Annotated in this window: 262 protein-coding genes, 8 pseudogenes and 1 riboswitch (1 of these 271 running past the window's edge); of the genes and pseudogenes, 183 read left to right on the top strand and 87 right to left on the bottom strand. The window is 33.0% G+C overall.

Annotated features, from left to right (window positions below):
* The first annotated feature begins 376 nt into the window (after window positions 1-376).
* The 7 genes and pseudogenes from ACW0JX_RS14400 to ACW0JX_RS14370 all read left to right on the top strand — a co-directional run bounded on the left by ACW0JX_RS14400 (window position 377) and on the right by ACW0JX_RS14370 (window position 5,637).
* On the top strand, window positions 377-1,198 hold the full coding sequence (locus ACW0JX_RS14400; RefSeq protein ID WP_069355807.1) for an MBL fold metallo-hydrolase: 822 nt from the start codon (window positions 377-379) through the stop codon (window positions 1,196-1,198).
* Window positions 1,199-1,375: 177 nt separating this feature from the next.
* Window positions 1,376-1,765 carry a VOC family protein gene (locus ACW0JX_RS14395; RefSeq protein ID WP_098842038.1) on the top strand — a complete coding sequence of 130 codons (390 nt, stop codon included), beginning with the start codon at window positions 1,376-1,378 and terminating at the stop codon, window positions 1,763-1,765.
* 175 nt (window positions 1,766-1,940) lie between these two features.
* Window positions 1,941-2,894, top strand: coding sequence for a PLP-dependent cysteine synthase family protein (locus ACW0JX_RS14390; protein WP_078401530.1), 954 nt, complete (start codon window positions 1,941-1,943; stop codon window positions 2,892-2,894).
* A 241-nt stretch (window positions 2,895-3,135) separates the two neighbouring features.
* Window positions 3,136-3,819: a DNA alkylation repair protein gene (locus tag ACW0JX_RS14385; RefSeq protein WP_098976104.1), complete on the top strand. Its 684-nt coding sequence runs from the start codon at window positions 3,136-3,138 to the stop codon at window positions 3,817-3,819.
* Between the two features lie 16 nt (window positions 3,820-3,835).
* Window positions 3,836-4,457, top strand: a pseudogene (locus ACW0JX_RS14380) (nucleotidyltransferase domain-containing protein); the annotation flags it as partial.
* Between the two features lie 139 nt (window positions 4,458-4,596).
* Window positions 4,597-5,097, top strand: a complete 501-nt coding sequence (locus ACW0JX_RS14375; RefSeq protein WP_000620322.1) for a GNAT family N-acetyltransferase — start codon at window positions 4,597-4,599, stop codon at window positions 5,095-5,097.
* 15 nt (window positions 5,098-5,112) lie between these two features.
* Window positions 5,113-5,637 (top strand): DinB family protein, encoded by a 525-nt coding sequence (locus tag ACW0JX_RS14370; RefSeq protein ID WP_000653846.1) that lies wholly within the window; start codon window positions 5,113-5,115, stop codon window positions 5,635-5,637.
* Between the two features lie 32 nt (window positions 5,638-5,669).
* On the opposite strand, the gene ACW0JX_RS14365 is transcribed toward ACW0JX_RS14370, so the two are convergent.
* The gene (locus ACW0JX_RS14365; RefSeq protein WP_000390805.1) at window positions 5,670-6,056 is read right to left on the bottom strand and encodes a hypothetical protein; all 387 of its coding nucleotides are present in this window, start codon (window positions 6,054-6,056) and stop codon (window positions 5,670-5,672) included.
* 290 nt (window positions 6,057-6,346) lie between these two features.
* Between ACW0JX_RS14365 and ACW0JX_RS14360 the strand changes: the two genes are divergently transcribed.
* From ACW0JX_RS14360 to ACW0JX_RS14295, 14 genes and pseudogenes are all read left to right on the top strand, one after another.
* The gene (locus tag ACW0JX_RS14360) at window positions 6,347-7,285 is read left to right on the top strand and encodes a DMT family transporter (protein WP_053564173.1); all 939 of its coding nucleotides are present in this window, start codon (window positions 6,347-6,349) and stop codon (window positions 7,283-7,285) included.
* Window positions 7,286-7,341: 56 nt separating this feature from the next.
* Entirely contained in the window at window positions 7,342-7,743 is a 402-nt protein-coding gene (locus ACW0JX_RS14355; RefSeq protein WP_088024654.1) for a GNAT family N-acetyltransferase, read from the top strand.
* Window positions 7,744-7,973: 230 nt separating this feature from the next.
* Window positions 7,974-8,777 (top strand): AAC(3) family N-acetyltransferase, encoded by an 804-nt coding sequence (locus ACW0JX_RS14350; RefSeq protein ID WP_095690678.1) that lies wholly within the window; start codon window positions 7,974-7,976, stop codon window positions 8,775-8,777.
* 15 nt (window positions 8,778-8,792) lie between these two features.
* Window positions 8,793-9,482, top strand: a complete 690-nt coding sequence (locus ACW0JX_RS14345) for a phosphopantothenoylcysteine decarboxylase domain-containing protein (RefSeq protein ID WP_098127898.1) — start codon at window positions 8,793-8,795, stop codon at window positions 9,480-9,482.
* A gap of 141 nt (window positions 9,483-9,623) precedes the next feature.
* Complete coding sequence (locus ACW0JX_RS14340; protein WP_440605328.1) at window positions 9,624-10,097, top strand: tetratricopeptide repeat protein; 474 nt, start codon at window positions 9,624-9,626, stop codon at window positions 10,095-10,097.
* A gap of 12 nt (window positions 10,098-10,109) precedes the next feature.
* On the top strand, window positions 10,110-11,168 hold the full coding sequence (locus ACW0JX_RS14335) for a hypothetical protein (protein ID WP_440605327.1): 1,059 nt from the start codon (window positions 10,110-10,112) through the stop codon (window positions 11,166-11,168).
* A gap of 205 nt (window positions 11,169-11,373) precedes the next feature.
* Window positions 11,374-11,883 carry a DUF402 domain-containing protein gene (locus ACW0JX_RS14330; RefSeq protein WP_168410557.1) on the top strand — a complete coding sequence of 170 codons (510 nt, stop codon included), beginning with the start codon at window positions 11,374-11,376 and terminating at the stop codon, window positions 11,881-11,883.
* Window positions 11,884-12,122: 239 nt separating this feature from the next.
* Window positions 12,123-12,713: a TetR/AcrR family transcriptional regulator gene (locus ACW0JX_RS14325; RefSeq protein WP_144465286.1), complete on the top strand. Its 591-nt coding sequence runs from the start codon at window positions 12,123-12,125 to the stop codon at window positions 12,711-12,713.
* Window positions 12,710-13,445 (top strand): annotated as a pseudogene (locus ACW0JX_RS14320) (hypothetical protein). The gene ACW0JX_RS14325 and the pseudogene ACW0JX_RS14320 overlap by 4 nt, the downstream one beginning before the upstream one ends.
* A gap of 240 nt (window positions 13,446-13,685) precedes the next feature.
* Entirely contained in the window at window positions 13,686-14,441 is a 756-nt protein-coding gene (locus ACW0JX_RS14315) for an ABC transporter ATP-binding protein (RefSeq protein ID WP_000218578.1), read from the top strand.
* Between the two features lie 17 nt (window positions 14,442-14,458).
* Window positions 14,459-15,445 (top strand): aliphatic sulfonate ABC transporter substrate-binding protein, encoded by a 987-nt coding sequence (locus ACW0JX_RS14310; RefSeq protein WP_000276913.1) that lies wholly within the window; start codon window positions 14,459-14,461, stop codon window positions 15,443-15,445.
* Between the two features lie 16 nt (window positions 15,446-15,461).
* Window positions 15,462-16,310: an ABC transporter permease gene (locus ACW0JX_RS14305; RefSeq protein ID WP_000432135.1), complete on the top strand. Its 849-nt coding sequence runs from the start codon at window positions 15,462-15,464 to the stop codon at window positions 16,308-16,310.
* Window positions 16,311-16,386: 76 nt separating this feature from the next.
* Window positions 16,387-17,499 (top strand): FMNH2-dependent alkanesulfonate monooxygenase, encoded by a 1,113-nt coding sequence (ssuD, locus tag ACW0JX_RS14300; RefSeq protein WP_459244856.1) that lies wholly within the window; start codon window positions 16,387-16,389, stop codon window positions 17,497-17,499.
* A gap of 195 nt (window positions 17,500-17,694) precedes the next feature.
* Complete coding sequence (locus ACW0JX_RS14295) at window positions 17,695-17,787, top strand: putative holin-like toxin (protein ID WP_001289320.1); 93 nt, start codon at window positions 17,695-17,697, stop codon at window positions 17,785-17,787.
* Window positions 17,788-18,015: 228 nt separating this feature from the next.
* On the opposite strand, the gene ACW0JX_RS14290 is transcribed toward ACW0JX_RS14295, so the two are convergent.
* Entirely contained in the window at window positions 18,016-18,837 is an 822-nt protein-coding gene (locus ACW0JX_RS14290) for an HNH endonuclease (RefSeq protein WP_000189714.1), read from the bottom strand.
* A 149-nt stretch (window positions 18,838-18,986) separates the two neighbouring features.
* Between ACW0JX_RS14290 and ACW0JX_RS14285 the strand changes: the two genes are divergently transcribed.
* Complete coding sequence (locus ACW0JX_RS14285) at window positions 18,987-20,072, top strand: AI-2E family transporter (RefSeq protein WP_000837894.1); 1,086 nt, start codon at window positions 18,987-18,989, stop codon at window positions 20,070-20,072.
* A gap of 240 nt (window positions 20,073-20,312) precedes the next feature.
* Here ACW0JX_RS14285 and ACW0JX_RS14280 read toward each other — a convergent pair whose 3' ends face one another.
* The 7 genes from ACW0JX_RS14280 to ACW0JX_RS14250 are packed head-to-tail and all read right to left on the bottom strand — an operon-like array spanning window position 20,313 to window position 21,495.
* A complete protein-coding gene (locus ACW0JX_RS14280) occupies window positions 20,313-20,453 on the bottom strand; it encodes a YrzI family small protein (protein ID WP_000668497.1) in 141 nt (46 codons plus the stop codon).
* Window positions 20,454-20,480: 27 nt separating this feature from the next.
* The gene (locus tag ACW0JX_RS14275; RefSeq protein WP_000669802.1) at window positions 20,481-20,621 is read right to left on the bottom strand and encodes a YrzI family small protein; all 141 of its coding nucleotides are present in this window, start codon (window positions 20,619-20,621) and stop codon (window positions 20,481-20,483) included.
* Window positions 20,622-20,673: 52 nt separating this feature from the next.
* Complete coding sequence (locus tag ACW0JX_RS14270; protein ID WP_000669810.1) at window positions 20,674-20,814, bottom strand: YrzI family small protein; 141 nt, start codon at window positions 20,812-20,814, stop codon at window positions 20,674-20,676.
* A 26-nt stretch (window positions 20,815-20,840) separates the two neighbouring features.
* The gene (locus ACW0JX_RS14265; protein ID WP_000668963.1) at window positions 20,841-20,984 is read right to left on the bottom strand and encodes a YrzI family small protein; all 144 of its coding nucleotides are present in this window, start codon (window positions 20,982-20,984) and stop codon (window positions 20,841-20,843) included.
* A gap of 27 nt (window positions 20,985-21,011) precedes the next feature.
* Window positions 21,012-21,155 (bottom strand): YrzI family small protein, encoded by a 144-nt coding sequence (locus ACW0JX_RS14260; RefSeq protein WP_000668965.1) that lies wholly within the window; start codon window positions 21,153-21,155, stop codon window positions 21,012-21,014.
* A gap of 28 nt (window positions 21,156-21,183) precedes the next feature.
* Window positions 21,184-21,327 carry a YrzI family small protein gene (locus tag ACW0JX_RS14255; protein WP_095690687.1) on the bottom strand — a complete coding sequence of 48 codons (144 nt, stop codon included), beginning with the start codon at window positions 21,325-21,327 and terminating at the stop codon, window positions 21,184-21,186.
* A gap of 27 nt (window positions 21,328-21,354) precedes the next feature.
* Entirely contained in the window at window positions 21,355-21,495 is a 141-nt protein-coding gene (locus tag ACW0JX_RS14250) for a YrzI family small protein (protein WP_000156193.1), read from the bottom strand.
* Window positions 21,496-21,936: 441 nt separating this feature from the next.
* Here ACW0JX_RS14250 and ACW0JX_RS14245 point away from each other — a divergent pair, with 441 nt between their 5' ends.
* From ACW0JX_RS14245 to ACW0JX_RS14215, 7 genes are all read left to right on the top strand, one after another.
* Window positions 21,937-22,530, top strand: coding sequence for a DUF4825 domain-containing protein (locus ACW0JX_RS14245; RefSeq protein WP_089171278.1), 594 nt, complete (start codon window positions 21,937-21,939; stop codon window positions 22,528-22,530).
* Window positions 22,531-22,543: 13 nt separating this feature from the next.
* Entirely contained in the window at window positions 22,544-23,032 is a 489-nt protein-coding gene (locus ACW0JX_RS14240) for a DinB family protein (protein ID WP_459244855.1), read from the top strand.
* A gap of 125 nt (window positions 23,033-23,157) precedes the next feature.
* Window positions 23,158-23,538: a GntR family transcriptional regulator gene (locus ACW0JX_RS14235; RefSeq protein ID WP_053564185.1), complete on the top strand. Its 381-nt coding sequence runs from the start codon at window positions 23,158-23,160 to the stop codon at window positions 23,536-23,538.
* Window positions 23,535-24,407: an ABC transporter ATP-binding protein gene (locus ACW0JX_RS14230; RefSeq protein WP_089171276.1), complete on the top strand. Its 873-nt coding sequence runs from the start codon at window positions 23,535-23,537 to the stop codon at window positions 24,405-24,407. Before ACW0JX_RS14235 ends, ACW0JX_RS14230 begins: the two co-directional genes overlap by 4 nt.
* Window positions 24,404-25,075 (top strand): DUF4052 family protein, encoded by a 672-nt coding sequence (locus tag ACW0JX_RS14225; protein ID WP_098127914.1) that lies wholly within the window; start codon window positions 24,404-24,406, stop codon window positions 25,073-25,075. Before ACW0JX_RS14230 ends, ACW0JX_RS14225 begins: the two co-directional genes overlap by 4 nt.
* Window positions 25,076-25,107: 32 nt before the next feature.
* Complete coding sequence (locus tag ACW0JX_RS14220; protein WP_089171274.1) at window positions 25,108-25,587, top strand: CcdC family protein; 480 nt, start codon at window positions 25,108-25,110, stop codon at window positions 25,585-25,587.
* A gap of 117 nt (window positions 25,588-25,704) precedes the next feature.
* Window positions 25,705-26,214: a 2'-5' RNA ligase family protein gene (locus ACW0JX_RS14215; RefSeq protein ID WP_053564188.1), complete on the top strand. Its 510-nt coding sequence runs from the start codon at window positions 25,705-25,707 to the stop codon at window positions 26,212-26,214.
* A gap of 14 nt (window positions 26,215-26,228) precedes the next feature.
* On the opposite strand, the gene coaW is transcribed toward ACW0JX_RS14215, so the two are convergent.
* The 8 genes from coaW to ACW0JX_RS14175 all read right to left on the bottom strand — a co-directional run bounded on the left by coaW (window position 26,229) and on the right by ACW0JX_RS14175 (window position 32,308).
* On the bottom strand, window positions 26,229-27,050 hold the full coding sequence (gene coaW, locus ACW0JX_RS14210; protein ID WP_063547606.1) for a type II pantothenate kinase: 822 nt from the start codon (window positions 27,048-27,050) through the stop codon (window positions 26,229-26,231).
* Window positions 27,051-27,136: 86 nt separating this feature from the next.
* Window positions 27,137-27,535 (bottom strand): 3-hydroxyacyl-ACP dehydratase FabZ family protein, encoded by a 399-nt coding sequence (locus tag ACW0JX_RS14205; RefSeq protein ID WP_065484095.1) that lies wholly within the window; start codon window positions 27,533-27,535, stop codon window positions 27,137-27,139.
* Between the two features lie 56 nt (window positions 27,536-27,591).
* A complete protein-coding gene (locus tag ACW0JX_RS14200; RefSeq protein ID WP_000222704.1) occupies window positions 27,592-28,791 on the bottom strand; it encodes an LL-diaminopimelate aminotransferase in 1,200 nt (399 codons plus the stop codon).
* Window positions 28,792-29,085: 294 nt separating this feature from the next.
* On the bottom strand, window positions 29,086-29,448 hold the full coding sequence (locus ACW0JX_RS14195) for a hypothetical protein (RefSeq protein ID WP_095690690.1): 363 nt from the start codon (window positions 29,446-29,448) through the stop codon (window positions 29,086-29,088).
* 169 nt (window positions 29,449-29,617) lie between these two features.
* Entirely contained in the window at window positions 29,618-29,917 is a 300-nt protein-coding gene (locus ACW0JX_RS14190) for a hypothetical protein (RefSeq protein ID WP_098127918.1), read from the bottom strand.
* Window positions 29,918-30,070: 153 nt separating this feature from the next.
* On the bottom strand, window positions 30,071-31,273 hold the full coding sequence (locus ACW0JX_RS14185) for an MFS transporter (RefSeq protein ID WP_098127919.1): 1,203 nt from the start codon (window positions 31,271-31,273) through the stop codon (window positions 30,071-30,073).
* A 280-nt stretch (window positions 31,274-31,553) separates the two neighbouring features.
* Complete coding sequence (gene exsC / locus ACW0JX_RS14180) at window positions 31,554-31,988, bottom strand: exosporium protein ExsC (protein WP_095690692.1); 435 nt, start codon at window positions 31,986-31,988, stop codon at window positions 31,554-31,556.
* A 167-nt stretch (window positions 31,989-32,155) separates the two neighbouring features.
* Window positions 32,156-32,308: a YqbF domain-containing protein gene (locus ACW0JX_RS14175; protein ID WP_000291907.1), complete on the bottom strand. Its 153-nt coding sequence runs from the start codon at window positions 32,306-32,308 to the stop codon at window positions 32,156-32,158.
* Window positions 32,309-32,786: 478 nt separating this feature from the next.
* Here ACW0JX_RS14175 and ACW0JX_RS14170 point away from each other — a divergent pair, with 478 nt between their 5' ends.
* The 9 genes from ACW0JX_RS14170 to ACW0JX_RS14130 all read left to right on the top strand — a co-directional run bounded on the left by ACW0JX_RS14170 (window position 32,787) and on the right by ACW0JX_RS14130 (window position 38,487).
* Window positions 32,787-33,155 carry a hypothetical protein gene (locus tag ACW0JX_RS14170; RefSeq protein WP_089171270.1) on the top strand — a complete coding sequence of 123 codons (369 nt, stop codon included), beginning with the start codon at window positions 32,787-32,789 and terminating at the stop codon, window positions 33,153-33,155.
* A gap of 195 nt (window positions 33,156-33,350) precedes the next feature.
* The gene (locus ACW0JX_RS14165) at window positions 33,351-34,136 is read left to right on the top strand and encodes a class I SAM-dependent methyltransferase (RefSeq protein ID WP_000031312.1); all 786 of its coding nucleotides are present in this window, start codon (window positions 33,351-33,353) and stop codon (window positions 34,134-34,136) included.
* 69 nt (window positions 34,137-34,205) lie between these two features.
* On the top strand, window positions 34,206-34,394 hold the full coding sequence (locus tag ACW0JX_RS14160; RefSeq protein WP_000621885.1) for a DUF3970 family protein: 189 nt from the start codon (window positions 34,206-34,208) through the stop codon (window positions 34,392-34,394).
* A gap of 77 nt (window positions 34,395-34,471) precedes the next feature.
* On the top strand, window positions 34,472-35,437 hold the full coding sequence (locus ACW0JX_RS14155) for a nucleoside hydrolase (protein ID WP_001223685.1): 966 nt from the start codon (window positions 34,472-34,474) through the stop codon (window positions 35,435-35,437).
* A gap of 179 nt (window positions 35,438-35,616) precedes the next feature.
* The gene (locus tag ACW0JX_RS14150; RefSeq protein ID WP_000638310.1) at window positions 35,617-35,859 is read left to right on the top strand and encodes a GlsB/YeaQ/YmgE family stress response membrane protein; all 243 of its coding nucleotides are present in this window, start codon (window positions 35,617-35,619) and stop codon (window positions 35,857-35,859) included.
* A 79-nt stretch (window positions 35,860-35,938) separates the two neighbouring features.
* Window positions 35,939-36,334: a hypothetical protein gene (locus ACW0JX_RS14145; RefSeq protein WP_000834885.1), complete on the top strand. Its 396-nt coding sequence runs from the start codon at window positions 35,939-35,941 to the stop codon at window positions 36,332-36,334.
* A 322-nt stretch (window positions 36,335-36,656) separates the two neighbouring features.
* Window positions 36,657-36,803, top strand: a complete 147-nt coding sequence (locus tag ACW0JX_RS14140) for a hypothetical protein (protein ID WP_000959551.1) — start codon at window positions 36,657-36,659, stop codon at window positions 36,801-36,803.
* Window positions 36,804-36,938: 135 nt separating this feature from the next.
* A complete protein-coding gene (locus ACW0JX_RS14135; protein ID WP_459245787.1) occupies window positions 36,939-37,793 on the top strand; it encodes an aminopeptidase in 855 nt (284 codons plus the stop codon).
* Between the two features lie 22 nt (window positions 37,794-37,815).
* Entirely contained in the window at window positions 37,816-38,487 is a 672-nt protein-coding gene (locus ACW0JX_RS14130) for a YjgB family protein (protein ID WP_157676100.1), read from the top strand.
* Window positions 38,488-38,640: 153 nt separating this feature from the next.
* On the opposite strand, the gene ACW0JX_RS14125 is transcribed toward ACW0JX_RS14130, so the two are convergent.
* Window positions 38,641-39,855, bottom strand: coding sequence for an MDR family MFS transporter (locus tag ACW0JX_RS14125; protein ID WP_459244854.1), 1,215 nt, complete (start codon window positions 39,853-39,855; stop codon window positions 38,641-38,643).
* Window positions 39,856-39,956: 101 nt separating this feature from the next.
* On the opposite strand from ACW0JX_RS14125, the gene ACW0JX_RS14120 reads away from it, so the two are divergent.
* The 5 genes from ACW0JX_RS14120 to ACW0JX_RS14100 all read left to right on the top strand — a co-directional run bounded on the left by ACW0JX_RS14120 (window position 39,957) and on the right by ACW0JX_RS14100 (window position 45,485).
* Window positions 39,957-41,693, top strand: coding sequence for an ABC transporter substrate-binding protein (locus ACW0JX_RS14120; protein ID WP_226606956.1), 1,737 nt, complete (start codon window positions 39,957-39,959; stop codon window positions 41,691-41,693).
* A 159-nt stretch (window positions 41,694-41,852) separates the two neighbouring features.
* Complete coding sequence (locus ACW0JX_RS14115; protein ID WP_000102246.1) at window positions 41,853-42,476, top strand: YhbD family protein; 624 nt, start codon at window positions 41,853-41,855, stop codon at window positions 42,474-42,476.
* 13 nt (window positions 42,477-42,489) lie between these two features.
* Complete coding sequence (locus tag ACW0JX_RS14110) at window positions 42,490-43,200, top strand: bactofilin family protein (RefSeq protein WP_001258371.1); 711 nt, start codon at window positions 42,490-42,492, stop codon at window positions 43,198-43,200.
* Window positions 43,201-43,218: 18 nt separating this feature from the next.
* Window positions 43,219-43,926, top strand: a complete 708-nt coding sequence (locus tag ACW0JX_RS14105; RefSeq protein WP_000401031.1) for a polymer-forming cytoskeletal protein — start codon at window positions 43,219-43,221, stop codon at window positions 43,924-43,926.
* A gap of 23 nt (window positions 43,927-43,949) precedes the next feature.
* On the top strand, window positions 43,950-45,485 hold the full coding sequence (locus ACW0JX_RS14100) for an MDR family MFS transporter (protein ID WP_000229636.1): 1,536 nt from the start codon (window positions 43,950-43,952) through the stop codon (window positions 45,483-45,485).
* A 54-nt stretch (window positions 45,486-45,539) separates the two neighbouring features.
* Here the strand turns inward: ACW0JX_RS14100 and ACW0JX_RS14095 are convergent, their stop codons facing one another.
* Window positions 45,540-45,860 (bottom strand): hypothetical protein, encoded by a 321-nt coding sequence (locus ACW0JX_RS14095; protein ID WP_001062742.1) that lies wholly within the window; start codon window positions 45,858-45,860, stop codon window positions 45,540-45,542.
* A 252-nt stretch (window positions 45,861-46,112) separates the two neighbouring features.
* Here ACW0JX_RS14095 and ACW0JX_RS14090 point away from each other — a divergent pair, with 252 nt between their 5' ends.
* The gene (locus tag ACW0JX_RS14090; protein ID WP_459244853.1) at window positions 46,113-46,892 is read left to right on the top strand and encodes a BC_2878 family exosporium-associated protein; all 780 of its coding nucleotides are present in this window, start codon (window positions 46,113-46,115) and stop codon (window positions 46,890-46,892) included.
* 310 nt (window positions 46,893-47,202) lie between these two features.
* Window positions 47,203-47,973 carry a GNAT family N-acetyltransferase gene (locus ACW0JX_RS14085; RefSeq protein WP_095691551.1) on the top strand — a complete coding sequence of 257 codons (771 nt, stop codon included), beginning with the start codon at window positions 47,203-47,205 and terminating at the stop codon, window positions 47,971-47,973.
* A 353-nt stretch (window positions 47,974-48,326) separates the two neighbouring features.
* On the opposite strand, the gene ACW0JX_RS14080 is transcribed toward ACW0JX_RS14085, so the two are convergent.
* A complete protein-coding gene (locus ACW0JX_RS14080) occupies window positions 48,327-48,758 on the bottom strand; it encodes a GNAT family N-acetyltransferase (RefSeq protein ID WP_095690700.1) in 432 nt (143 codons plus the stop codon).
* A gap of 671 nt (window positions 48,759-49,429) precedes the next feature.
* Here ACW0JX_RS14080 and ACW0JX_RS14075 point away from each other — a divergent pair.
* From ACW0JX_RS14075 to ACW0JX_RS14030, 10 genes and pseudogenes are all read left to right on the top strand, one after another.
* Window positions 49,430-49,936, top strand: coding sequence for a spore coat protein (locus ACW0JX_RS14075; protein ID WP_089171260.1), 507 nt, complete (start codon window positions 49,430-49,432; stop codon window positions 49,934-49,936).
* 367 nt (window positions 49,937-50,303) lie between these two features.
* Window positions 50,304-50,504 carry a spore coat protein W gene (locus ACW0JX_RS14070; protein ID WP_000342253.1) on the top strand — a complete coding sequence of 67 codons (201 nt, stop codon included), beginning with the start codon at window positions 50,304-50,306 and terminating at the stop codon, window positions 50,502-50,504.
* A gap of 14 nt (window positions 50,505-50,518) precedes the next feature.
* A complete protein-coding gene (locus ACW0JX_RS14065) occupies window positions 50,519-50,971 on the top strand; it encodes a spore coat protein (protein WP_000750485.1) in 453 nt (150 codons plus the stop codon).
* 474 nt (window positions 50,972-51,445) lie between these two features.
* Window positions 51,446-52,306, top strand: coding sequence for a DegV family protein (locus ACW0JX_RS14060; protein WP_089171258.1), 861 nt, complete (start codon window positions 51,446-51,448; stop codon window positions 52,304-52,306).
* Between the two features lie 290 nt (window positions 52,307-52,596).
* Window positions 52,597-54,180, top strand: a pseudogene (locus tag ACW0JX_RS14055) (M3 family metallopeptidase).
* Between the two features lie 27 nt (window positions 54,181-54,207).
* Window positions 54,208-54,894 (top strand): annotated as a pseudogene (locus tag ACW0JX_RS14050) (WecB/TagA/CpsF family glycosyltransferase); the annotation flags it as partial.
* A 15-nt stretch (window positions 54,895-54,909) separates the two neighbouring features.
* Window positions 54,910-55,908, top strand: a complete 999-nt coding sequence (locus ACW0JX_RS14045) for a phosphotransferase (RefSeq protein WP_095690702.1) — start codon at window positions 54,910-54,912, stop codon at window positions 55,906-55,908.
* Between the two features lie 20 nt (window positions 55,909-55,928).
* Entirely contained in the window at window positions 55,929-56,630 is a 702-nt protein-coding gene (locus ACW0JX_RS14040) for a 5'-methylthioadenosine/adenosylhomocysteine nucleosidase (RefSeq protein ID WP_095690703.1), read from the top strand.
* Between the two features lie 19 nt (window positions 56,631-56,649).
* Window positions 56,650-57,324 carry an HAD hydrolase-like protein gene (locus ACW0JX_RS14035; protein WP_095690704.1) on the top strand — a complete coding sequence of 225 codons (675 nt, stop codon included), beginning with the start codon at window positions 56,650-56,652 and terminating at the stop codon, window positions 57,322-57,324.
* 74 nt (window positions 57,325-57,398) lie between these two features.
* Complete coding sequence (locus ACW0JX_RS14030) at window positions 57,399-57,851, top strand: GNAT family N-acetyltransferase (RefSeq protein WP_459244852.1); 453 nt, start codon at window positions 57,399-57,401, stop codon at window positions 57,849-57,851.
* A gap of 196 nt (window positions 57,852-58,047) precedes the next feature.
* Here the strand turns inward: ACW0JX_RS14030 and ACW0JX_RS14025 are convergent, their stop codons facing one another.
* Window positions 58,048-58,464 carry a hypothetical protein gene (locus ACW0JX_RS14025; RefSeq protein ID WP_000591761.1) on the bottom strand — a complete coding sequence of 139 codons (417 nt, stop codon included), beginning with the start codon at window positions 58,462-58,464 and terminating at the stop codon, window positions 58,048-58,050.
* Window positions 58,465-58,585: 121 nt separating this feature from the next.
* On the opposite strand from ACW0JX_RS14025, the gene ACW0JX_RS14020 reads away from it, so the two are divergent.
* The 9 genes from ACW0JX_RS14020 (at window position 58,586) to ACW0JX_RS13980 (ending at window position 67,250) form a co-directional block, all read left to right on the top strand.
* Window positions 58,586-59,233 (top strand): response regulator transcription factor, encoded by a 648-nt coding sequence (locus ACW0JX_RS14020; RefSeq protein ID WP_459244851.1) that lies wholly within the window; start codon window positions 58,586-58,588, stop codon window positions 59,231-59,233.
* Window positions 59,226-60,602 (top strand): HAMP domain-containing sensor histidine kinase, encoded by a 1,377-nt coding sequence (locus ACW0JX_RS14015; protein WP_098976116.1) that lies wholly within the window; start codon window positions 59,226-59,228, stop codon window positions 60,600-60,602. Before ACW0JX_RS14020 ends, ACW0JX_RS14015 begins: the two co-directional genes overlap by 8 nt.
* Before the next feature lie 189 nt (window positions 60,603-60,791).
* Entirely contained in the window at window positions 60,792-61,634 is an 843-nt protein-coding gene (locus tag ACW0JX_RS14010; RefSeq protein WP_001987511.1) for a peptidylprolyl isomerase PrsA, read from the top strand.
* A 330-nt stretch (window positions 61,635-61,964) separates the two neighbouring features.
* On the top strand, window positions 61,965-63,704 hold the full coding sequence (locus ACW0JX_RS14005; protein ID WP_459244850.1) for a Xaa-Pro dipeptidyl-peptidase: 1,740 nt from the start codon (window positions 61,965-61,967) through the stop codon (window positions 63,702-63,704).
* Between the two features lie 226 nt (window positions 63,705-63,930).
* Window positions 63,931-64,695, top strand: a complete 765-nt coding sequence (locus ACW0JX_RS14000) for a methyltransferase domain-containing protein (RefSeq protein ID WP_168410540.1) — start codon at window positions 63,931-63,933, stop codon at window positions 64,693-64,695.
* A 171-nt stretch (window positions 64,696-64,866) separates the two neighbouring features.
* Window positions 64,867-65,130, top strand: a complete 264-nt coding sequence (locus ACW0JX_RS13995; protein WP_069355771.1) for a hypothetical protein — start codon at window positions 64,867-64,869, stop codon at window positions 65,128-65,130.
* A gap of 269 nt (window positions 65,131-65,399) precedes the next feature.
* Complete coding sequence (locus tag ACW0JX_RS13990) at window positions 65,400-65,630, top strand: hypothetical protein (protein WP_000789031.1); 231 nt, start codon at window positions 65,400-65,402, stop codon at window positions 65,628-65,630.
* Window positions 65,631-66,165: 535 nt separating this feature from the next.
* On the top strand, window positions 66,166-66,657 hold the full coding sequence (locus ACW0JX_RS13985) for an ankyrin repeat domain-containing protein (protein ID WP_065484052.1): 492 nt from the start codon (window positions 66,166-66,168) through the stop codon (window positions 66,655-66,657).
* Window positions 66,654-67,250 carry a DJ-1/PfpI family protein gene (locus tag ACW0JX_RS13980; protein WP_095690710.1) on the top strand — a complete coding sequence of 199 codons (597 nt, stop codon included), beginning with the start codon at window positions 66,654-66,656 and terminating at the stop codon, window positions 67,248-67,250. Before ACW0JX_RS13985 ends, ACW0JX_RS13980 begins: the two co-directional genes overlap by 4 nt.
* Before the next feature lie 19 nt (window positions 67,251-67,269).
* Here ACW0JX_RS13980 and ACW0JX_RS13975 read toward each other — a convergent pair whose 3' ends face one another.
* The gene (locus ACW0JX_RS13975) at window positions 67,270-68,196 is read right to left on the bottom strand and encodes an aldo/keto reductase (RefSeq protein WP_459244849.1); all 927 of its coding nucleotides are present in this window, start codon (window positions 68,194-68,196) and stop codon (window positions 67,270-67,272) included.
* A 284-nt stretch (window positions 68,197-68,480) separates the two neighbouring features.
* On the opposite strand from ACW0JX_RS13975, the gene ACW0JX_RS13970 reads away from it, so the two are divergent.
* The 6 genes from ACW0JX_RS13970 (at window position 68,481) to dltD (ending at window position 74,910) form a co-directional block, all read left to right on the top strand.
* Entirely contained in the window at window positions 68,481-68,837 is a 357-nt protein-coding gene (locus ACW0JX_RS13970; protein WP_001228739.1) for an FtsB family cell division protein, read from the top strand.
* Between the two features lie 297 nt (window positions 68,838-69,134).
* Window positions 69,135-69,461 (top strand): DUF3870 domain-containing protein, encoded by a 327-nt coding sequence (locus ACW0JX_RS13965; protein WP_000271314.1) that lies wholly within the window; start codon window positions 69,135-69,137, stop codon window positions 69,459-69,461.
* Window positions 69,462-69,647: 186 nt separating this feature from the next.
* Window positions 69,648-70,709, top strand: coding sequence for a dipeptide epimerase (locus ACW0JX_RS13960; RefSeq protein WP_120460708.1), 1,062 nt, complete (start codon window positions 69,648-69,650; stop codon window positions 70,707-70,709).
* Between the two features lie 40 nt (window positions 70,710-70,749).
* Complete coding sequence (locus tag ACW0JX_RS13955) at window positions 70,750-71,751, top strand: C40 family peptidase (protein WP_078993775.1); 1,002 nt, start codon at window positions 70,750-70,752, stop codon at window positions 71,749-71,751.
* 19 nt (window positions 71,752-71,770) lie between these two features.
* Window positions 71,771-73,393, top strand: coding sequence for a peptide ABC transporter substrate-binding protein (locus tag ACW0JX_RS13950; RefSeq protein WP_095690712.1), 1,623 nt, complete (start codon window positions 71,771-71,773; stop codon window positions 73,391-73,393).
* A gap of 335 nt (window positions 73,394-73,728) precedes the next feature.
* Window positions 73,729-74,910, top strand: a complete 1,182-nt coding sequence (gene dltD / locus ACW0JX_RS13945) for a D-alanyl-lipoteichoic acid biosynthesis protein DltD (RefSeq protein ID WP_098127586.1) — start codon at window positions 73,729-73,731, stop codon at window positions 74,908-74,910.
* A gap of 40 nt (window positions 74,911-74,950) precedes the next feature.
* Here the strand turns inward: dltD and ACW0JX_RS13940 are convergent, their stop codons facing one another.
* The 3 genes from ACW0JX_RS13940 to ACW0JX_RS13930 form a co-directional block, all read right to left on the bottom strand.
* Complete coding sequence (locus tag ACW0JX_RS13940; protein ID WP_000558692.1) at window positions 74,951-75,175, bottom strand: hypothetical protein; 225 nt, start codon at window positions 75,173-75,175, stop codon at window positions 74,951-74,953.
* 168 nt (window positions 75,176-75,343) lie between these two features.
* A complete protein-coding gene (uptA, locus tag ACW0JX_RS13935) occupies window positions 75,344-75,949 on the bottom strand; it encodes an undecaprenyl phosphate transporter UptA (protein WP_000952913.1) in 606 nt (201 codons plus the stop codon).
* Window positions 75,950-76,183: 234 nt separating this feature from the next.
* Entirely contained in the window at window positions 76,184-76,948 is a 765-nt protein-coding gene (locus ACW0JX_RS13930; RefSeq protein ID WP_000447231.1) for a DUF1836 domain-containing protein, read from the bottom strand.
* Between the two features lie 258 nt (window positions 76,949-77,206).
* Between ACW0JX_RS13930 and ACW0JX_RS13925 the strand changes: the two genes are divergently transcribed.
* Window positions 77,207-77,656: a hypothetical protein gene (locus ACW0JX_RS13925; protein WP_000914478.1), complete on the top strand. Its 450-nt coding sequence runs from the start codon at window positions 77,207-77,209 to the stop codon at window positions 77,654-77,656.
* Window positions 77,644-77,952, top strand: coding sequence for a YxcD family protein (locus tag ACW0JX_RS13920; RefSeq protein WP_000447762.1), 309 nt, complete (start codon window positions 77,644-77,646; stop codon window positions 77,950-77,952). Before ACW0JX_RS13925 ends, ACW0JX_RS13920 begins: the two co-directional genes overlap by 13 nt.
* A 24-nt stretch (window positions 77,953-77,976) precedes the next feature.
* Here ACW0JX_RS13920 and ACW0JX_RS13915 read toward each other — a convergent pair whose 3' ends face one another.
* The 4 genes from ACW0JX_RS13915 to ACW0JX_RS13900 all read right to left on the bottom strand — a co-directional run bounded on the left by ACW0JX_RS13915 (window position 77,977) and on the right by ACW0JX_RS13900 (window position 81,584).
* Window positions 77,977-79,212, bottom strand: coding sequence for an NAD(P)/FAD-dependent oxidoreductase (locus tag ACW0JX_RS13915; RefSeq protein WP_459244848.1), 1,236 nt, complete (start codon window positions 79,210-79,212; stop codon window positions 77,977-77,979).
* Window positions 79,209-79,541, bottom strand: coding sequence for a (2Fe-2S)-binding protein (locus ACW0JX_RS13910; RefSeq protein WP_000087063.1), 333 nt, complete (start codon window positions 79,539-79,541; stop codon window positions 79,209-79,211). Before ACW0JX_RS13910 ends, ACW0JX_RS13915 begins: the two co-directional genes overlap by 4 nt.
* A complete protein-coding gene (locus tag ACW0JX_RS13905) occupies window positions 79,538-79,810 on the bottom strand; it encodes a (2Fe-2S)-binding protein (RefSeq protein ID WP_000182619.1) in 273 nt (90 codons plus the stop codon). The genes ACW0JX_RS13910 and ACW0JX_RS13905 overlap by 4 nt, the downstream gene beginning before the upstream one ends.
* A 112-nt stretch (window positions 79,811-79,922) precedes the next feature.
* Window positions 79,923-81,584, bottom strand: coding sequence for a sigma-54 interaction domain-containing protein (locus ACW0JX_RS13900; protein ID WP_459244847.1), 1,662 nt, complete (start codon window positions 81,582-81,584; stop codon window positions 79,923-79,925).
* A 180-nt stretch (window positions 81,585-81,764) separates the two neighbouring features.
* On the opposite strand from ACW0JX_RS13900, the gene ACW0JX_RS13895 reads away from it, so the two are divergent.
* From ACW0JX_RS13895 to ACW0JX_RS13865, 7 genes are all read left to right on the top strand, one after another.
* Window positions 81,765-82,940 (top strand): NAD(P)/FAD-dependent oxidoreductase, encoded by a 1,176-nt coding sequence (locus ACW0JX_RS13895; RefSeq protein WP_459244846.1) that lies wholly within the window; start codon window positions 81,765-81,767, stop codon window positions 82,938-82,940.
* The gene (locus ACW0JX_RS13890; protein ID WP_069355759.1) at window positions 82,937-83,974 is read left to right on the top strand and encodes a proline racemase family protein; all 1,038 of its coding nucleotides are present in this window, start codon (window positions 82,937-82,939) and stop codon (window positions 83,972-83,974) included. The genes ACW0JX_RS13895 and ACW0JX_RS13890 overlap by 4 nt, the downstream gene beginning before the upstream one ends.
* The gene (locus tag ACW0JX_RS13885) at window positions 83,971-84,912 is read left to right on the top strand and encodes a proline racemase family protein (RefSeq protein WP_053564220.1); all 942 of its coding nucleotides are present in this window, start codon (window positions 83,971-83,973) and stop codon (window positions 84,910-84,912) included. Before ACW0JX_RS13890 ends, ACW0JX_RS13885 begins: the two co-directional genes overlap by 4 nt.
* A 22-nt stretch (window positions 84,913-84,934) precedes the next feature.
* Window positions 84,935-85,831, top strand: coding sequence for a 4-hydroxy-tetrahydrodipicolinate synthase (gene dapA / locus ACW0JX_RS13880; protein ID WP_001169449.1), 897 nt, complete (start codon window positions 84,935-84,937; stop codon window positions 85,829-85,831).
* Between the two features lie 17 nt (window positions 85,832-85,848).
* Window positions 85,849-87,333, top strand: a complete 1,485-nt coding sequence (locus tag ACW0JX_RS13875) for an aldehyde dehydrogenase family protein (RefSeq protein WP_000920979.1) — start codon at window positions 85,849-85,851, stop codon at window positions 87,331-87,333.
* 130 nt (window positions 87,334-87,463) lie between these two features.
* Window positions 87,464-88,954: an alanine/glycine:cation symporter family protein gene (locus tag ACW0JX_RS13870; protein WP_088023681.1), complete on the top strand. Its 1,491-nt coding sequence runs from the start codon at window positions 87,464-87,466 to the stop codon at window positions 88,952-88,954.
* A gap of 72 nt (window positions 88,955-89,026) precedes the next feature.
* A complete protein-coding gene (locus ACW0JX_RS13865; RefSeq protein WP_001999958.1) occupies window positions 89,027-89,419 on the top strand; it encodes a carboxymuconolactone decarboxylase family protein in 393 nt (130 codons plus the stop codon).
* A gap of 156 nt (window positions 89,420-89,575) precedes the next feature.
* On the opposite strand, the gene ACW0JX_RS13860 is transcribed toward ACW0JX_RS13865, so the two are convergent.
* Together ACW0JX_RS13860 and ACW0JX_RS13855 are read right to left on the bottom strand one after the other, a co-directional pair.
* A complete protein-coding gene (locus ACW0JX_RS13860; protein WP_080120270.1) occupies window positions 89,576-89,872 on the bottom strand; it encodes a P-loop NTPase family protein in 297 nt (98 codons plus the stop codon).
* 61 nt (window positions 89,873-89,933) lie between these two features.
* Complete coding sequence (locus tag ACW0JX_RS13855) at window positions 89,934-90,575, bottom strand: HD domain-containing protein (protein WP_459244845.1); 642 nt, start codon at window positions 90,573-90,575, stop codon at window positions 89,934-89,936.
* A gap of 105 nt (window positions 90,576-90,680) precedes the next feature.
* Between ACW0JX_RS13855 and ACW0JX_RS13850 the strand changes: the two genes are divergently transcribed.
* The 4 genes from ACW0JX_RS13850 to ACW0JX_RS13835 all read left to right on the top strand — a co-directional run bounded on the left by ACW0JX_RS13850 (window position 90,681) and on the right by ACW0JX_RS13835 (window position 94,929).
* Window positions 90,681-91,184 carry a GNAT family N-acetyltransferase gene (locus tag ACW0JX_RS13850; protein WP_340783612.1) on the top strand — a complete coding sequence of 168 codons (504 nt, stop codon included), beginning with the start codon at window positions 90,681-90,683 and terminating at the stop codon, window positions 91,182-91,184.
* Between the two features lie 233 nt (window positions 91,185-91,417).
* Complete coding sequence (locus tag ACW0JX_RS13845; protein ID WP_016081274.1) at window positions 91,418-92,083, top strand: lytic polysaccharide monooxygenase; 666 nt, start codon at window positions 91,418-91,420, stop codon at window positions 92,081-92,083.
* A gap of 160 nt (window positions 92,084-92,243) precedes the next feature.
* Window positions 92,244-93,173: a manganese-dependent inorganic pyrophosphatase gene (gene ppaC / locus ACW0JX_RS13840; RefSeq protein WP_000416871.1), complete on the top strand. Its 930-nt coding sequence runs from the start codon at window positions 92,244-92,246 to the stop codon at window positions 93,171-93,173.
* Between the two features lie 109 nt (window positions 93,174-93,282).
* Entirely contained in the window at window positions 93,283-94,929 is a 1,647-nt protein-coding gene (locus ACW0JX_RS13835) for a M3 family oligoendopeptidase (RefSeq protein ID WP_440605309.1), read from the top strand.
* A 28-nt stretch (window positions 94,930-94,957) separates the two neighbouring features.
* Here the strand turns inward: ACW0JX_RS13835 and ACW0JX_RS13830 are convergent, their stop codons facing one another.
* Complete coding sequence (locus ACW0JX_RS13830) at window positions 94,958-95,146, bottom strand: DUF4017 family protein (protein WP_000789485.1); 189 nt, start codon at window positions 95,144-95,146, stop codon at window positions 94,958-94,960.
* Between the two features lie 240 nt (window positions 95,147-95,386).
* On the opposite strand from ACW0JX_RS13830, the gene ACW0JX_RS13825 reads away from it, so the two are divergent.
* From ACW0JX_RS13825 to ACW0JX_RS13815, 3 genes are all read left to right on the top strand, one after another.
* Window positions 95,387-95,836 carry a DUF6884 domain-containing protein gene (locus tag ACW0JX_RS13825; protein WP_144465264.1) on the top strand — a complete coding sequence of 150 codons (450 nt, stop codon included), beginning with the start codon at window positions 95,387-95,389 and terminating at the stop codon, window positions 95,834-95,836.
* A gap of 347 nt (window positions 95,837-96,183) precedes the next feature.
* Window positions 96,184-96,360: a hypothetical protein gene (locus ACW0JX_RS13820; protein WP_459244844.1), complete on the top strand. Its 177-nt coding sequence runs from the start codon at window positions 96,184-96,186 to the stop codon at window positions 96,358-96,360.
* 33 nt (window positions 96,361-96,393) lie between these two features.
* Window positions 96,394-97,748 (top strand): IS3 family transposase gene (locus ACW0JX_RS13815; RefSeq protein ID WP_098257060.1). Its coding sequence is split into 2 segments (ribosomal slippage): window positions 96,394-96,847 and window positions 96,847-97,748, totalling 1,356 coding nucleotides; the frame shifts between segments, so codons are not numbered across the junction.
* Window positions 97,749-97,810: 62 nt separating this feature from the next.
* Here the strand turns inward: ACW0JX_RS13815 and ACW0JX_RS13810 are convergent.
* The 4 genes from ACW0JX_RS13810 to ACW0JX_RS13795 all read right to left on the bottom strand — a co-directional run bounded on the left by ACW0JX_RS13810 (window position 97,811) and on the right by ACW0JX_RS13795 (window position 100,404).
* The gene (locus ACW0JX_RS13810; protein ID WP_000877567.1) at window positions 97,811-98,263 is read right to left on the bottom strand and encodes a hypothetical protein; all 453 of its coding nucleotides are present in this window, start codon (window positions 98,261-98,263) and stop codon (window positions 97,811-97,813) included.
* Between the two features lie 135 nt (window positions 98,264-98,398).
* Window positions 98,399-98,755, bottom strand: coding sequence for a hypothetical protein (locus ACW0JX_RS13805; RefSeq protein ID WP_000606231.1), 357 nt, complete (start codon window positions 98,753-98,755; stop codon window positions 98,399-98,401).
* A gap of 178 nt (window positions 98,756-98,933) precedes the next feature.
* The gene (locus ACW0JX_RS13800) at window positions 98,934-99,557 is read right to left on the bottom strand and encodes an acetylglutamate kinase (RefSeq protein WP_440605308.1); all 624 of its coding nucleotides are present in this window, start codon (window positions 99,555-99,557) and stop codon (window positions 98,934-98,936) included.
* A gap of 685 nt (window positions 99,558-100,242) precedes the next feature.
* Window positions 100,243-100,404, bottom strand: coding sequence for a hypothetical protein (locus ACW0JX_RS13795; RefSeq protein ID WP_016081284.1), 162 nt, complete (start codon window positions 100,402-100,404; stop codon window positions 100,243-100,245).
* A 263-nt stretch (window positions 100,405-100,667) separates the two neighbouring features.
* On the opposite strand from ACW0JX_RS13795, the gene recQ reads away from it, so the two are divergent.
* Window positions 100,668-102,785, top strand: a complete 2,118-nt coding sequence (gene recQ / locus ACW0JX_RS13790; protein WP_459244843.1) for a DNA helicase RecQ — start codon at window positions 100,668-100,670, stop codon at window positions 102,783-102,785.
* A 25-nt stretch (window positions 102,786-102,810) separates the two neighbouring features.
* The gene (locus tag ACW0JX_RS13785; protein WP_440605307.1) at window positions 102,811-103,191 is read left to right on the top strand and encodes a gamma-glutamylcyclotransferase family protein; all 381 of its coding nucleotides are present in this window, start codon (window positions 102,811-102,813) and stop codon (window positions 103,189-103,191) included.
* Between the two features lie 54 nt (window positions 103,192-103,245).
* Here the strand turns inward: ACW0JX_RS13785 and ACW0JX_RS13780 are convergent, their stop codons facing one another.
* Window positions 103,246-104,091, bottom strand: coding sequence for a CPBP family glutamic-type intramembrane protease (locus ACW0JX_RS13780; RefSeq protein WP_440605306.1), 846 nt, complete (start codon window positions 104,089-104,091; stop codon window positions 103,246-103,248).
* Window positions 104,092-104,411: 320 nt separating this feature from the next.
* Between ACW0JX_RS13780 and ACW0JX_RS13775 the strand changes: the two genes are divergently transcribed.
* Window positions 104,412-106,487 (top strand): HelD family protein, encoded by a 2,076-nt coding sequence (locus ACW0JX_RS13775; protein WP_440605305.1) that lies wholly within the window; start codon window positions 104,412-104,414, stop codon window positions 106,485-106,487.
* A 116-nt stretch (window positions 106,488-106,603) separates the two neighbouring features.
* Here ACW0JX_RS13775 and ACW0JX_RS13770 read toward each other — a convergent pair whose 3' ends face one another.
* On the bottom strand, window positions 106,604-107,332 hold the full coding sequence (locus tag ACW0JX_RS13770; protein ID WP_440605304.1) for a hypothetical protein: 729 nt from the start codon (window positions 107,330-107,332) through the stop codon (window positions 106,604-106,606).
* Window positions 107,333-107,413: 81 nt separating this feature from the next.
* Here ACW0JX_RS13770 and ACW0JX_RS13765 point away from each other — a divergent pair.
* The 15 genes and pseudogenes from ACW0JX_RS13765 to ACW0JX_RS13695 all read left to right on the top strand — a co-directional run bounded on the left by ACW0JX_RS13765 (window position 107,414) and on the right by ACW0JX_RS13695 (window position 118,882).
* A pseudogene (locus tag ACW0JX_RS13765) lies at window positions 107,414-107,749 on the top strand (DUF952 domain-containing protein).
* Window positions 107,746-107,807: riboswitch (Fluoride riboswitch) on the top strand. (Overlaps the previous pseudogene by 4 nt.)
* Before the next feature lie 975 nt (window positions 107,808-108,782).
* On the top strand, window positions 108,783-109,130 hold the full coding sequence (locus ACW0JX_RS13760) for a PadR family transcriptional regulator (protein ID WP_144465260.1): 348 nt from the start codon (window positions 108,783-108,785) through the stop codon (window positions 109,128-109,130).
* On the top strand, window positions 109,117-110,118 hold the full coding sequence (locus tag ACW0JX_RS13755) for an HAAS signaling domain-containing protein (protein WP_459244842.1): 1,002 nt from the start codon (window positions 109,117-109,119) through the stop codon (window positions 110,116-110,118). Before ACW0JX_RS13760 ends, ACW0JX_RS13755 begins: the two co-directional genes overlap by 14 nt.
* Window positions 110,119-110,198: 80 nt before the next feature.
* Complete coding sequence (locus ACW0JX_RS13750) at window positions 110,199-110,711, top strand: GNAT family N-acetyltransferase (RefSeq protein ID WP_440605302.1); 513 nt, start codon at window positions 110,199-110,201, stop codon at window positions 110,709-110,711.
* 127 nt (window positions 110,712-110,838) lie between these two features.
* Window positions 110,839-111,615 (top strand): serine hydrolase, encoded by a 777-nt coding sequence (locus ACW0JX_RS13745; RefSeq protein ID WP_459244841.1) that lies wholly within the window; start codon window positions 110,839-110,841, stop codon window positions 111,613-111,615.
* Window positions 111,612-111,983 carry a hypothetical protein gene (locus tag ACW0JX_RS13740; RefSeq protein WP_440605301.1) on the top strand — a complete coding sequence of 124 codons (372 nt, stop codon included), beginning with the start codon at window positions 111,612-111,614 and terminating at the stop codon, window positions 111,981-111,983. The genes ACW0JX_RS13745 and ACW0JX_RS13740 overlap by 4 nt, the downstream gene beginning before the upstream one ends.
* 28 nt (window positions 111,984-112,011) lie before the next feature.
* Complete coding sequence (locus tag ACW0JX_RS13735; RefSeq protein WP_459244840.1) at window positions 112,012-112,428, top strand: GNAT family N-acetyltransferase; 417 nt, start codon at window positions 112,012-112,014, stop codon at window positions 112,426-112,428.
* 35 nt (window positions 112,429-112,463) lie between these two features.
* Entirely contained in the window at window positions 112,464-112,868 is a 405-nt protein-coding gene (locus ACW0JX_RS13730; protein ID WP_265938178.1) for a GNAT family N-acetyltransferase, read from the top strand.
* 15 nt (window positions 112,869-112,883) lie between these two features.
* Entirely contained in the window at window positions 112,884-113,237 is a 354-nt protein-coding gene (locus tag ACW0JX_RS13725) for an MmcQ/YjbR family DNA-binding protein (RefSeq protein WP_459244839.1), read from the top strand.
* Between the two features lie 21 nt (window positions 113,238-113,258).
* Window positions 113,259-113,966 carry a class I SAM-dependent methyltransferase gene (locus ACW0JX_RS13720; protein ID WP_459244838.1) on the top strand — a complete coding sequence of 236 codons (708 nt, stop codon included), beginning with the start codon at window positions 113,259-113,261 and terminating at the stop codon, window positions 113,964-113,966.
* Window positions 113,967-114,031: 65 nt separating this feature from the next.
* Window positions 114,032-114,418 (top strand): ribosomal maturation YjgA family protein, encoded by a 387-nt coding sequence (locus tag ACW0JX_RS13715; protein WP_106824861.1) that lies wholly within the window; start codon window positions 114,032-114,034, stop codon window positions 114,416-114,418.
* Between the two features lie 23 nt (window positions 114,419-114,441).
* Window positions 114,442-114,945, top strand: a complete 504-nt coding sequence (locus ACW0JX_RS13710) for a DNA topology modulation protein (RefSeq protein ID WP_459244837.1) — start codon at window positions 114,442-114,444, stop codon at window positions 114,943-114,945.
* Between the two features lie 161 nt (window positions 114,946-115,106).
* The gene (locus ACW0JX_RS13705; protein WP_095690731.1) at window positions 115,107-115,787 is read left to right on the top strand and encodes a formylglycine-generating enzyme family protein; all 681 of its coding nucleotides are present in this window, start codon (window positions 115,107-115,109) and stop codon (window positions 115,785-115,787) included.
* A 91-nt stretch (window positions 115,788-115,878) separates the two neighbouring features.
* The gene (locus tag ACW0JX_RS13700) at window positions 115,879-117,072 is read left to right on the top strand and encodes a macrolide family glycosyltransferase (RefSeq protein ID WP_459244836.1); all 1,194 of its coding nucleotides are present in this window, start codon (window positions 115,879-115,881) and stop codon (window positions 117,070-117,072) included.
* 442 nt (window positions 117,073-117,514) lie between these two features.
* The gene (locus tag ACW0JX_RS13695; protein WP_001065156.1) at window positions 117,515-118,882 is read left to right on the top strand and encodes a lytic polysaccharide monooxygenase; all 1,368 of its coding nucleotides are present in this window, start codon (window positions 117,515-117,517) and stop codon (window positions 118,880-118,882) included.
* Window positions 118,883-119,008: 126 nt separating this feature from the next.
* Here ACW0JX_RS13695 and ACW0JX_RS13690 read toward each other — a convergent pair whose 3' ends face one another.
* From ACW0JX_RS13690 to ACW0JX_RS13680, 3 genes are all read right to left on the bottom strand, one after another.
* The gene (locus tag ACW0JX_RS13690) at window positions 119,009-119,443 is read right to left on the bottom strand and encodes a GNAT family N-acetyltransferase (protein WP_001190870.1); all 435 of its coding nucleotides are present in this window, start codon (window positions 119,441-119,443) and stop codon (window positions 119,009-119,011) included.
* A 111-nt stretch (window positions 119,444-119,554) separates the two neighbouring features.
* Window positions 119,555-120,217: a ribose 5-phosphate isomerase A gene (rpiA, locus tag ACW0JX_RS13685; protein WP_001049982.1), complete on the bottom strand. Its 663-nt coding sequence runs from the start codon at window positions 120,215-120,217 to the stop codon at window positions 119,555-119,557.
* 4 nt (window positions 120,218-120,221) lie between these two features.
* Entirely contained in the window at window positions 120,222-120,542 is a 321-nt protein-coding gene (locus tag ACW0JX_RS13680; RefSeq protein ID WP_001125388.1) for a 2Fe-2S iron-sulfur cluster-binding protein, read from the bottom strand.
* A 141-nt stretch (window positions 120,543-120,683) separates the two neighbouring features.
* Between ACW0JX_RS13680 and ACW0JX_RS13675 the strand changes: the two genes are divergently transcribed.
* Window positions 120,684-121,370: an RNA polymerase subunit sigma-70 gene (locus ACW0JX_RS13675; protein WP_000337521.1), complete on the top strand. Its 687-nt coding sequence runs from the start codon at window positions 120,684-120,686 to the stop codon at window positions 121,368-121,370.
* 21 nt (window positions 121,371-121,391) lie between these two features.
* Window positions 121,392-121,973, top strand: a complete 582-nt coding sequence (gene clpP, locus ACW0JX_RS13670) for an ATP-dependent Clp endopeptidase proteolytic subunit ClpP (protein WP_000991612.1) — start codon at window positions 121,392-121,394, stop codon at window positions 121,971-121,973.
* Window positions 121,974-122,016: 43 nt separating this feature from the next.
* Here the strand turns inward: clpP and ACW0JX_RS13665 are convergent, their stop codons facing one another.
* A complete protein-coding gene (locus ACW0JX_RS13665; protein WP_001227615.1) occupies window positions 122,017-122,874 on the bottom strand; it encodes a glycine betaine ABC transporter substrate-binding protein in 858 nt (285 codons plus the stop codon).
* A gap of 171 nt (window positions 122,875-123,045) precedes the next feature.
* Between ACW0JX_RS13665 and ACW0JX_RS13660 the strand changes: the two genes are divergently transcribed.
* Both ACW0JX_RS13660 and ACW0JX_RS13655 read left to right on the top strand, forming a co-directional pair.
* Window positions 123,046-124,251: a quaternary amine ABC transporter ATP-binding protein gene (locus ACW0JX_RS13660; RefSeq protein WP_089171219.1), complete on the top strand. Its 1,206-nt coding sequence runs from the start codon at window positions 123,046-123,048 to the stop codon at window positions 124,249-124,251.
* The gene (locus ACW0JX_RS13655) at window positions 124,244-125,080 is read left to right on the top strand and encodes an ABC transporter permease (RefSeq protein WP_016081306.1); all 837 of its coding nucleotides are present in this window, start codon (window positions 124,244-124,246) and stop codon (window positions 125,078-125,080) included. Before ACW0JX_RS13660 ends, ACW0JX_RS13655 begins: the two co-directional genes overlap by 8 nt.
* Before the next feature lie 101 nt (window positions 125,081-125,181).
* Here the strand turns inward: ACW0JX_RS13655 and ACW0JX_RS13650 are convergent, their stop codons facing one another.
* Window positions 125,182-125,370: a hypothetical protein gene (locus tag ACW0JX_RS13650; protein ID WP_144465250.1), complete on the bottom strand. Its 189-nt coding sequence runs from the start codon at window positions 125,368-125,370 to the stop codon at window positions 125,182-125,184.
* A 214-nt stretch (window positions 125,371-125,584) separates the two neighbouring features.
* Between ACW0JX_RS13650 and ACW0JX_RS13645 the strand changes: the two genes are divergently transcribed.
* The 6 genes from ACW0JX_RS13645 to ACW0JX_RS13620 all read left to right on the top strand — a co-directional run bounded on the left by ACW0JX_RS13645 (window position 125,585) and on the right by ACW0JX_RS13620 (window position 128,418).
* Window positions 125,585-125,755 (top strand): hypothetical protein, encoded by a 171-nt coding sequence (locus ACW0JX_RS13645; RefSeq protein ID WP_033689096.1) that lies wholly within the window; start codon window positions 125,585-125,587, stop codon window positions 125,753-125,755.
* An 89-nt stretch (window positions 125,756-125,844) separates the two neighbouring features.
* Window positions 125,845-126,345, top strand: coding sequence for an HIT family protein (locus ACW0JX_RS13640; RefSeq protein ID WP_178389855.1), 501 nt, complete (start codon window positions 125,845-125,847; stop codon window positions 126,343-126,345).
* A complete protein-coding gene (locus tag ACW0JX_RS13635) occupies window positions 126,323-127,153 on the top strand; it encodes a PP2C family serine/threonine-protein phosphatase (RefSeq protein ID WP_015055144.1) in 831 nt (276 codons plus the stop codon). Before ACW0JX_RS13640 ends, ACW0JX_RS13635 begins: the two co-directional genes overlap by 23 nt.
* Window positions 127,154-127,221: 68 nt before the next feature.
* Window positions 127,222-127,545 carry a DUF4181 domain-containing protein gene (locus ACW0JX_RS13630; RefSeq protein ID WP_003274417.1) on the top strand — a complete coding sequence of 108 codons (324 nt, stop codon included), beginning with the start codon at window positions 127,222-127,224 and terminating at the stop codon, window positions 127,543-127,545.
* 4 nt (window positions 127,546-127,549) lie between these two features.
* On the top strand, window positions 127,550-128,011 hold the full coding sequence (locus ACW0JX_RS13625; RefSeq protein WP_459244835.1) for an NUDIX domain-containing protein: 462 nt from the start codon (window positions 127,550-127,552) through the stop codon (window positions 128,009-128,011).
* A gap of 23 nt (window positions 128,012-128,034) precedes the next feature.
* Entirely contained in the window at window positions 128,035-128,418 is a 384-nt protein-coding gene (locus tag ACW0JX_RS13620) for a DUF4181 domain-containing protein (RefSeq protein ID WP_095690738.1), read from the top strand.
* A 76-nt stretch (window positions 128,419-128,494) separates the two neighbouring features.
* Here the strand turns inward: ACW0JX_RS13620 and ACW0JX_RS13615 are convergent, their stop codons facing one another.
* Complete coding sequence (locus tag ACW0JX_RS13615) at window positions 128,495-129,004, bottom strand: GrpB family protein (RefSeq protein WP_000901177.1); 510 nt, start codon at window positions 129,002-129,004, stop codon at window positions 128,495-128,497.
* 40 nt (window positions 129,005-129,044) lie between these two features.
* Window positions 129,045-129,890, bottom strand: a complete 846-nt coding sequence (locus ACW0JX_RS13610; RefSeq protein WP_001034792.1) for an oxidoreductase — start codon at window positions 129,888-129,890, stop codon at window positions 129,045-129,047.
* Between the two features lie 165 nt (window positions 129,891-130,055).
* Between ACW0JX_RS13610 and ACW0JX_RS13605 the strand changes: the two genes are divergently transcribed.
* The 6 genes from ACW0JX_RS13605 to lpdA are packed head-to-tail and all read left to right on the top strand — an operon-like array spanning window position 130,056 to window position 135,377.
* The gene (locus ACW0JX_RS13605; protein WP_000233778.1) at window positions 130,056-130,535 is read left to right on the top strand and encodes a DinB family protein; all 480 of its coding nucleotides are present in this window, start codon (window positions 130,056-130,058) and stop codon (window positions 130,533-130,535) included.
* A complete protein-coding gene (locus tag ACW0JX_RS13600) occupies window positions 130,528-130,674 on the top strand; it encodes a hypothetical protein (RefSeq protein ID WP_001045412.1) in 147 nt (48 codons plus the stop codon). Before ACW0JX_RS13605 ends, ACW0JX_RS13600 begins: the two co-directional genes overlap by 8 nt.
* 30 nt (window positions 130,675-130,704) lie before the next feature.
* Window positions 130,705-131,703, top strand: coding sequence for an acetoin:2,6-dichlorophenolindophenol oxidoreductase subunit alpha (gene acoA / locus ACW0JX_RS13595; RefSeq protein WP_000921275.1), 999 nt, complete (start codon window positions 130,705-130,707; stop codon window positions 131,701-131,703).
* Window positions 131,704-131,720: 17 nt separating this feature from the next.
* The gene (acoB, locus tag ACW0JX_RS13590) at window positions 131,721-132,755 is read left to right on the top strand and encodes an acetoin:2,6-dichlorophenolindophenol oxidoreductase subunit beta (protein ID WP_459244834.1); all 1,035 of its coding nucleotides are present in this window, start codon (window positions 131,721-131,723) and stop codon (window positions 132,753-132,755) included.
* A 27-nt stretch (window positions 132,756-132,782) separates the two neighbouring features.
* Window positions 132,783-133,982: a dihydrolipoamide acetyltransferase family protein gene (locus tag ACW0JX_RS13585; protein WP_459244833.1), complete on the top strand. Its 1,200-nt coding sequence runs from the start codon at window positions 132,783-132,785 to the stop codon at window positions 133,980-133,982.
* Between the two features lie 15 nt (window positions 133,983-133,997).
* Window positions 133,998-135,377 (top strand): dihydrolipoyl dehydrogenase, encoded by a 1,380-nt coding sequence (gene lpdA, locus ACW0JX_RS13580; protein WP_459244832.1) that lies wholly within the window; start codon window positions 133,998-134,000, stop codon window positions 135,375-135,377.
* Between the two features lie 77 nt (window positions 135,378-135,454).
* On the opposite strand, the gene ACW0JX_RS13575 is transcribed toward lpdA, so the two are convergent.
* Window positions 135,455-136,051, bottom strand: a complete 597-nt coding sequence (locus tag ACW0JX_RS13575) for a hypothetical protein (RefSeq protein ID WP_000914433.1) — start codon at window positions 136,049-136,051, stop codon at window positions 135,455-135,457.
* Between the two features lie 220 nt (window positions 136,052-136,271).
* Here ACW0JX_RS13575 and ACW0JX_RS13570 point away from each other — a divergent pair, with 220 nt between their 5' ends.
* The 3 genes from ACW0JX_RS13570 (at window position 136,272) to ACW0JX_RS13560 (ending at window position 138,077) form a co-directional block, all read left to right on the top strand.
* Complete coding sequence (locus ACW0JX_RS13570; protein WP_459244831.1) at window positions 136,272-136,895, top strand: DUF4085 domain-containing protein; 624 nt, start codon at window positions 136,272-136,274, stop codon at window positions 136,893-136,895.
* Window positions 136,896-136,980: 85 nt separating this feature from the next.
* Complete coding sequence (locus tag ACW0JX_RS13565; RefSeq protein WP_000877649.1) at window positions 136,981-137,382, top strand: Rrf2 family transcriptional regulator; 402 nt, start codon at window positions 136,981-136,983, stop codon at window positions 137,380-137,382.
* Between the two features lie 89 nt (window positions 137,383-137,471).
* Entirely contained in the window at window positions 137,472-138,077 is a 606-nt protein-coding gene (locus ACW0JX_RS13560; RefSeq protein ID WP_459244830.1) for a class I SAM-dependent methyltransferase, read from the top strand.
* A gap of 61 nt (window positions 138,078-138,138) precedes the next feature.
* Here ACW0JX_RS13560 and ACW0JX_RS13555 read toward each other — a convergent pair whose 3' ends face one another.
* Window positions 138,139-138,636, bottom strand: a complete 498-nt coding sequence (locus tag ACW0JX_RS13555; protein ID WP_089171212.1) for a hypothetical protein — start codon at window positions 138,634-138,636, stop codon at window positions 138,139-138,141.
* A 250-nt stretch (window positions 138,637-138,886) separates the two neighbouring features.
* Here ACW0JX_RS13555 and ACW0JX_RS13550 point away from each other — a divergent pair, with 250 nt between their 5' ends.
* The 7 genes from ACW0JX_RS13550 to ACW0JX_RS13520 all read left to right on the top strand — a co-directional run bounded on the left by ACW0JX_RS13550 (window position 138,887) and on the right by ACW0JX_RS13520 (window position 144,925).
* Window positions 138,887-139,672: a DeoR/GlpR family DNA-binding transcription regulator gene (locus ACW0JX_RS13550; RefSeq protein WP_459244829.1), complete on the top strand. Its 786-nt coding sequence runs from the start codon at window positions 138,887-138,889 to the stop codon at window positions 139,670-139,672.
* Window positions 139,669-140,265, top strand: coding sequence for a GNAT family N-acetyltransferase (locus ACW0JX_RS13545; RefSeq protein ID WP_063536561.1), 597 nt, complete (start codon window positions 139,669-139,671; stop codon window positions 140,263-140,265). The genes ACW0JX_RS13550 and ACW0JX_RS13545 overlap by 4 nt, the downstream gene beginning before the upstream one ends.
* Window positions 140,238-140,576 (top strand): NIPSNAP family protein, encoded by a 339-nt coding sequence (locus tag ACW0JX_RS13540; RefSeq protein WP_459244828.1) that lies wholly within the window; start codon window positions 140,238-140,240, stop codon window positions 140,574-140,576. The genes ACW0JX_RS13545 and ACW0JX_RS13540 overlap by 28 nt, the downstream gene beginning before the upstream one ends.
* Window positions 140,577-140,599: 23 nt before the next feature.
* A complete protein-coding gene (locus ACW0JX_RS13535) occupies window positions 140,600-140,767 on the top strand; it encodes a hypothetical protein (protein WP_459245800.1) in 168 nt (55 codons plus the stop codon).
* A 122-nt stretch (window positions 140,768-140,889) separates the two neighbouring features.
* Window positions 140,890-142,740: a sigma-54-dependent Fis family transcriptional regulator gene (locus ACW0JX_RS13530; protein ID WP_459244827.1), complete on the top strand. Its 1,851-nt coding sequence runs from the start codon at window positions 140,890-140,892 to the stop codon at window positions 142,738-142,740.
* A gap of 112 nt (window positions 142,741-142,852) precedes the next feature.
* Window positions 142,853-143,110 (top strand): DUF3977 family protein, encoded by a 258-nt coding sequence (locus ACW0JX_RS13525; RefSeq protein WP_459244826.1) that lies wholly within the window; start codon window positions 142,853-142,855, stop codon window positions 143,108-143,110.
* 717 nt (window positions 143,111-143,827) lie between these two features.
* The gene (locus tag ACW0JX_RS13520) at window positions 143,828-144,925 is read left to right on the top strand and encodes an L-dopachrome tautomerase-related protein (RefSeq protein ID WP_459244825.1); all 1,098 of its coding nucleotides are present in this window, start codon (window positions 143,828-143,830) and stop codon (window positions 144,923-144,925) included.
* A 302-nt stretch (window positions 144,926-145,227) separates the two neighbouring features.
* Here ACW0JX_RS13520 and ACW0JX_RS13515 read toward each other — a convergent pair whose 3' ends face one another.
* Window positions 145,228-146,016: an arylamine N-acetyltransferase gene (locus tag ACW0JX_RS13515; protein ID WP_000195530.1), complete on the bottom strand. Its 789-nt coding sequence runs from the start codon at window positions 146,014-146,016 to the stop codon at window positions 145,228-145,230.
* A gap of 96 nt (window positions 146,017-146,112) precedes the next feature.
* Between ACW0JX_RS13515 and ACW0JX_RS13510 the strand changes: the two genes are divergently transcribed.
* A complete protein-coding gene (locus tag ACW0JX_RS13510; protein ID WP_459244824.1) occupies window positions 146,113-146,550 on the top strand; it encodes an NUDIX hydrolase in 438 nt (145 codons plus the stop codon).
* A gap of 35 nt (window positions 146,551-146,585) precedes the next feature.
* Here ACW0JX_RS13510 and ACW0JX_RS13505 read toward each other — a convergent pair whose 3' ends face one another.
* Window positions 146,586-147,197 carry a TetR/AcrR family transcriptional regulator gene (locus tag ACW0JX_RS13505; RefSeq protein WP_000798537.1) on the bottom strand — a complete coding sequence of 204 codons (612 nt, stop codon included), beginning with the start codon at window positions 147,195-147,197 and terminating at the stop codon, window positions 146,586-146,588.
* A gap of 159 nt (window positions 147,198-147,356) precedes the next feature.
* Here ACW0JX_RS13505 and kynU point away from each other — a divergent pair, with 159 nt between their 5' ends.
* The 5 genes from kynU to ACW0JX_RS13480 all read left to right on the top strand — a co-directional run bounded on the left by kynU (window position 147,357) and on the right by ACW0JX_RS13480 (window position 151,824).
* A complete protein-coding gene (gene kynU, locus ACW0JX_RS13500) occupies window positions 147,357-148,643 on the top strand; it encodes a kynureninase (RefSeq protein WP_459244823.1) in 1,287 nt (428 codons plus the stop codon).
* A 2-nt stretch (window positions 148,644-148,645) separates the two neighbouring features.
* The gene (kynB, locus tag ACW0JX_RS13495) at window positions 148,646-149,275 is read left to right on the top strand and encodes an arylformamidase (RefSeq protein WP_016081330.1); all 630 of its coding nucleotides are present in this window, start codon (window positions 148,646-148,648) and stop codon (window positions 149,273-149,275) included.
* Window positions 149,276-149,307: 32 nt separating this feature from the next.
* On the top strand, window positions 149,308-150,147 hold the full coding sequence (gene kynA, locus ACW0JX_RS13490; protein ID WP_000661957.1) for a tryptophan 2,3-dioxygenase: 840 nt from the start codon (window positions 149,308-149,310) through the stop codon (window positions 150,145-150,147).
* A gap of 119 nt (window positions 150,148-150,266) precedes the next feature.
* On the top strand, window positions 150,267-151,184 hold the full coding sequence (locus ACW0JX_RS13485; RefSeq protein WP_459244822.1) for a serine hydrolase domain-containing protein: 918 nt from the start codon (window positions 150,267-150,269) through the stop codon (window positions 151,182-151,184).
* A gap of 16 nt (window positions 151,185-151,200) precedes the next feature.
* Window positions 151,201-151,824 carry a Pr6Pr family membrane protein gene (locus ACW0JX_RS13480; RefSeq protein WP_078187598.1) on the top strand — a complete coding sequence of 208 codons (624 nt, stop codon included), beginning with the start codon at window positions 151,201-151,203 and terminating at the stop codon, window positions 151,822-151,824.
* A gap of 101 nt (window positions 151,825-151,925) precedes the next feature.
* Here ACW0JX_RS13480 and ACW0JX_RS13475 read toward each other — a convergent pair whose 3' ends face one another.
* A complete protein-coding gene (locus tag ACW0JX_RS13475) occupies window positions 151,926-152,258 on the bottom strand; it encodes a DUF3889 domain-containing protein (RefSeq protein WP_000749154.1) in 333 nt (110 codons plus the stop codon).
* A 145-nt stretch (window positions 152,259-152,403) separates the two neighbouring features.
* Here ACW0JX_RS13475 and sleB point away from each other — a divergent pair, with 145 nt between their 5' ends.
* The 7 genes from sleB to ACW0JX_RS13440 all read left to right on the top strand — a co-directional run bounded on the left by sleB (window position 152,404) and on the right by ACW0JX_RS13440 (window position 157,875).
* A complete protein-coding gene (gene sleB / locus ACW0JX_RS13470) occupies window positions 152,404-153,183 on the top strand; it encodes a spore cortex-lytic enzyme (protein WP_001249053.1) in 780 nt (259 codons plus the stop codon).
* 15 nt (window positions 153,184-153,198) lie between these two features.
* Window positions 153,199-154,539: a germination protein YpeB gene (gene ypeB, locus ACW0JX_RS13465; RefSeq protein ID WP_459244821.1), complete on the top strand. Its 1,341-nt coding sequence runs from the start codon at window positions 153,199-153,201 to the stop codon at window positions 154,537-154,539.
* A gap of 26 nt (window positions 154,540-154,565) precedes the next feature.
* Window positions 154,566-155,162, top strand: coding sequence for a YhcN/YlaJ family sporulation lipoprotein (locus tag ACW0JX_RS13460; protein ID WP_000854060.1), 597 nt, complete (start codon window positions 154,566-154,568; stop codon window positions 155,160-155,162).
* A gap of 106 nt (window positions 155,163-155,268) precedes the next feature.
* Complete coding sequence (locus ACW0JX_RS13455; protein WP_459244820.1) at window positions 155,269-155,625, top strand: hypothetical protein; 357 nt, start codon at window positions 155,269-155,271, stop codon at window positions 155,623-155,625.
* An 11-nt stretch (window positions 155,626-155,636) separates the two neighbouring features.
* Entirely contained in the window at window positions 155,637-156,149 is a 513-nt protein-coding gene (locus ACW0JX_RS13450) for a GNAT family N-acetyltransferase (RefSeq protein WP_459244819.1), read from the top strand.
* A 104-nt stretch (window positions 156,150-156,253) separates the two neighbouring features.
* Complete coding sequence (locus ACW0JX_RS13445) at window positions 156,254-157,309, top strand: aromatic acid exporter family protein (RefSeq protein ID WP_459244818.1); 1,056 nt, start codon at window positions 156,254-156,256, stop codon at window positions 157,307-157,309.
* A 29-nt stretch (window positions 157,310-157,338) separates the two neighbouring features.
* On the top strand, window positions 157,339-157,875 hold the full coding sequence (locus tag ACW0JX_RS13440; RefSeq protein WP_089171201.1) for a DUF1697 domain-containing protein: 537 nt from the start codon (window positions 157,339-157,341) through the stop codon (window positions 157,873-157,875).
* 44 nt (window positions 157,876-157,919) lie between these two features.
* On the opposite strand, the gene ACW0JX_RS13435 is transcribed toward ACW0JX_RS13440, so the two are convergent.
* Window positions 157,920-158,324, bottom strand: a complete 405-nt coding sequence (locus tag ACW0JX_RS13435) for a hypothetical protein (RefSeq protein ID WP_001093141.1) — start codon at window positions 158,322-158,324, stop codon at window positions 157,920-157,922.
* A 208-nt stretch (window positions 158,325-158,532) separates the two neighbouring features.
* Here ACW0JX_RS13435 and ACW0JX_RS13430 point away from each other — a divergent pair, with 208 nt between their 5' ends.
* Window positions 158,533-159,702, top strand: a complete 1,170-nt coding sequence (locus tag ACW0JX_RS13430; RefSeq protein WP_000025622.1) for a ParM/StbA family protein — start codon at window positions 158,533-158,535, stop codon at window positions 159,700-159,702.
* An 11-nt stretch (window positions 159,703-159,713) separates the two neighbouring features.
* Window positions 159,714-160,049, top strand: coding sequence for a hypothetical protein (locus ACW0JX_RS13425; RefSeq protein ID WP_001257761.1), 336 nt, complete (start codon window positions 159,714-159,716; stop codon window positions 160,047-160,049).
* 118 nt (window positions 160,050-160,167) lie between these two features.
* Here ACW0JX_RS13425 and mle read toward each other — a convergent pair whose 3' ends face one another.
* Window positions 160,168-161,022 carry an alpha/beta fold macrolide esterase gene (gene mle / locus ACW0JX_RS13420; RefSeq protein WP_089171200.1) on the bottom strand — a complete coding sequence of 285 codons (855 nt, stop codon included), beginning with the start codon at window positions 161,020-161,022 and terminating at the stop codon, window positions 160,168-160,170.
* A gap of 256 nt (window positions 161,023-161,278) precedes the next feature.
* Between mle and ACW0JX_RS13415 the strand changes: the two genes are divergently transcribed.
* A complete protein-coding gene (locus tag ACW0JX_RS13415; RefSeq protein ID WP_089171199.1) occupies window positions 161,279-162,205 on the top strand; it encodes an NADP-dependent oxidoreductase in 927 nt (308 codons plus the stop codon).
* Between the two features lie 127 nt (window positions 162,206-162,332).
* On the opposite strand, the gene pdxR is transcribed toward ACW0JX_RS13415, so the two are convergent.
* Window positions 162,333-163,766, bottom strand: a complete 1,434-nt coding sequence (pdxR, locus tag ACW0JX_RS13410) for a MocR-like pyridoxine biosynthesis transcription factor PdxR (RefSeq protein ID WP_459244817.1) — start codon at window positions 163,764-163,766, stop codon at window positions 162,333-162,335.
* 148 nt (window positions 163,767-163,914) lie between these two features.
* Here pdxR and ACW0JX_RS13405 point away from each other — a divergent pair, with 148 nt between their 5' ends.
* From ACW0JX_RS13405 to ACW0JX_RS13395, 3 genes are all read left to right on the top strand, one after another.
* Window positions 163,915-164,832: a DMT family transporter gene (locus ACW0JX_RS13405; RefSeq protein ID WP_459244816.1), complete on the top strand. Its 918-nt coding sequence runs from the start codon at window positions 163,915-163,917 to the stop codon at window positions 164,830-164,832.
* A gap of 199 nt (window positions 164,833-165,031) precedes the next feature.
* Window positions 165,032-166,195 carry an FAD-dependent oxidoreductase gene (locus tag ACW0JX_RS13400; RefSeq protein ID WP_459244815.1) on the top strand — a complete coding sequence of 388 codons (1,164 nt, stop codon included), beginning with the start codon at window positions 165,032-165,034 and terminating at the stop codon, window positions 166,193-166,195.
* A gap of 24 nt (window positions 166,196-166,219) precedes the next feature.
* Window positions 166,220-166,885, top strand: a complete 666-nt coding sequence (locus tag ACW0JX_RS13395; RefSeq protein ID WP_459244814.1) for a TetR/AcrR family transcriptional regulator — start codon at window positions 166,220-166,222, stop codon at window positions 166,883-166,885.
* A gap of 88 nt (window positions 166,886-166,973) precedes the next feature.
* On the opposite strand, the gene secY is transcribed toward ACW0JX_RS13395, so the two are convergent.
* Both secY and ACW0JX_RS13385 read right to left on the bottom strand, forming a co-directional pair.
* Window positions 166,974-168,278 carry a preprotein translocase subunit SecY gene (gene secY / locus ACW0JX_RS13390; protein WP_000490135.1) on the bottom strand — a complete coding sequence of 435 codons (1,305 nt, stop codon included), beginning with the start codon at window positions 168,276-168,278 and terminating at the stop codon, window positions 166,974-166,976.
* A 353-nt stretch (window positions 168,279-168,631) separates the two neighbouring features.
* Window positions 168,632-169,099, bottom strand: a complete 468-nt coding sequence (locus ACW0JX_RS13385) for a VOC family protein (protein ID WP_459244813.1) — start codon at window positions 169,097-169,099, stop codon at window positions 168,632-168,634.
* 254 nt (window positions 169,100-169,353) lie between these two features.
* On the opposite strand from ACW0JX_RS13385, the gene ACW0JX_RS13380 reads away from it, so the two are divergent.
* From ACW0JX_RS13380 to ACW0JX_RS13355, 6 genes are all read left to right on the top strand, one after another.
* A complete protein-coding gene (locus ACW0JX_RS13380; RefSeq protein ID WP_098976491.1) occupies window positions 169,354-169,878 on the top strand; it encodes an AraC family transcriptional regulator in 525 nt (174 codons plus the stop codon).
* Between the two features lie 83 nt (window positions 169,879-169,961).
* The gene (locus tag ACW0JX_RS13375) at window positions 169,962-170,477 is read left to right on the top strand and encodes a DinB family protein (RefSeq protein WP_023522123.1); all 516 of its coding nucleotides are present in this window, start codon (window positions 169,962-169,964) and stop codon (window positions 170,475-170,477) included.
* A 522-nt stretch (window positions 170,478-170,999) separates the two neighbouring features.
* Window positions 171,000-172,952, top strand: coding sequence for a bifunctional metallophosphatase/5'-nucleotidase (locus ACW0JX_RS13370; protein ID WP_459245775.1), 1,953 nt, complete (start codon window positions 171,000-171,002; stop codon window positions 172,950-172,952).
* Between the two features lie 340 nt (window positions 172,953-173,292).
* On the top strand, window positions 173,293-174,996 hold the full coding sequence (locus ACW0JX_RS13365) for a M4 family metallopeptidase (RefSeq protein ID WP_069355711.1): 1,704 nt from the start codon (window positions 173,293-173,295) through the stop codon (window positions 174,994-174,996).
* A gap of 484 nt (window positions 174,997-175,480) precedes the next feature.
* Window positions 175,481-178,027 carry a type I pullulanase gene (gene pulA / locus ACW0JX_RS13360; protein ID WP_168411290.1) on the top strand — a complete coding sequence of 849 codons (2,547 nt, stop codon included), beginning with the start codon at window positions 175,481-175,483 and terminating at the stop codon, window positions 178,025-178,027.
* 371 nt (window positions 178,028-178,398) lie between these two features.
* Entirely contained in the window at window positions 178,399-178,998 is a 600-nt protein-coding gene (locus ACW0JX_RS13355; protein WP_168411291.1) for a phosphatase PAP2 family protein, read from the top strand.
* Between the two features lie 564 nt (window positions 178,999-179,562).
* On the opposite strand, the gene ACW0JX_RS13350 is transcribed toward ACW0JX_RS13355, so the two are convergent.
* Window positions 179,563-180,564, bottom strand: a complete 1,002-nt coding sequence (locus ACW0JX_RS13350) for an alpha/beta hydrolase (protein WP_088023963.1) — start codon at window positions 180,562-180,564, stop codon at window positions 179,563-179,565.
* A gap of 581 nt (window positions 180,565-181,145) precedes the next feature.
* Here ACW0JX_RS13350 and ACW0JX_RS13345 point away from each other — a divergent pair.
* Together ACW0JX_RS13345 and ACW0JX_RS13340 are read left to right on the top strand one after the other, a co-directional pair.
* Window positions 181,146-182,570: an ABC transporter permease gene (locus ACW0JX_RS13345; RefSeq protein WP_095690762.1), complete on the top strand. Its 1,425-nt coding sequence runs from the start codon at window positions 181,146-181,148 to the stop codon at window positions 182,568-182,570.
* A gap of 11 nt (window positions 182,571-182,581) precedes the next feature.
* Window positions 182,582-183,259 (top strand): ABC transporter ATP-binding protein, encoded by a 678-nt coding sequence (locus ACW0JX_RS13340; protein WP_000447853.1) that lies wholly within the window; start codon window positions 182,582-182,584, stop codon window positions 183,257-183,259.
* 295 nt (window positions 183,260-183,554) lie between these two features.
* On the opposite strand, the gene ACW0JX_RS13335 is transcribed toward ACW0JX_RS13340, so the two are convergent.
* The 4 genes from ACW0JX_RS13335 to ACW0JX_RS13320 all read right to left on the bottom strand — a co-directional run bounded on the left by ACW0JX_RS13335 (window position 183,555) and on the right by ACW0JX_RS13320 (window position 186,821).
* On the bottom strand, window positions 183,555-183,737 hold the full coding sequence (locus tag ACW0JX_RS13335; RefSeq protein WP_016512708.1) for a hypothetical protein: 183 nt from the start codon (window positions 183,735-183,737) through the stop codon (window positions 183,555-183,557).
* 201 nt (window positions 183,738-183,938) lie between these two features.
* Entirely contained in the window at window positions 183,939-184,475 is a 537-nt protein-coding gene (locus ACW0JX_RS13330) for a DinB family protein (RefSeq protein WP_095690764.1), read from the bottom strand.
* 215 nt (window positions 184,476-184,690) lie between these two features.
* A complete protein-coding gene (locus ACW0JX_RS13325; protein ID WP_095690765.1) occupies window positions 184,691-186,163 on the bottom strand; it encodes a sensor histidine kinase in 1,473 nt (490 codons plus the stop codon).
* Window positions 186,156-186,821, bottom strand: coding sequence for a response regulator transcription factor (locus ACW0JX_RS13320; protein WP_000800727.1), 666 nt, complete (start codon window positions 186,819-186,821; stop codon window positions 186,156-186,158). Before ACW0JX_RS13320 ends, ACW0JX_RS13325 begins: the two co-directional genes overlap by 8 nt.
* A 447-nt stretch (window positions 186,822-187,268) precedes the next feature.
* On the opposite strand from ACW0JX_RS13320, the gene ACW0JX_RS13315 reads away from it, so the two are divergent.
* The 4 genes from ACW0JX_RS13315 to ACW0JX_RS13300 all read left to right on the top strand — a co-directional run bounded on the left by ACW0JX_RS13315 (window position 187,269) and on the right by ACW0JX_RS13300 (window position 190,047).
* Window positions 187,269-187,961 carry an HAD family hydrolase gene (locus tag ACW0JX_RS13315; RefSeq protein WP_000540709.1) on the top strand — a complete coding sequence of 231 codons (693 nt, stop codon included), beginning with the start codon at window positions 187,269-187,271 and terminating at the stop codon, window positions 187,959-187,961.
* 199 nt (window positions 187,962-188,160) lie between these two features.
* The gene (locus ACW0JX_RS13310; RefSeq protein ID WP_000403464.1) at window positions 188,161-188,529 is read left to right on the top strand and encodes a DUF4180 domain-containing protein; all 369 of its coding nucleotides are present in this window, start codon (window positions 188,161-188,163) and stop codon (window positions 188,527-188,529) included.
* Between the two features lie 108 nt (window positions 188,530-188,637).
* Window positions 188,638-189,141, top strand: coding sequence for a MepB family protein (locus ACW0JX_RS13305; RefSeq protein WP_153592132.1), 504 nt, complete (start codon window positions 188,638-188,640; stop codon window positions 189,139-189,141).
* Window positions 189,142-189,279: 138 nt separating this feature from the next.
* On the top strand, window positions 189,280-190,047 hold the full coding sequence (locus tag ACW0JX_RS13300; protein WP_265938147.1) for an arylamine N-acetyltransferase family protein: 768 nt from the start codon (window positions 189,280-189,282) through the stop codon (window positions 190,045-190,047).
* Between the two features lie 20 nt (window positions 190,048-190,067).
* On the opposite strand, the gene ACW0JX_RS13295 is transcribed toward ACW0JX_RS13300, so the two are convergent.
* Window positions 190,068-190,250 carry a hypothetical protein gene (locus tag ACW0JX_RS13295; protein WP_078401663.1) on the bottom strand — a complete coding sequence of 61 codons (183 nt, stop codon included), beginning with the start codon at window positions 190,248-190,250 and terminating at the stop codon, window positions 190,068-190,070.
* A gap of 143 nt (window positions 190,251-190,393) precedes the next feature.
* On the opposite strand from ACW0JX_RS13295, the gene ACW0JX_RS13290 reads away from it, so the two are divergent.
* The 4 genes from ACW0JX_RS13290 (at window position 190,394) to ACW0JX_RS13275 (ending at window position 193,963) form a co-directional block, all read left to right on the top strand.
* Window positions 190,394-191,047 (top strand): YdeI/OmpD-associated family protein, encoded by a 654-nt coding sequence (locus ACW0JX_RS13290; RefSeq protein ID WP_459245774.1) that lies wholly within the window; start codon window positions 190,394-190,396, stop codon window positions 191,045-191,047.
* A gap of 126 nt (window positions 191,048-191,173) precedes the next feature.
* Window positions 191,174-192,289: an NAD(P)/FAD-dependent oxidoreductase gene (locus ACW0JX_RS13285; RefSeq protein WP_098347925.1), complete on the top strand. Its 1,116-nt coding sequence runs from the start codon at window positions 191,174-191,176 to the stop codon at window positions 192,287-192,289.
* A gap of 216 nt (window positions 192,290-192,505) precedes the next feature.
* Window positions 192,506-192,946: an NUDIX hydrolase gene (locus tag ACW0JX_RS13280; RefSeq protein WP_001202618.1), complete on the top strand. Its 441-nt coding sequence runs from the start codon at window positions 192,506-192,508 to the stop codon at window positions 192,944-192,946.
* A 357-nt stretch (window positions 192,947-193,303) separates the two neighbouring features.
* Entirely contained in the window at window positions 193,304-193,963 is a 660-nt protein-coding gene (locus tag ACW0JX_RS13275; protein ID WP_459245773.1) for a protein kinase family protein, read from the top strand.
* A gap of 189 nt (window positions 193,964-194,152) precedes the next feature.
* On the opposite strand, the gene ACW0JX_RS13270 is transcribed toward ACW0JX_RS13275, so the two are convergent.
* Window positions 194,153-194,332 carry a hypothetical protein gene (locus ACW0JX_RS13270; RefSeq protein ID WP_000026312.1) on the bottom strand — a complete coding sequence of 60 codons (180 nt, stop codon included), beginning with the start codon at window positions 194,330-194,332 and terminating at the stop codon, window positions 194,153-194,155.
* A 91-nt stretch (window positions 194,333-194,423) separates the two neighbouring features.
* Window positions 194,424-194,681, bottom strand: coding sequence for a hypothetical protein (locus ACW0JX_RS13265; RefSeq protein ID WP_000587696.1), 258 nt, complete (start codon window positions 194,679-194,681; stop codon window positions 194,424-194,426).
* Window positions 194,682-194,816: 135 nt separating this feature from the next.
* On the opposite strand from ACW0JX_RS13265, the pseudogene ACW0JX_RS13260 reads away from it, so the two are divergent.
* The 4 genes and pseudogenes from ACW0JX_RS13260 to ACW0JX_RS13245 form a co-directional block, all read left to right on the top strand.
* A pseudogene (locus tag ACW0JX_RS13260) lies at window positions 194,817-194,978 on the top strand (PQQ-dependent sugar dehydrogenase); the annotation flags it as partial.
* A gap of 176 nt (window positions 194,979-195,154) precedes the next feature.
* Entirely contained in the window at window positions 195,155-195,727 is a 573-nt protein-coding gene (locus ACW0JX_RS13255; RefSeq protein WP_053564289.1) for a hypothetical protein, read from the top strand.
* 32 nt (window positions 195,728-195,759) lie between these two features.
* Window positions 195,760-196,329 carry a GNAT family N-acetyltransferase gene (locus ACW0JX_RS13250; RefSeq protein WP_459245772.1) on the top strand — a complete coding sequence of 190 codons (570 nt, stop codon included), beginning with the start codon at window positions 195,760-195,762 and terminating at the stop codon, window positions 196,327-196,329.
* Between the two features lie 59 nt (window positions 196,330-196,388).
* Window positions 196,389-196,769 (top strand): nucleotide excision repair endonuclease, encoded by a 381-nt coding sequence (locus ACW0JX_RS13245; RefSeq protein WP_001048947.1) that lies wholly within the window; start codon window positions 196,389-196,391, stop codon window positions 196,767-196,769.
* A gap of 57 nt (window positions 196,770-196,826) precedes the next feature.
* Here ACW0JX_RS13245 and ACW0JX_RS13240 read toward each other — a convergent pair whose 3' ends face one another.
* Window positions 196,827-197,033, bottom strand: coding sequence for a hypothetical protein (locus tag ACW0JX_RS13240; RefSeq protein ID WP_423117561.1), 207 nt, complete (start codon window positions 197,031-197,033; stop codon window positions 196,827-196,829).
* Window positions 197,034-197,165: 132 nt separating this feature from the next.
* On the opposite strand from ACW0JX_RS13240, the gene ACW0JX_RS13235 reads away from it, so the two are divergent.
* The 5 genes from ACW0JX_RS13235 to ACW0JX_RS13215 all read left to right on the top strand — a co-directional run bounded on the left by ACW0JX_RS13235 (window position 197,166) and on the right by ACW0JX_RS13215 (window position 200,927).
* Window positions 197,166-197,945: an undecaprenyl-diphosphate phosphatase gene (locus ACW0JX_RS13235; protein ID WP_001104274.1), complete on the top strand. Its 780-nt coding sequence runs from the start codon at window positions 197,166-197,168 to the stop codon at window positions 197,943-197,945.
* 82 nt (window positions 197,946-198,027) lie between these two features.
* Window positions 198,028-199,347 (top strand): FAD-dependent monooxygenase, encoded by a 1,320-nt coding sequence (locus ACW0JX_RS13230; RefSeq protein WP_459245771.1) that lies wholly within the window; start codon window positions 198,028-198,030, stop codon window positions 199,345-199,347.
* Window positions 199,348-199,413: 66 nt separating this feature from the next.
* Window positions 199,414-199,941: a GNAT family N-acetyltransferase gene (locus tag ACW0JX_RS13225; RefSeq protein ID WP_459245770.1), complete on the top strand. Its 528-nt coding sequence runs from the start codon at window positions 199,414-199,416 to the stop codon at window positions 199,939-199,941.
* A 16-nt stretch (window positions 199,942-199,957) separates the two neighbouring features.
* Complete coding sequence (locus ACW0JX_RS13220) at window positions 199,958-200,479, top strand: YfiT family bacillithiol transferase (RefSeq protein WP_000999070.1); 522 nt, start codon at window positions 199,958-199,960, stop codon at window positions 200,477-200,479.
* Window position 200,480: 1 nt separating this feature from the next.
* Window positions 200,481-200,927 (top strand): GNAT family N-acetyltransferase, encoded by a 447-nt coding sequence (locus tag ACW0JX_RS13215; RefSeq protein WP_459245769.1) that lies wholly within the window; start codon window positions 200,481-200,483, stop codon window positions 200,925-200,927.
* Between the two features lie 120 nt (window positions 200,928-201,047).
* Here ACW0JX_RS13215 and ACW0JX_RS13210 read toward each other — a convergent pair whose 3' ends face one another.
* Window positions 201,048-201,425, bottom strand: coding sequence for a PH domain-containing protein (locus ACW0JX_RS13210; RefSeq protein WP_000522472.1), 378 nt, complete (start codon window positions 201,423-201,425; stop codon window positions 201,048-201,050).
* Between the two features lie 179 nt (window positions 201,426-201,604).
* On the opposite strand from ACW0JX_RS13210, the gene ACW0JX_RS13205 reads away from it, so the two are divergent.
* The 5 genes and pseudogenes from ACW0JX_RS13205 to ACW0JX_RS13185 all read left to right on the top strand — a co-directional run bounded on the left by ACW0JX_RS13205 (window position 201,605) and on the right by ACW0JX_RS13185 (window position 205,351).
* Window positions 201,605-202,456, top strand: a complete 852-nt coding sequence (locus ACW0JX_RS13205) for a patatin-like phospholipase family protein (protein WP_089171175.1) — start codon at window positions 201,605-201,607, stop codon at window positions 202,454-202,456.
* A gap of 12 nt (window positions 202,457-202,468) precedes the next feature.
* Window positions 202,469-202,840 (top strand): YxiJ-like family protein, encoded by a 372-nt coding sequence (locus tag ACW0JX_RS13200; RefSeq protein ID WP_000765936.1) that lies wholly within the window; start codon window positions 202,469-202,471, stop codon window positions 202,838-202,840.
* A gap of 281 nt (window positions 202,841-203,121) precedes the next feature.
* Window positions 203,122-203,487 (top strand): hypothetical protein, encoded by a 366-nt coding sequence (locus ACW0JX_RS13195; RefSeq protein ID WP_029442483.1) that lies wholly within the window; start codon window positions 203,122-203,124, stop codon window positions 203,485-203,487.
* A gap of 88 nt (window positions 203,488-203,575) precedes the next feature.
* A pseudogene (locus ACW0JX_RS13190) lies at window positions 203,576-204,457 on the top strand (DnaJ family domain-containing protein); the annotation flags it as partial.
* A gap of 78 nt (window positions 204,458-204,535) precedes the next feature.
* The gene (locus ACW0JX_RS13185) at window positions 204,536-205,351 is read left to right on the top strand and encodes a YwqG family protein (RefSeq protein WP_459245768.1); all 816 of its coding nucleotides are present in this window, start codon (window positions 204,536-204,538) and stop codon (window positions 205,349-205,351) included.
* Window positions 205,352-206,075: 724 nt separating this feature from the next.
* Here the strand turns inward: ACW0JX_RS13185 and ACW0JX_RS13180 are convergent.
* The 3 genes from ACW0JX_RS13180 to ACW0JX_RS13170 form a co-directional block, all read right to left on the bottom strand.
* On the bottom strand, window positions 206,076-206,471 hold the full coding sequence (locus tag ACW0JX_RS13180; RefSeq protein WP_089171173.1) for a RidA family protein: 396 nt from the start codon (window positions 206,469-206,471) through the stop codon (window positions 206,076-206,078).
* Between the two features lie 138 nt (window positions 206,472-206,609).
* Window positions 206,610-207,692 carry a hypothetical protein gene (locus ACW0JX_RS13175; protein ID WP_089171172.1) on the bottom strand — a complete coding sequence of 361 codons (1,083 nt, stop codon included), beginning with the start codon at window positions 207,690-207,692 and terminating at the stop codon, window positions 206,610-206,612.
* Window positions 207,693-207,827: 135 nt separating this feature from the next.
* Complete coding sequence (locus ACW0JX_RS13170; RefSeq protein ID WP_459245767.1) at window positions 207,828-208,805, bottom strand: LAGLIDADG family homing endonuclease; 978 nt, start codon at window positions 208,803-208,805, stop codon at window positions 207,828-207,830.
* A 296-nt stretch (window positions 208,806-209,101) separates the two neighbouring features.
* Here ACW0JX_RS13170 and ACW0JX_RS13165 point away from each other — a divergent pair, with 296 nt between their 5' ends.
* Complete coding sequence (locus ACW0JX_RS13165; protein ID WP_459245766.1) at window positions 209,102-210,064, top strand: MBL fold metallo-hydrolase; 963 nt, start codon at window positions 209,102-209,104, stop codon at window positions 210,062-210,064.
* A 63-nt stretch (window positions 210,065-210,127) separates the two neighbouring features.
* Here ACW0JX_RS13165 and ACW0JX_RS13160 read toward each other — a convergent pair whose 3' ends face one another.
* The 14 genes from ACW0JX_RS13160 to ACW0JX_RS13095 form a co-directional block, all read right to left on the bottom strand.
* A complete protein-coding gene (locus ACW0JX_RS13160; protein ID WP_095690775.1) occupies window positions 210,128-211,051 on the bottom strand; it encodes a hypothetical protein in 924 nt (307 codons plus the stop codon).
* Between the two features lie 218 nt (window positions 211,052-211,269).
* Complete coding sequence (dnaN, locus tag ACW0JX_RS13155; protein WP_089171168.1) at window positions 211,270-212,400, bottom strand: DNA polymerase III subunit beta; 1,131 nt, start codon at window positions 212,398-212,400, stop codon at window positions 211,270-211,272.
* Between the two features lie 30 nt (window positions 212,401-212,430).
* Window positions 212,431-212,874, bottom strand: coding sequence for an NUDIX hydrolase (locus tag ACW0JX_RS13150; protein ID WP_029442479.1), 444 nt, complete (start codon window positions 212,872-212,874; stop codon window positions 212,431-212,433).
* 279 nt (window positions 212,875-213,153) lie between these two features.
* The gene (locus tag ACW0JX_RS13145) at window positions 213,154-213,579 is read right to left on the bottom strand and encodes a GNAT family N-acetyltransferase (RefSeq protein ID WP_089171167.1); all 426 of its coding nucleotides are present in this window, start codon (window positions 213,577-213,579) and stop codon (window positions 213,154-213,156) included.
* Window positions 213,580-213,709: 130 nt separating this feature from the next.
* Window positions 213,710-214,918, bottom strand: a complete 1,209-nt coding sequence (locus ACW0JX_RS13140; RefSeq protein ID WP_089171166.1) for an L-lactate MFS transporter — start codon at window positions 214,916-214,918, stop codon at window positions 213,710-213,712.
* Between the two features lie 279 nt (window positions 214,919-215,197).
* Window positions 215,198-215,341, bottom strand: coding sequence for a hypothetical protein (locus ACW0JX_RS13135; RefSeq protein ID WP_071732166.1), 144 nt, complete (start codon window positions 215,339-215,341; stop codon window positions 215,198-215,200).
* 31 nt (window positions 215,342-215,372) lie between these two features.
* A complete protein-coding gene (locus ACW0JX_RS13130) occupies window positions 215,373-216,389 on the bottom strand; it encodes a serine hydrolase domain-containing protein (RefSeq protein ID WP_089171165.1) in 1,017 nt (338 codons plus the stop codon).
* 101 nt (window positions 216,390-216,490) lie between these two features.
* Window positions 216,491-216,757, bottom strand: a complete 267-nt coding sequence (locus ACW0JX_RS13125; protein WP_071739420.1) for a heterocycloanthracin/sonorensin family bacteriocin — start codon at window positions 216,755-216,757, stop codon at window positions 216,491-216,493.
* A 199-nt stretch (window positions 216,758-216,956) separates the two neighbouring features.
* Window positions 216,957-217,403: an NUDIX domain-containing protein gene (locus ACW0JX_RS13120; protein ID WP_089171163.1), complete on the bottom strand. Its 447-nt coding sequence runs from the start codon at window positions 217,401-217,403 to the stop codon at window positions 216,957-216,959.
* A 25-nt stretch (window positions 217,404-217,428) separates the two neighbouring features.
* The gene (gene cutA / locus ACW0JX_RS13115) at window positions 217,429-217,767 is read right to left on the bottom strand and encodes a divalent cation tolerance protein CutA (protein ID WP_089171162.1); all 339 of its coding nucleotides are present in this window, start codon (window positions 217,765-217,767) and stop codon (window positions 217,429-217,431) included.
* A gap of 30 nt (window positions 217,768-217,797) precedes the next feature.
* Window positions 217,798-218,256: a GNAT family N-acetyltransferase gene (locus ACW0JX_RS13110; RefSeq protein WP_001102684.1), complete on the bottom strand. Its 459-nt coding sequence runs from the start codon at window positions 218,254-218,256 to the stop codon at window positions 217,798-217,800.
* A gap of 76 nt (window positions 218,257-218,332) precedes the next feature.
* On the bottom strand, window positions 218,333-219,256 hold the full coding sequence (locus tag ACW0JX_RS13105; protein ID WP_078187144.1) for a nucleoside hydrolase: 924 nt from the start codon (window positions 219,254-219,256) through the stop codon (window positions 218,333-218,335).
* Between the two features lie 162 nt (window positions 219,257-219,418).
* On the bottom strand, window positions 219,419-220,780 hold the full coding sequence (locus tag ACW0JX_RS13100) for a glycosyl hydrolase family 8 (RefSeq protein WP_089171161.1): 1,362 nt from the start codon (window positions 220,778-220,780) through the stop codon (window positions 219,419-219,421).
* Window positions 220,781-220,918: 138 nt separating this feature from the next.
* Entirely contained in the window at window positions 220,919-221,833 is a 915-nt protein-coding gene (locus ACW0JX_RS13095; protein ID WP_459245765.1) for a DMT family transporter, read from the bottom strand.
* A gap of 152 nt (window positions 221,834-221,985) precedes the next feature.
* On the opposite strand from ACW0JX_RS13095, the gene norG reads away from it, so the two are divergent.
* Window positions 221,986-223,419: an efflux pump transcription regulator NorG gene (gene norG, locus ACW0JX_RS13090; RefSeq protein WP_089171159.1), complete on the top strand. Its 1,434-nt coding sequence runs from the start codon at window positions 221,986-221,988 to the stop codon at window positions 223,417-223,419.
* A 44-nt stretch (window positions 223,420-223,463) separates the two neighbouring features.
* Here norG and ACW0JX_RS13085 read toward each other — a convergent pair whose 3' ends face one another.
* On the bottom strand, window positions 223,464-223,994 hold the full coding sequence (locus ACW0JX_RS13085; RefSeq protein ID WP_089171158.1) for a DUF4269 domain-containing protein: 531 nt from the start codon (window positions 223,992-223,994) through the stop codon (window positions 223,464-223,466).
* 166 nt (window positions 223,995-224,160) lie between these two features.
* Here ACW0JX_RS13085 and ACW0JX_RS13080 point away from each other — a divergent pair, with 166 nt between their 5' ends.
* A complete protein-coding gene (locus ACW0JX_RS13080; RefSeq protein WP_053564312.1) occupies window positions 224,161-224,622 on the top strand; it encodes a DUF2306 domain-containing protein in 462 nt (153 codons plus the stop codon).
* Window positions 224,623-224,755: 133 nt separating this feature from the next.
* Here ACW0JX_RS13080 and ACW0JX_RS13075 read toward each other — a convergent pair whose 3' ends face one another.
* From ACW0JX_RS13075 to ACW0JX_RS13065, 3 genes and pseudogenes are all read right to left on the bottom strand, one after another.
* Entirely contained in the window at window positions 224,756-225,601 is an 846-nt protein-coding gene (locus tag ACW0JX_RS13075; RefSeq protein WP_053564313.1) for an SH3 domain-containing protein, read from the bottom strand.
* A 287-nt stretch (window positions 225,602-225,888) separates the two neighbouring features.
* Window positions 225,889-226,762, bottom strand: a pseudogene (locus ACW0JX_RS13070) (glycerophosphodiester phosphodiesterase).
* A gap of 45 nt (window positions 226,763-226,807) precedes the next feature.
* The gene (locus ACW0JX_RS13065; protein WP_459245764.1) at window positions 226,808-227,608 is read right to left on the bottom strand and encodes a GNAT family N-acetyltransferase; all 801 of its coding nucleotides are present in this window, start codon (window positions 227,606-227,608) and stop codon (window positions 226,808-226,810) included.
* 511 nt (window positions 227,609-228,119) lie between these two features.
* Here ACW0JX_RS13065 and ACW0JX_RS13060 point away from each other — a divergent pair.
* The gene (locus ACW0JX_RS13060) at window positions 228,120-228,824 is read left to right on the top strand and encodes a hypothetical protein (protein ID WP_089171155.1); all 705 of its coding nucleotides are present in this window, start codon (window positions 228,120-228,122) and stop codon (window positions 228,822-228,824) included.
* A gap of 39 nt (window positions 228,825-228,863) precedes the next feature.
* Here ACW0JX_RS13060 and ACW0JX_RS13055 read toward each other — a convergent pair whose 3' ends face one another.
* On the bottom strand, window positions 228,864-229,125 hold the end of the coding sequence (locus tag ACW0JX_RS13055) for an MFS transporter (RefSeq protein WP_459245763.1). 1,034 nt of this gene lie beyond the right edge of the window; 262 of the gene's 1,296 nt are visible here — the last part of the coding sequence; the start codon falls outside the window, past its right edge; its stop codon occupies window positions 228,864-228,866.

Here is a 229,125-nt window from a genome sequence, read left to right as displayed (position 1 = left end):
GATAAGGAAGATAAAATTATTGAATATTCTTTTATCGTTTCTTTAAATATACTATACCTCTAATGTGTATCGCTTAGTGCAACTATGTCAAAGGTGTGACGAAATCTATGAATAGGTTCATTTATTTTGAAAAGATGTATTCACTTATTTAATGGGTAAAAGTTTAATTTACTTGGAATTTCTATTAAAAACGATATGCAACTTTCACAGAAAGAAGAAATGAAAAATATAGTACTTAGGCTAAAGTCTTAAAACGAAAGGAGACTAATCATACTTTCGTATCATTTCATTTTCATTCCAATTATTGATTCGAATATTTTTGCTTTTTATTAAAATATTGGTAAAGAAACAATTACATGAAAAAAGGAGTGGGAATATGGATAATTATATTTGCACTACATGTGGAGTACAGTATCCCGAAAATGAAGAAGCACCTTCTCGCTGTAAAATTTGTAATGAGGAAAGACAATATGTTAATCCAATTGGGCAGTCATGGACAACATTAGAAACGATGCAAAATAGCAATTTATACAAAAACGAAATAATAAAAGAAGAAAGCGGTTTGTATAGCATTACTACTAAACCTAAATTTGCGATTGGACAAACAGCATTTTTAATACAAAGTAAAACTCTAAATGTTATGTGGGATTGCATTAGTTATTTAGATGATAAAACGATACAACGTATATATGATTTAGGTGGTATTCAAGCAATAGCACTTTCTCATCCACATTATTACTCTACACAAGTTAAATGGGCGGAAACATTCAATGTACCTATTTATATTCATGAAGATGATAAAGAGTGGGTGGTTCGTCCGAGTAAGCAAATTAAATTTTGGTCTGGGGAGCATCTGATATTATCGGAAGAACTTACATTGCATCGCTTAGGAGGCCATTTTAAGGGCGGAACTGTTATACATTGGAAAGACGGTAATGAAGGGAAAGGCATTTTGTTATCAGGTGATATTATACAAGTAGTTTCGGATCGAAAATGGGTAAGTTTTATGTATAGTTATCCCAATCTCATTCCATTACCAGCGAATAAAGTTAGAGATATGGCAGAGAAGGTAAAAGATATCCAATTTTGTCGACTATATAATGCATTTCATGGTGTGGTGGAAGATGCGAATAAAGCTGTACAAAGATCTGCTGATCGGTATATAAAGGCCCTGCAAGGAGAACTATTTCATACGTAATAGCTTGTAATTCATCTCTACATTTATATAACTAATTTTATACTAAAGTCCTATTGTTTATTAACTAATAGGTCTTTCAACTTAGGAAGTTCACACTAATGAGGGATGTTAAAGGGAATATATGTAACCTATACTAATTACTATAAAGCTTTGGAAAATGAAAAGGAGGAGATTTGCATGAAGAATTGGATTCAATTTAGAATTGCAAGACCAACAGATAAATTTGAAGAAGTGATAAATTTTTATGAAACAGGATTAGGTTTAAAACGTATAGGGGAATTTCACAATCATGAAGGATATGATGGGGTTATGTTTGGCTTACCAGATGAAGAGTATCATTTGGAGTTTACTACACATGTTAATGGAAGTCCATGTCCGGCACCGACAAAAGATAATTTACTAGTTTTTTATATGCCTAATAAAGATGAAATTGAAAAGATAGTGAATCGATTAAGTAATATGGGCTATCATGAGGTGGAACCAGAAAACCCGTATTGGATAGAGAAAGGAACCACAATAGAGGATCCAGATGGTTGGAGAATTGTGCTTATGAATGCATCTGAATAAAGAAACTATTTTCATATGAAATAGAGTGTAACAAAATGATTTAGACATAAATCCCTACAGTGTTTGTAGGGATTTTTATATAAGAAGATCTTATTGAGAGAGTTATTAAAATGTAGAAAGTATTTTGGCTGAGAACAAATGTAATAAACATAATTTATGAAGGAGGTATAAAAGTATGATAGTAAACCATTTTGAAGAGTTTTCTAAACATGTTGGAAATACACCTCTCATGAAATTAAAATGCGAAGAAACGAAGGACCTTTCTATCTATGCTAAATGTGAATGGCACAATCCTACAGGATCGATTAAGGATAGGGCAGCACTTGGAATGATTAATAAATATTTACAAGAAGCGGACAAAAAACAAAATATTTTAGAGTATAGTGGTGGAAGCTTAGCGAGGTCAATTGGGTGTATTTGTAATTATTTAGGGATTCAATGCACGTTAGTTTTAAGTTCTGGAACCGGTAAATCTCTATTAAATGAACTTGATCGTTATGGTGCTAACGTAATCTTAGTTGATAAATGTAAAGGGTTCTACGCAGTAATTGAGAAAACAGTAGAGATTAGTAAACAAAATCCAGAATTATACTTTTTATTCCAACATTATAATAATGCAAATCTAGTAAGTCATATAGAAGGTACAGGGCGAGAAATTATTGCACAAATGATTGGAAAACCAATACATGCATGGGTAGCATCTGCTGGTACTGGTGGAACTCTAATGGGAGTCTATACAGCAATAAAGAATTATACAAAAAATGTTGAACTACATTTAGTAATGCCTGCTGAATTGCCTTATGGTTCGGAACAACCACCAAATGATTTAAAGAAATATGCTGGATCAGGTGGGTTCGGCTTAGGAAGGAAACAACATTTCATAGAACAGGAAGAAAATTTGATAGAAAAACAATGGACTTATTCATATGAAGATACCCTGTATGAAATGGCACGTTTTTACAAAGATACTGGTATAAAAATAGGAACTTCTGCGGCAGCGAATTTATTAGCAGCTAAACAAATTGGGAAAGAAAAAGGTGCGAATTTTAATGTAGTTACAGTTTTTCCGGACGCAGGATCAATAGAAGAGTGGTCAGATGTAAAAAATTTAGTTGAAAATAGGGAATAGACCAAATGATAGAGAGAATCATTAAAAGTTCTATTGTAGTTTATATCTTATTCTACGCAAAATTGATACCATTAAAAAACTGTATGTTTAACATGTACAGTTTTTTAATGGTGTAGCTGTGCAATGTTTAGAAATTTCACATACCGTATTTTAAAAATAAATATAGGAAAACCGAAAAGTAATGTAGAATATATCGTACATACATATATACAGTCAACATAAAAGATAAAGAGGTGGGTATATGTTACTTGAGGAAGTAATGCAGCAACTAGAGGAATATGGAACAGAACAAAATCGTAAAACGTATAAAAACCACGGAGCGAAAGAGCCACTATTCGGAGTTAGTTTTGCAAATTTAAAATTGTTAAAAAAGAAAATAAAAAAAGATCACGATTTAGCAGTTGAATTGTGGGAAACGAAAAATATGGACGCAATGATATTAGCAACTTATATTTTAGACCCGAAGAATATAACAGCAGAACAGCTTAATAGTTGGGTTCAGGATGTTGATTATTACTGTTTAATGGATGTTTTTATGACATCTATATGTACTTCGCCAATTGCAATAGAAAGAATGGAAGAGTGGACAAAGTCTAATGATGAATGGATTGGAAGAGCTGGCTGGTCTTTATTAGCAAATATATCGATTAAAAATAAAACGTTACATGATGATTTCTTCTCTCCATACTTAGAAGAGATTAAAGAAAATATACATAATGAAAAAAATAGAAAAAAAGAAGCGATGAATAGTGCTTTAATCGCAATAGGAATTCGTAATGAAGACTTAGAGCGACAAGCGATTGAAATTGCACGTGAAATTGGAAAAGTAGAGGTTGATCACGGTGCAACATCATGTAAAACACCAGATGCAGAAAGCTATATAAAAAAAGCGAGAGAAAGAGCTCAAAAAAAGAAAGTGAAATAAGAAAAGAGGAACGGCTATGAAACCAATTGAAGCAGCACAAAGCTACATCACAATTTCCGAATTGTGATGTAGCTTTACTCGGTGGAAGCGTTGCACGAGGAGAAGCGACGAAAACATCTGACCTTGATATTGTAATAGTTGACCAAAGTTTAACTTCTTGTTATAGAGAATCTTTCTATAGTAATGGATGGCCTGTTGAGGTGTTTGTTCATAATTTTACAACATATAAAACCTTTTTCAAAATGGATTGTGATCGAGGGAGACCGTCGTTACCACAATTAGTTTCAGAAGGGGTTGCATTAAAAGGGGAAAAGGAAATTGTTGAGAAATTAAAAAAAGAAGCGAATGATTTACTACATAAAGGACCAGCTAAATGGACCGAAGAAACGATTAAGCAGAAGCGATATTTTATTACGGATACTTTAGATGACTTTATTGGTGCAACAAAAAGAGAAGAAGAATTGTTTATCGCTAATTTATTAGCGGATTTAGTACATGAATATGTATTAAGAGTAAATGGTAGGTGGCTTGGGAGTTCAAAATGGTTTATTAGAGTGCTAAGAAGATATGATGAGCAATATGCAAACAAATTTGTAGCGGCTTTTGATCATTTTTATAAAACGGGAGAGAAAAATGAATGTACCATATGTTCAATTAAGAGAATTGACACTAGATGATGTAGAAGATCGCTATCGTTACAGTATATTAAAAGAAGAGTATGAATCAAAAAATAATAACCTATAAAAATATTATGTCAATTAAAAAGGGGAAGATAAAATGATTCGATTACTTACAAAAGCGGATGCAAAACAATATTGGGAGTTACGTTTACAAGCACTACAAGTAAATCCAGAAGCATTTGTAACGACTTATGAAGAAGCAGTACGTCAAGAAAACCCTCTTGAACGCGTTGCTAGTAATCTTTCATCCAACAGTAGTTTTACATTTGGTGCTTTTAATAATGAAAATCGTTTAGTTGGGGTTGTTACTTTATTAACAGAAGAAAAGGACGCATATAAGCATAAAGGGCATATCGTTGCAATGTATGTAGATACTGAAAATCGAAGAAGTGGTCTTGCACGTGATTTAATACGTAAAGCAATTGAAAGGGCAAAAGAGATGAAGTTAGAGCAATTGAATTTAGGGGTTGTGTCAACGAACGAACCAGCCAAACGATTATATGAATCAATGGGATTTAAAACGTACGGAATTGAAAAAAGGGCTATAAAAATGAATGGTGTGTATAGTGATGATGAACATATGGTGTTGTTCTTTTAAGAGAGGAAGTTTTGTATGAAAGATCTCCATTTAGAAAGAAATCTGGACCCTCAAGTAGCGATTTTGTATGCGACGGTTGCTGATACGTTTAATAGATTGCAAAGGTTAGTAGAAGGTACTGAAGAGAACGAACTATCCTATAAAGGGTCTGAAAATAATGAAAATAGTATTGGGCAGTTACTTCAGCATTTAGCAGTTGTCGATTTACATTGGGTGTATCGTTTCAAGGGAGAAGATGTTCCAACAGCATTTGAAAATAAATATGGTCCTATGTTGAATGAAGTAGGAGAAATACCGAGTTTAAGAAAATACACGTTGCAAGAGTTAATGCAAGATTATGAAGCAGTGCAAAAATTGTTTTATGAAGAATGTATGAAACTAACAGAAACTGATTTAACGCGGGAAGTTTTGTATGAAAAAGGGGAAAATGCGACTATAAGATGGGGAATTTGGCATATAGCAGATCATAATCGGTATCATCAAGCACATATAAGTCGATTGAGGAAATTATATAGAGAATATAAACTACATATTCTTTAATTTTTGAATGAACAAACGCCCCTAAATAATAATTAAAGGAGGCGTTTATTTTTATTTGTTTGCTTTTCTTCCCAAGCTATCATTAAATTTTTATGATAATCTTTTGGTTTTTCAATAGAAAACCAGTAAATTGAATGTGCAATAGTTGGTAGCCATCTTTTATGGCGGATTCGTATATTTTCATGGTGAGTATAATGGGTCGAGATTAAGGTAGATTTTGACCCTTGAAAATTTTGGTATGTAATATCCTTGATTTCATACCAATACACTTTATTCCCATGCAAATCTACTACAATTCCTTCATCATCCCAATAGGAACCTATATCGTTTGCACGTGTTTTCCATAAGGTTAGGGCATACTTTAGTAGCCATAAGGAGAAAAATATTGAAATAATTCCTAGTAAATCAAATTCTTCCATTAAAGATAAAACACTTATTAGAAGGAAAACAACTCCGAAAGAAAGTACAAATAAAATAGATTGTATAGAGGCTCTGTATATTTTCAGTGTTATTACATCCATAGAAGTAACTTATTTTTAAAATTATTTCTGTTTAATGTTTTTATATTAAGTATAATAAATGAATGTATTATTATCTTTTTCATTGCAAGTGAATGGAAAGTGAAATGTAAGTTTGAATGTAGATTTTTCATCGCGTATACTAAAATATATGTTATAAAGATTAAAAATTAAATACAAGGGGTTTTACAATGAAAGCAATTGTTATAGGGATACTGGCATCATTTTTCTTTGCCTTTACCTTTGTTTTAAACCGGGCAATGGACTTAGAAGGTGGAAGCTGGATTTGGAGTGCATCATTACGGTATTATTTTATGGTTCCAATGCTATTACTTATTGTTATGTATAGAGGGAACTTAAAGCAACTCTTTCAATATATGAAAAACAATCCGAAAGAATGGTTAGTATGGAGTATCGTTGGATTTGGTCTCTTTTATGCACCGCTTAGTTTTGCTGGAGCGTTCGGACCAGGTTGGCTCGTTGCATCAACATGGCAAATTACAATCGTTGCAGGGATTTTGTTAACACCATTTTTTGCGGTGGATCCACTACATAAAAAACTTCCGATGAAGGAATTAGTTATGTCGGGCATTATTTTATTCGGTGTTGTTCTCATGCAAGTAGAACATGCTTCTTCATTAGGTATTCGTGAAACCGTTTTATGTGTAGTTCCTGTACTTATTGCAGCATTTGCGTATCCTCTTGGAAATCGAAAAATGATGCAAGTTTGTAAAGGGGAATTAGATGTATTTCAGCGAGTACTCGGTATGACATTAGCAAGTTTACCATTTTGGTTTTTATTATCTGGTTACGAAGTATCAACTGGCGGATTACCGTCAAGTAACCAAGTTTTTCAATGTTTTATTGTAGCAGTTAGTTCTGGGTTAATCGCGACAATATTATTTTTCTTTGCAACAGATCTTGTGAAAGATGATCCACAAAAACTAGCAACAGTGGAAGCGACGCAGTCTGGTGAAGTTTTATTTGCGCTAGTAGGAGAGCTGATCTGGTTATCTGCACCAATTCCGTCATCATTATCTTGGATTGGTATGAGTCTCGTTATTATTGGAATGGTACTTCATAGTTATGTGGCTGTCGTTGTAAAAAAAGAAGAAAAAATAACGGCGTAATGAGATTAGCTCTTTTTATTAAGAGCTAGTCTTTTTTCATAGAAAGGGATGAAAATATGAATTTACAGCGTGTTGAACAAATTGAAAAAGATTCAATATTAAATGTGCTACAATATGCCGTCGGTCCAAATGAAATAAGCTTAAAGAAGGCAGTATTATTTTACCAAATGAATAAAGGGACTTTGTACAAATATGAAGAAAAAGCTTGTATAGGTATTGAAGTAATCGGAGCAACTAAAGCACGAGTATGCCATATAGCAGTGGATTCAGATTATCGTCAAAAAGGAATTGCACTGCAAATGATTAAAGAAGTGGTAAGGATATATCAATTGACTTATATAGAAGCAGAGACAGATGATGGGGCGGTAGAATTTTATAAAAGAATTGGTTTTCAAGTTAAAAGTTTAGGAGAAAAATATACGGGAATCGAAAGATTTCATTGTTATTTGGAAAAATAGTATAAAAATATGCATATGGAGTATAGCTTGAAAAAATAAGATTTACATTTTTCTTCATTTGAAAAAACTCTCGCTCATCATTATCTACGATTTTAATAGAGTTTTGAGGCTTCAGTACACCCATATACATATTTTTGTAGTAATGAATATGATTAAGTTAAAAATTAAGAAAAATATGATAATATATTTATATAAAAGTTTAAATTTACGTGGCTAGTGAGGGAACCAATATGAAAATGAATGAAATAGTAGCAAGCACACAATTTCCAAATACAATCGAAACAATAACAAAAGATTTAAAAGCATTAGGAATCGAAAAAGGAATGACAATTATCGTTCATTCATCACTAAGTTCTATCGGATGGACATCTGGTGGTGCGGTTGCTGTAGTAGAAGCATTAATGAAAGTTGTTACGGAAGAAGGAACGATAATAATGCCAACGCAATCTTCGGATTTGTCTGATCCAAAACATTGGTCAAGACCACCTGTACCGGAAGACTGGTGGCAAATTATCCGAGATAACGTCCCTGCATTTGATTCACGTATAACCCCAACAAGGGGAATGGGTGAAATAGTTGAATGTTTTCGTACATATCCGAATGTAGTACGTAGTAATCATCCGTTAGGAAGTTTTGCTGCATGGGGAAAACATGCAGTAGAAATAACAATGAACCATTCATTATCAATGAGCTTTGGAGAAGAATCTCCATTAAGAAAAATATACGATTTAGACGGGTACGTATTATTGATTGGTGTTGGATATGATTCAAATACGTCTGTTCATTTATCCGAGGTGCGTACTGGTGCATGTGAGTTAATACAAGTAGGAGCACCTATTATAGAAAACGGTGAAAGAGTGTGGAAAGAGTTTGTTGAAATGGATTACGAATCTGAGAAGTTTGTAGAAATTGGTGTGGAGTTTGAGCGAAAAGGAACTGTAAAAAACGGGAAGATAGGGAATGCAACGTGTCGTCTAATGAAACAGCGTGATATAGTTGACTTTGGAACAGAATGGTTTCGTAAGAAAAATTAGTAAGGGATGGTTACAATGAAGGGGAAAAAGGTATTAATTACGAGCGGTGGTTGTCTAGAAAAATGGGATCAAGTACGCGGGCATACGAATATGGCTAAAGGTACAATCGGAAGGATAATCGCAGAAGAACTTATAGCTAAAGGGGCACATGTTATATATTTGCACGGTTATTTTGCGGAGAAACCGAGCGATGTACATAGAGGGTTAGAATTACATCCATTTGAAGGAATTGTTGATTTACAAGATAAAATGAAAAGTATCGTCACACATGAAAAGGTTGATGCGGTTATTATGGCAGCGGCTGGATCAGATTGGATTGTGGAGAAAATTTGTGATCAAGATGGTAATGTTCTTAATATGGACGGAAAAATTTCAAGTGATATAGCACCGATTATTCACTTTCAAAAGGCTCCAAAAGTATTAAAACAAATAAAAGAATGGGACCCAGAAACAGTACTTGTTGGTTTTAAACTTGAAAGTGATTTAAATGAAGAAGAACTGTTTGCAAGAGCGAAAAATAGAATGAAAGAAGCAAGGGCGAATGTAATGATTGCGAATTCACCACATTCTTTATATTCGCGTGGAGCTGTACATTATGTAATTGGACAGGATGGTAAAGGGAAGTTGTGTAATGGAAAAGATGAAACGGCGAAAGAAATTGTCAAAAGCTTAGAAGTATTATGTAATCGTGTCACTGCTTTTTAAAATTAAGTTTTTAGATAAGAATGAATCCGCATAGTAATAAGTAAGCGAAACTTTAATTGGTGGGAATTTTACTTTTACACGAATGTGAAGCGTATATCAATCAAGAGCTATACACAGAATAATTGGTGAGGAGTGGATTCTATGGAACATTTATTAAAGCAAGCTATTAAACTTAGAAACGAAAAGAAATATGCGCAGTCTAAAGAGATGCTTATAGGATTAACAAACTTTACAAAGGATGCAGAAGTACTGTATCAGTGTGCGTGGATACATGATGTAATGGGGCTAGAAACAGAAGCAGTTCCGTATTATGAGCAGGCAATCGCAAATGGACTTGATGGCGAATCCCTTTGCGGTGCTTATATTGGTCTAGGAAGTACATATCGTTGTTTAGGGGAATATGAAAAGGCAATTACAGTATTAGAAGCTGGGGTGAAAAAATTCCCAGAGAACGATCCGATGAAAGTATTTTTATCATTAGCAAAATATAACGTAAACGATCACGAGTCAGCGATGAAATTATTACTTGAAACTGTCGTGAAAGTAGAGGAAGTAAAAGAATTTGAACGTGCCATTTCATTTTATAAAGACCACTTAAATGAGGTTTTTAAATAAAGGAGTGAACGTATGAATGTTACACTATCGCGAAGGCGAAAAAGTATTTGGATTGGACTCGTCTCTTTAATTATGCTATCAAACTATTTATTGTATGCTCTTCCAATAGTACCAGCTGCGCCGAAAGAAGTTGTACTTGGGTCATTATTAGATTGCATGTTTGTCATTCCAATCATCACGTATTTCTTCATTATTCGAAAAAGGTACTCGTTAACGTATATAGTTCCTGTTGTAATAGCTGGTTATATTTTTGCAAGATTTATTATTCCAAGTGACTATTTACAAGATTTTTCATACGTTTCTTATATTATAATTGCAGGAGAAATTGCTTTTGTATGTTTAGAGTTATTCCTTCTATATAAAATTGTTAGAAAGCTTCCTACCATAATAAAAAAATATAAAGAATATAAAAGTGAGTACTCTTCATTTTCTTATGCAATTGATGCTGCGTTTGACGCTACTATGAAAAGAAATAAATTAATAGATATCATTGTAACGGAGTGTAAGTTAATCTATTATGCATTTTTATCGTGGAGTGAAAAAGTACCAGAAGGTGAATACGTATACTCATATCACAAAAAGACTGGTGCAATAGGTGTATATATCATGATCATCCATGCGACCTTAATAGAAAGTATTGGTTTTCATTATTTGCTACACCAGTGGAATCCAGTAATAGCATGGATTTTACTTATTTTAAATGTATACGCGATGATTTATTTTATAGCTGAAATACAAGCGATGCGTAAAAATCCACTTAACGTAACAGAAGAACAAGTAATCATTCAAATTGGATTAGGAAAGAAAATTGTTATACCATTTACACAAATTGATAATATTGCGTTCTACAAGGGTGATGAATTGCTAACGGCAAAAGAAGGGAAACAGGTATTGGATGCAACTGTTATGGAGTTCATAAAAGAACCTGCTACTTTTGAAATAACATTAAAAGAGCCAGTGAAAGCACAGTTGTTATATGGATTTTCTAAAACAGTAAGTCGTGTGCACTTAAATGTTGATGAAGAACGAAAATTTTATGATGCGGTTAAGGAAAAGTTAAAACATGAGTAATAGTGCTGTTAGTTACATAAAAACAAATAAGCTTCCGTTAGAAGTGAAAAAATATGAAACATGGATAGTGAAAAACTCTTTCTAAATAAGAAGGAGTTTTTCTTGTGTACTTGTATAAATCATTATATAAAAAACTATATACTTCTTTATCGTTAGATAAGTGGATATAATTGAGGATAGAACTAGTATAAGGGGAAACAAAATAATGAATAAGTTACTTACATCGAAAAGTGAAATCTTAGAAAGAAAAATCCGGTATAACTCAACAATAGTAGATCACAATTGTTTATTACTTGAAAAGCAATCACAAAGTATCGTTTTATTTCACGAGGTGCAGTATTCATTTACAATGACTGCAAAAGATACTAAGTTAACAATCCCAAAAGGAAGTTATACAATCGCATATTATTGGAAAGATCGTCCGTACAATTTATACGTATGGAGAGATATAAAAGGGAAGTATTTAGGTTCCTATTTTAATATCGTAAAAAATACACAAATAAAAGACGAAGTGGTTTCCTTCGAAGATTTAATCATCGATATTATGGTACTTCCTAATGGAGAATACTTCATATTAGATGAGGATGAATTACCAGAATCATTAGGGAATTTCGAAGGTGGTTATGTGAAGAAAGCTCTTTATGGACTGAAAGAAATCATTCAAAAAGAGCTTCCACAAATAGTTTTGGAGACAGCCAGGGTGCAGAAGAACTAAAATTTAATTACATAAATATTTTGAATGGAAATGAGTAGTCTCAAGTTATATGGTCTAACTTTTTTGATAAATCTAAGGTTAGTAGCATATTTCTTGAGATTACTTTTTTTTGGTAGAAATTTTGTTGCTTAGTTATTAAATGGATTTAAAATTTATGAAATAATATTGACTGAATCAAGTTCAGTCGTTTATGATTGAATCAGATTCAGTCGCAGGAAAAATAAAGTAGGAGATGACCTATGAAAAGAATATCAAAAGAACCAGATGTAAGACGCCAAGAGTTAATGGATATTGGTTTTGAACTATATATGAAAAATGGTATGAAAGGATTTGGCATAAAAGATGTTGTGAATCATGCAGGTGTAGCAACGGGTTTATTTTATTATTACTTCAAGTCTAAAGAGAATTTTGTTGATGAAGTTTTAAATGACTTTATTGTGAAAAATATGGAGTTAATTGAAGAAATACTTATTTCAAATGAACGGTCTGTCATACAAAAGATGAAAGATTCACTAGATATATTTTGGACATTTATTGAAAAGTTAGCACCCTATAAAAATGTGAGTTCGTTTCAGACGGAACAACATTTTCAACTGGAAAAGAAATTATTCGCACGTATGCAACCGTTAATTAGACAAGTAATTGAAGAGGGAGTAAACATAGGGGTTTTTTATACTGATAACTCATTATTAGCTTCTGGGTTTATTCTATACGGTCTTAGCAGTATTGCTCATTCAGAAGTAAAGTTGAATCTAGATACAAAACAAGAAATGGTTAATTTAGTATTAACTACACTACGATACAATCAAAAGGAAGGAGAAAGTTTATGAAAATTATTATCGATGGAAATAATATCTCACAAGAGCAACTTATAAAATGGAAAAGAGAACGGGTAAAAAAAGTATTATATATATTAGGACATAAAGAGCCTGAAATAAATGATACAGACGTCATGATAAAACAGCTAACGGAAATAAAGTTGCGATATACATACAATGAAATGTACGAAAAGTTGAAATCAAAACTTAGATTAAGTGCAATAGGTATGCGTATCTGTACTCTTTTATCTGGCGATAGACGAAAATTTTCAAAAACTAGTATTTATTTAGACGGGATTACAGCAGAAGAAGCCATACATGGAATTGATAGTTTGATGCTTGAACAATCACGTGAAAATAACAAAGTGAATTTATCTGCTTGTCCTGATCACTATGTACTAAGGCCCTTTGGGGAAAATGAATTAGAGGTTATCGAAACTACTGGTAATTCTCCGTTTCCAGTTCAATTTTTCATTGTTTTTGGTGACGAAACTGGATTGAAAACACCAAGAGATAAATCTTATCAATACCAATCAACAGGTGTTGCACGTATGAAAGATGGTACTACTATTGGTGGAGTTCGACATCAATTTAAAGATACTGATACAGGGATAGAAGTAAGTCTAGTTGTTGAGTTCCCAGCTCCCAGCCCTTTGTCCTAATAGTCTAATTAAATCCCATCAAATGCATTTAGCGTGTGAGTTTTCTTATTGGTTACAGTGGATTAAAGATCAGAAAAAATAGTAAGTAAACGATATCGTTTAAATAAACAAAAGTAAAATGTTCAAACAAATCATATGTATGTTTTAATAAAACCTAGTTGACTTATCGGAAATATTTGTATAATATGTACTTAATTCCATAACGTATTGCTGATTGGAGAAACCAAAGGCATTTTATCAACAGATAAAATGCCTTTGGTTTTTTTATTGCACAAATACTGAATCTGTTCATTTATATGAATCATTTTAAGGAGGGAAAGAAATGACTGTTTCAATTGATGGGGTATCAAAATATTTTTTGAAACAAACTGGTACGGTTCAAGTGCTAGAGAATATTAATTTTCAATTAGAGAAAGGGGATTTTGTTACAGTAATTGGTCCGAGTGGGTGCGGAAAAAGTACATTACTAAAAATTGTTGCAGGTCTAGATAATGATTTTGAAGGTGAAGTTATTATTGACGGGGAGCCTATCTTAAAAACGAGCAAGAAACAAGGTTTTATTTTTCAAGAGCATAGGCTTTTTCCATGGTTAACAGTTGAAGAAAATATAGCGGCAGATTTGTCGTTAAAAGATAAGTATGTGAAAGATAAGGTGAGAGAATGGGTTGAAATCGTTCGGTTAGATGGCTTTGAAAAATCGTATCCGAAAGAAATTTCAGGCGGGATGTCACAACGTGTTGCGATAGCGAGAGCGTTATTAAGAGATCCGAATGTATTATTACTTGATGAACCTTTTGGAGCGCTGGATGCTTTTACTCGAAGTCATTTACAAGAAGTATTGCTGAATATTTGGGAGCAGAAGAAAACAACAATGATATTCGTTACACATGATATAGACGAAGCGATATATCTTTCAAACCGAATTATCATTATGAGTGCAAAACCAGGGAAAATACATAAAGTGATTGAAAATAATTTGCCTTATCCGCGAAATAAAACTTCTCAATCGTTCCAACAACTTCGAACGAAAGTATTACAGCAGTTTGAATATGGAGGGTTGATTCAAACAAGTATATAGGAAAAGGGTGATTTTATATGTATAAAAAATTTAAAATTCTTTCTTTTGCTTTAGCTATATCAGTATTTTTATTAGGATGTGAAAAAAGTACAGTAAGTAGTAAGAAAGAAGATGTAACAATACAAATTGGTATACAGCAAGGATTAAGCCCACTATTACTAGCAAAGAAAAAGGGATGGTTTGAAGAGGAGTTTAAAAAAGAAGGAGTTAAAGTGAAATGGACAGAGTTCCAAAGTGGACCTCCTTATTTTGAAGCAATCGCATCAAACCGGTTAGACTTTGGTGAAGTAGGGAATTCTCCAGTCATTTCAGCGCAAGCAGCAGGTATTGGATTTACCGAAATCGCCAATACAAGTTATGCGAGAAAAGGAACTGGAATTCTCGTTCAAAAAGATAGCAAGATTGCGAGTGTAAAAGATTTAAAAGGTAAAAAAATTGCAGTAGCAAAAGGAAGTAGTGCCTTTAATTTATTATATCGAGCGCTTGATAAAGAAGGTATTGATGCAAAAGATGTAAATGTCATTCAATTACAACCAGATGAAGCGCAGCCTGCATTCGAATCAGGATCAGTAGATGCATGGGCGATTTGGGACCCTTTCATATCATTACATACGTTAAATAAAGGTGCGAAGGTGATTGCAGACGGTGAAACATTAAATGTCTCTTCACCAGAATTTTTAATTACGAGGACAAAATTTGCGAAAGAACATCCAGAATTAGTTGAGAAATTCCTCAAAGTTTATGAGAAAGCACGTGTATGGCAAGAGGCTAACTTAGATGAAGCAATAAAAGTGTACACTTCTGTAAAAAAGATAGATGCAGAGATTGTAAAAGAAGTGTTTAATCACGACAAACCAATTTTAGTTCCGGTAACGAAGGAAATAATAGCAGAACAACAAAAGACAGCGGATTTTCAATATAAGATCGGTTCTATAAAGAAAGAAATTAAGACGGAAAAAGTTGTAGATAATTCTTTCGTAGAAAAAGCATTGAAAGCGAAGTGAAAAGAGGTTTTGTAAAGTGGAAAATACGAAAGCTGTTATGAAACCAGCGAGTATAACGATTAAGAAAAATGGCATAAAGAAGGTACGAAAGTTAAATGTAAAAGTTTTAGTAAGGGCGATTACTATACCGGTTATTATATTAATAATTTGGCAGTTGGCTGGCGTATTCGGTCTTGTTTCTAAAACAGTTTTACCAACACCATTAGATATTTTTCTAGCGTTCCAAGAGCTTATTAAAACAGGAGAGTTATTCGGCCATTTAAGTATTAGTGTATTCAGGGCTGCGGCTGGTTTCTTTATTGGTGGGGGCTTAGGAATCATTTTAGGAACAATTGTTGGATTTTCAACGAGAAGTGAGCAATATTTAGACCCATCTGTGCAAATGTTAAGAACTGTACCTCATTTAGCTGTTGCGCCGCTTTTCGTATTATGGTTCGGTTTTGGTGAAACATCGAAAGTGTTATTAATTGCAGATGGTGCATTTTTTCCTTTATACGTAAACGCATTTTTAGGTATTAGAGGTGTGGATTCAAAGTTATTTGATGTTGCGAGAGTGTTAGAGTTTAGCAAAAGAAAACTAATTACGAAACTAATTTTACCATCTGCATTGCCTAACCTTTTACTAGGAGCAAGGTTATCGTTAGGTGTTGCATGGGTGAGTTTAGTAGTAGCAGAACTTATGGGATCTACAGAAGGTATTGGTTATATGATTATGGATGCAAGGCAATTTTCAAATACAGATATCGTATTTGTCGGCATAATTATCTTTGCATTTGTTGGGAAGTTTTCTGACTCTCTAGTACGTTTACTAGAAGTGAAGTTTTTAAGATGGCGAGATAATTTTAAAGGTGAGACTGGGAATTAACATATAAATTATTAGGGGTAATTTATATAGAATTTGTTAGTATACGTTTCAAAATAAATAAGGGGTGTGTAAAGGTATGGAATTATTATGGTTTATTCCGGCTTATGGAGATGGTCGATATTTAGGAACGACAAAACGAGGAAGAGCAGCTGAATATGGTTATTATAAGCAAGTTGTTGCGGCAGCTGATTATTTAGGATATACGGGTGTTTTACTTCCAACTGGTCAAGGATGTGAAGACCCTTGGGTGTTAGCTTCAGCTCTTGCTGCTGAAACAGAAAAACTAAAATTTTTAGTAGCAGTGAGACCAGGACTAATGTCACCTACAGTTGCAGCGAGGATGGCATCTACATTTGATAGAATTTCAGATGGGAGACTACTTATTAATGTAGTAGCTGGAGGAGATCCAGTTGAACTACAAGGAGATGGATTATATCTTGAGCATGATGAAAGATATGAAGCAGCGGATGAATTTTTAAAGGTTTGGAAATCGACATTGCAAGGTGAAACGATCTCTTTAGAAGGAAAACATATTCAAGTTACAGATAGTAAAGTTGTATTCCCGCCAGTTCAAACACCATATCCTCCTATATATTTCGGAGGATCATCAGCTGCTGGAAAAGAAGTAGCAGCTGAACATAGTGATGTATATTTAACGTGGGGAGAGCCACCAGAGCAAGTGAAAGAGAAAATAGAAGAAGTAAGAAAACTTGCAGAAGAGAAGGGGCGTACAGTACGATTTGGCATTAGATTACACGTAATTGTAAGAGAAACAGAAGAAGAAGCGTGGGAAGAGGCAGAACGTTTAATTCAATATGTGGATAATGAAACAATTGAGCTTGCTCAAAAGACATTTGCAAGATATGATTCGGTTGGTCAAAAGAGGATGACACATTTAAATAAAGGTACGAGAGAGTCGTTAGAGATAAGCCCTAATTTATGGGCTGGAATCGGACTTGTAAGAGGTGGGGCAGGTACTGCACTTGTAGGCAATCCACATGCAGTAGCAGAAAGGATAAAAGAATATGAATCGTTAGGAATTGATACGTTTGTTTTATCAGGATATCCGCATTTAGAAGAAGCGTATGAGGTCGCAGAATTGTTATTCCCATTATTGAAAGACGAGAAGAAAGAAGAAAATAAAATTGTTGGTGAAATGATTGCTGATGCATATGCATTAAAAAAATAGTGAGAAATAAAGTTGCACATATTTATTGCTTTATTTTGTTTACTGCCTGTTAATACGGGATAAAAAACCCGCAAGTTATTCGCTTGCGGGTTTTCATCGTAAATTATTAGAAAATATGGTAAAATTAAAGGGTAACTTAAGGTGCGGTTGGTTGTTCAATTATCACTTCTCCGAGTAGGAGGGGGGTGATAATACGTGAGTGAAATAGCGTTGCTACTGCAAGGTGGACTGTTTCTCGTTGCATTGTTAACGTTCGTCGTCGTTTTAATAGACAAGCTCAAAAAATAACAACCCACCTATGCTTATAGAATGTGGGTTGTTTTGTTTGTAAGAAACAAATAGGATAAATGAACAATCCAATCTGCTAAGTTACGTGGACTAGTGTGTAGCCGCACACTAGTCTTTTTTATTTATATACAATTTATAATTGGTTTATGTGATTGTATTGTTCTTTTCATACTCATTATAACACAGTGTCTTTTCATCAAGAAAGGAGACCGTATGTTCTGGTTTCTGTTATATAGTAGGTGCTTTTTCTTTAAACAGCCCATCCATATACTGTTTTAAACTTTGGACATAAAATTTCTGCGTATTCACATTATTTACACCGACAATCGGCGATGGAAGGTCAAATCTTTTTTCTGATAAATGAACGACAACATCAAAGATGTCAAACAAACGAATGAAGCAAAACAGGCCGTCTTTATCGCTAAGTAAAATAAAGTAATGATTTTCACTACTTGTATTTAGCGTATTCCATAAAGAACTTTTGCTTAAATCACGTACAATGCTTTTTTCTTTTAGTTCCACGAAATCTGCATTTGAGAGAATGGTAGAAATATCAATTGCATCTTGATCTTCAAAGTAGCCATCAACTGCTTGTACAGCGAATGTATAAGCCATTTTTAATACACTCATTTTATATTTACGGTTATCTAATAGTAATTCACGTTGAATAGAACTCGCTACTTTCGTTACACGTTCCTCTTTCCAAATTTCATTATGTAAGGAAATATCGTGCTTTTTACATAGTTTCATAATTAATGCATTAGAATAAAGAATCTCGTCGCTTACTTCGACAACATCAGTCTCAGCAGCCGCAAGTTCCTCACCGTGCTCATTCGTATAGAGTGGGGAATCAATTTGTCTTTTCATTTGTTCAATCTTAAATTGACTCAATTTATGCCTAATTAAAGGACGATCAATATTTGTTGTCATTTGTTCATGACAAGTATCACAAATTGAGTTTGTGAAATAATACCCACATAATATTTCTGGAATGACATATTGTTCACTAAGTTCTTTCGTATCTTTTCTGCAAATGATGCATTGTGTCATTTTTATCACCTTTACCTGCAAATTTGTATGTAATCTCATTGTAGTGTATTTATCGGTATTTTGGAATATTGTAAACGAAAATATTATGTGAAATTCATGCTTATTTTGGTACAATGAAGAGAAGTGCTAGTTTAAAGGAGGCCGTTTTTTTGAAATCAAAAGTGCACTTTTGGACATTAGAAGTGCTAATGGTTGTAGGAATCATATTTATTTGCACAAAAATATCATTTTTATTTCAACCGATTGGTATCTTCATATCAACATTGTTTTTCCCAATCTTAATCGCGCTTTTTTTATACTTCATATTTAATCCTGTATTAATCTTTTTGGAGAATAAAAAAGTACCTAGAAATTTAGCGATATTACTGTTATATCTTTTTATCATAACATTAACTGCGGTTGGCGTTGGAGTAGTTGTTCCTACGATTTCACAACAGCTAATGGACTTAGTAAAAAATATGCCAAGCTACATAAAAGAGGGGAAAGTATACATACAAGAATTATCACATCATAGGTTGTTTGAATGGTTATCTACACAAAACTACGTTTCCATTGAAACAATTGAAAAAAATGCGATTGAATACTTAAAAGATATACCAAATACAATTACGTCGAGTGCAACGGCTTTATTTGGTATTATCACGAACGTTGCATTAGTTGTATTTACTGTACCGTTCATTTTATTTTACATGTTTAAAGATGGACATGCCTTTCCGGGAAAAGCGGTAAGTTTATTACCTGAGTCTTACCGTGAAGAGGGGCTTCGTATCATTAAGGAAACGAACGAAACATTATCTGCATATATTCAAGGGCAAGCACTCGTTTGTATATTTGTAGGTGCGTTTACTTTTATCGGTTATTTAATTATCGATTTACCGTACGCTTTCGTTTTAGGAATTATTGCAGCATTTACAAACATCATTCCTAACTTAGGGCCATTTATTGGGGCAGCACCAGCTGTTATTGTAGGACTGTTCGTTTCTCCGATGCAAGCCTTATACGTAATTATTATCGTAACAATTGTACAACAGTTTGAAAGTAATATTATTTCACCGCGTATTATGAGCTCGAAATTAAACATTCACCCATTAACAATTATTATCCTAATTTTAGGGGTAGGTAACTTTGCTGGAATCATCGGAATGATTTTAGCAGTACCAGTTTATGCAGTAACAAAAACTGTTGTTTCGAACTTAGTGAGATTGTTTAAGACAAAGAGAAGTAATCGGAAATAGTGAAACCTGAGAAAGATACACCGCTTTTTAAGTGGTGTATCTTTTGTTAATAAATAAATAATTAAAAGCGGGTTGATTTGATTTTATTATATATTTTTTATACATCAAATTCAGTGATAAACTTGTGTGATATAAGCTCTATAAAACTATGTGGAATCCCTCTGAACTATCCAAATCATTTCCTTACAGCGTGCTATCAACATCATAATCGACTCCTTTCAATTCTATATAGTTAAACGATTAAAGGTGAGTGTAGTATTTGCTTCTACGATCTCGAATTTCATCAATAACTTGTTTATATTGTCTTTCTTGTTTTAATTCATTTTGAGATATTGTTTCTTTTTGAATTGTAATCGTTAAAAAGAAAAGGTGAAACTTCATATGTGAATTCCTCCTTTCGAATTGGAATTACAGATGACTACAGTAATGACTTTGTCTTTCTTTTACATGATCTATAGCCTGATTAATTTGTCGTTCATGAAACATTTCAGACTCAGAAAATTTATTTTTTTGAATGGTAATGGTTAAAAAGAATACTTTAAATTTCATTAGATAATTGCCCCTTTATAAGTGATTTAGAAAAAACGAGTGTAATAAGAAATTACAGATGACTACAGTAATGACTTTGTCTTTCTTTTACATGATCCATAGCCTGATTAATTTGTCGCTCATGAAACATTTCAGACTTGGAAAATGTATTTTTTTGAATGGTAATGGTTAAAAAGAATACTTTAAATTTCATTGGATAATGACCCCTTTATAAGTGATTTAGAAAAGACGAGTGTAATAAGAAGATTGGCGCTCTTTTACTTCGTCCATAATGTTTTGAATGTGTTGCTCACGTAAAATCTCTTTCTGTGAAAGTTTACGTTTTTGAATAGTGATAGTTAAAAAGAATGCTTTAAATTTCATTAGATTTATGACCCCTTTATAAGTGATTTAGAAAAGACGAGTGTAATAAGAAGATTGGCGCTCTTTTACTTCGTCCATAATGCTTTGGATGTGTTGCTCACGTAAAATCTCTTTTTGTGAAAGCTTACGTTTTTGAATGGTGATTGTTAAAAAGAATGCTTTAAATTTCATGAATATATTACCCCTTTAAAATATATTTTTAATACATTTGAGTGTAGTATGAACTTTTAATGTCAGTTATTTTATCAGTCAGTTGTTTTAACTGTTGTTTACAATTGATTTCAGTTTCAGATAAAGTATTTTTTTGAAGCACAGTCGTAAAAAAGAAAATATGAAAAGTCATAAATGAATTCCTCCTTTCGAAAAGGAATTACAGGTGATCACAGTAAAGTGCTTGGCGCTCCTTAACATCATTCATAGCTTTTTCAATTTGCTCATTATGAAGAATTTCATCTTTAGAAATTGTATTTCTTTGAATCGTAATACTTAAAAACAATACGCTAATAGTCATTGAATGTTGCTCCTTTCTTAGAAAAATAATGTAAGAGACTAAAAAATCGCGCAAAAAAACCACAGGAAGATACAGTTCTCCTATGGCTGGGCGTGAAAAAGCCACAGGAAAGTATACGACCTCCTGTGGCGAATTTATGAATTAAATGAAATAAAGTACGATTTTCAATTCTCCATTAGGGTGGTCGAATTCATATTTAATTGTCCAGAAAACACAGGTGCAGTTAACGCTAAAGTTAATGCATGTAATTGTAATTTCATCATTTCCTTCGACCTCCTTTTAGAATTTTTTTCTTACGTTAGTAAGTATATACAATTAATGGATAATTGTAAACATAAAAAATGAAAATTTTTAATTTTGATTAAAATGCGTATATTTAAAAAGGGATTTGAAAATAAATATTGTAATTAACGAAATACCGATAAAAATGGGGGATGCTAAATGAAATATATGCATCATAACATGATCGTTATGCTAACAATTTTTTTATTCATTGCGGCTTGTTCTAACGGAGAAAGAATAAAAGATATATATGATGTTAGGTCAGATGATTTTAAGAAATATACTGGGACATACGTTGGTAATAATTCAGATGTGGTTGCAATTGTTAATCATTTACCCGGTGGTGGAACAGTTCAAAGTATAAGTTTAGAAAATGAAAATATAAAAGTGAACTATGGCACAAAAGAAAGTGGGGCTCTTACAGAAGAAATGATTGAGACGTATTGGTTTGATGAGAAGGATACGATGAAGAAGAATTTTTTCTTTAATGCTATATATTTAGTGATTTTAGTGCCAAATGCAAAAGCTTATGAGTTTCAAATAGAAAATAAAAACTTTAAGATAACGAGGGAAGAAATGTTATCAATTTTGCATAGGATATTCGATGATTTTCCAAAAGAAAAAGATATATGGGATAAAAATAAAGTTATAAAGTTCTTTAACGGCAATGAAGAAAAAATTAAAATGCTTGTGGAAGATAAAGATTTTCGGAAATCTTTATTTGCTAAATATCCAGTGAACCAGTTGAAATAATGGAGGGGAGAAGATGGAGTTAGTATACAAAATTTCTTATCATAGAATGCAGGATCATTATTTACCTAAGTTAGTACAGGCAATTAGGCTCGTTAGTGAAGAAGATTTGTGGAAACAAGAGACCTCTGTTAATTCAATTGGTGGAATCGTACTACATATTTGTGAACATTTACAGAGAAATACAAGGCGTTATAAGGATCCAAATATAGTTTTTGAAAATGGAATTGAAGAATATTTTCCAGTGAAACAAATAAGCTCTGAAGCTTTGTTAAAAACTGTTGAAGAAATATTTGATGAGTGGGGCAAAGCATATATACAGGTCTGGGAAGAAAAAAGGCATATTGATCTTCAAAGTCTATTACATTTGGTTGAGAATACAAGCTATCATTTAGGGCAAGTAGTAGATCGTACAAAATGTATTGAGGGACAACAGTTTAATTTTTGTCAAAATGGTATAAATGAAAAGAATTTGAGAACAAGAGTTGAAACTTCGAATTTTTAGAAAGAGAGACATTCTTAATTGAATGACTCTCTTTTTTTGTAAAAGAAATTTATGGAAAAAAATAATTCTATGTGATATGGTTAATTACATAAGTAATGAACCTATGAACCTAAGGTGGTGAAAATGTGAAGCCGACTCTAGAACAAAATAAATTAATATACATACAAATTGCAGAAACGATTGAATCTGATATTTTAAAAGACATATTGCTTGAAGAAGAACAAGTTCCATCGACAAATCAATTTGCGAAGATGTTACAAATAAATCCGGCTACTGCAGCTAAAGGGGTGAATGTATTAGTGGATGAGGGGATTTTATATAAAAAGAGAGGGATCGGAATGTTTGTTGCAAAGGGAGCGAAAGAAGTCGTACTAAAAAAAAGACAAAATACTTTTATGACTGAATATTTACCTAAAGTGTGGGAAGAAGCGAAAGTACTAGAAATATCAAAAAATGAATTGATGGATATGATTCAAAAGATTACGAAGGAGGGGAAAGAGGGATGATTGCACTTGAAACGAAAGATATAACGAAAAAATATAAAAAGAAAATAGCTGTAAATGAAGTAACGATTTCATTGGAAGAGCATAAAATATATGGTTTGCTTGGAAGGAACGGAGCAGGGAAAACGACACTATTAAATTTACTTGCAGGTCAAATTACTTCAAGTAGTGGAAGTGTATCAATATTTGGTGAAAATGTATTTGAAAATAGTAAAGCAATGCAAAATATTTGTTTTGTTAGAGTTAAAGAAGCTACATATTTAAATGATAAAGTAAAAGATATTTTTAATTTATGTAACATGTTTTATAAAAACTGGGATCAAGAGTTTGCTGAAGAACTTGCTAGGAGATTTCAACTTAATTTGAAAGACAAATACCATAAATTATCACATGGAATGCAAACTGTAGTAGGAATTATTCAAGGATTAGCAAGTAGGGCGCCGATTACAATTTTTGATGAACCGACTACCGGTTTAGACGCAGCACATCGAGAGTTATTTTATAGTTTACTATTAGAAGATTATGGTGAGCATCCAAGAATAATTATATTATCAACTCATTTAGTAGAAGAAGTAACCCATGTTATCGAAGATGTAATTATCATAAAAGAAGGTGCACTTGTTGTTCAATCATCAGTGGAAGATTTATTACGACAAGGTCATATTATTTCAGGGAAAAAAGATAAAGTAGGTGAGTTTTCAATTAATAAAAAAGTTATAAATCGAGAAGTTTATGGAAATAAGGGGATTTCTGTTATATGGGAAGAACTTTCTAATGAAGATTATTACTCTCTTGAAAAAGAAGGATTATCAATTGATAGAATTACATTACAAAAACTATTTATTTATATAACTGGTGGTGAAATAAAATGAAGATGTTAATGAAGCAGTTGAAGTTACATATAAAATATCAGTATAAAGCCATTCTTATCTTTTGGACTGTGGCATTACTTATAAAAGGGACAATGACTGCAACTGATTTAAAGGGAATAAAGGTAGCATTTTTACACGATATCTTTAATAATTCATCAATTGTAATCGTAATGTTTATTGTGATAAGCGTGTTTCTTATTCAACTTGATATTTTTCCTACAGTCGTCTCGTTTGGTGTCACTAGGTTGCAATTTTTGATTGGTTCAATATGTTTTAATTTATTGCAATCAGCATTGTTTTCATGTCTTCAAGCTTTGTTTTTACAGGATACATTTTATAAAACAGAACATGTAAATTTAGGAGCATCTGCAATTGAACAATTCTTTGTACAATTCATATTTTATAGTACATTAGCTTGTTTATTCCAATCAACAACTATTGTTCAGAAAAGATTTAATTGGTTCGGATTCGCCTTTAGTATAATAGTTTTATTCGGATTGGCGAGTACAATGTATGCAGGGATAGGTATAAAAGAGTTGGTGTTTATTAATAGTAAAATGTTACTAGAAATACCTAATTTCATATTAGTTTCGATAGTTCTTATTTGCATATATATTGTAATTAGCGCTCTATTTATTCGTAAGGTTTCGTTTGAAGATACAATTTAAATACAATTATTTTAGGGGAGAAGGAAGAGTAAATGGGAGATACTTCTTCATTAATAACCGTCTTTTTATGCATTGCACTACTAATATTTTGGCGTCGTTATCGCTCCATGCATAAGCCAATAAAGGGATCGGGAAAACGTATTTTATGGCCATTACTATTTTTAACACCAGGTATTGTATGGTTTTTAGGTCCCGTACATCCAGCTATATTACAAGTAATTATAGCGGTATTCATTGGTGTACTTTTTGCTGTGCCGCTTATAGTATTAACAAATTATGAACGAAGAGATGATGGGAATATTTATACGAAAAAAAGTGCAGCTTTTTTAATTACTTTTATTGCAATTGTCGTTTTGAGATACGGTTCAAGAAAATATATTGTTGACTTAGATCAGCAAACAATAGGTTTATTATTTTATGTTGTTGCAGTATCGTATATTTTTCCTTGGAGAATTGCCTGTTATATAAAGTTTAGAAAAGTTTGGCGGGAAAATAATAATCATGCTATATGAAAACTTCTCATTTGAGAAGTTTTTTTATTTTTACAGGTAAGCAAAACAAGTTGTTGAAGGGCAGGCTGTCATAGAATATGATACATATTATAATGAGGAAAAGTTGAGGGGATAAAAATGCGTACAATTTTACTTTTTCTAAACAACATGTTCATTAGCGAAATCGAGGACATTAGGCAAAAACATGATCCTTTATTTGGATTAATTCCACCGCATATTACAATTGTATTCCCATTTGAAAGTTCGATTTCAAATGATGAGCTGAAATTACATATTATAAATGTATCAAAACCGATACAGAATATAGAAATTGAATTTAAGAATCAAATTACAAGTGAAAGAGAATATTTGTTTTTACGAGTTGAAAAGGGGAAAGAACAAATAGAGGAACTACATAATATTCTATATACAGGACCTTTATTACAATTTTTGAAAGAAGACATTCCGTACATCCCGCATGTAACAGTCGGAAGAAAAGAGAGTGCCGAATTAGCTGCTGAAGTAGTGAAGGAGATTGCTAGTTTTCATGGGAAGTTAAATTGTGTGATTGATAGAATAAGCGTGGAGCGAATTGGAGAGAACGGGGAATCAATTATTGAATTTGAAGTGCCATTTCTAAAAAGCTGACAAAAGTCAGCTTTTTATTTCGTAGCATGAAGTAATGCACCAATTGCACCGCTATTACCACCATCTTGTAAAAAGATTGGTGTTTTATTTTGATATTCGGTGTAGCTACTAATAATATGTTGAAGTTGTACGTTATTACATAAAGTCGAACCAATATAAATAATATGTTCAATGTTTTTTGTTTCAGCGAATTGAAGGCTTAATGCAGTAACGACTTCACCGACAAGTCCTTGTACAGTAGCTAGTATATCGGAGCTACTATTATTTGATTCTGTAATGGCTGCTTTTCCGAAGTTACTAGCAGTTAAGTTATTATCGATAGGGGAAAGAATACCACCATAAATATCTCCAACCGTAATATCTAGTTCTTTTCTAGATCCTACTTTTGTTAGAGGGATTACATCTTCAAAATGATCTATATTTGTTAACAATTTTGAAAGTCCCATAATAGTCCCACCGCCAACTCCGGTTCCACCAGCGCGAATATATTGTTCATTATAAACGTAATGGATAGAAGTACCTGTACCGATATTGGTTAAAATAAAATTGCGTATAGCATGTTTTTCTTCTTTTAATATGTATTGGACACCTGCAAGAGTAGCTTCAAATTCGTTTAGCTCTATTATTTTATATGAACCTGTAAGCAGTTGCTGTAATAGTTTCGATTTACCACCCGTAATACATATTTGTTTTATGCCATTGTTGCTTTTAATCCAATCTATTATTTTATGTTGTTCATGCGAATAAAATTTTTCAAAAGTTAATAGCCTTTTTTCGTTAAAATAAGCTATTTTCGTTAATGTGCCTCCAGCATCGATACCGATAGTACGTTCCATTTTCCTGCTCCTAACTACGTAATATGTTTTCCTATTTATTTTTAATTGGTTGAGAATAGATATTCCCAACTGATATAAGGAACAATTTAATCTGCTTGATATATTAATAGTTTTTCTATAGTTACAATAGGCTGGTCGTTTACAGTTGCAATACCTTTACCAAGAACAAAACCTCGGCGATTGCGCGTTAGTTCATAATGTAAATCAAGTTTATCACCGGGATATGCTTTTCCTTGGAATTCAACTCCATCTAAAGAGGAGAGGAATCCTAGTCCTTCAGAATCACTTGTATGTACAAATGCACTAAGCTGAGCAAGTGCTTCTACAATTAACATATGAGGCATATGTTTTTGACTATCATTTATAAACCATTCGTTATTTGTAATGAGTTTATATCCTGTAACGGATTCACCTTGTTTTACATTTGTTACTTTATCAGTCATTAAAAATGGATAACGATGGGGAAGAGTGTCTTTAATATGCATATGAAAGTACCTCCAATTAATAATACCCCTGCTAAATTTAAGCAGGGGAGTGGGAACTAATTTTTAACTAATTCATTTACTTTTTCAAGAGTGAAAATGCCGCTATTTCTAATGTTTTCAACAACTTGTTGCAACACTTCTTTATCTTGAACGAGTGCAATACGTACGAAGCCTTCTCCGTGAGGTCCAAATGCATGACCAGGTGTAACAACGACATTCGCACGATCCATTAATGCATAAGCGAAGTCTAGAGAAGTCCATCCTTGTGGAATTTCAGCCCAGACAAACATACTACCAGCTGGCTTATCGACATTCCAGCCAAATGTTCGGAACCCATCAACTAAAGTATCTCTCCGTTCTTGATAAATATCGCGGTTTTTCTCACAAAATACAGCGCCATTTCTTAGTGCTGCAGATGCCGCTTTTTGAATTGGTAAAAATACACCGTAATCGGTATTAGATTTAAATTGAGTAAGTGCACGAACAATTTCTTCGTTTCCAATCATATATCCAATACGGCTACCTGCTAAACTATAACTTTTTGACAAAGAATTGATTTCTACACCAACTTCTTTAGCACCATGTACAGAGAGGAAGCTAATTGGCTTATTACCATCGAAATAAAATTCAGCATAAGCAAAATCATGGACAACGATAATATTATGCTTTTTCGCGAATGCGATTACTTCTTTAAAGAAATCTTCATGAGCCATTGCTGGAACGGGATTCCCTGGGAAGTTTAAAATCATCATCTTCGCTTGATCGGCAATTTCTTCAGGGATGACTCCTAAGTCTGGTAAGAAATCATTCTCTTTCTTTAAAGGCATGTAGTAAGATGTTGCACCAGCCATTTGAATACCTGTTTCATAAGCTGTATATCCTGGATCAGGAACTAATATAATATCACCTGGATTTGCATAAACCATAGGTAAATGAACGAGCCCGTCTTGTGAACCCATTAATAATAAAACTTCTTTATCCGCATTTAATAAAACGTTATGAGTGTTGTTGTAATATTCAGTTACAGCTTCGTGAAATTCTTGAATACCTGATAATGTATACCCGTAGCTCTCTTTCTCACTCGCTGTATGTACCATTGTTTCTCTTACAAAATCAGCGGGCGGCATATCAGGATTTCCGATGCTCAAATCAATCATGTTATGACCTGCTGCAATTTTTTCTTTTTTATAGGCTCCTAATTCACTAAATATAGAAGATTGGAATGCTTTCATTCTAGTTGCTAACGTGTAAGTCATCAAAACCCCTCCTAAAACAGTGCTTTCATTCTGCGTTTTTAATTATTCTGAAAACACATGTTTATATTTTATCATTTTTTTATGAAAATTAAAACGATTGACAAATTTAGAGGAAGGATTAGCCTATTTTGAAAAGTATCGATGTAAATAGCGTAGACGTGTTAATTGAAATGTCTATTATAGGATTCATTTTATATAACTTAAGTTATTTTATAGTTTTTATTAAGTATTTGTGGAAGATTTCTAAAGTGAAATAACGCAGAAAATATTTTCTGCGTTTCCTCTGAAATGTAATCATTTCTTTTTATACGTGCATAATTTTTCAACTGTCAAAAAGTATACATTTAATGTACCGTCGGCAACTTTTAAAGTTTGCTCTGATGTAAATGAATTACCATAATCAATGTGATATACATTAGAATTTTTGACAAATGAGCCTTTATATAAATCGTCTTTATTCTTTGTGGTTTGCATTTCTACTAAATTTTGCACAATTTCCTCTTTATTTTCTTTTTTGACAACTGTTTCAAATTTATAATATACAGGGCATTCACCATTTTTATTGTCAACGACTTCCCAAGAACCGTATATATCGTTATTGCTGCATCCACTAAGTAGGATGATTAGTATAGGAATTGTAAGTAGAACCTTTTTCATTTTGTGCTCCTTTCTTTTAAATTTGAATAAACGCGCGAATACAATAGGGATATTATAATAAATAAAGTTTAAATTTTTTTAAAGAATTCTTTAATTTCATATTAAAATTTAGGAGAAATTAAATAAGCATGAATCTAGTGTAAAGTCAGATTCATGCTAGTACCATAGCCTATGTTATGTCTTTTTTGAGGATAAATAAAGAGGAAAGCAGAAGCAATATTCCATTTAATATATATACGCTTGCGATCATAAAGGCTAACGTACCTGCGCCAAATCCTGCTTTATCGAATATAGAAGCAAATGTTGCGATAGTCAAAAAGATAATGGGAGTCAGTAGTAAAAATATGAAACCTGCCACGATTCTTTTTTTAAAACTATGTCCAGATAAGGAAATGGCTAAAAAGTTTAGGATGCTAAACAGCGCAATTGCAAAGAGCAGGACAATAAATACCTGGATGCCATCAGACATTTTACCACTCCTTTTATAAAGAGTACTCTTTATAATCTATTCGAAATAAAAGAGGGATACTCCTTTAGATAATTTCAATAAACGTAATAAATAGGCGTATTATAAAACAAAGAAGTATGGATTCAATATTATATCCATACTTCTTTGTTTATTTTATAAATTCGCAGATTGCGAATGTTGTTTTTCATAATGTTTCTGCTTAGAAAGGGAAATAGAAATAATCAATAATGAAACGACTCCGAAGATGAGAACCATATATTGTAACCCAATTGTATCTAAGAAGAACCCTGTGCCAAGTAAGACGATTTGGAACATAACCCTTTCAAACATATTACGGAATGAGAAGAGGCGACCATGATAACTTTTTTCAACTTTCGTTTGGAAAATCGTCGACATAATAGGGAAGAAGCAGCCAACACTAAACCCAAACAAACCAAATGATGTAAGAGCCATCCATTTTATATCGCTAAAGAACAATGATAGGTGTGCAAAAGCAGTACAAACTGCGAAGAAATATAGTAATTTTTCAGGTTTGAAATGATCAGATAGACGTTTAATTACGAAGGCACCTAACATAAATGCGACACCTTCAATTGTATATATGAACCCTTTAATCGTAGGATCATGTTGCATTTCGCTAATGTTAATAACCATTAAATTAAACCCCGCTATAAATAATAGAGGGATGATACTTAATATAAGTGCTGTAAAAGCAATAGGAATTCCTTTTAAAATACGAAATACTTCCATAAAGCTATTATCTTTTGCAGCTTGTTTACTTGGTGCTGTTGATTTCTTGTCTTCAAATTGTAGGAAGAAAGTCGAGAGGAATAATAAGGCGTATGCTGCCATTGAGAAGGCATACATGTACTGTAAACTCATCACAACTAAAAGAATTCCACCTAGTGAAGTACCTGCAATACGAGCGATTGTACCAACATTCATATGTACACCGTTCATTTGTAATAACTCATGCTCACTTACGATGAGTGGAATCACAGATTGTAATGCAGGGAAATAAAATGCTGCTGAAATTTGAAGAGCAACCATAAATGCAATCATAAATGCGATACTTTCAAATTGAATAGCGAAAAACATGAAAATAACACTTAAAACTCGACCAAACCCAGCGTAAAGAAGAACTTTTTTCTTTTCATACTGATCGATGACACGGCCAGCCATAGGTCCAACTAGAACACCGGCTAATAGTCCGATAAATAATATAACTGATTTCATGAAATCAGAAGGGACATATTTTTGCATAAATTCAAGGTTGCCAAGAATACCAAGCCATAATCCTAGACCTGCAATAAACTCCCCAATTAAAACAATCCAAACGTTTTTATTACGCCACATAACATAAAACCTCACCGTCTTTTAAAATGAAAAACTCGTATATAAAACCTCCTTATTTATGTAGTATTTTTATACGAACTTTTTTAGAGTCAGAGTCTATATTACGTGTTTCATAATTGGATTTCAATCTTTTTGATTTGCCGAAAATTTGATTCGTTAATTGATGAAATAAGCAATTGAAATGTAAAAGACATATGGTTAAAAATAGGGGAAATAAAAAAGCAAGAACGTATAACTACGTCTTGCTTTTACAAAGTACAAAATTAAAAATTAATTTCACTTAGCAACATCTACGCTCTTGTCCAATAGCTAAAGCGCTAAAAGATAGAGGACCAACAACTTCTGCACTTGCACCACTAGTAAGGTTTTCTACAGTTAATGAATATTCGTGTGTTCCACTGCTAACGTTTTGATCTATAGCTTGAAATGTTTGTACGTAGAATTGTTCAGAATCTGTAGATTCAATACCTACTTGTGCATTAAAAATTTCAATATTATCACGAAAAATTCGGAATAAAACTTGTGAAGTCCCAGTTATACCTTCTACACCAATTGTAGCGATTAATTCTACTCGATTATTACGTGAATCTCTACTTGAAATTCTCAATTTCAAATTTGCTAAAATTGCTTTATTTGGAGAAGCTGGGATTGCAAAAGTTGTTTCACCAGTTTTACTTATAGGTTGAGTAGCTTGGTAATCAATGATATGAGTCATATTCTTCACCTCCTCATATACTAGAATATGAAAATAGTGAAGAATTAGCTTGGACAAATACTAGATTATTTAATAGAGTCAACAACAATTATTGAAAGAAGAAATTCACATAAAAGCATCAAGAATATATCACAATAAGATGATATTTTTCTTAATGCTTTTTGTAATTAAGCAGAATATTCTTCTTTACGTACTTCAAAAAATTCATTACGTCGTAAGTAATTATAGATTTTCTCTGAAACCTTTTCTTCTTCAGACACTAAGAAACGATGATCAAAAGCGTAGAACGATTGACCTTTAATTAATTTTACGTAATACATATTAAACGCCTCCTGACACTTGATTATTACTTGCTTCATATTATGATGGCCTATATGTCTGCTAAAAATACTTGGAGTTTCAAAAGGGGGTACGTAAAGTGATGAAAGAGCTTACAATTCTGTAAGGTTTATGTCACCTTTTTCGATAGTTTACATTCACCAATTTCTTCTATACTACAAATAAGTTACATAAAATAAGGGGGTAAAAAGATGGATGAAGTAATTGGAGAAGTTGTAGCAGGTATTTGTGAATTTGTAGTGGAAGTAACAGCAGATGCTATAGGAAGTTTAGTTTCCGGAAATGATGAGGAAAAAGAAACATTATAATAATTTGTAAAAGTATAAAGTTGATCAAATTATAAAGGCTGATTTCTAAAGGGAAGTCAGCTTTTTTATTTTTTACATTATATTAATCTGATTTGAATATTCATTTGTTATTATATTGAAGAAACCTATATAAGGAGGTGAATAAACAAATATGTCGAATTCGGGGGCTGAATTATCTGTTTCTCGTTTGATTGTGGCAAATGTAGAGGAAAAGGAATATCATTTTATTGTTCGTGAACATCCGATTGTAGGGAAATTTATATCGCTATTTGAAAATGGAAAAGAATATGGTTTACTAGATAAACAAATCGCTAATAAAGATAAATTTATTACATCGGAGCTTACTAAATTAGATTATTTTAACATAGATGTTTTATATCATACACCTGGATGGATATGGATTGGTATGGATCAATTTGGATTACATGCTCGTGAGGCTACTTATAACGAAGTAGATGTTATTATGAAGTTGAAAGAGGATTTATATTATATAGACGTATATGAAGAAATAAAAATGTAATAAATATTTAATCAGGTTAGGGGAGAAGTTCCCGTAGCCTTTTTTATTTAATAGTAAAAGTAAAATTTATATTATGTTGATGATAGGACAGCACGATAAGAAGTGAGATGAAAAGAGGATTTGAAAATACATGAAGAGAATTGTAATAATTATATGAATCGTATATGTAAATTACAATAGAAAGAAGATGATAAAATGAGTAAAGAGGAGCTTGTGAAAAAACAGTTTGGCAGTAATGCAGATAAGTATGTGAATAGTAAAATACATGCTAAAGGACAGGACTTACAGCATGTAGTTCAACAAGTTGAATCTCGCCATAATAATCGTCTTCTTGATGTTGCTACTGGTGGCGGACATGTTGCGAATATGTTAGCACCTATGTTTGAAGAAGTAGTTGCACTTGATTTAACAGAACAAATGTTAGAAAAAGCAAAAAGTTTTATAAAGCAGAATGGTCATGAAAATGTGTCTTTTGTAGCAGGAAACGCAGAGGATTTACCATTTGCAGATCATTTTTTTGATACAATTACATGCCGGATTGCAGCCCATCATTTTACGAATCCGGCTCAATTTATTTATGAAGTAAATCGTACGTTGGAGGATAATGGATTATTCATCTTAATAGATAATGTTTCGCCAGAAAATAATGAATATGATACATTTTATAATTTTATAGAAAAGAAGCGGGACCCAAGTCATGAACGAGCTCTAAAAAAGACAGAATGGCTTACTTTATTAGAAAAAAACGGTTTGCAAATGCAGTCATGTCTTACTTTTGATAAGAAGTTTGATTTTGACTGGTGGTGTAATATGATGGATGTCCCTGTACAAAAGCGTGAAAAATTAACAGAATGTATGATGAAAGCACCAAACGAAATGAAGGAATATTTTAATATTCAACTTAAAAATAATAAAGTAGATTCGTTCTATACTGAAATGGCTATGTTTATATGTAAAAAAAGTACAACATTAAAAAGATAAATGTGTTGCAGTCTTTCTGAAGTACGATATACTTAGTACAGAGAAACTGTGAATTGAGGAATAGTTATTATGATTCGTGTACGCATTGAAGGTACTGAGGAAGAAATGCTTGAATTTATGGGGAAAATGCCAGACATTCCTGGATTTGAAAAGACACATATGAGAGAGCCAAGAAAAGGAAATAACCCGAAATACGATTCAAGTAAAAATGTACTAGCATATTTGTCTTATAAAAAGATTGAAGTCGCCAATAAATAGGCGGCTTTTTTAGTTTGCGCTGTTTCACCGCCTTGTCTTTTTCACATAATAATAATAGTAGATTATTCTGAAGAGGGGTGAGAATAGTTAATAAGAAAATCATCTTTTTTGGAGACTTTGGTATTGATGACGCCGTAGCGTTAATTTATGCAAATAAAACATGTAAATTAGATATTCTAGGTATTGTTGCAGAGTACGGGAATGTATCACGAGATATCGTTACGGAAAATGTTTATTTTTTAGAAAGGTACTATGCTACACAAGTGAAAATTATTGAAGGTGCGAGTAGGCCGATGACAGCTGAAGAACCTTTGTTTTTCCCTGAAATCCATGGGGATCACGGTTTAGGTCCTATTATTCCACCTGAAATGAGAATTTGTAAACGAGAAAATTTTTGTGAATTAATCAAATTAATCGAACCTTGTCCAGAAGATATTATAATTGTGGCGACAGGAAGACTAACGACGCTTGCTACGTTATTTTTATTGTATCCAAATATAATGGATCGTATTTGTTCGTATTATATAATGGGCGGTGCTTTCCTATTTCCAGGTAATGTTACACCAGTATCTGAAGCGAATTTTTATGGTGATCCAATTGCAGCAAATATTGTTATGAAATATGCGAAAAACGCTACTATATACCCGTTAAATGTAACACAGGGTGCGCTTATTACGCCTGAAATGGCCAATATAATAGATAAACAAGGAACTGGACAGGCGAAACTCATTAAACCAATGATTGATTTTTATTATGAGAATTTTTATAAAAAAGAATATCCAGGTATTGGTGGAAGTCCCATACACGATTTACTACCGTTTGTCTCGTTTATAAACGATAGTATTTTCGAATATAAAAAATCGGCAGTGTGGATTAGTACGACAAATGATGTGACTAGGGGCCAAAGTGTAGCTGACTTTAGAAAAATAGCTGAACCAACAAGGTTTGATGATCGGCCGATTCAGAGAATTGCTGTTGGTTTTAACTATCCTGCTTTTAAAGAAGAGTTTATGCGAACAATATTGAAGCCAGATTGTCCTTAATGTGTGTAATAACAAGTCGGATAAATCGTTAGTTCGAAAAATAGTTTATCGGTGTGTATTATTCTCAAAAATCTTATAGTTGAGCAGCATGAATAACTTATGAAAAATGTCACATAACTAATGGTAAGCAATTGTTTCTAATTATATTTTGATTGGTTAAATATAAAGGAGGTTATTATATGATTTGGTCTTTAATCGTTGGTGGTTTATTAGGATGGTTTGCAAGCTTAATTACTGGAAGGGATGTACCAGGTGGTGTAATTGGTAATATTATTGCTGGTATTATCGGTTCTTGGATTGGTACGAAATTACTTGGTAGTTTCGGTCCTGTAATAGGCGGATTTGCAATCATTCCTGCTTTAATTGGTGCGGTTATTTTGATCTTCATTGTGAGTTTTTTACTACGAGCAATGCGGAAATGAATGTAGCAGGACTGTTTACATTTGTAAGCAGTCCTTTTTATATGTTATGCTAGTATTATACAATCAGGAGGTGTCAGCATTGAAATCATTTACAGTAAATTTCCATCAAGAAGATAATGCAAAAGCGACAACAGTACATAAATTAAGTGAAGAGGACTTCAATAAAGCAACTGAAAAAGGTACTCGTCATTTATTTGATTTAGACACAAACGTTGGCTTCTTCGTATTCTTTGATGCAGAAGATGCAGAAGGAAATGATCAATACTTAATGTTACAATATGAAGGAGATCATGAAGAACCAACTGCGTGTTATGGATTTGATTTAAAACTATACTATCAATTTTTAGCACTATACTTAAATGATCTGGAATACCAAGGTGAAACAGATGAGGAAGAGGAAGAATATGGTCCAATTCATCATTTAGCTCACTTACTTTATCATATTGTTGAAGACGGTAAGTCAATCGAAGTGTAATATACATATTTAAAGCTGTCCTTTTGGGGCAGCTTTTTTATATGACATTGAAATGGTGTACTTTGAGCTAAATAAAGTGAAGCTTTAATCAGTGGGGGGTTCATCCCCGCTGATTATTAGCCCTACCAATCGGGCTTTTACGGGCAGCCCTTACCCCCATCTAACTTCTTTGCTTCGACGTGGGGATCTTACTGCCCGGCAAATAGCGGGATAAATTAATAATAGAAATTTATTTATTAAGTAGGATTATTTATTACTTTCATGTTAGTATCGTAAAACACCTGTTATAATGATTGTAATTAAATTCATGGAGGCTAATTCTATGCTTGTAGATGTAAAAGCTTTTATTAAAGCTGCAGGTTTAACATGTATTTCATCATTAAGTGGAGATAATACATTTGCTTATAATTTTGAAACTGTAAAAAGCACTATCGCTACATTTTTTAAGAAACTAAGATTTACCGTTTAATTTCATTTCAACCAGTAGGAAAAGAGCAATCACTTCCTACTGGTTTTTTTCTGTTTCAAGGAGCTGTTGTGACGGCATATTTTCAGCTATAGATAGAGGATATTATCATTGAGAAGAGAAGGTTTAAATAAGGAGATGAATACAGTGATTAACAATATAATTCCAAGTTTTTTAAAATTATGGGAAAGTGACGATTTAGAATTAGAACTCCTTAATCGATACTTTACTTCGCATTCAGAGATATTTGAAGAATACTTTAAGTATCATTGTCCTAAAACGAAAGAACGTCTTTCTAATGCCATTAAACAATATCCCGCAAAAATAGAAGATATTCGTATTATTGCAGAATCATTACCAATCATTATTCAAGAGGTAACACATGAATATCGTAATAAATATAACTTTGATGTAAATATGAAATTCCATTTATTCGTTGGAGGATTTGGTTCAAATGCATTTGTAGAAAGGGAAATCATTGGAGACATATTTTTTGCGGCAGAAAAATTATCTCCAGATTTGAATCATCTTCGTGTTATTGCTGCTCACGAAATAGGTCATATATATCATAATGTTATGCTACAAAATACTGGAATGGATTGGACTAGGGCTGAATGGATCGATGCGTCGGTAAGTTTGTATCGTGAAGGTGTTGCAACTTATTTATCAAAAAAAATCGTTAAAGATTTAAATGAGTCTGTTTACTACTCATATAATAGTGACGGTGATCCATGGCTACAATATTATAAAGAAAATGAAGAGAAAATAAAGAAACGTTTTTTAAAAGATTATGTTGAAGGATGGACAGATGAAAAAGAGAAAGAATGGTTCCGTTTATCAGGAGGTAGTTACTTCGGATATAACAGACTTGGTTACTTTTTAGGAACAGCTTTTGTAACATATTTTGTACAAGCCTTTGGAGAGAATGAAGCACTGACTTTTTGGAACAAACATAATTTGAAAAGTAGTGTAATGGGTTGGTTATCGAAATGAATAAGATGCAATAGGGGGGGAAATGATGAAAGGGTATTTGAAAATAGTCATGTTGTTTTTGGCTTTAGCATGTATGTTTGCGCTAGCAGCATGTAATGGGACAGACGAAAAAAAGGAAACAAATCCAACCTTGGAAAATAATAAAAATGAACAAAGCAATTCTTCAGAAGAACAGAAAAATCCTGAAGCAAAACCAAGTAATGAAAAAACAAGAAAACCATCACCTGAGCCAGATTCGAAAGATAGAACACTTAATCAAAAATCAATTAACCACGTTAAAGATTTGTTTGAACTAGCAAAAGAAGGAAAAGTACCTAATATACCATTTGGAGCCCATACAGGGGATATTGAAGAAATTGAAAAAGCGTGGGGGAAAGCAAATAAAACCGAATATGCAGGGAATGGAATGTATGCAACTTTTACAAATAAAAATGTTGTTTTCGGATTTAATAAAGGGTCACAAGTTTTTGATGTACGCTCATATCATGCAGAACTAAAATCGATTACATTACAAGAAATTGAAAAAGCGTTAGGAAAACCATCTTCAGTTAAAGGGAATGGTGAAGACAAAATATATGTATACAAAGTAAATAACCAGTATGAGTTAAAATTTGTCATTCCAAAATCGACTGGTAAGGTAGATCATATTTCCGTGTTTTCACCAGAGGATAGTATTAATAAAATGGCAGGATAAGAAATTAAGTGATTTCAAAAACACCTCACTTTCTTTAAGTGAGGTGTTTTTAGTTGTAAACAAGGAACGTTTCCTTTTATATGTGAAATACTTCACTTTTATTTTTTAGCATGCATCCAATAAGAAATGTTGATCTACTGAAAAAGTAGTAACTTATAAATTGTGTGTAGGATGGTTCACGATTTTTTTACGTTCCAAATGTTGAACGAACAGTGCTTGAACGATGCCCCCAACTAATAAGAAGCAAGCGCAAATATAAAAAAGCATACTACCACTTAGTTTACTTAATAAAACTGCACCAATAACTGGTCCACACGTTCGAGATATATCCCAATGTATACCGTAAATTGAAAAATATAAACCACGTTTATCATGAGGTGCAATTTCTGAAACGAATCGTAATAAATGGTTTAAAGCAATACTTTCTCCAATGACTAAAAAGAGTAAGGTGAAGAATAACGACAATATCGTCGTTGAATAACTAAAGCCAACTGCAGCTATTGTAAAGCAGGTATAAGAAATAAGGATGATTTTCGCCATAGAAAATCGTTCAGACCATTTTACGAGGAAGATTTGTAGAATGATTTCCAAAATGGCTTTGCATGTTGAAATAAATGCGAGTATGAATACGAGATTAGGAAATACATGTTCTGCAAAAATACGATAATTCGTCTCAGTTTGTGCATAAAAAAAGCTAATAGGAAGTGTAGAAACCATAAGACCGAATATGGCGTAATGTTTAAAAACAAATTGCTTTGGTGAACTTGCCTCAATTGTTTGTTTCGTCTTACTTATAGTCGGAACGGTTTCTGGGAGCTGGGTCCAAACAACAACGGCATATATCGTAAGGGTTACACTTTGTACGATAAATAAATATTCTGGGTGAGTATTATAAAAACTTGCACCGATTAAAGGGCCGATTACGGATCCAATTGCTCCCATCGTTTGTAGGAGAGCAAAAATTTCTGCTTGCTGCTCTTTTTTTGTTAAATCAGCAATTTGTGCACGTTGAGCCGGAATATATAAGGAACGGCCAATGCCATTAATGACATATAACAGTGCAAATATAAAAACGGATTGAGCGAAAACGAAACTACCGATTGCAACACTTTGTAGCAATAAGCCGAGTAACATAATCTTTTTCCGGCCATATTTATCAGTAATTCCTCCAGCAATAAGTGTAAATAAAATGTCTGAAAGTGGCTGTAATCCGAAAATCAGCATAGTTATTATTACATTGCCATTTAACATTTTATTAACGTAAATAATCATAATGATAGCTAACATAGATTCAGTCGTTCGGGTTAATAATTCACCACACAGTCTAATAAAAATAGGTTTATTGTAACGAAGTAAGAGATAATTCAATATTAATTCCTCCTTTCTATATTGAAATGATAAGATGAAAGAAGAATTGGAAAAAGGGTAGAAACAATAGGGAGTATTTTTCACCTTTTAGGGGGATTATGATGTTTATTTTAGATCAATATATTGAACTATGGATTGCTTATGGAAAAGGGAAAAAAGAGGGAGAACGATTGGAAGTAACAGTGCAAAATATATCTGAAACATTATTTTGTACAGAGCGTAATAGTAAATTAATTATAAAAAAATTAGATGAGTTAAATTGGATCAAGTGGTTTCCAGGTCGCGGCAGGGGAAATCGTTCTAAGTTAATATTTCAAAAGCACCCGATTTCTTTAATTTTAGATAGAGGAAAAGAAATAACGAAAAAAGGGGATGTGAAAAGCGGAAGCATATTTGTGGAACGCTATAGCTCACATTTTCCGTCAGTAAAGGGAGAATATCACTGCTGGGTAGATTCAATATTTGGTCATAAGATTGAAATGACATCTGAAGGGAGAAGAGATGTACTCCGGTTGCAAGTACAAATGAATTTAGATATCACATTAGATCCTGTATACGCTACAATGCGTTCAGAATGTCATATGGTAAAACATATATTCGACACACTCGTGTATGTAGACGGTAATACAAACATTATAGAGCCAAGACTTGCATTTCACTGGGAATATAATGACGCTGAAAAAATATGGACGTTTTATTTACGAAAAGGAGTTCACTTTCATAATGGAAAACAACTTACTGCACATGATGTTATATACTCATTGAATCGATTTATGAAGCTGGAAAATAATGCACACGCATGGATGTTACAACACGTTGAAAGTATCCGTTCAGTGGATGACTACGTTGTCGAAATTCAATTACATACGGAAAATAAAATGTTTTTACATATGATAAGTGCAGAACAGTGTTCTATCGTGAATGAAGATGAAGCAGGAGAGCTAATTGGAACAGGGTCTTTTCAATTATATAAAAGTAATGAAAATCTGTTCATTTTAGAAGGTCATCCTTTATATTTTCGTGAAAGACCTTTTTTAGATCGTGTTGAGTTGTGGAATGTAGAACAAGGTGTAAGTACATACGATGTTTTAGTAAAGGCGCAGTATAAAGATAAAGAAAAACATAATAAAGAATTGTCTCGGCTTGAGTCGAACGTGACATATATAACATGTAATCTTACGAAAGAAGGACCAATGCAAGATGAGTTATTTCGGAAAGCGTTATATAAAATCATTCATGGTTATACAATCGTTCAAGAACTCGGCGGAGAACGTGGAGAAGTGGCAAAGAAACTAATATTAGCAGGTGAAAGCATTGTAGAGATTGAGGAAGATGTAGAAAGTTTAATTAAAAGGAGTACTTATCATAATGAAGTGCTACAGCTCTACACATTTACAGGACGAGATCATGTTGAAGATGCACAATGGATACAAAAAGAGTGTGCGAAGTACGGGATTCGTGTAGAAAATAATTTTCTTGATATAGAAGAGCTATTGGAAGTAAGTACGATACAAAAGGCTGATATGATGCATGATAGTGCCACAATAAGCGAACGAATAGAAGATAGTCTATTATATATGTTTCTTACAAAAAATAGTTTTATTCATGGACAAAGCAACATGGACTTTTATGAAAAGTTGTCTATTTATTTTAAACAAGAAGAATTAGAGAAAAGAGTTACATTGTTACGCGATATTGAGGATACTTTGTTACGTCAAATTCATATTATTCCTTTGTATCGTAATAAACAAGAGGTAAGTACACATGAAAAAGTCCAAAATATAATGATTAATTCACAAGGTTGGATTGATTTTTATAATATTTGGTTTAAATCTTGATATATAAGGGCTTTTGCGCATTTTCATAAGATGTGTAAGAGCCTTTTTTGTATGTAGGAATAGGTTTGTTTTACACATTGTTACGCTACTTGTGATAAAAGTCTATTTACAGCGTAACAGTGTTATGTTACATTGATATCAGGAAGGAGTGTTATACAGTTGAGTACAGATTTGATTTCAAAAAAAGATTTATTAGAACTAACTGGCATTTCATACGGACAGTTATATAGGTGGAAAAGAAAAAATTTAATACCGGAAGATTGGTTTGTACGAAAGTCAACATTCACGGGTCAAGAGACATTTTTTCCGAAAGAAAAGATATTAGAGCGTATTGATAAAATCCAAACGATGAAAGAGGATTTATCACTTGATGAACTAGCGAATATGTTTTCACCGAGTGTGAGAGAAATTCTTTTAACAAAGGAAGACATTTTACGTAAGGGGATTGCATCAGAACCAGTTTTACAATTTTTCATAGAACAAACGAATAAAACAGCAGAGTTTCAATTTGTAGATATTCTTTATGTGTACATGTTAGAAGAATTATTACAATCGGGAGATATTAGTTTAGAAGAAGGAAAAATGGTCTTGCAAGTTTTACGTGAAAATTATGAAGCAATTAAACATAAAACTTGTGATTTAATCATTGTACGAAAGTTAGGGATTTCTACATGTTTATTAGTTTCAAACGTGGAAGATTTAATTTTTGAAAAAGGCACTAAAATCGTTTTACGCGAAGCGATTATGAAATATACCGAAGCATTAAAAACGAAATTGTTGTAGTGGAGGAGAAAGTATGCGTACAGATAATTTGATTATAAATGGTTACGGTTCATCGAATGGTGGCGAGTTTCATAAAGTGCAATTAAACGGAAAAGGTACTGTGAATGGAAATGTTGAATGTGACCAATTTGAATGTAACGGTTACGGTGCCGTTACTGGAAATTTGAAAAGTAGCAATGCAAGAATTAGTGGATCAGGTAAAATCGACGGTACAGTTCATGCTGAAACGATGCGAATTGATGGAAAAGCAACAATTACGCAAGATGTGAAGGCAAACAGTTTGAAAATTGCAGGAAAAGGTACGGTAGGTGGAAATGTCACTGGTGAAGAATTTAAAGTCAATGGTCAAGCGACAATTGATGGTAATTGTGAAGTGGATACGTTTTCTTCAGAAGGACAATTTACAATTGGTGGATTACTAAGCGCTGATGAAATAAATATTAATATTCACGGTACATGTCGAGCGAAAGAAATTGGTGGTCAAACGATTAAAGTAAAACATAGACTAAGTACTTTTAGTAGGCTGTTTAAATCAGTATTTGGTATGCAATTAGAGGCTGAACTATTAGAAGGTGACAATATCGATATTGATTATGCTCACATAAGAACGGTAAGAGGAAATAATGTTACGGTAGGACCGAACTGTGAGATTGAACTGATCGAATATACGGGTGTTCTTACTGTTGATAAAAGCGCAAATGTAAAAGAAATGAAGCAGATTTAATGGAAGGGAGAAAATGATATGGAACATCAACATAGTCTTACTGTTAATGGTTCTGGTAGTTCAGCAGGCGGAGATTATAATAAAGTGAAGATTCGCGGTGAAGGAACGATTTCTAATGACATGAGCTGTAATGAATTTAAAACGTACGGCACGAGTGAAGTGTGCGGTAATATGAAAGTGAAAAGTTATGTCGTGTATGGAGATAGTGAAGTACAAGGAAATGTAGATGCGGAATATGTAAAAGTATACGGAAATACACAAATGCATAGTGATGCTCATATTGAAAAAATAAAAGTAAGAGGTATGATAGAAGTTAAGGGGAAATTAACTGGTGATTTCGTAGATGTGAAAGGCGCTTTAAATGTAAAAGGAGATATTGAAGTTGAAGAACTGTCACTAACTGGTGGCCTTGAAAGTGATGGATTACTTAATGCTGAAAATATTGAAATTTCACTTCGTTATGAAGGTAGCAAAGTAAGAGAAATTGGCGGTAAGAAGATTACCGTTCGTAAAAAAGCGAGATTTATTCCATTTACAAATCATGCTGGAAGCCTCCAAACGTCTATCATTGAAGGAGATGAGATTTATTTAGAGCATACGATTGCTGAAGTAGTAAGAGGAAATAATGTTACAATTGGTCCCGGATGTGAAATTAGTGTTGTAGAATATCATACTAGTTTTAATCAAAAAGGTAATGCAGTCGTAAAGGAACATAAACAAATATAAGTAGTACGAGGGAGAGCAAGTTTATGGTTGAAAAGAATAATAAGCTCGGCTTTGTAGTAGCGGGCTTATTGCTAGGTATTTTAATGGCATCAATGGATAATACCATTGTCGTAACAGCGATGGGAACAATCGTTGGTGATTTAGGAGGTCTTGAAAACTTTGTATGGGTCGTTTCTGCCTATATGGTCGCAGAAATGGCAGGTATGCCGATATTCGGAAAACTATCAGATATGTATGGTAGAAAGAGGTTCTTTATTTTCGGTTTAATCGTCTTTATGATTGGTTCGGCGCTTTGTGGTACTGCTGAAAATATTACACAGTTAGGGATTTATCGTGCCATTCAAGGTATTGGCGGCGGGGCATTAGTGCCGATCGCGTTTACTATCGTTTTTGATATTTTCCCTCCTGAAAAGCGCGGGAAAATGGGTGGTTTATTCGGAGCAGTATTTGGTTTATCGAGTATTTTTGGTCCGTTGCTTGGTGCGTATATTACAGATTACATAAGCTGGCACTGGGTATTTTATATTAACTTACCGCTTGGCGTTTTAGCACTTATTTTTATTACATTCTTTTATAAAGAGTCACGAGTTCATAGAAAGCAAAAAATTGATTGGTTTGGCGCAATTACTTTAGTTGGTGCAGTAGTTTCTTTAATGTTTGCGCTTGAACTTGGCGGACAAAAGTATGATTGGGATTCTAACTTTATTTTAAGTTTATTTGGTGGATTCGTTATTTTAATTATTGCATTCATTTTTATTGAACGTAAAGTAGAAGAACCGATCATTTCATTTGAGATGTTTAAACAACGTTTGTTCGGAATGAGTACAATTATTGCTTTATGTTACGGAGCTGCATTTATGTCAGCAACTGTATACATTCCATTATTCATTCAAGGTGTATACGGTGGCACTGCAACAAACTCAGGATTATTACTTTTACCAATGATGTTAGGCTCAGTCGTAACAGCGCAGTTAGGTGGTTTTTTAACGACAAAGCTTAGCTACCGAAACATTATGATCATTTCTGCGGTTATTATGCTAATTGGACTATTTTTATTAAGCACATTAACGCCAGAAACAAGTCGTGCATTATTAACAGTGTATATGATCATTATCGGATTTGGAGTCGGTTTCTCATTCTCTGTACTAAGTATGGCAGCTATTCACAACTTCGGTATGGAACAGCGCGGATCTGCGACTTCGACGAGTAATTTCATTCGTTCATTAGGTATGACACTTGGTATTACAATCTTCGGAATGATTCAAAGAACAGGTTTCCAAGATCAATTAGAAGAAGCATTTAAAGGTATGAGCGGGGGAATGAATACAAACACATTAAGGGATTCAAGAGCCATTTTATCAGAATCGGCAAGATCTCAAATCCCTCCGCAAATATTAGATAAGATTATTGATGCTCTTTCTAGTTCAATTGTTCAAACATTCATGTGGGCATTGGTACCAGCTGGATTAGCATTCATATTCATTTTCTTTATGGGAAATGAGCGCATGGTAATTAAGAAACAACAAAAGAATAAAAAGAGCGAAACATCAAAAGCGTAATGAAAAAGCTCCTTTCCAATTGGAAAGGAGCTTTTTCGTATGTATGGTGTTAGATTAGCCTTCGATAATTTCGTATTCTTCGTCTGCAAGTAATAAAATTTGTGTTTTCTTACCTTTGTTTTGAACTTCGATTACATCGTATGCACCTAAGTCTCTTACTTTGCTTTGAGAAGCGTTAACCATAACTTCCATAGAATCGATTAAGATATCTTCTTCAATGTATGATTCAGGCAATGCCATATCTTCAGTTTCTAATACACATGCATATAGATTTTGTAAGTTTTCAGCAGTTGGGTTTTGTTCCTCAACATCAATGATGTTTTTTACTGCTTCCATATTTTCTTCTTTTACTTGGTATACTTTAATTTTAGCCATTGTTTTAATCTCCTTTATAACGTAATCGTAGAGGCTACACTTCATTATAACGTTTTTTTCATGAAAGATGAAATTGTTATATGTATTTATAGTAAAAATTATGTGTTATTACTCATTATTGGTGTAATTCCCTTACTAATATTATGAATAGGTAACGATATTCCTACGTTAAAGTTATATTGTCCAAGCTTTTTTGTTTTCCTTTCATATATATGTATTAGTTATTCTATATAGAGAAGGGATGGAGTGTAAGTGGATTGTGAGCCGAAACGTGATTGTGGATGTTGCCAAAATAGTATATGTGAATTTTTACAAAGTCTAGAACCGTATACTAAAGTTGAAAGTATTGTAATAGCAGGAAACGAAATCGTTGTATCCTATTTTCTTTCGTTTAATGTGATGAAAGGGATTGTATCATTTGTACAAGAAGACAATGAGGTTATTTTTGTAGATTGCTCAAAAATTGATGCAATCCGAATAGGAAAAGTTTGTAGTTGCAAATCGAAAGTTAAATATATTGAAGAGGACTTTAGCTTGCTAGGAAATGTTTGCCCGCAATGTTTAACAGAGGGGAGTACAATCTTTTTCGATTTTAACAATCCTGAATTAAATGTGTCTTTCCAAGCAACAACAATTAATCCACCTAGATGTACTGAATTTATAGATGAACTTGGGAATGTAGTAAAGCAAATTACTATAGTAGGTGAAGCGAGAGTTTCTAGAGATTTTGTTCAAGTACCTGAACTGGTAGGTTTTCGATTACTTTTATCACATCCAGCTGGAGACCCTTTAAACTACGGATTATTATTTATTAATTTTCCTGATACGATTTTTATTTTTATATTGGCATCAAGCGGATACCTTTCCATTTCGAACTGTTTAAAAATAGAAGGCGGAACTGGTGATGCCGAAATAGAAGAGATGAAAAAAATGATAGAGGATGACGTTAACACGTACAAATCAGTTGTTAAATTGACTAAAGTATATAAGAACGGTGAGACGGAATCTTTTATTTATAAAAATGAGTTATAATACATGTATTTAAATGCACCCTCAAACTATTGTTGAGGGTTGTTACATAATTAATTATGTTGGTCCTTCAAACCGTTTGTTAACGGGTAAGAAATATATTTATTGTTGACTTATTTTATATGTTGATCATTTTATAGTTAGTAGATGTTATAATCATTTTATGTTTACTGATATTTTATAAATATTCGAAGTTTTAATTTAATAGTCAATTGCTTTTATGATGAACAGGTGGGTATGTATATGAATACGAATTATGGAGCGCTCATGAAAATGTTAAGAGTAGTTGATTCTAAAGAAGGCGGGAATGTAAATGATATATGAAGCGAATATACATACAAGAAAAAAACTAGTTTCTATGTTTAATGATTTCAATAACGTTGTTTTACTTTCTTATTTACAAGGGCATATGGGTATTGCTTGGGTAAATGATCTTGAAAATCCAACAGTAGCACAAGTTACGGTAGGAATTTTCACATTTTACGCTGGAGACCCAAACGTGCAAGAAACAGAAGAGTTATTACGTAATATTCCAGAAAGAATTTTAGTTATCGTAAATAGTGAAGAGTGGAAACAACGCCTAGAAACATTCCATGAAAGAAAAATAGATAAGTTTTTACGTTATAAATTCAAACGAAATCTAGAAGTTTTTAATCGTTCAAAATTACAATCTTTTATATCAACACTTCCAAAAGGATATGAGTTAAAAAGAATAGATAAGCATATCGCAAATAGCCCTACATTACATAAGGTCTCCGAAGATTTTACAAGTCAATTTCAGTCGGTAGAAGATTATATAAACCGTGGTATAGGTTATAGCATTTTATATAACGGAGAAGTTGTATGCGGTGCATCCTCGTATAGTATTTATAATGATGGCATTGAAATTGAAGTTGCGACTGATCATAATCATAGAAGAAAAGGTTTGGCAACTGTAGTTAGTGCAGCTCTTATATTGGATTGCTTAGAAAATGGAAAGTATCCAAACTGGGACGCAGCGAATACTACATCTGCTAACCTAGCAGAAAAGTTAGGATATGTTTTTGATAAAGCGTATGATACTTATTTTGTGGATAATAGATGAGTGAAGGAATTACATACTAAAAAATAAATGCGCCCTAGTACGTAAGTCTAGGGCGCATTTATTAGTTGGTAAATATCTTCATAACAATCTTATCACATTTTATCTTTTGAATGTTTGGAATTAAAGATATTTATGTGACTTTTTGAAAAAATAAAAGAGCAGCTAGCAAAAGCTTACTGCTCCTCTCCAAGGGAGAATGGAGAAATACAATCATGTTACCTATAGTATTGACGGAACATTAAGTTTTAATCAGTCATTTATAAAAAGAGAGATAAAATATCTTTGATTAATCCTTTGGCTCCGATTAGTAGTACTGATAGAAAAACGATTGAGAATATATTTTTTTATTACATTTACAATTTGAAGAGTAGAACGTGTTTATCGTAATTCTCCAAACACCAATTATATTTTTTTAGAATAATTGGATGGACTGCTTCTTTCGTAGTATCGACTTCAGTATATCCATATTTCTTATAAAAGTTTTCTAATTCCTCAAAAGGAAGACAATATACATTTTGTATTTGTGATTTTTTCGCAGTTTCTACTAAAAATGAAACAAGCTCACCAGCTAATTGAAGCCCTCTAAATTGAGGTAGAATAAAAATCCCGCCCATTTCTAAAGTATCTTCATCTATTTGGACTAATCGGCCAACACCTGCATACTCGTTGTTATATGTAATAATTGCAACTTTATCTCTCTTTAAATCACTTCTTACAAATCCTATTGAGTTATATTGACTATTAATCCATTTTAAATCGTTAGATGTAGCTAGTTGAATACTCATATACATCCTCCTTCGGAATACTAGCGCTCTCTTCATTATATAGAACATAAGATACTATATCAAAGGAACCTTGAGATAGCACATTTGTTTAAGTTATTAGTTAAAAGTGTGGGGTTGCTGGCATTGAAATGATGGCTTCACCAAACATAGGATAATAATGTTGTGAATTTAGTGTTACATAGTCAAAATAAAAATTAGTTCATGCGTTCGGTAACGCACGATTTTTTTAGTGTAGAGAAGATCATAGGGGTATTTTAATTAGTATCTACTGTATTAATTGAAGTTATTAAGGAAATGTGGTAATCCCTAGCCTTAGTGATACAAATCATATTAAGGTTTAGTAAAAAAACTCTTCCTGAAAAAGAGGGGGATTAAAGATAAGAGCACTTCGAAAAGTGCCCTTCAGTAACGACTATTTATTCTAAAAAGAAAGGATGCAATATATTATATGAAGTTAAGTGTATTTAAGTATGGGTCTTTTATATAAATGTGAAATAAAAGAGAGCTGTCTTCTTATTAGAAGGCAGCTTTTTGTTATTACAAAAAAGAATTAGAAGTAAAATGTAAATTCAAGTTACTTGTCCAAACATTTTTTTTAAAAATACATAAAATGCTAGTAGTTAGCCAATATTTTTATATTGCTAATTTTTTAGACTAAAAGGGGTGATTTTATGTGTGATTGTGAAGTTTGTAGAAGAAAGAAAAAACGTGATCCATTAAATCGGGGTTCTGAACCAAAAAAACAGGTTTCTGAGCCAATAAATCAGGATTCTGAATCAGGAAATTTTTATTCATTTAGTAAAAATGCAAATTTTTTAGAAGAAGCTATACAAACAGATGAAATCGATCAAGTTTCTGAGGAATATATTGAAATAGTAGATTCAGCAGATGTACAAGTTACTACTACAAATACAAAAGCTGCACTATCTATCCAAGCCGCGTTACAAGCAGCTATTGTGGTTGTAGTAAGTATTTCTATAGCAGATAGTGAAAAGGCAGATAAAATAACACAAGAATTGTTTCAAAAATCATCTATTAAACAAATTAATAGACAAAAAACATTTATTAAAAATTCCAGAAACGTAACCGTAACAACTACTGATACAGATATTGCAGTGAATATTCAAATTCTTCTTCAAATTTTATTAGCGTTACTAGTTAAACTAAACATTTTATAAAGTGTCTATCCTATTTATATTTAGCTATAAGGGTTCACTCTAAGTAAATATTTTTTGTTGTAATATGTGGTACAAGCATGGACTTTCTCATTATGACTGAATTAATATTCAAGATTGATGGGAAATTAAGTGTGGAAAACTACACAATAACAAAGGTGAACTTATTATTTAACAGTGAATAAAACTTATATATGTGAAGTAAAGGAAAGCTGTCTTCGTATTAGAAGACAGCTTTTTGATTTTATTAGTAAAAAGCCGTGAAAATAAAAAATCAAGTTACTTGTCCAAGCATTTTTTATTTAAATACATATAATGCTGGTAGTTAATCTAAATTTTTATAGAAAACTGATAGGAGTGAATATTGTAAATGGATGATTTAAATAAATTTTCTTCCTTTAAGTTTGATAAGGATCAAAAGAATATAATTATAGACCTTTTACTCTCAGATATTTTTAATAGGCATGGGATAAATGAAGAAAAACTAAAAAATTTATCGCCAGAAAAAAAGCAGCAAATTAAAAGTATTGTTTCTGAAATACAATCACAAGTTAATAATTATTTAGATTGAAAGGGGGTGAATGTATGAAAAAAACATGTCATTCAGATGAAAATAAAAAGTGGAGTGCATTAGACTCCTCAAATCCTCATCCATCTTTTAAAAATGCTACCGTTTCAGAAGCTGCAGCACAAGAAAGTAAAACTTACCAAATTTCTGAAGAATCGATTACAATAGTTGATTCAGCAGATGTAGAAGTTACTACTACAGATACAAAAGCTGCGTTATCTATTCAAGCAGCTTTACAAGCAGCTATTGTGGTTATAATAAGTATTTCTATAGCAGACAGTGAAAAAGCTGACCGTGTAGCACAAGAATTGTTTCAAAAATCATCTATTAAACAAATTAATAAACAAGAAACTGTTATTAGAAATTCTAGAAATGTTACAGTTACGACTACGGATACAGACATAGCAGTAAATGTTCAAATTCTTCTCCAAATTTTATTAGCTTTACTAGTAAAATTAAATATTTTATAAAATGTTTAACTTGTTTTTTATCTAGTGATTCTTACAGGTGAATATTTACTGTTTTAATTATAGTACAGGCTATAAATATTAATCATAACTGGACTAATATTTAACATCGTCAAAATAATAATGAGAGCAATGTGATGGAAAATAAAGTTTGGTTATTTTATGAAAATTTAAAAGCCATTTCCTTTATTGGATTTGGCTTTTAAATTTTAAACAGTATGAATTTGAAAAGATTATATTAAGATAAAGAATTAAAATATAATGATACAAAATACTTATAAAATTATTCGTGTTTTAGAAAAATAATAAGAAAAAGGTGTTTAAAATAGAATCATTTGCATTAACAGTTCAAGTTTTGAAGAATAGTGCATACAATATAAAGTGTTTTCCTTTCTTCATTTAAGTTTTACGTATATAATTTAAAAGTACTATTTTTATTTTATTATTTTATATTTATAACAGAATAGAGGTTTAAAAATGGGTGTTAAAATCATTACGGATAGTGCGGCGGATTTACCAGTAGAATTGCTGCAAGCATATGATATTGATTTAATTCCACTCCGTGTATATGATGAAGCAGAAACAGAGTATTTAGATGGAGTAACATTAGAGTCAGTTACATTATTGCAAAAAATGAGAGAAGGCGCTGTTTATAGAACGTCATTGCCTTCACTTGAAACTTTCCAAGAAAAATTTGTTTCTTATGCAAAAGAAGGTAATCCTTGTATATATTTAGCTTTTTCATCTGAACTGTCTGGTACATATCAATCATCAGTTGTCATTAAAGAGGAAGTAAAAGAAACATATGCAGATTTAGATTTAGAAATTATTGATACGAAATGTGCTTCGCTTGGTCAAGGTCTTGTCGTTTTAGAAGCTGCTAAAATGGCAAAAGACGGCGCATCAAAAGAAGAGATTTTAAACCGTGTCGCTTTTCTAATGAACCATATGGAGCACATCTTCACTGTAGCTGACTTACAGTACCTTGTTAGAGGTGGACGTTTAAGTAAAGTAGCTGGTTTTATCGGTGGTTTACTAAACATTAAGCCGATCTTAAACGTGGAAGAAGGAAAACTTGTACCACTTGAAAAGGTACGAGGGAAAAAGAAAGTATTAAGCCGTATTGTTGATATTATGGAAGAGCGTGGTAAAGACCTTAAAGGTCAAACAATCGGTATGACTCACGGTGACGATTTAGAAACAGCTGAAGCATTAAAAGCATTAATTACGGAAAGATTTGGCTGTGAAGTATTTATCGTAAATACAATTGGTGCAGCAATCGGAGCACATACAGGTCCTGGCGTTATAACGTTATTTTTCTTAAATGAAGTAGAGTAAAGGATTGATCTTTTGATCAATCCTTTTTTATTTTTTAATCTGTGAAAATCGGTCGATATGGTATTGATGAAGATAAAATCTTTGAAGTTTTCCTATATCAAATGCAATCTTGTAGAGGGAGTATTTTTTATATGTGGAATGATACTTAATGGTAGAAGAAAAGAGTATAAATAAGAATGTATTTATAGGGATCTGAATATTTAATGATATCGAAATTTTTTCATTTCATATATAATTGTGTAGGGGGAAATATCTGTAACTATTTGTAAAAATAGGAGGCGGCTATAAAAATGCAAGAAATTGCTAGATGGGATTTAAATCGATTGTATTTGAATGAGGATATTCTATTTCCGATTTCGGAGTTGAAAGAGCAATATTTTGTAACAAAAGATGTAGAGATTCTTTCAAAGCTTATACAAGCTATTGAAAAAGCAGAATACTATTTGTACTGTCAATCGGTTGAAGAAAGTGTTTCATCTGACCTTACTAAATTGACTGTGAAAGTGAAGGAACTAAAAAGTGAAGTACAGCAAGTAATAAAACATAATGAAGTGGAAACTTCAGATAATACTAAGTTAATAAAAGATGAACTTAATGCGTGGGAAAATATGTACATACAATTACGGGATAGGATAGAAATAGAGCACAATAATAAACTATTATCCTTTGGACAAGCAAATAATACGGCAATGAATAGTGATAATGAAAAGGAAAGATTAGAAGTATTCGAGTTACTTACAAGTACTTTACATAAGGAAAAAGAAATCTTTGCTACCGTATTAAATCAAATAGGGAGATTGCGTAATATAAAGAGTAATGAAATAGAAGATAGAGAGATTTTAACACAATCTTTTCATGCGAATGGCATTTCAGAAACTGTATTATTACAAATGTGGAATGTGACAGAAGAAAATCTTGATAAATTAGTAAGTGCTTTAAACATGTATAAGAAAGGGAAGGCTTCGATTACATAGCATGAACTTATGACAGTAAAGGAAAGTAATGAGGTTACTATTCCTTTTTCAGTAGCAGTACAAAACGTTTATGATGCATGTAAGAATATTGATGAAGAATTAGCAGAATTTGCACGTAATGCGATAGAAAGTGGATGGATAGATGCTGAACCGAGAGAGAATAAACCATCAGGTGGGTTTTGTGCTCCATTTTTCAGTGAGAAAGAATCGAGAATCTCCATGCGTTATGATGGGAGTATAGATAGTGTAAGAGTGCTCGCTCATGAATTAGGACATGCTTGGCATTTTTATAATATGAGTTTTGAACAATCTACATCTTTTTTAGATGATTATTTGCCGATGAGTACGGCTGAATCAGCATCTATTTTCTTTGAAACGGTACTCTTAAATTATCTAATTGAAACAACGGATAGTAAAGATATGAAAAAGGCATTGCTTAGCTGGAAAATAAGAAATAGTTTTAATTATGTAATGGCAATACGAGCATCGTATCAGTTTGAAAAAACATTTTATGAAAAATGTAAAGAGGGTCCATTAAGTGCTGATGAAATTGAGAAATTATCTATAATGGCACAAAAAGAAGCATATGGAAATTCTTTAAGTGAATACCAGCCGTTTGTATGGATGAAATATATTCAATTTTATATAGCAGATGTTCCTTTTTACAATTATCCATACACATTTGGATATTTAGTAAGTTTTAGTTTATTAGAAATAGCTCAAGAAAGTAAAAGTACTTTTCATCCGAAATATAAAGAGTTTTTACGAGAAACAGGAAAGGCTCCAGTAGAGGAGCTTATGAAAAAATATTTTGAAATAGATATAAGGAATTATGAATTTTGGAATAAGGCTTTTATTCAAATTTCTAAAGACATTGATGAATATTTGCAGCTTATTTAAGGAGAGAGTATAGTGGATCAGCAGTTTATAAAAGGTTGGCTACATGAGCAGCAAGAGAAACCAAGGTTTGTAGTAACTGCAAATCCTGAAATTGTTATGTCTGCAAGGGAAAATACGGAAAAAGCAAAGCGCTTTAAAAAGATGTTACTATCTGCGGATTTAATAACAGCGGACGGGATTGGTGTCATAATTGGCTCGAAAATATTAAAAGGAACTTTGAAAGAACGTGTTACTGGGGCGGATTTAACTCGTGATTTAATAAAATATTGTAACGACAATGAATATCGTGTCTTTCTTTTTGGAGCCGCTCCAGAAAGTAATAAAAAGGCATTAGAAAAATTAAATGAGCAGTTCCCAGGAGCACAGTTTAAAGGACAGCATGGATTTGTAAATGGTGAAGAAATAGAAAAAATAAAAATAAAAATTAAGCAATTCAAGCCGCATTTACTACTCGTAGGACTAGGTTCACCAAAACAAGAAGAGTTCATCTATGAAAACATACAAACATTAAACGTTCCGCTATCTATTGGTATCGGAGGCATGATTGATATAATATCTGGTACTGTAAAAAGAGCACCGAAAATGATGAGGGATACTGGAACTGAATGGCTGTATAGGTTACTCTCACAGCCGAAAAGATTGAAGAGGCAACTTGTACTTCCGAAATTTTTATTGTCGGTTATGTTAGAGAGAGTGAAAGGAATGCCAAGCTAAGAAAGGACAAGTAAGATGATAGAGCCGTTATCTAATGAAAAAGCTACAATGATTTTTCAAGAACTGAAAGTAGAATGTGAAACTTTATTTGAATTTAAAATTCGAAATGCAATACCTATTCATCGTGGTTGGCTAAATTTGAAGTGGAAACTCGAAACGGATGCAGGGGATTTTGTATTAAAGCAATATAATCAAGAACGGTACAAAATGTATAACTCAGACCTTTTAATACAAGCATTACAACAACAGCAAAGATTACATAATAATGGTGTAAGTTGTCCAAGGGTATTAATTTATAAAAATAATGTAATGCATATATCAAAAAGTGATGAAAGATTTATAGTATTAGAACATAAGGAAGGTAGCTTAGTTTCACCAGGAAAAGTGAATCAAAAGGAAATTCACTCTCTTGGTCAGACGATAGGTTATATGCATAACTTGTTAAATGATGGCTCTTTAATAAAAGGAGAAAATCCTAAATTTGTTCCACCTACTAAAGAGGCGAGATTGAAACATTGGGAAGAAAAAAGGAGAGAAGTAGAGAAGCTAGGAAAAGAGCACATTCTCCCTTATATAAAATTACAGCAAGAAGCAACACAATTGGTAAATACAGAACAATTTCATAATAGCCAACGGGGATGGGTGCACCGTGATTTATGGGTAGATAATTTCTTGTTTCATAATGATAAAGTATCAGCGATTCTTGATTTTGATCGCATGGATTACGATTATGTAGAGTTAGATATTGGCCGTGTAGTTATATCGTGCGCATTAAGTGACGGAGTATTAAATAAGAGTCTTGTTGCATCATTTTTAGAAGGGTACCGCAATGAAGTAGACTTTCCAGTAGGGAATATTGTTCAGGCAATTCAAATGCTTTGGTACATGGAGAGTACTTGGTGGATCCATGCCAATATGGATCAGCATAGTGTACCACCTTCACGCTTTGCAGATGAAATGAATTGGATAGCTGAAAATTATAGTGTATTACATAATATATTGGCCGACTTATAAATAAAGAGGAGACTGCATACATGAACAGAATCGGCATTATTGGAGCAATGCAAATTGAAATAGATTTACTTTTAGAAAAACTAGTTATACAAGAGGAACAGACAATAGCGGGAATGCCTTTTTATATTGGAGAATTCATGGGAACAGAAGTAATTATTACACGCTCTGGTGTAGGGAAAGTAAATGCAGCTGCATGCGCGCAAACATTAATTCATAAATTTGATGTAGACTCTATCATTAATACAGGCGTTGCTGGCGGATTACATTCAGATGTAAAAGTCGGCGATATAGTTATTTCAACAAATGTTACTCATCATGATGTAAGTAAAACTCAAATGAAAAACTTATTTCCGTTCCAAGAGGAATTTATTGCAAGTAAGGAATTGGTAGAGTTAGCACGTAAAGCTTGTATTAGTAGTAGTTTACAGATTGCAGTTCATGAAGGAAGAATTGTCAGCGGTGAATGTTTTGTTGAAGATTCAAAGTTAAAGGCGAAATTAATAGACGAATACGCACCTCATTGTACAGAAATGGAAGGGGCAGCAATTGGACATGTTGCCTATATAAATGATATACCGTTTCTCATTATAAGATGTATTTCTGACAGCGCAGATGATGAAGCTCAAATTTCTTATGATGACTTCGCGCAAACTGCTGCGAAGTATTGCTCAGAAATTATTATTGAGATGCTTAAAAATATAAAGAGTAAAACTGTACTATAGTTCAAAAGGAGAGAATGAGATGTTACAAGCATTAATTTTTGATATGGACGGAACGTTATTTCAAACAGATAAAATTTTAGAATTATCTTTAGATGATACTTTTAATCACTTAAGATCACTACAATTATGGGATACAGTAACTCCAATTGATAAATATAGAGAAATTATGGGTGTGCCGTTACCGAAAGTTTGGGAAGCTTTATTACCGGACCATTCTATTGAAGTAAGAGAACAAACAGATGCATATTTTTTAGATAGACTTATTGAAAACATAAAAAGCGGAAAAGGCGCTTTATATCCAAATGTAAAAGAAATATTTACATATATAAAAGAAAATAATTGTTCCATTTACATTGCTAGTAATGGTTTGAAAGAATATTTACGAGCAATCGTAACTTATTATGCTTTAGACAAGTGGGTGACTGAAACGTTTAGTATTGAACAAATACAATCGCTAAATAAAGGTGACTTAGTTAAAAGTATTATGAACAAATATGATATAAAAGAGGCAGCCGTAGTTGGTGACCGGCTATCTGATATAAATGCTGCGAAAGACAACGGTTTACTTGCAATTGGGTGCAATTTTGATTTTGCGCAAGAAGATGAACTTGCTCAGGCTGATATAGTAATAGATGATTTAATGGGGTTGAAGGGAATATTATCTGAAGTGAAGAATACGCACGCTATGAATTAAATAAAGTAACAACCATAAAAATGCTCAGAATAAATGATTCTCGAGCATTTTATATATTTTCGTACTTAGGGGGAATGGACTTGAAAGATATACATATTCAACAAATAGAAAATTTAATGGGATATGAATTCAGTCATCTCGTTCAAGACAGTGAAGAAGAAGGTTTTAATTTCCTTATAAGGCTAATAAATGAATATAAAAACAAAATAAATGTATTCAATAAAACTGGAGAATGTTTATATGGTGTTTTCCAAGGTGATATGTTAATTGGAGTTGGAGGTTTAAATGAGGATCCGTACACAAAAGACAATAAGATTGGGCGGTTAAGGAGATTTTATATTTCAAGGGATTATCGGCGGATAGGGTTAGGGAACTTATTATTAAACCAACTATTATGTCATGCGGAAAAATATTTTGAAGTGATTGTTTTACATACTGACACGAAGCAAGGGGATGTGTTTTATACTGCGAATGGATTTGTAAAAGGGGGATTATATAAGGGATCGAGTCACTACAAACTATTATAGAGATTGCTATCCAAATAATAGCTACGAACAGGTTTTTTGTTGGTAAATCGATATATCTTAAAAATCGCTGATATATGAAGTTGCGATCCTTATATTAAAAAACAACTTTTATAATTTCATTTACTAAATTGTTATTATAAAAAAGAGCACCTTAGCTTTTAAAATTTAGCTTATAAGGTGACTCCTTTTCAGTCAATTATGTTTTAACGTTCATTTGTTTCAATAATAATCCTGGTTTACCTTTTACATAATAAAAATGCGGGTTATTTTCATCATCATAAAGCATAATATAAGGCTTTTCATTTAGTGGGAGCAGTATAAGTACTTCGTCTATTGTAGTGTGTAACCATTGATTAGTAATAGAAACCGGCTTAGATAATGGGATTTTTATCATATAGCCATCTTTTGGAACGACATTTAAGTTTTTAAATGGACCAGTAATTGCTTTAGCGTATTGAACTGCTTCTTTTTGGACTATTGGATCTAAAGATTGTTTTTGAATGACCATTTCTTTTTGACAATCAAACACTTCAATTTGTTGATTTGTATTTGCGAATGCATTTGTTGATAATAGAAATAAAAGAAGAGAAATGACCCCGATTTTTTTTATCATAATACAACACCTCACCATTACTATCCCCTCAAAAGCTTTAAATATTTTTCTGTCACATTCATGTAACAAAGATGTTGTATGATACAATTGGTTTTTGTTTAAAAGCAATGGAGGAAAAAATATGAAAGTTTTAATTGCAGATGACGAACAAGATATGTTAAGAATTTTAAAAGCTTATTTTGAAAAAGAAGGCTTCGAAGTTTTATTAGCGAAAGACGGAGAGGAAGCACTTCAAATGTTTTATGATGAAAAAATTGATTTAGCAATTTTGGATTGGATGATGCCGAAACATAGTGGTATTACTGTCTGTCAGGAAATAAAAAAGAATTCAAGCGTAAAAGTATTAATGCTTACGGCGAAAAGTGAAAGTGAAGATGAATTAGCTGCGCTTCAAAGCGGGGCAGATGAGTACGTGAAAAAACCATTTCATCCAGGAGTACTAATTACGCGAGCGAAAAAACTTATTCAGCATGATGATATTATTCAAGTACAAGATGTAAAGATAAATTTCGCCAAAAATAAAGTATATAAAAATGATATAGAGTTAGAAATTACAAAAACAGAGCTCGAATTAATAAAGTGCTTTTTAAATCATAAAGGAACGATTTTAACTCGTAAAAAATTGCTAGATATTGTATGGGGATTTGACTATTTTGGAGAAGAGAGAACGGTTGATACACATGTAAGAAGGCTGCGTAAAAAAATTGGAGAAAATATTATTAAGACGCATCGCGGGCTGGGCTATAGTTTGGAGAAACAAAGTGAATAAACTTGGGAAAAAGTTATTTTTAAGTATTTCTGCAACTGTTATTCTCATCTTTATGATTTCATTATTATTCATTAACAATCTCTTACCGAACTATAATATTTATAAAACACGTGAAAACTTAAATAAATTTACAACACAAATACAAAATACAACAGTGGAAAATATAGAGGATGTTATTCATACAATTGAAAGTGAAAATAACGTTACAATTGCGTATACGCCAATTAATCAGTCAGAAGATGCTATGAACGACGCGTTACGCATGCAACTTACGAAAAAGAAAGTGACGTTAAATAAGCTTTGGATTACAAAAGACGAAGTCATGAAAGTGAAGACGGAAGGGCAATCGAATAAACTGTACGATCAAGGAAAGGTAAAAGCGAGTTTTTTTGCTAAATATATTGCGAAAGATGATACGATAATTTTAATTGGGACTTCCATTGCGAATTCAAATGAAATTATAAATACGTTAAATACATTTTACTTATACATCGTATGTTTCTCGCTCCTTCTTATTATTTTACTTGTGTGGATACTTTCAAAAATAATAACGACGCCACTGAAAGAGCTAAGTGATGTGGCTCAGGATATTTCACATTTGCAGTTTAAAAAAACGAATGTAAAAACGAATGATGAAATAGGAGAGTTGGCCAATAGTATTAATATCATGAGCGAAAAACTACATGAAGCACATCAAGATTTAACTAATCGTAATGAACATTTAAAACGATTTATGGGTGATGTGACGCATGAATTAAAGACACCGATCGCATTAGTAAAAGCATACTCTATGGGGATTAAAGATGGATTAGATGATGGGACTTACGTAGATACAATTATTAAACAAACAGATCAAATATCAAACTTAATTGAAGAACTATTACGATTTTCTAAACTAGAAAGAGATATTTTACAAAAAGAAGAATTTCCTATTGAACCATTGGTCCAGAGTATATTAGATAAGCACCAGATTGAACTGGATTCGAAAGAAATTAACTTGCAAGTAAACTGTAATACGAGCGATACAATCGTTTATGCAGATTTAAATAAAATGAGAATGGTGTTTCAAAATTTAATTTCTAATGCAATAAAATATTCAGCAAATCAAAACATAATAATTACTTTAGAAGATAGAAATAAAAGTATATATTTTCAAATAAAAAATGGCATTCATACGGATAAAATTAAAGATATCGAGAAAATTTGGGAGCCTTTTTACGTACTAGAATTTTCTCGTAGTAAAGAAAAATCAGGTACAGGATTAGGACTAGCGATAGTGAAAAGTATTTTAGAAAGACATGGTTTTGAATATGGAGTTTCCTCTATAGATGGAGAAATTCAATTTTATATAAATGTGAAAAAGGACTAATGAAAATTTTAGTCCTTTTTGCAGCTTTAGAGGTTAGCGATATAGGATGAATCACTATAATTTTCAAAATTGATGTATTAAATGGAGAATTAGCAAATGTTCTACTTTCATTAAATTCACGTGAAGTTCACAGGGAAACGTTATATTTACATAGTTACATTTGAATTTAATGAAGTGAGGTATTCGGAGTTGAAAAGAAAGAAATTAGTAATTGGTAGCATTTTAATGGGGATGACGTTATCTTTATCTGCATGTGGTTCATCAGATAATATTGTAACTACAAAATCAGGAAGCATTTCAGAAAGTGATTTTAACAAAAAATTAAAAGAAAACTATGGTAAACAGAATTTATCTGAAATGGTAGTAGAGAAAGTATTAAATGATAAATATAAAGTTACGGATGAAGAGGTAACGAAACAACTGAAAGAATTAAAAGACAAGATGGGCGATAATTTTAATACATATATGGAATCTAATGGTGTGAAAAATGAAGATCAGTTGAAAGAGAAATTAAAGCTTACTTTCGCTTTTGAAAAAGCTATTAAAGCAACCGTAACGGAAAAAGATATTAAAGATCACTATAAGCCAAAGCTTCAAGTTAGCCATATTTTAGTGAAAGATGAAAAGACAGCAAAAGAAATTAAAGAAAAATTAAATAGTGGCGAAGATTTCGCAGCATTGGCTAAACAATATTCAGAGGATCCAGGTTCTAAAGAAAAGGGTGGAGAACTATCTGAATTTGGACCAGGTATGATGGTGAAAGAATTTGAGGATGCTGCATATAAGTTAGAAGTTGGTCAATTGAGTGAACCTGTTAAATCTTCTTTCGGATATCATATTATTAAGTTAACGGATAAAAAAGAGCTTAAACCGTATGAGGAAGAGAAAGAGAATATTCGTAAAGAATTAGAACAGCAACGTATACAAGATCCTCAATTCCATCAACAAGTTACTAGAGATCTGCTTAAAAATGCAGATATAAAGGTATCTGATAAAGACTTGAAAGATACCTTTAAAGAGTTAGAAAAATAATAAATGGAATGTAAGACAATCGATAGAAATATCGGTTGTCTTTTTCTCTATTTTTCCGGCTATTTGCCGGGCAGTAAGACCCCCAACTCAAAATTCAGCGGAAGCAACGAAGTTAGGTGGGGCCCTGCTGCGCGTAAACGCCCGATTGGTGAGGGCTGATTAAATTTTTACTGTATAAAGAAGCTGAGAGTGGGAAAATACTTTCACACCTGCATTAAATTTTATTTAACAAGAAATCTATGAGTTTCTCAACTATTATATAAAAATAAAACTGAATTTTCAGTTATTTTGTTATATAGTTAAAGAGAACGAATAAGGGGAGGGAACATTTTGAGTAAAAAGAAAATGGCAATTACACTGTCAGCAATGCTATCTGCAACAATTATACCTAGCTTTACTATGGATGTGCATGCAGAGAAGAAGGAATTGACTAAAAATACGAAAATTGAATTAGAAAATGGGATGACAAAACCGATTTATTCACTCGATGAAGCCATTATCGAAAATTTATATGTAGAGACAGAAGTTGATAGTGATCGCGACGGTAAGAAAGACAGAGTATCGATAAAAGTTATGCGTCCAAAGACAGATCCGAATGTGAAGGTTCCTGTTATTTATGAAATGAGTCCATATCGATCTGGATTAAAAGATGTTCCTGTATATAATGTAGATGAAGAATTGTATGCGTATGAAGGAAAACCGTATGGAGCGGTTAATCTTGGTTCGTATGGGAACTATTACGTGCCAAGAGGTTATGCAGTTATTCTAGGCGAAAGTATCGGTACTGGAAAATCAGATGGATGCCCTACAACTGGAGATGAACAAGAAATACTCGGTACAAAGTCTGTTATTGATTGGGTAAACGGTCGCGCGAAAGCATTTACAGAACAGGGTGAGGAAGTTCAGGCAAATTGGTCTACAGGAAATGTAGGTATGACTGGAGTTTCTTATAATGGTACACTACCAAATGCTGTTGCGACTACTGGTGTTGAAGGTTTAAAAACAATTATTCCAATCGCAGCAATTAGTAGTTGGTATGATTATTATCGTGCAAATGGTGCAGTAATTGCGCCAGGCGGATATCAAGGAGAAGATACAGATAATATGGCAGAAGCAGTACTGACAAGGGAAAATCCTGAAGTTTGCGGACAAGTTATAAAAGAGTTAACGGCTGGACAAGACCGAAAAACAGGTAATTATAATGATTTTTGGGATAAACGTAACTATGTAAAAGATGCTAAAAATGTAAAAGCAAGTGTATTTGTTGTTCATGGTTTAAACGATTGGAATGTTAAAACGAAACAGTTCGCACAATGGTGGGATGCTCTTGGAGAAAATCATGTACCTCGTAAAATGTGGCTACATCAAGGTGGACACGGTGGGACATCAAGTAATAACTGGCAGCAAACACAAAATAAATGGTTAGATTATTGGTTGTATGGAATTGAAAATGGAATTATGGATGAACCAATGGTTGATGTGCAAAGAGAAAATAAATCGTGGCAAAAGATAAAAAATTGGCCAGATCCAGCGGCTGTACCTTCAAAAATCCGTATGTATTTAAGTAATAAATCAGTCAATTTGCCACTAAGTATGGGATCGGTTAATAAAGTTTTCTCATTCTTAGATGATGCGCAAATGAAATCAAATCAATTAGTAGCAAACCCAGAATTAGAAGTAGCCAATCGATTAGTATATACAATGCCTGTACTTCAAAAAGATACACGCATAAGTGGTACACCAAAGATTTCAATTACAGGAAATATTGATCGATCTGTATCAAATTTAACAGCATTACTTGTTGACTATGGAGGAACGAAGCCGGAAATCGTAACGAGGGGCTGGATGGATCCACAAAACTTAAATAATATAGAAGATTCAACAGCGATTCAACCGGGCAAAGATTATACTTTTACATGGGACATGCAGCCAGATGATTATGTCTTTAAAGCTGGACATCAAATAGGGGTCGTTTTAATTGCTAGCGACTATGATTATACAATTAGACCGAAAGCGGGCACGAAACTTACAGTGAAATTAAGTGAAGTGACATTGCCGATTGTGAAATAAATATTTTTTCAAAAGAGCTTACTAAAGTAAGCTTTTTGTTTTATAGTCTGAATTTTTAATTTTATATTCCAAATTGGAAGGTTATGTAATACAATATCATTATATTCTATGGAAAGTGAGTGATATAATATGACAGTCAGCTCTTTCGAAATCTCATTAAAATTAGAGGTACGAGAAGATTAGTTGAATTGGAATCTTCCGTACGTAAAAACGGAGGAGAAAATAAATGTTTAGTTTTTATAGTACACTTTGTACGGAACTGTATGATTACACAAAACCAGTCGGTTATTCTTTAAATGGTGATATTGAGTATTACAAAGAACGTTTAAAAGATTGTAGAGGTAGAATTCTCGAAGCTGCAGTAGGTTCAGGGCGTGTCATCATTCCGCTTCTAGAGGCCGGTTTTAAAGTGGATGGGATAGATTATTCACCTGAAATGCTTGATTCTTGCCGTAAGCGGTGTAAAGAGAGAGGCTTACATCCTAATTTGTATGAAGGAAGCTTGCAACAATTTTCAATTCCGCATAAATATGAGGCAATTATCATTCCTACTGGATCTTTTTGTTTAATTGAAAATCGTGTGGATTCTATAAACGCATTGAAATGTTTTTATGAACATCTTAATCCAGGCGGACGATTAATCGTAGATATTATGCTTCCGCATGACTGGAAGACTGGGGAAATTCATACATCGACTTTTTCTTTGCCGAGCGGAGACGGAATCACATTAGAAAATAAATCAATTGAAATAGATTGGCTGAACCAAGTTACTGTATCATATTTGAAATATGAAAAGTGGAGTAAAGGACATCTAGTACAAACAGAGTTACAACGTTTTGCGCTGCGCTGGTATGGAATAGTAGAGTTTAAACTCCTTTTAGAAAGTATAGGTTTCTCTAACATTACTTGCTCTGCTGAATATGTTTATGAAAAAGAACCGTCAAATGCAAATCAAATGATTACTTTTGAAGCTCTGCGAAACGAAAAATAGAGAACTATCTATGTAAACAAGGCAGTCAATACAAAATCGACTGTCTTGTTTCCATTGTCCAAGCATTCTCCTACTAACTACATATACTATTTATGTTAAAATCAGTCACTATTTTAAACAGGACTGCTATTTTAATATATATAACTATTCAGGGAAGAGGGGAGAATAAATTTGGAAAACGAAGAACAAGGTAGAATTGAAAATCAAGTGTATTCAAATCGTGTAGTAAGATCAGAATTTGATGCGAATTGGGAAACTTGTATATCAAAGAGTGGTTATGTAATTTATGTAGCAACAAGTAATAATGCTGAAGTAATAGTACTTCTTGCAGATGGTTCAAGTAAATTATTAATTTTCGAAAAAGGCGGTAAAGTGGTAGTAGGTGGCGGTGGAACAAGTCATTACAGTAAGCCACATATTGCAAGAAATATTTAAGGTAAAACATGTTAATTGAGAAGAAGCTGGAAGACGGTTAGTCATTCATTTTTAGAGAATGACTAACCGTCTTTAAATGTAGTTTTTGAAGAATTATATAACCAATATAAAAAGCATTTCCTATTTCGGGAAATGCTTTTTATATGTTATAGTATAATAGTGTTTTAAAACAATGTTATTTTAATATATTTCAAATTTTGTTATGTATTATTTTTATATTAAATCAGCACATAAAGTATTTTTTTATATAAGGAGTAGTAATTAGAGAAATGAAAAATATAGACTTTATACTAGAAAGTGATGAGGCATTAAAACCGTCTGAACGATTAGTACTATTATTATTAGAGAAGCATAGAATGTTATATACAAACGATCTATTGGCATTATCAAATTTATCATATAAAACATTAACAGATTCATTAACGGCGCTTGTTTTAAAATCGTATGTGTTAAAGGAAACAGGTAAGGGAAGAAGACAGAATTGCTATAGATTAGTATGATAAGGCAGCTGTTTTAGAGATTTTTACATATGTTTTTTCAATCGTAAGGCGAAAATAAGTTTTTTGTTTTCAAACGAAAAGCTCACTATAAGAGGGACAAAGATAGTGGCGTTTCATTTTTGTAAACGTAATTATTTCGTCATTGAAAATACAAAAATAAAATAAAACCGCATAAAACAGAAATAAAAAAACAATCCATTTTTAAAATGGATTGTTTTTTTATTGGAATAATATTATTTCATATGTTGAAAGCATGAATAGCAGAATAAACATTACCTGTTTTAGTTTATGCAACTGAACGAATATGATGAAAACTATGTGTATAGTTTTTTTAATTGCTTTTTTCAGTAACTCTAATGAAATCATAGTCTTTATTGTTTAAAGGTATTATTTTTAACATTATTGCTATTCAACATTAGTACAAAAGTGATTTATAATATTATTATGTAAACTTAAGTTTTTAAAAGGAAAATGTAATAATTAATAGAACATGTAGAAGGGGATGCTTAAATATTTTGAAGGATAGGAGATTATTATGGAGCATTTACAATCAATAGCACAAGCTGTTTTAAGTGGTCATAAGGAAAAAGTAGTGGAGTTTATAAAGGCGAGTCCAAGTATTGTTAACGAATGTAGTGAAGATGGATGGACACCACTTCATTTAGCAGCTTATTTTGGACAGAAAGAAATAGCGAGTTTTCTTTTAGAAAGCGGTGCAGATATACATAGTAGAGCGAAAAACGAAAATGAAAATACGCCTTTGCAAGCAGCAATTGCGAACAAGCAAAGTGAACTTGTTGCTTTCTTAATTGAAAAAGGATCAGATGTAAATATTATGCAAAGTGGTGGCTGGACAGGACTTCACGAAGCGGCATTATTAGGAAATGAAGAAATAATTATGTTACTCCTTAAAAATGGAGCTAATAAGATGATAAAGAAAAATGATGGGAAAACAGCGTATGATATTGCATTAGAAAAAGGATATGATCATCTATTACATCATTTGAAACAGGAAGTGAACTTATGATGAATAAATGGAGTGTTGGTATATTTTTATTTAATGAAGTAGAAGTGTTAGACTTTGCAGGGCCATTTGAAGTTTTTTCTGTAACTGAGGTGAATGAAGAAAAACCATTTACTGTTTATACAGTTAGCGAGAATGGGGAAATGATTACAGCAAGGAACGGATTGAAGGTACAGCCAGATTATAGTATTGAAAATTTACCACCAGTGGATATTTTAATAATTCCGGGTGGGCTAGGTGCTAGAGAATATGAAATAAAAAATGAAATAGTAATAAAATGGATTCGCCAACAAATGAAAGAAGTAACGCTGATGACTTCAGTTTGTACAGGAGCGCTATTACTGGCGAAAGCAGGTTTACTGGAAGGTTTAAAAGCAACAACACATTGGGCTAGTATTGAAAAGTTTCAAAATGAGTTTCAAAATGTTGAAGTTATAGAAAATGTAAAGTTTGTAGATGAAGGACATATTATAACATCTGCTGGAATTTCAGCTGGAATTAATATGGCATTTCATATTGTGAAAAACTTGTTAGGTATGCATGTTGCGGAGGACACAGCGAAGCGAATGGAGTATGATATTAGTTTGCCAAATTAAAAAGCCCGAATTGGGCTTTTTATATTGAATGAATATAGTTAAGCTCTTCATCACTCAAAATAGGGCGAACAGATGCATTTGCATTTTCTTGTGCTTGCATTCCGGTTTTGGCACCAGGAATTACAACACTTACTGCCGGATGAGAGAGTACATAGCGAAGTGCAAGTTGCCCTAGGGTCTGATTTTTATTTGAGAGCAACCGAAGTTTCTCTACGGTTTGTAAGTCTTCTTGAAACCAAGTTTCATTTGGCCAATCTTTGCGTAAATCTCCATCTGGAAAAATTGTTTTATTTGTGAATTTTCCAGTTAAAATGCCCATTTTTAATGGACCACGAATAATAGCTCCTAGATTTTCCTCTTGTAAGAATGGTAAAATATCTTTTTCAGGTTTTCGATTTAATATATTGTAATCAAGTTGTACGATATCAATTTCGTGGTTGTTATTGAAATGATGAATGTATTGTAAATCATGAGTCGAAACACCGACTGCCCTTACTTTTCCATCACGTTTTAATATGTCAAATGCACGTAGAAATGCTTCTGTTTCTCTACGATTATGCCACCAAATATGACAAAAATAAAGATCAATATAATCTGTTTGAAGACGTTGTAAACTTGTTTCAAATACGGCGATGATTTTTTCGGGAGTATCATATACAGGAACTCCATTAGGGTCGTAGTGGTGTCCGATTAAACCACCTTTCGTTGATAGGATAATATCATTACGATGTCCTTTAATCGCGGTGGCCACCAACTTTTCACTATGTCCTAAACCATACACATCCGCAGTATCAATAAAATTCACACCACACTCAATTGCTTTTTTTATAGCAGTTATAGATTGTTTATCGTTAACAGGTCCCCATTCATCACCACCGATTGCCCATGCCCCAAAACCTATTTCAGAAACAGTTATTCCAGTTTTACCTAATGTGCGGTAATGCATATTTCCCCTCCTTGTAAGCATGTTATAACATGGATATGTGGGGTAAGAATTTTTTGTGTGAAAAAATTCTTCTACAATAGTAGAAAAAGAATTACAGAAACTACTATTTTATAGCAGCATGTATAAAAAAAAACGGTGTAAATGTAGAAATGTCGTCGAATGCTATCTTTAATTGGTAAATTTATGGGATATTTTTGTGAAGGAGTTTATTTTATAAGAATAGAATTTAGTTTAGTAAGAAAATGTGCCGATGGTAGTGAAAAATATGGGTTAGGGGGATTTGAATGAGGAAACTCAAACGAGTAAATGTTCCTAATATACCAGAACAATCATCACAACCTAGTGACAAGCGTAAGATAAATAAAAAGAAGTTAAGGCGTCTTATTTTAATGGTCCTTTTTATTGCGGCAACTACTCTGTACGTTCAATATATTTTAACGAAACAACAAGAAGTAATTGATAAAAAGAAAGATACGATTACGGATCAAAAGAAACAATTAGTATCTTTAAAGAAAGATAAAGGTTCTTTAAAGACTAACATAGAAAATTTAACAGACGATGAAGAAGAAATTTTGAAGTTTGCGAGAAAAGAGTATCAATTTTCTAAGTCAAATGAAACTATATTTGTGATGCCAAAGTAATAAAAAAACAGTTAGCCATTGAACTGCACCTCCAATTGTTAGACACCGTCTAACAATTGGAGGTGCAGTTTTTTATGTATGAATGTCATGGTACAAGGAACAATCACATATTGTAAAAATGAAGAGTTTAAGCTATTTGCATAAATATGGAATATGCACTAAAATAAATGTTGTTAAAATTCTGTCAATTATATTATAATACAAGGTAAGCGGATACATTTTTTAATCAACGTTGAGTTCCTCGCTCATACGACTATTAAGAAACCCGTTATCCTCGTATAAGAAAGGAAGATAGCTGTGTACGCTTCAAATACAATTTATATCGTAGGGGATGCGAAAGCACCTCAAAATAATCCCATTACTGAAAAGTTTAAAAGCTATTTCGTAGCATTTGTACTTGTTAAGGATACAGGGGAAATTGTAGATGCAGACTGCTCAGCGACAATTGCATTAACATCTCAATTTGTTAAATATTTATTTCTACATAAAAATATAAATGACCCGGCGTTAGTAATGGAAGTAAAGAACCGATATTTCGGCTCTTCTCAAAAAGCGTTACTTGTAGCGCTAAAAGATGCACAGAAAAAATATAATCAGATTGCTGCTTTGTCTACTCAATCATAGACAAAATCCAGCCGTAAGAATCATTCTTATGGCTGGATTTTTTTATTTCACATTATCGTTCTACATCAAAAGTAAACGAAAACAAAGTAGAGTGATAGAAGAGTAAATGCCCAATGAGTTTACCTAATAATTCGTGGGTATAAATCTCCGGTGGATTAAGATTTCACTTCATTGGAGAACGAAAGGATGAACAAAATGAAAATTACAGATGTAAAAGTAAATCGTAGACGTGTAAAACTTCATACACCGTTTAAAACCGCGCTTCGTACTGTAACAGAAATTGAAAGTATAGATGTTTATATTCATACAGACGAAGGAGTGATTGGTAAGGGGGCTGCAGCCGCAACGCCAGTTATTACGGGTGATTTCACCAGTGGAATGGAAGATGCGATTTTAGGACCGATGCGTTCATGTTTAATTGGTCAAGATATCATTCAGTTTCAGCAGTTACTACAGCGCATTCAAATGAGTTGTATTGGAAATTCAAGTGCGAAAGCAGCGGTAGATATCGCTCTATATGATGTATATTGCCAATATCAAAATGTGCCGTTATATGCATTGTTAGGCGGGAAGAAAGAAATTTATACCGATATTACAGTGAGTGTGGATGAGCCTGTATTAATGGCAAAAGAAGCGAAGAAACATATAGAAAAAGGATTTCAAACATTAAAGATTAAAGTGGGTAAAGAGGCGCATTTAGATTTGGAACGTATTGAGGCAATTCGAAATGTAGTACCAAGAAATACGACATTACGTTTAGATGCGAATCAAGGTTGGAGTCCAAAAGAAGCGATCTCTATCATTCAAGAGATGGAAAATCGTAATTTAAATATAGAATTTATTGAACAACCAGTACACGCGAAAGATTGGGATGGGTTAAAGTACGTCAAAGATCGTGTGCAAACGCCAATTATGGCCGATGAAAGTATATTTTCAGCAAGTGATGCATTAAAGCTCGTTCAAGGAAGATACGCAGACTTAATTAATATTAAATTAATGAAATGTGGTGGCATACGTGAAGCATGGCGTATTGCAGATATCGCAGAAACGGCTGGTGTGAAGTGTATGGTGGGAAGTATGATGGAATCTTCACTTTCCGTTAGCGCTGTTGCACATTTAGCGGCAGCACATCCTAATATACATTATTTTGATCTTGATGCACCGCTTTGGTTAATGGAAGAGCCAGAAGGAATGACTTATTCTGGATCAAAGGTAAACCTTCAATCGACAGTGAATAGTAAGTCTTAGGAGAAGAGACTAGTAAACTATTTTTTTAAGGGGGATATATATGAAAAAAGTAGGAACTGCATTTTTAACAACTTTATTTATATTTTCATCGTTTACATCGGCAAATGCTGAAGAAAAGAAGGATAATAAAGCATTTATAGATGTATCTGCTGCAACGTTATGGACAGCACCTGATTCATTAAGGTCAATCGATACACCGAGTGCAACAAATCCAGTGGATCTATGGAAATGGACGAAATCAATGACACTTGACGAGAAACTATGGTTAACAAATGCAAATAAATTAGAAACACAAGCGTTACTCGGTCAAGAAGTAACCGTTATTGATAAGAAAGGCGAGTGGGTGAAGGTATTAGTGCATGGACAGCCAACACCACGAAATGAAGAAGGTTATCCGGGCTGGATGCCTGAAAAGCAATTAACATATAATCAAGAATTTGCAGATAAAACAAATGAACCTTTTGTGTTAATAACAAAGCCAACAGCGATTTTATATATAAATCCTTCTGAAAAACATAAATCACTTGAAGTCAGTTATAATACAAGACTGCCGCTATTAAGTGAAGACACAATGTCATACCGTGTATTGTTGCCAAATGGTCAGAAAGCATGGCTACGAAAAAATGATGGAACAGTTTACCGTTCTCAAACTGATATTCCAAAACCGACAGCTGATGATTTAATTAACACAGGGAAAATGTTTTTAGGTTTACCGTATATATGGGCTGGTACAAGTGGTTTTGGATTTGATTGCTCTGGCTTCACACATACGATCTATAAATCGCACGGCATTACAATTCCGCGAGATTCTGGACCGCAATCAAGAGCAGGAATTGCAGTTGATAAAGAAAACTTACAAAAGGGAGATTTAATCTTCTTTGCACATGATCAAGGGAAAGGTAGTGTCCATCACGTTGCAATGTATATTGGTGATGGCAATATGATTCACTCACCAAGAGCTGAAAGGTCGGTAGAGATTATACCACTAAATACACCAGGATATATAGAAGAATACGCTGGTGCTCGTCGTTACTTACCTTAAAAATAGAGGGGGTTTTTAAATGAAAAAAGTTGTTCGTTACTCATTAGTTAGTACTCTATTAGTTTCTTCATTTTTAGTTGGCTGCGCAAAAGAAAAAACTACAACAAAGCCGAAAGATGAAAAGAAAGTATTACAGTTACTAGAAACGGGTGAAATTCCGTCGTTAAACTCAGGGAAAGTCACAGATGCAGTCTCGTTTAACGTTTTGAATAACGTAATGGAAGGACTATTCCGTCTATCGAAAAATGATGAAGTAATTGAGGCAGGCGCACAAAAATATGAAGTGAGTAAAGATGGAAAGACATATACATTTCATTTGCGTGATGCGAAATGGTCAAACGGAGATCCAGTAACCGCTCATGATTACGTATACGCTTGGAAGCAATTGATTAATCCAGATACCGCTTCTCAATATGCATACATTGCGTACGATGTGAAAAACGCTGAGAAGATAAATAAAAAACAACTAGGTCTAGATGAATTAGGAGTAAAAGCGAAGGATGATAAAACATTCGTTGTAGAGCTAGAACATCCTGTACCGTATTTTACGAAATTATTAATTTTACCATCCTTCTATCCAATTAATGAAAAATATGCGAAAGAGCAAGGTGATAAATATGGATTAGAAGCAAATAAAGCGGTATATAATGGACCGTTTACATTATCAGAGTGGAAGCATGAAGCTAGCTTTACAATGAAGAAAAACGATAAGTATTGGGATAAAAAAGAAGTGAAGTTAGATGAAGTAAACTATCAAATTGTAAAAGAAATTTCAACTGCGGTAAATTTATATGAAACAGATAAAGTTGATAGAGCTGTTATTTCTACAGAATTCGTAGATAAATATAAAAATAATAAAGAGCTAAAACAATACACAGATCCAGTTATGTACTTCTTCCGATTTAATGAAAATGTACCGATTCTTAAAAATAAAAATGCAAGGCTTGCGCTAAGTACAGTTTTTGATAAGAAAGGACTCGCAGATTCATTTTTAAATGATGGTTCGGTTGCTGCAAATTATTACGTACCAAAAGGATTCTTAAAAGGCCCAGATAAGAAAGATTTTAGAAGTACGGCTGGTGAGTTTAATAAGACGAATGTAAAACAGGCGAAGGAATATTGGGAGAAAGCAAAACAAGAGACAGGTACAAATGAAGTGACGTTAGAACTATTAAATTATGACTTAGAAAACTTTAAAAAAGTCGGAGAGTACATTAAAGAGCAGCTTGAGAAAAATTTACCTGGATTAAAAGTGAATGTGAAATTACAGCCACATACGCAAAAATTAGCACTTGAGAAGAAGAAAGAATATGAAATGTCGTTATCACGCTGGTTACCGGATTATCCAGATCCAATGACTTACTTAGAAGTATTCCTTTCTGGAAGCAGTGTTAATAATACAGAATATGCAAACCCAGAATATGATGCGTTAATTAAGAAGATTAAAACAGAATTAGGTAATGATGAAAAGGCTCGCTGGAAAGCAATGCAAGATGCTGAAAAAATGCTACTTGATGATGCAGTAATTGCGCCGGTATTCCAGCGTGGATTATCTTACTTACAAAAACCATATGTGAAAGATTTATATGTACATCAATTTGGTCCATCTACAAGTTTAAAATGGGCAGATGTACAAAAATAAAAGAATGGGGAAACAGACTTCACGTGTGTGATAGTCTGTTTTTTGTACAGTTCCGAATGAAATATAGACATTTCATATGTTTTTTCACGACTTAAAAATAAAATTATTACTAAAATTCCAGTGTGAAATTTATGTAGAATCTTGTATAATTAACGTGTTTCTATGGAAACATTTTCTGGCGCTATTTATATAGGGCTTAATAGAACAAGGAAGGAAATACATACATGTATATAATAGATAAATAGAATGGAACATGTATAGAGAAAAAGGAGAGAAAAGATGACGTGTCAAAAACAAGGGTTACAAGTTAATAACGATAGAAAGAGGGACAGAAGATGAAAATGAAGCATGCTTTTGGTCCTATAATTTTAGCGTGTGTGCTGTTTTTCATTATCATTCTAATCCCATCGAAAAGTTTGGTATCGCTTATTAGTGATAAGAAGGTAGAAGATGCGGCAACTTCTTTACAAAAAGAGAAATTACAAAGTGCTTTCTTACAGCAAAAAATGTTAGATAATTCACAGTATTTACCGATGTACGGTTCATCAGAATTTTTACGAATGGATGCATATCATCCGTCTAATTATTTCAAAGTAAATCCAGCTGGTTTTACACCGTTTTTAATTGGAACTGGCGGTACACAAAGTTTAGCTCATATTTTAAATATGACATCTACTATGGATGAATTAGAAGGTAAAAAAGTAGTCTTTGTTCTTTCACCACAATGGTTTACAAAGACTGGTGTTTCACAAGGGGATTTCACTAATAATTTCTCCAAACAACAAGCATATCATTTTATTTTTAATGATGAGATAAATCCAGAAATGAAGAAGCAAATCGCGAAACGGCTATTAGATTATAAAGTTGTTCAAGAAGATGATATATTAAAAAATTCATTAGAAGGTATTGTATATAATGATACGAAACATAACATAAAAGCAGGTTTAGTTAAACCACTTGCTTATATGTATCGAAATATTTTAGATCATAGAGATTTATTTAACTCTTTATTTAAAATCGAACCGATGAAAGAGAAAACCAATAGCGGGCTTCGTTCAATTTCTTGGGAAGACGCACGTAAACACGCAGAACAAGAAGGGAAAGCTGAGTCTACTACAAATACATTCGGAATTGAAAATCCGTATTATCATAAGAATAATCTGAAGAAAAAACTAAAAGGTTTAAAAAACTTTAGAGCAAATGAAACATATGATGAATCACCAGAATATGATGATTTACAAATTATTTTAGATTTATTTAAAGAGAAAAATGTCAAACCACTCTTTATTTCTGTACCTGTAAATGGGCCTTGGTATGATTATACTGGCTTCCCGAAAGAACGCCGTGAAGTGTATTATAATAAAGTTCGAGAACAGGTTGAGAAAGCAGGATATCCAGTAGTTGATTTCTCTGGTCATGAATATGATAAGTATTTCTTAAAAGATACGATTCATTTAGGCTGGAAAGGTTGGATTTATTTTGATGAAGCAGTGCAGAAATTTTATTCTGAGAAATAAAGTATAGAAATCGGAATGGCTATGAGCCGTTCCGATTTTTTTAGTATAGAGGATTTTGGTGAGGACAATTTGGGAATGCATGTATATCTTGAACCTGTCTATAATCATAATGTTTCATTGCGAACTGGGCTTGATAAAGGTATTCATACACATATAATTGCCCATCATGCGCTGAACATAATACACCTGAAGTTCCTTGCCCATTTATGAAGGAAATACCGATAGGGCGTCCGATTAAGTATGGTATTTTTTGCTGCCAATGCATAGGGGAATCACTCCTTTTTGAGATAATATACGAAAGGAATGATCGAATGGTTGCTTATCCATGTAAATGTAGATGGAAAGGTGTTATATAATTCCTGGAGATTAATTCATATATAAATAGAAAACCGCTATAATTCCGAATGAATTTATAGCGGTTTTTATTATATTCTTAAGCAAGATTTTTGCGCTTTTTTGTCCATTTTTTTATAACGAAGTATAAAAGTATAAGTACGACGCCACCAATTGCAAATGATTTCACATACGGACCAGCAATATCGTTTATATTCTCCCAGTTTTCGCCTAGTTTTTCACCTAGATAAATGAAAATGATGGACCAAGGGATGATTGCGAGTGCTGTTAATGTAGTGAAACGTAGTAAAGGCATTTTTGTAATACCAGCAGGAATTGAAATCGCATGACGCACTACTGGAATGAAGCGTGCTGTAAAAATGACGCCAGTTCCGTAACGATTAAACCAATCTTCTGCAGCATCTATTTGTTTTTTATGTATGAAAATATATTTTCCATAACGTTCTAATATAGGTCGTCCGCCGTATCGTCCAAGCCAATAAATAAAGATTTGGGCAATAACACCGCCAATTGTACCGAATACAACAGCACCTATAAATGAGATACTTCCATTGAATACTAAGTATCCTGCATAAGCAAGGACAATTTCACTTGGGATAATCTCAATCATAAGTCCAAGCATAATGCCCCAATAACCTAATCCTTCAAAAAACGTTAATACTGAATGAATAAAACTACTTAACATTGTTGCACCTTCTAGTTTATGAATTTTTGAGTATAAGAACCATTTATTTAATGACATAAAAGGTTCACTATATGTAGATTATACCTTATTTACATAGGGGATTGCTATTTCAATTCTTTTATGTCTCTTATAAGTATTATAGTAAAGGATATAAGCCGCGTTTTCATGAAGGGTTAATGAAAAGATTATTAAAAATTTCTCATAAAAAAATAGAAGCATTTCTGCTCCTATTTTTTAAGGCTTCACATCTAAGTTCTGTAAAAATAAAGTTGCTGTTACGTAACGCTTTGCTAACATTTGTACATAAGCGGTATGTACAGAAAGGGTCGCAATAATAATAGCGTTACGAATTGCTTCGCGTTGTTCGTTATTAATTTGATCGAACTTGCTTGCGATTTTATCAGCTTTTTCTTTTACGATGTTTTCAATTGTATGAACGGTATCTGTTGCATTTAATTGTAAGCAATTCCCTTGATTGAGTTCTTCAAATAGAGAAGAGTATGCTACATATAAATGAACAGGATTGATTAAATCATCACTTCGATCGGCTGGGTCATTTACAATAAGGCGTAATAGCTTACGAATGGATTCAAAATCAAGTGCTGTTTTTAAATCTTCGACAATAAATAGTAAGGCTGCTTGTTCAATTGAATATTTTTTCCCTTTTTGAGGAGAGCCAATCATTTCTTTTATATCTCGTTTCACCCAGTTTTGCATAGCAGTTACAGAGAAACTTGTGTTTTCAATCTGATTGCCAAGCGCAACTATTTCATTTAAAGAAAAACCGACATCAGTATCGTCAATTTTAATCAGCTTTTCAAAAATAGGTGAAAGTGCGGTAGTAATAAAAGCTGTAACGCTTTGTCCGCTTTCAATATCTTTTTTATGTGACTTTGCCCAAGCTTCTTGTAAAATACCGAGAGGCTTTTTCGTATTCCATCCTCTTAGTGATAGAAGAAGGGTAGCCATTTCGTTTCGTGTGAGATGAAATGTTTCCATCTTTTCACCTCCAAAATAATAAAAAGTTCTTATGAACTTATAATATGTTTTGTTTCATTTAAAGTCAATTCTGTTTTGCTTAAATTTTCCTTTGTCACCAAACTGTCGGAAGTAAATAATACTTGCATATTTCGACAAAAGTTCATATAATAAGTTCATAAGAACCTTTAAAATGTTCTTAAAAACAAATCTATCATTCTGAATTTACTAGAAAGATAGATTTCACATATATCTATATAAAAGGAGAATGGATATAATATGTTGAAAAAACTTGTAGCAGTAATGACAGCATTTATGGTTATCTTTGGGGCTAGCAGCTTTATGTTCGTAGATCATGCGGCAGCGAAAAGTTACAAATCTGGTAAAAAATCATTTACACCAAGTTCAGGTCAAAAGTCAAAAGTTGATTTAAACAAAAAAGACTCAAATGTAAATTCTCAAAAAACGACTCCAGATTCAAAAACGAAAGCAACAAACACAGCACCAAAAAGTAATAAAGGAAGCTTTATGAAAGGTTTATTACTAGGTGGTCTTGGTGGTTTACTAATGGGTAGCTTATTTGCAAATATGGGAGCTCTTGGTTCTGTATTAGCGTTTATGGTAAATATGTTAGTAATGGCTGGTATCGTAATGTTAGCAGTTCGTGCATTTAAATACTTCAAAGACCAACGTAAAAAGAAGGCAGATGAAGTAGCATGGAAACAATAAAAATTTCTGAACAAGAATTAATAAATGCGCTTTGCGTATATATAGCTGAAAAAAGACAAGTGGGTCCAGAAGAAGTGTTAGTTGAACTCATGTATGACGATGACTACGGTTTCTCTGCGGAAGTAGAGGTAAATGGTCGCCAGCAAATTTTAATTCAAGCAAACTTAATCGAAGCATTACGCTTATTGCTTGACAGAGAATATAATGTCAATTCATTCGCAGCGAGATTACAACTTGAATTAGATGATGAAGAAGGTATTTACGCATTAGCGAGATTTAATAACTCAGATGAGTAGAGAAAAGAGCTGTTGAGAATAATCTCAGCAGCTCTTTTTAGTATGTGCATATGTAGAAGAATAATCACGCCAAATTTCATTCATCTTTCGTCTACCGATATCTACCATCGGATTAAACTGAATTGCAGCTTTCTGACGAACAAAGTGAACGTTTTGAATGGCGTGAGATAAATGTTGGTCGACTATATCACGTTTTTTACTTGCATATTTAGCAATAGATAGACCTGCAACAGTTCCTTGCGCCATCGCAATTTTTCCGCTTTCAATGCCTGTAATATTGCCAGCTACAAATAAACCAGGAAGAGGGGTTTCCATTGTTTCGGAATGGAGAGGAACGTGTCCGCCTAATTCTGAAATGTAATGGAAGGGACAACCAGCTACAGCTGCAAGTTCGGCAAGTGGGTATAATCCCCCAGCAATACAAACAAAATCTGCTTCATATATTTTCTCTGATCCATTAATAACATTTCCTTTAGAGTCAATATTAGCAATACGTACACCTTCAACTTGATCCGTTCCGATAATTTCAAGAGCTGCTTTCCGAAGGTGAAGTGGCGTTCCGTTTATTTTCATTCCGCTGTTTGGATAGAATGTTAATCCAGCTTTTCGAATCCAATCATATTTCATAAAGTGGCTACCTATTCGTAAAATAGCAGAAGGAGCGAGATGTGCTGCATTTAAAAGAGAGTTTAAAACTTCTTCAGGTTCACCAGCTTTTTGACTTAACTCGCTTTTTTCAGGGAGTACAATATGATCTACTTTAATTCCTGCTAATTGCAGTTCACTTAAAATGGCGAAAGACAAAATGTTAGCACCAATAATGATTCCTTTTTTTCCAACTTGCACGCGATGAACATTTGTCATAACTTGAGCTGCTCCAATTGACATCACTCCTGGAAGTGTCCAGCCTGGAAGGGGAATAGAATATTCCGCAGCACCAGTAGCAAGTAGTACGAACGGTGCTTCTAACGTACCGATATTAGTATGTACAAACCAATTGTTTTCATCTTTATCTAAATTATAGACCGAAACACCGCACCTGATATGTACTGAAAGTGATTCTGCTTCTTCATGAAGTCGCTTCGATTCTTCTATTCCGTTCCACCATTCTCCAGTAGGCTCTTGATGCAACTGTCCTAACAATCTCCCGCCCGGCTTCATAAATTCATCAATAACGAGCACTTTTAGTCCGAAACGAGCACAAGAGATAGAAGCAGATAATCCCGCTGGTCCTGCACCAATGATAATTACATCACTCATCGTTTTTTCACCATCTCTCTCACGATATTCGGATGCTGTTTCCCGCTTTCAACAACCATGTTTTCTTCTACAACAGTTAAGCATGCGCGTACATTTGTTTGATTATTTACTGTCACGCGGCATTCAGAACAGTGCCCAATATTACAATAAATACCTCGCGGTGTCCCGCTATCTTCATGAACTCTTAATGTCCGTATTTCATTTGCTAACAGGGCAGCAGCTATCGTTTCATGTTCATATGCTTCGTATTGATGACCGTTAAATTGAAAAGTAATACGCTCACTACTTTGTAAAGTCCCTAAAATAGGGTGATGTGTAATTCTACTCATTTACTTTCACCTACCGATCCAAAAGTAACTGCACGTATTGGTGGTTGATATTTTAACGGTAGTTCATTAAGAGTTACGTCAGGATTCGCATTTTCAATCATTCGATCTATCATTATTCTGCATGTACGACCACCGCAAAATCCCATGCCAGCACGTGTTCTTAGTTTTAATTCTCTTGCCGAGCAGTTATATTCAGCAATTGTCGATTGAAGTTGTCCGTATGTAACCTCTTCACAACGACAAACGATTAAGTTGTTTTTATTTGTCATGTGTATTCCTCCTCTAGTTCGGTTTGCACAAATTATATATGCAAAAATCATGCCAATATAGAGGAAGGAGAGAGAGCTACCTGTAAACGCCTAATCGGTGCATACTGCTTCTTTATTGAAGTCCAAGTTTTTTTAAACGGTTATATAAAGTAGCCCTTGTTACGCCAAGTTGTTTTGCACATTCTAATTTATTCCCATTTAAAATTCGTAAAGCCCTTTCAATAACTTTTTTCTCATGCTCATCCATCTCTTCTTGTAAAGAAAGGATTGTATTATTGTTGCTGAGTAATAGGGAATGAGCTGTATGGTTGTCTAAAGTTTCAGTCGTATGAAATGGTAAATATTCTTGTTTTATAATTCCGTCTGTTGCGAATACCACAAGTCGTTCAACAACGTTTCGAAGTTCGCGAATATTACCTGGCCAATTGTAATGAAGCAGTTCATGCATAATGCTTGAAGGTAGGTCACGAATTGGTCGGTTATAGTTGATCGAAAAATCGTTTAAGAATGAGTATGTGAGTTCGATAATATCCTCTCGTCTTTCACGCAGCGGTGGAATATGCAGGCTAACTACATTTAAACGATAATATAAATCTTCTCGGAAAGTTCCTTTTCTCATTTCTTCTTGTAAATCCCGATTTGTAGCAGCGATAATGCGGAAATCAATATTAATTTCTTTTTCTCCGCCAACTCGGTAATACTTTCGTTCTTGTAGTACACGTAACAGTTTTACTTGCATATCGAGCGGCATTTCGCCAATCTCATCGAGGAATAAAGTACCGCCTTGTGCGAGTTCAATTTTACCTTTTTTCCCTTTACTATTAGCTCCAGAAAACGCCCCACGCTCGTAACCGAATAATTCACTTTCAAATAACGCTTCTGGAATTGCCCCGCAGTTAATCGAAATAAAAGGCGCCTTCGCTGCTTCACTTGCTTCATGAATTGCTTTCGCAAATACTTCTTTTCCAACTCCGCTTTCCCCAAGTATTAAAACAGTTGATTTCACCGAACAAACTTTTCTAGCTAATTGTATCGTTCTTTGTATAACAGGACTTTTTCCATTCATCGCAAGGAAAGGATCAGATTCATCTTTATACTTTGCCACTTCTTGTTCTAAACGGTGCATTTCATGTGACATATTAAATAGTTTTTCATTTAAAGCGACTTGATTTGTAACATCTGTTTCTGAAACGACTGCTCCTATAATTTCATCATTACAATAAACTGGATTTGAATTAATTAATACGAATAAATCGGGACGAGGCTGATGGAACTGAGCGACTATACTTTTTCCATCATGTAAAGATTGTAAAATTTCCAAGTCTTTATAATCAAAAAAACGAGTAATCGGTTGCCCAATAATCTCATTATGGTTGACTGAAAATATTTTTTCAGCACCATCTGTCCAAGTTCGAACGCATTCTTTACTATCAATGACTGTAACAGAAGAGTCAGTTGTTTGTATTACGGTGTCATAAAATGACTGTAGTTCATTGTAGGACTTATAAAGAAATGGAATCATTTGCTGAGAAGTTATACAGAATATCGGCTCATCGTTTTCGTTAAGGATGATAACAGCTAATTCATAAGAAAAAGCGTCAATTAATGCAGTGAATGAGTCATCTACATAAATAATGGCGCAATTATATTCTTCTGTAGTAGAAGGGAGATAATAAAACCTTTCGTTTACTTGCTTAATGTGATTAAGGCTACATGTATGATCGATTAAAATATTTTCCAAAAACTCTTGTATAGTCGGAAATGAAAATGCCATAATATCCTCCCGTTATGTATAAAAATTTTGACAGTGATAAAAAAATAATACACCTATTTACTATAAATTTGAATTATTTTTACAAATAAAAATATTGTTTATGGAAATTGTATATGTGTAGAATTGGCACGTCAATTGCATAAAAGAAAGTGAGAGGTTTAGGGAAAGGAGGAGTATATTGTGAGGCACTGCGACGTTTTAATTATAGGTGGTGGAATAATAGGGTGTTCTATCGCTTATTACACTTCAAAATACGGAAGAGACGTAACAATCATTGAAAAAGGAGAATTTGTCAGCGGGACGTCTTCACGGTGTGATGGGAATATTTTGGCCATTGATAAAGACCCAGGATTTGATAGTCAAATGTCTTTAGTAAGTCAAAAATTAGTAACTGATTTAAGTGAAAAATTAGAGCATTCATTTGAATATAGGGCACCAGGAAGTATTCTCGTATGTGAGTCAGACGAAGAGATGGAAGCTGCGCAGCAATGGGTAGATCGGCAAAAAGAAGCTGGATTACCGTTTCGAATGCTTGATAGGCAAGATATAAGAGAAGAGTCGCCTTTTTTTGCTGATGACTTATTAGGCGGTTTAGAATGTGCGACGGATTCAACTGTGAATCCATATCTCCTTGCTTTCTCGCTTCTGTCAGAGGCACAAAAGTTTGGCGCAAAAGCCTTTAAGCAGACCGAAGTAAAGAGTATGAAAATAGAGACGAATGGTTCATTTGTTGTAGAAACTACGAATGGTACTTTTACAGCAAAACAAGTTGTAAATGCAGCCGGTGTGTGGGCTCATAAGATTGGTCAGATGTTAAATGTAAATATACCAATTGAACCGAGAAAAGGGCATATTATAGTAGCATCAAGGCAGCAACATGTAGGATGCCGTAAAGTAATGGAATTCGGTTATTTAATTTCTAAATTTGGCGGAAAAAGAAAAGTAGATGCTTTAACTGAAAAATACGGGGTTGCGCTCGTATTTGAGCCTACTGAAAGTCAAAATTTCTTAATTGGAAGTAGTCGTGAATTTGTAGGGTTTCATACGAGAATAAATAATGAAGTCATTAAATGTATCGCAAATAGAGCGATTCGCTTTTATCCGAAAATGGCAGATATGATGGTAATTCGTTCTTACGCTGGTTTACGTCCGTGGACAGAAGATCATTTGCCGATTATTTCACGAGTGGAACATATTCCGAATTATTTCATTGCCGCTGGACATGAAGGGGATGGGATTAGTCTTGCAGCAGTTACTGGGAAAGTAATTGAAGAGTTATTAAATGAAAAAGAGACAATTATTCCTATTGAACCACTTCGTTTGAGTCGTTTTACAGAAAGGGTGTTAAACGGATGAGGTCACAAAGAGTCTTTACGACTATTGATACACATACGGGCGGGAATCCAACGAGGACATTAATTAGCGGACTTCCAAAGTTGATTGGAGAGACGATGGCAGAGAAGATGTTACATATGAAAAAGGAATATGATTGGATTCGAAAATTGTTAATGAATGAACCACGTGGTCATGATGTAATGTCAGGGGCATTATTAACAGACCCATGTCATCCTGAGGCTGATATAGGTGTTATATACATAGAGACAGGTGGATACTTACCGATGTGCGGTCACGATACAATCGGTGTATGTACAGCGTTAGTTGAATCAGGTTTAATTCCAGTAGTTGAACCGATTACTTCTTTAAAACTAGATACCCCGGCTGGCTTAGTGGAAGTAGATATTGCTGTTCAAGATGGAAAAGCAAAAGAGGTATCTTTCTGTAACATACCAGCTTTTTTATTGAAAAATATTACTGTACAAGTCAAAGACATAGGAACTGTAGAGGCTGATATTGCGTATGGAGGGAATTTTTATGCCATTATTGATGCGAAGTCAGTAGGCCTAGAATTAGTACCAGAAAATGCATCTACAATCATTGATAAGGCGATTCATATAAGAAACACAATTAATGAGAAGTTTGAAATCATTCATCCAGAGTATTCGTTTATTAGAGGATTAACACATGTTGAATTTTATACAGATGCTACTCATGAATGTGCGCATGTGAAAAATACAGTTGTTGTACCACCAGGCGGAATAGATCGATCCCCATGCGGTACAGGAACATCTGCGAAGCTAGCTGTATTATACGCTCAGAAAGAAATCAAAATTGGTGAAGAGTTCATTCATGAGAGTATCGTTGGTTCTTTATTTAAAGGATATGTCGTGAACACGACACATGTTGAAAATATTGAAGCTGTCATAACGAAAATTACGGGATCAGCTTGGCTTATGGGTATGCATAAATTTTTTTACAATGAAATGGATCCACTCAAAGAAGGATTTTTGCTAATTCCGCCGATGGAACATGAAACGGAGGATATAAAATGAACATTCAAAAAATGTATACAGCAGTAGACGTACATGTAAATGGCGAGGCATTTCGTGTAATGAAAGACGTACCATGCAAATACTACTACAGTTTGGAGCAATTAAATGAACAATTTTCAGGTGAATTAGCAGAAGAGATGAAGCTTTTATTAAATGAACCACGTGGTTTTATCGGTTTGAATGGGTGTATTGTCGTTCCATCTATCCATAATGAAGTAGATGCAGCTGTATTATTTTTTAATCATGAAGGTTCGATTCCGCTTCATTATGGGGGCATTGTTGCGGTAATAACGATGTTACTCGAAAGTGGGTATTTAAAAAAGAGAGAGTCCAATCAATATAAAATTGAAACGTTATCTGGAATATTTTTAGTTCATGCGTATGTAGAGAATGATGAAGTTATATCTGTTTCGTTTGAAAGCAAACTATGCTATATGATTGAGGAAAATTTAAAGAGTGGTAATATCACTTACTCTCTCATACAGGCAGATAAAGTATATGCAGTAGTAGAAAAGGATACGTATTCACCAGAAATTCGTGTTGAAAACATTTCAGAATTGAAAAGATGGGGAGAAGCTACACTGCAGGCTATACAAAAACAGTCGCTAATAAAAAGGCTTATTTTAGTAGATCCTTCGCAAAAAGAAAAGAACCATATAAAGTCGATTACATTTCATGAAGATAACTTTATCGTACGTTCGCCAGGTTTTGTTTCTACTATCGTTTCCTATGTTCATGCATTATTTAAAAATGATTATATGGCGGATAAACCTTTTAAAAATGAAAGTATATTTAATAGTTTTATAACTGTGGAAAAAGTGAAGAAGGAGGAACTAGGATACATTTTCCGTTTTGAAAGTAGAGGATTTATTACAGGGATGCAGACGTTTCTATTAGACCCTACGGATCCGTTTCCGGCAGGATTCTTATTAAAATAAAATGTGATAGGGAGAGATAAATATGCAAAAAATTAAAGGGGCATTTCCAGTATTAATAACACCGATGGATGAATTTCAGGAAATTAATTGGGATGGGGTAAAACAAAATGTAAATTACTTTATCGAACAAAAGGTTGCAGGTATTATCATTAATGGAAGTACAGGAGAGTTTGTAAGTTTATCAAAAGAAGAACGATTTAAAATGGTAGAAACTGTGTTGAAAGAAATTGATGGCCGTATTCCAGTCATTGTTGGAACTGCAGCAGAGACCACAAAAGAAACAATTGAATATACGAAACATGCAGAAGCGCACGGAGCGGATTGTGCATTAATTATAAACTCTTACTATTGTAAACCGAAGGAAGAGGAGATTTATTTTCATTTTAAAGAAATCTCAAACTCTGTAAATATACCAATTATGCTATACAATAACCCATTTACTTCTGGTGTCGATATGAGTACAGAGCTAATGCTCCGTATTGGAAAAGAGTGTGAAAATGTTACACATATTAAAGAATCTAGCGGAGATATTCGAAAAGCGAGAGATTTAGTAAGACAAAGTGAAGGGGCTTTCCAAGTCTTCTGTGGTTCTGAAGATTTAGTTATGGAATCATATTTAGTTGGTGCTTCGGGATGGGTTTCAGTAGCAGGAAATATCGTTCCCGGTCTCGTTACAAAAATGTATGAGCATTTTCAAAATGGTGAATTAGAAAAGGCGTGGGAAATAAACGATGCTATTTTACCACTTTGCGAGTTTCTTGAAGGATCAGGGAAATATGTTCAAATCGTTAAACGTTCCATGGAATTACATGGGCAAGCGGGAGGACCTTCTCGCTATCCAAGACTAGGATTAACTGTTGACGAAGATCAAAAGCTTCAAACGATTTTATCAAATATTGCAGCTCATGCAGCTGTTTAAATAAGGAGGAGAACATAATGTTAAAGACAAATATTGAGCTGAAACCAAAAGTGGAAGCGTTTTTAAATGAAGAAATTAAAATGTTTATTAATGGCGAATTTGTTTCTGCTATAGGCGGAAAGACGTTTGAAACATACAATCCAGCAACAGAAGATGTTCTAGCAGTTGTATGTGAAGCGCAAGAAGAGGATATTGATGCTGCAGTAAAAGCAGCAAGATCTGCATTTAAATCTGGTCCGTGGGCAGAAATGACTACTGCTGAAAGAGCGCATCTTATTTATAAGTTAGCAGATTTAATTGAAGAACATAGAGAAGAATTAGCGCAACTAGAAGCTTTAGATAATGGAAAGCCATATCAAGTAGCACTTGATGATGATATTTCAGCGACTGTAGAAAATTATCGTTATTACGCAGGATGGGCTACAAAAATTATTGGGCAAACAATCCCAATTTCAAAAGATTACTTAAATTACACGAGACATGAACCTGTAGGTGTTGTAGGTCAGATTATTCCGTGGAACTTTCCGCTCGTTATGTCTTCTTGGAAAATGGGAGCTGCACTGGCGACAGGTTGTACGATCGTATTAAAACCAGCAGAGCAAACACCTTTATCCTTACTATATACAGCAAAACTCTTTAAAGAGGCTGGATTTCCAAACGGTGTTGTAAACTTTGTACCAGGCTTTGGTCCTGAAGCAGGAGCAGCAATTGTAAATCATCATGACATTGATAAAGTTGCTTTTACAGGATCTACTGTTACAGGAAAGTATATTATGCGTCAGTCTGCAGAAATGATTAAGCATGTAACGTTAGAGCTTGGCGGCAAATCACCAAATATCATTTTAGAAGATGCGGACTTGGAAGAAGCAATTAATGGTGCATTCCAAGGTATTATGTATAATCACGGTCAAAATTGTAGCGCAGGATCACGTGTATTTGTTCATCGTAAACATTATGAAACTGTAGTAGATGCACTTGTGAAAATGGCGAACAACGTAAAACTTGGAGCAGGTATGGAGAAAGGAACGGAAATGGGTCCACTCGTATCTAAGAAACAACAAGAGCGTGTGTTAAATTATATTGAGCAAGGGAAGAAAGAAGGTGCTACAGTTGCGGCTGGTGGCGAACGTGCGCTTGAAAAAGGTTATTTCGTTAAACCAACTGTATTCACAGATGTTACAGACGATATGACAATCGTTAAGGAAGAAATATTTGGACCAGTTGTTGTTGTACTTCCATTTGATTCGACAGAAGAAGTAATTGAACGAGCAAACAACTCATCCTATGGCCTTGCTGCGGGTGTATGGACGCAAAATATCAAAACGGGTCATCAAGTGGCAAATAAATTAAAAGCAGGAACAGTGTGGATTAATGATTATAACTTAGAAAATGCAGCTGCACCATTTGGTGGATACAAACAATCTGGTATTGGCCGCGAATTAGGTTCATATGCGCTTGATAATTATACAGAAGTGAAAAGTGTTTGGGTAAATATAAAGTAATAGGGTGTTTTACTGACAAAAATTGAGGGATGAAATAATGAAAGATGCGGACAACTAGAAAGTTTGATAATAGTTGTCCGTTTTCTTATATATAAAATTGCTTTTCCAAAGAATGATAAGGGGGATTTGGATGGAGAATTTAGTAGAATGGTTAGTAGGGCAAGTGTGGAGTATCGGTTTAGTTGTTTTTGCATTAGGGGCAGGCGTATATTTCACGATTGCAACACGCTTTTTGCAAATTCGTTATTTTAAAGAGATGATTAAACTATTATTTGAAGGAAAGAGTTCCGAGACGGGAATATCATCTTTTCAGGCATTTTGTTTAGCCTTATCAGGAAGAGTTGGAATTGGTAATATCGCAGGGGTAGCGACAGCGATCGCTTTCGGCGGGCCTGGAGCGGTATTTTGGATGTGGGTAATGGCTTTGTTAGGGGCAGCGAGTGCGTTTGTTGAATCAACATTATCTCAAGTATACAAAAGTAAAGTAGGGAATGAATATCGCGGCGGTACTCCATATTTCATTGAGAAAGGTTTAAAAATGAAATGGTTTGCAGTCATTGTAGCGGTAGTTGTAACACTTTCATATGGCATGTTATTACCAGGTATTCAATCTAGTAGTATCGCAGTTGGATTCGAAAACTCTAATGGTATTAACAAATATATAACTGGTATATTTTTAGTCGTGTTACTAGCAGCAATTATTTTTGGTGGTGTAAAGAGAATTGCTGGCGTTTCTCAAATGCTTGTTCCATTTATGGCAATTGGTTATGTAATTGTTACATGTATCATATTAATTGCGAATGTAACGGAGATTCCAAGTATGTTTGCTTTAATTTTCTCTAGCGCATTTGGTGTAAATGAAATGTTTGGTGGAATTGTTGGTGCAGCTATTGCATGGGGTGTAAAACGCGCTGTATTTTCAAACGTTGCTGGTGTCGGAGAAGCGACGTATAGTTCGGCTGCTGCTGAAGTATCGCATCCTGCAAAACAAGGATTAGTTCAAGCGTTTTCCGTATATATCGATACAATTGTCGTATGTACAGCGACAGCTCTTATGATATTAATTACAGGTATGTATAATGTTATACCTGAAGGGAAAAGCGCTATTGTAAAAAACATAGGAAATGTGGAAGCAGGTCCAATTTATACGCAACAAGCAGTTGAAACTGTGATGACAGGGTTTGGTCCAATATTTATTTCAATTGCAATTTTCTTTTTTGCATTTACAACGTTACTCGCTTATTACTATATTGCTGAAACGACACTTACTTATTTAGATCGTCAATTGAAGTATGGCTGGTTAAAACCAGTTTTAAAATTTGGATTTTTAATTATGGTTTACATCGGTAGTGTTGAATCAGCGTCGCTTTTATGGAATCTCGGAGATTTAGGAATCGGTAGTATGGCATGGTTAAACTTAATCGCGATTCTATTATTAAGTAAAATCGCATTAAAAGTGTTAAAAGACTATGAAACGCAGAAAAAAGAAGGGAAAGATCCAGTATTTAATCCTAAAAATGTGGGGATTGAAGGATTAACATTTTGGGAAGAAAGAAGTAAAGAGGTTGAAAGAAAAAGTTCTAGAGGAAAAGTTATTGTAGATGATAATTTAAAATTATAACGTAAATTAACTGAAAATTCTTAATTTAAAAGAAGGTATATTGCCTCCATTTCATCGCATACTACAATAGGTATGGATAATATGACTGGAGGGAATAAGATGGAACATGAGCAACATAGTTCGATAAATGATATTCTACATCATTATAAAGAAGGTATAGGTAGTTTTACAAATCAAATTCCTGAAATCGCTGAGACATATAATGCGTTCACGCAAGCTTGTTTTCAAGAGGGTGCTTTAACCAAAAGAGAAAAACAACTTATTGCATTAGGAATTAGTTTAGCAACGCAAGATGAGTATTGTACAATTTATCATACAAAAGGTTGTCTTGATCAAGGATGTTCGGATAAAGAGATTCTGGAAGCATGTGGTGTTTCAGCAGCATTTGCTGGCGGAGCTGCGATGAGTCAAGCGGTAACTTTAGTGCAAGAGTGTTTAACAGAACTGAAAAATCAAAAGCATTGAATAAAAAACGTTTTAAACTTTATGTTTAAAACGTTTTTTATGTGAAATTAAATTTGAGTATAAAAATTATCTAGGATGGGTTCAAATTATGGTTATACAATAATGGGAGAATTTTAAATTTAGTAGGAATGAGAAATAACAACTATTTATTTAATTTTAAGGTTTTGTAAAAAGCTTCAATTGCTTCATATAATCAATGGCTTTTGTTTTATTTTTCTGTTTAGAAACATAATGTGCCTCATTAAAATCTCTATAGTAACTGTTAACTACTTCTTCAGAAAGAGCACCGTCAGAGATAGCTCTTTTAACCGCGCAGTTTGGTTCATTTGTATGTGAACAGTTAGAAAATTTACATCTCATAGAAATCTCTTTTATATCTTCATATCCAAAATCAAAATTCATCTCAAGGTTTATCAAGTCAAATCCTATTTTACTAATAAGAAATCCCTCCACTTTTGAAAGAGTCTTTTAGAAACATACATACAATTTTTATCGTTTTCAATTTGTATTTAATTTAATATTCTATATCTTCATAAATAGATTTTCCTACATCAGGAAGAACTGTGTATATACTCTTACCGATTAAAGCTTCTAATTCTTTCTTAATCGCATAAAACCCTTTCCAATGTAAAGATGTATGAGATGTTGTACCATGGCGCAAACCAACGGAAATTAATCTTCTTTCCAGCGTAGTAAAGCCATCTGCGTCAGCAAGAGCGTCACAAAGAGTAATTACTTTATTATATAAGTCGTAGTTACTATGTTCATTCAATATTGCAACTAACCGGCTTTTCATATGGTCAGGAACTAGACTCCATTCCGCTGCGATATCTATATGTTCATTTTTACAGGGAAATGAGTGTGTCACACAAATAACAGCGTTTCCTGTATATCCTAAATCATTCATATACATATAACCATCATAGGAATGAATGACCGATTTGGTAAAACCTTTGTATCTTCCGATATCATGCAAAAGGGCAGCGTTATATGCTATGTCAGCATCTAGCTTGTACCCTTTTTTTATAAGTTCTATAATTATGTTTTCAGTTGCATGAGCAACATGTAGTGAATGTTCAAACCAAGGGCCCGGGTTTTGTTCATATGCCCATTCGAGTAATTCTTTTGCGTAAGTTCTATCTAATATATATTTCATATCGTTATCCTTTCAAAAAAAATCATATCTTAATATAAATTCATCTTATTATTTCATTATTCCTTCTTTAAAAATTGTTACAATGAAACAAAAGGGGGAAAAGTAATGCGAAATTTAGTAATTGAAGAAATTAAGAAACTAGAAAATGATATGGAAGAACTTTCGACACTTTTGAAAATGGTTGTAAATGATGGGGCATCAATTGGTTTCTTGCCTCCACTGGAACAAAAAGACGCAACAAAGTATTGGCAAACAGTATTAGCGCCAGAAGTGATATTGTATGTGGCTAAAATAAACAACGAAGTAGCAGGGAGTATTCAATTACAATTAGTTACAAAGCCTAACGGAATTCATAGAGCCGAGATTTGTAAATTAATGACTCATCCAAACTTTAGACGTAACGGTATTGGACGATCGCTTATGCAAAAAGCAGAGGAACGAGCAAAGCAAGAAAACAGGTCTCTTTTAGTATTAGATACTAGAGAAGGAGATCCTTCCAATAAATTGTACAAATCACTAGACTACCAAGAAGTTGGAACAATACCAGGGTATGCAATTTCTCCGAATGGAAAGTTAGATGCTACGGTTCTTTATTATAAATGCATATAAATTGTGATTAAAAGGTTATCATACTGAATAATAAGAAACTATTTTAACACCGTCTATATTTTTTTGGCGGTGTTAAATAAATTTATTGATATAATCCATTTAACGCACTAAATGAATTTGAGAAAGTTTTTAGAGGGTTCTTTTAGTAATGATTCTCGTCTTATAATAAATGTAGAGAAGATGACTAGGCAACTATAGTTATTTTCGCTTTATTATTGGAAGGGGATGAAAGAATGAAAAAGAATAGTTTACAAAAGATGAAGAAAGTTATTTTAAGTGGTGGCGTATTACTTACGGGATTATTAACATTTGGATTTTCAGAAAAGGCTTCAGCTCATGGATATGTAGAATCACCAGCGAGCCGATCTTATTTATGTAAGCAAGGGGTAAATGTAAATTGTGGACCGATTCAATATGAACCACAAAGTGTAGAAGGGATAGGTGGATTTCCGCAACTAGGACCTTCTGATGGACAAATTGCAGGGGCTGGTCATTTTCCTGCGTTAGATGTTCAAACTGTAGATAGGTGGAAGAAAGTTACGTTAAATGGCGGAACGAATACATTCAAGTGGAAACTTACGGCTCCTCATAGTACAAAAGAGTGGAAATATTATATTACGAAAAAAGGTTGGAATCCAAATAAACCTTTAACGCGATCAGATTTAGATTTAGTGCCATTCTATGTGAAAAATGACGGTGGAGCTAGACCAGGGACAACAGTAACGCACGAAGCAAATGTACCAACTGACCGTAGTGGATACCATCTTATTTTAGCTGTTTGGGAAATTGCAGACACTGGAAATGCGTTTTATCAAGTTATAGATGTAAACCTTGTGAATAATGGCTTAGCTTCAAATTTCGCTTTTAACAACGTAGTGCAAACTCCTACACTATTTTAATTGAAACATATATTTCGATCATCTAATTCATTTTAGATGATTTTTTTTATGAAAATGATGAAAAATATAGAAGAAAGTGCAATTATTTATAAAAAAATATGCTTTAAATATTGTCATATTTGCTTCTTTAAGATATCCTTTTCATGAAGAGGTGGAAAACATGGAAAAAGTACTAGTTTTCGGGCATAAAAACCCAGATACAGATGCAATTTGTTCTGCAATTGCTTATGCAGAATTGAAAAAAGAATTAGGAATGAATGCTGAGCCTGTACGTTTAGGCGAAATCAGCGGTGAAACTCAATTTGCGTTAGACTATTTTAAAGTAGAAGGACCGCGTTTTGTTGAGACAGTAGCAAGCGAAGTGGACAACGTTATTTTAGTTGACCATAACGAGCGTCAACAAAGTGCTAACGATATCGAATCAGTTCGTGTGTTAGAAGTTATTGACCATCACCGTATTGCTAACTTTGAAACAAGCGATCCTATATACTATCGTTGTGAGCCAGTTGGATGTACAGCTACAATCTTAAACAAAATGTACAAAGAAAATGGCGTTACAATTCGTAAAGAAGTTGCAGGTTTAATGTTATCTGCAATTATTTCAGATTCTTTACTATTCAAATCTCCAACTTGCACAGAACAAGACGTAGCAGCTGCTCGTGAATTAGCGGAAATCGCTGGTGTAGATGCTGATAGCTACGGCTTAGAAATGTTAAAAGCTGGTGCTGACTTAAGCGGAAAAACAATGGAGCAATTAATCTCTCTTGACGCTAAAGAATTCCAAATGGGTAATGCGAAAGTTGAAATCGCACAAGTAAACGCTGTTGATACAAACGACGTTCTTGTACACCAAGCGGAACTTGAAAAAGTAATCTCTGCAGTAGTAGAAGAGAAAGGTTTAGACCTATTCTTATTCGTTGTAACTGATATCTTAACTAACGATTCTGTCGGTCTTGCGATCGGTAAAGCAGCAAACGTTGTTGAGAAAGCATACAACGTATCACTAGAAAACAACACAGCTACTTTAAAAGGTGTTGTATCTCGTAAAAAACAAATCGTACCAGTATTAACAGAAGCATTCCAAGCTTAATATTATTGAGTATGATTTAACAAAAAGGACAAGTAGTCGGATTGGCTGCTTGTCCTTTTTCTTTCTCTAAAAAACAGAAAATTTTAATTTTAAAATAGGAGGCTTGTGTATGCTTAATGATTTGGAAAGTAAATTACAGTCACTTTTAGAGCGAAATATTAATTCTGTTTTAGAATTAGAAAATTGGCTTTTAGAGGAACTACGTGTAAACGCTGAAATAGAAGAGGAGATTACAAGTAGTTTAATCGCCACGTATAGAGATACAAATGACAGAAATAAACGTAATTTACATATGTATAATCAAAATACAATTCAACCACTATTAAAAAGATACAATGCAAAATTTGACCAGAAATTTAGAGAGTGTCAGTTTTCCGATTTATTAGATGAGCAAAAATATGGATTTATGAAAAAATTAAGATTGGCAAAAAGTAAAATGTTTAATGAAAAAAACATTGCACTTTCTATTAAAGAGCAAGAACTTATTACGAAGTATAGAGAAGTAATGTCTAACATAACAATTAATTGGGAGGGGGAGCAAAAGACGTATGCATACGTTAAAGCAAAGCTAGATAACCCCAATAGAGTTATTCGTGAAAAAGCTTGGTACGCTTTATGTAAAGCAAGAAGTGCAGTGAAAATGGAAATAGATTGTATTATGAATGAGCTCGTACAATTACGGAATGAGCTCGCTTTAAATGCAGGGTTTCATAATTATAGTGAATATGCTTTTAAACAAAAAAATAGAGATTACAGTATTGAAGATTGCTATAAGCTCCATGAATCTATAGAAAAGTATGTTGTACCAATTTGGAAACAGTTAGGAAGTATTTCTAAAAAGAATCTCGGTGTAAAAACGTATCGCCCTTGGGATCTTTCTCCATGTCATTTACCAAAAGTCCCATTCCAAAATGCTATTGATTTATTGGATGGAGTGGAAGAAATGTTTCGGACGACAGATTTATATTTTTATGAGAAATTTATTTATATAGGGAAAGCGGAATTGATTGACGTAGAAGAACGTAGAAATAAAGCACCAGGAGCTGCTTGTTTTACATTGCCTCATAGTAAAGAGGTTTTTGTGTATTCTAATTTTAGTCCATCTTTTTATGCAATTAATGCACTCATACATGAATTGGGGCATGCATTTCATTTTTATAAACAATTTAACAATGATAGTAGCATGCAGGAAAGATATCTGCGCGAAGAAGTGGCTGAGCTTTATTCACTCAGTCTTGAGTTATTAGTAATGGATAAGTTGAATGTTTTTTATAAGCAAGAGGATGAATATAAAGAAGTGCAGCGCGTACAATTATATCGTGCTCTGTCTTTATTAATGTCGTCAATTGCAGGAGATATATTCCAGCATTGGCTTTATGCAAATCCAAACCATACACCAGAAGAGCGTGATAAGAAATATGCCGAACTATGCAAAAGGTATCAATATTCATCAGTCGACATTGCAGGATTAGAAGGTGAAATCGGTGCAAGCTGGATAGAGTCATTTCACTATGTTCAGTTTCCTTTTTATAAAATTGAATACGCAATTGCACAAATAGGAGCGATGCAACTGTTTCAAATATATCGAGAGGACCCAGAAAAAGCGATTGCTTTCTTTAAAGAGGGAGCGAGTGCAGATTGGAATTTATCTATACAGGAAATATATATAAATACAGGTGTTGCGTTTGACTTTTCGGAAGAAAGGATACAAAGTACTGCAAGGGCTATTTTAGATTTGATTAACGAATTAAAATAAGGATAGCGTTAGCTATCCTTACAATTGTTTATTCGTAAGATTTTTTCTTGTTTATATAAAATGTGATTATCGCAGTAATGAAGAAAATAGGTATCGCATACACTTGCCCAACAAATAACTTCCAGCCGACATAATTGTAGCCTTCAGATGCTGGGATGATAACGGAAATAACGCAAACGATAAAATAGACTAATAGTGCAGGGATAATATTTTTCATTTTTATGAACCTCCTTTTTAATTTTTATTAATACATCATAATATTACAATTTATTTTTATTATTTTGAAGAAAAAAGAAAAATTTTTATGGTATTATAATATTTGCATTGAGAGTGATCCATAGTACTTATATGGTAAAATGTGTAATTAAAACTTTCAGAATTATTATATAGTATTTCGAGAGAAAAATGTACAAAATAATGGATTTTATTTATTGAAGTAAAGGGAGTAGAAATATATATGAAAAGGCTATGTATAATTCCATGTGGAAAAAAGAAAATTTGGGATAAGCATTCAAACTACGGACCGATGGAAGCAAAAGATGTATATATTAGTCCGTTCGGAAAAGCATGTCAGGCGTACGCATCCATGTTTTTCGAAAACTGGGTTATATTATCAGCGAAACATGGATTTTTAAGGCCAAATGATATTGTATTAAAAAACTATGATCTTGCATTTGATTCAAAAAACGATGAGGTAATAAGTATAGAGAAATTACAAAAACAGATGGTAGATAAAAGTTTACTACAGTTTGACGAAATCGTCTTACTAGCAGGGAAGAAGCATAAAAAAGTAGTGACAAAGTTATATCCAGAAGAAATGATTACATATCCGCTAGAGGGGTGTAAAGGAATTGGGTATATGTTGCAGAGGTTAAAAGAGGCAGTGAAGGAGGAGGCGGAAATATAGGTATAGTTTCGGTCACCATGATCTTAAACTTTATTTAGAGAACTAAAAGTAAAATAGAGTTTTTAAGCATCGCCAAAAAGGTGATGCTTTTTTGTTCGTGTTACCATTCAAGTTAATACAATTTAGAGAATAAAAAATCCGATTTGTGAAATGTGAGATAAGACTTATTTTTATATAATCTTCTAACTCTACTTATGATATGGAGAAAATAGACTAATATACAAGCCTTTGTATACTTTCAAACATAGAATATGATGAATTCTATTTAGGAGGAAGTATATTCATGAGGAATACTTGTCATTGTGGGCATTCCCGAAATTGTAATAAATTTTGGGATGATTTAATGTTTGGGAGATGTAGATGCAAATGCAGAGATTTTCACGAATGTTGTTGCAAAGAGAAACCGAAATGTGAGTGTGAAAAATGTCATTGTAAAACAAAACCGAAATGCCATTGTAGGGATGAAGAGGAAGGGGATTAATAATAAAAAAGAGTACGATACTGAACTGCACCCCAATTGTTAGACACAGTCTAACAATTGGAGGTGCAGTTTTTCTATGGCTAAATTTACAGCTGATGAAAAAATACAAATCGTTCTACGTTATTTGAACGGAAATGAAAGTTATCGAGAAATGGGTAGATCGCTCGGTATAAGTGACACAATCATTTTGAATTGGGTAAACCAATATAAACAGAATGGTCTGGAAGCTTTTCTAAAACGATGTACAAATTACACACAACAATTTAAACTAGACGTACTAAACTTTATGATTGAAAACGGTATGTCCTTATTTGAGACGGCAGCTATCTTTAATATTCCTGCCCCTTCAACGATTTCTGTTTGGAAAAAACAGCTCGAAACACAAGGAATTGATGCCCTTCAATCTAAGAAAAAGGGGCGTCCATCCATGAAAAAAGATTCAAATAAACAATTAAAACAACCTTTAGCTGAAGGGTCAGTCGAAGCACTTGAAGCACGCATTAAACAGCTTGAGATGGAAAATGAGTACTTAAAAAAGTTAAATGCCTTAGTTCAAAACAAGGAAAAATCACAAAACAAGACAAAGCGCAAGTAGTCTATGAATTAAGGCATAAATATTCGGTCAAGGCACTCGTGGAGCTAGCTACTATTCCTCGAAGCACGTATTATGATTTAGTAAAGAAAATGAATCGTCCAGATGTAGATGCCGATTTGAAAGCTGAGATTAAAGCGATTTATGAGGAAAATGAAGGTCGTTATGGTTACCGTCGCATTCGTGATGAATTAACGAATCGTGGCCAGAAAGTGAACCACAAGAAGGTTCAGCGCATTATGAAAGAGCTTGGGTTAAAGTGTGTTGTGCGTATGAAGAAATATAAATCCTATAAAGGAAAAGTCGGTAGAATTGCACCTAATATTTTAGAGCGTAATTTTCATACAGATGCACCGAATCAAAAGTGGGTAACAGACATCACAGAGTTTAAATTGTTTGGAGAAAAACTGTATGTATCACCTGTATTAGATTTGTATAATGGTGAAATTATTACCTATACAATTGGTTCTAGACCGACGTATTCGCTTGTTTCAGGCATGTTAGAGAAAGCATTGGAACGTTTACCTGAAACCCACCAGCTACTGATGCATTCGGATCAAGGATGGCATTATCAAATGAGACAGTACGTCCGGACACTTGAATCAAGAGCTATCGTCCAGAGTATGTCTCGAAAAGGCAACTGTTACGACAACGCAGTAATAGAAAATTTCTTTGGGATTATGAAGTCGGAGTTCCTCTACATAAAAGAATTTGAAAATGTAGAGCACTTTAAAATAGAATTAGAAAAATATATAGATTATTATAATACGAAACGGATTAAGGCAAAATTAAAAATGAGCCCAGTACAATACCGGACTCACTTTTATCAAGCTGCCTAATGAAATAACCGTGTCTAACTTTTAGGGGTCACTTCATACGTACTCTTTTTTTTGGGGGGGAATTATAATCCATCTTGAACAGATTTCTTTACAATTACCCATGTGTCTTTCTTTTTAACCGTTATAGCTACATTAGTTCCATTAGATTCCTTATAAAAGATATATCCATTGTTTGAGTTTACATATGTTACTGGTTCGCCTATGCAATCTCGCGAGCAGGATTTGTTGACCAATTCAATTAGGGATAGTTCGCTTGGATCGGTTTTGCTTGCTTCTATAACAGCATCAAGGCTTGTTTTTCGATAACCTTGCAAGTTTATATGAAAAAGCTGCTCTATTTCTCCTGTAATGCTAGTGTTCATTACTTCTACTGAATTCTTTTTTTCTTGAAGAAAGCCGTTTTCATAAAGTAATTTTGTATAGCCAATCCATGCTATTAACACTAGCATGAAAAACATACCCGTCAGTTTAAGTATTCGAAGTCGTTTGCTTATAATTGTTTCTGAGTATTTCATTTAGTCTAATCCTCCAATGTTTTTAATTTAAAATATGCTTGGATACATACTTTTAGAAGAGGATGAAAGTTAATGAGTTTTCAATAAAAAAGAAAACATCTAGAGTTAGATGCTTTCTTTTTTTTGTATTTTTCGCTATCTGTTCGTTACTTGTTTCATAAGTGGTCTTATTTCTTTAACTGGTGGTTTCTTATCATAGGCATCAACGTAAGAAAAGTAGTAGTTTAAGTTTCTTAGAAGACCTTTTCCTATTTTTGCACTTAAGAAAGGAAATACTTGTCCGGTATAATCATCGAGAGATTTACAGTAATATTTTTCATCTAAATATATACTGTATTTACATGTTAGTTCTACTAAAGGATTCCCTTCATCATCAAATACTTCTTTAGAATCAATAATATCTATTAGTGCAAATTTTTCATTTAAGTAAACTTTCTTTTTTTTCTCGTGTTTATTTGTAAGTATAAAAACGAGACCAATCGCGTTAATCAAACTATTTCCTCCTATAAAAAACGGATATTAATAAAATATATCGATATAAGCTAAATGTAAAGAGGAGAGGTGAAATATCATGGAGAGAAAACTAAATAAGCCGATTTATGTTTGGAAATCGACTTATTTTTATCAAGTATTACTTAGTAGTAATACCTACTCTGATTAAAGTTTTACTTTATTGAAATACTTGCGGGAATTGTTTTACGATTGCGTTTGTTATCATATCGGCCATTTCTAATGCTTCTTTTTCAATTTTATCGTAAAGTTTTACTCCTGCTTCATAATCTTTATTTAGGAAGGCAAGTGCTTCTGCTTTCGTTAGTGCTAAATGTTCATAAAACATTTTTCTAAATTCTTCTTTATCTATATATGGGTTGATACTGTTAAGAAATTCAATAATTTCATCACCATTAGCGTACCATTTTTTCTCTATAGCGGCCGCTGCATTTTGATTACCAGCTTTTGCGGCTTTAACAAGATCCGCTGCAATTACTAAGTGATCTTTAATTAATGCACTATATTTTTTCACTGCATCCTCACCGTAAAATGGTTCAAGTGATAAACCCATATGTGTTGCGTTTTGTAGAAGCCGTCCAACAGTAACGTTAACATCTGGTAAATTATATACAATACTTATAATAGCCAATCTCGTCCAAGCGACGTGTTGTTCCCATAAAGAACGCATATACCCTTTTAAAAAATTCTCGTTTTTACTAATTCGGTAGTTACGTACGGATAAATCATAGTTTACATAAGGGTTATGGTAGGGGGAGTAATACGATTGCAAATAAGAATACATAAATAGTAACACTCCTTTGAACATGTATAACTCAAAGTATGATAAATATTTATTTTTAGTTACGTGTCCTAGATTATTTTTAGGGAATTTGAAATGGAGAAATTCAACGAATGATGTTGTGGTATATATGAATAAAGTGAATATAAAGTAAAAGAGGGTCTGCAAGGGAAGTTGCAGACCCTCAAAAGGGTATTGCCGAGATGTCGGACTCGACTACGTAATGTTATCATAAAATTCTTTTGAAAAAACCTGGTAAATGTGTCCAAATGAAATTGGTACCGTCATAAAGTCAAAGGGACCTGCTTCCCGCGGCAGGCCCCATTAACTAGATAATGTCGATGAGCAAAAACTCATCTGGAGTACTTTTATAGTAACAAGTAAAATGTGTTTTGTGTATTGAGAAAGAAGAATTGCATAATTATATGTGAACAATTTAAATCCCAACGATTTATGATTATCATTAATTGTTGGGATTTAAATATAGTTATAAAATGGAGAAAAGACTTGGAAGTGGGATTGAAGTGCACATTAGTATGTAATCATGAAAAAGACCTGCTAATATGAGCAGGTCAACTTAAGGGGTTTATCCAACAGATTATTATATATGGTAACAACTGAATTGTAGTAAGTCTATACATTTAATATTGAGAAAACTTCTGTGAATGATACATTTTTTGCGCATATATTAACGTCTAAAAAATTGAGAAAGAAAATGTAAAAGCTTTTTATAAGAGAATAATGGCTGATACTTATAGTATGATTCATATTTCCACGCATCATTATTAGAGAATTGGAATTGTGTTGTTTTCTTTTTTGCCGTGATGGAACTCATATTACGATGTTTCATATAGTAACCTCCTGAATTTATATGTATACAATTAGTAGTATTCAAGAAAGGGAAATAAAATGAACATCTAAATTGAAACTCTTTCTTCATGTGTACTGGATTTACGTTATAAATGTTGTAAAACATATAAAACACGGATGCTAATTCATATTAAATATAGAATAATGAAAAAACAATAAGCGTTTATCCATCCCTTTCAAGTCGCATAAGTGATTGATATAATAGAAGTAGATGAAAGATAAAGAAAAGCAGGTGACTCTTTTTTGTTTACTAAAGCACAAGAACTTTTAGCGTCCTACTTTGGTTATTCTTCGTTTCGAAGAGGACAAGATGAAACAATTAAAAATGTACTAGATGGGAAAGATACAGTTTGTATTATGCCAACGGGTGGCGGTAAGTCAATTTGTTATCAAATTCCGGCATTAGTATTTGAAGGAACGACGTTGGTTATATCTCCTTTAATATCACTTATGAAGGATCAAGTAGATACATTGGTACAGAATGGCATTTCAGCTACATATATTAATAGTTCTATTTCTATTGCTGAAGCAAATCAGCGAATTCAATTAGCGAAACAAGGACATTACAAATTACTTTATGTCGCGCCTGAGCGTCTTGATTCGATGGAGTTTGTTGACCAACTTATCGATATGAAAATCCCTATGATTGCGATTGATGAAGCACACTGTATTTCACAGTGGGGACATGATTTCCGTCCAAGTTATTTACATATACATCGCATATTAGATTATCTTCCAGAAAAGCCGCTCGTATTAGCATTAACAGCAACAGCAACACCGCAAGTACGTGATGATATTTGTAATACACTTGAAATTAATCAAGAAAATACAATTATGACAACGTTTGAGCGTGAGAACTTATCGTTTTCTGTTATTAAAGGGCAAGATCGAAATGCATATTTGGCGGATTATATTCGTCAAAATCAAAAGGAATCTGGGATTATATATGCAGCTACTAGAAAAGTAGTCGATCAGTTATATGAAGATTTAATGAAGGCAGGAGTTTCTGTATCAAAATATCACGCTGGTATGAGTGATAGTGATCGAAATGAGCAACAAGAACTCTTTTTACGAGATGAAGTAAGTGTAATGGTAGCAACATCTGCATTCGGGATGGGTATTGATAAATCGAATATTCGTTACGTAATTCATTATCAGCTTCCAAAAAATATGGAAAGTTACTATCAAGAAGCAGGACGTGCTGGTCGTGACGGATTAGATAGCACATGTATATTGTTATATTCTTCTCAAGATGTACAAGTACAGCGTTTTTTAATTGATCAATCAACTGGAGAATCACGTTTTTCAAATGAACTTGAAAAATTGCAAAATATGACCGATTACTGTCATACAGAACAATGTTTACAATCATTCATTTTGCAATACTTTGGAGAAGAACCGAAAGAAGATTGTGGACGCTGTGGTAATTGTACAGACAATCGCGAGAGCATCGATGTGACAAGGGAATCACAAATGGTTTTATCATGCATGATTAGAACGAACCAACGCTTTGGAAAGCAAATGATAGCGCAAGTATTAACGGGGTCGAAAAATAAGAAAGTTATTGAATTTAATTTTCATACTTTACCAACGTATGGGCTTTTATCGAACCATAGTGTAAAAGAGGTCAGTGAGTTTATTGAGTTTTTAATTTCAGATGAGTTAATTGCAGTTGAACATGGCACTTATCCGACGTTAAAAGTAACAGAAAAAGGGAAAGAAGTATTACTTGGTAAAGAGAATGTTTTACGAAAAGAACGAGTAGAGACAAGACAAATTGTTCAAGACCATCCTTTATTTGAAGTGCTTCGTGAAGTACGTAAAGAAATTGCACAAGGAGAAGGTGTACCTCCGTTCGTTATTTTCTCTGACCAAACATTGAAAGATATGTGCGTGAAAATGCCGCAAAGTGATTCCGAATTGTTGACGGTAAAAGGTATCGGAGAACACAAACTTGTGAAATATGGCTCGCACTTCTTACAAGCAGTTCAGCATTTTATTGAAGAAAATCCAAATTATACTGAAACGATTAAGACAGAAGTAGTTTCAGAGCGTAAAAAGTCAGGAAAAGCGTCCGCAAATTCTCATTTAGAAACGTATGAAATGTATAAACAAGGTATTGATTTGAATGAGATTGCAAAAGAACGCAACTTATCAAGACAAACAATCGAAAACCATTTAATTCGCTGCTACGAGGATGGAATGGAAGTAGAGTGGCAAAGTTTTGTTCCATCAGAGTATGAATCTCTTATTGAAATTGCCGTTCAAAATGCAGAGGGTGGTCTGAAATCTATTAAAGAACAGCTTCCGAATGAAGTGAGTTACTTTATGATTCGTGCTTATTTACAAATAAGAAAGTAGAGACATATAAAGGGGATAAGAATTTATGTATCATGTTTTCGTTTATGGCACGTTAAGAAGAGGACAAACGAATGCTCATTATATGCTAGGTGCAACATGCATTGCAGACAGAGCTTGGACATATGGAAAATTATTTGATACGAACGAAGGATATCCGGCCATGACTTATTCGATTGAAGAAAAGGTGTATGGAGAAGTTTATGTAGTAAATGATGAGATATTGTGTAAGTTAGATGAACTAGAAGAATATACAGGTAATGCGGAGACTGATTTATATGATCGAATCACGCAAACAGTATATGTTGCTGATAGGAAAATAGAGGCATATGTGTATATCGCTCAAGATAAAAAGATGTTAAAGAAAGTGATAGAATCTGATGACTGGCTTATGTATCAAAAAATATAATAAGGTAGTTTTAAAAATTGGAAAGCAGATAATGACGAATTCATTATCTGCTTTTTATTGTGTGAATAATTGTCGTTCTCTTTTTATTCTTATAGTTCTTAGTACGATTCCAATTCCGAGAAATAAAACAGTAGCAGCGACCCCGCTAATAGGATTTAACCAAAAATCACTACTGTTTGTAAGGGTAATAATCCCTGTTATGGTAACTAAAACAGTAGGAACAGCATCCTCGATCGCATGCATGATAACGCATGGCCAGACGGATTTTGTAAGTCTATATATTTCAACATACATAATTGACCAACAAACCATAAGGATACAGCCAGATAAAAGCATATTTAATCTTGAGATAGATTCAAAATATTCATTTGGCAAAAAGACTATATAATATGCAGCATGCCAAAGTGCCCAAATTAAACCAGAAATAATATAAATGTACCAATCGTTTAGATTTAGTTCAATCAACTTTGGAGTTAAATAACCACGCCAAGAAAACTCTTCAAAAATGTTTTTAATAAAGTTTCCAATAGAAGACATGACTATGAGTGACAATAACGTGGATATATCAAAACTAGAAATATGAGCTACTCCAAAAATGAGCGATATGCTTATCGTTATTACTGTAACGAATGGATAAATAAGTAGTGCAGTGAAATACCATGTAAAGTTTCCTTTCAAATTTGGCTTGATGCCAAAATCATTCCAATCTCGGCTAATAACTCTAAGGAAAATGCTTAGGAGGAAAGGTAATATTAGCCATAATCCCATACCTAAAGTGTTTCCTTCAGGTTGATTTGTTAGAAGAGAATCTAGAAATACCCCAATCCATCCACTGGCCAAAACAGTGAATACAAAAATAAGTAAATATAACTTTAGTGATTTCTTTTTCGCGACATTCATTTGAAGAGCCTCCTTTACTTTTGTTTATCCTACTATTTATGGGCAGTAAAACGCCCATTGATTAAAATCTTTAATTTTTACAATGTTTTTTAATAGATAAATTAAATAGGAGACAAATAGAAAGTAGTATCTTTTGCATGCATCACTATACTATATGTGTATTTGTTTGATTTAGATGTTGCATATTCTTTTTAAATTAGAAAGATGAAAAGTAAGTTTTTTCGGAAAATTTAAATGGAAACTATTGACTTTATGATTGGATTTTTAATACAATGATACTTCGACTGAAAAATTAGAACGGACAGGAGGGAATCGTCGAAATGAGCAACATATTTGAAGATGAGTTACAAAAAATGAAGGATACTTTACATACGATGGATGAGCAATTGGATAAGCTTGAAAAAATCCCAGTTTATTATGGAGAAGATTTTAAAGAGCAAATTCTTGAAAGTATGAGGGAGTCTAATAGACAAAACTTACGTATTGGTGTGCAAGAGCCGTACTTTGGAAGGTTAGATTTTCAGGAAGATGGAAAAGAAGAAGTTATGCCGATTTATATCGGAAAAGTAGGGGTTTCGGATATGGACACGATGAAGCCAATCATTATCGATTGGCGGGCACCTGTCGCAAGTATGTTTTATTCATTTACCGGTGGAGACGAATTAGCGTTTTATCAATCACCAGATGGGTTAGTAGAAGGTGATGTGTATTTAAAACGAAACATTTCCATTCGAAAAAGAGAACTTGAACGTGTTGTTGATACATATGTAAAAGGAAATGAAGATGTATCGCATGCCGATGATTTTCTTCTATATCGATTAGGTGAGAATAAAGATAATAAGCTAAAGGATATTGTTTCAACGATTCAATCAGAACAAAATGATATTATTCGAGCGGAAAGAAATTTACCATTACTTATTCAAGGGGTTGCAGGGAGCGGAAAGACAACAATTGCTTTACATCGCCTTGCTTTTTTAATTTATGAATATCGTGAACAACTAGAAGCAGAAAGAATGATCGTATTTGCGCCGAATAGTCTGTTTTTAGACTATATTTCGAGTGTACTTCCTGAATTAGGTGTAGGGAATATTAGTCAAACAACGTTTCCGGATTGGGCATTACGTACGTTAGATGATTCAGTGAAACTAAAGCAGACAGAAGAAAAATTGAAAGAAGCATTTTCAATTAATCGTGATGAAAAGAAGGTAATGCTAGGTAAATTAAAGGGTACGTTGGAATTTAAGACGTTTATTGAAGAGAGAATGATCCAATTTGAAAATGAGTTAATTCCGACAAAAGATTTTGAGGCGTGGGATAGAGCGATTATCCCAGTAGAAGATATTAAAAAATGGATGCAAGTTGAATATAAACATTATCCTTTACAGAAAAGAAGAGAACGATTAGTAGGACGAATGAAGCGCTGGATTGAAATTGAACTTAAAAAATTCGGGGAAACAAACGAGAAAAAATTACTTAAAAAAGAAGCGACTAAGAGACTGAACGCATATATGAAGTTTTGGCCAAAAATGAGTGCTCTTTCACTGTATAGTTCAATAGTAAAAAGTAAAGAAATACTTGAGGTATTACCTGAAGAACTTGTTAAAGAAACAGAAAAGAGTTGTCGTAAAAAAGAAGTGTATGTAGAAGATTTACCAGCTTTAATATACATACATCATCGTATAACAGGGATCGAAATCGGGCAGAAGTTTCATCACGTTGTTATTGATGAAGCGCAAGATTTTTCGCCTTTCCAAGTTTATGTATTAAAAGAAATTACATTAGGTAATTCTTTCACTATATTAGGTGATTTATCGCAAGCGATTTATGATTACCAAGGAATTGAAGATTGGAATGCTTTTAAGGAAGTATTCCAAGAAACCGGTTATTATGAATTGACAAGAAGTTATCGTTCTACAAAAGAAATTATTGAATTTGCAAATGAAATAATTAAAAATGCAGACATCCCAGTAGGACTCGCAACACCAGTCTTCCGCAGTGGAGAAGATGTGAAAGTAATTCGTGCAGAAAATCAATTTACTGAAATTGTGAAGACGGTAAAACATTTGCAAAATGCAGATGTGAAAACAATTGCGGTAATCGGAAGAACAGAAGGTGAATGCCGTGATATATATGTGAAATTAAAAAATGCAGAATTAACGGTAAACGTAATTGAAGCAAACCAAAGTAAATATGAAGGTGGTATATCAGTAGTACCTGTCTATTTAGCGAAAGGTTTAGAATTTGATGCGGTGCTTTTAATTGATGTGGATGAGGAACATTACAAAAATACAAAACATGATGCAAAGTTACTATATGTTGGATGTACGAGATCACTTCATGACTTATGGATTTTCCATAGTGGGGAAGCGTCACCTTTAATTAAAGGATTAAAATAAAGTAAAACTATAATCAGTGGGGAGTTTTACTGCAAGCTAATGTGGGATAAATATAAAAAGAGGATTTTCTAGTACAGTATGAAGATCCTCTTTTTTATATTAAAATGGTAGACGAATTAATGACTTGAGCTGTTGTTTAAATGATATACGATGCTTTTTTCTAATTCCTTAGTTTGTTCTTTTTCCCATGTACGAACAGCATCTACTGGAGTTTGTGTATGTTTTAACCAATCTAGAATAAGGTGTAGTTGTTCTTGTATTTGACCAATGTTTTGCTCCTTTATGTTCTTATTCTGAATTCTATTAATTAATTGAAGCATATAGGGAAGTTTTTCTATACATTCGCTTAAATCTCCGCAATAACCTGAAGGGAATTCATGTGTACCAAATTCTAAAGTATGGATGTAATTAGAAACTAGGTATATCATAGCTTCTTGTTCGGTATCACCACCTAATTCAATCGCTTTTCGAAGGAATTTTTCTAAATCGTCATCTTTATTGCTAGAGTCCATATAAATTCCTATCCATCTAAAAGGTCTTGAATCAAATGGGTTGTTTTCTGTCCATCTATATAGAATGTCTATTAGCAAACTATTTAGTGCGAAAGTTAAGACCTCATCTTTTTCGTTTAATGCATCTAAAATAGTAAACAGTGAAATGGCAAACTCTTCTTGATCTTTTGATTCCCATTTCTTTGCATTTGAAATAAATGTCTCTAAATGTTTATAAGCTAATTTTCGAAGTCCCGCTTCGCGATGCTGACAGTAACAAATAAAATCATGCCAATGCTCATTTGTATTCATATGTATAATAATAGTTTGTAATGTAGTGAGAGGTTTATCCATTATAAGTCCCCAATCTATTAAGAACGTGTTGAAAATTTAGTGTTATTATATCATTACATAAATTAAAAAGGGAGAGTTACTATGATTACAAAAGTAATTACGAAAAGTAATTGGGAAATCGCAAAAATAATTGGAAAAATTAATGAAGATTCCCTTATAGAAGAGGGATTTATTCATTGTTCATTAGTAGATCAAGCTTTAAGAGTTGCAGAAAAATATTTCAAGCATGAAGAAGATGTTTTATTACTTACAATTGATCCAGCCCTATTAAAAGCAGAAGTAAAATATGAACTTGCTTCAAACGGTTAAGAATATCCGCATGTTTACGGAGTAATTAATGTTGAGGCGATTGTAGAGGTTGTTCCATTTTCTAAAGAAAACGGGGAATTTATATTACTTAAATCAGTTCGACTTTAGTAATAGGCGATGGAGTTCGCTATAATTGCTATATATAGCTAATGAATCCTATTGATAAACGAGATTTTTTGTTTATCAGTAGGATTTTTAATTTTATTCGAACAGACTTAAAAAGAGCACATTTGAATTGTGCTCTTTAAGAGAAAAGTGAATTAGGGTTTTTACTTCTAGATAATGTATGAGTGATTCATCATAATGTGACGATGAATCACAAAAGAGCAGTTAGAGTGGGAAGAATTTTTATTGGTCACGGGATCCAATCGATTGGTAATGAAGCAGTTCTAACAGGACTCATTATAGACTTTGAAGATGAAACGTAAAAAAATTATTATGTTTATCTGAATATTGAGGGAATACAAAAGTTTTATTTATCTAATTTTTAGAAAACATAGACTATAATATTGATAAATGGTATAATTTCCTTGTTATTGGAATTAAAATGAAAATATTAGAAGAAAAAGGATTGGATTGGTTTTAATGGGGGATTCTGATCACAAAGAAACAAAGGCAATATTAAAGTTATGGTTTATTTATATACCACTTGCATTTGGAGAGTTTGTCTTTTCGAATATCATAGGTTATTTAAAAAAATAAAGATTTTGCATTTGAAAAACAATTAACCTAATTTAATTGTTTTTTATTTTACTTTAATAAACCAAATAAAAATAGAGATTTTGAACAAGATGAAGTTTATGAAGGAAATAACGTTGATTAGGTGCTGAAAACGGGAATCATTCAACCATGGTAATTTGCCGTTTTAATAGCTTCCTATAGTGAGATGTTATGTTCACATCATATGTATACGATATTTGTAACATAGCATTACTAGAACTTCAAAATTAGTAGTTAAGGTGCTACCTTTTAGATTGCTATAGATATATAACTTAGCTAAAAAAGCAAAAATCATATAATTTGCGCTTTTTATTATCCGTTTTTTGGTAAATGATTATAGTTTTTGTCACATTAATACTGTACGATACATAGTATAAAACACATACTGTATGACATATAGTAATGGAAATGAGGTGAGTGAATGGATACTTTATTAAACTCGTTAATTACTGAGTTAAGAAGAGGGACATTAACGTTAGCTGTTTTAAGTCAATTAAGAACGCCGCAGTACGGATATTCACTTGTCCAGTTATTGGAGCAATCAGGGATTACAATTGATCAAAGTACTTTATATCCACTACTTCGCAGATTAGAAAAGCAGGAGCTAGTAACGAGTAGTTGGGATAAAACGGAGAGTAGACCTCGTAAATATTATGTTTTAAGTGAATATGGATTAGAAATATTTTTGCAGTTAAAAAAGGAATGGATAAAGGATTCGAAAGAACTTTATAACTTATTAAAGGAGGAGGACGAAAATGAGTTTGATTGATATGTATGTCCATGAAGTTGCGAAGAGATTGCCTGAACAAAATCGTGAAGATATTACACTTGAACTACGGTCAACAATAGAGGATATGTTACCAGACGATTATAATGAGGAAGATGTGAAGAGTGTACTCGAAAAATTGGGAAGTCCAATTTCATTGGCTAATGGGTACTTGGATAGACCAATGCATTTAATTGGACCACGTTATTTTGATGTATATACGACGCTATTAAAAATGATTATACCAATTGCAGCTGTTATTGCGCTCATTTCAATGGTTGCAGAAAATTTTATAGGCTATAATGGTGATCAAGCGGTATTAAATGTTATTTTACAATTGATAGGTAAAGGTATAGGGGAAATTTTTGAAGTGGGTCTCCATGTATTTTTCTGGTTAACACTTGTATTTGCTATTTTAGAAAGAACTGATAAAGAAAAGGATCCACACCCATTAACAACAAGCTTAAAAAAATGGACACCAGATGACTTGAAAAATGTTTCGTATATCCCGAAGAAAAAGGCGATTTCAAAGTTTGAAGTTTTTGGAGGTTTAATGTGGACAGCAATATGGGCTACACTTTACTTTTATGCGAATCATCTTGTAGGCGTATATCATGGTACAGAAAACGGATTGAAGTTTGTCGCGCCAACGTTTAATCAAGATGTTTTGCTTCAATACTGGCCCCTAATTTTGGTTATGATCGTTTTCGAAGTAGCTATATCACTTTATAAGTTAGTACAGGGACAATGGACGAAAAGGTTGGCAATTGGAAATGCTATTCTTCAAGTAGTCGGAACAATCATATTCATTGTAATTGTAGTAAATCCACATTTATTAAACGAAGGATTCATTACGTATTTGGCAAATGCATTTACTACTTCCCCAGAGGAGTTTAAAACGTGGCTCATTGGGGGAGGAATTTTCTTTTATATGTTATCTGCTGCAATAAATATATTTGATGGTTTCCGAAAAGCTAGTATTCGTATGTAGATAAAAAACGGAAATTTCGATAAAATAAAACTATTAAGAAAATAGTGAAATAAGATGAACATGATGAAAGGAAGAAAATAATGATAAGGGAAGCAACGAAAAGAGATTTAGCATACATTTTAGATATTTATAACGATGCGATACTTTATACAACAGCTGTATATTCGTATAAACCTGTAACCCTTGAAAATAGAATAGATTGGTATGAACAAAAAAAGGCTGAAGGGTATCCCATTTTCGTATATAAATTAGATAATAAAGTAGTAGGGTTTGCGACATTCGGCCCATTTAGAGCGTGGCCTGCTTATAAATATTCAGTTGAACATTCTGTGTATGTAGATAGGGCATATAGAAAAAATGGCATTGGGTCTTCATTAATGAAAGAATTAATCAAAATTGCGAAGGAAAGAGAGTATATGACCTTAATTGCTGGAATTGATGCAGAGAATGAAAAAAGTATTGCCTTGCATCAAAACTATGGATTTGTTCATGCAGGGACAATAAAAAAAGCTGGTTATAAGTTTAATAAATGGCTAGATTTAGCTTTTTATCAGCTGGAACTTAACGGTCCTGAAAATCCTATAGAAGAATAAATATTTTTCGGTAGCAAGAAAAAATTCATGCTACCTTTTTCTTATTTTAATAGCTGATAAAAAGGTTTTTTATATTCAATATTGAATTATTAGAAGTTAATATAATGATATGAAAAGAGGGATGGAAATGGAAACTGTCATAAATAAAATAAAAGAGGTACAATCTAATTATGTGGGAATGGAAATTTATTCTACAAAAAACAATCGTATAGTTGCTTCATATAATAGTGAATTAAATATTCCGTTAGCATCAGCAGCAAAATTAGTTATTGGATTTGTAGTAGCACAAATGGTGAAGGAAAATAAACATAATTGGAATGATATACTTCATCACATTAAATTTAATCCGCATGAAGATAGTACGCAGTTATATCCGCACTTACAAGGAAGAACTTCTTTAACACTTAGTCAAGCGGTCGAGGTAATGATAGCTTGTCATGATAGTTACGTTGCACAGTCAGTTGTAATGCACTGTGGTGGATGGGATGCTGTGAAAATGTATGTACAAACGTACTTTTCAAAAATTCATATACAAGAGAATGCTAGAGATGAGAAAAATATTGGAGACTTAAATGAAGTTCTTGCCCTTTTGATACAAACCTTTCAAGGTTATAAATCAGAACCAGAATTATGGGAACCAATTATTAGTGGTATGGTAAGACAACAAGGGGAGTATGAAGAAATCCCATATTATCATTTAGCCCATATGACAGGTGGATTGCTCACAGCTACAATAAATATTGGTATAATAGGAATGTTTAACGAATTTCCGCTTCTTTATGTGATTGGGAGAAAAGATTTACCGAATCGCCGTGAAAATAAAGAGGTAGATGAAGTTTTTGCAGTAGTTTTAAAGTACATATACAAAGAATATAGTGAAAACATGCTAGGAGTGAGCGGTTGAAAAGAAACTTAAAGACTTCAACAATCATTATTTTAATTTTAACGATTATTGCTCTTGAAGTTGGAATCGCACTATATGATCACGATTTGTCATTAGATACAATTTACTTTACAGCGATCCTTATTTGTATTGTATTGCTTTTTGGCACACGTGTTTCTGGAGAGAAAGAAAGTACATCGAAACGAGGACGAAGAAAAATAGCTGTTATATTTTGGCCATCTATTTTATTGTCTATCGCTTGTTTTGCAGTTATAAGTTACATAATGGTAGGCTATGTCTCTGTATCAGGGATAATTGGCTTTTCATGCTTTGTTACATATGGTGGATTCGTTTTGATTAGTATTTTAAAGGGGAAAAATAAAATGTAGCGTACTAAGCTGAAAGGAAGCAATGTATATGAAACATATAGAGAACGGTACACGCACTGAAGGAGAATACATTAAAAATAAAGTCATTCAATATAATATGTCCATCTTAACAGATGAGGCAAGACAGCCGATGGAAGAAGTAAGCCTCGTAGTAAAAAATGAAGAAGGAAAAATATTTGGTGGCGTAACAGGTACGATGTATTTTTATCATCTTCATATCGACTTTTTATGGGTTGATGAATCAGTTCGTCATGATGGTTATGGCAGCCAACTTTTACATGAAATTGAAGGGATTGCAAAGGAAAAAGGGTGTAGATTAATATTGCTAGATTCATTTAGTTTCCAAGCACCAGAATTTTATAAAAAGCACGGTTACAGGGAGTATGGTGTCGTTGAAGATCACCCGAAAGGTCATAGTCAGCACTTTTTCGAAAAGAGATTATAATAATATTATGTAGACTAGATGACGGGAGTATTAAAATGTACACTTATAAAGTGCAACACGAACAACCGATCTGTGCAGAAAAAATAAAAAAACTTTATGATTCTGTCGGTTGGTGGCCAGAAAGAAAAGAAATAGATATTGAAAAAATGTTAAAGAATAGTATAGCAATTGGAGTATGGAAAGAAAACGAATTAATTGGATTTGCTAGAGTCGTTTCTGATGGTATTTTTCGAGCATACATAGAAGATGTTGTCGTACATGAGAGTGTAAGAAATAAAGGTATTGGAGAGAAGATGCTTACAATGTTACTCGAGGAAATATCTCATATTCATATTGTTAGTCTATTTTGCGGAGAGAAGCTAATAAAGTTTTACGGTGAGCAGCAATTTCAAGCAACGAAGCAAATTGTGATGCATCGTAATCAAACAGGGAAAGAATAAGAGGTGCCAATTAAAATGAATGCAACAAGAGCGTACTGTTTATCGAAAAGAAAAGCGACAGAAGATTCTCCAGATAGTTGGAGTGCAACATGTATGAGGCTTAATAATAAAATATTTGCGATAGTAAATCATGAAGAAGGCGAAAAAGCTGCGATTACATTGAAGTGTGATCCAGAAGTCGCATTAAGAATAAGAGAAGACTATCCAGAAACTATTATTCCAGGGTATCATATGAATAAAAAACATTGGAATACCATTTATATTCAGAAGGATATAGAGCAGGAGCAAATTAATAAAATGATTGATTGGTCGTATGATTTAGTACTACAATCATTTTCAAAGAAAAAGCAGCAGGAGTTAATGGATTAATATATATTAGGAGTGTGTGTAATGAAAGATTCGATTAAAGATACGTATGATAAATTAGCGAGTACATATAAAGAAAATCTAGATTTCGCAAATCCATATAACAGTTATTATGAAAGACCGGCGATGATGGAGCTTATTCCAAAGGAACTAGAAGGAAAAATGATACTAGATGCTGGATGTGCAGCTGGATGGTATACTTCTCAATTCATAGGAAGAGGAGCAAAGGTTATAGCAATTGATGTAAGTCCTGAAATGGTAAAAGCAGCAAAAGAAAATATAGGAGAAGAAGCAACGTTTCTTTGTCATGATCTGCAAGAAACATTGCCATTTGAAGATAATACATATGATGTTATTGTAAGTTCATTAACTCTTCATTATATAGAAAATTGGAATCAAGTATTTCAAGAATTTCGTCGTGTATTGAAGCCAGGTGGAGAACTTATTTATTCTATTCATCATCCTTTTATGGATTTCACAAAGTTTCCATGTAAAAATTATTTTGAAAAACAGTTATTAATAGATACTTGGGTTAAACCGAATATTACTATTGAAGTCAAGTTTTTTAGAAGATCATTACAAGACATACTAAATGAAACTACAAATTATTTTGTATTAGAAGAGATAGTGGAACCGAAGGCAATTGAAAAAATGAAAGAAGTAAGCGAAAAATCATATCATTATTTAAATGTGAATCCACATTTTCTTATCATAAAAGCAATCAATAAATAGCTAGTAAAATAACTTTATTTTACTAGCTATTTACAGTTATACATTATATATTAGGAGACTTTAAAATGAATACGAAACGAAATAGAGTATTATATGCACTATTTACTATAGTTGTTATTATTTTAGGTCTTAGCTCAAGAAAGTTTTCTTTTGCACTACCACATCTATTAAATGATTATTTAGGTGATGCATTATGGGCATTAATGATTTTCACTGGCTTTGGATTTTTGTTTCCTAAAACAGAGACGAAGAAGTTGGCTTTTATTAGTTTAATGTTTTGCTACGGGATTGAAGTGAGCCAATTGTATCATGCGAAGTGGATAGATAGCATTCGTGCAACGACTTTAGGCGGACTCGTGTTGGGATACGGTTTTTTGTGGAGTGATTTAGTGGCTTATACAATTGGTGTTGTTGTTGGCATACTTTGTGAGTTTATGTTACGGAGGAAATAATCGATTTTAAAAAGGAGCCCTTTATGAAAAAAATAATATTAATAGGTTCTGGTGGTTCAGGAAAATCTACATTAGCAAGGCAGTTAGGGAATAAATTAAATATTAAGGTGCATCATCTTGATGCATTATTTTGGAAACCGAATTGGGAAGGTGTTCCGAGAGAAGAACAAAAAACAGTTCAAAATAACTTAATTAAAGATGAGAAATGGATTATTGATGGGAATTACGGCGGGACGATGGGTATAAGACTGAATGCAGATGATACAATTATCTTCCTTGATATTCATAGAACAATTTGTGTTTATAGGGCTTTTAAAAGAATTGTAAAATACCGAAATAAAACAAGACCAGATATGGGCGCGGGATGTGAAGAAAGATTTGATTTGCAATTTTTTAAATGGATATGGGAATATCCTAATGCTAAACGACCTACAATTTTAAAAGAGTTAGAGCAATTGCCCGAAGAGAAAAAGGTTATTGTTTTAAAATCTCCATATGAGGTTCGGAAATTTTTAGAGCACATATAATAATAGAATGTAACACAAAAATTCTTTGTGGATCTTACCGATTAGTTTAATAAAACTAATCGTTTTTTATTATGAAAGATTTAACGCTTTTTGAAAATTGTATTTTGTAATAAGTATATGACTATAAGTTCATATAAAATGAACGTTTGGAGGAATAGAAAATGACTAACGATTTAATTCAACTAATCGATTCATTAATGGTCAATATTCCAGCTGGAGAGGTAGTATTAAGAGATGATCGAATAAAAAAAGAATGGCAAGTACAAATTCAACCATTTCTTCTTGCAAAGTATGCTGTAACAATGGAACTATATGATGCTATTACAAATAGTACATTAAATAATTTTGATAAAAATCATAAACCAGTTGTCAATATTTCATGGAACGATGCCATTGCGTTTTGTAATGTACTTTCAAAAAAAGCGGGATTAAAAGAATATTATTCTATTAGTAATGGTGGTCAAATTGTGAAATGTAATTTAGGTTCAAATGGCTACCGATTACCAGCTGAGGCGGAGTGGCAATATGCATGTAAAGCAAGTACAACCGGATATACATACGGGAAACTTCATGATATAGCGTGGTATAATGAAAATTCAAATGGAGAGATTCATGACGTTGGCCAAAAAGAACCGAATGTATGGGGACTTTATGATATGCTAGGGAACGTTTGGGAATGGTGTTATGATTTGTATGATGAAACAGTGTACGGATCATACCGCATTTTTCGTGGTGGTAGTTGGGCTGAAACAGCGAGAGGGTGCGGAGCTACTTGTCGTCGTCGAAGCCATCCTACATTTCATATAGATGATCTCGGTTTTAGACTCGCTAGGTCAATTTAGTAGGAACATGATACGAACAGCTAGGAAAAGAGTATGGAGAGAATCCGTACTTTTCCAACATAGAAATGATTTAACGTAAGGAGTGTTTATTATGGCGCGTGTTTTATTTATTAATGCTGGATCAGAAGGACATATAAATCCAACTTTACAAGTTGTAGATGAATTGATTTCTCGTGGTGAAGAGGTCGTTTATTTTTCAATAGAAGCTTTCAGGGAGCGGATTGAGAAGACAGGTGCTACTGTACGAACGATTGATGATCAAAAATTTATAAAAGCGTTTCTATCTGGAGGCAGAAATTATTTACAGGAAAGAATAAATGGCCTTCTACATACAGCGGATATTGTAATACCTAGCGTTTTAGAACAAATTGAAGGTGAACATTTTGATTACATAATTCATGATTCTATGTTTGGCTGTGGCCATTTAATTGCTCAAATCCTTAAACTTCCAGCCATAAATTCATGCACATCTTTTGCGCAGGATGAAAAATCCTTTGAGCAAATGTTAGGTCATCTATCAAAAAATATCCCAGTAGAAATTTATGATAAAATACAGAATGATTTTCAAAACTTAACGAAGGGAATTGCTGAAAAATATGGTGTTGAAATAAAATCATCGTATGAAGTTTTCTGTAATCCTGCACCCCTTACTATTGTATATACAATTAAGGAGTTCCAGCCTTTTGGTGATACGTTTGATGAAACATATAAATTTGTAGGACCATCTATCTCTGCACAAATGAAAAACAGAGACGTTGATTTTACTTCAATTGAAGAAAAAAGTCCGATTTATATTTCATTAGGTACTGTTTTTAATGAAGCGATTGACTTTTATAAACTGTGTATGAAGGCCTTTGAGAATAGTGAGCATACAATTGTTATGTCTATTGGTAGTAAAACAAAAATAAGTGATCTAGGCGAAATTCCTAAAAACTTCATTGTGAAAAACTATGTACCCCAAACTGAGCTACTTACATATACGAAACTATTTATTACACACGGCGGGATGAACAGTGCGCATGAAGGACTGTATAACGGGGTTCCGCTCGTTGTAATACCGCAAAGTGCAGATCAGCCAGTAGTCGCAAAGCAAGTGGAGAGTCTTGGAGCAGGAGTAAAATTACAAATGCAAGGATTAACTGTGGATCAACTAAGTGAACGTGTAGAAATAGTATTAAATAATCGTTCATTTAAAGAAGTTGCTTTGAATTTGAAGGAATCTTTCCAAAAATCAGGTGGATATAAGGAAGCTGTTGATGAAATTTTTTTATTTGTAGGTCAGTGAAAAAAATGAAATTATACATTAGAAAAGCATCTAAATAGGATGCTTTTTATTTAACTTTATAATTCTTATTTTTAATATCTAGTATGGTTAAAACTAAGGCACTGAGAGATATAAGTATAAGAATAAAAGTTAACCAGTTAAATGTATTTTCAATTATGAAGTAAAGATGATAGATAAATATATTCAAATTTTATTTTAAAATATTAGGACTTAGTTTTACATGTTAGTAATAATTTCACTGTTTCTGCACAACTTCTGCACATACTCAGGTAATTTCTATGTCATGATATATCCATAAAGTGAAATATTTCACAAGAAAAATATAATTTTACTGCGGTGTATGCATAATTAACACATACATCGGTACAAGTTTGTCTCTTGTTATTCTTTTACATCAAAGCCCACATTCCACTACAAAGTATAACAAGAAGGAGACATGAACATGAATAATCGATTTTTAAAACAACTACAAAATATGAAAATGAACAAAAAAAGTTTAGGAGCTGTAGCATTAACAGCTGGAATTATTAGTACGACACTTATTCCTCAAAATGCTTATGCGCACGGTTTTGTTGAAAAGCCCGGTAGCCGATCCGCTTTATGTAGTTCAACTTATGGTGCGCTAAATGTAAACTGTGGAAGTGTTATGTATGAACCACAAAGTTTAGAAGCTCCAAAAGGTTTCCCACAAGGTGGTCCAGTAGATGGACAAATTGCTTCAGCAGGCGGAAAATTTGGTGGTATTTTAGATCAACAAACAGCAAATCGTTGGTTTAAAAATACAATTACTGGTGGGGAAAATACATTTACTTGGAAGTATACTGCGCCTCACTTAACGAGTAAGTGGCATTACTATATTACCAAAAAAGGATGGAATCCAAATAAAGCGCTAACAAGAGCAGATTTCGAACCAATTGGAACTGTACAACATGATGGTTCTGCAGCTTCAAATAATTTAACTCATAAAATCAATATACCTACTGATCGTAGTGGATATCATGTGATTTTAGCAGTATGGGATGTAGCTGATACAGCAAATGCATTCTATAATGTAATTGATGTTAATCTTATTAATGATGTGAAACCAGACATAGAAGCGCCAAGTATTCCAAATGGACTTCAGACGCAAAAAGTAACAGCGAATAGTGTAGAACTAACATGGAACGCTTCTACGGATAATGTAGGGGTAAAAGGATATCAAATCTTCCGAAACGGAGAGATGATCGATACAGTACTAGGCACTCATTTTATTGATAAGAAATTACAACCAAGCACAGAATACTCTTATACTGTAAAAGCAATTGACTCAGCTGGAAATGTATCGAAAGAAAGTACAGCGCTTACAGTAAAAACAACAGATGAGATTCCTGATACAGAAGCACCAACACAACCAAAAGGATTACATAGTATGGGAACGACAGCGTCAAGTGTGGATTTAATGTGGAGTCCATCTGACGATAATATTGGTGTAGACCATTACGATATTTATAGAGAAACAGAAGGATCAATGAAAAAGATTGCAACATCCAATACAACTTCTTATATGGATAAAAATCTGCTCGCTAATACTACTTATAAATATGTAGTAAAAGCTGTTGATGTAGCTGGAAATGAATCCGTACAGAGTGATATATTCACAATTACTACAAAAACCGAAAGCGCTTCATATGAAGCGTGGGATGCAAAAAAAGCATATAAAAAGGGAGATAGAGTTCTACACGAAGGAAAAGTATATGAAGCAGTCCAGAGTTATCAAGGAAATGGTGATCCGAACTGGATTTATGCATTATCATTATGGAAAACAGTGTAAGCTTTACCTAGATATGAACTAAGAGATGATGGGCTTTGATGAAAAAGGGAATCTTGAGAATTCACTTTTCTATTAATAAAAAAGGGTAGTGTATGAATACATAAGATTCATACACTACCCTTTTTATTATGATAACATTTTCGTCATAAGTATATGCGGAATGCCATCTTCCATAAATATATCAGAAGAAGTTTCATAACCTAATTTTTTATAAAATCCTTCAGCTTGTGTTTGCCCGTGTAGTTTCACTTTTGTAGCTTGTTCGTTACGAGCAATTTCTTCTAACGTTTGAATGATAACTTTACCTAATCCGTATGTACGATAATCTTTTAAAATGCAAATACGTTCTAATTTTCCGACGCCATCAACAAATCGTATACGCCCTGTACCTACAGGAAGCTCATTATAATAAACTAAAATATGTTTACATTGCTCTCCGATTTCATCGAATGTATCGAATTCATCTGAAAGAGGGACACCTTGTTCTTTTACAAATACTTCTTTTCGAATATGAAAGGCAGTTTCTAAATCAGCAAGTTCTGTTATAAGTTTGGATTGCAAAATGTTCAGTCCTTTCTAGTGTAATCAGCTTGTGTTTTCATAGTATATCATAATAAAGCGCTATTAAGAGGAGAACATACTAAAAAGCCAACTTTAAAAAGTTAGCTTTTATTACAATTCCTTTATCCCATTTTTAGCGCCGATAATTACTTTACTCGTCATACTTATAAACAACCCTGTTTCAACTACACCAGTAATCATTTTTAATTGAGTGTGTAAATGGGCAGGATTAGAAATATGATTAGGGAATATGCAATCGATAATCATGTTATTGTTATCGGTTATATAGGTTTCATTATTTTTCAAACGTAATGTTGTTTGACATCCTAAAGACTGAATTTTATTTTCGGTTTGTTTCCATGAAAAAGGGATGATTTCAATAGGTAATGGAAAAGTACCTAAATGTGTTACAAGTTTCGATTCATCAGCAATGATAATTAGTTCTTTAGAGGAAGAGGCAACGATTTTTTCGCGAAGTAATGCACCGCCACCGCCTTTTATAAGTTGTAAATTTGAATCAATTTCATCCGCTCCATCAATTGTAAGATCAAGACTTTGTACGTCGTTTAACGAAATTAGGGGGATATTTAGTTGATGTGCTAATGCTTCAGTTTCTTTTGATGTCGGTACAGCTTGAAATGATAATCCTTCTTTTACACGCTCACCTAATTTTTGTATTGTCCAATATACAGTAGAACCTGTACCAAGCCCAATCTTCATGCCATCATTTACAAAGTTAGCGGCATATTCGCCAGCGAGCTGTTTTAAATTCATCGCTTTACTCCGCCGGACGCGGTCCGGCATCAAGACCTGAATTTTCAACTGTAAGTACCGGACGAACGACTATATCTTTATGTACACGCATTTGACAAGATAATCGTAAATGGTCTTCAATCCCTTTTTCCGTCATTGCATGTTTCTCATTCGCACTCGCTTCACAGAAATCACCTGCTAGTATTTCTACTCTACAAGTTGTGCAACGTGCATTCCCGCCACAACGATGAAGAATGTTGACACCGCTATCTTCAATTGCTAATACTAACTTCGTTCCTTCTTTTACATCAAATGTTCCCGCACCTTCAATTGTTAATTTTGGCAAATTTGTTCCTCCTCACGTAAAATTGTACATAACATATTTATGACCGCGAATTATTGAACATAAACATTATTTTTTTATATCCCCGTAACTTTTTTTATGTTGAATCGTTTATTAAGTAAGCGCTGAAAAGGAGTGGTTATTTTGTGCACAAAAGTAACTCATGTTTTAAAGAACCGTATCGATATGAATCATTCAAATATAAACTTTTTAATTGAACAATATGGAGAGTTAAAAAGATATTGTACTTTTTTAACGAAAAACAAATGGGATGGGGAAGATCTCGCCCAAGAAACAGTGTGTAAAGTGCTTCAAAAATATAGAAATAAAGATATTTGTATGACACTCGTCTATAAAATAGCAAGAAATCGTTGGTTAGATCAGATGAAGTCTAAGTCTGTTCATGAAAAAATAAGAGAACAAATCACTTTTGAAGAACCACATGAGAACATTGCAGATTTGCATGAAATGGTAGGGAAAGTATTGTCTTCATTAAATGTACAGCAATCCGCAATTTTATTATTAAAAGATGTTTTTCAATATAGTATCGCTGATATTGCTAAAGTGTGTTCTGTATCAGAAGGTGCAGTGAAAGCTTCTTTATTTCGGAGTAGAAATAGGCTGAAAACTGTAAGTGAAGAAGGGGTCGAGATAGTCGAATTCACAGATGATATGGAAGTTGTAGTAACGTCTATTCGAGAAGAGAGACCGGAATTATTAACGAAACTGCTTCCGTCAATAGATTTTACTAAGTTACCATCTAAACAGCCAGTCTTATTATTTAATGTGAAACAACCTTCTTCCTACAGTTGTATGCTTTGCGCAGCATAACAAGTATTGGAGGGATTTAAAATGAATGCAATTCCATATGTAGTAGAACAAACAAAATTAGGAGAACGTTCCTATGATATATATTCAAGGTTATTAAAAGACCGCATTATTATTATCGGTTCAGAAATTAATGATCAAGTAGCGAGTAGTGTCGTAGCTCAATTATTATTTTTAGAAGCAGAAGATGCAGAGAAAGATATATTCTTATACATCAATAGCCCCGGCGGTTCAACGACAGCAGGTTTTGCAATATTAGATACGATGAATTTAATTAAACCAGATGTGCAAACGCTGTGCATGGGCTTTGCGGCATCATTTGGTGCATTGCTATTATTATCTGGAGCAAAAGGAAAACGGTTTGCGCTCCCTAACAGTGAAATTATGATTCATCAGCCGCTTGGTGGTGCACAAGGGCAAGCAACAGAAATTGAAATAACTGCGAAAAGAATATTAAAGTTAAAGCATGATATTAATAAAATGATTGCAGAAAAAACAGGCCAACCGATTGAAAGAGTAGCACATGATACAGAAAGAGATTATTTTATGACTGCAGAAGAAGCGAAGGAATATGGGATTGTAGATGATGTTGTTACGAAAAAATAAGATGAAAAAGGCTAGAGGATATATTAATTCTCTAGCCTTTTTATTAATCCTTTACCCATTCATCAACTAATGCTTGATTTTTTTTAATCCATTTTCGCGCAGCTTCTTCAGGATCTTTTGTTTTATTTAACATGACCATTAACGTACCGAGCTGTTCATCGTTCATTTTCCATTTATCAAAGTATTTTATAACATCTGGGTGATCTTTTTCGAAACCTTTACGAACGGAGTAATAAATGTCATCTTTTTCACCATATACTTTCTTAGGGTCTTTTAAATATTTTAAGTCAAATTCTGAAAAACCCCAATGCGGATTCCAAAGCGTAACAGCGATTGGTTTCTTTTTTGTATATGCTTTCTTTAGTTCACTCATCATCGCAGCTTCAGAGGATTGGACAAGTTTTAGTTTTATATCATATTCTTTCATTGCTTTATTCGTTAAATTCATAAGACTACTACCGGGTTCGATACCGACAATTTTATTATCTAGTTCATCTTTATGAGCATTTAAATCTTCGATACTGTTTATGTTTTTCATATAAGAAGGGACGACTAAACCTAGTCCAGTACCTTCGTACCATTTTGATTTTAAGACAATATCATCTTTATAACGATCGTTTAGCGGTTTATCTGTAACTGGTAGCCATACTTCTAAATTCGCATCAACATCGCCACGAGCAACACCAGTCCAAATTGCGGCTTTTTCTAAATACATGAGCTCAACTTTGTAGCCTTTTTCTTCTAATAAAACTTTCCACATGTTTGCAGTTGCAATATTTTCTTTCCAACTTGTTACACCAAGTTTAATTTTTCCTTTCGAATTTGCATTTGTTGCATTACATGAAGTGAAAATCATAGTAATAAATAATGCAAGGCATATAAACCAAATTTTCTTTCGCATCGAAAACCTCCTAAGTAACGTTTGCCTTATAAAATAAATGTATAAGTAAGCATTCTTATTATGAACGGAAAAGAGAATTTTAAAGAAATCTTATGAATGTCATTTTTATGTAATATTTCTTTGTAAAATCGCAACACTATGTGAATAGATGGGTAGAAAAGGAGTAGTGACATGGATAATACAAAGGTGCGTGTTGAAAACGTAACAAAAGTATTCGGGAAACATCCGCAAAGAGCCCTTTCCTTATTAAAAGAAGGAAAAAGTAAATCGGAAATTTTAACAGAGACAGGAATGAACGTTGGGGTGAAAAAAGCAACGTTTGAAGTATATTCTGGAGAAATTTTCGTTATTATGGGTTTGTCTGGTAGCGGGAAATCTACGCTAGTTCGTATGTTAAATCAATTGATTAAACCAACTGCAGGTCATATATACATAGATGGTGAAGACATCGCAACGATGGGAAAAGAAGAGTTACGGAGAGTAAGAAGAACGAAAATGAGTATGGTATTTCAGAAATTCGCTCTATTTCCGCATCGTACAGTTATACAAAATGTTGCATATGGTTTAGAAATACAAGGAGTTCCAGTTGAAGAGCGAGAGAAAAAAGCGTTAGAATCGCTACAGTTAGTAGGACTCGATCATCATAAAGATAATTATCCAAGTCAACTTAGTGGTGGTATGCAGCAGCGCGTTGGAATCGCCAGGGCACTAACGAATAATCCAGATGTATTACTAATGGACGAGTCATTCAGTGCATTAGACCCACTTATTCGAAAAGAAATGCAAGATGAATTGTTAGAGTTGCAAGATAAAATGGAAAAAACGATTATATTTATTACGCATGATTTAGATGAAGCGCTTCGAATTGGAGATCGTATCGCATTAATGAAAGATGGAGAAATCGTTCAAATTGGAACGCCAGAAGAAATTATGATGAGCCCCGCTAATGAATTTGTAGAAAAGTTTGTTGCGGACGTGAATTTAGGAAAAGTAATTACGGCGGAGTCTATTTTAAAACGACCAGAAACTTTATTAATTGATCGTGGACCTCGTGTAGCCCTTCAAATTATGAGGAATGCTGGTGTTTCAACTGTATATGTTGTAAACAAAAAGTATGAGTTTTTAGGTATATTAACTGCGGATGATGCGAGTAAGGCAGTACAAAAACAGTGGCCGATTGCTGATTTATTACTTAATGATATTCCACATGTGTATTTAGATACTTTACTGGAAGAGACGTATGCAAAAATGGCGGAGATGAAATATCCGTTACCAGTAATCGATGAGAAGAAAAGGCTAAGAGGAATTATTAAACGTGAAAGTGTCATTCAAGCTCTTGCAGGAAACATTGAGGAAGAGGTGAAAGACGATGAATAGTATACCGCGTATTCCATTAGGGGAATGGGTCGACTCATTTGTTGCAAGTTTATATGAGCACTTTGAAGGCTTATTCCGAGGATTCTCTTATATTATTGGTGGATTCGTTGATTTACTCACTAATTTTTTAACAATAATACCTGCCATATTGATGATTATTATCTTATGTTTCCTCATTTGGTACACAACGAGAAAACCATCTTTAGTCATTTTTACGCTTATTGGATTATTATTTATTTTGAATATTAACTACTGGGCACAAACGATGCAAACATTGGCACTCGTACTTACGTCAGTTATTATTTCAATTATTGTCGGAATTCCAATTGGTATATTAGCATCTCAAAATGAACGTTTCTCAAAATTTTTAAAACCAACATTAGATTTTATGCAAACAATGCCTGCATTCGTATACCTTATTCCAGCGATCACATTTTTCGGAGTAGGTGTAGTACCTGGAATTATTGCATCAGTAATCTTTGCAATGCCACCGACAATTCGTTTTACTGACTTAGGAATTAGACAAGTTCCAGAAGATTTAATTGAAGCAGCGAATGCATTTGGATCCACTGCATCACAAAAACTATTTAAAGTACAATTACCACTTGCAACCGGAACGATTATGGCTGGTGTGAACCAAAGTATTATGCTTTCGTTATCGATGGTTGTAACAGCGTCACTTGTAGGAGCTCCTGGACTTGGAGTTGATGTATATCGCTCGGTAACACAAGTTAATATCGGAATGGGATTTGAAGCTGGATTAGCTATCGTAGTAATCGCAATTATATTAGACCGAATTACACAAGGGTTCCATACGAAAAGAAAATAATGACCAAAAAACACACTTTTATACTACAAAGTGTGTTTTTTATTGCATCCAGTTTACATACGAACGATAACAGAACCTCCAGCTGGTGCGCAAACTTGGTTTTATTGTTGTTCCATTGATTTAATGAATTGATTATTTTCCTCGATTAATGAGATTAATTTAGTTAATTGATTTTCAAGACTTGCGATACATTGCATCATATATTGTGAATCATGATGCAATGTATTCCTTGCGGGATGGGGGGAATAAACATACTGTTGATTTATATTTGGATTCCAATGAGGATACATTTGAATCGTTCCTCCTTCAATAAATTACGAAGCTTTCTTATAGTAAATGCCTATGTATAATTAATGGTTACTTGAAAATTTTTCAATATAAAAGGAGTATGTACAGAAAATGGAAAATATTATATGTGAAGTTACAGTACATTTTTTAGAAATATTTAAGCGAGATAGTTCGTATATTAATACATTCATGTAAATGTATGTTATTTAGCGAGAAATGGTAGGAGGAGATGCAATTTTGGCTAAAAATAAAAAAAGAAATGATGCTTTGGCAATAGGTGTCGGTATAGGGGTTGTAATCGGTGTATTTCAAGGGCACTTTACAAATAATTTAGTAATCGGAATTGTGATTGGGATTATAATTGGGATTGCGTTTTTGAAGAAATAATGATGTAAATTCATTTCAAAAATTATTGTATTAAAAGAATGAAGATTCGGAATACGAAACCTGTTTTTCCTTTTTTTGTGATATTATATATGAAAAGGAAGGTGATAGATATGTCAACAAACAATCAAATAGAACAAAACTGTTTCATTTGCAAAAAACATAAAGGAAATATTATAGTTCCAGGTGGAGCTATTTACGAAGATGAACTCGTTTACGTTGGACATGTCCACTGGGATAGTGAAGAAACATACCTAGGTTATGTAATGATAGATATAAAAAGACATGTACCTGGACTTGCTGAACTAACAGATGAAGAAGCGAAAGCGTTCGGACTTATAACAAGTAGAGTAAGTAAAGCGCTAAAAGAAAGCGAAGGTGCAGAGCATATTTACACTTTTGTTTCAGGAAATGGTGTACCACATATGCATATGCACATTATTCCACGTTATCCCAATACACCAAAAGAATTTTGGTCACCAACCGAAGTAGCGAAATGGACTGGTGCACCATATGGTGATGAAGAGAAAATAAAAAAACTATGCGAAAGAATACGTAAGTATATGGTAAATGAGTATGCATACAACAAATAATACACAATATTCATGGGTTGGAAATATAGAAATGTGTTTAGGAGAAATTTCAGTTAAGCAATATGGTGATATTGTACTTGGTAAATATGGCGGGAATATAAGTGCTGGAGCGAAAAAGAATGAAGATGGTGCATTAGTTTGGTCAAATGGTGAATGGGAATTTGCAGCTATATTAGATGGACATAATAGTGCAGAAAGTGTTGATTTAGTAGTAAATACAATCGAAAAAGAATATGAAAATATAAGCGTAATTTTGAATGAACCAATTGATACAGTATTTCAGTCTGTTGAAAATCATATACTTACAATTTTTCAGTCATCTTCATTTAAGGAAAAGTGCAAAAGAATACAAGGTGAAACAGCTTGCTTACTATGTGTAAGAAAAGAAAATTATATATGGTGGCTTTCTATTGGTGATTGTTTAGTTTATGTATTTCACGAAGAGTTACATAAGTTAGGACAATATGCATTAAATCAACGTCATTTTTACGAATGGATTGGAAATGTAAACACATTTGATTTACCTGTTCCTTGTTATTCATCAGGTATTCGTGAATTACGTACTGGAAAGAACCGAATTGTAATGGTTACAGATGGAATATTAGAGTGCGGGGAACGACACTATGAAACACCATTAAATCTGTATAATGATATGAATAGAAATATAATAGAGCTTGAAGAAAGTGTTCATCATGTATTAGAGCACGTTCATCATCAATTCGGACGGGATAGTGCAACAATTATTAGTTGGGACGTTGAAAACAAAGAGAATGCTACGTATCCGAGTGATCAGCCGGATAAAAGGTAAAGGAGGAGACATCACTGTTTTTAGTTAAAGTAATTTTATTAGTATTATGGATCATATTTGTAGTTATTTTGGAAAAAGTAGTGAGAAAAAAATTAAATATACCGAAACAAACTGCCTGGAATAGTAAATATGTAAACAACTTTCATAAATGGGGCACTAGGGCTCTTATTATTTCTTATATAATTGTTACGATGATATGTGCTACTTTAAATCCCGTTTATATTAGTAATTTACCCATTTTATTTTTAATAACTTTATACTGCTTTCAATCATTTATGGAGTGGAAATTTAATAAAGAATCGAGGGAATATGTCATTTCTTTAGGGACAGTTCCATTATTAATAATAACAGGAATTATGTTTAATCTCTTCTTTTATAGTTATTGGATTTAATCATATGTGGAATGAACGGAGTGACAAAATGAAAATACCTAAATTACGTGCTGAAGTAATGATTGTAAACGACGAACATTCAAAAGTACTAGTACAATGTGATGAGAATGAATCATTTTATCGTTTTCCAGGTGGCTCTATTGAATTTGGTGAAACGTCAAAAGAAGCAATAATTCGAGAGTTAATAGAAGAATACGATTTGAAAGTTGATGTTCAAGAGTTAGCAATTGTAAATGAAAATATTTTTGAGTGGGGCAACGAAAATGGTCATCATTGTACATTGATACATTGGGGGACTGTTGAAAAAATCATTACAAATGAAATAAGGCATAAAGAGCATGAGGATATTATATTAATTTGGAAAAGTCTAGAGGAATTACAGGAGAAGCCGACATATCCTGAAGGCATCATAAGTTATTTAGAAGGGGATAACCGTAATATAGTCCAATTTATTTCAAGTAATTAAATGAAATAATAGGAGGGGTGAAAATGGGAGCTTCTACTTTTTGGATTATAACTATTGTTTTTTGTATAGCTGTCTACTTTCTCGATAAGTTTTTAAGAAAAAAATTGAATATGCCCAAGGGTGGTTTTTGGGGATATAAGAAACATGTAAATAGTTTACATAAAAAATTGGGAATAGGACTACTTTTTATTTATTTAATAACTAGCTTTATATTTATCTTTAAATTTGAAAGTGTTAATATCGCTTATGTCATTTTTTCTTATTTAGGTGGGACGTTAATCTTAAGAGCATTGATGGAATGGAAGTATGATAAAGAATCGAAAGAATATATATTTTCGGTAATTGGGGTATTCACGTTTATTTTTATGACTTCGATACTATTTTACTTCTTTCCACCTGCTGTATAATAAAAATTTGATAGTGCAAATAATGAAATAACTAATAAGCAAGAAACCATTTACTACTAAATGGTTTCTTGTTTATTTAAGCATTTATTTTAGTTAATATAGATGTAATGAAATTAGTTTTATCTTCTGCATACTTATGTTTATCAGTAGGATTAGCTTGTGAAAGTTGAATCTTTAACTGTTCATACTGCATGCGTGCAGTTTTATTGTCTATTAAGTAATCACGAAATTGTAATTGTTCTATTAAATATGTATTCCCTTGTTCATACATATGAATTTGATGAGTTCTTGGTTCACCTTTATTAAAATAGTATCTTTCGGGTAATACTTCTTTTCTATATTTATAGTTTAGTAGTTCTAACTTTTTAATACAATGTATACCGTCCGTATAATTTTCTAATTCAATTGCTATATCAATAATTGGCTTTGCACTTAAATATGGAATAGAAGTACTACCAATATGGTGTATCGCTAAAATATGTTCGCCAATTTGTTCCTCAATGATTTGTTTCTCTTTCATAAACTCAATTTCCCATTCTTCAGTCCACGGCACTAAAAACACTTCCCCATACGGTAAACCTAACATTTAATTAGCACCTCTTTCAAAATAGTTTTCAAAAAGTTTATTACATCTTCTTAAAGCTTCTCAAAACAAGGTATTCCCACAATCTCCAAGGAAGAATCTTCTTCGTAAAGATCATAAATTTTACACCTTTTCCAATAGGATATCGTAAAGTAGTACGCTTTTTTTCAGCAATTTCAACGATTTTATTAGCAACATCTATCGGATTACCAAATGTATCACTACCGCTATTAATATGTTTTTGTATTTTATCCATATATTCTTTGTAAGGAGATGTTGTATCAGATTGGTTTTCAGCTAGTTGTTTACCAACCTCCCATATATTTGTGTTGTAAGAACCAGGTTCAATTAAAGCGACATCTATTCCGAAAGGTTTTAATTCTAAGCGAAGCGATTCACTCCAGCCTTCTAATGCATATTTTGAAGATACATAAGGAGATAAACCAGGAAATCCAACTTGGCCGCTAATGCTGCTTATATTAATGATTTTTCCGCTTCTTTGTTCTCTCATATATGGTAAAACAAGCTGAGTGATTGATATAGCTCCAAAAAGGTTCGTTTCAAATTGCTTTCGATATTCGTCTACTGGGATTTCTTCTACAAAGCCCCCATTTGCATATCCTGCATTATTTATAAGGAGATCTATTCTATTAATTTCTTTTAAAAACAATTGGAAATTATGTATAGAATTTTGATCTGTTACATCTAATTGTTGAACTTTTATATTGTGCTGTAAGTTAAGTTGAGTAACTTGGGATAGTAAGGTTCCTTGTTTTTCAAGGTTTCGCATTGTAGCGATAACTAAATAATCTTTTTTTGCGAGTTCGAGTGTAGTTAATAGTCCAAATCCACTTGAGGCTCCAGTAATTATTGCGATTTTTTTATTCATTTTTCGCCAGCTTTCTTTTTCTTTTATCATAACGAGTTATGATAAGAAAATCTATTATTCTTACATTCAGTATGAAATGAATTTGTATGTAAAAAAGGAGATTATAGGGAATCAGCGTATATAGAGTAGTGTATATTAATATGATAATGAAATGAGGGAAGAAAAATGGTCCATGTAAAAGCTGTATTAGCAGATCAGCTATTAGCGAATGCAAATGATCCCAGTTGGTATATGCCATTTTCAGATGCAGTTAAGGATTTATCTGAGAGGGAAGCTTTCTGGAAACCGAATGAAGAGAGTAATAGTATAGCTGAAATCGTACAACATTTACTGTATTGGAACTCTACGTGGCAAACTAGGTATAAAGAATCAAATGTGAATGCAGTACCCGCTATAGGAGATAATAACAAAAGTTTTATGCTCTCAGATAATCAAACTTTCGATGAATTACGGGAAAAACTACTAGAAAAACTGTTACAATGGCAAAATCTCATAAATGAAGAAAAGGTTGAAAGTGATGTAGTGGGATTTCCTGTTTCTGCAAAGTGGTGGGAAGTGCTAGCGAATGTAACAACTCATAATGCATATCATATTGGTCAAATTATTTACATCCGAAAATTACAGAAGAGCTTTGATAATGAATAAAGTAACAATTCTCTTATTAAGGGAACAAAAGTGGACAAAACGAGACAAACGTCTCATTTTGTCCACTTTTTTATTGTTTAAAGATAGAGAAAACCTATTAAAACAAGGATTCGAAATTGGCACAATACTTGCAATATAAAAGACGAACAAGAAAATAGGAGGGCTGGACATGTTAAAAACAACTGAAAGTAAAGGGAATGAAATTACGAAAGAACAAGCTCGTTGGATGTACGAAAAAATGTTAGAAATTCGTAAGTTTGAAGATAAGGTGCATGAATTGTTCGCGCAAGGCGTTTTGCCAGGTTTCGTTCATTTATACGCAGGTGAAGAAGCGGTAGCAGTTGGTGTATGTGCCCACTTAACGGATAGTGACAGTATTACAAGTACACATAGAGGTCATGGACATTGTATCGCAAAAGGTTGTGATTTAAATGGTATGATGGCTGAACTTTTCGGGAAAGCGACAGGATTATGTAAAGGAAAAGGCGGTTCCATGCATATTGCCGATTTAGATAAAGGAATGCTAGGTGCGAATGGCATTGTAGGCGGCGGTTTCCCACTTGCTTGCGGTTCAGCATTAACAGCTAAATATAAAGGAACAAAAGATGTAAGTGTTTGCTTCTTCGGTGACGGAGCAAATAATGAAGGAACATTCCATGAAGGGGTTAATTTAGCGGCGATTTGGAAGTTACCAGTTATTTTTATTGCAGAAAATAACGGTTACGGTGAAGCAACTACATTTGAATATGCTTCAAGTTGTGATTCTATCGCTGATCGCGCAAAAGCTTATAATATTCCAGGTGTTCAAGTAGATGGAAAAGATCTTCTAGCTGTATATAAAGCTGCTGCAGAAGCAGTGGAACGTGCACGTAATGGTGATGGTCCAACAATTATTGAATGTATGACATATCGTAATTATGGTCATTTCGAAGGTGAAGCACAAACATATAAAACATCAGAAGAAAAAGAAGAACATTTAAATGAAAAAGATGCAATTGTGAATTTCCGTAAGCATTTAATTCATGAAGGTTTATTAACGGAATCTGAACTTGTTGATATGGAAAAAGCAGTAGATGATGCAGTACAAAGATCCATTGAATTTAGTGAAAATAGTCCATACCCAGACGATGAAGAATTATTAAAAGATGTATACGTTTCTTACAAATAAGAGGAGGGTGAAAAATTATGACTAGAACAGTAAGTATGTCAACTGCAATTAATGAAGCGATGAAAATTTCAATGCGTCGTGATGAAAATGTAATTTTAATAGGTGAAGATGTTGCAGGCGGTGCACAAGTTGATCATCTGCAAGATGATGAAGCTTGGGGTGGTGTTCTTGGTGTTACGAAAGGACTTGTACAAGAGTTTGGCCGAAATCGTATATTGGATACACCAATTTCTGAAGCGGGTTATATGGGAGCTGCGATGGCAGCTGCTGTAACTGGATTACGTCCGATAGCTGAGTTAATGTTTAATGATTTTATCGGTAGTTGTCTTGATCAAGTATTAAACCAAGGTGCTAAATTCCGTTATATGTTTGGAGGTAAAGCAAAAGTACCCGTTACAGTACGTACGATGCATGGCGCTGGTTTTAGTGCAGCAGCTCAACATTCACAAAGTTTGTACGCATTATTTACGAGCATACCAGGTATTAAAGTTGTTGTTCCTTCCACACCGTATGATGCAAAAGGCTTATTATTAGCGGCAATTGAAGATGATGATCCAGTAATCTTCTTTGAGGATAAAACACTTTACAATATGAAAGGTGAAGTGCCAGAAGGATACTATACAATTCCATTAGGAAAAGCAGATATTAAACGGGAAGGTTCTGATGTAACAATTGTCGCAATCGGAAAGCAAGTTCATACAGCGCTTGCAGCTGCAAAGCAATTATCGAAAAAGGGGCTTGAAGTAGAAGTAATTGATCCACGATCTTTATCACCGCTTGATGAGGATACGATTTTATCATCTGTTGAAAAAACAAATCGTCTTATCGTCATTGATGAAGCGAATCCTAGATGTAGTATGGCAACAGATATTGCGGCAATTGTAGCGGATAAAGGTTTTGATTTGTTAGATGCACCTATTAAACGAATTACAGCACCACACACACCTGTTCCGTTCTCGCCGCCACTTGAAAAGTTGTATTTGCCAACGCCAGAAAAAGTAATTGAAACTGTATCAGAAATGATTGGAGACCAATCTTTATTACATGTGTAATAAAACGATGAGAAGGGAGAGAGAAACATGGCTGTAGAAGTTGTAATGCCGAAGTTAGGTATGGCGATGAAAGAAGGTATTATTACGAGCTGGAATATTAAAGCAGGCGATAATGTAGCAAAAGGAGAACTAATTGCTAGTATTAATTCAGAAAAAATTGAAACGGAAATTGAAGCGCCAGCTGATGGTACGGTGCTTGATATAGCTGTAAGTGAAGATGAAGGGGTGCCGCCTGGTACTGTAATTTGCTACATCGGTAAACCGAATGAAAAAGTAGAAATGCAGGAAAGCACACATGTGGTAGAAGAAAAAACATTTAAAATAGAAGTACAAAATGTACAAAATCAAGAAGCAAATGGGAAAGAAGTAGCGAAGCAAAGAATTAAAATTTCACCTGTAGCAAAGAAAATTGCAAAGTCTGAAAATTTTGATATCAATGTATTAGTTGGTACAGGTCCTGGCGGAAGGATTACAAAGGCAGATGTATTAAAAGCATTTGAGGTAAGAGGAATCGTTCTGGAAATATCTGAACAAGAAGAAAGTAACGTGATTCCTGTTACTGGTATGCGTAAAGCGATCGCAAATCGTATGCACGTAAGCTTACAAAATAGCGCACAATTAACGTTAACGATGAAAGTAGATGTAACAGATTTAGTTGCTTTACATAAAGAAATAGCGAACGTTGTACAAAAAAGATATGATAATAAATTAACCATTACGGATTTCGTCTCGCGTGCTGCTGTATTAGCACTTGGAGAGCATAAAGAAATGAACAGCGCTTATATAGATGATGCAATTCATCAATTTGAACATGTGCATTTAGGCATGGCAGTCGCATTAGAAAAAGGGTTAATCGTTCCAGCTATTCGCTTTGCAAATAATTTATCTTTAGTAGAGTTGTCTAAAGAGATTAAGAATGTGGCACAAAAGGCGCGAGCAGGTAGTTTAAGTAGTGATGATATGCACGGAACGACATTTACAATTAGTAATTTAGGTAGCTTTGGTATTGAATATTTCACACCTGTATTAAATACACCTGAGACTGGTATTTTAGGTATTGGCGCAATTGAACATGTTCCTGTATTTAAGGGAAAAAAATTAAGAAAAGGAAGTATGTTACCTTTAAGTTTAACATTCGATCATCGTGTATTAGACGGTGCACCAGCAGCTGCATTTTTACGCACAATTAAACATTATTTAGAAGAACCTATAACAATTCTTTTATAAAGAGAAGGTGAGAGAATGAGTAAATTAGTTGTTATTGGGGGCGGACCTGCTGGCTATGTAGCAGCAATTACCGCGGCTCAAAATGGCAAAGATGTCACTCTTATTGATGAAGCTGACCTTGGCGGAACATGTTTAAATGTTGGGTGTATGCCGACGAAATCACTGTTAGAAAGTGCTGAAGTACATGACATTGTGAGAAAAGCGAATGATTATGGAGTTACGATTAATACAGAAAATATCTCAATTGATTGGGGGCAAATACAGGCGAGGAAATCACAAATCGTAATGCAACTTGTCCAAGGAATACAATATTTAATGAAGAAAAATAAAATTAAAGTTGTAAAAGGAAAAGCGAAATTCGAAACGGATCATCGTGTGCGAGTTGTACAAAGAAATAAAGAAGAATTAATCGATGGAGAGAGCTTTATTATCGCAGCTGGTTCCAAGCCTACAAAATTACCATTCGCTCCGTTCGATGGAAAATGGATTTTAAATAGTAGCCATGCAATGTCTCTTGAGAGTATACCATCTTCATTGTTAATCGTTGGCGGTGGTGTAATAGGATGCGAGTTTGCAAGTATTTATAGTAGACTTGGTACAAAAGTATCGATAGTTGAGATGGCACCGCAATTACTACCTGGTGAAGATGAAGATATTGCGAATATTTTAAGAGAAAAATTAGAAAAAGATGGTGTGAAAATTTTTACGGGAGCAGTTTTAAAAGGATTAAATAACTATAAGAAGCAAGCTGCATTTGAATACGAGGGAATTACTCACGAAGTAACTCCAGAATTTGTTCTTGTTTCCGTAGGAAGAAAACCAGAAGTACAACAATTAGGATTAGAAAAGGCAGGAGTTCAGTTTTCAAATAAAGGGATTGCTGTGAATGAACATATGCAAACGAACGTATCGCATATTTACGCAGCTGGTGATGTGATTGGTGGAATTCAGCTTGCTCACGTTGCCTTCCATGAAGGAACGACAGCAGCATTACACGCAAGCGGAGAAGACGTGAAAGTAAATTATCACGCTGTGCCCCGTTGTATATACACAGCTCCAGAAATAGCTAGTGTCGGGTTAAGTGAAAAAGGTGCAAGAGAACAATATGGTGATATTCTCATCGGAGAATTCCCTTTTACAGCGAACGGAAAAGCTCTTATTTTAGGAGAACAAGTAGGTAAAGTAAAAGTCATTGTAGAACCTAAATACCAAGAAATTGTAGGGATTTCTATTATCGGTCCTCATGCAACTGAACTTATTGGTCAAGGAACCATAATGATTCATACAGAAGTTACCGCTGATATAATGAGAGATTATATTGCAGCACACCCTACTTTATCAGAAGCAATTCATGAAGCGTTAATGCAAGCGGTAGGACATGCTGTACATGCTTAAATGGAAATATAATAAACCACTATTCTCTAAACAAATAAGAGAATAGTGGTTTGATTTTTTATTAATAGAATATCTTATTATTTTTTAATTTCAATCGCTGAAGTAATATCGTTCCAATCAGGAGCTAAATTAGCAGTTTTACCATACCAATCAGCGTGTTTAAATATAACACCTTTTCCATATCCTTGTGTTGAAGTGTGCTCCCAAAGTGTCGTTGAATAACTTGCAGAAGGTGAGGCTGTACTTACAGAAGAAATTCTGTCATTCCAGCTAGATGGTAAGTTTTTAAAGCCGCTGCTCCAGTAAATATATTGACCACCTTTATCTTTATGTTCGTAAAAATCAGTACTACCAGCACCGCTACCTAAAGGATTAATATTATTTTTAATTGCTTTTTTATCCTTTGCAATATACGCATCCAATGTTTCACGGCTAGTAAAACCATAAGCTAGCCAATCTCCATTTTCATTTTGCTCTGGTAATACCATAGTAATTTGGATATCTTTCTTATCCTGATCACTTAATTTTGCAAATGAATTAACATTTTGTTCATCCACTTTTAAATAATCAAATGACTTAATTGTGTTACTTTTTTCCTCAGCACTTACTGCACCTAGTCCTCCAGTTAATGCAAAACCCGCTACTAATGTCCCTGCTACTAATTTCTTCAACATATAACCATCCCTTTTTGTTTGAATTTTTGTACAGGTGAATCTTGTACAGCTAAAATGTATTCTAATTTTATACTTTTGTAAATATTCTGAAGTTTTAGAAATGATAGGCGGAATATTTACATTTTTACATTATTTCTTTAGAAAAAATGGTTATTGGAATGATATAATAAGTGGATGTATTGCTTTTACTGGATGTAAAGATATTTTAGGAGAGGTGTCATTGAAATATTTTACAAGAGAATGGTATAAAAAAATGCAAGTTTTAGAATTTGTAAGTTTTATAGAGTCTATAAAAGAATGGTCGAAAATGGATATACAAAGTTTAAAGGAAGAAATAGAGGAAAGGAAAATAGATTTATTAAAATTCCTTCCTGAATCGATATACTCAATTATACAAAACATAACAATTAATTCAGAATACCCATCAGGTGAACTGAAAAAACTTTTGCAAGAGTGGACAACAGATTATGAGAAAAGAATGGCACAATTAGATCAATCATACGTAGAATATTTTAATTCCATTGAGAAAAAACTTCCGTCAAATGTCGCTCAGTTACACAAGACATCACTACACGATAGTGTAATTAAAGCAATAAAGAGAGAATCAGAAGATACTTTGTCTATCGTATTAGATTGCAGTGGTACTTTTAGTGAATTTGATAAACTTGAAGTAACCTTTATAGGAGTAACAAAGTGTTCTATGCAGGAAAACTTTAACAGTGCTTGGTGGCTATATCATGAAATAGCTCTTACTGAAGATGGTTTTGAACTAGGTGTTTTATTTGACTCTCCATTTAGAGAAGTGACGATTTGCGCAGCAGATGTATTACTTGTGAAGAAATAATGTTGTATGGAGTATTACAAACGTTTGACATAATAAAAAAATAAAGTTATTGTAGATACATGAAGTCTACAATAGGAGCTGTACTATGAAATATTCTAAAGCTACAAATTATGCTCTTCATACAATGCTTTTTCTGGCAAAGGCCACACCAAATAAGTTAGTTAGTGTTCACCAATTAGCAGAAATGCAAAATGTTTCACCAACGTACTTGTCTAAAATACTAACTAAGTTGACGAAGGAAGGGATGATACACTCATCATCTGGTCCAAAGGGCGGTTACTCGCTTAGTAAGAATTGGGAAGATATTTCATTTTTAGATATTATACATGCAATTGAAGGCAAAACATCATTGTTTGACTGTTGTTTACATGACAAACCTGGATGTTTAATTAATGAGGCAATGCTCGCAGCAGAAGAGAAAATGGAAGAAGAGTTAAGAAATCAAAAAATCGTAGATCTTGCGAAAAAAATAAAAGTGGATTTTTAATCTGCTTTTATTTTTAAATTAATTAAGGATAAAAAGGCTCTTTAATATCTTTGATTGTAGTTAGAAAATGATATGAAGAAGGAGAGAAGATGATGAATAATTTTTGGAATGATCGATATAAATCAGATGAATATTTTTACGGGGAAGAACCTAATACATTTATTAAAGAACAAGCATTTCGTTTAGCAAATCACAATAAAGTAATAGCATTTGCGGAGGGAGAAGGTAGAAATGCTGTATTTCTAGCAAGACAAGGGAACGAAGTAACAGCTATTGATTATTCGGAAGATGGATTAGAAAAGACAAAAAAATTGGCAGAGAAGCATAACGTAAACGTGCATACAAAAAAAGTAGATTTATTAGCTGATAGTTTGCCAGAAAATGAATATGATGCGGCAATTATGGTATTTGGACATTTTCATGATGATTATAAAAAAATGATATTAGATAAAATGATACAAACGATAAAACCTGGTGGATTAATTATGTTTGAAGTTTACTCAAAAAAACAAATAAACAATTGTACTGGTGGACCAAAAGATGTTGATATGCTGTATGATCCAATGGATATCCTTACTTGGTGTGAAGAACATAAGGTAATTCATTTCTTTAATGGAGAACAAGAGCGAGTTGAAGGGAAAGGGCACACTGGTTTAGCTGATGTTATTCAAGTTGTTATTAGAAAATTAATATAAGTGTTAATGAAAGTGTTAAATGTATGAATGTAAAAAGACCAGTCGTATAAGACTGGTCTTTCTATTTAGATACTAAATTATCAAGCTTCCAATATGTATTTGTTAACGGCGCCGCTTTGCTATCTATGTATAAATACATATTATTTAAATCTTTTGGTGAAGTTTTCAGTTCAAACACAACGTCAGTAGTTAAAGAGAATTCGTGTGGAACATTTTCATAGTGCTCGTCATCTATCGGATGAGCTTCACCTTCATATTTCTCACCAGTTTTTTCATCTTGTATGAAATATTTTATTTCCGAAAGATCAATAGTTTGTCCATCGTCTCGAACATTATTAATCATAACACGAGTAGTAAGGCGCCGCTCTTTGTCTATTTTTTCAAACTTTGCATTCTCAACTGTCGCTCTATAGTATTCGTTTTTAACTATTTCTCCATAGTGCATTGCATTCTTTTCGAGAGCGCTCTTTTCTTGTTTTGATGTAGTATTGCTATTACATCCTGTTAATATTCCAGTAAATAATAATGCTGTACATGTCGTTTTGATTAATGATTTCATAGTAATCCCTTTCTGTATTAAAAAGTAAAACATAGGAATAATTTTACATCAATAGGAAGGTAAATGGAAGTATTTTCGCGTAATATACAGATATGCATTTATTTGGTTGTCAAATTAATGGGATAGAAAGAGGGCGAAGACTGTATAAAACGGAATAAATAAGAACTGAAAATATTGTAAAACAGAAGAGGCATGCATATAATTAAAATAAAGTTTAAGTTTCTGAATCTTCAATAACGGTGGTGATAACATGTTTACTGAAGAACGTCGAGAGAGAATCTTAGAACTACTTAATACAGATGGAAGAGTAATTGCAAAGGAACTTGCGGAAAGATTTGATATGTCTATTGATTCTATAAGAAGAGATTTGTCTATTATGGAAAAGGATGGTTTATTAAAAAGAACGCACGGAGGTGCAATTGAACTTACGCGAGTGAGAAACTTAGCTGTGGAACCAGCTAAGCGTTATAGTGATAGCTCAATATATGAGGACACAATTGCAAGAGTTGCAGCATCTTATATACAAGAAGATGATTCTATTTTTATTAGCGGGGCTTCCATTCATAATGCGATGCTGAAATATTTACCGGAAGTATCATTTACGGTTATTACGAATTCTATAGAAATAGCTGGTTATCTAAGAGAATATAAGAATATTGATACGTATTTAATTGGTGGAAAAGTAAAGCCTTCAGGGAATATTACTGATGCATTTGCCTCTGAATTGATAAGTAGATTCTCTATTGATCTTTATTTCTCTTCAGGTGGAGGCATTTCATTACAAGGTATTAGTACTGCAACACCTGAAGTTGCATATTTTAGTAAAAGAGTAAGTGAAATTGCTAGAAGAAATATTTGTTTAGCTCCGCATAATAAACTTGGAATAGATTGTTTTATAAGAGGAGAGTCTCTAAAAGAAATTGACCTTATTATAACTGACGAAGAGGCTAGTAAAGAAACTGTTCAGGACTTTGAGAAACAAGGTAAACAAGTTGTAATAGCGCCATTGTATTCATTTGAAAGGAGTTTGACATGATTGTAAAAGAGCAAGAGTTTCATATAAATGGATTAACTTATACAATTCGTTCTGCAGCTGAGAAAGATGCTGACCAGTTATCGAAAATTAGAGTTCAGATTGATGGAGAAACTGAAAATATGGATAGAGATGCTGGAGAGGGATTTATAGATAATCTAGGATTTCAAAAAATAATAAAAACAGATAGTGAAGAGACGAAGAATCTCTTTTTAGTTGCAGAAGTGCACAATCGAATTGTTGGATTTTCAAGGTGTGAAGGATCAAATTTTAAGAGATTATCTCATAAAGTGGAGTTTGGCGTTTGCATTTTAAAAGAGTTTTGGGGATATAAAATGGGTAAGAGCCTATTACAACAATCTATTAAATGGGCTGACGAAAATGCAGTAAATAAAATATCTTTACAAGTATTAGAGACAAACGAGAAAGCTATTCATCTTTATAAAAAATTAGGTTTTGAAGTAGAAGGCATTTTGAAAAATGACAAAAGACTATCGGACGGAAAGTATTATAATACGGTAGTGATGGGAAGGTTTACTGATACTTTTCATAAAAGAGGTGAAGAAGTATGTTTTACAGAAGGAAGTACTATGTAGTGAAAAATGAATTCATAGAAGTATTTAATGATCATTTCAATAACACGAACTTACCTAATCAATTAAAGCATGGTTCTAAGCTAATAGGACGCTGGATGAAAGATAATAAGAATGGTACGTCTGAAGTATTTGCCATATGGGAATATGATAGTTATGAACAGTATAAAGAAATAGAATCGAAAATTAGAAGTGACGAGAGGCATATTAGAAGAATACATGAATGGTATGAAAACCATGGCGGGAAAGAATATGTTTTACAGGAGTATATAGTAGAGATGAAAAATGAAGGGTTAGTATGTACTGTAAAGTAATAGAGGGGTGAGGGATGATAGGAATGAAAACAAAATTATATTTTAGTGTAGCATCCACTATTTTCTTTGCAATAGCCGTGATTGTTTTCTTTATAAACGGCAATCCACAAAAGTGGTTTTGGTTCTTTATTTTCTTTGCGTCCATTATACAAAATATAGTACTACTAAAAAAGAATAAAGAAGTGCATTAGGATATTTAAATTATTAACATATTTGTGTCGTCTTGCTAGTTATATTGAAAACGCTTTTATTCAGTTTTATAATAAAAGTATGTTTTATAAATCTCCAAAATAATTAAAAGGGAGATGATACAATGTTAGCTTCACCTTTTTACTTACATACATGGAAAAAGTTTATTGATGAAGGAGTCCTTGATTCGAACCGTATAAACGAAAGAATTTCAGAGTCATGGCATCGATGTAAACAAGCAAATGTGAATCCTCACACGAATAAAGGTCAGAAAATTTTGTCTTCTCATTTTTTTCGAGAACAAAAGAAAAAGAGTGAAATTTTCCTTGATATCGCACTACCTCAAATACAAAATATGAGAAAAACCATTGATGAACTACAAATGATGGCATTATTAATCGATCCAGATGGTTACGTTCTATCGTTAAGTGGAAATAAACAAACGTTGAAGCGAGCGAAACATATTAATTTTATTGAAGGTGTAAAATGGACGGAAGAAGCTGTGGGGACAAACGCAATAGGAACAGCGCTAGAAATTGAAGAAGCTATTATGATAAGTGGTACTGAACATTACTCCGTGGCATCTCATAGCTGGAGTTGTGCGGCTGCTCCCATTCATAATGATGACGGGAAATTAATTGGTGTTCTAGATTTCTCCTGTCCAATTGAATTTTCGCATCCATATATGCTCGGTATGGTAACTTCAATTGCACATGCGATAGAACGTGAATGTAGCATAAGAGTTCATCAAAATGAATTACACTTAATTCATCGTTTTTTAGATGTCATTGATAGTGATGAACGAGTAGTTATTTGTAATCATCGTGATGTTATCGTTTCTGCGAGTAAGAGCGTTCGTGAACGAATAAATAATTGGTCAAGAATGAAACTTGAAGAGTTAATGTACCATGGATTAGAAACTAAATTAGAGATACCAGTATATAGTAATGAAAGAATGATTGGGAAATGTATGTATTTAAAGGAAAACGAACAAATGAATACATATTCTGCTCTCACATTTATAAAAGGAATTACTTTTCCAGGAGTTACTGGGACAAGCAGAGCATTTCAACACACACTAGAAGAAATTAAGCTTGTTTCACCGACTGATGCTAGTGTGTATGTATGTGGTGAGACAGGAGTGGGAAAGGAATATGTCGCGAGAGCGATTCATGAAAATAGTCCAAGAAAAGACGGACCCTTTATAGCTGTTAACTGCGGTTCTTTGCCTAAAGAATTAATAGAAAGTGAATTGTTCGGTTATGCTGAAGGTGCATTTACAGGTGCGCGACGTCAAGGATATAAAGGGAAATTTGAACAAGCGAATGGAGGAACATTATTTTTAGATGAAATTGGTGAAGTACCACCAGAGATGCAAATAGCATTATTGCGTGTTTTACAAGAACGTACAATAACTCCAATAGGAAGTTCAAAAGAGGTACCAGTAAATATTCGTATTATTACTGCCACACATAAAGATTTACTACGGTTAGTAGAAGAAGGGAAATTCCGTCAAGATTTATATTATCGTTTGCACGTTTATCCGTTATATGTTCCATCGTTAATAGAAAGAAAAGAGGATATCCCATATTTTATACAACACTTTTGCGAACGGAAGAATTGGAATGTTGTATTTCCGAAGAGTATTTGCAATCAATTTTTACAACATACATGGCCCGGAAATATTCGAGAACTAGTAAATGCATTAGAACGTATTTACATTTTGTCGCAAGGACGGGAAATATGCGAAAAACAAGTCGCTCTTTTGATACAAACAATGATGGGAAATCAACAACAACTTGAGTTACAAGTTGAAAATAAAACCGAACATACATTGAATTTTCGCGAAAAAATACAGCGTGATAGCATGATTGAAGCATTACAAAAGACAAACGGAAATGTTTCATTAGCTGCAAAACTATTAGATGTACCCCGTAGTACATTCTATAAACGAATGCAAAAATATAAGTTATAAAGTAGATTTTTGTAATCTACTTTTTCTTTGTGGGCTCATGTTCTGTCGGAATGTGCGCTTACCGGGGAAATAATAGAACAGTTAGAAATTAATTTCCGAAAGGGGGACTTATGTGAAGTATATTGAAATTGGCTTCGGAAATAGGTGGTTCGTTCGAACAGAAACTGAAAATAAAGATGGAATTGAATTTGAGGAACGAGGAATTATAAAACCTATTTATTTTGAGTCTTTATATGTACGAATTTGGTTTCGGAAAACGTGTTTTATTTTTGATACGAAAGAAGGGTTTAAAAAAACTAAGAAGAGGAGGATTGAATATAAATTTATAGTTGGAATTGTAAGTAGAATAAATAAAGAAAAAGTGTGCTGATATACGTTATTATATTGACCAGGAAATTCTTTGGACTTATATCAAATTCATAAAAAGCAATTTTACTAAATATAAATTGTTAATACAACCACTAAAAATTATTATCAAGACCTAAAAGCTAAAAATCTTTAAAAAATAAAGGTGAGCGCATATTAGTCATGTATAATATGTACTCACCTTTATTTTCTTGTTCAAAGCACCCGTTAGTCACTCATGGAACATGGAATAAAGTGTGGTATTGATTTAAAATAAAGTTTGATAATTTATAAAAAAGATTGATAAAACCTTGTATTAATATAAGGTTTTTTTTGCCCCTTAAATTTCAGTTGTATTGTTCAATTAAAGGGCCAGATTGTTGAGGAAACAGGAATAATAAGAATACTCAAAAGATTGTTTGTGAAGTGTTACACTTAAACTAACGGGCAGTTTAGCTTAAGTACATTTTTTCACAAATTTAAATGGGGAAATTTCCCCATTTTTTATACCAGCTTAACGTTGATTCGGGAATATTGAACTTCGCTACCTGCTAATTGAATTCTACTTCATCTGGAGACCTTTAAATTAAAATGTTTCCTTTCTTCTGACAGACTTATTAAAGTTCGAAAACAGTCAATTCAATCATCTTTTCGTATAGAAAAACTTATTAAGAAACATGCACTAGAAAAAATATAAATCATATATAGGAGATATCCCGTTTGAATGCTTGAGGAGGATATTATGAAACCTATGTTACCTAGTGAAAAATATTTCGGTAATTTAGAACTAGTTTATGCATTTTATGGGGCTATGCCTACAGGTGTTACTGTTTCAGAAACCGGTCGTATTTTCATTTGCTTTCCGAAATGGGGAGACGATGTTAAATTTACGGTGGCGGAAATTTTTGAGGATAAATTGCAGCCTTATCCTAATTTACAAACCAATTTGGTTAACCCCGAGAATATCCTAATGACTTTCATCAGTGTCCAAAGTGTAGTTGCTGATGGAAGGGGAACGCTTTGGATATTAGATACAGCGGCACCCAATTTTTCTGAACCTATTAAAGGGGGGGCAAAATTAGTCGCTGTTGATTTAGAAACCAATACAATAAGAAAAGTATATACCTTTACAGAAGATGTTGTCCTGCCTACAACTTATCTGAATGATGTCCGTTTTGATTTTCGTGTTGGAAAAGCAGGTTATGCCTATATAACGGATTCTTCTTCAAGAGGACCAGGAGCTATTATCGTCGTAGATTTATCAAATGGAAACGCGTTTAGACGGTTAAATGGAGCAAATTCAACTTCACCCGATCCCTATTTTTTACCGAAAGTAGAAGGTCAAATTTTAATGAATCGAAACAAAGACGGTTCAACTTCTCCATTTAGATTGGCGTCTGATAGTCTTGCGATTTCTCCTGATGGAAAGATATTATTTTTTGCTCCACTAACCAGTCGACATTTGTTCTCGATCTCAACAGAAGCCCTGAGAGACAGAACGATATCGGACATGAATTTACCTTATCATGTGGAGTATTGGGGAGAAAAAGGTGCGTCTGATGGAATGATCACTGATGCAAAGGGAACTGTTTATGCTGGAGATTATGAAAACAACAGTATCCGTAAGATATTGCCAAATGGCATAATGGAAACTATTGCACATGATCCGAGAATTTTGTGGCCGGATACTTTTTCAATTGGTCCGGATCAATATTTGTATGTCATTGTGAACCAATTACATCGACAGCCTAGATTTCATTATGGAAAAGACTTACGACAGAAACCTTATAGTTTACTTCGTATCAAAATTGACGAATTTCCTGCTCCGACCTTTTCATAATAAAAATAGTCAATTAATTGTTTTCATTGATAGAAAATGATCAAGCTTTTTTATAAAACCAAAACATAAACCTGCTGGATAAGAATCCATTTTGATCAATCTTTTTCAAAATGGATTCTTTTTATTTACCATAGAATACGGGTTAACACGATATTTTTAATCAAACTTTATTTTAAAATTACGAAGAAACTCATGAATGTTTTAAAAAATATGGTGAAGTAGTAATACCCGAACTTATGAGTGAAATTAATGAAAAGTTAAAATGGGATGTTGTTAGTTATGTAGATCATAAGGAGTATGCTTTATGGCCACATTCTATTTGAAGATTTTTCATTGAAAATCTCAATAGCTCTTTCACATATTTCTTGATTAATACAAAATCTTTCTGTTATCCAATAATTAAGTTCAGAAGATGTAAGGCTTTGTTCTATTTTCTTACCTTGGAAATATCGTTTTAAAACATTATCATTAATAGAAGTTGGAATACCATCGATATAACCGAAAATCTGAATTTTCTTTAATACAGGAGATGTATGCCAATCGTTAGACTTTTTAATGAGTTCTTTCATACTTGATAAATGTATTGGATCTGTATGTAAGATTTTTGCTGGACCTGGATTTCTAGCAATTTTAATCCTATTATTTGAGACTTCATAAGTGAAAGTTTCTCTTACATTACTTACTTGAAATGATTCATAAAGTGGGTAAGCTTGGAATAAAGGTGCACAATAACCAACATCAACATAATAAGGTTGGTCTAAGTTAACCCGTAAGCATAAATGTCCGGGATCCATATACATAAAATGAACATTAAAACCAAGATTTGATAATAACCAATGGAATCCAATTGAGTGCGTCCAACAAGTACCCCCGAGACCTTTTGTTGTAATACGGTTTATGTATGTCTCAATGGAAGGAAAATAATTACCTGTTTCATTACCCTTTTCCCAGTCAATTATTTTAGTAAGGGTTTCCCATTTTATTTTTTCTTGATGAGCTTTAATAAGCTCATTTAAAAACTTTAAGCTAGTAGGCTGTTTTGTCGTACCTAAAAATGATAGAAAGCTATTTACTAGTTGTACTTGGGTCATTTTCTTATCCTTTCTATATAGAAATTGCTATTGGTATTATTATACAATAGGTGTCAGAAAATACAGTTGTTTATTATTGGAGTGGGAGAGAATTATATGTCGATGTCGCTATATTATAAAAAAATCCGTGAGCAATTAGGCCGTGAACTAATTCTAATACCGAGTGTAGCTGCTGTTATTAAAAATGAGCAAGGGAAAATCTTATTTCAATATCCTGGTGGAGAATACTGGAGTTTGCCAGCTGGAGCAATTGAGCCTGGAGAAACTCCAGAAGAAGCGGTAGTTCGTGAAGTGTGGGAAGAAACGGGTTTGAAAGTGCAAGTAAAAAAACAAAAAGGGGTATTTGGAGGGGAATGGTTCCGTCATATATATCCGAATGGCGATCAAGTAGAATATATTGTTGTTGTGTTTGAATGTGAAATTACTAGTGGAAAACTGAAATCGATAGATGGTGAATCTTTAAAACTACAATATTTCTCATTTTCTGAAAAGCCTACTTTAGCGCTACCATACCCAGATAATATATTTTTATAGATGTAAAATAGCACACCTTACTTATTGAAGGTGTGCTATTTATATAACCCGGTCGTATACATCTCCGTTAACGTATACACAATTTCCTCTAAGTTAATCTTTTTATCATTTTGCGTAATAGTCCAAAGAAACGATTCATTCATCGCGAACCAACCGCGTGCTACAATCTCTTTATTTAAATTAGGTTGTGCTAATCCACTTTCTTGAGAGTAAGTAATATCTTGTTTAATACTTGTTATAAAACGTTCCCGAATCTCATCCCATTTTTGCCGTATTTCTCTTGATAATCCTATCGCTTCCTCTACAACTTGCAAAATAGCGCGTTCTTCATCTGCTAATTGCAGGAATGCTCTAACTTGATTTTGGATCATTATACGTGCTTCCTCTTTTGTTTGTGGAGAAAAAGAGCGCTCAGCAATATTATAAAATTGATTCATAACATCTTCCATTAAACTAATTAGGAGATCATCTTTGTTTTTGAAGTATACATATGCTGTTCCATAACCAGTTTCTGCATGTTTAATAATTTGTGTAATTGTCGTTTTTTGAAATCCATTATTTATAAAAATAGTGTAACCAGAGTGTAATAGTTTCTTCTTCGTTTCTAAGGAGCGGTGTTTTCTTGATGAAAGAGTAGAGTTTTTCAAAGAATCACCTCTTTATACTGAAATATCTGAAAATATAACTGTATTGTAAAAGAAGTTCATATATAAAGTCAACTGACACAATATCATTGACGTTGTATCAATTAAGGTGATATATTTCAATTAGTTAGAATAAAAAGAAAATTAAGAGAAGGTGACACCATGTATAAAGAACCATTTCAACCAACTTATGAGTATGCGCTTGAATGTGATAAACATGATGAACTGAAAGATTTTCAAACTGAATTCTATAAAAAAGAAGGTACTATATATTTAGATGGAAACTCATTAGGGCTACTTTCAAAAAGAGCAGAGAAATCATTACTTACGTTGCTAGAATCTTGGAAAGAGTATGGCATTGACGGCTGGACAGAAGGTGAGCACCCGTGGTTTTTCCTTTCAGAGAAATTAGGTAAACTTACAGCCCCTCTTATTGGAGCTTTACCCGAAGAAACTATTGTAACCGGTTCTACGACTACGAATATACACCAAGTTATTGCGACGTTTTATGAACCAAAAGGAATACGTACAAAAATACTTGCGGATGAATTAACTTTCCCGTCAGATATTTATGCACTTCAAAGTCAAATTCGTCTAAAAGGATTAGACCCAAATGAACATCTAGTAAGAGTGAAAAGCCGAGATGGTAGAACACTTTCTGAAGAAGATATTATTTATGCGATGGAAGATGATATCGCTTTAATTTTATTACCTTCTGTTTTATATAGAAGTGGTCAAATTCTGGATATGAAACGTTTAACAACGGAAGCTCATAAACGCGGCATTCATATCGGATTTGATTTATGCCATTCAATAGGATCTATTCCGCATCATTTCAAAGATTGGGATGTCGATTTTGCTGTTTGGTGCAATTATAAATATTTAAATGCAGGACCGGGTAGTGTTGCAGGCCTTTATGTAAATAGTAAACATTTTAATAGACTGCCAGGATTGTCTGGATGGTTTAGTTCTAGAAAAGATAAACAGTTTGATATGGAGCATACATTAACAGCTGCTGATCATGCAGGTGCTTATCAAATTGGTACACCGCACGTATTAAGTACAGCACCATTAATTGGTTCACTTGAAATTTTCAAAGATGCTGGTATTGAACGTTTACGTGAGAAATCTTTACATATTACGAGATACATGCTGAATTTAATTGGACATGAATTAAAAGATTTCGAATTTACAATTGGAAATCCATTAGAGGATGAAAATCGAGGCGGGCACATTTATTTAGAGCATGCAGAAGCAGCACGTATATGTAAAGCACTAAAAGCAAATGGAGTAATTCCAGATTTTAGAGCGCCAAATGGGGTGAGACTTGCGCCGGTCGCTTTATATAACACATACGAAGAAGTGTGGAAATCTGTACAAATATTAAAGAAAATTATGAAAAATGAAGAGTATAAGCAGTTTGAAAATAAGCGAGAGGTTGTGGCATAAATATGAAAACATCAGAGTGGATTGATATTTCACAACCGCTAAATAATAATATTGCAACGTGGCCAGGAGACACACCGTTCTCGTATGAAGTTTCATGGTCAAAAGAAGAAAGTGGCTCGGTAAATGTCGGAAAGTTAACGATGAGTATTCATACAGGCACTCATATTGATGCACCATTTCATTTTGATAATGATGGAAAGAAAGTATTGGATTTAGATGTTCAAGTTTATGTTGGCCCAGCACGGATTATTGACGTTTCTAATCTTGAAAGCATCGGGAAAAAGGAATTAGAAAGCTTTCATTTAGAAGGTGTAGAACGATTATTATTACGTACATCTTCACATGGAAAAGCTGAAGAATTTCCAAATGTGATCCCTCATTTACGTGCAGACATAGCGTCGTTTCTTTCAGAGAAAGGTATTCGTTTAATCGGAGTAGATGTACCATCAGTTGATCCGCTAGATGATAAAGAATTAGCAGCGCATCATCAATTATTTAAACATGGAATTCATATTTTAGAAAATGTCGTACTAGATCATGTAGCAGACGGTGATTATGAACTTATTGCATTACCACTTGCATTAACTGATGCAGATGGAAGTCCAGTTCGAGCCGTTATTAGACCAATATAAGTAGAATTATATAAAAGGGGCGTTTGGCTAATATGAAAGAAAATGAAAAAGTAATTATGGAAAAAGGGATTCATACGGATTTTAAAGAGAATATGACGTATGGAGAGTATTTACAATTAGATAGTTTACTATCTTCTCAAAAAAGATTATCGGACCATCATGATGAAATGTTATTTATCGTTATTCACCAAGCGAGTGAGCTTTGGATGAAGCTCATTTTACATGAGCTAAATGCGGCGATTGAATCTATTAAACAAGATAAATTACAACCAGCTTTTAAAATGTTAGCACGTGTATCAAAAATTCAGTCTCAAATTATTCAATCTTGGGATATTCTAGCGACATTAACACCATCAGAATATATTGAGTTTCGTGATTCACTCGGTCAAGCTTCAGGTTTTCAATCGTATCAATACCGTATGATTGAGTATGCACTTGGCTATAAAACGCCACACGCATTAAAAATTTATGAAAAGGATCCAGAATTACATGCACGACTTCATAAAGCGCTACATGCACCAAGTCTATATGATGTCGCAATTCAAGCATTAGTAAAAGAAGGATTCCCTATTCATAAAGATGTGTTAAACCGTGATATTACGCAGCCTTATGAAGAAGATGCAACAGTAGAAGCAGCATGGTTGGAAGTGTATGCGGATGTGAAAAAATATTGGAATTTATATCAGCTTGCTGAAAAATTGATTGATATTGAAGACTGGCTACAACAATGGCGTTTCCGTCATATGAAAACAGTAGAACGAATTATTGGACATAAAATGGGAACGGGTGGATCCTCCGGTGTTTCTTATTTAAAACGAGTACTTGATCAACAATTCTTCCCAGAGCTTTGGAATGTTCGTACGAAATTATAAAAATAAACCTGTCAGTTCATTATGACTGACAGGTTTATTTTTATTTGAGCACAATTATGTTTAAAATGAAGGAACAAGATATAATAAATGGAGTAATTATTTAAATGGAGGTAAAGTTTTTGGATTTCAAGCAACTAGAAAATAAATTCGAAAAGAAAAAAGTGAATACATTTCTTGTTTATCAAAAAGGGGAATTAACAACTGAGTATTATAAAACACCCGAATGTGCAAATAACTTATATAAAATAAATTCGATTACAAAAAGTATCGTATCTTTATTAATTGGTATTGCAATTGATAAGGGCTATATAAATGATATACATACACCGATTACAGAGTGGATTGAAAATGTACCTGGGGAAAAACATGATTTGACGCTTTATCACTTATTAACAATGACTACTGGTGAGGATTGGAAAGAGTTTGGAAATGGAGTAGTATTCCCAAATGACTTTGTAGAATCAGAGAACTGGGTACAGTACATATTAGAAAAGCCAATAATTGAAAAACCTGCTACAAAAATGAATTATAATTCAGGTTCTTCTCATTTACTGAGCTATATTATTCAAGAAGCTACTGGAATGTCGACAGAGCGGTTTGCAAAGAAATATTTATTTGATCCATTAGAAATTACCGAATATGAGTGGCAACAAGATTCGCAAGGTATATATGTCGGCGGCTTCGGTATGAAAATGAAATCTACCGATTTATTAAAATTAGGAAAATTATGTTTGCAAAATGGATATTGGAATGAAAAAGAAATTGTATCAGCGAAATGGTTAGAAGAGTCAAGTAGGGCTCTATTTGAAACCTATGAACATGTCGGTGCATATGGATATCACTGGTGGGTATTACATAACGGAAGATTTCACATACCGTATTGTATATATTTTGCTATGGGATACGGCGGACAATACATCGTTATCATTCCTCAGTTAGAAATAGTAGCTATTATAAGTAGTCATATGCCAAAACGTGGGCTCGTTCCATTAAAACTATTTATTGAGCATGTACAGGTAAATTCTAATTATATATAAGAAAAGGAGGGAATGTATGAAGGATGAAAAAATTTTATCTTTATTTAGATTATGTTTAAGTCTTCTAGTGTGTAGCGCCATTATTACGCAATTCATAATTAGGGCACAAGTGAAGCCGTTTAATCCAGTTAACTTTTTTAGTTTCTTCACCATTGAAAGTAACATTTTAGTTGCATGTATTCTCCTTTTAAGCAGTATCGGAACAGCTACATTTGGTCGCTCAGAACAGTTTAGTATACTTCGTGGTGCGGCAACGGTATACATACTTACGACAGGACTCGTTTATTTTTTGTTACTAAGAGGGTTAGAAGAGTCACTTCAAACGGCAATACCATGGGTAAATACTGTGCTACATTATATCATGCCGATTGCAATGCTTTTAGATTGGATTTTAAATCCACCTATTAAGAAAATCACTTGGAAACAAGCTGCAAGTTGGCTCTTATTTCCGTGTTTTTACGTTGTATATAGCTTAATACGTGGTCCAATCGTGAATTGGTATCCATATCCGTTTTTAGATCCGAGAATAAGTGGATATGGTAAAGTACTTTTATATAGTATAGGGATAGCTGTAGTAATTGGCGCTATTTGTATATTGGTAAGATTTTTAGGGAATCGAAACTTTAGGAAAGAATTTTAGAAATGCAAGGAACCCCACTGTTTCCATTTTTAACAGTGGGGTTCCATTTTATCCCGCATTAACGGGCAGCCCGATTGGTGAGGAATGATTAAAGTTTCACTTTATCTACTCGTCTTCTGAAACGACAACTTTATAAATTTCTCCGTCTTCGTTTCAAATTCTACATCAACAAAAACACCATATTCTTTTCCATCTTCACGTAACCACAATTTAAATTTTTCAACAGTTATTTGAACTGTTTTTGGTTTTCTACCTATATGAAGATAGTCAATAATTTCTGCTTTTGGGTATTGTTCTTTCGTCTTTTCTACGGCAAGTTTACCCCATTTGGCATACGGCGGCTGCGCATGAACAATTGATGAGCCTGTATATATATTTGAACATGTTGTTAGGAACAGAATGACGAGTGCGACGCGTTTTAACGATTTCTTCATGATGAACTCCTTTTATCCTTTTTTTATATTGTTTACATATTTTTTCAGCGATATTAGTTTGGATTTTTTTGTCTTCTTTACATAAAAGCGAGGCTTTTACAAAACATAACCAAGAAATCATTTCCGTAATTAAGGAGGGAAAATTATGCGCCAAAAAGCTATTTTTAAAATAGCGGTTTTACTTGCGTTCATAGGACTGTCTTTAATGGTCAGTAGTATACAACTAAAGAATGTAGAAGCTTTTTCTAATCAAGTTATTCAAAGAGGAGCATCTGGCGAAGATGTCATTGAACTGCAATCTCGTTTGAAATATAACGGATTTTATACGGGAAAAGTGGATGGTGTTTTCGGATGGGGTACATACTGGGCACTTCGGAATTTTCAAGAGAAATTCGGATTACCCGTTGATGGTTTAGCTGGAGCTAAAACGAAGCAAATGCTCGTGAAGGCAACGAAGTATGACAAGTCAACTGCTAATAAAGGGACGACAACGAATAAAGGAAATAGCGGCGGAACTGCACAAGAGAATAAACCACCTCAAAATAAAGGGACAAATGTTCCGAACGGTTATTCTCAAAATGATATTCAGCTTATGGCAAACGCAGTATACGGAGAATCACGTGGTGAACCGTATTTAGGACAAGTTGCAGTAGCTGCCGTTATTTTGAATCGTGTTACAAGTGCGTCATTCCCAAATACTGTTTCAGGTGTAATCTTTGAGCCTAGAGCATTTACAGCGGTAGCCGATGGACAAATATATTTAACGCCAAATGAAACAGCAAAAAAAGCAGTTTTAGATGCGATTAACGGATGGGATCCAACAGGAAATGCTTTATATTATTTCAATCCAGATACTGCGACTAGTAAATGGATTTGGACTCGTCCACAAATTAAAAAAATCGGTAAACATATTTTCTGTAAATAGAGCGGAGGTGGGACAATGTTACGAGGTATTATCATTGTATTATTAACAGTCGGTGTAGTAGGAACAGGCTATTGGGGCTATAAAGAGCACCAAGAGAAAAATGCGGTTTTAATTCGAGCGGAAAATAGCTATCAACGTGCATTCCATGATTTAGCATACGAAGTCGATTTATTACACGATAAAATTGGCACAACACTTGCGATGAATTCACGATCATCTTTATCACCTGCATTAGCGGATGTATGGCGTTTAACATCTGAAGCTCGCTCAGATGTAGGACAACTTCCTTTAACATTAATGCCATTTAATAAAACGGAAGAATTTTTAGCGAATATCGGTGATTTCAGTTACCGTGCAGCCATTCGTGATTTAGAAAAAGAGCCGTTAAATGAGCAAGAATATAAAACGCTACAAACTTTATATTCAAATGCAGGAAATATACAAGATGAACTAAGAAAAGTACAACATCTTGTTTTGAAAAATAATTTACGCTGGATGGATGTAGAAATGGCACTTGCATCAAATCGTGATCCAGCAGATAACACAATTATTGATGGATTGAAAACTGTAGAGAAAAACGTAACATCATATTCTTCTACAAACTTCGGACCGACCTTTACAAGTGCGCAAAAAAATAAAAAAGGCGGATTTGAAGCGGAAGGAAAGGCAATTTCTAAAGATGAAGCGGCGAAAATTGCCAAATCGTTTTTGAATTTAAAAGGAAATGAAAAAGTAGATGTAGAGAAAAGTGGAAAAGGTGCGAAAGAATCCTTCTATAGTGTGAAAATTAAAGATGAAGCAACGAACAATGAGTTCTATATGGATATTACCGGAAAAGGCGGATATCCAATTTGGGTTATGAATAACCGCGAAATTAAAGAACAGAAAGTTAGTTTAAACGATGCAGGTAGTAAAGGTTTAAAATTTTTAAAGGGCCATAAGTTTAATAATATGGAGCTTTATGATAGCTCACAATATGATAATGTTGGTGTATTTACGTATGTAGTAAATGAAAATGGAGTACGAATTTATCCAGAAGCAATCCAAATGAAAATTGCTTTAGATGACGGTTCTATCGTAGGGTTCTCCGCAAAAGAATATTTAGCGTCACATCAAAAACGAACAGTTCCATCGGCAAAGCTAACTGCAGCAGAAGCAAGAAAGAAAATCAATCCGGATGTAAAAGTAATGGAAGAACGTAAAGCTGTAGTAGTTAATGATTTGCATAATGAAGTACTTTGCTATGAATTTGTAGGTACTTTAGGAAAAGATACGTACCAAATATTCATTAATGCTAATAGCGGGGCCGAGGAAAAGGTAAAGAAAATGCAAGCTGTTGAAAAAATTTATGATTAAACCTTAAAAGTGAAGTGGTGAAAATAATGAAAACTCTAATATATATATTAATGCTTTGCTTCGTTATAACTGGATGCAGTATTGGAACAAAAGAAAACCCAAACGAAAAGCCGGAACAAAAAAATGTTTCAATGAAAAATGTTAATTATACGAATAAATCCAATAAGCCAAATGAAAAAGCGGCAGATCATTTAGCATCTTTAGCAGCAAGTGTGCCAGGTGTGAATGATGCGACAGCGGTCGTTGTTGGAAAATATGCTATTGTAGGTATAGACGTAAAAGCAAAACTTGATCGAACTCGTGTTGAATCAATTAAATATTCTGTTGCAGAAAGTTTAAAAAATGACCCTGACGGTGCTAATGCAGTCGTTGTAGCAGATGTTGATACGTATGAACGCCTCAAACAAATCGGAAAGCAAATTAAAAAAGGAAAAACAGGTGAAGGTATACTAGATGAATTAGCGGCTATTGTGGGACGAGTAATGCCACAAGTTCCAAATGATATGATTGAAAATCGAGAAACGAATCCAATTAAAGATAATGATAAACAATTACCAAAAGATGAAGAACAAGAGTTAAGAAAAGAACAGGATGATCAATCAAATAATCATTTGAATAAATGAAATTAGCCTCGTACTTAATTGTGCGAGGTTTTTAAGTATAATATTAAATATTCAGTTTATTTTTAAGGGAATATATGGTTTAATTATGATGGGAGGGACAACTGTTATGATGAAAAAAAGCGCATGTATATTGTTTAGTTTATGTTTAGGGTTCAGTATGACAGCGTGTGAAAAGAGAAAAGAAGTGAAAAATCAAACAGCAACTTCTTCTACTGTGATGGAAAGGCAACAGAAAGAATCTATCAATATAAATCATTTCTCGAACATAAATGAAGGAATGACTTATACAGAAGTGAAAGATTTAATTGGTTTTGAAGGGGATTTACTTATAGAAGAAGGGGTAGAACATTCTACACAAATTAAACAAATTTTTGCTTGGAAAGGGAACGATCCAAATTCATTTGTTGAAATTACCTTTTTAGATGGAAGAGTGCATTCAAAAGCAGAGCAAGGTATAAGTTAATAAGCTAAAAAATGGGAGAGTTTAGCATGAACATACACACAGGGGAAATTCAATTAGTTCCGTATAAGGAGAAATATAAAGAAGTTATACAAACATTTACTTTACCAAGTGAACAAGTTCAGTTTACAGCAGATCCAAGCGCATTACTGGAAAAAGCAAAAAGTGATCGTACAAAAAATGTGATTGTTATTTTAGATTACAATAGGGTACCGGTGGGTCTTTTCGCATTGGAAACGGGAGATAGAGTAAAGGAGTTCACAGATAATGAGGATGCTTTACTTTTAACGTCATTTTCTATTAATCACGATAGACAAAGAAAAGGATTCGCTAAAAAGTCATTGTTATTATTAGAAAAATTTGTAAAACGCTATTTTCCAATAAAAAATGAAGTTGTACTTGCTGTGAATGAAAGAAATATTCCTGCACAAAATTTATATGCAAAAGTGGGCTTCGAGGATAAAGGTTTTAGAAGAATGGGACCAATTGGCCAACAAATAATAATGCATTTACCTATAATGAAATAATGAGATAGAAAACTTACTCTTGAATATTCACGTAGTAGGTTTTTTTATTTTAGTAATATATAATATATGTATATAAAATGAAACAGAAATGAAGGATATAAAAAATGAATCAAGATAGAAAATGGAATATCGTTGGGGGAAGAGTGATTAAAACTGGGATTGCAGTTTTTCTTACAGTGTTAGTTTGTGAATTTTTTAACATTCCAACTATTTTTGCTGTAATAACAGCAATTGTTACAATTGAACCAACTGCAACAGACTCAATAAAAAAAGGACTTATTCGCTTTCCGGCCTCAACAATTGGATCGGCATATGCTATGACTTTCACATTTTTCCTAGGTCACCAAGCAATTTCTTATGCATTAGCTGCAATGTTTACGATCGTAACATGTCAAAAACTAAGGTTACACGCGGGAACTTTAGTCGCAACTTTAACTGCTGTAGCTATGATTCCAATTACGGCAGATCATTATTTTACTGCATTTTTAATTCGTTTAGCTACTACATCTACTGGTATTATAGTATCTACTTTAGTGAATTTTTTCATTTTCCCACCCCACTACACGAAAATGATTTTTGGATGTACAGAGGATCTATTCGCTAAAACAGCAAATATTATGGAAGAATGGATTACTGCATTAGTTGCAGGAAAAGGTATGAAAAAGGAGACTGCTCAGGATTTATCTAAATTGACTGTATTATTGCATAAGGCGATACAATTTGTTCAATATGAGCAGAAAGATTGGAAATATCATCAACATACAAAGAAGGAAATGAGAAGCTTTTTAATGATGCAGAAGCAACTTCATATATTACAGCAAATCATTTACCATATAGATAATTTAGCTCGGGTATCAATTGAGACTTGTGACTGGTCACAAAGTGAAAGAGAAATATTACAACGAGCAATTCATTCTATAATTGCTATATTGAGAAACCATTGTAATGAAATTGATGAGGAACATTTCAAATTTATTGCTGAATTAGATAAGCAATTTTGGAGTTATAAAAATGATTTAAAAGATTATAAACCAAATCATTATCATCACCATTTTTTAAGTGAATCTATTATTTTATTTGAGGTATTATCTATTCATGATATGTTAGAAGAATTAAAACAAATATCCGAGAAATATGAGTTGGAAAATCGATTCAATTGATAAGTTCATTTTACTGTGGGGGGGATAATATGACACTTTATATTGCATTACTAAGAGGAATCAATGTCGGTGGCCATAAAGTAATCAAAATGGCTGATTTAAAACGAGTGTTTGAATCAATAGGGTTAAAACAAGTGAAAACATATATACAAAGTGGTAATATCGTGTTCGAATCTGAGGAAGGTATAAACTTTCTAAAGGACCGAATACAATCTGAACTAAAAAAAGAATTTGATTTCGATGTTCCAGTCATGCTAAGAACACATGATGAATTTATAAATATTATTAAACAATGCCCGTATGAAGTTCATTCATTGTTAGAAGGAGAAAGTGTTCATATTGCTTTTTTAGCTAATGAACTTTCTGAAGAAGAGAGTAGTCAATTGCTTACATTTAAAAGTGAACTTGACGATTGCTATATAGATGAGAAGGTCGTTTATTTATTTTTCAAAAATAGCATTCGAAATTCTAAATTAATGAACCAGTTTCAGAAGTTACATACACCAGCTACAGTTAGGAATTGGCGGACTGTGAATAAATTAAAAGCAATTGTAGAGAGTATGTAAATATAAAAAGATGAGGTTTTCTACATGTAGAAAACCTCATCTTTTTACTTATATTGTTTTGCAACTATGAGTTCGACAATAGGATAAATAAAGAATGAAGAGCAAATTGCGATGAACAGGGGGAGGTTTTTTACTCCATCTAAATTAGCCCCCATAGAAAATCCTTCGGAGAAGATTAATAAAAGGAACATTACAACTACAAGCACAAAATACGCAATTTTAAAGCTTTTATATGTAATTTGTTGTCCCATCTCATCTTGACTTTCTTCTGACACACCGTGGGGATCTCCCCAAGTAATGTGATTAATTAAATTACTAAGTATTAACGAAATAGCAAAAATCGTACCACCTAAAATAGAACCTTCAGTTATGTATTTATATGTACCATGTACTAGTATTGCAATTAATGCTAAGACAATGATTATAAAAATAGTTTTTTTAGTATTCAATAAATAATTGCCCCCTCGATTGTAAAAAACTCTTTACAAATATAAGTATAAAATTGGAAAAGTGTCATGTCAAATACTTTTTACACATAATATGTAAGTATGCAATATTTTGTTTTTATGAAAAATAAAAAATTACAATACATTTGAATGTAAAAGAATGGGCTCGCATATATTTGGAAGGGATGTCAGATTAATTTAGGGGGTAGTTATGTCTATACTTTTAAAAGCTGGTGCAGATGCAGGAAACAACGGTTTGAAGTTAATGGTGAAAGGGCAAGACCCTATTTTTATTCCGAGTATTTATTCTTTATATATAGGTGAGCCTACAGGACTCTTAGATGAGGTAGATGTTTCATTATCTGAATTAGAAAACCACATTGATGTGACTATAAGTTCGCCATCGTTAATGCTAAATAATGTACGATACATCGTTGGAGAAAAAGTTATTCAAGATCAATTAAAAGGTACTGAGGTAGAGAAGAAATCGAATAAGTCAACGGATGAGTTAATGGTTATTACAATACTATCAGGTTTGGCGGTAAGCGCTATGCGTCAAAGTCCAACTTCTAGCCATATTAATATTCGTTATGATTTATCTGTCGCTCTTCCTATGCAGCTTATTACACAAGAAATAGCTGCTGAAAATGCAAAACGTTATATGGGAAATCATAAGGTTATTTTCCATTATCCGAACGGACGCGATGTGACAATTAATGTTTCAATTGAGTATTGTAAATGCCTGCCTGAGGGTGCTTCAGGGACGTGGGGCATTGTATACGATGAAGAAGGAAATGTTGTGAAACATAAAATAGAATGTGAGCAAAATCAAGTTTCTGAAATTGATTTTGTAGATAAAACTCTACTCTCTTTTGATATTGGTGCAGGGACGACAGAAGAAGTTGTTTCATTAGGGGTAAATTTCCGTCCGCAACTAAGTAAAGGTTTATCTTATGGTGTAAAAGAGACGTTACTACAAATCATTACGAGATGGAACCGGAAGTATCCAACTAAGACGATTGATAGTATTACAGAATTCAATCAAATTTATTTAAATGATAAGCATCCGAGAAATACCTTATTAGTTGAGGAATCACAGCCGGCACTATTAGGTTTAGCAGCGCGTGTTGCAACAGATATTATAAATAAAATTGATGATATGAAAGACGATCCATACGTGTTTATTTATGGCGGGGGTGCAGTAATTATTAAAAACAGTTTAAAAATGATTTTAAAGCAAAAAGGACGACTCAAAAATGTAATCTTTGTAGATAATCCGTTATTTACAAATGCACGAGGATTATTAGTATATACTTGTTCGCCAAAATATAGAGAGCATAAGCAAAAAGAGTTAGGATTTACAAACTTAACGATAAGTTAGTTGGTGGAAGTATGCGATCTAGGCGATATAAACGTGGTGATCGAGTAAAAATCAATATTCATAAATCGGTATCACCTGAAATGCTTGCGTGGCTGAATAAACAATCAAATCCAACTAATTTCTTCTTTTTTGCTGCGCAGCAATTATTTAAACAAGTAGGAGATATTGACGTTTCAAAAGCTTTACCAAGCAGCCATGTTTTCTCATTATATGTGGAGCCTTCATCCTTATTAAAAGTCGAAGTAAACCCTTTTAAAAACATGACACTAGAAGCAAATACATCCACCGAAAATGCAAAAAAAAAATTATGGGAATCTGTTGATCAATTAGATTGTCCATTTTTTTAAACATAGAAAAATATAAGAAGTCCCATCACTATACATACGAATACAGTGATGGGTTTTTGTTTGTAAATGGAAGGGGGCACAATACAATTTGTGCCCCTTCTGTTAATTATTTGTTTGTCTAAATTTCAGATGTATGTTTAGAAACCGCAGTAATTATGCTTTCCCAATCATTTGGATGATTTTCATGACCTGCCCCTTTAAGAGTTAATAGTACTGAGCTTGGAATTTCATCAATTAGTGCGAGGCCATGTTCAAATGGGAGTGCTGTATCGTCTGTTCCATGAATAACCAATGTTGGTGCTTGTATGGAGTGAAGTACACCTTCATATGCATCATCACCTTGAAGTAAAGCGTGATTAAACATACTTAATAAATTGTTTGCGCGTTCTATTTCTTGTTTTACTTGTGTATAAACTCTATTTTCATCAAATATTCGTTCTGATCCACATAATAGACGAGATCCTGAAACTAAATACTCTGCCACATCATTTTTATTTGTCCAATCAATACTTGCGCTCTTTACATGATGTGTTAAAATCCTTTCATCCATTGGGGGTAAATCGCGAGTATTATTATCAGATCCTATTACACTAGTCGCTAGTAAAGTTAGCGTCAAAATTCTTTCGGGATGTTTTACAGCGGCAATTTGAGCAATCATACCACCTAATGACATACCAAAAAGATGGGCTTTATCAATATGATAAGCGTCTAATACCCCGATTACATCTTCAGCCATATCTGTTACTGAATAATTTGAAGTGCCAGGTTCATATGTAACAGAGCGTCCAACATCGCGATTATCAAAGCGAATAACAAATTTTCCTGTGTTCGCCAACTGTTCACAAAATTCTTCATCCCAATATATCATTGAACAAGTAGCTCCCATAATTAATAAAATAGCGGGATCATTAGAGTTACCGAAGCTTTCTGTACATATATCAATACCGTTTATTTTAAATATCTTTTCACTCATAAAGTTAGCCCCATTTCTTTTGAATTTAATTAATAATACAGTTTTGAATAATTCTAAGATGTGTGTAAGATTCTTTTTGAAATTCATCCCGCTATTTGCCGGGCAGTAAGAGCCCGATTGGTGAGGAATGATTAAAGTTTTACTTTATAATGCTTTTTTCATAATTACCCCCAAAAATAAGTATATGGTAATTCAAGGCAAAAAATTTTGAGAAATAATTGTATGTTATTAAAATAAACAGTAAGGAGGAGAGGAAATGAAAGCAATTGTTATTGATCGATATGGCAGTGTTGAAGAATTAAAAGAAAGACAAGTTTTAAAACCGGTTGTTAAGAATAATGAGGTATTAATACGTATTCATGCAACATCTGTTAATCCAGTTGATTGGAAAATAAGAAAAGGTGACTTACAAGAACAGTTACGCTTTTCATTTCCAATCACTTTAGGATTAGATGTAGCTGGAGTTATTGAAGAAGTTGGAGAAGATGTAGAGTGTTTCAATATAGGAGATAAAGTGTTTACGAAACCTGAAAATATAGGAAGCGGCTCTTATGCTGAATTCATTGCAGTACAATTAGATTTAGTATCACATATGCCTAATAATATTAGTTACGAAGAAGCAGCTTCTATTCCTCTTGCAGGACTTACAGCGTGGCAAAGTCTTGTAGATTACGCAAAAATAAAAGAAAATGACCGTGTATTCATTCATGCTGGAGCTGGTGGCGTTGGAAGTTTGGCAATCCAAATCGCAAAATCATTTGGAGCTTTTGTTGCAACGACTGCTAGTAGTAAAAATAAAGAATTTTTACAGTCTTTAGGAGCGGATCTCGTTATTGATTATAAAAAAGATAAATTTGAAGAACTAGTATCAGATTTTGATATTGTGTTAGATACAATAGGTGGCGAAGTGCAAGAAAAAAGTTTTCGAATTATTAAACCTGATGGTGTTCTAGTTTCCATTGTCCATGAACCACTACAAAAAGTAGAAGGAATAAAATCAGGATTTTTATGGCTAAAACCAAATGGAAAACAATTAGAAGAATTATCAGCTTTAATTGTACACGGAAAAATCAAACCAATCATAAGTAAAGTTGTGCCATTTAATGAAGCAGGAGTTCGAGAAGCTCATATTTTGAGTGAAGGACAACATGTTAGAGGAAAGATTGTAATTAAAGTGGAATGATAATGAAGATTACAGCTTATAGAGTAACTAGATTTGAATAACGAAAAAGCTCAACAATAAATAATATCCCATACTATACATTTTCATTTGCAGGTATTATTTATTGTTGGCTAATGTGATATTGCTTCTAACAAATACTTTTTCGTATTGTATCATGTAATTTCTCTAATCCAATTTCCATATCTTTCTCGTTTAACATTGAATAGCTAATTCTTAATTGGTTATCATTTGTTTCGTAGTTTAATAGACAAGCTGTTCCTGGTAAAAAAGAGACATCTACTTCATTTGCTTTTTGTAATAAGGTAAAGGGATCTATCGAATCAGGTAGTGTCACCCATAAATTAAAACCTCCATTTGGTATTTCAAAGTGTAGTTCTTTTAATGGCGATAATATATCAATTGTTAAATCACGTCTCATTTGTAAAGCTGTACGTAATTTTTCTAAATGGTTTTTCATACGCTCTGCACGTAAAAACGGTAGAAGTGCCTTTTGTGTTAATAAAGGACTACCGATATCCATTGAACCTTTTACTGCATATAGCCATTCAAAAATAGGACCATCGGCAATAAGTGCCGCGATACGCAGTCCTGGTGCTAACGTTTTACTAAATCCTTTTATATATATTACGTGGCCATCCTTATCAAAACTTTTGATTGGGGGCGGGATTATAGCATCCTCAAAATATATTTCTCCGAAAGAATCATCTTCAATGATAAAAAATTGATATAGCTCCGCTAGTTCTATAAGTTCCATTCTTCGTTCTTTACTCATTACTGTACCTGTCGGGTTTTGGAAGGTCGGATTCGTATACAATAAAACGGGATTTTTACTTTGACAAATATCATCAATTAAGTCGGAGCGAACTCCATGATTATCAAGAGAAACGGGAATGATTTGAACACCTTTATTGATGAAAACATCAAGCGCGGCACTGTAACATGGACTTTCTACTAATACAGTATCTCCAGGTTTTAATAATGTTTGAGCAATTAAATCAATTCCTTGTTGTGCTCCGCTTGTAATTAATAATTGAGATGGGTCCGTCACTAATTTCTGGTGTTCATTTAAGTAATTTGCTATTTCAACTCGCAATTCATAATCGCCTTGAACTGGCCCATAAGTTGCTAACAACATCGGATTTTTATCCAGCAATTTATGCATTTCATCTGCCAAAAATGGATTTGGTAACAGACGAGGATACAGAATTGCTTGTGAAAAATTATAATATTTACGGTGCTTATTCATTGCATATTGAGAACGCATAACATTAATCGTTTTCATTTGTTGCCATTTATACGGAATTGGTTTGAAATCTTTCTTTACCCGTTTATATATGTAAGCACCTTTTCCTTGTTCGATGCGTATATACCCTTTCGTTTCTAATTGTTTATACGCTTTACGAACTGTTAATACATTGATTTGTAAATCTGTGGCCATACAACGTAAAGAAGGAAGAGATTCACCATGTGAAAGCATACCACTTTGTATTCTGTCAACAATTTGCATATATATTTGCTTGTAATACGGTATGTTTGTTTCTTTACGCAATACAATTTTCATAGGTTCACCTATTTTTCTTTTTAACTTAATTAAAGCGAAAAATATATAGGGAATCAACTACAACTTGAAGTAACTGTTATATGTACCGATACACTGTTATACACCATAGCCTCTATACTCATTTTAAGAGTAAAAAGGAGGAAGCAAAATGGTCATTTTTAATTACATTTTAGTATGTATTATTTTCGGGACAACATTTTTAACGATAAAAATTGGAATTGAAGCAGGGGCGCCACCGTTGTTTTCAGCAGGAATTCGTTTCTTTTTAGCGGGCATAATCCTTATGATTCTTTTTAAATTCAAGCGAAAAGAAATTATGCCACATATATTTTCAAAACGCATTATGTATGCTGGATTTTGTTTAACATTTATGACATTCGCAAGTTTATATTGGTCAGAACAATATATTTCTTCGGGATTAGCTGCTGTTCTTTCTGCTACGGGACCAATGATGATTTTATTAATACAAGCAAAGAGGAATAGGGAGAAATTACAAAAGGAACAACTCGTTGCTTTAGTTATTGCACTAATAGGTGTTATATTTGTTTCTTTACCAGGAATGCATCAACAAGTAAGTTTCATATGGAGTATTGCTTGTATTGTTTTAGTTATAGGAGAGTTATTTTACGGAATAGGCTCTATTCGTTCAAAAGAAATACTTTCAGATTTATCAAATGTATCACCATTTCTTATTAACGGAATTCAAATGTTTTATGGAGGGATTTTACTACTAATCGCATCTATTATTGTAGAACAACCAAATGTAACTGTATTAACTTCATGGAGTGTACAATGGCCTATTTTATATCTCATATTTATCGGATCGATCGGTGGACACGGATTATATTACTGGCTCTTATCAAAAACAAACCCAGTATTTCCATCGACGTGGTTGTATGTATCACCATTAATAGCAATTATCGTAGGGTATATCGTATTAGGAGAACCCTTAAATCCTAAAATGGGAATGGGGGCTTGTTTCATTTTGATAGGTGTATTTTTAGCAAACCGTACAACAATTGGAGCTTATTTTAAGCAAGGGAATCTATTAAAGAAGGAGCTTTAAATAGAAACGACTAAAGTGTTTTGAGAACTTAAATAAATAGATGACACAAAAAACATGCTATTACTAATTTGTAGCATGTTTTTCTTATTGGAGCCGTTACCGTAATTTTCCTGGATAATAACGAACACTGTACTTTACGAACAGTGTTCGTTGTGTTATAAATAGAACAAGTAATTCAAAAACATGTAAGGTGTGATTAATGATGGAAAGAACGAAAAATACGAAAAAAAGAATTGCCATTATAGGCGCTGGACCAGGAGGATTAACATTAGCTCGTATATTACAACAACATGGTTTAAAAAGTGTGGTGTATGAAAGAGAAACATCCCCAATGAGTCGTCAACAAGGAGGTTCATTAGATATCCATCATGATTCTGGTCAAGAAGCGCTAAAAGAAGCAGGATTGTTAGAGAAATTTTATGAATTTGCTAGATATGAGGGAGAAGATTTTCGCTTATTTGATAAAAGTGGAAAAATATATTTAGATGAAGAAGCAGATTCAGCTGGCGGAGATCGTCCTGAAATTGATCGTGGTACTTTGCGTGAGTTGCTTTTAAACTCTGTTGATTCAGAATGTATACATTGGGGATATAATTTAATAAAAGCCGTTTCTCTAGAAAATGGTATGCATAAACTTCATTTTGAAAATGGACATGTAGATATTGTGGATTTAGTTGTAGCGGCAGATGGTGCTTTTTCACAAATTCGCACACTTGTCACAGATTCGGCACCGCAATATACTGGAATTAGTATGATTGAATTGAATTTGCAAAATGTCACGGAAAATCATCCGGGAATAGCGGAGTTTAATCGACGTGGTAAAGTCTTTGCACTTTCGGATCAAAAAGGTATTTTGGCACAGTTAAATGGAGATGACAGTATTCGAGTATACTTAAGTTTTAGAACTAATAAAGAATGGCTTGATAATTGTGGGATTCCATTTGAAAATGTAGAAGAAGCAAAGAGTCAACTTCTACAATATTTTGAGGACTGGGATGAAACTCTTAAAAATTATATTAGATGTGCAGATGGTGCAATTTTTCCTAGACGAATTTATATGTTACCTGTGGGGCTAACTTGGAATAGTACACCTGGTGTTACTTTAATTGGTGATGCTGCTCATTTAATGTCTCCATTTGCTGGAGAAGGTGTGAACCTAGCTATGCGTGATGCAGCAGAACTTGCACTAGCTATTGTAAAGTATGACGATTTGAACGAAGCAATCAAAACTTATGAAGGAAAAATGTACGATTATTCTTCACAATCTGCTGCTATCTCAAATGATAACCTTGAAATTTGTTTTTCAGAAGATGCTGCTATTAAAATGTACAATCTTATGAATCAACTTCATGGACAACAATAAAACTGGATGTAATTAAGGAGAACTATGGAAGAGAAAACAAATACAACGAATAGCCGTCGTTCGCGACCAGCAAAAGAACCATTGAGTAAAGAAATCATTGTGAAAACCGCATATAACCTCCTGGAGTCTGAAGGAATATCAGGTCTTAGTATGAGAAAAATTGCAAAAGTGCTAGATACAGGACCATCTTCTTTATATGTTTATGTTAAAAATGCTGATGAATTAAGAGCGTTTGTATTAGATTATGGTCTAGGAAAGATTGAAGAAATAGATGTCAAAAATGAAACATGGAAAAAAGAATTATTTGAGCTTGTATATTCATATTTCAGAATTTTGTTCAATTCCCCTGGAATGGCAGAATTGGCTTTAATGACAATTCCAATTGGACCAAATTCGTTAGCTCTTACCGAACAGATTTTGCACCAATTACACCTAGGAGGAGTAAATGCGAAATCATCAGCATGGGGAGTAGATATTCTACTGTTATATGCTGCTTCAGTCGCCTTTGAACAAACAGCACGTAAAGAAAAGGGAACTACACTTGACGCAATTCGTGCTTCGTACGAAACATTAGATGTAGTAAAGTATCCGATGATTGTAAGCTTAAAAGATGATATGTTGTCTGGTGGAGAAGGAAGGTTCCGCTGGGGATTAGAAGTTGTACTTCAAGGTATTTTACATGCACAATAATAAGGATTTTAAAATCGAGAATTAATGGCGATATTTATATAAAATAAAAAACACACTATATTTTAAAGACATAGTGTGTTTTTTATAATTAATTCACTTTTTTAATAAAGCCTTTATAATGACGTTTTACAAGCTGGCTTTCTAACGTCTTCATAGTTTCTAGTGCTACACCGACAATGATAAGTAAGCTTGTACCACCAATTTGAGCAGAAGGTGGTAACGTAGCAATTTTCGTGAATACGAGCGGTAATATAGAAATTGCACCTAAGAAAATTGCACCAATAAATGTTAAACGGTATAAAATTTTAGTTACATATTGTTCAGTTGCTTTACCAGGACGAATACCAGGAACATATCCATTTTGCTTTTTCAAATTCTCAGCCATTTGTTCAGGATTTACTTGAATAAATGCGTAGAAGTATGTGAAAGCAACGATAAGACCGACATAAAGTGTCATTCCAATTGGATGTGCGAAATCAAGATTTGCAACTAACCATTTTGATACGCTTGAATCAGGGAAGAGCTGCGCAATTGTACGCGGCGTCATTAAAAATGCAGAAGCAAAGATAACTGGTATAACACCAGCACTATTTACTTTAAGCGGTAAATGAGTGTTTTTTGCTCCTTGATATTGATTGTTTCCTGAAACAGCTTTTGCATATTGGATCGGTATTTTACGTACAGCTTGTTGAATGTAAATAACACCAACAACTATCGCTAAAATTACGAGTCCAATTAAAACAATTTTTATTATGTGCATAAATAGCTGATCGCCAGCATTTTGGAATTGTTGTAAATAAATTTGATTTGCAACATTTGGAATCGCGGCAACGAGACCTGCGAAGATAATCATCGAAATACCATTACCAACTCCGTTAGCGGTAATTTGTTCGCCTAACCAAAGTAAAAATGCAGTACCTGCAGTTAAAACTGTCGCAATAAATAAGTATGTAGTCCAGCTTTGATCTGTTATTAATTGTCCACCTGCTATATTATTAAAGCCATAAGACATTCCGATGGCCTGTATGAATGCGAGAATGATTGTAAAGTATCGAGTGAATTGAGCTGATTTCTTACGGCCCATTTCTCCTTGCTTTGCCCATTCCGAAAACTTAGGTATAACATCCATTTGTAGTAATTGTACTATGATGGAAGCTGTAATATATGGTGTAATACCTACAGCAAAGATTGAGAAATGTTGCAATGCTCCTCCACCAAATACGTTTAACATACCTAGAACGTTAGCTTGATCTTGTACTTTTAATACCTCTGCGTTAGTATGAGGAACTGGAATAAACGTGCCAATTCGAAAAACGATTAACATCGCTAGTGTAAAAAGGATTTTCCTTCTTATCTCAGCTACTCTCATGAAATTTGAAATCGTACGAAACATTATGTCGCCTCCTATATTTTTATCAGTAAAAACTGATTATTATACCCTATGAAGTAACCACAAACCTCCTTCCGCACTAAATTCATTTGACAAATGGATTTTCATACACTTTGTAGTTTTCACGGATATAAAAATATAAGGTGTTATATAAGCGACCTTTACACTTTACGTAATCATTCAATACCCATAATATATCGAATAAATTAACAAATGTACATACATACGCATTAAAAATGAATAAATAGGGCCATTTTTTACATTTATTTAATGATAAATTGATAGGAGATTATTATTCAAGATTGTTATACATGTTATAAAAATAAAGGTGAGCCATTATGATTTATAACTAATATTCATTCAAATGTGTCAGCTAATAGTGTCTCCCAATCTTTAAAGGATAATTTATCATTTATATGTTTTAGTGCGTTAGGTACAAAAATATGACAAATAAGTTCTAAGCTATTACCATCTGGATCAATAAAATAAACAGATGCATTACCTTGATGTGGACGGACAAATGGTTCAATAGATTCATTACTCCCAAACGGAACAGCTTTAATTTGAAGTGAGTGTAACCAATGTAATGATTCTTTTAAATCCTCATATGAAACTCTAAATGCAATATGACGTAAAGAAGGATGATATTTTGTTTCGTATTCAGAGCCCGCCCATAATCCTAGCCAACTTTTCCCATCCTCAATCCAAAAGAATGCTGTTGATTCATCGCTCCAGGCTAACTTCAACCCTAGTTTTTCATAAAATCCGATAGATTGTTGTAAATTACTCACTGGTAAATGCGCTTCGTATATTCCTTTAATCAATTAAAATCCTCCACCTTTTTATTTTCTTACAATTAATATATCGATTTAAAAAGAATGTAAAATCAAATAAAAGTATGAAAGTACATACTACTTTAGTAGTAGTAATAGTAATCAATTATATTTCAATTAAAATTCATCTCCCGCTGATTAAAGTTTCACTTTATATGATTAGAGAATTCTTTTAATTTAAGAAGGAATAAATGTTAAAAAAAGCTAAATAAACAGTGTACATATTTATAGAGGAGAAGATGTAAATGAAAGTTGTTATAAAAAAATTACCACCATTAGAAGTAGCGTATATAAGACGAACTGGTAGCTACTTTGAACCGCAAGATCATTGGGGAAAGTTACTGAACTGGTCAATTGAAAATAAACTGTATCCACCAGAGCAATCATTTATCGGAATATCATTAGATAATCCTGAACTTGTTGCAAGTCATAAGTGCCGGCATGATGCATGTGTTACGATTCCTGAAAACTTCGATAAAGCAAAGTATCATGATGTGCAATTTAAAAGATTAGATGGAGGTACATATGGTCTATACCAGTTTTATGATGAACCTTATAAATTAAGTGAAGCGTATCAATACATGTATGCGGAGTGGCTACCAAATAGTGAGTATGATGCAGATTATGATAGAGATAATTTAGAGTTTTGCTTAAATAATGTTGCTGAAGATCTAGAAGGAAAGTTAAAGGTTGATTTATTTGTGCCAATTAAAAACATACCAAAAAAAACAAATAACTTCATTTGTGGCTTTAAAATGAAATTGGAATAGTAGTGAAAGAAAATCTTTTTTCGAAAATAATATTTTTAGCGTAGAAATTTAAGTATGTAGGTTGCAATGAAAGGAGAATCCGCATGGACAAATTTGTAAATAACAAGTTTTATGAAACGAGAAATCAATTAGTTGAGGAAATTTCTTTGTTGAGTGATACTCAATTTAATAGGAAACCAGAAAAGGATAAATGGAGTATTGCACAAGTTTGTCATCATTTAGTTTTATTAGATGAGAGAGTGATAACAGTTATTTTGTCAGGATTAAAAAAGTTAGATAGTGCCCAAAATGAGCGTAAAGAAATTCACACTATATTATTAGATAGAACGAAAAAGTTTATAGCTCCAGAAATGATTGAACCGAGTATAGAACCATTTGAAGTGCAGCAAATGCTCAATATGCTAAGCAAATCAAGAAAAGAATTGATGCATTTCCTGAGTACAATAGAAGATGAGTCTGTATTAGCGAAAAAATCAGTGATGCATCCAGCTCTTGGAGAATTGCCCCTTGATCAGTGGATAGAACTGATCTATTTGCATGAACAGCGTCATATTTCACAAATTAAAGAAATAAAATTGCTTTGTGAAATTGAAAAGTAAAAATTATTCCCTATTTATTGATACGTATTATAAACAGGGGAAACGGTTGATTCATATTGATTCAGAAGAAAACAAAAATATAATGAAATTAGTTGAAAGTGACCAATAAGCTTAAGAAAATATGAAACTATCCGATTTTCTGTATAAGTGTAACCCCGTCTTAAATGAAGAGCGGGGTTATTTTTTTGAAAATGTATTTATTTAGAAGGAGATAAATCAGCAACGAAACTCAAAAAATTAATCATCATAACATATTGTATATGCCCGTTTTAATAAATTGAAATGATGATAAATGATATGTCCTTATTTTGAAAGTACACTTCACACCCTTAAGGAAGGGGGATTCTGTCAGAAAACGATAAAATACAATTCTGTTAGGGATGTATGCAATTTATTCTCTTTATTTTTGCAACAGAACCACCTTCAAAATTATCTTTTGTAGTTGAAGTTTCCTGAATAATAAGTTACATTTTTAAAGTTCAAGCAACTTTATGAAAGTACAAAAAGGGGAGAAATATTATTATGCAAAAAATGAAATGGAAGAACTATGTATGTTACTTTGTAATTCTATTACTGCTTGGAACGGCAGTAATAGTCAAACCATCTATCTCTAAGGCTGAGGAATCTGAAGTTAATATCACATTGTTAGGTACTGCAGATATTCATGGTAGATTTATGCCTTGGGATTATGCGCTTGATGGAGCAAATATGAGTGGAAGTTTGACGCAGCTTTATACGGTTATAAAGAAGGTCCGTCAAGAAAATCCAAATACCATATTAGTAGATGCCGGGGATACAATTCAAGGAAACTCAGTAGAATTATTCAACGATAAGCCACAATCGCCAATGATGGTAGCGATGAATACAATGGGATATGACGCCTGGGCATTTGGAAATCATGAATTCAACTTTGGATTAGATACATTGAAAAAAGTTAGTGAGCAATATAAGGGAAAAACGTTAGCAGGAAATATTTACAAGGAAAATGGAGAGCGCTTTCTTCCTGCATATACAATTGTAGAGAAAGGTGGAATTAAAGTTGGGATTATTGGTATGAATACACCAATGATTAGTGATTTTGAAAAAGGGACAGATCACTTAAATGGTTTAGTGGTGAAAAATCCGGTAGAAGAGACGAAAAAGGCAATTAAGGAATTAGAAGGTAAAGTAGATGTAATGGTAGGAGTTATGCATATGGGACTAGAAAATGAGAATGGTATCCCTGGTACTGGTGTACAAGATATTGCAAATGCTTGTCCGGAACTAAGTGCTATTTTTGCGGCTCATATGCATAAACTTGTAAAAAAAGAAGTTGTAAATGGCGTAATTATTACAGAACCAGATAAATATGGAACACATATTTCACGTATTGATCTTACTTTTACAAAGCAAGATGAGAAGTTGGTTTTAAAAGATAAAACTGCTACCGCTATACCTGTAAAAAATGCTGATGGAACAACAATATTATCTGATCCTACACTTGAAGAAACACTAACACCTTTTCACGAATATGCGAGAGGAGATGCAAATGTTGTAGTCGCTCAATTAATGGGTAGAAATCTTGTTCCTGAAAATGAAATAAAGGGTATCCCAAGTGTTCAGATTCAAGAAACACCTTTATCAGATTTCTTTCATGAAGTCATGCTCTACTACAGTAAAGCAGATGTAGTAGCCCATCAAATTGATAATGATTATGCCCGTTTGGATACAGGTCCTATTAAGAAAAAAGATATTGCGTATAATTACCAATATGCCTTGGGAGAAATTACAGTATATAAGATTTCTGGAAAAGATTTAAAAGACTATATGGAATGGGCAGCTGGATATTTTAACTCATCTCGTGCCGGAGATGTAACCGTTAGCTTTGATAAAACCCGCCGTGCATCTAAATACAGTACGAACGATTTCTTTGGAGGCGTAAAATACGAAATTGACTTAACAAAACCATACGGAAGTAGAATTACAAATTTACGCTCTATTCGTACAAACAAACCAATCAAAATGAGCGATGTTATGACGCTGGGAATGAATGCATATAGAATGGAGGCTCTTCAGGCAAAAGGAGGAGCTTTAGAGGGGCGTAAGTTTGAAGAAATTTGGTCATCTAAACAAGAGAATGCATTTGGAGAAACAGGTGGAACCATTCGTAACCTTGCTATTACATATTTAAAAGAGGTAAAGAACGGTGTATACACACCAAAAGTTATGCGTAATTGGAAAATTACTGGTGTAGATTTACATTCTTCAGAGCATAAGGCTGTAGTTGATCTTGTGAATAAAGGGATTTTAGAAATTCCAAAAACAGAAGACGGAAAATACACAAATATAGCATCTATAAATACGAAAGACTCAATTTCAAAAGAAGAGATTGTAGCACTCTCACAAAAAGCAAATATTAATCCAAATCAGTTTAAGCATATAAAAACGAAAGGTGAATTTTACAAAAAACTTAGTAGGATTACTAAAAAAATATAAATTATAAGGTTTCTTATAGTAATTGTTATTTTAATAACATTAAACCCACTCTTAAAATAGTAAAGAGTGGGTTTTTATGTTGTTATTTAGAGGTAAGTATACTTTTATTACAATGAATATAGATAATTAATAGCTAACCAATTGGATGAGCGCCTATAAGGACTCTCTTTTATTCAAATTAATGTACATATGTGTTCCGTTCATTATTTATAATATTGACCACAATTTATGTAATTTTGCATAATGTTACATAAATTGTGTATTTTCTCTTTTTTCCGACAGAAATAGACAGTATACTTTGTACAAGCTTTCTATTTCAAAAATTATACGAGGTGAAATAATGAAAAACAAAAAGACATTAACTAAGGTAGCATTAACAACAGGATTAGCTTTAACAGCTGTGGCACCATATGGGGTAGGTCATGCAGAGGAAACAGATCAACTACAAGTTCAAATTCAGGAAGAATCGTTCCGTTCGGGTGAACTGACACAACCGTCACAAAAGACACCAGAAAATGTAGTAAAGGATGCACTTAAGGAGAAAACAGAGCAAGCTCTCTCCCAAAAACAAGTCAATGGAGAAGCAGGAGTAGATTATAAAGTCCTTCAAAAACGTGGTTCGTATGATGGAACTACACTTGTACGTATGCAGCAAACATACGAAGGAAAAGAAGTATATGGCCATCAATTAACTGCACACGTAGATAATAATGGTGTTATTAAAAGTGTTTCAGGTGATAGCGCGCAAAATTTAAAACAAGAAGAATTGAAAAAAACTATTAATCTATCAAAAGATGAAGCAAAACAATTTATTTATACGAAGTACGGGAACGATATCAAGTTTATTACTGAGCCAGAAGTTAAAGAGGTTATTTTTGTTGATGAAAATAATGGACAAGCTAAAAATGCATACCAAGTTAAATTTGAAGCTGCAACACCAAACTATGTTTCTGGTACTTATTTAGTAAATGCACAAAATGGTGATATGTTAAAAAATATGGTACAAGAATCTAACTTAAAAGCCAGTGACAAACTAGTTGGCGCTTTAAAGAAAAGTAAACAAAGTAGTCTTACATCATTAACCGGAACAGGAAAAGATGATTTAGGTATTAATCGTTCATTTGGTATCTCTAAACAAAGTAATGGCAAATATGCTCTTGCTGATTATACAAGAGGGCAAGGAATTGAAACATATGATGTGAATTACAGAGATATTACTAAAGAAGAAAGCTATTATCCTGGTACATTAGCGACTAGTACTTCGGCAACATTTAACGATCCAAAAGCAGTAAGTGCTCATTACTTAGCAACAAAAGTATTTGATTTTTATAAAGATAAATACAAGCGTAATAGCTTTGATAATAAGGGACAAAAGGTAGTTTCAGTTGTACACGCTTGGGATTCTGAAGAGACGAATGATCCGAAGAATTGGCAGAATGCATTAAGTGCTAATAATGGAAGTATGCTTGTATATGGTGATCCTATTGTTAAAGCATATGACGTAGCTGGACATGAATTTACACATGCTGTTACTTCTAGCGAATCTAATCTTGAATATTACGGGGAATCCGGTGCAATTAATGAGGCACTATCTGATATAATGGGAACATCTATTGAGAAATACGTAAATAATGGAAACTTTAACTGGACAATGGGAGAACAAACGGGATCTGTTTTCCGTGATATGGAAAACCCAGCTTCTGTTCCATCTTCACTTGGAGTACCTTATCCAGATGATTACAGTGAATTTAACGATTTTAATGGATGGGATCAAGGCGGTGTTCATTTTAATTCAAGTATTATTAATAAAGTTGCGTATCTCATTGCAAAAGGCGGAACTCATAATGGAGTGACTGTTAAAGGAATTGGTGAAGATAAAATGTTTGATATTTTCTATTATGCAAATACTGATGAGTTAAACATGACTTCTAATTTCAAAGAATTGAGATCAGCATGTATTCGAGTGGCAACTAATAAATATGGTGCAAATACAGCTGAAGTTCAAGCAGTTCAAAAGGCATTTGATGCAGCAAAAATTAAGTAATTTAGAAATATAGTTTTCATTCATATATTAATACATTATGAAAAACAGCTAATATCATTTTAAGGATATTAGCTGTTTTTTTACTTAGCAATGTATTGTTGGAAATAAACTGACTAAGCAATAATTAGGTGCGTTATCTGTAAGAAGTTGCGACAAATAAATAAGGTTTAAAGTGTGTAAAAACAGAAAATTAATAATATATTGACCTCTTGATAGAAAGTCTATAAAATGAAAGCGATAACAAACGATTGCTTTAAAATGATTTCCCTGACCTTATAGCATTTACAAATATATGAGGGCATATACAAATCTATTTTTTTAAGCATTAATGCAAGCGTTTTCGTATTAAAAGGTCATTGAAATACATACGTGAAAATAGCCAATATGGAGGTGAATTAAAAGAGATTTCTAAATTAATTTAAGCAGTGTTATTCAGTGTAAGCATAATAAATCGCTAGTAATATTTGAAGAAAGGGTGTATGTGGTGCAAATTACAAAAAGGTTAATTAACAAATCATTCTTATTACTTACCATAATCGTTATGTTATCATCTGTTTTCTCCTTTCAGAGTGTGAAGGCAATTTCAAATTCGAAAACAACTGAAATTATCATTCATTACAAAGAGAAGCTTGGAAATACAAAAGACTGGAATCTTTGGTTATGGGGTGAAAATGCAAATGGTACATCTTATGAATTTACTGGTGAAGATGAATTTGGAAAATACGCTAAGATAAAAATAGACGGTGACTATAATCGTGTAGGATTTATAGTTCGAACATATGAATGGGAAAAAGATGGTGGAGATCGTTGGATTGAAAATATAAAGGACGGTCGTGCTGAAGTATGGATTCTTTCGGGTGATGAAAAAGTATATAACTCTAAGCCTTCATCGGATCTCTCAATTCAAAAAGCAACTATTGATAGTTTCCATGAAATTACTGTAACGACTAATGTCCCATTTAATATTAGGGAAAAGAAAATTGAAATTGAAGGCATTAAAATTAAGAATATTAGTCCTAATGATATAAACAGTGGAGATATTACTAATAAGGTTAAAATAATTACGGAACAGAAAATTGATTTAAAACAAACATACAAAGTTAAAATAGAAAACTTAGCTGATACGAATACTGAAATTGGTAAAGTCATTCGTAGCGAGGAATTTGATAATTTATTTTATTATAGTGGTAACGATTTAGGGAATACATATACCGCGCAACATACAAAGTTCCGTGTATGGGCTCCTACTGCAAGTGAAGCGAAGTTAGTTACATATAAAAAATGGAACGATAAAATAGGTACTGAAATAAACATGCAACAAGGTGAAAAGGGAACTTGGACAGCAGAACTAAAAGGGAACCAAAAAGGGCTCTTTTATACGTATAAGGTCAAAATTGGTGATAAGTGGACAGAAGCAGTTGATCCATATGTGCGTGCTGCTTCTGTAAATGGGGATAAAGGTGCAGTCGTTAATTTAGAAGAAACAAATCCGAAAAAATGGAAAGCAAACAAAAAGCCAAAATTTAAAAATCCGGAAGATGCTATTATTTATGAGTTACATGTACGTGATCTTTCCATTCAACCTGAAAGTAGTATTAAACAGAAAGGGAAGTATTTAGGTGTAACAGAAAAAGGAACAAAAGGGCCAGAAGGTGTAAAAACAGGACTTGATCATATAAAGGATCTCGGTGTTACTCACGTTCAGTTTTTACCGATATTTGATTATGCTTCTGTAAATGAAGAGACTTTAAATGAACCGCAATATAACTGGGGATATGATCCTAAAAATTTCAACGTTCCAGAAGGCTCCTATTCTACAAATCCTTATGAGCCGACTGTGCGAATAACTGAATTGAAGCAAATGGTTCAAACACTACATGATAATAATCTTCGAGTAGTGATGGATGTAGTATATAACCATATGTATAACGCTGCTGAATCTAATTTCCATAAGTTAGTTCCAGGTTATTATTATCGTTACAATGAAGATGGAACATTTGCAAATGGAACTGGAGTAGGAAATGATACTGCTTCAGAAAGAAAAATGATGAGGAAATTTATGATAGATTCCGTCACATATTGGGCGAAAGAATACAATTTAGATGGATTCCGTTTTGATTTAATGGGTATTCATGATTATGAAACGATGAATGAAATACGTAAAGCTGTTAATCAAATTGACCCTTCTATTATACTACACGGAGAAGGATGGGATTTAAATACACCTCTTGCAGCTGAGCTGAAAGCAAATCAAAAAAATGCAGAGAAAATGAAAGGGATTGCTCATTTTAATGATAATATACGTGATGGATTGAAAGGTAGTGTATTTGAAGAGAAGGAAAATGGTTTTATAAATGGAAAGGAAAACATGGAAGATCGTATTAAAAAAGGTATTACGGCAGGTATTGACTACGATACAAATTCGTCTACCTATCAAGATCCAGAGCAGGTGCTAACTTATGTGGAAGCACATGACAATCATACATTATGGGATAAACTTGAGTTAACTAATCCAGGTGACAACGATGAAGTGCGAAAACAAATGCACAAATTGTCTTCTTCGATTTTATTAACATCACAAGGAATTCCATTTTTACATGCAGGGCAAGAGTTTATGCGGACGAAATATGGTGATCATAATAGTTACAAATCTCCAGATTCAATTAACCAGATGGATTGGCTGCGCCGTGCAACGTTTAATAATGAAGTAGATTATATGAAGGGCTTAATAGAATTACGCAAAAAGTACTCAGCTTTTCGAATGACATCTGCAGAGCAAATAAAAACACAAGTTTCATTTATAGGTGCCCCGAAAAATACGGTAGCTTATACAATAGAGGGGAATAAAAATGAATACTTTACGGTGGCTCACAATGCAAATAGAGAAGCGGTTGAAATAACACTTCCATCGAAAGGGCCTTGGAAAGTACTAGTAGACGGGAAGCAGGCGGGAAGTAAACCACTTTATGTTGTCCATGACAATAAAATTAAAGTTCCTGCATTAAGTTCATTTGTTTTAAAGTTAAAATAATATAATTTCACATACTGTAATTATATTACAATTTAATAAAAAAAAAAGAGAAGAACTCACCAAGGTTCTTCTCTTTTTCATGTGAAATTAGGGTTTCCATAATTGTAGATATAAGAGTTCTTGAAAATAGCAAAAGGCAAGACGATGAACCTATTTACAAAATGACAAGAAAATGACAAAACTGTAAGAATGCATGAATGTTTGTAAGAAAGTTCGATGTTTTCCTTTTTCTTTTTTTATTAAAGTGAAAAAGAAGAAAGTGATGTCATAAGAGGTTGATATTTTTAGATAGATACAATAACCAAAACTATTTATGTAATGAAAGTATATGGAAATCGGTAAAACACCTTACTAAAAAGGAGGGATTTGAAATGTCTTTTTCTCAATTCAATATTGATATTTTTCGAGCAATTAATGATTTAGGTAAACAATATTCATTTCTAAACTCAGCCATGGTATTTTTGGCAGAATATATGGTATATATTTTTGCTTTAATTATTTTAGCTTATTGGTTTACTGGGTCCAGAAAAAGTAGAATGATGGTTATTCAAGCGCTGGTTGCTTTTGTAATTGCCGAGGTAATCGGGAAAATAGCAGGGAAATTTCATTTGAATTATCAACCGTTTGCAGTATTACCTGGTGTTAATAAACTTGTCAATCATGCTATAGATAATTCATTTCCTAGCGACCATACGATTCTCTTTTTTTCGATTTGTTTTTCATTTTGGCTTGTTCGTAAGAAGACTGGATGGTTATGGCTTATACTTGCATTTTGTGTGGCAATCTCTCGTATTTGGGTAGGAGTTCATTATCCTTTTGATGTAGTAATAGGGGCTTTAATAGGATGTGTTTCAGCGTTATTTTCGCATTGGTTTATACCGAAATTTTCTTTTATCAACAAGTTGCTTACTCTATATGGAAGAGTAGAGAAACATGTTTTACCATCAAAAAACAAATCAAAGGGATTTTGAGTATACAAGTATGTGAGTCTTTTGAATAACCAAATGGCATTACATTAAATCGTCTTGGAGGTCATTTTAAAGGAAGAACTGTTTTACACTGGAATGTTGGAAATTATATTAAGGCATTTTGCTAACAGATGATATTTTTCAAGTGATTGCCAACTGTCAGTGAGTGAGTTTCATGTACAGTTATCTACATCCACTGCTAGTAAAGTAAAATAGCTGACGGATATAGTAAAAGGGCTACCATTCAACCGTATTTATAATGCTTTTCATCGAGTCGTGTCAAAGCATGTGGACCTTGCTGTTCAGAAGTCAGCAGATCGATACATAAATGCACTGCAGGGAACACGTTTTAATACATGGGATGTTTCAGTATTATCTATAGATATCTGTAAGGAATAAAAATAAATAGATAAGTTTAGAGCATGTTATTATCATTTTTTAAAACATGCTCTTTGTATTTAAAGTAACACCAGCATTACTGACACGTACAAGTTATCAACAATCTTTATGTTGAAAGAATCTTAGTGTACGAATGTTGGTACTACCCCTACTTAGTAATCTCACAATTTAAGACCTGTCATTGGATAAGTGCAGGGAGTTCAATCGATTTTGAATAAAATTGATAGTATCAGTTGCAATTTTTTTACGTTTAAGAACTATCCCGGCATGCCCACATGTATAAATATATCGTGTAGGCCTTTCCCAAGATTCCCACAAGTAGTCTGTATCCTCAGAATGCACATATAGATCGTGCTTACCTGAAATTAATAAAATATTTTCTTTTTTTACTTTTGGTAATGCTTGACTCGGTTCAGTAATTTTCCAATAATCTATTAAATCATCATACGTTACACCATGATGTTCCAAGTCTTCTCTAATAAATTTACCTGGAGTTGTATTCCAAATTGAATAAGAGATTCGATTTGCATAGAAAATGGATGCTAACACATCAATTTCTTCTTCAACAAGAGAGGTTAAGTTAGTAATAAATCCACCTAAACTAATTCCTATTAGAATCAGGGGACCATTTTTATTTGCTTTAATCCATTTAATCAAAGCTCGTAAATCAGCTACCGCTTGTCTAGTTGCTTGTACTGTTCGTTCAATATTTGCACTTACCATATACTCTCCACTGAAAAAGGATTGATCGGGTTTTCTTTCAAAATGATAGGGTAGAGTGAAATAATACATATTCCACTTCAGGCTGGTCATATGATCGTGGAATATTTTTTTCACACGTTCGTTAGAATCCATTCTCCAACCGTGAACAAAGATAACATGAGGTGCATTTTCATTTTTATGTAAGAATAATTCCCCAGTTACAGAGTCGTTGCGTGAATCACCGGATTGAACCGAGCTTTTATATTTGAATTGCCCAACCATGTATTCCTTTTCCTGTTTTGAATGCTTAATGTCAAAATGAATATAGGATGGTTTTACTTTATAAAAAGATTCTATGTCCTTTATATTTAATGAAGTGTTAGAAAGGGAAGTATACTGAAACGCTACACTTCTTTTTTTGTGTAAATCATATAAGGCGTACCGATCAATGAGTTTTGAAAAAATCAAATTAACCTCCTCCAAAATACATATTGTTTAAAACATGGACAAAATTTATGTTGTAAATTAATTATAAAATATTCTCTTTTCCTAATAGTAGGTGATAAATTTGTATATCATATTATAAAGCTTGCAATAAAATAAAACTATAAATAAATTATACTAAAATCTAAAAAGTAAGTTAATATTCTTATTCATATAAGAGAATATTAACTTGCTTATTTTCGTATTAAAAGATGCACCTTTTAAAGCGACGTGATTTGTATGAGATACAGTAACTATATTAAAATCCCTATATTATAGATATCCAAATAAGTTTCTCTATATTTATTGTATAGAAATTACACAGTAAATATTTTTTGTGCTACATACATTAAATTAATCTTAACCTTTATATAAATTTATTAAACGGAATAACTCCTTACCAATATTCAAAAACGGCTGCGTTTTTGAATTTGTGTTCTAGCTTTTTTGGAACAGGTAAATAACTACACATAAACTCCTTATTTCTCTAGTTAAACTACCGATTAGCTCCATATAAACTCTAGATAACCTATATAGAATACAAGATATCAAGGAGGTAAGAAAAAATGAATTTTATGAAACGAGCAATTCTCAGTATGAAAAAAAGGATAGGAACATCATTAATTTTGATGGCAGTTTTTCTGATTGTTACAAATTTGGTTCTTTCAGGTTTCACAATCCAAAATGCGTCAAAAAAAGCAGCGGATGCTGCGAGAAAAAAACTTGGTGCAGATGTTACTTTAGGTCTTGATTTCGACAAATTAGGTCAAAAAGCTAAGGAAACTGGAGAAATGCCAAATCCACCGCAGCTCGATACAAAAGAAACAGATCAATTAGCGAAATCCAAGTATGTAAAAGACTATAATTACATAGCTAACACTTTTGGTATTTCTGATGGACTTAAACTAGTAGGAGCTTCAGAAGAAGAAGGAAAAGGTAAAGCCGGAATGGCGGCTGTGCGAGGCGGTTCAAGCTCTGGTACAGAAATAGATATGAATGCTTCTTTTATGATTGAGGGAGTTCGCAAGACTGCATTACAAGAAAGCTTTAAAAACGGAAAAAGTAAAATCATTGATGGAAAACCAATTACAGAGCAAATGAAGGATCAGAATGTAGCTTTAATGGAAAAACGATTAGCGGAATTAAACAATTTGAAAGTAGGAGACAAAGTTAAAGTGCAATCAGGGGATAAGAAGGAAACCCTTGAGGTTGAAATTATCGGTATTTACGAAACAAATGAGCAAGCAATGGGTCAACAGGCTCCTCCTATTATGGATCCAGCTAATAAACTATATATGCCGCATTCAACTATGAAAAAATTAGAAGTAGACCAAGGTATAAGTAGTGTTCAAGTCGTGTATTTCTTGAATGATCCACAATATATTGATGCATTTAAAAAAGAAGCTAAAAAATCTAATATTGATTTTAATTATTATAAATTAGATGCGCATGATTCATTGTACAAGCAAATGATTGGTCCTATCGAAAATATCTCTTCGACTTCTCAAATGATCATTTATATTGTATCGATTGCAGGTGCGATCATTTTAGGATTAATCATTATGCTATCAATTAAAGGGCGTCGTAAAGAAATGGGAATTCTATTGTCTATTGGAGAGAAAAAGTGGAAACTGATGGCGCAATTCGTAGTAGAAGTAGTGTGTGTCGCTATTTTAGCATTTGGATTATCCATAACAACAGGAGCTAAAGTTTCTCAATATATCGGGGATAATTTACTTTCGAATGAAATTGCTACTGCAAGCGAAGAAACAGATACCTCGCAACATGGTACTGTAATGATGGCTGGACCCGGTGGTACTCTACAAAATCAAAAAGAAGATCCAATTGATAAAATTGATGTAAGTGTAACAGGAGAAGATGTAGGAAAAATGGGTGGAATTGGACTAGCTATTGCTATAATAGCAACGCTTCTTCCAGCATTATCTATTCTACGTTTAAACCCAAAACAAATTCTTTTAAAAGATGAATGAGGAGGCTCGATATGGAGACGATTTTACAGTTTAAAAATTTGGATTATTATTATGAAAGTAACGGAAAAAATGTAGCGATACTAGATAATGTTAACTTTTCTTTTCAAAAAGGACATTTCTACACGATTTTAGGACCATCTGGATCTGGTAAAACTACAACTCTGAGCTTAGGTTGTGGACTAGATGTCCCTAAAAATGGTTATGTACTGTATAATGGCAAAGATATTAGAAAAATTGGTTTGGATCGATACCGTAATCAAAATGTATCTGTAATTTTCCAATCTTATAACTTAATTACCTATATGACCGCTCTTCAAAACGTCTTAACAGCAATGGAAATTACAGGTGTTAAAGTGCAAAATAAAACAGCAAGAGCATTAGAATTATTAGAGAGGGTAGGACTCACAGAACTTGAAGCGAAACGAAACGTATTGCAACTAAGTGGCGGGCAACAACAGCGTGTAGCAATCGCTCGAGCACTATCTTGTAATGTTGATTTACTAATTGCGGATGAGCCGACAGGAAATCTCGACGAGGAAACCGCAATGGATATAATAGAACTGTTTCAAGAACTTGCACATAAAGAGAATAAATGCATTATTGTTGTGACGCACTCACAGGAGGTTGCAAAAAAATCAGATCGTGCAGTGTATTTAAGTAAGAAGAAGTTGGTCGTAAATGAAATCTAATATAAACATCGTAGTTATTAAATTCACATAATTTTCAAAATCTATCCCTTTCAAAAGTTTATATTTGATTTATAATAATATCAAGCCATAACCAAAATGGTCTCCCTGTACTGAATGTTAAAATAGTTTGTTGTTCCCGTTTTAATGATATTTTTAAAAGAACTTGTAGGATATTCTACAAGTTCTTTTTATTATAATTGGTTACCTATATCATGGGATAATCACACATAAAAAACGAGACAATACCTAGATATATAATCTAAATGCTGTCCCGTTTACGTGTGCATCTGTATAGTTATTGCAGAATTAAACCTACAATCATAATTAAACTAAATACTATCATCCAACCAAACGCGCAATAGCCAAAAATTCTAATCCATTTAGGTAATTGATTCATGTTAATTTTATTTGAGGGAACTCCCTGCATAAAAAACATCATTTTTTGATCTCTATCTCTATTATTTTGTTGTTCATACATAATATCATCACCTTTCCAGATATATTGAGTTTGTAGTATATCAACCTAAAGAAATTCATGTACAGAATAAGAGGGGATAGCATATATATTATGTGGTGGACTTTATAAATAAATGCATTTAATTGCCATAGTTCTAAGCACTAATCCGTTATAAATACTGAAAAAGAGCCCTACATAAATAGGACTCTTTTTCTTCAAATGTTAAGTTGCTGGATATAAATCAGAACCGAGGTAACGTTCTTTTATAATTTGAAGATGATGAAGCTCATGACCAGCAATGATGTATGCTAATGCACGAACTGTAACTTCAGAATTATTCGCATTTCCTCTTTGTGACCAAGCTTCTTTATCTAAGCTTCTAAGTAAATACAGGGTAGATTGGCGAACAACTATTAAATTCTCAAGAAGATCTTGCATAGATTGCTTATCAAAAGCAGCTCTAAGAACATACATATCATCATTATAGCCTGGAAGTTCTGCTGTCTCACCTCGAGCGATAGATAGCAATCGATACGCCATAATCCGTTCTGTATCTGCTATATGACCGATTACTTCTTTTATACTCCATTTAGTAGGAGCATACCGGAAAAGCCCCTCACTATTAGAAATTCCCTTTAATAAAAGATTCGTTTCCTTCATTTGTTGTTCTAGAATATGTATGATATTTCCGTCTAATACTAAGTTGGTATACGTTGCATAATAGGAGTTATATTCACTTACCTTTGGTCTTATTTGCATACGAATCATCCTTTTTGTTTTATGTTTAATCGTTACATATAGCTTATCATAAAAGAATTCCAAATTAATCTGAAAAGTAGAAGATAAATATGTAAATTGAATACAGTTTGTCACTACTTATGATAATCGCCATTTAAGAAGCAGCATTTGTCCATTAAGTGAAAAACCTGTTAATAAGTTTATATTTACTACAAAAACAAACAAACTCGTCCTATTTAAAGGAGAGTTTGTTTGTTTTTGTGTTTAAATAATGGAATCCTCATGCGAAATTGCACACTATGTTCCATATTTTTTATTGAATACTTTATATCTAGCGTTTCAAGAATTTGTTTAACAATATATAACCCCAAACCACTTCCTCCAGTATTTCGATTTCTTGATTTTTCAATTCGATAAAATGGTTTGAAAATTTGTTGTAAATCTTCATCTTTAATATTGACACCTGTATTTATAATTTGCATTTCGATTTGACCTTGTTTCGAATCCTCACTTAACTTTATATAGACTTTTTCATTATGTGGTGAATACATAACCGCATTGTGAATAATATTTTTACATGCTTTTTCTAAAAGAGCACAATCTGTATAAATAGAAAGATCAGAATCAATTTCTTTTATTATTTCGATGCTCTTTTGAGAAGCAAAAAATTCGAGATCTTTTGTGATTGTACCTATTAACTTTGAAGGATTAACTTTCTCTACTTTTAGTTTGAAGGTGTGTTGTTCTAATTTCGATACGCTTAAAATTTCACGAACTAATTGTTCCATACTTTCAATAATTTGATGATTTTTCTTTAAATATTGATCGCGATTTTGATAAGGGCCAATATTATAAATCATCCCTTCTAAGTAGCCTTTCATTACAGTAAGAGGGGACTTTAATTCATGTGCTACAATCGCAAAAAACTCTCTGCGTTTTGTTTCTATTTCTCTTTCTTTTTCAATATCATTTTTTAATTGTTCATTTGCTTTTTTTAAATCAAACATAGCTTGTTGTAAGTTAATAGACATGTCATTCAAACTATTAGACAATTCTCCTAACTCATCTGTAGAGCGAACCTCAATTTTTTCGGAGAAATCTAAATTTGCCATCTTTTGTGCACCTTCATTAATATAAATAAGTGGCTTTGTAATAAACCTGGAATAAAAATAAGCACTCCCTATACCAATTACGAGTACAATGATACTAATATAGGGGAGAAAGCGTACTAAAACCTGTGAAGCTTCATCAATCGGTTGAAATGTAGCAAAGACTATAAGCGTTAAACTACCATCTTGGAATTGAATTGGTTTCGTAACGTTATATGAATTGCTAAGGGTACCTACATTCTCGAACCGTGTTGCTCTAGTAACTACTGTTGTTTGCGAACCACTTTGAGTAAAAGAAAATGAAGGAGAGTATTTAATTATTCCCTCATTATTTTGAAGATAAAGCATCGCATTATTTTTTTTTGCATATTCATCAAAAAGTGGTATCGCATCTTGAAACGTAAGATCTTTAGACTTATCAATGATTTCTTTTATGCCTGTTTGAAGTTGATCTGTTTTGTATTGCTCATAAAATGTAGGGAGAAAGAAGTATAAAGTTAAATAAATCAATACTGCAAAGGATAACAAAATGAGAGATGTAGTCATAAAGAGTTTATAAGTAATTTGCTTCATCTTCATAAGTTTCACAATACTATTCATCAATTTTATAACCAATACCCTTTATTGTTTTAATATAAGGGATAGCTAATTTTTTACGTAGATTTTTAATATGTGTATCAATTATTCGTGTTTCTCCAAAATAATCGTACCCCCAAACCTTCTCTACGATATTTTCTCTTGTAAGTACTTTTCTCTCATTTTGAAATAGTAGTTGTAGAATTTCAAACTCTTTTGTCGTTAATATAATTTCAACGTCATTTACATACACTCTATATGCATCCACATCGATACGAACTTCTTTAAATATCAAATGATTATTTACATTTTTATCATAACTTCTTCTAAGTACAGCTTCGACTCGTCTAATCAAAACATGAAATGAAAAGGGTTTTGTTATATAATCATCGATCCCAAGATCGAATCCTTTCATTTGATCTTCCTCTTCTTCCAACGCAGTTAGCATAATAATTGGTACGTTTGACTGACTTCGGATCATTTTAGAAACTTCAAATCCATTAAGATTGGGCATCATGACATCTAGAAGAATTAAATCAAAGGATTGCTTATTAAATTGTGTCATACCCTCTAGTCCATCTGAAGCGACTACCACTGTATAATGCTGTGTCATTAAAAATTGTTTAATTAATTCCTGAATTTCTTGATCGTCCTCAACCACGAGGATATGATAATTTTTCATAATATCACCTCTGGTAGTCATTATAGCCGTACAATCTGGAGTTTATGTGGAGATACAGTAGTAAACTTCATAGGACGTTTACTACCAAAAAGTATTATTAGCTATATTCCTTTTTTATGGAGAAATAATTGCTTAAAAAAACTTATCGTATGAATTGATGTACGATTAATATTTACGAAAAACTAATGTATAATAACGTGAATTGTATGTAGTTTCTTAAAATTCTCGAAAATATACTTTTGCTTCTTTACCAAAAGAGGAAAAGGAATTTCAATATAGAAGAAGCTACTGTAATACTAGAGTGTGTGCCAAGAACTATGGATTTCTTTCATCTAGTTTTTATTTAATCGTTACTCACTACATAACAATGTTCTTGCTAAACCAAAAGTTTAAAGGTACAAACTTGGAAAGATTTATATAATGCTAGAAAGGTTGTGAAATGATTTGATGGGTTATAAAGCGATGCTGTTTGATTTAGATGATACATTACTTGATAGGGATAAAGCAGTAGAGGCATTATTTTTAATTGTTTTAGAAAAGTGTTATGAAAATGTAGATGGTGCGGCTAAAAGCAACATGTTACAGAAATTCAAAGAATACGATAAAAGAGAATATGGCATAAGTAATAAAACGACAGTTTTAGAATCATTGTTTGATGAATTCACGCCGAAGTATAGATTGCCACGCAATTACATCCAAGATTTTTGGAATAATAATTTCCCTAGATGTTTTTCAATAGACCAAAATACTATTCATTTCTTAAATCAAATAAAGAAGCACTTTAAAGTTGGAATTATAACAAATGGCTCAACTCAGAGGCAAAAAGCTAAAATATTTAACACGAATTTAAATAGGTATTTTGAAACAATCATTATTTCTGAAGAAGTGGGATTTAGTAAACCTGATAAACGTATATTCGAACTAGCATTAAATAAGCTAAATTTACAGCCGGAAAATACTTTATTTGTTGGTGATGACTTAGAAAAGGATATTGCTGGTCCTCAAAATGTAAATATAAAAGGTGTGTGGTTTAACCCTCAGAAGATCAAGAATACTACCAAAATACAACCGTATGCCGAGATTAACACTTTGGATAGTTTGTTAAGTTATGTTACTCCACAATATTTTTATAACAAGTAAAGGCAATTCCATATATTCAAAAATATAAAAAAAGAGAAACTATCATTAATTTCATTGACCGTATTAGTAATAAAAAATATATACTTACAATAAAAAATAGGGGCGATTTTAATAGCTGTGGCTAATTTAATCTATGATTAATACAAAGTTTTGTAAAACAATTTTACTCATACTGTGTAAATTATAAAGGGGTGGGACTATGGAAATAAAGAAAGTAGTAATCGATGGAATCAATATTGCGGTCATTAGAAACGATAAGGTATTAATATCGGATGTTCAGTCTGCATTAGATACTATGGCAACAGTTCAATATGAGGTAGATGCGAAACATATTATTATCCATAAATCTTTAATAAGTGAAGATTTCTTTGACCTAAAAACACGGCTTGCGGGTGATATCCTTCAAAAGTTTATAAACTACAAGGTAAAGATTGCTATTGTTGGAGATTTCTCTATGTATACTAGTAAAAGCTTAAAGGATTTTATTTATGAATGTAATAAAGGGAATGACATTTTTTACTTAGCAACTGAACAACAAGCAATTGAAAAACTAAGTACATTAAAGTAATAATTATATCCTGCTAAATTCCCCCATTTCACTTAGTTCATAATTATATACGATATAGAAGAACTGATGTTTGTGGTAAACTAAGAGATGAATAAAGGGGGAGTTTTTTTGAACAATTTTAATAATATAATCCAAAATTTAAATAATATAGTTTACAAACCTAACAACTTAATGATTACGAATCTAAAAGAAGAAAAGCAAAACGCAGAATATGCCGGATGTTTATTCCACTTAAATAACAAAACCATTCGTTTTAGAAAATCAAAAGTTACACCTAATAAAATTGGTCAATTTGTTTCTTTTTGGGAGAAAGATGAAAATATGCGAAATAGAGCTTTCTCTTATGAAGCTGCTCCTGATTTATTAGTAATCACTTGTATTGCTGATAATAAACTAGGGCAATTTATTTTTCCTAAAGAGATTCTTCTTAAAGAAAAAATATTGAGAACACCAAGTCAAACAGGGAAAATGGCAATGAGAATTTATCCTGTTTGGGATACCACTGTTAGCAATCAAGCTAAAAAGAGCCAAATGTGGCAACTTCAGTATTTTGTTGATTTAAGCGATCATAATAATCTACCTATAGACAAACTATTGAATTTCTATTCGTAGCTTCTTATCTTAAGTGATCTTGTCGGTTAGACTTTTTGTACCGGTACAGTTAAACGAAATGTACATTGTTTCAGTACCCCATCAAATTTACAATCAGCATATACTATTTTAACTTATACATTTTAAGGGGTGCTGACTATGACAAGTCTACAACATAAGCTTTTTACAAGATTGAATCTTGCAAAGCGTACTGAAGTGAAGTTTGAAGAATTAAATACAATTCTCTTTGCATTTGCACACACTATACCATTTGAGAATTTAGATGTTATAGCGTGTAATACGAATCAAATCTCTCCGGAAAACTTGCGAGAGAAAATTTTAACTAGTTCCCGTGGTGGACTTTGCTACGAATTAAACACTCTTTTTTACTATTTTTTAAGAGACTGTGGTTATGATGTACAACTGGCATTAGGTACGGTTTATAAAAACGATATAAATGCATGGGCACTTGAGGATGGCCATATAACAATTATTTTAACTTATAATAATGTACAGTATTTAATTGATGTAGGTATAGCTTCTTTAGTACCTCTTGTTCCTGTACCTTTTACTGGTGAATCTGTTTCTTCAAAAAATGGTTCGTACCGGGTGAGACAAAAAGATACGAGTAGAGGAAATTATGTTTTAGAAAGAAAAGATGCTGCTGGAGAATGGAAAGTTTGTCATGCTTTTTATAAACATATTATTGATGAGATAGTAGTAAATGATGTTCAAAGAAGAGTGATAGAAGATGAGAAGTCTATTTTTAATAAGGGACCAATTGCAGTAAAGTTGACGAACTCTGGCCATATTTCATTAACGAATACAAGTTTAACCGAAATTATTCATGGGGAAAAAACTAAGCGTGAAATTACAGAAGATCAATATAGAGAGTTGTTATATACTTTATTTGCTATTAAGTCATGAATAATAAAAATAGCCGGTTCTTATTCAGAAGCGGCTATTTTTATTATTTTTGGTGTAAATGGTTTTCTTCTAATACGTTTCGGAAACTGCGGTATAGTTAATGTTTTTAATGTTTCCTCAGCTTCTTCATATGTATGAAAAATTGGTTCTTTTCCATCATCCCCTTGTAAAACTAGCCCTTCATCTCGGATTACATATGGTATAAAACCAACCCATCTAGTAAAGAATTATGTTCTTTTGCAGCAGAATAATACGATTTAAAGTTTGATTTTCTTAATACATATAATACACTAGAACAGTACGAAAAAGTATGTACAATGAACTTTGAATGTAAAGGAAGATTATTATGTCAGTTATTGATAAATTGAAACTTAATAAGTATACAAATATGGTCGTTATTAACGAACCAAGCGATTATGACATTTTTACAGGTAAAGAAACTGCATTCTCAAAAGAACACGATGCTATCTTTATATTTGTAGAAACGCTTGATGAAATGGTGAAACAAACGAATTTTATTATTAGTAATGAAGAATTACTAATTGAAAAAGGTTACGTATTCTTCGCATATCCGAAAAAAGGTAATGCTCGTTATAGTACGTTTATTCACCGTGATGAGATGTTTCCGGTATTAAACGTTGGAGAAGATGGTTATGTGGGAGAAAGCGACATTAAATTTGCACGAATGGTAAGTATGGATGAAGTCTTTACTGTTGTAGGTTTAAAACGTGAAAAGAAAAAAACAACAAAAACATCTGCTATGAGTCAATGTGTTGCCGATTATGCAGATCGAATTAAAGATGTTGAAGCATTATTAACAAATCACCCGAATGAACTTAAGTTTTATCAAAGTTTAACGCCTGGATATCAGAAAGATTGGGCACGTAATCTTTTTTCTGTAAAACAAGAAAAAACACGTGAAAAACGTCTAGAGAAAATGATAGAAATCCTTTCACAAGGCTATAAAACAATTGAATTATTCCGTAAGAAGAAAAAATAATGATTAAGAAAGTCACAATGCTGCAACAATTAATTGTGATGAGTACATTGAAAAAAGCATTCCTTCCATTATACTAAGGAATGTTCTTATATTTATATAATTAGCAAAAGAGAAAAGGTGTTTGAAATGAAATCGTATATTGTAGTTGGATCTGGAATTTTAGGAGCGTCTACTGCTTATCATCTTGCTAAGGCAGGTGCGAATGTTACTATCGTGGATCGCCAACAATTAGGACAAGCAACTGATGCAGGAGCAGGTATTGTATGTCCATGGCTATCGCAGCGTCGTAATAAAGCATGGTATAAAATTGTTAAAGGCGGTGCACGTTACTATTCTTCGTTAATTCAGCAATTAGAAGAAGACGGTGAAACTGACACAGGATATAATCGTGTAGGTGCAATTAGTTTACATACTGACGAAAAAAAGTTAGATCAAATGGAAGAGCGAGCTTATAAACGACGTGAAGATGCCCCAGAGATTGGTAAAATCACTCGCTTATCAGCTGAAGAAACAAAAAAATTATTCCCAGCATTATCAGACGAATATAGTTCTGTTCATATTAGTGGTGCTGCACGAGTAAATGGAAGATTATTACGCAATGCATTAATAAGTGCTGCGAAAAAACATGGTGCAACTTTAATAAAAGGCGATGCTATATTAGTCCGTGAAGGAAATCATATTACGGGAGTTACAGTAAACGATGAAACAATTTTAGCAGAAAAGGTTATTGTAACTGCAGGCGCATGGGCGAATGAAATCTTGAATCCATTAGGAATTAATTTCTTAGTTACATTCCAAAAAGGACAAATTGTTCATCTGCAAATCGAGAATACAGCAACAGAAAATATGCCAGTTGTTATGCCACCGAACGATCAATATATTTTAACGTTTGACAATGGGCATGTCGTAATTGGTGCAACACATGAGAATGATACTGGTTTCGATCATCGTGTAACAGCAGGTGGTTTACATGAAGTATTCCATAAGGCATTAGCAGTTGCACCTGGCTTAGAAAATGCTACAATGCTTGAAACGAGAGTTGGATTCAGACCATTCACACCAGGATTCTTACCTGTTATCGGACCACTACCTAACTTTGAAGGAATTCTCGTTGCGAATGGATTAGGAGCTTCGGGTTTAACAGCTGGTCCATACTTAGGAGCGGAACTTGCTAAATTAGCGCTGGGACAACCAATTGAGTTAGATTTAAATGATTATGATGTTGCTGGCGCAATTGAATAATATAGGGTACTGCTAACATTTAGGAAGAACCATGCTAAACAAATTCGACAAGGAATAAGCAGTTTTCCCTCTGTTAAGAGTAAGCCTGTTTATGAAAAATAAAATTCTTTAAAAATAGAAGGCCGACATTATAAACCTGCATTAATAATGTAGAATTGTGATGTCGGCTCTTTATTTATATTTATTTAAAACTTATTTTTGAGAGGAGCTTAAGCAATGAGAGCGCCATATCAAGTATTGATATTTCCTTATATAAAAACTACTGATTCCATTCAATATGCTATTTTCAACCGAAGTGATTATAGTTATTGGCAAGGAATAGCTGGTGGCGGAGAAGTCGGTGAGATTCCTATTGAATCAGCAAAACGGGAAGCGTTTGAAGAGGCTGGTATTACAAGAGAATGTCCATATATACAATTAGATTCTGTGTCTTCACTACCAGTAGAGGATGTAGTTAGAGGATTCCTTTGGGGAGAAGAGGTTTATGTAATAAAAGAATTTTCTTTTGGAGTTAAAGTCCCTACAAAAAACATATCATTATCTAAAGAACACTTTAATTATAAATGGTTATGCTTTGAGGAAGCAGTAACGCTTTTGAAATGGGATAGCAACAAAACAGCATTGTGGGAATTAAACAAAAGACTATTAAAACAATAAAAGTTTTTGCTAACAAAAATAGTTGTGGAAGAAGAATTGAACCATTAACAAACCCTTGCTACACTTCTAAACAATGTTTTATAGATTTGGCATGGGTAATGAACGAAGAGAACTTGTACTAAGAAAAGCCCTATACAGTTGACTCTGAAAAAATGAAAATAATTAGAAATATTTTTATATCGTACGGTTTTTGCTATGAATAACGGAATAAATATTAAGTATTCAACAGTTTAAATAAAACGAGTTAGCTTTTTATTTTAAGAAGAAAAATGACTCGTTTTATGCTAAAATTCGCTTAGTGTATATTTTCGTTAAAATGTGGGTGGGCCCCCTTTTAGCAAAAGCGGAGTGGGAATGATGAGTATAAATAGTTTTGTGGGATTGATAAATGACGAATTATTAAAAGAGGTAAGTATCAGAAGTGAGGATGAATTCGAGCCTGTATTAGTTAAAGATATTCCTAGACTTTGGAAGTGTTTAGGAACAGGTAATTATGCCGCAGTATTCATGCACAAAGAATACAAAGATTGGGTAGTGAAAGTTTACGTGCGAGAAGGAGAAGGAATTGAAAAAGAGTCAGAAGTATACCGAAGAATTGGAGATCATCCTTCTTATTCAAAGCTTATATATAAAGGAGAAAATTTCATAGTATTGAAACGTTTAAAAGAAATTACCTTATACGATGCTATTCATAAGGGGATTAAAATTCCTAAGCAAGTAATACTTGATATTAATGAGGCTTTAGAGTATGCGAGGGAACAAGGGTTAACTCCTTGTGATGTTCACGGGAAAAATGTGATGATGGAAAAAGGAAGGGGATATGTAGTCGATGTATCTGATTTCTTAAAAACAAAAGAAGATAGTAAGTGGAGAGACCTAGAAAAGGCATATTTCACCTTTTATTTTCCTTTCATATATAAATTGCCTTTCCCGGTTAAAATACCGTATTTTATGTTAAACATTGTTAGACGTTCGTACAGAAAATATAAGAAACTTAAAAAGAAATTCAAATTGTAAAAGGACCACATATATTCCTGAAAACGATTTGAATTCACATAAATAACTTTAGAAAAATTTAAAATTTTGTTTAGGGGCTACTTCAAGACCTTAGCTTGCTGGGCATATGGTGCTACCTCAAAATATAAAAAGATTAGGAGTGAATCCTAATCTTTTTATTTATACATATTTTTGTTAGTTATATCACCATCAATTCCAAAACGGGATATTTTGAATAAATGAAACCGTTAAAATAAGTGTTGATACGGAACCAGCAGTTACTAAAGTTACTATTTTTCGTCCATTCTGTTCTTTTGAAGGTTTTATAAGTTCTGTAATTAACACAATCCATATTATGATAGAGATTATTGAAATAATATTTATAGACATATGTAACACATCCCTTCTTGTTTTCACATAAATATTTCTTCTTTTATAAAATAAAAGCAATTTAACAAGAAAATATGTAACGCATTACAAATCAATATTTTCCTGTTAAACCACCTTTTTTAAATAGAAATACGACTGATAAAACGATAACAACAGCCTTCAAACTTCCCCAATATGGATAAATAGCATGATCTGTTAGACTAGCATATTGAAAAATATTCTCTAAACCGAAAATTCCTATCATGACTGCTAAAATGAATGAAGCTGATCCATACGTCCCGTTATGATAGAGGGTAAATAAATAGACTGCGAAAATTAGTGGTAAGATGATTTGTAGTACGATTATCATAGTTCGTCCCCCATATTATTTATAATTATATTATATACAAAATTGTAATAAAAAGGAATACGACTTATTTGATACTAACAGAACTACTCTAATCATATTCTTCTATAAAAAGAAGAAAAAGGGGTGTACAGTTAATTGACAAAAGTTAAAGTTAGTTTACGACCCATTGTTCATAATATAAATTTACCAACCGTATTGAAAACAACAATACTTCCAGGCGAATCGACCGAAAGACTATTTATCGCAACCCAATTAGGAGAGATTTTTTACATAGGGAATGGCGTTATAAAGACATTCAGTCTAAAAATATAATATAAGTAATTCATTCTGTTCCCAAAACGCACGACTTAACTTATCTCCCTAAAAATCTTCAATGTATGAGCATCTATTAACTTGCAGAAAGTAACTCATAAACCGTATGTGTACGAATAATATAGAAAGTAATGAATGAGGTGTCTTTAGGGGGGATTTTAATAAATCGGTTTGTACGTTATTGGTATCAACTGATGATAGAGCATGATATAAGCTTTGTTCATAAAAGAAAATTGTCCCTTGCGAATAAGTTAGTACTTACAGCTTTGATGAGTGCATTAGCCACCATGTTTCAAGCAGCGGGTAACTTAGTTCCTGGTATAGGTTTGCTCATTAGTCCATTTTCGACATTACCGATTTTTTTTGCTATTTTCTATTCTATTCGTGAGGGAATACTTTCTTATATTCTTACTATTTTTCTATTATTTATTATTGAGCCAAGTGAACTAATTATCTTTCCTTTTACTACAGGCTTATTAGGTCTAGCCTTAGGACTAGCCTTTTTAAAATTTAAGAGGAGAATTTGGATAGTTTCTTTTTCAGCAACGTGTCTACTTATAGGTATTATGATCGTTCTCGATGTTTTCCGTTTTCCGGTACTTGGTCCTACTGTTCATACAACTATGGACATGAAAATTATTTTATTAATATTTATACTGAGCTTTCTATATTGCTGGATTTATGCAGGTTTTTGCAGAATAATGATGAATAGATTATGTAAAGTGTTGTATTGACAATGGCATAATGAAGATTGGAGAATGTATTCATGACTAACGTTGCAGTTAGAAGACCGAATTTGAATGATGTAGATGAACTATATTTATTTTTCCGTATCGTTATTACGAATACATACAAAAATGAAGGATTATCACAACTATTGGATGACATAGAAAATGAAATTAACATGAAAAAGCAATATTTGAAAACAGATTTTGATAGTAATGGAGAAAAACGTTACTTTTTATTAGCAATTGATACAAATAACAATAAAATCATTGGAACAATTGAAGTTGGTCCAGCAAGTACATTGATTAATAGTTGTACAGGTGGTGTACTTAAGGATTTGTATGAAATAGGAACTGTATTTATACTTCCAGAGTATCAAAGAAAGGGTATCGGGAGTTTACTGCTACATACAATGTTTCTTACGTTACTTAGCAGAGGAATAACAGAATTCTGTTTAGATAGTGGATACAGAAAAGCGCAAAGTATATGGACAAAGAAGTTTGGAGAGCCTAGTTATGTACTGAAAGATTATTGGGGAGAATCAAGTGATCATATGATTTGGAAGAAGAGTTTACATGATACACCTATAATATTTGAAATATATCTATGAACGTAGCTTTTCTTACATATGTATGCTATTATTTATCTTTATAATAAAAGAGGACGTGAATGAACTTGATTAAAATTAGTATCCCTGAAGTTGATGTTACAATTACTGAACGTAAACAAGTTATTAAAGGAGACGAGCCAATCATTACTCCAATTAATGGATTTATCGATTTCCACTTGTTCCCTAGAGATAAAGGCGGCATTTTTATGTTTTACAATATTAATGACGAACTACTTTTCGTAGGTAAAGCTCGTAAAATTAGACAACGTATTAAGAAGCATTTTGAAGATAATGTTTCACCAATTAAAAATCACCGTGATGAAGTATACCGCATTGATGCATGTATCGTAGAAGATCCAACAGAAAGAGAAATTTACGAAACATATATCATTAATGAATACAAAGCGAAATATAACGTTGATAAAGTATTCTACAAATAATCAACATTAATAAAAAACAATCCTAGCTAATATGCCAGGATTGTTTTTTATTTAGATTTATTCTTCATATATTTCTCCTTTTTTCAAATGATTAGCCACAATAAAACAGAATATCCCTATAAATATAAGTACAATACCAAGCGTTTTATGGTTTCCCTCAAAGAAAGGAATATCTGAAATAACATTTGTCATACATAGTCCTAAAAATACAAGGATAGGGCCCATCCAAAGTAATACATTACCGAATTTTGTGTGCTTCCACATAATAACCCTCCTTAATTCTCTTTACATATATATCCATAAACTAAAAGTAAATTCATAGAGAAATATAGTTTTTTTCATATCGAAAATTTAACCCTCATATATTGGTACAAGCAAAAGAGAAAGGAGACCATCATGAATTGGTTAGAAGCTTTCATATTAGGTATAATTCAAGGTTTAACAGAATTTTTACCAATCAGTAGTACCGGACATCTTTATTTAGGAAGGCATTTATTTCAATTAGATGAAGCAGGCTTATTTTTAGATACGATGTTGCATATTGGGACTTTACTTGCAGTGTTTATTTATTACAAAAAAGAATTTATATATTTAATTAAAAACCCATTTTCAAAGCTCATGTTATTACTTATTGTTGGGACGATACCTGCAGTTGTTATTGGTTTATTGTTTAAAGACTTCTTTGAAGATATTTCAAAAACAGGAATCACGATCGGTTGGGAGTTTTTAGTGACCGGATTCTTTCTCTACATGGCAGATAAACAAAAGAATGGTCGTAAAAAAATGGATGACATAACATATAAAGACGCATTAATTATCGGTTCATTTCAAGCTGCTGCTATTTTTCCAGCCATTTCTCGTTCTGGAATGACAATTGTCGCTGCATTATGGAGAAAATTAGATCGTGAAACAGCTGCTTACTTTTCTTTTTTACTTTCGACACCAGCCATTGTTGGAGCTATCATTTTGCAATTTGTAGACGTTTTTCAAGGGAAAGCAGAATCTATTTCTAGTACATCTTTAATTGTCGGAACGTTATCAGCAGCGTTTTTTGGATACATAGCCGTTTCATGGATGATTCAATATTTAAAACGTCACTCCTTAAAAGTATTCGCGTATTACGTATGGGGATTAGGTATTTTAATTTTAACTTTGCAATTTACTGATGTATTTTAAGTATAATGATAAAGAAGTTAATTAGTTTAAGATCCTGTTTCATTCATACAAGGCAGGATCTCTTTTTATTAAGGGGGAAAATATGTTTAATAAGGCTATCGTTATTGGTGGAAGTATGGCAGGAAAGTTTGCAGCAAAAGCATTATCAACTTTTTTTAAAGAAGTAATCATTTTAGAAGTCGGTGAAAAATGGGATGGAAAAGCTTCAAGAAAAAGAGTTCCACAAAGTAATCATCCTCACGTGTTATTAAAAGGTGGAGAAAAAGCAATTGAAGAATTGTTTCCTACTATTACGAATGAATTAATAGAAGCGGGTAGTATTATAAACAACTTTACACGTGATTTGAAATGGCATCAATTCGGTCTATGGAAACAACCGTTCATAGGGGAAGTACATATGATTCAACAAAGTCGTCCTTTACTAGAATGGCATATTCAAAAACGAATACATCAAATTTCAAATATTACTATTAAATATGAAACATTGGTTAAAGGGTTATTGGTAGATGAAAAGCTTAACAAAGTGTGTGGAGTAAAAGTTAAATATTTAGAGACAGACATACAAGAAGAAGTTCATGCAGACCTTGTAGTTGATGCGAGTGGATTTGGCTCAAAAAGTATAGAGTGGTTACGAGAATACGAAATTGAAGTACAAGAAGAGAAAGTTCGTATTGATTTATTTTACGCAACGAAAATGTTCAAACTTAAAGAAAATGAGAAATTAGACTGTTGCAATGTGCTAATGTCTCCGAGTTTCCCTGATAACCCTTATGGCGTTCTTATTCAAACGATAGAAGATAATCGTTATTTTGTTACTTTCAGTGGATACGCAAACGAGAAAGCACTACAAACAGATGATGAGTTTTATGATTTTGCTGAAAACCTATCAATTTCTAATGTTACAGACTTCCTAAACAAGGCTGAGGGAATTACTGATATAAAGACATACAAAATTCCCTATCAAGTACGCCGGCGATTTGATTTAGTGAATAATGTACCAGAAGGCTTATTAGTTGTTGGAGATGCGCAATGTCGTTTTGATCCCGTTTTCGGCCAAGGCGTATCAGTTGCTGCTATGGAGGCTCACCAGTTGCAATTACTTCTGCAAGGTAGAAAACAACTTGATAAAACATTTACACAACAATTTTATAAAAAGGCAGCTAAAATAATAGAAACCCCATGGGATATGACAACAACGGAAATATCACGTCATCCGCAACTAAAGAGAGAATTAACTACAAAACAAAAATTTCAGCTATGGTATACGAAACAAATATATCGACTATCCGCAAGTAATTCTGATGTTTATATTCGGTTAGTACGAGTGATGAATTTAATTCGTAGTCCATTTCATCTTTTTCATCCGAAAGTGCTACTATCTGTATTACTTAATCGAAAGTAATAGCAGGAATATAATTGATTAAAAAAGAATGTATAACAGTTAGTAAATCTAGAAGGAGAATACGGGATGAAAATATACATAGAGCAACTAAAGAAACAAGATGCTAAGGATTTATTTACGTTTGAACTTACGAATAAATCTTTTTTTGAAACAATGGTGCCAAATCATGGCTCAAAATATTTTGAATTTGAATATTTCCAAAAACTACTAGACGATTTATTAATAGAACAAGCAGATGGAGATTCTTATTTTTATTTAATTCGTAATGAAGAAAAAGAAATTGTAGGGCGAATTAATTTAGTAGATATAGATACGGAAACTCAAATTAGTTCGCTAGGGTATCGGGTCGGAGAAAAATTTACTAAAAAAGGAGTTGCTACAGCAGCCGTAAAATTAATTTTAGATGTAGCGAAAAATAATGAAATTACTGAAGTTCATGCTAACACAACTACTAATAATCTCGCATCACAAATTGTACTAGAAAAAAGCGGATTTTCTGCTTATCAAAACGAATCAGATACAACTTCTGTAGAATTAAATGGAGAACATGTGAAGTTTGTACACTATATTTGGAGAAATACTTCACGCTTATAATAAGGAGGACTTATTCATGAATGATTTACGTTATCCAATTGGCCAATTTACATACAAACGTCCTATAACTGAAGAAATGATTGATACATGGATTCAAGAAATTGAAGATTTACCAAATGAACTAACAAAGGCAATTAAAGATTTAGATCAGAAGCAGTTAGATACACCATATCGCGTTGGAGGTTGGACTGTACGTCAAGTAGTTCATCACGTCGTTGATAGTCATATGAATAGCTACATACGCTTTAAATTAGCACTGACAGAAAAGAATCCCACTATTAAGCCGTATAAAGAAGAGAAGTGGGCAGAGTTACCCGATTCAAAATTACCGGTAGATGTTTCACTAGTAATGCTAGATTCATTACATAAAAGATGGGTTAACCTTTTATATTCTCTAGAAATTGAAGATTTAGAAAAGACATTTAACCATCCTGAAACTGGTGAAACAAAACTTGCTGTTGCAATAGGACTATACGCATGGCATGGTCGTCATCATACCGCTCATATTACTTCTTTAAGAAAGCGGCTGAATTGGTAACATGGATATTATATTAGAGAAGGCGACAGAAACTGATGCAGAAGTTATATTTCAAATGCAAATAGGCCCATTTAGCCCTTTATTACATAAATATAAAGACTATGAAACAAATCCAGCAAATGAAACTATCGAAAAAACTATTTGTAGAATAAATCATGTAGACGGTGGCTTCTATAAAATAATAGTGGCAATGAATCTTGTTGGAGCGATATGCATTTCATCAAAAGAAACACCCTCTAAATTTTGGATCAGTCCAATGTTTATTCACCCGAGTTATCAAGGAAAAGGAATTGCCCAAAAGGTACTTACATTAATTGAGGAAATTGCTACTATTTTAGAAGAAGAGAAAAATTGCTTTTTATACGAAAAGATGGGTTATAAAAGAACAGAAGTTATAAAGAAATTAAATGATGAAACTACACTTATTTATTACAAAAAAGAAAGGTAAAGCATATAAAATACGCTTTACCTTTTTATGTTATTTTAGATTAAATATACAAAAATAATGTATGTTCTTCCAAAATACTCGGGTTAGTAATTTTAAAAATGAATAAAAATACAAAAACCACTACTTAGTCGTAAAGGTTACTAACGCTTTTTGAATGCTTAAAATACTATCGTCACCTTTAAATTCTTTCGTAATTGGATCCTCCATACTAGACACCCAAATTTTAAGTTCTGCATCTAAATCAAAATGCCCAGCCGTTTCGATGCTATATTGTGTAATACTTTTATAAGGAATAGAATGGTATTCTGTTTTTTTGCCAGTTACTCCTTGTTTATCTACTAAAATAAGACGACGATTTGTAAATACGATTAGATCACGAATTAATTTATAAGCATGCTCTACTTTTTCATCGTCTAGCATAATCTTCTCTAAATCACGTTCTACACTTTCAGAACTCGTATTTGATGCATTTCCTAAAATACCGCTAAATAAACCCATATTAAATTCCTCCTTTAATATATGTGGAATGAATTACTTATATTGTAACATGTTACTCACAAAGATATTATGACATTACTTTAGTAGTTTCTGGTTATTGTTGTAATTAGTTTATATAACCTCATCTTAAAATCTTATGCTAATATGAAATTAAGAAAAAAGAAGCAGAGGGATATAGCATGAAGAATATTGGTTTAGTATTAGAGGGCGGAGGAATGAAAGGTTTATATACTGCAGGTGCACTCGAATATTTCATGGAAAAGAACTTATTCTTTCCGTATGTAGTCGGCGTATCAGCTGGAGCCTGTATGGGAGCAACCTATTTGTCACGTCAAAAAGGTAGAAATAAGAAAGTAAATACAGAGCTAGTATCAGATTACAGGTATATATCTTATCGAAACTTAATTCGAAAACGTGAATTATTCGGAATGGATTTTTTATTTGATGAAGTACCTAATAAAATTGTACCATTTGATTTTCAAACTTTCTTAAAATGTAATGAACAGTTTGTCATAGGGACGACTGATTGCGAATCAGGACAAGCCATTTATTATAATAAAGCAGAACACGGAAATGATATTTTAAAAATCATTCGCGCCTCAAGCTCTGTACCGTTTATAGCACCTGCTGTAGAATATAATAATCGAAAATTATTAGATGGAGGGATTATAGACCCTATACCAGTTTTAAAAGCCCAAAAGGATGGTTATGAAAAGAACGTTGTCATTATGACAAAGCCAGAAGGATATGAGAAGCAGCGAAATAAATTTTCAGGCCTGGCTAAAATTTTATATAGAAAATATCCGAAAATCGCAGAGAATTTAGTAGACCATTATCGTTTTTATAATGAGACGATATCTTATATGAATCGAGAAGAACAAAAAGATAATTTTTATGTAATTCAACCAAGTGTACAGCTTCCTATAAGCGGAATAGAAAGAAATAAGGAAAAGCTCGTTAATCTATATAATCTTGGGTATATCGATGCTCAATATCATTATGAAAACTTATTAAATTGGATAGAGAAATAAAGGGGTGGAAAGTTGAAGTTAGGAAAACGAATTATTTTTAAGGAATTGCAGAAAATGCATAGTCCACTTCATAAACCGTTTCCTTATCGTGCTACTGCAAAATTGCAGCGAGACTTAAAAAGTAAATTTACCGAAGATGACTGTATAAACGCTGATTTTAATCATTATTGGATGCATACAGCAGCTACTTTAAATTCTGTACTAAATGGAAACGAACAGAACATTACGTTTCAACAAATAAAGTGGTTAAGAAAATCGTTTTTCGAGTGGTTTCCGCAATATCGTTTTCTAGAAACAGAAATTGTGAATTATCCCATTTTGTATAGAGATTTCATAAGTTATGAGAAGACCAGGAAGCTATTACTTTATTACCTTACTGAATAAAAGCGAAAACGTACAGGTTACATTACTTGTACGTTTTTTTGTTCATAAAACATTCAATATTAACAACTAGTTTATATAGGAATTCTAATGAGAAGAAAGAAGTACATATAATAGAATGCTACAGGGGAGGAGAGAGGAATAGCTGTTTTACTTTAAGTTATTGTCCAACTCGAATACAGTTAGTTATTTATGTTAAAATATTTCGAGTGAAATCAAGCTTTTAAGGATTTCATTAAACATTAAACAAAACAAGTTAGCAACGTAGAAGGGATAACATTAACATGAAAAACGTATCAAATATAGATAAAGTAGAATCAATAAAATCTTTACAGTCAACAATTAGTAAACTTGAAAATGCCTTATCACAGATGACTCAAAAAGGATCAAATACTACTTTAGTGAAAAAAAGACTCAAAGCAGCTAGTATCGGCTTAGCTATGTTAGAAAGTGTTTGGAAGCAAGAAACTCATCATTATACTCAGGAAGATTTAGCAGAAGCTCGTAATGTTCTGATTGGTTTGCTTCCATCAATTGAAAAGATTTACGTTAAGTCAAAGCTTGGGAGTCCTCAAAGAACGCTTTTAGAAAGAAGAATAAAATCGTTGGAACTTTCTATTCAAGCAATAGACAATTATTCTAGTAAATAACTCATTTAAAGAGTCTTATTACAAAAGTGTAGCAAGGCTCTTATATCATTCTATCAAAATTAAATATCCTTACTGCCACATTGCAGCAAGGGCAAAACATCTTGATCTACCTCATAATTATTCTCAAACTTCACATCTTCAAGAACATTTCATTGTCTTTAATAAAAATCCATGCATTAAGTAATCTTCAATCGCAAAAACACTCAATTATTTAATTTACGAAAATGGAATACCGCCATGTATTGCTGTAGATCATGTTAATCAGCTAGAAGAACTAACTTTTGAAAACGATATTCCTTGGATTGAAAATCAAATTTCATCTATAAATTCTATTGCAACTCAACTTCACTTTTATATGGTAGCAGGACAACTTGAAAACAAACCTCTTTTAACGGCCAATAACCACTTGTATAGAGCTTTAAAAGATAAAGGGTACAAAACCACTTATGAAGAGTTTCGAGACGGTCATGATAGCGTGTGAGGGTGAAAAAAGTTGTTAGATGGATTGAAAGCTTTGAAATAGATAAAAACCACACTATAAAATAAAAAGGAGAGAAAATCTATGAATCAAGAAGAACTAGATAAAAAACTAAAAAAACAAGAGATTTTAGTAAAAGATGAGAAAGTTTGGTCCTATACGTATGAGGATCATATTAGTTCTATCGTTAAACAAGCAGAACAAAAAGGAGCTTTTGATAATTTACCTGGTAAAGGGAAACCTCTTAATCTTGATAAAGATCTTTCTTACAATCCTGAAAAGCAACTTTATAGAACTTTAGCAAATAATCATGTTTTACCTAGGTGGATTGAGCTTTCAAAAGAAATTGATGATTTAAAAGAAAAGCTAAAAGAAAATACAAATACTGCAGAAGCAGCGGATTTAATTCGAACTATTAATAAAAAGGTTTTAGAACATAATCTACTTTGTCCACCAAGCGCGCAAAAAATGAGGGTGAAAATGGATTTTTAACGATTTTCAATTAAGCTATCGCTTACTATATAATTAAGTTAGGCATTTTCAATTCATTACTAAAAGGAGGCAAATGTAGTGAAGAATACGTATCAACTTCAAATTCCGAAAGAACTAGAAAAGTATCGTAGTATTTTAGAAGAAAGTGTGAAACCGTATGTTAAAGTGTCTGGAACATTAGCAGAGACAACGCTTTTTGAAAGTAAGTTTGGTGGATATCCGTATTTACCTATAGATCAAGAGCATCCTAAAGACTCAAACGGACAACCTATGATGCTACTTGCGCAGTTAAACCTTGAAGAAATACCAAACATTGAACATATGCCTCAACATGGAATGTTACAGTTTTTCATAAGTGCTGAAGAAGATCTTTTTGGAGCAGATTTTGATCATCCCACAAGCCAAAAAGACTTTCGAATTGTTTATCATTCTACAATCACAGCGGATTTAACTAAGGTGATTACTGATTTTAGTTATTTAAACACTTTAGATTTAGAGAATTTTATCATACCCAAAGCAGCAAAACTAAAGTTTGAGTTGGCATATCAACCAGTAACACCAAGAGATTATCGATTTGAAATGATTTTTAGTGATAACATTGATTGGGAAGAAATTGTTGATGAAGAAAATAATACAGAATTAGGCGAACTGTATGATGATTTATGTAAAGATCAAGGACATAAAATTGGTGGATATCCATTTTTCACACAGACAGATCCGAGAGAATGGGAAGAAAAATACCAGCAACATGACATATTATTGTTGCAAATCGATACAGACGATTCATTAAATATTATGTGGGGCGATTCTGGGGTTGCTAATTTCTTTATACGTAAGGAAGAGCTGTTAAATCTAGATTTTTCCAACGTCATTTACAATTGGGATTGTTACTAGAAGATACAAATAAAATAATAGCAAACAAAAAATCTTCCTGAAGGTGAGGAGGATTTTTTTATGTTAAAAATAAGCGTTATGTTAACTAGAATAAAAAACAATGAGTGTAATGAAAGTCAAGCCTAAATAACAGAAATAACAACAAATAATGTAAAGTTGTAAAACATGTGCAAATAGCAATAAATTCATTAAGTAAAACATAAAATAAAATTACTAATTTATATTTTGTATAGAAATAATTTTTCTGTATAAAAATTTCTTACCAATCAAAAATGTTTTTAATTCGTTAAATCTTAAGTGATTATTGATTAAGATTTGCTGTGATGAATTTATAACAAATAAAAACGATAAAAACTGAAGAAATTTGTTTAGATAAGATTTCATGTGAATCTCACTAAAAATCTCTATTTCGTCTCATTAAGTATAGTTTACTTGGGTTTTGATACCTGATATTGCTTTGTTTCTACAACTGCCTATAATATATATTATGTTAACTGGATAAAAGTAATAAACTTATTATATGTTAGTGTAGATTGTTACGCTTCCCTTTTCATCGGATTCATTCTGTGTAATCGATTGTGTGCTTATTTGTTTTTGTTTTATGAGTTGTTGATGATAATGTCTCCAGATATAAATTATATTTAAGACAATAAAAAATGCAATTCGTTTTAAATGAACGCATTAAACGAATTGCATGGATATGATTCATAATAAGTTTTTAAAATTAGTTTGCTACAGCAATTGCTTCGATTTCAATTAAAAAGTTATCGTTAATTAACTTTCTAACTTCTACAGCTGAACTTGCTGGTGGATTTTTAGTATCGATGTATTGATCTCGAATATCTCTAACAATGGCCATCTGAGAAATGTCAGTTAAGAAAAATGTTAATTTGACTACATCATTAAATTTTAATTCCGAGGTTTCTAATGCACTTTTAATATTCTCGAATACTTGTCGCGTTTGTGTAGCTAAATCGTCAATTCCAACTATTTGACCGTCAGTGTTAATCGCTACTTGTCCAGATATGTAAATTGTTCGTTTAGCGTTACTAACTTCGACTACATGCGAGTATCCAAAAGTTGGTGACATCGTTTCCGGATTGATAAATTTCTTTTGCACGGCTTTACTCCCCTTTAAATATTTCATTTTCTTCATATGTTAAATTTTAATTTCAGATTATCCTCTATTTACTAATAATTATTTATCCATTTAGCTGCTACATTTGTAAAAGTATATTAGCACTTTAATTTAAAGTTATTAATGGATTATGTACGTTTGATTTTCTTGTGCGCTTGTTATAATTACACCTTGTTTTATTAATTCTTCAGTTACTTTTGTATAGAAAAAGTGATACCACCAGATAAAAAACTCTTCATAAGTTATTTCTTGTGAGTATCTGCTGCTCGCAAAGTATTCTTTTAAAGGTTTATCGTTTTCTTTAAATAATAAGACTAAATCTTTACTGATTGTGTTTGCAATGTCGTTAAGCCTAGATACGTCTGCTTTTTTAAACATCGGGATGATAGGTTGTGAATTTTGATATAAACCTAATTTTTCATAAACTACATTTAAATGTAAGTCTATTTGTCTATCTGCTGCTACGAAACCTTTTACTAATTGCTTTTTCTTATAATTAATATCAGTATTAGTGTTTTGAAAATATTCTTCAAATATTTCGTTATTTGCTGTTATTAAATTTAATGTTGAATATCGAGAATTTCCATAAAGACCAATTTGAACTTCTCCTAAATCTAAATACGTATTACCATACATCCCGAAAGCCTCTATATCTGCTAGTTCTTGTTCTTGAATAGCATAATAATATCGTTTCTTATTTCTTAAAGGTCGTTTCTTTTTTAAATAGTTTTCTTCAATGTAATTTATTTGTCCAAAATCTAATAACACACCACTATACAGTAAAAGACTATACGATTCTTTAGATAAATGATTAAACGTGTCGATTCTTTTTGAAATAAATTCAATTTGATTTGAATGATTTTCAATGATCTTAAGTGTTGGTTTAATTAGAGGTTCACAAAGGTTATAAAGTTTTTTTCCTTCACAAGCTGTTATCACCATGCACGTTGGATAGTACCTCCCTCCTGTTTGTTTCAATAGCCCCTCTACTTCTAATGAATTAACGTGCTTTTCAAATTCATCATTTGTCCAATTTAGCATCATTTTTATAGCATTTGACTCAAAACCAAGATGAACCAATACAAGTAAATATTGAAGTTTCGTTCCTTTTATTTTTATAGATGGCGAATTATCTCCAGATGAAATCATTTTAGTTTCATAAGCCGTATGTAATATATTCTCCGGACTATTATTAGTGAGCATTTCATATTCCCTTCCTTACTAATAAATTCATTGTAAAATCTATGTATTTATTAAGTTCTATAAACGAAAATGAGTGTCCTCTAATAATCCAAAATTAAAAACCTTAGCATAGATATACTAAGGTTTCTTGCATTTTTATAATGAATGAATTCTTTCATAGTCTTTTTTAAATTGATTATCATTTTTTAACCAACTTTTAAAAGTTGGTTCCTTTATTTCTAAAATGGAACAAGTTTTAGCGATACATTTATTTTTCATATATTCCTTAAGGAAATTTTGTTTTCTCTGCTTAACAGCAGCTTGAGTTCTTTTTAGCTTTCGATCTTTTAATTGATCTAGACTTAGACTTTCTTTCTGAAATTCTTCATATTTTCTATGCAGATAAATATCTTTGTCTTTATAAATCCACTTTGAAAATAGTTGTATTGGTTTTCTTCCGGTTAAAATGACGCGATAATGTTTATTTTGATTTAGTAAATCGGCTGGTAAATTTTGATTTTGTAGTACCTGATTTAAAGAATTCATAAAGTTATATGATCCTCCTACAAAGCTTACTGTATAAGTTTCATACTTGACGTAACCATCCCCATCAAAATATCCACGAACAAAATGATGTAAATATTCTTCTGGTACTAAAGGAAATTCAATGTTAAAAGATTTACATGGCATGATTCCGTGAATATTCATTAGATCGTCTTTTATTACTTTGCTATTAATGTTTAGCATATATACGCCTGTTTTTTTATTTCGATATAGTGGCTGGTTGGTGTTTAGTTCTTGTTTTATATCTTCTAAAATATAACTTTCTTTTTGTGATATACTGACACATTGATTTTCTTTTGGTATAGCACCGTCTGCTGCTATAAACCCTAATATATAAGCCATATTATTTGACCAAGTTTTAAAATAATCTTCTTTTATGTCATACTTTCTCTTCCAGCTCCCTATAGCTCGCCTTGGAACGTTGTTGTCTGTTAGAACCATACGAATATACCTTGCAGACACATTAGCAAGTGTAGCGATCTCTGAGGTACTCTTCCCCTCTGCATATAGCTGCGTTATTTCAGATTTTGATAGTTTACATATTGATTTCTTTTTTCGTTCTATGTGCACTTACATCCTCTCCTTCCTTTCTTTTATTAGAGACATATTTTCTTCTATAACATACAACGGAACATATGTTCTTTGTTGCGTATAAGAAGGAATTTACTAAATAAAAACAATTTACATGTACTTAATATTTGTCTTAGCTGCTGCTGTGCGATTTGTACTTTATAGATACAAATAATGAATTTGACGGATTTATGAAATACAAGGCATTTTAGATGAAAGGTAAAATAATATAGTTTAAACTACAAATAGCTACAAAAACAACATACGTAAATTGTTAATTGTAAAAAGGAGAACGAATGAATAAGAAATATACAAATCAAATTCATACTGATATGAGTTTTAAATCGAAAGATATTATAAGTTTAATGACGGATTACTTTAAAATAAAATCAAAGCTGCGTCCTATAAAGGATTTGCCTATCGTTTTATCAAATAAAGATAATGAATCGTTAGAGAGTGTTACATGGTTTGGCCATTCTGCTTCTCTTTTGAAAATAGAAGGTAAAAAACTATTATTAGACCCTATGTTTGGAGATGCCTCTTCCCCATTCCCTTTGTTTAATAGTAAACGCTATAGTGGTGCTTTTTCTTTAGAACGTGATGACCTTCAAGAAATTGATGCGATTATCATTTCTCATAATCACTATGATCATTTGAATTACAAAAGTATTATGCAGTTAAAAGATCGCGCAAAGCACTTTTATGTTCCAACTGGAGTTGCACAATATCTTATTAAATGGGGTGTTTCGCCTAGTAAAATTAGTGAACATAATTGGTGGGACGAAATTACGTTTGATAATATTAAGTTAGTATGTGCGCCTGCAAGGCATTTCTCGGGACGTGGTATGACAGATAGAGATCGTTCATTATGGTGTTCATGGCTTATTCTTGGTCAAGAGACTAAAATTTTCTTTAGTGGTGATAGCGGTTATGCCCCTCACTTTAAGGAAATTGGTGATAAATACGGTCCATTCGATCTTACATTAATGGAATGCGGGCAATATGATCCGAGGTGGTCTGCTATTCATATGTTGCCTGAAGAAACGGTACAAGCTCATATTGATGTTAAAGGAGAATTACTTCTTCCGATTCATTGGGGTGCTTTTACGTTAGCATTACACGAATGGAGTGACCCGATAGAACGTGTTACGAAAGAAGCCAACCGTTTAGGTGTTAAAATTACAACGCCTCAAATTGGCGAATCTATTACGTTGAAATCTACAAATTATCCTTCATCCGCTTGGTGGAAGGAAATTTAATTTTAAAATATAAAAAGAGCGAATCCTCTTATAAAGAATTCGCTCTTTTTTCTGTATTTAAACTTATTTCACAATATTGGATTTCCCACTATCTAAAACTCTATTGGCTGGTACACTGGACATTTCAACCACTGTATTCATACTCTTATCAGTCAGTTCAATGAGTTCGTTTTCATGTTTTATTTTATTTAAATCCCACACCATCCCATGAAATTCATTATGCTGACCACTTACCTGTATAATGCTTTTTGTTTTATTTGAAGGCTGTATTTGAAGATTTGTAAATTGATTCCCACTAATTTCATTTGGCGTAGTTACTTGACTATCCATATAAATCATATTTACACAGTCTTCTAAAGAAAAGTTCATAAAACGATTGGCATTTATCCAAGCTTGTCCGGTGCTCGGTTTTTTTGCTACTAATTTTAGTCCGGTTTCCATTCCTACAATTTTAATGTTTTCGAAGTTAACAAACGAAATTTCATTTTCTTTTCCAGCAGAGTATAAAGAAATTCCGGTACCTTTATTCATTTCCGTCCAATTAATAATATTTATATCTTTTATTTGCGTTTTGTTCCAAGTGTTATAATATTTATTTTTACCGTCTAAATAAATAACTTCAGAGTTAAATTTAGGATCGTCAATAGCTATATACGCTCCTTCAATGGATGCGTTTTTCTCTAGTTCTAGAACTCTAAAGTTTCCCTCAACCACAAATTGTGATCCATAACCAAATAATAATTTCACACCTTTTTTAACAGTGATTGGTGACGTGATTTTATACTTTTTATCATCAAGCAATACGGTTTTTATTTTACTAGACGCTGCTTTATTAATAGCAGATTGTATTTTTATTGAATCATTTGCCCCTTTAAAGTCTTCTACATACAAGTTAGTATTTTTAGCTGCATAGTCTTTTTTGTTGTATTGATAAAAAGCAAAAATAATTAAAACTATACCAATGAGTAAAACAATTACTTTCTTCATCGTACTCACCCCATATCGATTAATCTATGCTTTTATATTTAGGTTATTATTATTTTGCTTTGTATTTCAGATTACCATTGCTGCTTTGTCTATGAATTATATTATGTAGGAGTTAGTAAACTGTTTGCTTTACTAATACATCATTCTTATAATGTATTAATTTATGATTTCATAAAACAAAAGTCTGCTTGTACATAATGTAATCCCTTCCTCTATCCCTAATAAGCTCTTACTGGTGATATAAGATGTACTGCTGCAGATTGCTCTCCTGCTTCAATCAATATCGGTCTCATAGAACCGCCAAAGCTTAAAGTAATCGTTTCTTCTTTTATTGCTCTTAAAGCATCAACCATAAAACGCCCATCGAAAGATATATTTAATTGTTTTTCACCTTGAATCGCATCTATTTGTTGCGTTTCGGATATTTTCCCAATTTGAGAAGCGTTTGAAGAAATTTTAATTGTGGATTCGTTTATGATTTCTAAGTTAACATTGTTATTGGCCCATTCACTTGCTAATAAACTTGATCGGTCTACACCTTGTAATATCTTTTTTCTATCTATGTTAATAATCGTTTTAAAGTCGTTCGGAATAAGGTTGGAAATATTAGGATATTTCCCTTCGATTAGTCTTGAATATAATGTAGTTGTTCCGAGCGTAAATATAATATGACTCTCTGAAAGATAGATATATACGAATTCTGAATTGCTGTTCATTAATTTTAGAAGTTCACTAATGGTTGCGCTTGGTACAATACAATTTGCTTTTACATCTGAGGAAAGCAATGTTTCACGTATCGCTAGTCTATGTGAGTCAGTTGCAGCACAAATTAACTTATTATTAGATAACTCTATATGCACCCCAGTAAGAACAGGTCTAGATTCATTTTTCGCTACCGCAAAGACTGTTTGTTTAAATACTTCAATCAATTGCTCTGTCTCTACTTTGATTTCTGCATGATTGTCTATAAGCGGTACATTCGGAAACTCATCTGCAGGAAATCCATTTAAACTTAATGTGATTTCTTCTGATTGTATCGTAATTAATTGCTCATTCTTACTTTTTATTGCTATATCACTTGGCATTTTCTTTATTATTTCAATGAAATACTTTGCAGGTACAACAATAGTTCCTGCCTTTATAATAGTTGCAATCTTTTCGTCTTCAATTGAAACAGGAATGAATTTTTCGATAAAAATATTCGAGTTACTTGCAATTAAAGTAATTCCAGATTGATCTGCAGTTATTTTTATACCAGTTAATATAGGAATTAAAGATTTTGTTGATATCGCTTTGTTAACTTCTGAAAGTGCTTGAGTAAATTGTTTGTGATTAACGATGAACTCCATGTTTTCCCCACCTTACATGAGATAATATTTTTATGAAGATTGATGAACGATTGTTCCGTTAAAAAAGTACGGTACTGTTTCTTTCCTTTGTAATAAATCTAGTAAATGTTCTGGTATGCGTAAATATGGAGCTGCTATATGTAATTCCATCCAAGTAATCTCTTCAATTTCTTTTGGCCTTGATATATATGTCTCTCCGCCAATTATTTCACCTAGAAAATTAAAGAAAATTGCATGATGATCTCTTTCCTCAAAAAAGGCTTCGCTGATAGAACAAATCCCGTTTACATTTATATGTAACCCTGTTTCTTCTTTTACTTCTCGAATTACTGCTTCTTCTAACGTTTCTCCCAATTTAACTGCGCCACCTGGTAATGTATAATAAGAACCATTTTCCCCTTTGTTTTTTACCATTAAGATCTTTTCGTTTGTTTTATCGTATAAAAGTGCATATGTAACATTTACTTTTTTCATATGTACCTCCTCTATTTTTAATAAAAGGAATTTTCTGTCTTCTATTCATTTTACCATTAACTCCTTTTAATATATATAAGTTAGTTAAGTCTTGCCTTTACCAGTATTGGTGGAATTAATAAGAATAGGCTACTGATATAAAAAAAGAACGTACCTTAGGAAGATTATCCAAAGTACGTTCTTGCAGTTTTAGAATAAAAATTGATTCAATTAATACTGAAATTAATAATAACCTCGCCCTTATTGCATGTGTATTCCAAATACTAATGTTAACAAATTCTATATACTTTTTAGCCGTTTTTCTAAATAATAATGATTATGTCCTTTCGGATGATCTTTACTTACTCCGATTACTTTATATCCATGCTTCTTATAAAAATCAGGTGCCTGAAAACTAAAAGTATCTAAATTGATTAACCTGCACTCTTTTTCAATTGCAAACTCTTCAATAAGCTTTATTAACTTACTTCCGTAACCTTCATGCCTATACTCTTCAGAAACCCATAGAAAGTCAACGTGTATATGGTGCCAAAAAGTTATTGCTGTTACCCCACCTACTATTTCTTCTTTTTCATTTCTTACTATGAAACTAACCTTTTCTGAAGGTGTTTTTTCTTCATCTGCGAGATATTTTTGATTATATTCAATTACTTTCTCTCTTATGTAATCACTATCTTCTTGTACCCACTGCTGTACTATTTTCATTTTAAGTGTCACGCTCCTTTTTACTTATCTATTCAATTTTAAAATGATATTGTCCTGTCTTTAATGAGTTGGTAAAGAAGCAAAGTTAATGGAATAAAAAAGAGCCCTAGTATGAGGACTCTTTTTAAAATTAAGCTATTTTCCGATGTAAATGTTTTAGTTCCTTTTTCTTTTCTACATTTGGTGGACGGATTAATATTGAAATAATGAAGGAAATAACACTTAAAACACCAATTATAATGAAAGTTGGTTGAAATCCTCCAAGTATCGCTCCAATGAATGATCCTGCAAGCGCACCAAATCCGAAACCTTGGTAGACAATCCCGTAATTTGTACTATGGTTTTTTAATCCAAAGAAATCTCCGACAATAGCTGGGAATATAGTTATATTACCGCCGAAGCAAAAGGCGACACTTGCTACACAAGCAAAATAGATTCCGTAATTTAGCGGAATAAAACTTAAAGTAAAGACTGACAATCCTATAATAATAAACGTTGCAGAGACAATTTTCATTCGCCCGATTTTATCTGATAACGTCCCAAGAATGATTCTACCTACTGTATTAAAGATTGCAATCATAGCAACGGCGTTTGCAGCGGTTGCTGCGCTAAGTCCAACAAGTTGTACGCCGATATCTTTTACCATACTGATTAAATACAAACCACCCATACACGAGGTGAATAACATAAAAAATAGCAGATATACTTGTTTCGTTCGCATCATTTCACGCGGAGTATAGTCATTGTGTAATGTTTCAGTTACAGCATTACTTACAATTGCCTCACGTAAGAAGAAGGATCCAATTAACACTAAAAGTAACACGATAATACCCCAATATAAGAATGCTTGTGATACACCAAGGTTATCGATAAGATTTCCGTTTATATATCTAAAGATTAAGCTGCCCATTCCATACGCTGATACAGATATACCTGAAATAAGCCCTTTCCGATTTGGAAACCATTTAATTAAATTAGATAGTGATGTAATATAAGCTGTTCCATCCGCATAACCAACAACGACACCAGCTAATAAATATAATAGTGGTAAAGAAGAAACTTGTGAACTAAGTATTAAGCCGAGTCCTAAAACAATTCCTGCAGTAGCAATAAGTTTTCGAAGTCCTAATTTTTTCTGCAACTTGGCTGCAAATAAAGTTGAGAATGATAAAGAAAAACTTGTTATGGAGAAAGTTATCGCTACTGAATTAAGATTCCATCCAAACTTACTTACAAGGGGTTGATTAAATAAACTCCATGTATAAATTGTTCCAAGGCCAATTTGAACAATGATTGTACCTAGAACAATTAGTAACGGATTTATAGAAGTTTGTTTCATACTAACTGTCCCCTTCTTTTATCTTGACATGAATTTTCACAGTTAGTATATCCATCATAAATTGCAAGATACTGTACGGAAAATGGTAATTAAGTTCATATACACAAAAAGACACTTCATAAAGAAGTGCCTTTTGCAGGTTATATCAGATATTTCTAAAGAAAGCTTTGTTAAGATAAGACATTTTCAAATGCTTATGTATATATGTTATCAAATAATTTCTTAAATGTTATGAGACTTAAGACGTATTTTTCATTCATCATATAGTCGGATGAAAAATTAATATTCGATTTCATCAAAATCTTTCGGCTGCGGTACAGTTTGCATATTAGCTGCATCTTTAGGATCGCTATAAATTGCATTTTGCTCTGTATTTACATCTTTTATATTTTGCTTTTTATCTTTGTTCACTTTATCTTTCATTTTCAATCACTCCTTTTCGTTATAGGAGTAATTATGCCCTATTACCGTTACTAAATGTATCTGCGACTAAATTACTAAATTCACGTAAATAATATAAGTAATTATCACCACCGTAGTTATATCTTTTATTATACATTTTTGCAACAACTACATTATATTCAGGTATTACTAAAATGGTCGGTCCAGTAATCCCTAATATTTGATACGACCCTTTTGGAACACGTTCACCAAGTTCGCTTAATTGCGCAGGCTCATTTTGGATGAACCAAAACAATCCATTTTGTGGTAGCTCTTTGTTTATATATGTTGGACTCTGCAAACTCGTAGCGATTTTTATAACTTCTTTTGGAACAATTTGTTTACCATCTATCCCACCTTGATTTAAATGAAGATTGCCCCACTGCGCAAATTCTCTAGCTGAGACAAACAAATTTTTTTCAGTACCGTCATCTACCGTACCAATTTCACTAATTGCGTCTTCATTTGGATTATTAACAACGTCAACTAAATTTTCATCTCGCTGAACTCTCCAACCTGTTTCTTGAAAATTAGCAGGTTTAAACACACGCTCCTTTAACAATTCAGGAAAACTTTTGTTATATAGCTGATAAATAAGACGTGTCATCATTCTTACATTAATATCTCTATACGCCCATGATTGTCCCGGTGCAAATTCACGAAAAATTGTCCTGTCATTCGTTTCTTCTAATCCGTGCGAATGTGTTACTAAATGTCTTATCGTCGTTTTACTAAGCAATGCAGGATCAAAGTCTTTAAAATATTTTATCGCTTCATCATCAATAGAGTTTATTTTCCCCTCATAAAGCGCATACGCTATCATTAATCCTAAATAACTTTTTCTAGCAGAAGCAACGTTAAATTGTGAAGATGCTGTTACATTCTTGCTTGTAGATGTATTTGAGTGATAACCACTATAATGCTCTAGTACGATTTTATTATCTTTTATAATACAAAGTGCTGTAGCAGAACTATGATTTTTTTCTTTTATATCCTCTACCCAAGAAATCAACTTATCATATGTATACAAATAAATCCCCCTTAATACACATCAAAATTACAGCATGAAAGAAAAGTGCAAAATAGTTTTTACACCTTTCTTTCATATAAAATAGCTTGGATTTTCTACACTTAAATAATCCACCAGTTCCAGCAATTAAAGCAACTGAAACACCCTGCGCATCCTATGCATCCGCCGCAACGACCTGCACAACCTCCACATCTACCGCCGCATCCGCCGCAACGTCCACCACAACCTCCACATCCGCCGCAACGACGTGCATCGTCTTGAATGTAAAAGTATGGATATTGACTTTGTTGTTGATCCCAATACACAACATTGCCAGTTTGATAATCATTAAGGTTTAATGATTGTAGTTCTTGTTGAAACTGATTCATTATGAAACCCTCCATTTATAAATGTAAATTCCGTCCAAATATTAAAGTTAATAAATTCTTTTAAACAAAGTAGAAACAAGACTATAGACTAAATGCGTACATCAACAAAATATGAACTTACACTAGGTGATGTACCTTGTTTTTCAGCCTATTTTCTTTATATTCATTCGATGGACGTATTTACTATAAATAAAGTGATTTAAAAATTACTAATCCAACAATTTAGTAGTTCATCATTTAACTTTCTTTCTAGTAATTCCTTTACTAAAGGCATTGGCATGATTTCATAATGATTTAAAGCTTCTTTATTATAATCTATCCAGTGAAATGCTAAATGAGACTCGCTAGATTTCCGTGTTAAGTCCGTATGTAAATCTTGTGACTCTACTTCAAAAATGTGATTAATTTCATGATGAAGCACTTCTTTATCTTGCCATTGATTTTCTATAACTCCTAAAAATCGTTTTATACTGCAGTTTACTCCAAGTTCTTCTCTTAATTCTCTTTTTAATGCATTCTCTGCTGATTCTCCAATTTCAACATGGCCACCAGGTAAAAAATAATGATGGCCGATATATTCAGCAACTAATAATTTTTCATCTTTTATCATGACTGCTCGTACAATATGATGGAATTTACTTTTCAATTGATATTCCTCCTAGTCATTCAATCTACACTTGTTCAAAATAATCATTTAATATCGGGATTATATAAATCATTGGTGTTTCATATGGATGAATTTCATTAATAACTTCAAGAGCACTTTTTACAAGATCTCGTTTACACTTTATTTCAATTTTACATTCTTGCCCTTCGCATATTTGACCAATTTCCCCATTAAAAGGGGATGCGCCGTCTAACGGTCTCCAATATCCTTTCACTGAACTATAGGAAAGACAATGGTCATATTCGCCCGTTTTACATGCTCCAATTTTATTTAATTCATCCCTTAATGTTTCAATATATTCTTCAGGAATGAACACTTCAATTTTCACTTCAGTAAATTGCATATTTCATTTCACACCTTTACTTCTTAATAGTTAAACAAATAAACGGTATACTTGCTCACCATCATACTCCTGTCCTAATGATATGAAACCATATCGTTCATATAATTTCTTTGCAGAGATATTATCTTTATGTACGGTTAATCTTATTTCTTTACACGATTTAAAAGTATTTTTTATTATATCAATACTTTCTTGTAATGCTGCTTTTCCATAACCATTACCTTGCTGCGATTGATCAATAATAAATCCGTTAATCCAATACATATCCGATGTCTCTATTACAACAGCATGCATAACAAAACCAACCATAAGGTCACCATCGTATATAGCAAATGGTATGTACTCTACATTGTCACCATCTGGTTTTATATATACTTTAGCAAGCGAAACTGCTACGGATGGAACAAATTTCAACTGATTTCCTTTTACTTGTAGCTTTAATGCTTCTTCCCAATTTTCTCTCGTAACAACCTTTAACTGGACATTCAATATTGTAAGCTCCCTTATATAGAGGATGTATGTTTATATTCAACGTAGTGAAATAATTCCCTTTTTCGACAACAACTTATAACATAATTTTCATAAAATCTTGAATGAATTTTTGTTCATCTATTTCTAGTGCTATATGGGCTCCATCAGATATAGAGCTAGGGCGAAAATCAGCAAATGTTTGTCCTTTCGTATCTCCGTATGTATCTACATTTACTGTACGATGCACAAATTCAAAAAAACTTGGATTTACTAATCCACTTATTGCAACCACATCATGTAGCAAAGGCCCTTCCATAGATGGATTAAGTTTTTGGTATGCGGATAGATAGTAATCATACATTGGTTTCATTATCATATGAAATGGATTCTTTGTATTAGCTTGAATATAGTTAAATACATTTGGTGTTAACACAGCTTTGTTTGTTACATTTAAAGGGAATATGAATAAATTCTTTGCTTGATGGAAAACAATTTTACTTGCTATCGGATCTCCATACACGTTTGCCTCTGCTAATGGCGTAACGTTTCCTACTTCTAAAAAAACACCACCCATGAAATAGATTCCTTTTACATTTAGCATTAAATCATTCCATAAATTAAAAGCAATTGCTAACGAGGTAGATCTTCCTACATCAACAATCGTTAAATCTTTTCCGTACTTTATAAGAATCGCAGCAATACTGCCGAAATTATATATTGGAATAGATAATATATTTTCTGGAACATGGATGGGCCCTAATCCTTCTGCTCCGTGAATTTCAGGATAGTACGTAGTAATTTCTTCTGTAAGTGGTTTTGTTGCACCACTAATGACAGGAATGTCTTGTCTATTTGCTAACTGTAAAATATACGCTGCATTATGTGCAGCATGTATATGCTCAACATTTCCGTATCCGGTTACAATACCGACAATTTCAATTTCGGGATGCAGTAAACCATACATAATGGCAAATGAGTCATCAATACCTGGGTCTCCGAAAAATAATACTTTTTCCAAGAAATACTCTCCCTTCATATAAACATAGAGTCATCAATAACTATGTATATGAAAAAAGCAAGTATATCTATGCGAATTTTAGAATGGATAATGTTTTACAAAACATTAAAAAGGAACTAGCGAATGCTAATTCCTTTCTTCAGTAACCATTCTCAAATTTAATTAATTATCGTATCCTTCATAAATTGCATCATTTATTAGATTTTGTGTTTTTTTATCATCAGGTACAGGCTTCCACCAGTTTCCTGTAATAAATAACATAGTTAATAAATTATAACTATCGCTAAAATAACTTTCTCTCTTATTCTTCATCCAATCCCAACCGCTATTTACCCACTTTTGATTATCGCTATCCGTTATACTTGCAGCAATAAATGGTGAAACGAATACAGCAGTTGGATAACTCCCAATATTGGATCCGTTTAATTGATAACCATCCACAATTTTAGAAGGATTTCCATTCGTTTTATTTTGAATCCATGAAGAGACTTTATCAGAAATGACTTTACTTCTTTTCTCACCGTACATCGCATAGTCCATTACAATTCTCAATGGTACCCGACTAGCATTGTAATAATAGGCATTTGTATATTCTGACTCATCTAAGAAGTCTTTAGGTGCGGGTTGTGGTGGGTTTTTTACAACGAAATCTGAAATAAGTCCTGTATTTGGAGAGTACTTATTACTAAATTGCGTATAAACATCGTACAAATTATTAATAACAGTAAGCCAAGTTTTATCACCTGTAAATTCATAAAATGCTCTAAGGTGTGACATCATCCAATCAGATGGTCTCGTATCAAGTGAACTTTTAGAATCCCAATCTCCTAAATTTAGTCGGTTATTATTTGTAACATTACTAGCTTTAATACCTTTTGTAATCATGTCTTGTGCTTCTTTCAAATAATTAACTGTTCCATTAGATCCCCACTGCTTATGAGCAAGAAGAAGAGAATACGCAATATCTAAATCTCCATCAGTAGCAGAATCAAAATGACCTTGTGCTTTTTTACTATCTGCGACAACCCACCCCATTAAATTAGGATTTTGAGAGCTTTTAAAAGTTCTTGCTGTTTTAAATAAACCGTCATAGATTTTTTGAGCATTCGAATCATAACCAGCCATTAATACTGTAATTATCATCCCATACCCTTGACCTTCTGAAGTTCCAAGTGGCTTAAACCCATCCGCATCACCTGTAATCTCTCCTTTTACGTAATAACCACCAGGTAAAGAAGATAAATCATTTTTCAAATATTTCTTTTTCCAATTATCGTAGTAACTTCTTACAGAAGCATTTAAACTTTCCTGTGTAACATGATTCGGTTTTATAACACCTGCATAATTAACTTGCTGGGGAAATGGTTTCATTTCCTTTGCAGCAGCTACTTGTTGATTAACTACGGGAATAGAATTTTGTATTGAATTGTCCGTTACACTTGCTGCGAAACTAGAATTAGAAAAACTAGCTATTCCGATTCCTACAATAGAAATACATGTGAAAAATTTTCTTTTTCCATTCATTATGTTGTCAGCTCCTTTTAAAATGCTTACTACATAAAATGTAACATACAATATTTAACTGAAATACAAAATATTATATTTATCAACATAAGAAAGAAACTATATGAAAAAGTATCATAAGATCATTATTGAATTACATTATACGGATTGATTATTTGCTAAATTCCTATGTTTTTCTTTTCTTAATACTGGTATATGAGCAATCACAATTCCAAGTATAGTAATTCCTCCGCCAATTATCGAAACTAAAGTTGGCACTTCTCCTAACCATATCCAAGCAATGAAACACGCAGTTATTGGCGTTAAATATAGAGAACTTGTTGCTTCAGAAGCACCAGCACGAGATATAATATAGGCCAATGCAATATACGGGAGTACTGTTGGAAAGACACCTAAATATATAACGCTCAAGTTAACTTCAAGAGGAGCTGCTAGTATTTTTTGATAAACTCCGGCTAAGAAAATAAGCATACATACAGTACTAGACAAAATTGTATATATGGTAAATGGTAAGAAGCCGTATTTTTTTAAGTAAGATGTTTGGAAAACGAAAAATAGACTTTCTGAAATCGCCGCTAATAATATAAATAATCCCCCGCTATTCAATTGAATAGCGTCGCCTTGGCTAAATGAAATTAAGGCAATTCCTGCAAAACTCATTAGACCACCTATCCAGCCATTTAATTTCATTTTTTCATTCAAAAAAACAGAAGCAAGAATTGCCGTTACTATTGGAGTGACTGAAATTATTAAACTTGCAGATCCAGCATTTACTGTTTTTTCGCCGTAGTTTAATGCGATGTGATAAATAGTAAATCCTAGAGCACCAAATATAAAAATTGCTGGGATATCCTTTAAATCCGGTAGTCGTAGTTTGTATATAAATGAAAATAACAAAAGTATAAATGAGGCGATTAATAAGCGTAGTAAAGTAAGGTGTTCAGGCGTATAAGATTCAAGCCCCATACGAATTGCTGGAAAAGCAGTTCCCCATATAAGAATTGTAAAAGCGTGAGCACATATAATGCGTAAATCCCATTTTTTATTATGCATATTTTCTCTCCTTCCCTAAAAAACCAACCATTTTTAAATTACCAATTATTTCTTTTCATCATATTTAATAGTTGATACAATGTCTTCAACCAGTTATTTATCGGAAAAACCAACCACTTTGAATCTTTTAAATAAACGAAGGAGTTTTTTATATGACGACCGATAAAAAAGTGCCCAAATATCAGCAGATAATAGACTATATGAAAGAAAAAATTGAAAACGGAGAATGGCCAATTGGAAGTAAAATCCCTAGTCAGCGGCAGTTAGCAAAATTATTTCATGTAAATCGAAGTACTGTAATTACTGCGCTAGATGAACTTATGGCAGATGGTTTAATTCAAGGACAAATCGGAGCAGGAACAATTGTAATGAATAATACATGGTCATTATTAGCAACTAATCCTCCGCCCGATTGGAGTGAATATGTAAAAGCCGGTATTCATAAACCAAGTAAGTTAATGGTGCGAGAAATAAATGAAGCAGAAGCAAATAAAACGCTTATCCATCTTAGTAAAGGTGAACTTGCACCTCATCTTTTCCCGCTCGAAACTATGCAATCTATAATAAAAAACGTCAGTCAGGAATTAGATTATTTCGGATACGAAGAACAAAAAGGTTTTTATCGGTTACGTGAAGCAATAAGCAAATACGTAAAATCATTTGGAATACATGCATCACCGGATTCTATATTAATAGTCTCGGGTGCACTCCAAGCATTACAATTAATATCAATTGGTCTTTTACATAGAAAATCAACTGTTTTACTTGAACAACCTTCTTACTTATATTCACTTCATGTTTTTCAATCAGCAAATATAAATTTATCCGGTATATCAATGGACCATCACGGTATTTTACCTAACGACTTATTAAAACGAATTAAATATAGTCAAAAGAATAATATTTTATATTCAATCCCTTGTTTTCAAAATCCAACGGGGATATTGATGTCCAAAGAGCGAAGAAAAGAAATATTAAAAATATGTGAAAAAGAGCAGTTGCCTATCATCGAGGATGATATTTACCGAGAGTTATGGATTGATGAATCACCTCCAGCTCCTTTAAAGTCGATGGATAAACATGGACATGTATTATATATTGGTAGTCTCTCTAAAACACTTAGCCCAGGACTTAGAATTGGATGGATAATCGGACCAGAACCTGTTATTGATAGATTGTCAGATATAAAAATGCAAACAGACTATGGATCCAGCTCTTTATCTCAAAGAGTAGCTGCTGAATGGATAAATGAAGGTTTTTATGAAGAACATGTAGCAAACGTAAGAATGCACCTGAAAGAGCGAAGACAAATAATGATACGAGCTTTAAATAAATATTGTGCAGATATTGCATCGTGGGATATTCCTAGTGGTGGATTTTTTATATGGCTAAAGGTTGTACATAACATTCCGATGAAAAAACTATTTTCAGAGGCTCTATCAAAAGGAATTCTTTTAAACCCAGGACGTATTTATGAAGAAGAATCAGATCAGTACATTCGTTTATCATATGGATATGCTTCACCAGAACAAATGACTTACGGGATTAAATTGCTCAGTGAATTAATTCGAAAGTTAACGGCATAAAAAAATCCTCTTTTGTTTTTGGAGGATTTTTTTACGTATCTTATTTACCACAATTTCATTTCCTGCCCTAATAAAATAAGTTTTTCATAAGGATCTCCGTCAATATTTAATACTTGAGCAAAAGCAGGTTCTGTTTTTAAACCTTGTTCCTTTAAGCGAATAACTTCTTCCCTTATATGGGGATGTTGCATTAATAACATGTGTTCCACTATCATATGTCTATATGCATTTTGATTACGCACTGGCTTCGGTTGAGCAAATAATTCAAATTCAAAACCTTCGAATTCAAAATTCACCTTTATCGATTCAGTACCTTTAATTCTTTTCTTTTTTATGTTGAACCCTCCATAAGAACCATATAAAGATCTCATTTCCTGCTCAAAAACATCAAAGTTATATACTTCCATTACAATATCTAAGTCAGATTGAGGAGTATCAATTCTTATAGGGATTGTCCCGCAAAGAACGGGATTATATAAAGCTAAATCCTCCATTATGTTTAGGCTATTCAAAACATCATATATTTTTTGTTGTTTCTCATTGCCCGATTGTAAATATGTAATAGATGTAAACATAGAAGTCTCTCCTTCATTTAACATAATAATCATCTCACTAAATATTTAAATCATTGGGTTTTGTTCTAGGAGTACCTTTATTTCAATATATTAAGCCGAACTAACTATATTTTTCAACTTTTCTCCTATACTGCAATACTATAAAAATAAAAAAGGAGGAATTATTATGAGCATTTTTAACATTCTTTTAACCATACACATCCTATTTGGAACAATATGCTTAATCACTGGTATTGTAGCGATGGTTGCCCAAAAGAAGAAAGGAAAACATACCGAATGGGGCGAAATATATCATGCATCCTATGTTGTCATTACCCTTACGGCAATAATATTATCCATTATCAACTGGGATAAAATCGCATATTTATTTTATGTAGCAATCTTCTCTTATTCATTTGCAATTTATGGATACCTTGCACGAAAAAAACGTTGGAAAAATTGGCTCCATCACCACATTAGAGGTATGCTAGGTTCTTATATTGGTGCAGTCACCGCACTTTTAGTAAATATCGGCATCCATATTCCCATTTTAAATTTACTTCCGCCAATATGGTTTTGGTTTTTACCGACCTTAATTGGTATACCCCTCGTAGCCAGTGTATCAAAAAAATATAAAAAGCGTAGTTGAAATTAATTACATTTTGATTACTTTCTGATTATTAGAATGAAAAATTATACTCTATGTATTACAAATAATATTATGAATGCTCGTCCTATGAATATTTAAAATAAAATGCCGCCCAACAGGACGGCTCTTATTTTTACTTTACAAACGTAACATATTCACCAGAAACCCATTGATTTCCACCGACATTATACCAACCATCTTTATATCCAAACGATTGATATTTTTCACCTTGATACACGTTTTTCACAATGCCGTAATTTGTTCCAGGGCCGGTACGAACACGCAATACATCCGCGATTATAGTAACTACACCTACACCATCGTTTGATGATTGTGAAGTTGCTGGTACATTTCCTCCCGTATAACGAATGTATGATGGATCGTTATAAATCCACTGATCGCCACCTAGATTTAACCAGCCATTTGATTGTCCAAATACTTTGTAGGACTCTCCTTTCCCTAATTGACGAATAACGCCATATCCAGTACCAGGTCCTTTTCGTAAATTTACATTACTACCGTTAATATAAGCAACCCCTACATTATCATTCGACGTGGGAGGAGTCACTACATTTTGAGCACCTTTTCCAAAAGTATCCGTTCCATACCCTTTGTAGTTATATTGCAAATGCGGGCTATCCACAAATCCTTTCCAGTCACCGCCCCATTCAAAACCAATTTGTTTAGCATAACGAATTGCTGATGCCCACGGTTCTTTATTATAGCCATTCCAATCTTCTGTACCATTCGACTGAATTGGAACAAAATCTAATGCCTGTCCTACTAAGTGATATGAGCGCATCGTTTGTGATGCTCCTTTACGAACATATTCACGTTGTTGCTCGACTGTACGGATTGTTTCATAAATTAATACTTCAATTCCATTGTCGATACAGTACTGATACCACTTAAAAGCTGCAGCTTTCGTATTATCCGCTAATTTATTCAGATTATTTACGTTTCTAGTTTGGTATTTCAATATGCAACATCTCCTTTTCTATTATCATATGCAAAACTCGTCTCATGGGTTGTACATATACCTAGAACGATCCGAAGTACAAATACATAAGAAGCCAATTCATCTAAATAGATTTACATTTCTAGCTTCAAACTTTGTAAACTGAAATCTAAGCAATAAAAAAAAACCGCAACCCAGGTCTTCTAGTTGCGGTTTTTGGTATTTTCTTTTTATATGCAACATGCCACCTTGCATTATTAATCCTAATATATAGGTTGTGTAAATTTCCCCTTTATGAATAACACTTCTTATTCATGACTTTTCAAATCCAATATTGAATGTAAACGATCCGGATAATTAGTAAACATCCCGTCGACTCCCCATGAAAGTAACTTTTTCATATCTTTTTCATTATCTACTGTAAATGGATGAACTTCTAATCCGTTTTTCTTTATTTTATTTACATAATCTGAATCAATATATTTGTAATTCATACCAAGACCTATGCAGTACGTTTTATACTTTTCTATCTCTAATTCTGTTAATTGAACTGCTTTTTTATAAGGTAATAATTGTACTAAGGATATATTACTATTTAAGCTATGAATCTTTTGTAGACTTTCTTCACTAAACGATTGAATAATTATTTTATCCTGTATTTCGTAGTGATTAATAATTTCTAATAATTTTTCTTCCATTCCTGGATATTCATTAGGTGATTTTGTTTCAATATAATAGTTCGCATTTTGCCCAAACGTTTCAACAATTTCTGTTAATGTTGGGACTTTAGCATTTTCAAATTCTTTCTTTGCTAAGTTCGGATATTTTTCGTTGAAAAAGAATCTGCATTTAGTTGCTTTATTTCTTCTAATGTATGCTCTTTCACTAGCCCAGTACCATTTGTTGTACGGTTAAGGTTTCGTCATGCATTGCCACTAAATGCCCATCTTTTGTCATTTGGAGATCAATTTCTATATAATCTCCATTCATTTTTTGTCCTAATTTATATGCTGCTATTGTATGTTCAGGCGCATATGCAGAAGCACCTCTATGTGCGATATTTTTTATATGATTTGATTGATTAATAGCTTTAGTATACTTATGTTCATTTATTTTCTGAAAAACAAAGATACTTATTACTATAAAGGCACAAATTATTGTAACGAGATATATCTTTTTCATAACGATTTATAAGCTCCTATGTAAAGACGATTTAACTTGAATGATTTACTCAATTAAATGTCGATTTTCCAATACAGTCATTTTGCCGATAGCTTGAAATCCTGATTTTTTATAAATATTGATTCCATCGGGTGAAGCTTGTAATACACAATACGTATTTTTAAATTTATGTGCTTCTTGCAGCAGGAAATTGAACATAGCAGATCCGAATCCTCGTCCTCTCATTCCTTCTTTCGTTGCTATGTCATAAATACCAATACTATCTTTTGAACATATTAATGAACCAACAGTTACGACTTCACCTTTATATAACCCTAAAAATAATTTCAGATTCTCACTGTTACATATATCAAGATTAGAAATTTGATTATAGAATGCTTGTACATGTATACCTTCTTCTGATGTGCCGAATAGATCAGCTAACGTTTCTCCAAATTTATTTATTTGTCCAAGTGAAGATGCTTGTTGAATAGTAAAACTTACTGGCATGTTTATTGTTGGGGAAATTGTTTTTAAGTCTGCTACCATCGCAATATTCTGTTCCGCTTCTTTTAAACCGACTTTAATTAACTCGCTTTTTATATCCCGCTCTTGCTCCTCATCCCATAACCAAACACTCATTGGAAAATTTCTTTGATAATAGTATTCTACCTCTTTATATAATTTCTCGATCCCTTCCGTTAAATTATTGTTTAGTAGAGTGATGATATTAAATGTATCGGCAGGTAATCCACAATCAACAGCAATATAATCTTTCGTTTTTTTTATACTCATTCCGGGCACAAATTGTGCAACATATGAGGTTTTAAATGCAAAGTTATCAAGTAGTAGTTGTTTATAATTCATCAATAGTTCTCCTTTTCATAAAAAGTAACACTCGAATTTTTCTATATTAAATATAACATATTAGAAATTTACCATTTTCTATAAAAAGTACCTCTTTAAATTGTGCTCTATAGTTTAAAATAATTAAAAATGATATAACGTTGTCGGAATGAAAAAAGTGGTATATAATAAATATTAACATTACTAGTAATTATTTTAGGTATTCCTAGAATAAAGGAGCGATACATATGAAAATTACTATTTATTTCGGAAGTCATGAAGATCAAGATGTTCGTACTATGGACTGTCATTTAGATGTAGAAGAGACAGAAGAGATTGTTTCTGTATCATAATATAAATAGTTAGGGTAAACCCTATCCCTTACAGCGTTTAAGGCACCTTTTATAAGGTGTCTTTTTTGTTATATTTTCATCAAAAACCCTTTACTTTATAGCGTTTTAATAGTAAAATATAAATATACGAACAAACGTTCTTTTTTATTTTAAACGTACATGAAGGGATGATTTTAACAATGGCTCCATTAAAGCGCAGAGGAAGAAAAAAGCAATCACCTATTATTTCAAATACAGGCTTTATCGGCTCTGTCTTTATTGATACATTGGAGTTACAAAAGAAATCCTATTATTTCGCTCGTAAAAAACTTCAAATTGTTCATCACGTACTAGATGGTCTCTCTGGAGCAACAAGTGCTTTATTTAAAGAACATAACATTTCAGCATACATGTCATGTGTGTATTTACATAAACAAAAGAAAATTGGTTTTGTTCTTTCAACGAAACCATTTGAACAAAGTGATGGCGTTGCTTATTTTGTAAATTATTTAATCGAAAAGAATTTTTATGGCGGCCATGATGAAGATGTAGAATATCAAGAAGTATTTAATACAGGTTTTATCGGTGTAGTATTCGCTGATTTATCTAGTATAGATCGCTTTAATTTCGATTTTGAAATGGGTATGCTAACGAAATTAATGAAAGATATGATTATTCCGGTTAAAGAACTCTTTTTACGCCATAATGTACCGGCTTACATCTCCACTTCTCACTTAGAAGAACAAAACAAATTAGGTTTCGTTCTCTCTGTAAAGCCATATGACGAACGCGCTGAAGCAGATTTATATTTTGAAGCATATTTAAAAGAACGCGGATTATTTATTGGTGATGAAGAAGATGATATTGATAAGATTGTCATTAGAAAAACCGCTGAATTACGATAAAAAAGCGCAGGATGCTGATCCTGCGCTTTTTAAGTTACGTTAAACACTATAATCTTTTGAATGAATTTCTAAATTTAACTTATTTGCTAAAATTTTATTCAAAGTAAAAAATACAATCCCCCCTGCAATGGGAAGCGTGTAGGCTGGAATGAAATTTAATAATAGTCCTGATATTGCAAGTGCTATTGGCTGCATTATTTTACCTAAGCTTAATCCAATACTAAGAACTCTTCCTCTATATTCTTCAGGAATCTCATTTTGCATGAAATACATTAAAGGAATATCAATTTGTGCTATCATA

It is taken from the genome of Bacillus sp. C-3-6, assembly GCF_054509685.1.
The sequence above is the reverse complement of the archived record's forward strand: the minus strand, read 5'-3'. Positions and strand labels throughout refer to the sequence as shown.

Excerpts from the sequence above, each read along its gene's own strand:
- ACW0JX_RS14190 (WP_098127918.1), bottom strand. The coding sequence starts at position 29,917 with ATGTCTGATGGCATCCAGGTATTTATTGTCCTGCTCTTTGCAATTGCG.
- ACW0JX_RS14310 (WP_000276913.1), top strand. The coding sequence starts at position 14,459 with ATGTATAAAAAATTTAAAATTCTTTCTTTTGCTTTAGCTATATCAGTA.
- ACW0JX_RS13700 (WP_459244836.1), top strand. The coding sequence starts at position 115,879 with ATGGCGCGTGTTTTATTTATTAATGCTGGATCAGAAGGACATATAAAT.
- ACW0JX_RS14150 (WP_000638310.1), top strand. The coding sequence starts at position 35,617 with ATGATTTGGTCTTTAATCGTTGGTGGTTTATTAGGATGGTTTGCAAGC.
- sleB (WP_001249053.1), top strand. The coding sequence starts at position 152,404 with ATGCGCCAAAAAGCTATTTTTAAAATAGCGGTTTTACTTGCGTTCATA.
- acoB (WP_459244834.1), top strand. The coding sequence starts at position 131,721 with ATGACTAGAACAGTAAGTATGTCAACTGCAATTAATGAAGCGATGAAA.
- ACW0JX_RS13600 (WP_001045412.1), top strand. The coding sequence starts at position 130,528 with ATGAATAAAGTAACAATTCTCTTATTAAGGGAACAAAAGTGGACAAAA.
- ppaC (WP_000416871.1), top strand. The coding sequence starts at position 92,244 with ATGGAAAAAGTACTAGTTTTCGGGCATAAAAACCCAGATACAGATGCA.
- ACW0JX_RS14245 (WP_089171278.1), top strand. The coding sequence starts at position 21,937 with ATGAAATATATGCATCATAACATGATCGTTATGCTAACAATTTTTTTA.
- ACW0JX_RS14200 (WP_000222704.1), bottom strand. The coding sequence starts at position 28,791 with ATGACTTACACGTTAGCAACTAGAATGAAAGCATTCCAATCTTCTATA.
- ACW0JX_RS13745 (WP_459244841.1), top strand. The coding sequence starts at position 110,839 with ATGGAAACTGTCATAAATAAAATAAAAGAGGTACAATCTAATTATGTG.
- ACW0JX_RS14340 (WP_440605328.1), top strand. The coding sequence starts at position 9,624 with ATGGAACATTTATTAAAGCAAGCTATTAAACTTAGAAACGAAAAGAAA.
- ACW0JX_RS13905 (WP_000182619.1), bottom strand. The coding sequence starts at position 79,810 with ATGACAAATAAAAACAACTTAATCGTTTGTCGTTGTGAAGAGGTTACA.
- kynB (WP_016081330.1), top strand. The coding sequence starts at position 148,646 with ATGAAAACATCAGAGTGGATTGATATTTCACAACCGCTAAATAATAAT.
- ACW0JX_RS13865 (WP_001999958.1), top strand. The coding sequence starts at position 89,027 with ATGGATAATATGACTGGAGGGAATAAGATGGAACATGAGCAACATAGT.
- ACW0JX_RS13795 (WP_016081284.1), bottom strand. The coding sequence starts at position 100,404 with ATGAAACATCGTAATATGAGTTCCATCACGGCAAAAAAGAAAACAACA.
- ACW0JX_RS14290 (WP_000189714.1), bottom strand. The coding sequence starts at position 18,837 with ATGACACAATGCATCATTTGCAGAAAAGATACGAAAGAACTTAGTGAA.
- ACW0JX_RS13215 (WP_459245769.1), top strand. The coding sequence starts at position 200,481 with ATGGATATTATATTAGAGAAGGCGACAGAAACTGATGCAGAAGTTATA.
- ACW0JX_RS13775 (WP_440605305.1), top strand. The coding sequence starts at position 104,412 with ATGAGCAACATATTTGAAGATGAGTTACAAAAAATGAAGGATACTTTA.
- ACW0JX_RS14100 (WP_000229636.1), top strand. The coding sequence starts at position 43,950 with ATGGTTGAAAAGAATAATAAGCTCGGCTTTGTAGTAGCGGGCTTATTG.
- ACW0JX_RS13425 (WP_001257761.1), top strand. The coding sequence starts at position 159,714 with ATGCGATCTAGGCGATATAAACGTGGTGATCGAGTAAAAATCAATATT.
- ACW0JX_RS14140 (WP_000959551.1), top strand. The coding sequence starts at position 36,657 with ATGCTTGTAGATGTAAAAGCTTTTATTAAAGCTGCAGGTTTAACATGT.
- ACW0JX_RS13285 (WP_098347925.1), top strand. The coding sequence starts at position 191,174 with ATGAAATCGTATATTGTAGTTGGATCTGGAATTTTAGGAGCGTCTACT.
- lpdA (WP_459244832.1), top strand. The coding sequence starts at position 133,998 with ATGAGTAAATTAGTTGTTATTGGGGGCGGACCTGCTGGCTATGTAGCA.
- ACW0JX_RS14400 (WP_069355807.1), top strand. The coding sequence starts at position 377 with ATGGATAATTATATTTGCACTACATGTGGAGTACAGTATCCCGAAAAT.
- kynU (WP_459244823.1), top strand. The coding sequence starts at position 147,357 with ATGTATAAAGAACCATTTCAACCAACTTATGAGTATGCGCTTGAATGT.
- ACW0JX_RS14345 (WP_098127898.1), top strand. The coding sequence starts at position 8,793 with ATGAAGGGGAAAAAGGTATTAATTACGAGCGGTGGTTGTCTAGAAAAA.
- ACW0JX_RS13080 (WP_053564312.1), top strand. The coding sequence starts at position 224,161 with ATGAGCATTTTTAACATTCTTTTAACCATACACATCCTATTTGGAACA.
- ACW0JX_RS13725 (WP_459244839.1), top strand. The coding sequence starts at position 112,884 with ATGAATGCAACAAGAGCGTACTGTTTATCGAAAAGAAAAGCGACAGAA.
- ssuD (WP_459244856.1), top strand. The coding sequence starts at position 16,387 with ATGGAATTATTATGGTTTATTCCGGCTTATGGAGATGGTCGATATTTA.
- ACW0JX_RS14170 (WP_089171270.1), top strand. The coding sequence starts at position 32,787 with ATGTCGAATTCGGGGGCTGAATTATCTGTTTCTCGTTTGATTGTGGCA.
- ACW0JX_RS13100 (WP_089171161.1), bottom strand. The coding sequence starts at position 220,780 with ATGAATGGAAAAAGAAAATTTTTCACATGTATTTCTATTGTAGGAATC.
- ACW0JX_RS14280 (WP_000668497.1), bottom strand. The coding sequence starts at position 20,453 with ATGAAGTTTCACCTTTTCTTTTTAACGATTACAATTCAAAAAGAAACA.
- ACW0JX_RS14230 (WP_089171276.1), top strand. The coding sequence starts at position 23,535 with ATGATTGCACTTGAAACGAAAGATATAACGAAAAAATATAAAAAGAAA.
- ACW0JX_RS13980 (WP_095690710.1), top strand. The coding sequence starts at position 66,654 with ATGATGAATAAATGGAGTGTTGGTATATTTTTATTTAATGAAGTAGAA.
- ACW0JX_RS14035 (WP_095690704.1), top strand. The coding sequence starts at position 56,650 with ATGTTACAAGCATTAATTTTTGATATGGACGGAACGTTATTTCAAACA.
- ACW0JX_RS14075 (WP_089171260.1), top strand. The coding sequence starts at position 49,430 with ATGTGTGATTGTGAAGTTTGTAGAAGAAAGAAAAAACGTGATCCATTA.
- ACW0JX_RS13575 (WP_000914433.1), bottom strand. The coding sequence starts at position 136,051 with ATGTTGAAGAAATTAGTAGCAGGGACATTAGTAGCGGGTTTTGCATTA.
- mle (WP_089171200.1), bottom strand. The coding sequence starts at position 161,022 with ATGAGTGAAAAGATATTTAAAATAAACGGTATTGATATATGTACAGAA.
- ACW0JX_RS13925 (WP_000914478.1), top strand. The coding sequence starts at position 77,207 with ATGTTGAAAAAACTTGTAGCAGTAATGACAGCATTTATGGTTATCTTT.
- ACW0JX_RS13940 (WP_000558692.1), bottom strand. The coding sequence starts at position 75,175 with ATGCATTGGCAGCAAAAAATACCATACTTAATCGGACGCCCTATCGGT.
- ACW0JX_RS13785 (WP_440605307.1), top strand. The coding sequence starts at position 102,811 with ATGTATCATGTTTTCGTTTATGGCACGTTAAGAAGAGGACAAACGAAT.
- dnaN (WP_089171168.1), bottom strand. The coding sequence starts at position 212,400 with ATGGAGTTCATCGTTAATCACAAACAATTTACTCAAGCACTTTCAGAA.
- ACW0JX_RS13550 (WP_459244829.1), top strand. The coding sequence starts at position 138,887 with ATGTTTACTGAAGAACGTCGAGAGAGAATCTTAGAACTACTTAATACA.
- ACW0JX_RS14065 (WP_000750485.1), top strand. The coding sequence starts at position 50,519 with ATGAAAAAAACATGTCATTCAGATGAAAATAAAAAGTGGAGTGCATTA.
- ACW0JX_RS13440 (WP_089171201.1), top strand. The coding sequence starts at position 157,339 with ATGACACTTTATATTGCATTACTAAGAGGAATCAATGTCGGTGGCCAT.
- ACW0JX_RS13985 (WP_065484052.1), top strand. The coding sequence starts at position 66,166 with ATGGAGCATTTACAATCAATAGCACAAGCTGTTTTAAGTGGTCATAAG.
- ACW0JX_RS13845 (WP_016081274.1), top strand. The coding sequence starts at position 91,418 with ATGAAAAAGAATAGTTTACAAAAGATGAAGAAAGTTATTTTAAGTGGT.
- ACW0JX_RS13280 (WP_001202618.1), top strand. The coding sequence starts at position 192,506 with ATGAGAGCGCCATATCAAGTATTGATATTTCCTTATATAAAAACTACT.
- coaW (WP_063547606.1), bottom strand. The coding sequence starts at position 27,050 with ATGGAACGTACTATCGGTATCGATGCTGGAGGCACATTAACGAAAATA.
- ACW0JX_RS14335 (WP_440605327.1), top strand. The coding sequence starts at position 10,110 with ATGAATGTTACACTATCGCGAAGGCGAAAAAGTATTTGGATTGGACTC.
- ACW0JX_RS13610 (WP_001034792.1), bottom strand. The coding sequence starts at position 129,890 with ATGAATAAAAAAATCGCAATAATTACTGGAGCCTCAAGTGGATTTGGA.
- ACW0JX_RS13330 (WP_095690764.1), bottom strand. The coding sequence starts at position 184,475 with ATGCAAATAAGACCAAAGGTAAGTGAATATAACTCCTATTATGCAACG.
- ypeB (WP_459244821.1), top strand. The coding sequence starts at position 153,199 with ATGTTACGAGGTATTATCATTGTATTATTAACAGTCGGTGTAGTAGGA.
- ACW0JX_RS13340 (WP_000447853.1), top strand. The coding sequence starts at position 182,582 with ATGGAGACGATTTTACAGTTTAAAAATTTGGATTATTATTATGAAAGT.
- exsC (WP_095690692.1), bottom strand. The coding sequence starts at position 31,988 with ATGACTCATATCATTGATTACCAAGCTACTCAACCTATAAGTAAAACT.
- ACW0JX_RS13335 (WP_016512708.1), bottom strand. The coding sequence starts at position 183,737 with ATGTATGAACAACAAAATAATAGAGATAGAGATCAAAAAATGATGTTT.
- ACW0JX_RS13640 (WP_178389855.1), top strand. The coding sequence starts at position 125,845 with ATGAAAAGGAAGGTGATAGATATGTCAACAAACAATCAAATAGAACAA.
- ACW0JX_RS13655 (WP_016081306.1), top strand. The coding sequence starts at position 124,244 with ATGAATAGTATACCGCGTATTCCATTAGGGGAATGGGTCGACTCATTT.
- ACW0JX_RS13545 (WP_063536561.1), top strand. The coding sequence starts at position 139,669 with ATGATTGTAAAAGAGCAAGAGTTTCATATAAATGGATTAACTTATACA.
- ACW0JX_RS13370 (WP_459245775.1), top strand. The coding sequence starts at position 171,000 with ATGCAAAAAATGAAATGGAAGAACTATGTATGTTACTTTGTAATTCTA.
- ACW0JX_RS13205 (WP_089171175.1), top strand. The coding sequence starts at position 201,605 with ATGAAGAATATTGGTTTAGTATTAGAGGGCGGAGGAATGAAAGGTTTA.
- ACW0JX_RS13460 (WP_000854060.1), top strand. The coding sequence starts at position 154,566 with ATGAAAACTCTAATATATATATTAATGCTTTGCTTCGTTATAACTGGA.
- ACW0JX_RS14070 (WP_000342253.1), top strand. The coding sequence starts at position 50,304 with ATGGATGATTTAAATAAATTTTCTTCCTTTAAGTTTGATAAGGATCAA.
- secY (WP_000490135.1), bottom strand. The coding sequence starts at position 168,278 with ATGTTTCGTACGATTTCAAATTTCATGAGAGTAGCTGAGATAAGAAGG.
- ACW0JX_RS14255 (WP_095690687.1), bottom strand. The coding sequence starts at position 21,327 with ATGACTTTTCATATTTTCTTTTTTACGACTGTGCTTCAAAAAAATACT.
- ACW0JX_RS14365 (WP_000390805.1), bottom strand. The coding sequence starts at position 6,056 with ATGGAAGAATTTGATTTACTAGGAATTATTTCAATATTTTTCTCCTTA.
- ACW0JX_RS13755 (WP_459244842.1), top strand. The coding sequence starts at position 109,117 with ATGAGTTTGATTGATATGTATGTCCATGAAGTTGCGAAGAGATTGCCT.
- ACW0JX_RS13275 (WP_459245773.1), top strand. The coding sequence starts at position 193,304 with ATGAGTATAAATAGTTTTGTGGGATTGATAAATGACGAATTATTAAAA.
- ACW0JX_RS13395 (WP_459244814.1), top strand. The coding sequence starts at position 166,220 with ATGGAAGAGAAAACAAATACAACGAATAGCCGTCGTTCGCGACCAGCA.
- ACW0JX_RS13875 (WP_000920979.1), top strand. The coding sequence starts at position 85,849 with ATGTTAAAGACAAATATTGAGCTGAAACCAAAAGTGGAAGCGTTTTTA.
- ACW0JX_RS13355 (WP_168411291.1), top strand. The coding sequence starts at position 178,399 with ATGTCTTTTTCTCAATTCAATATTGATATTTTTCGAGCAATTAATGAT.
- ACW0JX_RS14135 (WP_459245787.1), top strand. The coding sequence starts at position 36,939 with ATGAATACAGTGATTAACAATATAATTCCAAGTTTTTTAAAATTATGG.
- ACW0JX_RS13800 (WP_440605308.1), bottom strand. The coding sequence starts at position 99,557 with ATGTATTCTTATTTGCAATCGTATTACTCCCCCTACCATAACCCTTAT.
- rpiA (WP_001049982.1), bottom strand. The coding sequence starts at position 120,217 with ATGAATTTAAAACAGCTCGCTGGCGAATATGCCGCTAACTTTGTAAAT.
- ACW0JX_RS14095 (WP_001062742.1), bottom strand. The coding sequence starts at position 45,860 with ATGGCTAAAATTAAAGTATACCAAGTAAAAGAAGAAAATATGGAAGCA.
- ACW0JX_RS13375 (WP_023522123.1), top strand. The coding sequence starts at position 169,962 with ATGGACAAATTTGTAAATAACAAGTTTTATGAAACGAGAAATCAATTA.
- ACW0JX_RS13250 (WP_459245772.1), top strand. The coding sequence starts at position 195,760 with ATGACTAACGTTGCAGTTAGAAGACCGAATTTGAATGATGTAGATGAA.
- ACW0JX_RS14240 (WP_459244855.1), top strand. The coding sequence starts at position 22,544 with ATGGAGTTAGTATACAAAATTTCTTATCATAGAATGCAGGATCATTAT.
- ACW0JX_RS14275 (WP_000669802.1), bottom strand. The coding sequence starts at position 20,621 with ATGAAATTTAAAGTATTCTTTTTAACCATTACCATTCAAAAAAATAAA.
- ACW0JX_RS14080 (WP_095690700.1), bottom strand. The coding sequence starts at position 48,758 with ATGAGTATTCAACTAGCTACATCTAACGATTTAAAATGGATTAATAGT.
- ACW0JX_RS13445 (WP_459244818.1), top strand. The coding sequence starts at position 156,254 with ATGAATCAAGATAGAAAATGGAATATCGTTGGGGGAAGAGTGATTAAA.
- ACW0JX_RS13830 (WP_000789485.1), bottom strand. The coding sequence starts at position 95,146 with ATGAAAAATATTATCCCTGCACTATTAGTCTATTTTATCGTTTGCGTT.
- ACW0JX_RS14325 (WP_144465286.1), top strand. The coding sequence starts at position 12,123 with ATGAAAAGAATATCAAAAGAACCAGATGTAAGACGCCAAGAGTTAATG.
- ACW0JX_RS13915 (WP_459244848.1), bottom strand. The coding sequence starts at position 79,212 with ATGAGTGATGTAATTATCATTGGTGCAGGACCAGCGGGATTATCTGCT.
- ACW0JX_RS13480 (WP_078187598.1), top strand. The coding sequence starts at position 151,201 with ATGAAGGATGAAAAAATTTTATCTTTATTTAGATTATGTTTAAGTCTT.
- ACW0JX_RS13095 (WP_459245765.1), bottom strand. The coding sequence starts at position 221,833 with ATGCATAATAAAAAATGGGATTTACGCATTATATGTGCTCACGCTTTT.
- ACW0JX_RS13270 (WP_000026312.1), bottom strand. The coding sequence starts at position 194,332 with ATGTCTATAAATATTATTTCAATAATCTCTATCATAATATGGATTGTG.
- ACW0JX_RS13920 (WP_000447762.1), top strand. The coding sequence starts at position 77,644 with ATGGAAACAATAAAAATTTCTGAACAAGAATTAATAAATGCGCTTTGC.
- ACW0JX_RS13605 (WP_000233778.1), top strand. The coding sequence starts at position 130,056 with ATGGTCCATGTAAAAGCTGTATTAGCAGATCAGCTATTAGCGAATGCA.
- ACW0JX_RS13210 (WP_000522472.1), bottom strand. The coding sequence starts at position 201,425 with ATGGGTTTATTTAGCGGTATTTTAGGAAATGCATCAAATACGAGTTCT.
- ACW0JX_RS14165 (WP_000031312.1), top strand. The coding sequence starts at position 33,351 with ATGAGTAAAGAGGAGCTTGTGAAAAAACAGTTTGGCAGTAATGCAGAT.
- ACW0JX_RS14385 (WP_098976104.1), top strand. The coding sequence starts at position 3,136 with ATGTTACTTGAGGAAGTAATGCAGCAACTAGAGGAATATGGAACAGAA.
- ACW0JX_RS14120 (WP_226606956.1), top strand. The coding sequence starts at position 39,957 with ATGTTTATTTTAGATCAATATATTGAACTATGGATTGCTTATGGAAAA.
- ACW0JX_RS13515 (WP_000195530.1), bottom strand. The coding sequence starts at position 146,016 with ATGACCCAAGTACAACTAGTAAATAGCTTTCTATCATTTTTAGGTACG.
- ACW0JX_RS14220 (WP_089171274.1), top strand. The coding sequence starts at position 25,108 with ATGGGAGATACTTCTTCATTAATAACCGTCTTTTTATGCATTGCACTA.
- ACW0JX_RS14265 (WP_000668963.1), bottom strand. The coding sequence starts at position 20,984 with ATGAAATTTAAAGCATTCTTTTTAACTATCACTATTCAAAAACGTAAA.
- ACW0JX_RS13135 (WP_071732166.1), bottom strand. The coding sequence starts at position 215,341 with ATGAAAGATAAAGTGAACAAAGATAAAAAGCAAAATATAAAAGATGTA.
- ACW0JX_RS13835 (WP_440605309.1), top strand. The coding sequence starts at position 93,283 with ATGCTTAATGATTTGGAAAGTAAATTACAGTCACTTTTAGAGCGAAAT.
- ACW0JX_RS13430 (WP_000025622.1), top strand. The coding sequence starts at position 158,533 with ATGTCTATACTTTTAAAAGCTGGTGCAGATGCAGGAAACAACGGTTTG.
- ACW0JX_RS13970 (WP_001228739.1), top strand. The coding sequence starts at position 68,481 with ATGAGGAAACTCAAACGAGTAAATGTTCCTAATATACCAGAACAATCA.
- ACW0JX_RS14110 (WP_001258371.1), top strand. The coding sequence starts at position 42,490 with ATGCGTACAGATAATTTGATTATAAATGGTTACGGTTCATCGAATGGT.
- ACW0JX_RS13220 (WP_000999070.1), top strand. The coding sequence starts at position 199,958 with ATGAATGATTTACGTTATCCAATTGGCCAATTTACATACAAACGTCCT.
- ACW0JX_RS13660 (WP_089171219.1), top strand. The coding sequence starts at position 123,046 with ATGGATAATACAAAGGTGCGTGTTGAAAACGTAACAAAAGTATTCGGG.
- ACW0JX_RS13950 (WP_095690712.1), top strand. The coding sequence starts at position 71,771 with ATGAAAAAAGTTGTTCGTTACTCATTAGTTAGTACTCTATTAGTTTCT.
- ACW0JX_RS14225 (WP_098127914.1), top strand. The coding sequence starts at position 24,404 with ATGAAGATGTTAATGAAGCAGTTGAAGTTACATATAAAATATCAGTAT.
- ACW0JX_RS13405 (WP_459244816.1), top strand. The coding sequence starts at position 163,915 with ATGGTCATTTTTAATTACATTTTAGTATGTATTATTTTCGGGACAACA.
- ACW0JX_RS13825 (WP_144465264.1), top strand. The coding sequence starts at position 95,387 with ATGAAAAGGCTATGTATAATTCCATGTGGAAAAAAGAAAATTTGGGAT.
- ACW0JX_RS13645 (WP_033689096.1), top strand. The coding sequence starts at position 125,585 with ATGGTAGGAGGAGATGCAATTTTGGCTAAAAATAAAAAAAGAAATGAT.
- ACW0JX_RS13310 (WP_000403464.1), top strand. The coding sequence starts at position 188,161 with ATGGAAATAAAGAAAGTAGTAATCGATGGAATCAATATTGCGGTCATT.
- ACW0JX_RS13380 (WP_098976491.1), top strand. The coding sequence starts at position 169,354 with ATGAAAGTTGTTATAAAAAAATTACCACCATTAGAAGTAGCGTATATA.
- ACW0JX_RS13345 (WP_095690762.1), top strand. The coding sequence starts at position 181,146 with ATGAATTTTATGAAACGAGCAATTCTCAGTATGAAAAAAAGGATAGGA.
- ACW0JX_RS13650 (WP_144465250.1), bottom strand. The coding sequence starts at position 125,370 with ATGTATCCTCATTGGAATCCAAATATAAATCAACAGTATGTTTATTCC.
- ACW0JX_RS13085 (WP_089171158.1), bottom strand. The coding sequence starts at position 223,994 with ATGTTTACATCTATTACATATTTACAATCGGGCAATGAGAAACAACAA.
- ACW0JX_RS13455 (WP_459244820.1), top strand. The coding sequence starts at position 155,269 with ATGATGAAAAAAAGCGCATGTATATTGTTTAGTTTATGTTTAGGGTTC.
- ACW0JX_RS13885 (WP_053564220.1), top strand. The coding sequence starts at position 83,971 with ATGAACATTCAAAAAATGTATACAGCAGTAGACGTACATGTAAATGGC.
- ACW0JX_RS14175 (WP_000291907.1), bottom strand. The coding sequence starts at position 32,308 with ATGTATTACGTAAAATTAATTAAAGGTCAATCGTTCTACGCTTTTGAT.
- ACW0JX_RS13855 (WP_459244845.1), bottom strand. The coding sequence starts at position 90,575 with ATGAAATATATATTAGATAGAACTTACGCAAAAGAATTACTCGAATGG.
- ACW0JX_RS14045 (WP_095690702.1), top strand. The coding sequence starts at position 54,910 with ATGATAGAGCCGTTATCTAATGAAAAAGCTACAATGATTTTTCAAGAA.
- ACW0JX_RS13615 (WP_000901177.1), bottom strand. The coding sequence starts at position 129,004 with ATGTTAGGTTTACCGTATGGGGAAGTGTTTTTAGTGCCGTGGACTGAA.
- ACW0JX_RS13535 (WP_459245800.1), top strand. The coding sequence starts at position 140,600 with ATGAAAACAAAATTATATTTTAGTGTAGCATCCACTATTTTCTTTGCA.
- ACW0JX_RS13140 (WP_089171166.1), bottom strand. The coding sequence starts at position 214,918 with ATGAAACAAACTTCTATAAATCCGTTACTAATTGTTCTAGGTACAATC.
- ACW0JX_RS13560 (WP_459244830.1), top strand. The coding sequence starts at position 137,472 with ATGATGAATAATTTTTGGAATGATCGATATAAATCAGATGAATATTTT.
- ACW0JX_RS13955 (WP_078993775.1), top strand. The coding sequence starts at position 70,750 with ATGAAAAAAGTAGGAACTGCATTTTTAACAACTTTATTTATATTTTCA.
- dltD (WP_098127586.1), top strand. The coding sequence starts at position 73,729 with ATGAAAATGAAGCATGCTTTTGGTCCTATAATTTTAGCGTGTGTGCTG.
- ACW0JX_RS14395 (WP_098842038.1), top strand. The coding sequence starts at position 1,376 with ATGAAGAATTGGATTCAATTTAGAATTGCAAGACCAACAGATAAATTT.
- ACW0JX_RS14315 (WP_000218578.1), top strand. The coding sequence starts at position 13,686 with ATGACTGTTTCAATTGATGGGGTATCAAAATATTTTTTGAAACAAACT.
- ACW0JX_RS13325 (WP_095690765.1), bottom strand. The coding sequence starts at position 186,163 with ATGAATAGTATTGTGAAACTTATGAAGATGAAGCAAATTACTTATAAA.
- ACW0JX_RS13750 (WP_440605302.1), top strand. The coding sequence starts at position 110,199 with ATGATAAGGGAAGCAACGAAAAGAGATTTAGCATACATTTTAGATATT.
- ACW0JX_RS13365 (WP_069355711.1), top strand. The coding sequence starts at position 173,293 with ATGAAAAACAAAAAGACATTAACTAAGGTAGCATTAACAACAGGATTA.
- ACW0JX_RS13415 (WP_089171199.1), top strand. The coding sequence starts at position 161,279 with ATGAAAGCAATTGTTATTGATCGATATGGCAGTGTTGAAGAATTAAAA.
- ACW0JX_RS13125 (WP_071739420.1), bottom strand. The coding sequence starts at position 216,757 with ATGAATCAGTTTCAACAAGAACTACAATCATTAAACCTTAATGATTAT.
- ACW0JX_RS13300 (WP_265938147.1), top strand. The coding sequence starts at position 189,280 with ATGACAAGTCTACAACATAAGCTTTTTACAAGATTGAATCTTGCAAAG.
- ACW0JX_RS13245 (WP_001048947.1), top strand. The coding sequence starts at position 196,389 with ATGAACTTGATTAAAATTAGTATCCCTGAAGTTGATGTTACAATTACT.
- uptA (WP_000952913.1), bottom strand. The coding sequence starts at position 75,949 with ATGTTAAGTAGTTTTATTCATTCAGTATTAACGTTTTTTGAAGGATTA.
- ACW0JX_RS13195 (WP_029442483.1), top strand. The coding sequence starts at position 203,122 with ATGAAAAACGTATCAAATATAGATAAAGTAGAATCAATAAAATCTTTA.
- ACW0JX_RS13900 (WP_459244847.1), bottom strand. The coding sequence starts at position 81,584 with ATGGCATTTTCATTTCCGACTATACAAGAGTTTTTGGAAAATATTTTA.
- ACW0JX_RS13870 (WP_088023681.1), top strand. The coding sequence starts at position 87,464 with ATGGAGAATTTAGTAGAATGGTTAGTAGGGCAAGTGTGGAGTATCGGT.
- ACW0JX_RS14025 (WP_000591761.1), bottom strand. The coding sequence starts at position 58,464 with ATGATAAAAAAAATCGGGGTCATTTCTCTTCTTTTATTTCTATTATCA.
- ACW0JX_RS13620 (WP_095690738.1), top strand. The coding sequence starts at position 128,035 with ATGGGAGCTTCTACTTTTTGGATTATAACTATTGTTTTTTGTATAGCT.
- ACW0JX_RS13770 (WP_440605304.1), bottom strand. The coding sequence starts at position 107,332 with ATGGATAAACCTCTCACTACATTACAAACTATTATTATACATATGAAT.
- ACW0JX_RS14130 (WP_157676100.1), top strand. The coding sequence starts at position 37,816 with ATGATGAAAGGGTATTTGAAAATAGTCATGTTGTTTTTGGCTTTAGCA.
- ACW0JX_RS13810 (WP_000877567.1), bottom strand. The coding sequence starts at position 98,263 with ATGAAATACTCAGAAACAATTATAAGCAAACGACTTCGAATACTTAAA.
- ACW0JX_RS13625 (WP_459244835.1), top strand. The coding sequence starts at position 127,550 with ATGTGGAATGAACGGAGTGACAAAATGAAAATACCTAAATTACGTGCT.
- ACW0JX_RS13060 (WP_089171155.1), top strand. The coding sequence starts at position 228,120 with ATGGCTCCATTAAAGCGCAGAGGAAGAAAAAAGCAATCACCTATTATT.
- ACW0JX_RS14105 (WP_000401031.1), top strand. The coding sequence starts at position 43,219 with ATGGAACATCAACATAGTCTTACTGTTAATGGTTCTGGTAGTTCAGCA.
- ACW0JX_RS14215 (WP_053564188.1), top strand. The coding sequence starts at position 25,705 with ATGCGTACAATTTTACTTTTTCTAAACAACATGTTCATTAGCGAAATC.
- ACW0JX_RS14185 (WP_098127919.1), bottom strand. The coding sequence starts at position 31,273 with ATGTGGCGTAATAAAAACGTTTGGATTGTTTTAATTGGGGAGTTTATT.
- ACW0JX_RS13850 (WP_340783612.1), top strand. The coding sequence starts at position 90,681 with ATGCGAAATTTAGTAATTGAAGAAATTAAGAAACTAGAAAATGATATG.
- ACW0JX_RS13235 (WP_001104274.1), top strand. The coding sequence starts at position 197,166 with ATGAATTGGTTAGAAGCTTTCATATTAGGTATAATTCAAGGTTTAACA.
- ACW0JX_RS13315 (WP_000540709.1), top strand. The coding sequence starts at position 187,269 with ATGGGTTATAAAGCGATGCTGTTTGATTTAGATGATACATTACTTGAT.
- ACW0JX_RS13520 (WP_459244825.1), top strand. The coding sequence starts at position 143,828 with ATGAAACCTATGTTACCTAGTGAAAAATATTTCGGTAATTTAGAACTA.
- ACW0JX_RS13230 (WP_459245771.1), top strand. The coding sequence starts at position 198,028 with ATGTTTAATAAGGCTATCGTTATTGGTGGAAGTATGGCAGGAAAGTTT.
- ACW0JX_RS13705 (WP_095690731.1), top strand. The coding sequence starts at position 115,107 with ATGACTAACGATTTAATTCAACTAATCGATTCATTAATGGTCAATATT.
- ACW0JX_RS13165 (WP_459245766.1), top strand. The coding sequence starts at position 209,102 with ATGAATAAGAAATATACAAATCAAATTCATACTGATATGAGTTTTAAA.
- ACW0JX_RS13160 (WP_095690775.1), bottom strand. The coding sequence starts at position 211,051 with ATGAAGAAAGTAATTGTTTTACTCATTGGTATAGTTTTAATTATTTTT.
- ACW0JX_RS14000 (WP_168410540.1), top strand. The coding sequence starts at position 63,931 with ATGTTTAGTTTTTATAGTACACTTTGTACGGAACTGTATGATTACACA.
- ACW0JX_RS13450 (WP_459244819.1), top strand. The coding sequence starts at position 155,637 with ATGGGAGAGTTTAGCATGAACATACACACAGGGGAAATTCAATTAGTT.
- ACW0JX_RS13635 (WP_015055144.1), top strand. The coding sequence starts at position 126,323 with ATGAGTATGCATACAACAAATAATACACAATATTCATGGGTTGGAAAT.
- ACW0JX_RS14350 (WP_095690678.1), top strand. The coding sequence starts at position 7,974 with ATGAAAATGAATGAAATAGTAGCAAGCACACAATTTCCAAATACAATC.
- ACW0JX_RS13150 (WP_029442479.1), bottom strand. The coding sequence starts at position 212,874 with ATGAAAAAAGTAAATGTTACATATGCACTTTTATACGATAAAACAAAC.
- ACW0JX_RS13510 (WP_459244824.1), top strand. The coding sequence starts at position 146,113 with ATGTCGATGTCGCTATATTATAAAAAAATCCGTGAGCAATTAGGCCGT.
- ACW0JX_RS13400 (WP_459244815.1), top strand. The coding sequence starts at position 165,032 with ATGATGGAAAGAACGAAAAATACGAAAAAAAGAATTGCCATTATAGGC.
- ACW0JX_RS14390 (WP_078401530.1), top strand. The coding sequence starts at position 1,941 with ATGATAGTAAACCATTTTGAAGAGTTTTCTAAACATGTTGGAAATACA.
- norG (WP_089171159.1), top strand. The coding sequence starts at position 221,986 with ATGACGACCGATAAAAAAGTGCCCAAATATCAGCAGATAATAGACTAT.
- dapA (WP_001169449.1), top strand. The coding sequence starts at position 84,935 with ATGCAAAAAATTAAAGGGGCATTTCCAGTATTAATAACACCGATGGAT.
- ACW0JX_RS13990 (WP_000789031.1), top strand. The coding sequence starts at position 65,400 with ATGAAAAATATAGACTTTATACTAGAAAGTGATGAGGCATTAAAACCG.
- ACW0JX_RS14205 (WP_065484095.1), bottom strand. The coding sequence starts at position 27,535 with ATGCATATTAAAGACACTCTTCCCCATCGTTATCCATTTTTAATGACT.
- ACW0JX_RS14360 (WP_053564173.1), top strand. The coding sequence starts at position 6,347 with ATGAAAGCAATTGTTATAGGGATACTGGCATCATTTTTCTTTGCCTTT.
- ACW0JX_RS13975 (WP_459244849.1), bottom strand. The coding sequence starts at position 68,196 with ATGCATTACCGCACATTAGGTAAAACTGGAATAACTGTTTCTGAAATA.
- ACW0JX_RS13475 (WP_000749154.1), bottom strand. The coding sequence starts at position 152,258 with ATGAAGAAATCGTTAAAACGCGTCGCACTCGTCATTCTGTTCCTAACA.
- ACW0JX_RS13530 (WP_459244827.1), top strand. The coding sequence starts at position 140,890 with ATGTTAGCTTCACCTTTTTACTTACATACATGGAAAAAGTTTATTGAT.
- ACW0JX_RS14260 (WP_000668965.1), bottom strand. The coding sequence starts at position 21,155 with ATGAAATTTAAAGCATTCTTTTTAACAATCACCATTCAAAAACGTAAG.
- ACW0JX_RS13910 (WP_000087063.1), bottom strand. The coding sequence starts at position 79,541 with ATGAGTAGAATTACACATCACCCTATTTTAGGGACTTTACAAAGTAGT.
- ACW0JX_RS13715 (WP_106824861.1), top strand. The coding sequence starts at position 114,032 with ATGAATACGAAACGAAATAGAGTATTATATGCACTATTTACTATAGTT.
- ACW0JX_RS14375 (WP_000620322.1), top strand. The coding sequence starts at position 4,597 with ATGATTCGATTACTTACAAAAGCGGATGCAAAACAATATTGGGAGTTA.
- ACW0JX_RS13710 (WP_459244837.1), top strand. The coding sequence starts at position 114,442 with ATGAAAAAAATAATATTAATAGGTTCTGGTGGTTCAGGAAAATCTACA.
- ACW0JX_RS13145 (WP_089171167.1), bottom strand. The coding sequence starts at position 213,579 with ATGAAAATAGTACAGCAGTGGGTACAAGAAGATAGTGATTACATAAGA.
- ACW0JX_RS14060 (WP_089171258.1), top strand. The coding sequence starts at position 51,446 with ATGGGTGTTAAAATCATTACGGATAGTGCGGCGGATTTACCAGTAGAA.
- ACW0JX_RS13225 (WP_459245770.1), top strand. The coding sequence starts at position 199,414 with ATGAAAATATACATAGAGCAACTAAAGAAACAAGATGCTAAGGATTTA.
- ACW0JX_RS14250 (WP_000156193.1), bottom strand. The coding sequence starts at position 21,495 with ATGACTATTAGCGTATTGTTTTTAAGTATTACGATTCAAAGAAATACA.
- ACW0JX_RS13320 (WP_000800727.1), bottom strand. The coding sequence starts at position 186,821 with ATGAAAAATTATCATATCCTCGTGGTTGAGGACGATCAAGAAATTCAG.
- ACW0JX_RS14195 (WP_095690690.1), bottom strand. The coding sequence starts at position 29,448 with ATGAAAAAGGTTCTACTTACAATTCCTATACTAATCATCCTACTTAGT.
- ACW0JX_RS13175 (WP_089171172.1), bottom strand. The coding sequence starts at position 207,692 with ATGCTCACTAATAATAGTCCGGAGAATATATTACATACGGCTTATGAA.
- ACW0JX_RS13585 (WP_459244833.1), top strand. The coding sequence starts at position 132,783 with ATGGCTGTAGAAGTTGTAATGCCGAAGTTAGGTATGGCGATGAAAGAA.
- ACW0JX_RS13780 (WP_440605306.1), bottom strand. The coding sequence starts at position 104,091 with ATGAATGTCGCGAAAAAGAAATCACTAAAGTTATATTTACTTATTTTT.
- ACW0JX_RS14160 (WP_000621885.1), top strand. The coding sequence starts at position 34,206 with ATGATTCGTGTACGCATTGAAGGTACTGAGGAAGAAATGCTTGAATTT.
- ACW0JX_RS14330 (WP_168410557.1), top strand. The coding sequence starts at position 11,374 with ATGAATAAGTTACTTACATCGAAAAGTGAAATCTTAGAAAGAAAAATC.
- ACW0JX_RS14355 (WP_088024654.1), top strand. The coding sequence starts at position 7,342 with ATGAATTTACAGCGTGTTGAACAAATTGAAAAAGATTCAATATTAAAT.
- ACW0JX_RS13760 (WP_144465260.1), top strand. The coding sequence starts at position 108,783 with ATGGATACTTTATTAAACTCGTTAATTACTGAGTTAAGAAGAGGGACA.
- ACW0JX_RS14085 (WP_095691551.1), top strand. The coding sequence starts at position 47,203 with ATGATATATGAAGCGAATATACATACAAGAAAAAAACTAGTTTCTATG.
- ACW0JX_RS13265 (WP_000587696.1), bottom strand. The coding sequence starts at position 194,681 with ATGATAATCGTACTACAAATCATCTTACCACTAATTTTCGCAGTCTAT.
- ACW0JX_RS13240 (WP_423117561.1), bottom strand. The coding sequence starts at position 197,033 with ATGTGGAAGCACACAAAATTCGGTAATGTATTACTTTGGATGGGCCCT.
- acoA (WP_000921275.1), top strand. The coding sequence starts at position 130,705 with ATGTTAAAAACAACTGAAAGTAAAGGGAATGAAATTACGAAAGAACAA.
- clpP (WP_000991612.1), top strand. The coding sequence starts at position 121,392 with ATGAATGCAATTCCATATGTAGTAGAACAAACAAAATTAGGAGAACGT.
- ACW0JX_RS13735 (WP_459244840.1), top strand. The coding sequence starts at position 112,012 with ATGAAACATATAGAGAACGGTACACGCACTGAAGGAGAATACATTAAA.
- ACW0JX_RS13890 (WP_069355759.1), top strand. The coding sequence starts at position 82,937 with ATGAGGTCACAAAGAGTCTTTACGACTATTGATACACATACGGGCGGG.
- ACW0JX_RS14040 (WP_095690703.1), top strand. The coding sequence starts at position 55,929 with ATGAACAGAATCGGCATTATTGGAGCAATGCAAATTGAAATAGATTTA.
- ACW0JX_RS13720 (WP_459244838.1), top strand. The coding sequence starts at position 113,259 with ATGAAAGATTCGATTAAAGATACGTATGATAAATTAGCGAGTACATAT.
- ACW0JX_RS14270 (WP_000669810.1), bottom strand. The coding sequence starts at position 20,814 with ATGAAATTTAAAGTATTCTTTTTAACCATTACCATTCAAAAAAATACA.
- ACW0JX_RS13695 (WP_001065156.1), top strand. The coding sequence starts at position 117,515 with ATGAATAATCGATTTTTAAAACAACTACAAAATATGAAAATGAACAAA.
- ACW0JX_RS14030 (WP_459244852.1), top strand. The coding sequence starts at position 57,399 with ATGGACTTGAAAGATATACATATTCAACAAATAGAAAATTTAATGGGA.
- ACW0JX_RS13930 (WP_000447231.1), bottom strand. The coding sequence starts at position 76,948 with ATGGAAACATTTCATCTCACACGAAACGAAATGGCTACCCTTCTTCTA.
- ACW0JX_RS13540 (WP_459244828.1), top strand. The coding sequence starts at position 140,238 with ATGTTTTACAGAAGGAAGTACTATGTAGTGAAAAATGAATTCATAGAA.
- pdxR (WP_459244817.1), bottom strand. The coding sequence starts at position 163,766 with ATGAAAATTGTATTGCGTAAAGAAACAAACATACCGTATTACAAGCAA.
- kynA (WP_000661957.1), top strand. The coding sequence starts at position 149,308 with ATGAAAGAAAATGAAAAAGTAATTATGGAAAAAGGGATTCATACGGAT.
- ACW0JX_RS13290 (WP_459245774.1), top strand. The coding sequence starts at position 190,394 with ATGTCAGTTATTGATAAATTGAAACTTAATAAGTATACAAATATGGTC.
- ACW0JX_RS14370 (WP_000653846.1), top strand. The coding sequence starts at position 5,113 with ATGAAAGATCTCCATTTAGAAAGAAATCTGGACCCTCAAGTAGCGATT.
- cutA (WP_089171162.1), bottom strand. The coding sequence starts at position 217,767 with ATGCAATTTACTGAAGTGAAAATTGAAGTGTTCATTCCTGAAGAATAT.
- ACW0JX_RS13565 (WP_000877649.1), top strand. The coding sequence starts at position 136,981 with ATGAAATATTCTAAAGCTACAAATTATGCTCTTCATACAATGCTTTTT.
- ACW0JX_RS13065 (WP_459245764.1), bottom strand. The coding sequence starts at position 227,608 with ATGAATTATAAACAACTACTACTTGATAACTTTGCATTTAAAACCTCA.
- ACW0JX_RS13960 (WP_120460708.1), top strand. The coding sequence starts at position 69,648 with ATGAACAAAATGAAAATTACAGATGTAAAAGTAAATCGTAGACGTGTA.
- ACW0JX_RS14020 (WP_459244851.1), top strand. The coding sequence starts at position 58,586 with ATGAAAGTTTTAATTGCAGATGACGAACAAGATATGTTAAGAATTTTA.
- ACW0JX_RS13665 (WP_001227615.1), bottom strand. The coding sequence starts at position 122,874 with ATGCGAAAGAAAATTTGGTTTATATGCCTTGCATTATTTATTACTATG.
- ACW0JX_RS13730 (WP_265938178.1), top strand. The coding sequence starts at position 112,464 with ATGTACACTTATAAAGTGCAACACGAACAACCGATCTGTGCAGAAAAA.
- ACW0JX_RS13555 (WP_089171212.1), bottom strand. The coding sequence starts at position 138,636 with ATGAAATCATTAATCAAAACGACATGTACAGCATTATTATTTACTGGA.